General features: G+C 68.6%; 191 protein-coding genes, 1 tRNA gene, 1 pseudogene and 2 riboswitches. Of the genes and pseudogenes, 96 read left to right on the forward strand and 97 right to left on the reverse strand.

The window, feature by feature from the left end; translation table 11 throughout:
• Positions 1-68: 68 nt before the first annotated feature.
• The 3 genes from purH to dusB are packed head-to-tail and all read right to left on the reverse strand — an operon-like array spanning position 69 to position 3,013.
• Positions 69-1,676: a bifunctional phosphoribosylaminoimidazolecarboxamide formyltransferase/IMP cyclohydrolase gene (gene purH, locus EJP67_RS20920; protein ID WP_126023630.1), complete on the reverse strand. Its 1,608-nt coding sequence runs from the start codon at positions 1,674-1,676 to the stop codon at positions 69-71.
• 16 nt (positions 1,677-1,692) lie between these two features.
• Positions 1,693-1,929, reverse strand: coding sequence for a Fis family transcriptional regulator (locus EJP67_RS20925; RefSeq protein ID WP_007838304.1), 237 nt, complete (start codon positions 1,927-1,929; stop codon positions 1,693-1,695).
• 19 nt (positions 1,930-1,948) lie between these two features.
• Positions 1,949-3,013, reverse strand: coding sequence for a tRNA dihydrouridine synthase DusB (gene dusB / locus EJP67_RS20930; protein ID WP_126023631.1), 1,065 nt, complete (start codon positions 3,011-3,013; stop codon positions 1,949-1,951).
• 174 nt (positions 3,014-3,187) lie between these two features.
• On the opposite strand from dusB, the gene EJP67_RS20935 reads away from it, so the two are divergent.
• Positions 3,188-3,658: a YqaA family protein gene (locus EJP67_RS20935; RefSeq protein WP_126023632.1), complete on the forward strand. Its 471-nt coding sequence runs from the start codon at positions 3,188-3,190 to the stop codon at positions 3,656-3,658.
• A gap of 15 nt (positions 3,659-3,673) precedes the next feature.
• On the opposite strand, the gene EJP67_RS20940 is transcribed toward EJP67_RS20935, so the two are convergent.
• The 4 genes and pseudogenes from EJP67_RS20940 to ychF form a co-directional block, all read right to left on the reverse strand.
• Entirely contained in the window at positions 3,674-4,348 is a 675-nt protein-coding gene (locus tag EJP67_RS20940) for a glutathione S-transferase (protein WP_126023633.1), read from the reverse strand.
• Between the two features lie 62 nt (positions 4,349-4,410).
• A complete protein-coding gene (locus EJP67_RS20945) occupies positions 4,411-4,596 on the reverse strand; it encodes a hypothetical protein (protein ID WP_126023634.1) in 186 nt (61 codons plus the stop codon).
• Positions 4,593-5,121 (reverse strand): annotated as a pseudogene (locus EJP67_RS20950) (ATPase). Before EJP67_RS20950 ends, EJP67_RS20945 begins: the two are co-directional and overlap by 4 nt.
• 27 nt (positions 5,122-5,148) lie before the next feature.
• Positions 5,149-6,240, reverse strand: coding sequence for a redox-regulated ATPase YchF (ychF, locus tag EJP67_RS20955; protein ID WP_126023635.1), 1,092 nt, complete (start codon positions 6,238-6,240; stop codon positions 5,149-5,151).
• 209 nt (positions 6,241-6,449) lie between these two features.
• On the opposite strand from ychF, the gene EJP67_RS20960 reads away from it, so the two are divergent.
• The 6 genes from EJP67_RS20960 (at position 6,450) to rbsD (ending at position 12,612) form a co-directional block, all read left to right on the forward strand.
• The gene (locus EJP67_RS20960; protein WP_126023636.1) at positions 6,450-7,403 is read left to right on the forward strand and encodes a sugar ABC transporter substrate-binding protein; all 954 of its coding nucleotides are present in this window, start codon (positions 6,450-6,452) and stop codon (positions 7,401-7,403) included.
• Between the two features lie 123 nt (positions 7,404-7,526).
• Entirely contained in the window at positions 7,527-9,128 is a 1,602-nt protein-coding gene (locus EJP67_RS20965; protein WP_126023637.1) for a sugar ABC transporter ATP-binding protein, read from the forward strand.
• On the forward strand, positions 9,125-10,117 hold the full coding sequence (locus tag EJP67_RS20970) for an ABC transporter permease (protein WP_126023638.1): 993 nt from the start codon (positions 9,125-9,127) through the stop codon (positions 10,115-10,117). Before EJP67_RS20965 ends, EJP67_RS20970 begins: the two co-directional genes overlap by 4 nt.
• Positions 10,118-10,151: 34 nt before the next feature.
• The gene (locus tag EJP67_RS20975) at positions 10,152-11,249 is read left to right on the forward strand and encodes a LacI family DNA-binding transcriptional regulator (protein ID WP_126023639.1); all 1,098 of its coding nucleotides are present in this window, start codon (positions 10,152-10,154) and stop codon (positions 11,247-11,249) included.
• A complete protein-coding gene (gene rbsK, locus EJP67_RS20980; protein ID WP_126023640.1) occupies positions 11,246-12,223 on the forward strand; it encodes a ribokinase in 978 nt (325 codons plus the stop codon). The genes EJP67_RS20975 and rbsK overlap by 4 nt, the downstream gene beginning before the upstream one ends.
• Complete coding sequence (gene rbsD / locus EJP67_RS20985) at positions 12,220-12,612, forward strand: D-ribose pyranase (RefSeq protein ID WP_126023641.1); 393 nt, start codon at positions 12,220-12,222, stop codon at positions 12,610-12,612. The genes rbsK and rbsD overlap by 4 nt, the downstream gene beginning before the upstream one ends.
• Before the next feature lie 22 nt (positions 12,613-12,634).
• Here the strand turns inward: rbsD and EJP67_RS20990 are convergent, their stop codons facing one another.
• Positions 12,635-13,522, reverse strand: coding sequence for an MOSC domain-containing protein (locus EJP67_RS20990; protein WP_126023642.1), 888 nt, complete (start codon positions 13,520-13,522; stop codon positions 12,635-12,637).
• A gap of 118 nt (positions 13,523-13,640) precedes the next feature.
• On the opposite strand from EJP67_RS20990, the gene EJP67_RS20995 reads away from it, so the two are divergent.
• From EJP67_RS20995 to EJP67_RS21005, 3 genes are read left to right on the forward strand one after another with little or no spacing between them, the layout of a single operon-like run.
• A complete protein-coding gene (locus EJP67_RS20995) occupies positions 13,641-14,768 on the forward strand; it encodes an FAD-dependent monooxygenase (protein WP_126023643.1) in 1,128 nt (375 codons plus the stop codon).
• Positions 14,769-14,813: 45 nt separating this feature from the next.
• A complete protein-coding gene (locus EJP67_RS21000) occupies positions 14,814-15,536 on the forward strand; it encodes a DsbC family protein (protein ID WP_126023644.1) in 723 nt (240 codons plus the stop codon).
• The gene (locus EJP67_RS21005; protein WP_126023645.1) at positions 15,536-17,365 is read left to right on the forward strand and encodes a M61 family metallopeptidase; all 1,830 of its coding nucleotides are present in this window, start codon (positions 15,536-15,538) and stop codon (positions 17,363-17,365) included. Before EJP67_RS21000 ends, EJP67_RS21005 begins: the two co-directional genes overlap by 1 nt.
• Here the strand turns inward: EJP67_RS21005 and EJP67_RS21010 are convergent.
• Complete coding sequence (locus EJP67_RS21010; RefSeq protein ID WP_240650733.1) at positions 17,362-17,952, reverse strand: DUF2325 domain-containing protein; 591 nt, start codon at positions 17,950-17,952, stop codon at positions 17,362-17,364. The two genes, EJP67_RS21005 and EJP67_RS21010, sit on opposite strands and share 4 nt — an antisense overlap.
• A 133-nt stretch (positions 17,953-18,085) precedes the next feature.
• Here EJP67_RS21010 and EJP67_RS21015 point away from each other — a divergent pair, with 133 nt between their 5' ends.
• Complete coding sequence (locus EJP67_RS21015; protein WP_126023647.1) at positions 18,086-18,865, forward strand: enoyl-CoA hydratase; 780 nt, start codon at positions 18,086-18,088, stop codon at positions 18,863-18,865.
• 16 nt (positions 18,866-18,881) lie between these two features.
• Here the strand turns inward: EJP67_RS21015 and EJP67_RS21020 are convergent, their stop codons facing one another.
• The gene (locus EJP67_RS21020; RefSeq protein WP_126023648.1) at positions 18,882-20,270 is read right to left on the reverse strand and encodes a hypothetical protein; all 1,389 of its coding nucleotides are present in this window, start codon (positions 20,268-20,270) and stop codon (positions 18,882-18,884) included.
• On the reverse strand, positions 20,267-20,935 hold the full coding sequence (locus tag EJP67_RS21025; protein ID WP_126023649.1) for a sigma-70 family RNA polymerase sigma factor: 669 nt from the start codon (positions 20,933-20,935) through the stop codon (positions 20,267-20,269). The genes EJP67_RS21020 and EJP67_RS21025 overlap by 4 nt, the downstream gene beginning before the upstream one ends.
• Before the next feature lie 135 nt (positions 20,936-21,070).
• Between EJP67_RS21025 and EJP67_RS21030 the strand changes: the two genes are divergently transcribed.
• The 6 genes from EJP67_RS21030 to EJP67_RS21055 all read left to right on the forward strand — a co-directional run bounded on the left by EJP67_RS21030 (position 21,071) and on the right by EJP67_RS21055 (position 25,271).
• Positions 21,071-22,603, forward strand: coding sequence for a VWA domain-containing protein (locus tag EJP67_RS21030; RefSeq protein ID WP_126023650.1), 1,533 nt, complete (start codon positions 21,071-21,073; stop codon positions 22,601-22,603).
• A 54-nt stretch (positions 22,604-22,657) separates the two neighbouring features.
• A tRNA-Met gene (locus tag EJP67_RS21035) sits at positions 22,658-22,734 on the forward strand.
• 81 nt (positions 22,735-22,815) lie between these two features.
• The gene (locus tag EJP67_RS21040; RefSeq protein ID WP_165909670.1) at positions 22,816-23,217 is read left to right on the forward strand and encodes a DUF2946 family protein; all 402 of its coding nucleotides are present in this window, start codon (positions 22,816-22,818) and stop codon (positions 23,215-23,217) included.
• Positions 23,218-23,348: 131 nt separating this feature from the next.
• The gene (locus tag EJP67_RS21045) at positions 23,349-23,966 is read left to right on the forward strand and encodes an SCO family protein (RefSeq protein WP_126023651.1); all 618 of its coding nucleotides are present in this window, start codon (positions 23,349-23,351) and stop codon (positions 23,964-23,966) included.
• Positions 23,967-24,012: 46 nt separating this feature from the next.
• Positions 24,013-24,492 carry a copper chaperone PCu(A)C gene (locus EJP67_RS21050; RefSeq protein ID WP_206169537.1) on the forward strand — a complete coding sequence of 160 codons (480 nt, stop codon included), beginning with the start codon at positions 24,013-24,015 and terminating at the stop codon, positions 24,490-24,492.
• A gap of 269 nt (positions 24,493-24,761) precedes the next feature.
• A complete protein-coding gene (locus EJP67_RS21055) occupies positions 24,762-25,271 on the forward strand; it encodes a hypothetical protein (protein WP_240650734.1) in 510 nt (169 codons plus the stop codon).
• A 231-nt stretch (positions 25,272-25,502) separates the two neighbouring features.
• Here the strand turns inward: EJP67_RS21055 and EJP67_RS21060 are convergent, their stop codons facing one another.
• Positions 25,503-27,143 (reverse strand): long-chain-fatty-acid--CoA ligase, encoded by a 1,641-nt coding sequence (locus tag EJP67_RS21060; protein ID WP_126023652.1) that lies wholly within the window; start codon positions 27,141-27,143, stop codon positions 25,503-25,505.
• A 122-nt stretch (positions 27,144-27,265) separates the two neighbouring features.
• Between EJP67_RS21060 and EJP67_RS21065 the strand changes: the two genes are divergently transcribed.
• The 4 genes from EJP67_RS21065 (at position 27,266) to EJP67_RS21080 (ending at position 29,724) form a co-directional block, all read left to right on the forward strand.
• Positions 27,266-27,937, forward strand: coding sequence for a nitroreductase (locus EJP67_RS21065; RefSeq protein WP_126023653.1), 672 nt, complete (start codon positions 27,266-27,268; stop codon positions 27,935-27,937).
• A 67-nt stretch (positions 27,938-28,004) separates the two neighbouring features.
• Positions 28,005-28,799 (forward strand): phosphodiesterase, encoded by a 795-nt coding sequence (locus EJP67_RS21070; RefSeq protein ID WP_126023654.1) that lies wholly within the window; start codon positions 28,005-28,007, stop codon positions 28,797-28,799.
• Between the two features lie 127 nt (positions 28,800-28,926).
• Positions 28,927-29,190, forward strand: a complete 264-nt coding sequence (locus EJP67_RS21075; protein WP_126023655.1) for a hypothetical protein — start codon at positions 28,927-28,929, stop codon at positions 29,188-29,190.
• Positions 29,191-29,358: 168 nt separating this feature from the next.
• Positions 29,359-29,724, forward strand: coding sequence for a hypothetical protein (locus EJP67_RS21080; protein WP_126023656.1), 366 nt, complete (start codon positions 29,359-29,361; stop codon positions 29,722-29,724).
• 44 nt (positions 29,725-29,768) lie between these two features.
• Here the strand turns inward: EJP67_RS21080 and EJP67_RS21085 are convergent, their stop codons facing one another.
• The 4 genes from EJP67_RS21085 to EJP67_RS21100 all read right to left on the reverse strand — a co-directional run bounded on the left by EJP67_RS21085 (position 29,769) and on the right by EJP67_RS21100 (position 33,851).
• Positions 29,769-30,938, reverse strand: a complete 1,170-nt coding sequence (locus tag EJP67_RS21085) for a GGDEF domain-containing protein (RefSeq protein ID WP_126023657.1) — start codon at positions 30,936-30,938, stop codon at positions 29,769-29,771.
• A 73-nt stretch (positions 30,939-31,011) separates the two neighbouring features.
• Positions 31,012-31,830 (reverse strand): enoyl-CoA hydratase-related protein, encoded by an 819-nt coding sequence (locus EJP67_RS21090; protein WP_126023658.1) that lies wholly within the window; start codon positions 31,828-31,830, stop codon positions 31,012-31,014.
• Positions 31,831-31,847: 17 nt separating this feature from the next.
• On the reverse strand, positions 31,848-33,026 hold the full coding sequence (locus EJP67_RS21095) for an acetyl-CoA C-acetyltransferase (RefSeq protein ID WP_126023659.1): 1,179 nt from the start codon (positions 33,024-33,026) through the stop codon (positions 31,848-31,850).
• A 42-nt stretch (positions 33,027-33,068) separates the two neighbouring features.
• Entirely contained in the window at positions 33,069-33,851 is a 783-nt protein-coding gene (locus EJP67_RS21100; RefSeq protein ID WP_126023660.1) for an SDR family NAD(P)-dependent oxidoreductase, read from the reverse strand.
• A 102-nt stretch (positions 33,852-33,953) separates the two neighbouring features.
• On the opposite strand from EJP67_RS21100, the gene EJP67_RS21105 reads away from it, so the two are divergent.
• The 4 genes from EJP67_RS21105 (at position 33,954) to EJP67_RS21120 (ending at position 39,205) form a co-directional block, all read left to right on the forward strand.
• Positions 33,954-36,641 carry a winged helix-turn-helix domain-containing protein gene (locus EJP67_RS21105; protein ID WP_126023661.1) on the forward strand — a complete coding sequence of 896 codons (2,688 nt, stop codon included), beginning with the start codon at positions 33,954-33,956 and terminating at the stop codon, positions 36,639-36,641.
• 221 nt (positions 36,642-36,862) lie between these two features.
• Positions 36,863-37,714 (forward strand): AP2 domain-containing protein, encoded by an 852-nt coding sequence (locus EJP67_RS21110; RefSeq protein ID WP_240650735.1) that lies wholly within the window; start codon positions 36,863-36,865, stop codon positions 37,712-37,714.
• Between the two features lie 233 nt (positions 37,715-37,947).
• On the forward strand, positions 37,948-38,751 hold the full coding sequence (locus EJP67_RS21115) for an AP2 domain-containing protein (protein WP_311737042.1): 804 nt from the start codon (positions 37,948-37,950) through the stop codon (positions 38,749-38,751).
• 76 nt (positions 38,752-38,827) lie between these two features.
• Positions 38,828-39,205 (forward strand): hypothetical protein, encoded by a 378-nt coding sequence (locus tag EJP67_RS21120; RefSeq protein WP_126023662.1) that lies wholly within the window; start codon positions 38,828-38,830, stop codon positions 39,203-39,205.
• 12 nt (positions 39,206-39,217) lie between these two features.
• On the opposite strand, the gene EJP67_RS21125 is transcribed toward EJP67_RS21120, so the two are convergent.
• The 5 genes from EJP67_RS21125 to EJP67_RS21145 all read right to left on the reverse strand — a co-directional run bounded on the left by EJP67_RS21125 (position 39,218) and on the right by EJP67_RS21145 (position 45,544).
• Complete coding sequence (locus EJP67_RS21125; protein ID WP_126023663.1) at positions 39,218-40,366, reverse strand: acyl-CoA dehydrogenase family protein; 1,149 nt, start codon at positions 40,364-40,366, stop codon at positions 39,218-39,220.
• Positions 40,367-40,411: 45 nt separating this feature from the next.
• A complete protein-coding gene (locus EJP67_RS21130; RefSeq protein ID WP_126023664.1) occupies positions 40,412-41,971 on the reverse strand; it encodes a long-chain-fatty-acid--CoA ligase in 1,560 nt (519 codons plus the stop codon).
• Between the two features lie 30 nt (positions 41,972-42,001).
• Positions 42,002-43,114 carry a CaiB/BaiF CoA transferase family protein gene (locus EJP67_RS21135; RefSeq protein WP_126023665.1) on the reverse strand — a complete coding sequence of 371 codons (1,113 nt, stop codon included), beginning with the start codon at positions 43,112-43,114 and terminating at the stop codon, positions 42,002-42,004.
• A gap of 78 nt (positions 43,115-43,192) precedes the next feature.
• Complete coding sequence (locus EJP67_RS21140) at positions 43,193-44,335, reverse strand: acyl-CoA dehydrogenase family protein (RefSeq protein WP_126023666.1); 1,143 nt, start codon at positions 44,333-44,335, stop codon at positions 43,193-43,195.
• A gap of 15 nt (positions 44,336-44,350) precedes the next feature.
• A complete protein-coding gene (locus tag EJP67_RS21145) occupies positions 44,351-45,544 on the reverse strand; it encodes an acyl-CoA dehydrogenase family protein (protein WP_126023667.1) in 1,194 nt (397 codons plus the stop codon).
• A gap of 217 nt (positions 45,545-45,761) precedes the next feature.
• Here EJP67_RS21145 and EJP67_RS21150 point away from each other — a divergent pair, with 217 nt between their 5' ends.
• Entirely contained in the window at positions 45,762-46,010 is a 249-nt protein-coding gene (locus EJP67_RS21150) for a hypothetical protein (RefSeq protein WP_126023668.1), read from the forward strand.
• Positions 46,011-46,028: 18 nt separating this feature from the next.
• On the opposite strand, the gene EJP67_RS21155 is transcribed toward EJP67_RS21150, so the two are convergent.
• Positions 46,029-46,898 (reverse strand): UDP-2,3-diacylglucosamine diphosphatase, encoded by an 870-nt coding sequence (locus tag EJP67_RS21155; protein ID WP_126023669.1) that lies wholly within the window; start codon positions 46,896-46,898, stop codon positions 46,029-46,031.
• Positions 46,899-46,991: 93 nt separating this feature from the next.
• Between EJP67_RS21155 and EJP67_RS21160 the strand changes: the two genes are divergently transcribed.
• A complete protein-coding gene (locus EJP67_RS21160) occupies positions 46,992-48,734 on the forward strand; it encodes a lysoplasmalogenase family protein (RefSeq protein ID WP_126023670.1) in 1,743 nt (580 codons plus the stop codon).
• Between the two features lie 28 nt (positions 48,735-48,762).
• On the opposite strand, the gene dmeF is transcribed toward EJP67_RS21160, so the two are convergent.
• Together dmeF and ruvB are read right to left on the reverse strand one after the other, a co-directional pair.
• The gene (gene dmeF / locus EJP67_RS21165) at positions 48,763-49,725 is read right to left on the reverse strand and encodes a CDF family Co(II)/Ni(II) efflux transporter DmeF (RefSeq protein WP_126023671.1); all 963 of its coding nucleotides are present in this window, start codon (positions 49,723-49,725) and stop codon (positions 48,763-48,765) included.
• 5 nt (positions 49,726-49,730) lie between these two features.
• Entirely contained in the window at positions 49,731-50,795 is a 1,065-nt protein-coding gene (ruvB, locus tag EJP67_RS21170; RefSeq protein WP_126023672.1) for a Holliday junction branch migration DNA helicase RuvB, read from the reverse strand.
• Between the two features lie 88 nt (positions 50,796-50,883).
• On the opposite strand from ruvB, the gene EJP67_RS21175 reads away from it, so the two are divergent.
• The 7 genes from EJP67_RS21175 (at position 50,884) to EJP67_RS21205 (ending at position 57,460) form a co-directional block, all read left to right on the forward strand.
• Entirely contained in the window at positions 50,884-51,510 is a 627-nt protein-coding gene (locus EJP67_RS21175) for a CDP-alcohol phosphatidyltransferase family protein (protein ID WP_126023673.1), read from the forward strand.
• Positions 51,507-53,273 (forward strand): bifunctional alpha/beta hydrolase/class I SAM-dependent methyltransferase, encoded by a 1,767-nt coding sequence (locus EJP67_RS21180; RefSeq protein ID WP_126023674.1) that lies wholly within the window; start codon positions 51,507-51,509, stop codon positions 53,271-53,273. The genes EJP67_RS21175 and EJP67_RS21180 overlap by 4 nt, the downstream gene beginning before the upstream one ends.
• Entirely contained in the window at positions 53,270-54,622 is a 1,353-nt protein-coding gene (locus tag EJP67_RS21185) for a phosphatase PAP2/dual specificity phosphatase family protein (protein ID WP_126023675.1), read from the forward strand. Before EJP67_RS21180 ends, EJP67_RS21185 begins: the two co-directional genes overlap by 4 nt.
• Positions 54,612-55,058, forward strand: a complete 447-nt coding sequence (locus tag EJP67_RS21190) for a hypothetical protein (RefSeq protein ID WP_126023676.1) — start codon at positions 54,612-54,614, stop codon at positions 55,056-55,058. Before EJP67_RS21185 ends, EJP67_RS21190 begins: the two co-directional genes overlap by 11 nt.
• Before the next feature lie 124 nt (positions 55,059-55,182).
• The gene (locus tag EJP67_RS21195; protein WP_221297648.1) at positions 55,183-55,908 is read left to right on the forward strand and encodes a lysophospholipid acyltransferase family protein; all 726 of its coding nucleotides are present in this window, start codon (positions 55,183-55,185) and stop codon (positions 55,906-55,908) included.
• Entirely contained in the window at positions 55,905-56,861 is a 957-nt protein-coding gene (locus EJP67_RS21200; protein WP_126023677.1) for a phosphatidate cytidylyltransferase, read from the forward strand. Before EJP67_RS21195 ends, EJP67_RS21200 begins: the two co-directional genes overlap by 4 nt.
• Complete coding sequence (locus EJP67_RS21205) at positions 56,858-57,460, forward strand: YdeI/OmpD-associated family protein (RefSeq protein ID WP_126023678.1); 603 nt, start codon at positions 56,858-56,860, stop codon at positions 57,458-57,460. Before EJP67_RS21200 ends, EJP67_RS21205 begins: the two co-directional genes overlap by 4 nt.
• 18 nt (positions 57,461-57,478) lie before the next feature.
• Here EJP67_RS21205 and EJP67_RS21210 read toward each other — a convergent pair whose 3' ends face one another.
• Positions 57,479-58,105, reverse strand: coding sequence for a Crp/Fnr family transcriptional regulator (locus EJP67_RS21210; RefSeq protein WP_240650736.1), 627 nt, complete (start codon positions 58,103-58,105; stop codon positions 57,479-57,481).
• Between the two features lie 274 nt (positions 58,106-58,379).
• On the opposite strand from EJP67_RS21210, the gene EJP67_RS21215 reads away from it, so the two are divergent.
• The 7 genes from EJP67_RS21215 to EJP67_RS21245 are packed head-to-tail and all read left to right on the forward strand — an operon-like array spanning position 58,380 to position 67,661.
• Complete coding sequence (locus tag EJP67_RS21215; protein ID WP_126023679.1) at positions 58,380-59,444, forward strand: porin; 1,065 nt, start codon at positions 58,380-58,382, stop codon at positions 59,442-59,444.
• 23 nt (positions 59,445-59,467) lie between these two features.
• Positions 59,468-61,579, forward strand: coding sequence for an acetate--CoA ligase family protein (locus EJP67_RS21220; RefSeq protein ID WP_126023680.1), 2,112 nt, complete (start codon positions 59,468-59,470; stop codon positions 61,577-61,579).
• Between the two features lie 49 nt (positions 61,580-61,628).
• Complete coding sequence (locus tag EJP67_RS21225; RefSeq protein WP_126023816.1) at positions 61,629-62,582, forward strand: Bug family tripartite tricarboxylate transporter substrate binding protein; 954 nt, start codon at positions 61,629-61,631, stop codon at positions 62,580-62,582.
• 34 nt (positions 62,583-62,616) lie between these two features.
• Complete coding sequence (locus EJP67_RS21230; protein WP_126023681.1) at positions 62,617-63,999, forward strand: DUF1254 domain-containing protein; 1,383 nt, start codon at positions 62,617-62,619, stop codon at positions 63,997-63,999.
• Between the two features lie 3 nt (positions 64,000-64,002).
• On the forward strand, positions 64,003-65,346 hold the full coding sequence (locus tag EJP67_RS21235) for a DUF1254 domain-containing protein (RefSeq protein ID WP_126023682.1): 1,344 nt from the start codon (positions 64,003-64,005) through the stop codon (positions 65,344-65,346).
• Positions 65,343-66,614, forward strand: a complete 1,272-nt coding sequence (locus EJP67_RS21240; protein ID WP_126023683.1) for an alkyl sulfatase dimerization domain-containing protein — start codon at positions 65,343-65,345, stop codon at positions 66,612-66,614. The genes EJP67_RS21235 and EJP67_RS21240 overlap by 4 nt, the downstream gene beginning before the upstream one ends.
• 45 nt (positions 66,615-66,659) lie before the next feature.
• Positions 66,660-67,661: a Bug family tripartite tricarboxylate transporter substrate binding protein gene (locus EJP67_RS21245; RefSeq protein ID WP_240650737.1), complete on the forward strand. Its 1,002-nt coding sequence runs from the start codon at positions 66,660-66,662 to the stop codon at positions 67,659-67,661.
• A 19-nt stretch (positions 67,662-67,680) separates the two neighbouring features.
• On the opposite strand, the gene ruvA is transcribed toward EJP67_RS21245, so the two are convergent.
• On the reverse strand, positions 67,681-68,253 hold the full coding sequence (gene ruvA / locus EJP67_RS21250; protein ID WP_126023684.1) for a Holliday junction branch migration protein RuvA: 573 nt from the start codon (positions 68,251-68,253) through the stop codon (positions 67,681-67,683).
• 169 nt (positions 68,254-68,422) lie between these two features.
• Here ruvA and EJP67_RS21255 point away from each other — a divergent pair, with 169 nt between their 5' ends.
• Together EJP67_RS21255 and ybeY are read left to right on the forward strand one after the other, a co-directional pair.
• The gene (locus EJP67_RS21255) at positions 68,423-69,370 is read left to right on the forward strand and encodes a PhoH family protein (protein WP_126023685.1); all 948 of its coding nucleotides are present in this window, start codon (positions 68,423-68,425) and stop codon (positions 69,368-69,370) included.
• 1 nt (position 69,371) lies between these two features.
• Complete coding sequence (ybeY, locus tag EJP67_RS21260; protein WP_126023686.1) at positions 69,372-69,839, forward strand: rRNA maturation RNase YbeY; 468 nt, start codon at positions 69,372-69,374, stop codon at positions 69,837-69,839.
• A gap of 16 nt (positions 69,840-69,855) precedes the next feature.
• Here the strand turns inward: ybeY and dtd are convergent, their stop codons facing one another.
• Both dtd and EJP67_RS21270 read right to left on the reverse strand, forming a co-directional pair.
• A complete protein-coding gene (gene dtd / locus EJP67_RS21265) occupies positions 69,856-70,299 on the reverse strand; it encodes a D-aminoacyl-tRNA deacylase (protein WP_126023687.1) in 444 nt (147 codons plus the stop codon).
• Entirely contained in the window at positions 70,296-71,213 is a 918-nt protein-coding gene (locus tag EJP67_RS21270) for a cation diffusion facilitator family transporter (RefSeq protein WP_126023688.1), read from the reverse strand. The genes dtd and EJP67_RS21270 overlap by 4 nt, the downstream gene beginning before the upstream one ends.
• A gap of 153 nt (positions 71,214-71,366) precedes the next feature.
• On the opposite strand from EJP67_RS21270, the gene EJP67_RS21275 reads away from it, so the two are divergent.
• Positions 71,367-71,975: a FecR family protein gene (locus EJP67_RS21275; RefSeq protein ID WP_126023689.1), complete on the forward strand. Its 609-nt coding sequence runs from the start codon at positions 71,367-71,369 to the stop codon at positions 71,973-71,975.
• Positions 71,976-71,986: 11 nt separating this feature from the next.
• Entirely contained in the window at positions 71,987-72,607 is a 621-nt protein-coding gene (locus tag EJP67_RS21280; RefSeq protein ID WP_126023690.1) for an OmpA family protein, read from the forward strand.
• 40 nt (positions 72,608-72,647) lie between these two features.
• On the opposite strand, the gene tyrS is transcribed toward EJP67_RS21280, so the two are convergent.
• Complete coding sequence (gene tyrS / locus EJP67_RS21285) at positions 72,648-73,856, reverse strand: tyrosine--tRNA ligase (protein WP_126023691.1); 1,209 nt, start codon at positions 73,854-73,856, stop codon at positions 72,648-72,650.
• A gap of 184 nt (positions 73,857-74,040) precedes the next feature.
• On the opposite strand from tyrS, the gene EJP67_RS21290 reads away from it, so the two are divergent.
• Positions 74,041-75,387 carry a M23 family metallopeptidase gene (locus EJP67_RS21290; RefSeq protein WP_126023692.1) on the forward strand — a complete coding sequence of 449 codons (1,347 nt, stop codon included), beginning with the start codon at positions 74,041-74,043 and terminating at the stop codon, positions 75,385-75,387.
• A 10-nt stretch (positions 75,388-75,397) separates the two neighbouring features.
• Positions 75,398-76,528, forward strand: a complete 1,131-nt coding sequence (locus EJP67_RS21295; protein ID WP_126023693.1) for an anhydro-N-acetylmuramic acid kinase — start codon at positions 75,398-75,400, stop codon at positions 76,526-76,528.
• A gap of 5 nt (positions 76,529-76,533) precedes the next feature.
• Here the strand turns inward: EJP67_RS21295 and mdtD are convergent, their stop codons facing one another.
• From mdtD to rplM, 4 genes are all read right to left on the reverse strand, one after another.
• Entirely contained in the window at positions 76,534-77,961 is a 1,428-nt protein-coding gene (gene mdtD, locus EJP67_RS21300; protein WP_126023694.1) for a multidrug transporter subunit MdtD, read from the reverse strand.
• 78 nt (positions 77,962-78,039) lie between these two features.
• On the reverse strand, positions 78,040-78,405 hold the full coding sequence (gene erpA, locus EJP67_RS21305) for an iron-sulfur cluster insertion protein ErpA (protein ID WP_019656358.1): 366 nt from the start codon (positions 78,403-78,405) through the stop codon (positions 78,040-78,042).
• A 189-nt stretch (positions 78,406-78,594) separates the two neighbouring features.
• A complete protein-coding gene (gene rpsI / locus EJP67_RS21310; RefSeq protein ID WP_126023695.1) occupies positions 78,595-78,987 on the reverse strand; it encodes a 30S ribosomal protein S9 in 393 nt (130 codons plus the stop codon).
• Positions 78,988-78,999: 12 nt separating this feature from the next.
• Complete coding sequence (rplM, locus tag EJP67_RS21315; RefSeq protein WP_019656360.1) at positions 79,000-79,431, reverse strand: 50S ribosomal protein L13; 432 nt, start codon at positions 79,429-79,431, stop codon at positions 79,000-79,002.
• A 198-nt stretch (positions 79,432-79,629) separates the two neighbouring features.
• On the opposite strand from rplM, the gene EJP67_RS21320 reads away from it, so the two are divergent.
• Positions 79,630-80,583 carry a 23S rRNA (adenine(2030)-N(6))-methyltransferase RlmJ gene (locus EJP67_RS21320; protein WP_126023696.1) on the forward strand — a complete coding sequence of 318 codons (954 nt, stop codon included), beginning with the start codon at positions 79,630-79,632 and terminating at the stop codon, positions 80,581-80,583.
• Positions 80,584-80,606: 23 nt separating this feature from the next.
• Here EJP67_RS21320 and EJP67_RS21325 read toward each other — a convergent pair whose 3' ends face one another.
• The 4 genes from EJP67_RS21325 to ahcY form a co-directional block, all read right to left on the reverse strand.
• A complete protein-coding gene (locus tag EJP67_RS21325) occupies positions 80,607-81,221 on the reverse strand; it encodes a septal ring lytic transglycosylase RlpA family protein (RefSeq protein WP_126023697.1) in 615 nt (204 codons plus the stop codon).
• Between the two features lie 62 nt (positions 81,222-81,283).
• Positions 81,284-82,108, reverse strand: a complete 825-nt coding sequence (gene metF / locus EJP67_RS21330) for a methylenetetrahydrofolate reductase [NAD(P)H] (RefSeq protein ID WP_126023698.1) — start codon at positions 82,106-82,108, stop codon at positions 81,284-81,286.
• Positions 82,109-82,118: 10 nt separating this feature from the next.
• Entirely contained in the window at positions 82,119-82,895 is a 777-nt protein-coding gene (locus tag EJP67_RS21335) for a TlyA family RNA methyltransferase (RefSeq protein ID WP_126023699.1), read from the reverse strand.
• A 17-nt stretch (positions 82,896-82,912) separates the two neighbouring features.
• Positions 82,913-84,352 carry an adenosylhomocysteinase gene (gene ahcY / locus EJP67_RS21340; protein ID WP_126023700.1) on the reverse strand — a complete coding sequence of 480 codons (1,440 nt, stop codon included), beginning with the start codon at positions 84,350-84,352 and terminating at the stop codon, positions 82,913-82,915.
• A 67-nt stretch (positions 84,353-84,419) separates the two neighbouring features.
• Positions 84,420-84,490, reverse strand: a riboswitch (S-adenosyl-L-homocysteine riboswitch).
• A gap of 171 nt (positions 84,491-84,661) precedes the next feature.
• On the opposite strand from ahcY, the gene EJP67_RS21345 reads away from it, so the two are divergent.
• From EJP67_RS21345 to EJP67_RS21385, 9 genes are all read left to right on the forward strand, one after another.
• The gene (locus EJP67_RS21345; protein ID WP_126023701.1) at positions 84,662-86,731 is read left to right on the forward strand and encodes a hypothetical protein; all 2,070 of its coding nucleotides are present in this window, start codon (positions 84,662-84,664) and stop codon (positions 86,729-86,731) included.
• A 160-nt stretch (positions 86,732-86,891) separates the two neighbouring features.
• A complete protein-coding gene (locus EJP67_RS21350) occupies positions 86,892-87,542 on the forward strand; it encodes a hypothetical protein (RefSeq protein WP_126023702.1) in 651 nt (216 codons plus the stop codon).
• 170 nt (positions 87,543-87,712) lie between these two features.
• A complete protein-coding gene (phaP, locus tag EJP67_RS21355; protein ID WP_126023703.1) occupies positions 87,713-88,213 on the forward strand; it encodes a TIGR01841 family phasin in 501 nt (166 codons plus the stop codon).
• A gap of 19 nt (positions 88,214-88,232) precedes the next feature.
• A complete protein-coding gene (locus tag EJP67_RS21360; protein WP_126023704.1) occupies positions 88,233-89,153 on the forward strand; it encodes an alpha/beta fold hydrolase in 921 nt (306 codons plus the stop codon).
• A gap of 45 nt (positions 89,154-89,198) precedes the next feature.
• Positions 89,199-89,636: a poly(R)-hydroxyalkanoic acid synthase subunit PhaE gene (locus tag EJP67_RS21365; RefSeq protein WP_126023705.1), complete on the forward strand. Its 438-nt coding sequence runs from the start codon at positions 89,199-89,201 to the stop codon at positions 89,634-89,636.
• Positions 89,633-90,721, forward strand: a complete 1,089-nt coding sequence (locus EJP67_RS21370) for an alpha/beta fold hydrolase (RefSeq protein ID WP_126023706.1) — start codon at positions 89,633-89,635, stop codon at positions 90,719-90,721. The genes EJP67_RS21365 and EJP67_RS21370 overlap by 4 nt, the downstream gene beginning before the upstream one ends.
• Complete coding sequence (locus EJP67_RS21375) at positions 90,718-91,329, forward strand: GNAT family N-acetyltransferase (RefSeq protein ID WP_126023707.1); 612 nt, start codon at positions 90,718-90,720, stop codon at positions 91,327-91,329. Before EJP67_RS21370 ends, EJP67_RS21375 begins: the two co-directional genes overlap by 4 nt.
• A 29-nt stretch (positions 91,330-91,358) precedes the next feature.
• Positions 91,359-91,829: a hypothetical protein gene (locus EJP67_RS21380; protein WP_126023708.1), complete on the forward strand. Its 471-nt coding sequence runs from the start codon at positions 91,359-91,361 to the stop codon at positions 91,827-91,829.
• Positions 91,830-91,888: 59 nt separating this feature from the next.
• Positions 91,889-93,517, forward strand: coding sequence for a peptide chain release factor 3 (locus tag EJP67_RS21385; protein WP_126023709.1), 1,629 nt, complete (start codon positions 91,889-91,891; stop codon positions 93,515-93,517).
• Between the two features lie 132 nt (positions 93,518-93,649).
• Here the strand turns inward: EJP67_RS21385 and EJP67_RS21390 are convergent, their stop codons facing one another.
• Genes EJP67_RS21390 through EJP67_RS21400 form a run of 3 tightly spaced genes read right to left on the reverse strand, consistent with a single transcriptional unit; the run spans position 93,650 to position 96,315 of the window.
• Complete coding sequence (locus EJP67_RS21390) at positions 93,650-94,453, reverse strand: ABC transporter permease (protein WP_126023710.1); 804 nt, start codon at positions 94,451-94,453, stop codon at positions 93,650-93,652.
• A 15-nt stretch (positions 94,454-94,468) separates the two neighbouring features.
• Entirely contained in the window at positions 94,469-95,323 is an 855-nt protein-coding gene (locus tag EJP67_RS21395) for an ABC transporter permease (protein ID WP_126023711.1), read from the reverse strand.
• The gene (locus EJP67_RS21400; RefSeq protein WP_126023712.1) at positions 95,320-96,315 is read right to left on the reverse strand and encodes an ABC transporter ATP-binding protein; all 996 of its coding nucleotides are present in this window, start codon (positions 96,313-96,315) and stop codon (positions 95,320-95,322) included. Before EJP67_RS21400 ends, EJP67_RS21395 begins: the two co-directional genes overlap by 4 nt.
• A 94-nt stretch (positions 96,316-96,409) precedes the next feature.
• Between EJP67_RS21400 and EJP67_RS21405 the strand changes: the two genes are divergently transcribed.
• A complete protein-coding gene (locus EJP67_RS21405; protein ID WP_126023713.1) occupies positions 96,410-97,228 on the forward strand; it encodes an HAD-IIB family hydrolase in 819 nt (272 codons plus the stop codon).
• A gap of 129 nt (positions 97,229-97,357) precedes the next feature.
• Here EJP67_RS21405 and EJP67_RS21410 read toward each other — a convergent pair whose 3' ends face one another.
• The gene (locus EJP67_RS21410; RefSeq protein WP_126023714.1) at positions 97,358-98,575 is read right to left on the reverse strand and encodes a porin; all 1,218 of its coding nucleotides are present in this window, start codon (positions 98,573-98,575) and stop codon (positions 97,358-97,360) included.
• Positions 98,576-98,784: 209 nt separating this feature from the next.
• Positions 98,785-100,050: an MFS transporter gene (locus tag EJP67_RS21415; RefSeq protein WP_126023715.1), complete on the reverse strand. Its 1,266-nt coding sequence runs from the start codon at positions 100,048-100,050 to the stop codon at positions 98,785-98,787.
• An 89-nt stretch (positions 100,051-100,139) separates the two neighbouring features.
• Here EJP67_RS21415 and EJP67_RS21420 point away from each other — a divergent pair, with 89 nt between their 5' ends.
• A complete protein-coding gene (locus EJP67_RS21420; RefSeq protein ID WP_126023716.1) occupies positions 100,140-100,709 on the forward strand; it encodes a TetR/AcrR family transcriptional regulator in 570 nt (189 codons plus the stop codon).
• Here the strand turns inward: EJP67_RS21420 and EJP67_RS21425 are convergent.
• The 4 genes from EJP67_RS21425 to EJP67_RS21440 form a co-directional block, all read right to left on the reverse strand.
• Complete coding sequence (locus EJP67_RS21425) at positions 100,696-101,682, reverse strand: tripartite tricarboxylate transporter substrate binding protein (RefSeq protein WP_126023717.1); 987 nt, start codon at positions 101,680-101,682, stop codon at positions 100,696-100,698. The genes EJP67_RS21420 and EJP67_RS21425 overlap by 14 nt on opposite strands.
• A 131-nt stretch (positions 101,683-101,813) precedes the next feature.
• Positions 101,814-102,854 (reverse strand): histone deacetylase family protein, encoded by a 1,041-nt coding sequence (locus tag EJP67_RS21430; protein ID WP_126023718.1) that lies wholly within the window; start codon positions 102,852-102,854, stop codon positions 101,814-101,816.
• A gap of 39 nt (positions 102,855-102,893) precedes the next feature.
• Positions 102,894-103,943, reverse strand: coding sequence for an ornithine cyclodeaminase (locus EJP67_RS21435; RefSeq protein WP_126023719.1), 1,050 nt, complete (start codon positions 103,941-103,943; stop codon positions 102,894-102,896).
• A gap of 149 nt (positions 103,944-104,092) precedes the next feature.
• Entirely contained in the window at positions 104,093-105,502 is a 1,410-nt protein-coding gene (locus tag EJP67_RS21440; protein ID WP_126023720.1) for an aminotransferase-like domain-containing protein, read from the reverse strand.
• A gap of 173 nt (positions 105,503-105,675) precedes the next feature.
• On the opposite strand from EJP67_RS21440, the gene gabT reads away from it, so the two are divergent.
• The 7 genes from gabT (at position 105,676) to EJP67_RS21475 (ending at position 113,857) form a co-directional block, all read left to right on the forward strand.
• Positions 105,676-106,968 (forward strand): 4-aminobutyrate--2-oxoglutarate transaminase, encoded by a 1,293-nt coding sequence (gene gabT, locus EJP67_RS21445; RefSeq protein ID WP_126023721.1) that lies wholly within the window; start codon positions 105,676-105,678, stop codon positions 106,966-106,968.
• 27 nt (positions 106,969-106,995) lie between these two features.
• Positions 106,996-108,102, forward strand: coding sequence for an ABC transporter ATP-binding protein (locus EJP67_RS21450; RefSeq protein WP_126023722.1), 1,107 nt, complete (start codon positions 106,996-106,998; stop codon positions 108,100-108,102).
• 67 nt (positions 108,103-108,169) lie between these two features.
• Positions 108,170-109,198 (forward strand): ABC transporter substrate-binding protein, encoded by a 1,029-nt coding sequence (locus tag EJP67_RS21455; RefSeq protein WP_126023723.1) that lies wholly within the window; start codon positions 108,170-108,172, stop codon positions 109,196-109,198.
• A gap of 34 nt (positions 109,199-109,232) precedes the next feature.
• Positions 109,233-110,489 (forward strand): ABC transporter permease, encoded by a 1,257-nt coding sequence (locus tag EJP67_RS21460; RefSeq protein WP_126023724.1) that lies wholly within the window; start codon positions 109,233-109,235, stop codon positions 110,487-110,489.
• A gap of 34 nt (positions 110,490-110,523) precedes the next feature.
• Positions 110,524-111,342, forward strand: coding sequence for an ABC transporter permease (locus EJP67_RS21465; protein WP_126023725.1), 819 nt, complete (start codon positions 110,524-110,526; stop codon positions 111,340-111,342).
• Between the two features lie 16 nt (positions 111,343-111,358).
• Positions 111,359-112,315: an agmatinase gene (gene speB, locus EJP67_RS21470; RefSeq protein ID WP_126023726.1), complete on the forward strand. Its 957-nt coding sequence runs from the start codon at positions 111,359-111,361 to the stop codon at positions 112,313-112,315.
• Positions 112,316-112,378: 63 nt separating this feature from the next.
• A complete protein-coding gene (locus EJP67_RS21475) occupies positions 112,379-113,857 on the forward strand; it encodes an NAD-dependent succinate-semialdehyde dehydrogenase (RefSeq protein WP_126023727.1) in 1,479 nt (492 codons plus the stop codon).
• A 49-nt stretch (positions 113,858-113,906) separates the two neighbouring features.
• Here EJP67_RS21475 and EJP67_RS21480 read toward each other — a convergent pair whose 3' ends face one another.
• Both EJP67_RS21480 and EJP67_RS21485 read right to left on the reverse strand, forming a co-directional pair.
• Positions 113,907-115,115, reverse strand: a complete 1,209-nt coding sequence (locus EJP67_RS21480; protein ID WP_126023728.1) for an amidohydrolase — start codon at positions 115,113-115,115, stop codon at positions 113,907-113,909.
• Positions 115,116-115,126: 11 nt separating this feature from the next.
• Positions 115,127-116,110 carry a Bug family tripartite tricarboxylate transporter substrate binding protein gene (locus tag EJP67_RS21485; protein ID WP_126023729.1) on the reverse strand — a complete coding sequence of 328 codons (984 nt, stop codon included), beginning with the start codon at positions 116,108-116,110 and terminating at the stop codon, positions 115,127-115,129.
• Between the two features lie 113 nt (positions 116,111-116,223).
• Here EJP67_RS21485 and EJP67_RS21490 point away from each other — a divergent pair, with 113 nt between their 5' ends.
• Positions 116,224-117,183 (forward strand): LysR family transcriptional regulator, encoded by a 960-nt coding sequence (locus tag EJP67_RS21490; protein ID WP_126023730.1) that lies wholly within the window; start codon positions 116,224-116,226, stop codon positions 117,181-117,183.
• Positions 117,184-117,193: 10 nt separating this feature from the next.
• Here the strand turns inward: EJP67_RS21490 and uvrA are convergent, their stop codons facing one another.
• On the reverse strand, positions 117,194-123,022 hold the full coding sequence (gene uvrA, locus EJP67_RS21495) for an excinuclease ABC subunit UvrA (RefSeq protein ID WP_126023818.1): 5,829 nt from the start codon (positions 123,020-123,022) through the stop codon (positions 117,194-117,196).
• A gap of 186 nt (positions 123,023-123,208) precedes the next feature.
• Between uvrA and EJP67_RS21500 the strand changes: the two genes are divergently transcribed.
• Complete coding sequence (locus tag EJP67_RS21500) at positions 123,209-124,321, forward strand: ABC transporter substrate-binding protein (protein ID WP_126023731.1); 1,113 nt, start codon at positions 123,209-123,211, stop codon at positions 124,319-124,321.
• Between the two features lie 181 nt (positions 124,322-124,502).
• On the forward strand, positions 124,503-125,615 hold the full coding sequence (locus EJP67_RS21505; RefSeq protein ID WP_126023732.1) for an ABC transporter substrate-binding protein: 1,113 nt from the start codon (positions 124,503-124,505) through the stop codon (positions 125,613-125,615).
• 12 nt (positions 125,616-125,627) lie between these two features.
• Here EJP67_RS21505 and EJP67_RS33675 read toward each other — a convergent pair whose 3' ends face one another.
• The 14 genes from EJP67_RS33675 to EJP67_RS21570 form a co-directional block, all read right to left on the reverse strand.
• A complete protein-coding gene (locus EJP67_RS33675) occupies positions 125,628-125,777 on the reverse strand; it encodes a hypothetical protein (RefSeq protein WP_019656389.1) in 150 nt (49 codons plus the stop codon).
• A 105-nt stretch (positions 125,778-125,882) separates the two neighbouring features.
• Entirely contained in the window at positions 125,883-127,577 is a 1,695-nt protein-coding gene (locus EJP67_RS21510; protein WP_126023733.1) for an MFS transporter, read from the reverse strand.
• A gap of 188 nt (positions 127,578-127,765) precedes the next feature.
• On the reverse strand, positions 127,766-128,413 hold the full coding sequence (locus EJP67_RS21515; RefSeq protein WP_126023734.1) for a 2-hydroxychromene-2-carboxylate isomerase: 648 nt from the start codon (positions 128,411-128,413) through the stop codon (positions 127,766-127,768).
• A complete protein-coding gene (locus tag EJP67_RS21520) occupies positions 128,410-128,679 on the reverse strand; it encodes a DUF1289 domain-containing protein (RefSeq protein WP_126023735.1) in 270 nt (89 codons plus the stop codon). Before EJP67_RS21520 ends, EJP67_RS21515 begins: the two co-directional genes overlap by 4 nt.
• Positions 128,676-129,164 (reverse strand): YbaK/EbsC family protein, encoded by a 489-nt coding sequence (locus EJP67_RS21525; protein WP_126023736.1) that lies wholly within the window; start codon positions 129,162-129,164, stop codon positions 128,676-128,678. The genes EJP67_RS21520 and EJP67_RS21525 overlap by 4 nt, the downstream gene beginning before the upstream one ends.
• A 47-nt stretch (positions 129,165-129,211) precedes the next feature.
• Positions 129,212-129,847, reverse strand: coding sequence for a LysE family transporter (locus tag EJP67_RS21530; RefSeq protein WP_126023737.1), 636 nt, complete (start codon positions 129,845-129,847; stop codon positions 129,212-129,214).
• A 38-nt stretch (positions 129,848-129,885) separates the two neighbouring features.
• On the reverse strand, positions 129,886-130,806 hold the full coding sequence (locus EJP67_RS21535) for a hydroxymethylglutaryl-CoA lyase (RefSeq protein WP_126023738.1): 921 nt from the start codon (positions 130,804-130,806) through the stop codon (positions 129,886-129,888).
• Between the two features lie 138 nt (positions 130,807-130,944).
• Positions 130,945-131,241 (reverse strand): acylphosphatase, encoded by a 297-nt coding sequence (locus EJP67_RS21540; RefSeq protein WP_126023739.1) that lies wholly within the window; start codon positions 131,239-131,241, stop codon positions 130,945-130,947.
• Positions 131,242-131,254: 13 nt separating this feature from the next.
• Positions 131,255-132,424: an acyl-CoA dehydrogenase family protein gene (locus EJP67_RS21545; RefSeq protein ID WP_126023740.1), complete on the reverse strand. Its 1,170-nt coding sequence runs from the start codon at positions 132,422-132,424 to the stop codon at positions 131,255-131,257.
• Complete coding sequence (locus tag EJP67_RS21550) at positions 132,421-133,647, reverse strand: CaiB/BaiF CoA transferase family protein (RefSeq protein ID WP_126023741.1); 1,227 nt, start codon at positions 133,645-133,647, stop codon at positions 132,421-132,423. The genes EJP67_RS21545 and EJP67_RS21550 overlap by 4 nt, the downstream gene beginning before the upstream one ends.
• Positions 133,648-133,768: 121 nt before the next feature.
• Positions 133,769-134,785, reverse strand: a complete 1,017-nt coding sequence (locus EJP67_RS21555; RefSeq protein ID WP_126023742.1) for a Bug family tripartite tricarboxylate transporter substrate binding protein — start codon at positions 134,783-134,785, stop codon at positions 133,769-133,771.
• A 26-nt stretch (positions 134,786-134,811) separates the two neighbouring features.
• A complete protein-coding gene (locus tag EJP67_RS21560; protein WP_126023743.1) occupies positions 134,812-135,210 on the reverse strand; it encodes a cupin domain-containing protein in 399 nt (132 codons plus the stop codon).
• Entirely contained in the window at positions 135,207-135,956 is a 750-nt protein-coding gene (locus EJP67_RS21565; RefSeq protein WP_126023744.1) for an IclR family transcriptional regulator, read from the reverse strand. The genes EJP67_RS21560 and EJP67_RS21565 overlap by 4 nt, the downstream gene beginning before the upstream one ends.
• A gap of 94 nt (positions 135,957-136,050) precedes the next feature.
• On the reverse strand, positions 136,051-136,971 hold the full coding sequence (locus EJP67_RS21570) for a 2-hydroxyacid dehydrogenase (protein WP_126023745.1): 921 nt from the start codon (positions 136,969-136,971) through the stop codon (positions 136,051-136,053).
• 95 nt (positions 136,972-137,066) lie between these two features.
• Here EJP67_RS21570 and EJP67_RS21575 point away from each other — a divergent pair, with 95 nt between their 5' ends.
• On the forward strand, positions 137,067-137,381 hold the full coding sequence (locus EJP67_RS21575; protein ID WP_126023746.1) for an EthD family reductase: 315 nt from the start codon (positions 137,067-137,069) through the stop codon (positions 137,379-137,381).
• Between the two features lie 22 nt (positions 137,382-137,403).
• On the opposite strand, the gene yfcF is transcribed toward EJP67_RS21575, so the two are convergent.
• From yfcF to EJP67_RS21615, 8 genes are all read right to left on the reverse strand, one after another.
• The gene (gene yfcF, locus EJP67_RS21580) at positions 137,404-138,033 is read right to left on the reverse strand and encodes a glutathione transferase (protein WP_126023747.1); all 630 of its coding nucleotides are present in this window, start codon (positions 138,031-138,033) and stop codon (positions 137,404-137,406) included.
• 97 nt (positions 138,034-138,130) lie between these two features.
• The gene (locus EJP67_RS21585; protein ID WP_126023748.1) at positions 138,131-139,069 is read right to left on the reverse strand and encodes a DUF4349 domain-containing protein; all 939 of its coding nucleotides are present in this window, start codon (positions 139,067-139,069) and stop codon (positions 138,131-138,133) included.
• A 72-nt stretch (positions 139,070-139,141) separates the two neighbouring features.
• Positions 139,142-141,154: an acetyl-CoA carboxylase biotin carboxylase subunit gene (locus tag EJP67_RS21590; RefSeq protein ID WP_126023749.1), complete on the reverse strand. Its 2,013-nt coding sequence runs from the start codon at positions 141,152-141,154 to the stop codon at positions 139,142-139,144.
• The gene (locus EJP67_RS21595; protein ID WP_126023750.1) at positions 141,147-141,821 is read right to left on the reverse strand and encodes a DUF4126 domain-containing protein; all 675 of its coding nucleotides are present in this window, start codon (positions 141,819-141,821) and stop codon (positions 141,147-141,149) included. The genes EJP67_RS21590 and EJP67_RS21595 overlap by 8 nt, the downstream gene beginning before the upstream one ends.
• A 25-nt stretch (positions 141,822-141,846) precedes the next feature.
• Complete coding sequence (locus EJP67_RS21600; RefSeq protein WP_126023751.1) at positions 141,847-142,647, reverse strand: enoyl-CoA hydratase/isomerase family protein; 801 nt, start codon at positions 142,645-142,647, stop codon at positions 141,847-141,849.
• Between the two features lie 10 nt (positions 142,648-142,657).
• Positions 142,658-144,280, reverse strand: a complete 1,623-nt coding sequence (locus EJP67_RS21605; protein WP_126023752.1) for a carboxyl transferase domain-containing protein — start codon at positions 144,278-144,280, stop codon at positions 142,658-142,660.
• Between the two features lie 152 nt (positions 144,281-144,432).
• Positions 144,433-146,115 (reverse strand): AMP-binding protein, encoded by a 1,683-nt coding sequence (locus EJP67_RS21610; protein WP_126023753.1) that lies wholly within the window; start codon positions 146,113-146,115, stop codon positions 144,433-144,435.
• 57 nt (positions 146,116-146,172) lie between these two features.
• The gene (locus EJP67_RS21615) at positions 146,173-147,345 is read right to left on the reverse strand and encodes an isovaleryl-CoA dehydrogenase (protein WP_126023754.1); all 1,173 of its coding nucleotides are present in this window, start codon (positions 147,343-147,345) and stop codon (positions 146,173-146,175) included.
• 141 nt (positions 147,346-147,486) lie between these two features.
• Here EJP67_RS21615 and EJP67_RS21620 point away from each other — a divergent pair, with 141 nt between their 5' ends.
• Positions 147,487-148,515: an AraC family transcriptional regulator gene (locus EJP67_RS21620; RefSeq protein WP_126023755.1), complete on the forward strand. Its 1,029-nt coding sequence runs from the start codon at positions 147,487-147,489 to the stop codon at positions 148,513-148,515.
• A 21-nt stretch (positions 148,516-148,536) separates the two neighbouring features.
• Here EJP67_RS21620 and EJP67_RS21625 read toward each other — a convergent pair whose 3' ends face one another.
• The 7 genes from EJP67_RS21625 to EJP67_RS21665 all read right to left on the reverse strand — a co-directional run bounded on the left by EJP67_RS21625 (position 148,537) and on the right by EJP67_RS21665 (position 155,032).
• Entirely contained in the window at positions 148,537-149,010 is a 474-nt protein-coding gene (locus tag EJP67_RS21625) for a hypothetical protein (RefSeq protein ID WP_126023756.1), read from the reverse strand.
• Between the two features lie 46 nt (positions 149,011-149,056).
• Complete coding sequence (locus tag EJP67_RS21630; RefSeq protein ID WP_126023757.1) at positions 149,057-149,383, reverse strand: thioredoxin family protein; 327 nt, start codon at positions 149,381-149,383, stop codon at positions 149,057-149,059.
• 86 nt (positions 149,384-149,469) lie between these two features.
• Complete coding sequence (locus EJP67_RS21635) at positions 149,470-150,162, reverse strand: HAD family hydrolase (RefSeq protein ID WP_126023758.1); 693 nt, start codon at positions 150,160-150,162, stop codon at positions 149,470-149,472.
• Positions 150,163-150,890: 728 nt separating this feature from the next.
• Positions 150,891-151,661 carry an SDR family oxidoreductase gene (locus EJP67_RS21650; RefSeq protein WP_126023760.1) on the reverse strand — a complete coding sequence of 257 codons (771 nt, stop codon included), beginning with the start codon at positions 151,659-151,661 and terminating at the stop codon, positions 150,891-150,893.
• Positions 151,662-151,733: 72 nt separating this feature from the next.
• Positions 151,734-152,654: a pseudouridine synthase gene (locus tag EJP67_RS21655; protein ID WP_126023761.1), complete on the reverse strand. Its 921-nt coding sequence runs from the start codon at positions 152,652-152,654 to the stop codon at positions 151,734-151,736.
• Complete coding sequence (locus EJP67_RS21660) at positions 152,651-153,961, reverse strand: leucine-rich repeat-containing protein kinase family protein (RefSeq protein ID WP_126023762.1); 1,311 nt, start codon at positions 153,959-153,961, stop codon at positions 152,651-152,653. Before EJP67_RS21660 ends, EJP67_RS21655 begins: the two co-directional genes overlap by 4 nt.
• Positions 153,962-153,970: 9 nt before the next feature.
• The gene (locus tag EJP67_RS21665) at positions 153,971-155,032 is read right to left on the reverse strand and encodes an MBL fold metallo-hydrolase (protein WP_126023763.1); all 1,062 of its coding nucleotides are present in this window, start codon (positions 155,030-155,032) and stop codon (positions 153,971-153,973) included.
• Between the two features lie 120 nt (positions 155,033-155,152).
• Between EJP67_RS21665 and EJP67_RS21670 the strand changes: the two genes are divergently transcribed.
• From EJP67_RS21670 to iaaH, 8 genes are all read left to right on the forward strand, one after another.
• Complete coding sequence (locus EJP67_RS21670) at positions 155,153-155,587, forward strand: MerR family transcriptional regulator (protein ID WP_126023764.1); 435 nt, start codon at positions 155,153-155,155, stop codon at positions 155,585-155,587.
• A gap of 27 nt (positions 155,588-155,614) precedes the next feature.
• Positions 155,615-156,346 carry a carbonate dehydratase gene (gene can / locus EJP67_RS21675; RefSeq protein WP_126023765.1) on the forward strand — a complete coding sequence of 244 codons (732 nt, stop codon included), beginning with the start codon at positions 155,615-155,617 and terminating at the stop codon, positions 156,344-156,346.
• Positions 156,347-156,389: 43 nt separating this feature from the next.
• Positions 156,390-158,210, forward strand: a complete 1,821-nt coding sequence (gene aceK / locus EJP67_RS21680; protein ID WP_126023766.1) for a bifunctional isocitrate dehydrogenase kinase/phosphatase — start codon at positions 156,390-156,392, stop codon at positions 158,208-158,210.
• Positions 158,211-158,260: 50 nt separating this feature from the next.
• Positions 158,261-159,445 (forward strand): acetyl-CoA C-acyltransferase, encoded by a 1,185-nt coding sequence (locus EJP67_RS21685; RefSeq protein ID WP_126023767.1) that lies wholly within the window; start codon positions 158,261-158,263, stop codon positions 159,443-159,445.
• 89 nt (positions 159,446-159,534) lie between these two features.
• Entirely contained in the window at positions 159,535-160,785 is a 1,251-nt protein-coding gene (locus EJP67_RS21690; protein ID WP_126023768.1) for a glutamate carboxypeptidase, read from the forward strand.
• Positions 160,786-160,816: 31 nt separating this feature from the next.
• Entirely contained in the window at positions 160,817-161,947 is a 1,131-nt protein-coding gene (locus EJP67_RS21695) for an acyl-CoA dehydrogenase family protein (protein ID WP_126023769.1), read from the forward strand.
• A 1-nt stretch (position 161,948) separates the two neighbouring features.
• Positions 161,949-162,788: a metallophosphoesterase gene (locus EJP67_RS21700; protein WP_126023770.1), complete on the forward strand. Its 840-nt coding sequence runs from the start codon at positions 161,949-161,951 to the stop codon at positions 162,786-162,788.
• Between the two features lie 98 nt (positions 162,789-162,886).
• The gene (gene iaaH, locus EJP67_RS21705; RefSeq protein ID WP_126023771.1) at positions 162,887-164,407 is read left to right on the forward strand and encodes an indoleacetamide hydrolase; all 1,521 of its coding nucleotides are present in this window, start codon (positions 162,887-162,889) and stop codon (positions 164,405-164,407) included.
• A gap of 13 nt (positions 164,408-164,420) precedes the next feature.
• On the opposite strand, the gene EJP67_RS21710 is transcribed toward iaaH, so the two are convergent.
• A complete protein-coding gene (locus tag EJP67_RS21710) occupies positions 164,421-165,161 on the reverse strand; it encodes a helix-turn-helix transcriptional regulator (protein WP_126023772.1) in 741 nt (246 codons plus the stop codon).
• A 188-nt stretch (positions 165,162-165,349) separates the two neighbouring features.
• Here EJP67_RS21710 and EJP67_RS21715 point away from each other — a divergent pair, with 188 nt between their 5' ends.
• Both EJP67_RS21715 and thiC read left to right on the forward strand, forming a co-directional pair.
• Positions 165,350-165,769, forward strand: a complete 420-nt coding sequence (locus tag EJP67_RS21715) for a YchJ family protein (RefSeq protein ID WP_126023773.1) — start codon at positions 165,350-165,352, stop codon at positions 165,767-165,769.
• 41 nt (positions 165,770-165,810) lie between these two features.
• Positions 165,811-165,916, forward strand: a riboswitch (TPP riboswitch).
• Between the two features lie 89 nt (positions 165,917-166,005).
• Positions 166,006-167,889, forward strand: a complete 1,884-nt coding sequence (gene thiC / locus EJP67_RS21720) for a phosphomethylpyrimidine synthase ThiC (protein WP_126023774.1) — start codon at positions 166,006-166,008, stop codon at positions 167,887-167,889.
• Positions 167,890-167,921: 32 nt separating this feature from the next.
• Here thiC and EJP67_RS21725 read toward each other — a convergent pair whose 3' ends face one another.
• From EJP67_RS21725 to glyQ, 7 genes are read right to left on the reverse strand one after another with little or no spacing between them, the layout of a single operon-like run.
• Positions 167,922-168,896, reverse strand: coding sequence for a M48 family metallopeptidase (locus tag EJP67_RS21725; RefSeq protein WP_240650739.1), 975 nt, complete (start codon positions 168,894-168,896; stop codon positions 167,922-167,924).
• 45 nt (positions 168,897-168,941) lie between these two features.
• The gene (locus EJP67_RS21730; protein ID WP_126023775.1) at positions 168,942-169,715 is read right to left on the reverse strand and encodes a lysophospholipid acyltransferase family protein; all 774 of its coding nucleotides are present in this window, start codon (positions 169,713-169,715) and stop codon (positions 168,942-168,944) included.
• Entirely contained in the window at positions 169,715-170,293 is a 579-nt protein-coding gene (gmhB, locus tag EJP67_RS21735; RefSeq protein WP_126023776.1) for a D-glycero-beta-D-manno-heptose 1,7-bisphosphate 7-phosphatase, read from the reverse strand. The genes EJP67_RS21730 and gmhB overlap by 1 nt, the downstream gene beginning before the upstream one ends.
• Positions 170,290-170,823 carry a DUF6036 family nucleotidyltransferase gene (locus tag EJP67_RS21740; RefSeq protein ID WP_126023777.1) on the reverse strand — a complete coding sequence of 178 codons (534 nt, stop codon included), beginning with the start codon at positions 170,821-170,823 and terminating at the stop codon, positions 170,290-170,292. Before EJP67_RS21740 ends, gmhB begins: the two co-directional genes overlap by 4 nt.
• The gene (locus tag EJP67_RS21745; RefSeq protein WP_126023778.1) at positions 170,813-171,142 is read right to left on the reverse strand and encodes a hypothetical protein; all 330 of its coding nucleotides are present in this window, start codon (positions 171,140-171,142) and stop codon (positions 170,813-170,815) included. Before EJP67_RS21745 ends, EJP67_RS21740 begins: the two co-directional genes overlap by 11 nt.
• Positions 171,143-171,166: 24 nt before the next feature.
• Positions 171,167-173,332, reverse strand: coding sequence for a glycine--tRNA ligase subunit beta (gene glyS, locus EJP67_RS21750; RefSeq protein ID WP_420824277.1), 2,166 nt, complete (start codon positions 173,330-173,332; stop codon positions 171,167-171,169).
• Between the two features lie 3 nt (positions 173,333-173,335).
• Entirely contained in the window at positions 173,336-174,244 is a 909-nt protein-coding gene (glyQ, locus tag EJP67_RS21755) for a glycine--tRNA ligase subunit alpha (RefSeq protein WP_126023780.1), read from the reverse strand.
• 150 nt (positions 174,245-174,394) lie between these two features.
• On the opposite strand from glyQ, the gene EJP67_RS21760 reads away from it, so the two are divergent.
• On the forward strand, positions 174,395-175,213 hold the full coding sequence (locus EJP67_RS21760; protein WP_165909671.1) for a phosphatase PAP2 family protein: 819 nt from the start codon (positions 174,395-174,397) through the stop codon (positions 175,211-175,213).
• 75 nt (positions 175,214-175,288) lie between these two features.
• Here the strand turns inward: EJP67_RS21760 and EJP67_RS21765 are convergent, their stop codons facing one another.
• Positions 175,289-176,359: an asparaginase gene (locus EJP67_RS21765; protein ID WP_126023782.1), complete on the reverse strand. Its 1,071-nt coding sequence runs from the start codon at positions 176,357-176,359 to the stop codon at positions 175,289-175,291.
• Between the two features lie 163 nt (positions 176,360-176,522).
• Between EJP67_RS21765 and EJP67_RS21770 the strand changes: the two genes are divergently transcribed.
• Together EJP67_RS21770 and EJP67_RS21775 are read left to right on the forward strand one after the other, a co-directional pair.
• Positions 176,523-177,200 (forward strand): TetR/AcrR family transcriptional regulator, encoded by a 678-nt coding sequence (locus tag EJP67_RS21770; protein WP_184640930.1) that lies wholly within the window; start codon positions 176,523-176,525, stop codon positions 177,198-177,200.
• A 181-nt stretch (positions 177,201-177,381) separates the two neighbouring features.
• Positions 177,382-178,989, forward strand: a complete 1,608-nt coding sequence (locus EJP67_RS21775; RefSeq protein WP_126023783.1) for a carboxypeptidase regulatory-like domain-containing protein — start codon at positions 177,382-177,384, stop codon at positions 178,987-178,989.
• 42 nt (positions 178,990-179,031) lie between these two features.
• Here the strand turns inward: EJP67_RS21775 and EJP67_RS21780 are convergent, their stop codons facing one another.
• The 6 genes from EJP67_RS21780 to EJP67_RS21805 all read right to left on the reverse strand — a co-directional run bounded on the left by EJP67_RS21780 (position 179,032) and on the right by EJP67_RS21805 (position 184,799).
• A complete protein-coding gene (locus EJP67_RS21780; protein WP_126023784.1) occupies positions 179,032-179,346 on the reverse strand; it encodes a hypothetical protein in 315 nt (104 codons plus the stop codon).
• Between the two features lie 163 nt (positions 179,347-179,509).
• Positions 179,510-179,905, reverse strand: a complete 396-nt coding sequence (locus tag EJP67_RS21785) for a hypothetical protein (protein ID WP_240650740.1) — start codon at positions 179,903-179,905, stop codon at positions 179,510-179,512.
• 245 nt (positions 179,906-180,150) lie between these two features.
• A complete protein-coding gene (locus EJP67_RS21790; protein WP_126023786.1) occupies positions 180,151-181,173 on the reverse strand; it encodes a Csu type fimbrial protein in 1,023 nt (340 codons plus the stop codon).
• Positions 181,170-183,491 (reverse strand): fimbria/pilus outer membrane usher protein, encoded by a 2,322-nt coding sequence (locus tag EJP67_RS21795; protein ID WP_126023787.1) that lies wholly within the window; start codon positions 183,489-183,491, stop codon positions 181,170-181,172. The genes EJP67_RS21790 and EJP67_RS21795 overlap by 4 nt, the downstream gene beginning before the upstream one ends.
• Before the next feature lie 40 nt (positions 183,492-183,531).
• The gene (locus tag EJP67_RS21800) at positions 183,532-184,263 is read right to left on the reverse strand and encodes a fimbrial biogenesis chaperone (protein ID WP_126023788.1); all 732 of its coding nucleotides are present in this window, start codon (positions 184,261-184,263) and stop codon (positions 183,532-183,534) included.
• Positions 184,264-184,283: 20 nt separating this feature from the next.
• Entirely contained in the window at positions 184,284-184,799 is a 516-nt protein-coding gene (locus tag EJP67_RS21805; protein ID WP_126023789.1) for a Csu type fimbrial protein, read from the reverse strand.
• Positions 184,800-185,113: 314 nt separating this feature from the next.
• On the opposite strand from EJP67_RS21805, the gene EJP67_RS21810 reads away from it, so the two are divergent.
• From EJP67_RS21810 to EJP67_RS21840, 7 genes are all read left to right on the forward strand, one after another.
• Positions 185,114-185,701, forward strand: a complete 588-nt coding sequence (locus EJP67_RS21810) for an NAD(P)H-dependent oxidoreductase (protein ID WP_126023790.1) — start codon at positions 185,114-185,116, stop codon at positions 185,699-185,701.
• Complete coding sequence (locus tag EJP67_RS21815; RefSeq protein ID WP_126023791.1) at positions 185,698-186,963, forward strand: amidohydrolase family protein; 1,266 nt, start codon at positions 185,698-185,700, stop codon at positions 186,961-186,963. The genes EJP67_RS21810 and EJP67_RS21815 overlap by 4 nt, the downstream gene beginning before the upstream one ends.
• Positions 186,964-186,986: 23 nt before the next feature.
• On the forward strand, positions 186,987-187,853 hold the full coding sequence (locus tag EJP67_RS21820) for a creatininase family protein (protein ID WP_126023792.1): 867 nt from the start codon (positions 186,987-186,989) through the stop codon (positions 187,851-187,853).
• A 79-nt stretch (positions 187,854-187,932) separates the two neighbouring features.
• A complete protein-coding gene (locus EJP67_RS21825; protein ID WP_126023793.1) occupies positions 187,933-188,916 on the forward strand; it encodes an ABC transporter substrate-binding protein in 984 nt (327 codons plus the stop codon).
• A 20-nt stretch (positions 188,917-188,936) separates the two neighbouring features.
• The gene (locus EJP67_RS21830) at positions 188,937-189,773 is read left to right on the forward strand and encodes an ABC transporter ATP-binding protein (protein ID WP_126023794.1); all 837 of its coding nucleotides are present in this window, start codon (positions 188,937-188,939) and stop codon (positions 189,771-189,773) included.
• Positions 189,770-190,579 carry an ABC transporter permease gene (locus tag EJP67_RS21835; protein WP_126023795.1) on the forward strand — a complete coding sequence of 270 codons (810 nt, stop codon included), beginning with the start codon at positions 189,770-189,772 and terminating at the stop codon, positions 190,577-190,579. The genes EJP67_RS21830 and EJP67_RS21835 overlap by 4 nt, the downstream gene beginning before the upstream one ends.
• Before the next feature lie 8 nt (positions 190,580-190,587).
• A complete protein-coding gene (locus EJP67_RS21840) occupies positions 190,588-191,967 on the forward strand; it encodes an FAD-binding oxidoreductase (RefSeq protein WP_126023796.1) in 1,380 nt (459 codons plus the stop codon).
• A gap of 6 nt (positions 191,968-191,973) precedes the next feature.
• Here EJP67_RS21840 and lnt read toward each other — a convergent pair whose 3' ends face one another.
• The 4 genes from lnt to EJP67_RS21860 all read right to left on the reverse strand — a co-directional run bounded on the left by lnt (position 191,974) and on the right by EJP67_RS21860 (position 195,837).
• Entirely contained in the window at positions 191,974-193,539 is a 1,566-nt protein-coding gene (gene lnt, locus EJP67_RS21845; protein WP_126023797.1) for an apolipoprotein N-acyltransferase, read from the reverse strand.
• Positions 193,539-194,417 (reverse strand): HlyC/CorC family transporter, encoded by an 879-nt coding sequence (locus tag EJP67_RS21850; RefSeq protein WP_126023798.1) that lies wholly within the window; start codon positions 194,415-194,417, stop codon positions 193,539-193,541. The genes lnt and EJP67_RS21850 overlap by 1 nt, the downstream gene beginning before the upstream one ends.
• A 108-nt stretch (positions 194,418-194,525) precedes the next feature.
• Positions 194,526-195,254 carry a GNAT family N-acetyltransferase gene (locus tag EJP67_RS21855; protein ID WP_126023799.1) on the reverse strand — a complete coding sequence of 243 codons (729 nt, stop codon included), beginning with the start codon at positions 195,252-195,254 and terminating at the stop codon, positions 194,526-194,528.
• 109 nt (positions 195,255-195,363) lie between these two features.
• Positions 195,364-195,837 carry an Lrp/AsnC family transcriptional regulator gene (locus tag EJP67_RS21860; RefSeq protein ID WP_019658474.1) on the reverse strand — a complete coding sequence of 158 codons (474 nt, stop codon included), beginning with the start codon at positions 195,835-195,837 and terminating at the stop codon, positions 195,364-195,366.
• Between the two features lie 155 nt (positions 195,838-195,992).
• Between EJP67_RS21860 and hppD the strand changes: the two genes are divergently transcribed.
• The 5 genes from hppD (at position 195,993) to EJP67_RS21885 (ending at position 201,632) form a co-directional block, all read left to right on the forward strand.
• Positions 195,993-197,120: a 4-hydroxyphenylpyruvate dioxygenase gene (hppD, locus tag EJP67_RS21865; protein WP_126023800.1), complete on the forward strand. Its 1,128-nt coding sequence runs from the start codon at positions 195,993-195,995 to the stop codon at positions 197,118-197,120.
• Positions 197,121-197,155: 35 nt separating this feature from the next.
• On the forward strand, positions 197,156-197,965 hold the full coding sequence (locus EJP67_RS21870) for a transporter substrate-binding domain-containing protein (RefSeq protein WP_126023801.1): 810 nt from the start codon (positions 197,156-197,158) through the stop codon (positions 197,963-197,965).
• Between the two features lie 27 nt (positions 197,966-197,992).
• Entirely contained in the window at positions 197,993-198,868 is an 876-nt protein-coding gene (gene phhA, locus EJP67_RS21875) for a phenylalanine 4-monooxygenase (RefSeq protein ID WP_126023802.1), read from the forward strand.
• 124 nt (positions 198,869-198,992) lie between these two features.
• Positions 198,993-200,690, forward strand: coding sequence for an AMP-binding protein (locus EJP67_RS21880; protein WP_126023803.1), 1,698 nt, complete (start codon positions 198,993-198,995; stop codon positions 200,688-200,690).
• A 9-nt stretch (positions 200,691-200,699) separates the two neighbouring features.
• A complete protein-coding gene (locus EJP67_RS21885; protein WP_126023804.1) occupies positions 200,700-201,632 on the forward strand; it encodes an MBL fold metallo-hydrolase in 933 nt (310 codons plus the stop codon).
• Positions 201,633-201,753 lie beyond the last annotated feature (121 nt).

Genomic DNA, 201,753 nt, shown 5'->3' on the forward strand with positions numbered 1-201,753 from the left:
AACCGCCGCCGCCCAATGAAAAAGCCGGCACGCTGCCGGCTTTTTTCGTGGAGGCCGCGCCTTCCCCGTCAGTGACGGAAGTGGCGCACGCCCGACAGCACCATCACCACGCCGCGCTCGTCGGCGGCGTCGATGACTTCCTGGTCGCGCATCGAGCCGCCCGGCTGGATCACGCAGCTCGCACCCGCATCGACCACCACGTCGAGGCCGTCACGGAACGGGAAGAAGGCGTCGCTGGCCACGGCCGTGTCCTTCAGCGAGAGGCCGGCATGCTCGGCCTTGATGCTGGCGATGCGCGCCGAATCGAGGCGGCTCATCTGGCCCGCGCCCACGCCCATGGTCATGCCGTTGGCGCAGAACACGATCGCGTTGCTCTTCACGTACTTGGCGACCTTCCATGCGAAGAGCAGGTCCTGCAGCTGCTGCGGCGTCGGCTGCTTCTTGCTGACCACCTTGAGGTCGCTGGCGGCGAGCTCGTGGTTGTCGGCCGTCTGGATTAGCAGGCCCGAGCCGACGCGCTTGACGTCCATGGCGTTGCGGCCGTTGTCCCAGTCGGTCGTGCCACCCTTGGGCAGTGCGATTTCCAGCACACGCACGTTGAGCTTGGCCTTGGTGGCCTGGAACACCTCGAGCGCCTCGGGCGTGTAGCCGGGCGCCATCAGCACTTCGACGAACTGCTTGGCGATCTCCTGCGCGGTCGCGCCGTCCACCGGGCGGTTGAAGGCGATGATGCCGCCGAAGGCCGAGGTCGGGTCGGTCTTGAAGGCCTTGGAATAGGCCTCGGCTGCGTCCTTGCCGATGGCGACGCCGCAGGGGTTGGCGTGCTTCACGATCACGCAGGCGGGCACGTCGAAGCTCTTCACGCATTCCCATGCCGCGTCGGCATCGGCGATGTTGTTGTAGCTCAGCTCCTTGCCCTGCAGCTGCTTCGCCGACACCAGCGAGCCGGGCGCCGGATGCAGGTCGCGATAGAACGCGGCCTGCTGGTGCGGGTTCTCGCCGTAGCGCAGGTCCTGCACCTTCACGAAGCGGCCGTTGCTCTGCGCCGGGAAGAGCGAGCGCTTCGGCGCGGGCTGGCCGATGCTGGCGTCGAAGTCGATGGCCGAGAGGTAATCGCTGATCGCGCCGTCGTAGTCGGCGATGCGGTTGAACGCGGCCACCGAGAACGCGAACTTGGTCTTGTCGCTGAGCTTGCCGTTCGCCTTCAGCTCGGCCAGCGCCACGGCGTACTGCGAGGAGTCGGTGAGCACGCCCACGTCCTTCCAGTTCTTGGCCGCGCTGCGCACCATGGCCGGGCCGCCGATGTCGATGTTCTCGATCGCGTCTTCCAGCGTGCAGCCGGGCTTGGCCACGGTGGCCTCGAACGGATACAGGTTGACCACCAGCAGGTCGATGGTGTCGATGCCGTGTTCCTCGATGGCGGCGACGTGCGCGGGCAGGTCGCGGCGCGCCAGCAGGCCGCCATGGATCTTCGGGTGCAGCGTCTTCACGCGGCCGTCGAGCATTTCGGGAAAGCCGGTGTGGTCGGCCACCTCGGTGACGGGCAGGCCCGCATCGGCGAGCAGCTTGGCGGTGCCGCCGGTGGACAGCAGCTTGATGCCCAGCGCATGCAGCGCCTGTGCGAATTCGAGAATGCCGGTCTTGTCGGAAACGGAGATGAGTGCTGTCTGGGCCATTGGATATGCCGTGGGGTTATTTCAAGAGTTTGTGTTCGACCAGCTTCTTGCGAAGCGTGTTGCGGTTCAGGCCCAGCCATTGCGCGGCCTTCGACTGATTGCCCTCGGCGCGCGTCATCACGACATCGAGCAGGGGTTTTTCGACCACGCGCACGAGCATCTCGTACATGCCGTCGGGTTCGGTGCCGCGCAGATCGCGAAAGTAGCTGTCCAGACTGGTGCGCACGCAGTCCTCGATGTGTTTCTTGCTCATTGCTTCTTCTTTTCCTCTCTCAATGGACGGCGCAGGCCGCCTCCTCTTCTTCGCCCGGCGCGTCTGCGTCCGCCGGGCGTTGCACGGGCATGCGGTCCATGTGGTCCGCCAGCCCGTCGAAATAGTCGCCGACCGCGCGCAGCTGCTCGGCACAGTCCTCGATGGTGTTCATGCGCGCGCGAAACGCCTCGCCGTCGGGCAGCGTGCGCACGTACCAGCCGATGTGCTTGCGCGCCGTGCGCACACCGCTGTAGTCGCCGTAGAGCGCATAGTGCTCCACCAGATGGTCGAGCAGCAAGCGGCGCACTTCCACCACCAGCGGCGGCGCGCGGTGCGTGCCGGTTTCGAGGAAGTGCGCGATCTCGCGGAAGATCCACGGCCGGCCCTGCGCGGCCCGGCCGACCATCACCGCGTCGGCGCCGGTGGCCGCGAGCACGTCGCGCGCCTTCTCGGGTGAATTGATATCGCCGTTGGCCACCACCGGCACGCGCACCGCGGCCTTCACGGCGGCGATGGTGTCGTACTCGGCGAAGCCCTTGTAGCCCTGCTCGCGCGTGCGCCCGTGCACGGTGAGCATCTGCACGCCGGCGGATTCGAAGTCTCGCGCCAGCTTCACCGCGTTGCGGTGCTCCAGGCTCCAGCCGGTGCGCATCTTGAGCGTGACAGGCACGCCGAAGGGCTGCGCGGCGTCGACCACGGCCTGCACGATCTCCAGCGCCAGCGGCTCGTCGCGCATCAGCGCAGAGCCCGCCCACTTGTTGCAGACCTTCTTGGCCGGGCAGCCCATGTTGATGTCGATGATCTGCGCGCCGCGCTCGATGTTGTAGACCGTGGCCTCCGCCATCATGGCCGCGTCGGTGCCGGCGATCTGCACCGCGATGGGGCCCGGCTCGCCGTCGTGGTTGGCGCGCCGAGAGGTCTTGAGCGAACCCCAGAGTTCCTTGCGCGAGGTGACCATCTCGCTGACCGCGTAGCCCGCGCCGAGCTCGCGGCACAGCATGCGGAAGGGCCGGTCCGTCACGCCGGCCATGGGCGCGACGAACAGGCGGTTTTCCAGCGTGTGGTTGCCGATCTGCAAGGTCATTTGGAAGGGGAGCGTGCGCGTTCGGCTGCTGAAAAATGAGGCACGATTGTAGCCACGCCGCATTTCAGCGACTGAAACGATTTGCGCCTCGGTACCCCGTACAAATACCGGTGCGCGCCGGGGCTTTCTCCCACGCGGTTGCGGCGCGGGCGCTGCCTATACTGCGCCGACCCTATGCAAGCCTGGCTCGACTCCCTCCTTGCCCTGCTGGCGCTGCCGCAGGTCGGCCTCTCCACGCTGTTCGTTGCGGCCTTCGTCTCGGCGACGCTTCTGCCGGTGGGCTCCGAGCCATTTCTCTTCGGCCTGCTCAAGCTCAACCCCGACATGTTCTGGCCCGCCATCGCGGTCGCGACAGTGGGCAACACGCTGGGTGGCGCGGTCGACTGGTGGATGGGCTACGGCGCGCACAAGGTGGCCGACAAATACTCGCACTCGAAACATCATGTGCGCGTTCTGGGCTGGCTCGAGAAGCTCGGCCCGAAGGCCTGCCTGCTGAGCTGGCTGCCGCTGGTGGGCGACCCGCTGTGCGCGGTGGCGGGCTGGCTCAAGCTGCCGTTCTGGCCATGCGTGGCCTATATGGCGATCGGGAAATTCCTGCGCTACGTCACGATGACGGTCGCGCTGCTGTACGTCTTTCCATCCTGAAGCCGCCGCCTCGGCTCAGTTCAGCAGCTCGTAGGGCCCGCCGCGCTCCAGCGCGCGCTTGTACGCAGGACGCGAGTGGATGCGCTCAAGGTACGCCATCAGCTTCGGCCGCTTCGCATCGAGCCCCCCACGCGCCTGCGCGGCCTCGACCACGAAGCTCATCTGGATGTCCGCGCCCGTGAACGCATCGCCGGCGAACCACTCGCTCTTGCCGAGCTCGGCTTCCATGTAGTTCAGATGGTTGGCGATGTTCGGATGGATGAACGCCGACTTCGTCTTCGCCGCGATCGCCTTGGCCACCGGCCGCGCGAAGAAAGGCATCCTGCTCGTCTCGATGCGGTCGAAGATCAGCTTCATCAGCAGCGGCGACATCGCCGTGCCCTCCGCGAAATGCAGCCAGTAGCGATAGCGCACCGCCTCCGCCGAACCCGCGGCGGGCGCAAGGCGACCGTTGCCGTAGCGCTCGATCACCGTCTCGATGATCGCGCCCGACTCCGCGAGCGTCAGTCCGTCATCCGTCGTGACAACCGGTGACTTCCCCAGCGGATGAACGGCCCGCAGCGAAGCGGGCGCCAACATGGTCCGCGGATCGCGCTGGTAATGCACGATCTCGTAGGGCAGCTCCAGCTCTTCGAGCAGCCAGAGCACGCGCTGCGAGCGGGAGTTGTTGAGGTGGTGGACGGTGAGCATGGGGCGGGGCCTGGAAGAAGACAGGGCGCGCGGAGTCTATCCAACAACCCCGCGCCGTCGATTCACTTCACGCCGGCTTTGCGCAACTCGTCGGCCGTGACACGGACCGGCTTCTGGTCTCGCTGCACCACGATGGCGGTGTTGGTGCGCACTGCGGCTTCCCGCGCCGCCCGCGCAGCGCGCCGGATCGCAATCAGCGAAGCCGCAAGATCCTTGTCCTTAGCTTGTGCCAGTTGCTCATTGGTCATGGTGCTTCTCCCCATTCGATGAGTGCCGGCTCTTCGCCGGCGTTGTCGTACAGAGCCCAGGCATCGACCGCTCCGCGGTAGCTGTCGTCGAAATTCCTGCGCCCCGACACGAAGCGACGGCGAATCACGTCTTCAGGAATGTGATGGCCACCCTGGCGCACACGCTCCGCCACGCGCGCGATCGCAAATTCTGCCGTCGACAGCGCCAGGAAGAAAAGACTCACGTGATAGCCCAGGGCTCTCCAGGCGCCGATGTGACGCAGATAGCCCAGCCCCGACAAGGTGGTCTCGAAGGCGAAACTTTCCCGGCGACGGACGCATTCCGCAATTTCTTCGAGCATCAGCCGACCGGCCTTGATCGCTTCTGCTTCCGGCGCGAAAGGAGACAGCCCGGCTGCGATCAAGTCCGCATTGAGCATTGATGAAGCGCGAAACCTGCGCCTCCTGCGGAAGGAAGGCGCGGGCGAAAGTGGTCTTGCCCGCGCCATTGGGGCCCGCAATGATGACGATCTTGGGACGGCTCATCAGAGGGGGCCATTCACCCGGCGGGAATCAGGAGCTGAACAGGAAGTTCATCACGTCGCCATCCTTCACGACGTATTCCTTGCCTTCCGAGCGCATCTTCCCCGCGTCCTTCGCGCCCTGCTCGCCCTTGTAGGCGATGTAGTCCTCGAAGGCGATGGTCTGGGCGCGGATGTAGCCCTTCTCGAAGTCGCCGTGGATCACGCCTGCCGCCTGCGGGCCGGTGTCGCCGATGTGGATGGTCCAGGCGCGCACTTCCTTCACGCCGGCGGTGAAGTAAGTCTGCAGGCCCAGCAGCTTGAAGGCCGCGCGGATCAGGCGGTTCAGGCCCGGCTCTTCCTGGCCGATCTCGGCGAGGAACATCTTCTTGTCCTCGTCGTCCATCTCGGCCAGGTCGGCTTCGATCTTGGCGCAGATGGCGACCACGGGCGCGCCCTGCTTGGCGGCGTATTCGCGCAGGCGGTCGAGGTACGGGTTGTTCTCGAAGCCGTCTTCCGACACGTTGCCCACGAACATCGCGGGCTTGGCGGTGATCAGCGTGAAGCTCTTGACCAGCGGGCGCTCTTCCTTGGTGAACTCGAGCGCGCGCACCGGCGTGTTCTCGTTCAGCGCGGCCTGGCAGCGCTCGAGCAGGCCGACCAGCTTCTGCGCGTCCTTGTCGCCCGAGCGGGCCACCTTGGTGTGGCGGGCCAGCGCCTTCTCGACGGTGGCGAGGTCGGCCAGGCACAGCTCGGTCTGGATGACTTCGATGTCGGAGATCGGGTCGACCTTGCCGGCCACGTGGACGACGTTGTCGTCATCGAAGCAGCGCACCACATTGACGGTGGCATCGGTCTCGCGGATGTGGGCCAGGAACTTGTTGCCCAGGCCTTCGCCGGTGCTGGCGCCGGCCACCAGGCCGGCGATGTCGACGAATTCGACGATGGCGGGAACCACGCGCTCGGGCTTGACGATCTCGGCGAGCTGGTCGAGGCGCGGATCGGGCACTTCCACCACGCCCACGTTGGGTTCGATGGTGCAGAAGGGATAGTTCTCCGCCGCGATGCCGGCCTTGGTCAGCGCATTGAAAAGAGTGGATTTACCGACGTTGGGCAGGCCGACGATGCCGCATTGCAAACTCATGGGAGGTCCTCTTGGATAACCGCGAATTTTAGGCGAGCATGGTTTGGCGCCCGTCGGACAGGTCTTCGAACAGCATTCGAGCCCGCGGATGCATCAGGGTAAGACCCAATCGGCAAACGTTTGCGCAAACGTTTCCCTCAGTTAACATCGGCGCCCCGGCAAAGACCGGCGCACCCGTTCCGATCAACCTATCCCAGGAGACATCCACCATGAAGTTCACCCGCCGTACCCTGCAAAGCGCTGCCGCACTGACGCTGCTGGGCGCCATGGCCGGAACGCCCGCCTTCGCGCAGGACAAGCCCAAGGTCGCGCTGGTCATGAAGTCGCTCGCCAATGAGTTCTTCCGCACCATGGAAGACGGCGCCAAGGCGCACCAGAAGGCCAACGCCTCGAAGTACACGCTGGTGGCCAATGGCATCAAGGACGAAACCGACACCGCCGCGCAGATCAAGATGGTCGAGCAGATGGTGGCGCAGAAGATCAACGCGCTGGTCATCGCGCCGGCCGATTCGAAGGCGCTGGTGCCCGCGGTGAAGGCCGCCATCGACAAGGGCATCCTGGTGGTCAACATCGACAACCAGTTCGACGCCGCCGCGCTCAAGGAAAAGGGCATCCAGGTTCCCTTCGTCGGCCCCGACAACCGCGCCGGCGCCAAGCTTGTGGGCGACGCGCTCGCCAAGGAGCTGAAGGCGGGCGACAAGGTCGGCATCATCGAAGGCGTGTCGACCACCTTCAATGCGCAGCAGCGCACGCTGGGCTACCAGGACGCGATGAAGGCCGCCGGCGTGACGGTGGTGGGCGTGCAGTCGGGCCAGTGGGAAATCGACAAGGGCAACACCGTGGCCGCCGGCATGTTGCGCGAGCACCCCGACCTGAAGGCGCTGCTCGCGGGCAACGACAGCATGGCGCTGGGCGCCGTGGCTGCCGTCAAGGCCGCCGGCAAGACTGGCAAGGTGCTGGTGGTCGGCTACGACAACATCGGCGCCATCAAGCCGATGCTCAAGGACGGCCGCGTGCTCGCCACCGCCGACCAGTTCGCCGCCAAGCAGGCCGTGTTCGGCATCGAGACCGCGCTGAAGGCGCTGGCCGAGGGCAAGAAGCAGGCCGACATGCCCGCCGAGGTGAAGACCGACGTGGTCCTGGTCACCAAAGACTCCAAGTAAATGTTGCTCGCCCCCAGGCTTCGCGCACTTCGTGTCGCTTCGCCTACCCCCTACCGGGGGCAACACCTGAGGCCCGGCCAAGCCGGTTCCTCGGTGTTTCTTGAATGAATAAGGTTGCCATCGATGGCTGATAACGATCCCGGCGCGCCCGTGCTCTCCCTGAGCGCCATGGGCAAGGACTATGCGGCGCCGGTGCTGGACGACGTCTCGCTCGTGCTCAACCCCGGCGAAGTGCTGGCCCTCACGGGCGAGAACGGCGCGGGCAAGAGCACGCTGTCGAAGATCGTCTGCGGCCTGGTGCAGCCCACGCGCGGCCGGATGCTGCTCGACGGCAAGCCCTTCGCGCCCACCTCGCGTCGCGACGCGGAGCGCCTGGGCGTGCGCATGGTCATGCAGGAGCTCGGCCTCGTCACCACGCTGTCGGTGGCCGAGAACCTGCTGCTCGACCGCCTGCCCAACAAGACCGGCTGGATACGCAAGGCCAGGCTGCACGAGCTGGCCGCGCGCCAGCTCGCCAAGATCGGCATGCAGAACATCGACCCGGCCACGCCCGTGGCGCGGCTGGGCATCGGCCAGCAGCAGATGGTGGAGATCGCGCGCAACCTGCAGGACGACACGCGCGTGCTGGTGCTCGACGAGCCCACCGCCATGCTCACGCCGCGCGAGACCTCGCATCTCTTTGAGCAGATCGACCTGCTGAAGGCGCGCGGCGTGGCCATCGTCTACGTGTCGCACCGCCTCGAGGAGCTTCAGCGCATCGCCGACCGCGTGGCAGTGCTGCGCGACGGCCGGCTGGTGGATGTGCGCGCCATGGCCGGCGTGCGCGAATCCGAACTGGTGCAGCGCATGGTGGGCCGTGCGGTGCACGAGCACGAGGGTCGCGACCGCCGCGTGGCGGGCCCGGTGCTGCTGAGCGCGCGCGGCATCGGCCGGGCGCAGGTCGTTCGCGACGTCGACATCGACCTGCGCGCGGGCGAAGTCATGGGCCTGGCCGGCCTGGTCGGCTCGGGCCGGACCGAGCTGGTGCGCCTGCTGTTCGGAGCAGACCGCGCCGACCGCGGCGAGATCACGCTGCATGCCGACGGGCAAGCCACGCACCACGTCCGCAAGGGCTGGCGCTCGCCGATGCAGGCGATCCGCGCGGGCATCGGCCTGGTCACCGAAGACCGCAAGTCGCAGGGCCTGCTGCTGCCGCAGTCGATCCGCGTCAACGCCACGCTGAGCGACCTGGGCGCGATCTCGCACGCCGGGTGGCTGCGCGGCGCCAAGGAACGCGGCATCGCGCGCAAGCTGGTGGAACTGCTTCGCATCCGCTCGCGCAGCATCGAGCAGCCGGTTTCCACGCTCAGCGGCGGCAACCAGCAGAAGGTGGTTTTCGCGCGCTGGCTGCACCGCGAATGCAAGGTGCTGCTGCTGGACGAACCCACGCGCGGCGTGGACGTGGGCGCGCGCGCCGACCTCTACGCCGAACTCGACCGCATGACCGACGCCGGCAAGGCGCTGCTGATGGTGTCCAGCGACCTGCGCGAACTCATGGCCATGTGCGACCGCATCGGCGTGATGAGCGCCGGGCGCCTGGTCGCGGTGTTCGAGCGCGGAGAATGGACCGAACAATCGCTGCTGGCCGCGGCATTCAGCGACGCGACAGGACACGCAGCAGCAGCCAATCCGCCGACGGTATCCCCCGTTTCCGATCCGATCCCGGTCACCGCCGACACACCATGAACGCCGCCTCTACGACATCCAACACGCCGCCCGCGCCCTCCGCGCTGAAGGGCCAGCTCGGCACCTACCTGGGCCTCACGGTCGTGCTCGTGGGCATGATCGCCCTCTTCGGTTCGCTCAGCGAATACTTCCTGACGCGCGAGACCTTCGTCTCCATCGCCAACGAGATTCCCGCGCTGGCCGTGATGGCGGTCGGCATGACCTTCGTGCTGATCATCGCGGGCATCGACCTGTCGGTGGGCTCGGTGCTGGCACTCAGCGCGGCCGTCACGGCCGCCGCCATCCTCGAATGGAAGCTCTCGGTGCCGCTGGCCGCTGCGCTCGGCCTGGCCACGGGCCTGGTCTGCGGCACGGTCACCGGCGCGGTGTCGGTGGCCTGGCGGCTGCCGAGCTTCATCGTCTCGCTGGGCATGCTGGAGGCGGTGCGCGGCGGCGCCTACCTCGTGACCGATTCGCGCACGCAGTACGTGGGCGACGCCATCTCGGGCCTGGCCGCTCCGTGGATCGGGGGCATCTCCGCCGCCTTCGTGCTGGCGGTGGTGCTGGTGGTCATCGGGCAGCTGGTGCTCACGCGCACCGTGTTCGGCCGCCACGTGGTGGGCATCGGCACCAACGAAGAGGCGATGCGGCTGGCGGGCGTCGATCCGCGGCCCATCCGCATCATCGTGTTCGCCGTCACCGGGCTGCTGGCCGGCCTCGCGGGCCTGATGCAGTCGGCCCGCCTCGAAGCAGCCGACCCGAACGCGGGCGTGGGCATCGAGCTGCAGGTGATCGCGGCCGTGGTCATCGGCGGCACCAGCCTGATGGGCGGGCGCGGCTCGGTCGTCAACACCTTCTTCGGCGTGCTGATCATCGCGGTGCTGGAAGCCGGCCTCGCGCAGGTGGGTGCCAGCGAGCCGAGCAAGCGGATCATCACCGGCGCGGTGATCGTGGTGGCGGTGATCATCGACACGCTGCGCCAGCGCCGCGCGGAACGCCGGCTGGCCTGATCGCCGCCGCCCATCCAGCAAGAGGAATAGAACCATGGCCACCATCAAGGACGTCGCGCTGAAGGCGGAGGTGTCGGTCACCACCGTCTCGCATGTGGTCAACGACACGCGCCACGTGAGCGCCAAGGTGCGCGAGCGGGTGGAGCTCGCCATCCGCGAGCTGGGCTACGTGCCCAACGCGATGGCGCGCAGCCTCAAGAGCAACACCACCTCGACGCTGGGCATGCTCATTCCCAACAGCTCCAACCCCTACTTCGCCGAGATCGTGCGCATCGTGGAAGACCGCTGCTTCGGCGCCGGCTACACGCTGGTGCTGTGCAACACCGACGACGAGCCCCGCCGCCAGAGCGTGTACCTGCAGGTGCTGGCCGAGCGCCGCATCGACGGGCTGATCGTGGTGTCGACCGGCGAGAGCGGCGACAACGACCTGGCGAAGCAGCTCAATGGCCTGCGCGTGCCGACCGTGCTGGTCGACCGCGAGATCGCCAACCCCGTGTGCGACCTGGTCGAGACCGCCCACATGCAGGGCGGCCTGCTCGCCGTGCGGCACCTGCTGTCGCTGGGCCACAAGCGCATCGCCTGCATCGGCGGGCCGGTGGGCGTGATGCCCAGCGAGCAGCGCATCGAAGGCTGGCGCATGGCGCTGGCCGAAGCCGGCGCCGCGCCCGGCATCGCCAGCACCGACTCGCTGCTGTGGCGCGGCGGCTTCACCAGCCAGGGCGGCTACGAGGCGATGCACGCCATCCTGCGCACCGAGCAGAAGCCCTCGGCCGTGTTCGTCTGCAACGACCTGATGGCCATCGGCGCATTGCGCGCGGCGCACGAGAGCGGCGTGCGCGTGCCCGACGAGCTCTCGATCGTCGGCTTCGACGACATCGAACTCTCTGCCTACACCAGCCCCGCGCTCACCACCGTGGCGCAACCCAAGGAGCGCATCGGCGCGCTGGCGGTCGACATGCTGCTGGAGCGCGTGGGCGGCAAGCGCCGCGACGCGCGCAAGGTGGTGCTGCAGCCCGAGCTGTGCGTGCGCGCCTCCACTGCGCGCCACGCGAGCTTCCGCGAAGCCCCCGCTCCCGCGCCGGCTGCCGCCGAAACGCCCTCCCAGCAACCCCGAAAGTCCCGCACCTCGTGAGCCTGAAGCCTTCTTCTAGCAGCAGCACCGATGGCCGTGCCGCGGCACCGCGCATCGTGGTGTTCGGCAGCCTCAACATGGACCTGGTCGTGCGCGTACCGCACGCGCCGGCCGCGGGCGAGACCCTGCTGGGCCATTCGATCGCCGACATTCCCGGCGGCAAGGGCGCCAATCAGGCGGTGAGCTGCGCGCGCCAGGGCGGCAGCGTGCGCATGATCGGCTGCGTCGGCGACGACGCGCATGGCAAGGCGCTGCGCGATTCGCTGGAGCGCGACGGCATCGACACCGCTTCCCTGCGCACCGTTGCGGGCGAGCCCACCGGCACCGCGCTGATCCTGGTGGAAGACAGCGGGCAGAACCGCATTGTGATGATCCCCGGCGCCAACGCCCGGCTGGAGGCCGACGAGGCCGCGCTGAAGCAGCAGGTGCAGGGCGCCGCCTTCCTGGTGGCGCAGTTCGAGACGCCGCTCGATCAGGTCGCCCGCGCCATCGCGGTGGCGCACGAGGCCGGCTGCAAGGTACTGCTGAACCCCTCGCCCGTGCAGGCCATCGCCGAGCCTCTGTGGCCGAAGATCGACACGCTGGTGGTCAACGAGATCGAGGCACAGACGCTGTGCGGCCAATCCGCCGACAGCCCCGAGGAGGCCGCGCATGCGGGCCAGGCACTGCGTGCCAAGGGCATCGCGCGCGTGGTCGTCACGCTGGGCTCGCGCGGCGCGGTGGCCGTCGATGCCGACGGCGCGCGCCACCATCCCGCGCCGCAGGTGCAGGCGGTCGACACGACGGCGGCCGGCGACACCTTCCTGGGCGCGCTCGCCGTCGCGCTGGGCGAAGGCCAGGGCTTCGACGAGGCCGTACGTCTCGGAATCCGCGCCGCGGCGCTGTGCATCCAGCAGCCGGGCGCCCAGCCTTCCATTCCGCAGCGCGAGGCCGTGCTGCGCAGCCCCATGCCCCCCGACTGGATCAAGCTTTGAAACGCACCGCCCTGCTGCACGCCGAACTCTCCCACGTGATCGCCTCGCTGGGCCACGGCGACATGCTCGTGCTCGGCGACGCCGGCCTGCCCATTCCCGACGGCCCGCGCCGCATCGACCTTGCGGTGGCGCGCGGCGTGCCGCAGCTCGACGAGGTGCTGCAGGCGGTGCTGTCGGAGATGCAGGTGGAAGCCATCGTGATTGCCGACGAGGCGCTCGGCGATGCGAAGAAGCTGCCCGGCTGGTATCCGCAGTCGCTGGGCATCGAGCCCCAGGCGGTGTCGCACGAAGAATTCAAGCGCCGCACCGCCAAGGCACGCGCGATGGTGCGCACGGGCGAATGCACGCCCTACGCCAACATCATCCTGATCGCAGGGGTGAAGTTCTGAGGCGCCAACCGGGCGCCGACTTTCATTCGAACTTGTAGTTCGCGCCCACCACCTGCCCCACCTTGAGCGTGTGCTCCACGCCCTGGATCACGATGCAGTTCATGCCGAAGGTGATGCCGCCATCCACGCGCGCGTCGGCGCGGTAGGTGCGCAGCGTGTTGCCGACCTCGGGGCTGCTCAGCGCAGTGGCCGGGTCGATGTCGGGAATCGGGCAGCGCGTGCAGGGCTTGACGGGCCGCAGCTCGGCCTCGCCCTCGCCGGTCGTGATGTGCAGCGCGTCGACGCGGTCCTCGTCGTGCGACTCGATGCCGGCGAGCACGATGTTCGGGCGGAAGCGCTCGATGCCCACGGCGCCATGGCCCTGCGCCGCGAGACGGTCGTTGAGCTCGGCGAGCGAGCCTTCGCTCGCCACCAGCAGCGCGTAGCCGTCGGCGAACTGCGTCTGCGCCTCCACGCCGTCGGTCCACTTCATGCTCGACAGGCGCCTGTGCTCGGGGTCGAAGCGCACCAGGCGCAAGGTCTGCGGCTTGCCGGGCTCCGAGAGGAAATCGCTGAACCATTGCGCGGCGATGTCGCCCATGTCGTAGGCGGCGACTTCGTCCTTCCACACGCGCACCCGCACCGGCTTCTCTACCCGGTCGAAGGCCAGGTGCAGCGCCAGCATGCCGGGCGCGCGCAGCACCACTTCGGTGTGCTTCATCTGCGGCTTGATCAGCGCCATGCGCGGCAGCTGCCGCTGGGTGACGAACTCGCCCTGCGCGTCGACCACCATCCAGGCGCGGTCGAACTCCAGCCCCGTCTCGGTCAGCAGCATTTCGGGAAGCTCGACGCCGGCGCAGGATTTCACTGGGTAGACGAACAGGCGCGAGATGGTGGCCTGGAGATCGAAGGCGGGCTGGGAAGCGGACACGGTGGGGTTTCCTTGGAATTCGGCCGCGATTGTCCCGTATCGCAGCGGCGGCAAGACCGTGGGCCACCGGGAAAAGACCCCGGGTCCGCGCCGGACGGGCAACTCCTACAATCCTTCGATGGCTCTCCCCCCAGAAGTTTGCATTCGCGGCGCCGGCATCGTCGGCCGTACGCTGGCCCTGCTGCTCGCACGCGAGCGCGTGCGCGTCGCGCTGGTGGTGCCGCCGGCCGCGCAGGGCAAGGAAGACATCCGCGCCTACGCGCTCAATACCGCCTCCCGCGCGCTGCTCGAATCGCTGCGCGCCTGGCCCGATGCGGCCCACGCTACGGCCGTGCGCGAAATGCTGGTGCATGGCGACGAAGGCGGCCGGGTGCAGTTCAGCGCCGCGCGCCAGAAGGTCGATGCACTGGCCTGGATCGTCGACGTGCCCGCGCTCGAAAAGCAGCTGGCCGACGCTGTGCGCTTCCAGCCCCAGATCGAAGTCGTGGCCGAGCCCGTGGCCGCGCCGCTGACCGTGGTGTGCGAGGGCAAGGCCAGCACCACGCGCGAGGCCCTCGGCGTGAGCTACGAGGTCACTCGCTATCCGCAGCACGCCATCGCGGCCCGGCTGGAAGCAGCGCAGTCGCACGACGGCATCGCGCGCCAGTGGTTCAACGACAAGGGCGAGGTGCTCGCGCTGCTGCCGCTGGACGGCACGCACGGCAGGACGGTCGCGCTGGTGTGGTCGACCGACCAGCTGCGCGCGCCGGGCCTGCTCGCGCAGGGCGACGAAGAGTTCGCCGTCGCGGTCACCGAGGCCAGCCACAACGCGCTCGGCGCGCTCCGGCTCACCAGCGAGCGCGCCGCCTGGCCGCTGGCCCGCGCCATCGCCGACCGCTGGACCGGTGCCATGCCCGGCCAGCCGAACCGCTCGTGGGCGCTGGCGGGCGACGCCGCGCACACGGTGCACCCGCTCGCCGGCCAGGGCCTGAACCTGGGACTGGCCGACGCCGCCGAGCTGGCCGGCGTGATCAAGAACCGCGACTACTGGCGCAGCGTGGGCGATGCTCGGCTGCTGCGCCGCTACGAGCGCGCCCGCCGCACCGACGTGCTGCAGATGAGCCTGGCGACCGACGGGCTGCAGCAGCTCTTCGCGCACGACCTGGGCCCGCTGCAGGCCTTGCGCAACTGGGGCATGCGCGGTTTCGACCGCACGCGCCTCGTCAAGCACTGGATCACCGCGCAGGCCATGGGCCTGAAGGCCTGAGGCCCTACCCTTCGACTGAATCCCGACCGAACAAACGGACTTCCGATGACACTCGTACGCAACCTTCTTCTCGCCGCCTGCACGCTCGGCGCGGTCGTGGCCGCCACCGCAGGCGAGGCCGAGATCCGCAAGAACCTGCCTTCGCGCATTCCGCAGTTCCCGGCCATCGACGAGGTGTCGAAGTCGCCGATCCCGGGTGTGTACGAAGTGCGCGTGAACGGCTCGCAGATCTTCTACACCGACGAGCAGGGCAACTACCTCTTCCAGGGCAACCTGATCGACGTGAAGGCGCGCAAGAACCTCACCGAGGAGCGCGTCGAGAAGCTCAGCGCCGTCGCCTTCGACCAGCTGCCGCTGAAGGACTCGATCAAGATCGTGCGCGGCAACGGCAAGCGCAAGCTCGCGGTGTTCGAAGACCCCAACTGCGGCTACTGCAAGCGCTTCGAGAAGGACATGAAGACTGTCGACAACGTCACCGTGTACCTGTTCCTGTACCCCGTGCTCGGCCCCGACTCGAACGTCAAGTCGCGCGACATCTGGTGCAGCAAGGACAAGGGCAAGGCCTGGAGCGACTGGATGGAGTCGAGCACCCGCCCGGCCACCGCGCCCTCGAGCTGCGACGTGACCGCGCTGCAGCGCAACGTCGACTTCGGCCGCAAGTACAACATCACCGGCACGCCCACGCTGATCTTCAGCGACGGCACGCGCACGCCGGGTGCCATTCCCGCGGAGCAGGTCGAGAAGCAACTCACCGCGTCGTCCAGCTGATGGCGACGAAAGCCCCAGCGCAGCACGCGGCAGGCGTGCACTACCGCGTCGAATGCGCCGACCCGCACGCGCATCTGTTCGGGGTCACACTCACCATCGACACGCCCGCCGCGCAGCAGCGCGTGTCGCTGCCGGTATGGATTCCTGGCAGCTACCTGGTGCGCGAATTCGCGAAGAACCTGCAGGGCCTGCGCGCCACGCAGGGCCGCCGCAAGCCGGTGCTGACGCAACTCGACAAATGCAGCTGGCTGGTCGAATGCACACCCGGGCAGCCGCTGGTGCTGAACTACCAGGTCTGCGCGTACGACAACTCGGTGCGCACCGCCTGGCTCGACGCCGAGCGCGGCTTCTTCAACGGCACCAGCGTGTGCCTGCGCGTCGAGGGACAGACCGAATCGCCGCACGCGATGGAGATCGTCGCGCCCGCGCATGTCGATGGCGACAGCCCGCGCTGGTCGTGCGCCACCGCGCTCGTGCCGCTGAAGGCCGACAAGCACGGCTTCGGCAGCTACATCGCCTCGGGCTATGACGAACTGGCCGACAGCCCGGTGGAAATGGGCGCCTTCTGGAGCGCCGACTTCGAAGCCTGCGGCGTGCCGCACCGCTTCGTGGTGGCCGGCGCGGCCGCCTCGTTCGACGGCGACAGGCTCATCGCCGACACCAAGGCCATCTGCGAAGCCGAGATGCGCTTCTGGCACGGCGACAAGGTCGGCAAGCGCGGCGGTGCGAAGCCGCCGATCGACCGCTACGTGTTCATGCTCAACGTGGTCGACGAGGGCTATGGCGGGCTCGAGCATCGCCATTCCACCGCGCTGATCTGCAACCGGCGCGACCTGCCGCAACTGGGCGAGAAGAAGAAGCAGCCCGATGGCTACACCACGCTGCTGGGGCTCGTCAGCCACGAGTACTTCCACACCTGGAACGTCAAGCGCATGCGGCCGGCGGAGTTCGCGCGCTACGACTACAGCCAGGAGAACTACACACAGCTGCTGTGGTTCTTCGAAGGCTTCACCAGCTACTACGACGACCTGCTGCTGCGCCGCGCCGGGCGCATCGACGACGCGGGCTACCTGCGGCTGCTTAACAAGACGATCAACCAGGTCATGCAGACGCCGGGCCGGCTGGTGCAGCCGGTGGCCGACGCGAGCTTCGACGCCTGGGTCAAGTACTACCGCCAGGACGAGCAGACGCCCAACAGCACGGTGAGCTACTACACCAAGGGCGCGCTGGTGGCGCTGTGCCTCGATCTCACGCTGCGCCACGAAGGCAAGGGCACGCTCGACGACGTGATGCGCCACCTGTGGAAGCACAGCGAGGGCGGGCCGATCAGCGAGGAAGACATCGCAGCCGCGCTCGAAGCGGTGGGCGGCCGCTCGTACAGGCCGGAACTGGCGCGCTGGGTGCATTCGACGGAAGAGCTCCCGCTCTCGCTGCTGCTGCGCTCGCACGGCGTGGCCACGCTCGAAGACCCGTCTCAGCCGGCGCAGGCGCTGGGCCTGCGCGTGGCCGAAGCCAACGGCGGTGTGCAGCTGAAGGTGGTGCTGCGCGGCGGCGCCGCCGAGAAGGCCGGCTTCTCTGCCAACGACGAGTGGATCGGCATCGAGCTGCCCGCATCCGGCAGAAAGGGCCAGCAGCGACCGGCGCAGGCCTGGCGCATCGCCAAGCTCGACGACCTGGCGCTCTACCTGGGCGATGCCACGAAGTGCACCGCCATCGTGGCGCGCGACCGCAAGCTGATCAGGCTACCGCTGGCGCTGCCGACCGGGGTGACCACCTGGCGGCTGTTCTCGCACGATGCCGGCAAAGTGACGGGCTGGCTGGGCGGCTAACCGTTTTCTCCTGCCGCCACGGGGTGGCGCACGAACATCATCGGCTGGGGTTCGCCCACCAGCACGCAGGGCTTGCCGGTGCGCCGGCAGTGGTCCTGCACGCGCCAGTAGGCGCCGTGGCTCACGCACCCGGTCTGGCAGATCACGAGATCGGCCGCGCGCAGGCTGGCTTCGAGCGCGGCGTCGTCCGCCTCGTCGCCGCCGTCGTGATGCAGGTAGCGGCCACCGGCGATCTCCACCAGTTGGCGCGCGAGCGAGGCCGGCGCCTCGTCGCCCTGCCCCACGCACAGCACCGCCTTCTCGCGCAGATCGGCCGGCGCAGGTGCCCCCGACGGCTTCAGGTGGCGCTTGCTGCCCGGCATAAGCAGCGCATGCAGCCGCTTCGGCAGCGCACCGCCCGCGGAGGCTCGCGCCGCGAGCTCCTCGCGCACGATGGCGATGGCCGAATCCCGCGCCACCAGCGCGCCGCGCAGCCGCACGATCTGCGCTTCGAGCTTTTCGACCAGGGCTGCCTGCTCGACCAGCAGGCGCGAGCAGCGCTCCTGAACGCGGGCATAGGCCCGCAGCAACACGGCATGTTCTTGCATCGGGAACTCCATGGCGGGCATTCTAGATGAGAGCAATTCTCAATTGAAGCAATCCGCAGCGGATCACCCGCCGGCCATGCTGGGTATAGTGAAGCGCGTTTTTCTTCCCCTTTCCCGTTCCCCCGGAGACACCATGAGCTACGAAAACATCGAAGTGCGGACCGAAGCAGGCAAGGTCGGCATCATCACCCTCAACCGCCCCAAGGCCCTGAACGCGCTGAACGACGCGCTCATGACCGAGCTGGGCCAGGCGCTCAAGGCCTTCGACGCCGACGACGCCATCGGCTGCATCATCCTCACGGGCAGCGAGCGCGCCTTCGCCGCCGGCGCCGACATCGCGGCGATGGCCAAGTACAGCTTCATCGACACCTACAAGGGCGACTACATCACCCGCAACTGGGAAACCATCCGCTCCATCCGCAAGCCGGTGATCGGCGCGGTGGCCGGCTTCGCGCTGGGCGGCGGCTGCGAGTTGGCGATGATGTGCGACTTCATCATCGCGGCCGACAACGCCAAGTTCGGCCAGCCCGAGATCAAGATCGGCGTGATCCCCGGCGCCGGCGGCACGCAGCGCCTGCCGCGCGCGGTGGGCAAGAGCAAGGCCATGGACATGGTGCTCACCGCCCGCATGATGGATGCGGCCGAAGCCGAGCGCGCCGGCCTCGTCAGCCGCGTGGTGCCCTTCGAGAAGCTCGCCGACGAGGCGCTGGGCGCGGCGCTGGTGATCTGCGGCTTCTCGCAGATCTCGGTGATGGCGGCCAAGGAATCGGTCAACCGCGCCTTCGAGAGCGGCCTGAGCGACGGCGTGATGTTCGAGCGCCGCCTGTTCCACGCGCTGTTCGCCACGCAGGACCAGAAGGAAGGCATGGACGCCTTCCTGACCAAGCGCCAGCCCGACTTCAAGAACGCCTGACGGCGGAATTGCTCAGTCAGCGCTGCAGCAGCGAACGCAGCGCGTCGAGCGCCTGGGCCGGCGGCGTGCCGACCAGCGCCGCGCCGCCGGGCTGCGGCGTCCAGCGCACCTGGTCGCCGGCGATCTCCAGCACCGCGACCAGCGACTTGCCCCGATAGAGCTCGAGCCGCGCCTCGACCGGCGCGGCCAGCGGCTCGTCGGGCGCCGTGGCCGATCGCGCCACGGTGCCCACCAGCGCCGCCAAGCCTTCGATGTCGCCGCGCTCGCGGCGCACGCTCTCGCCGTTGCGCGTGAAGCCCAGGGAAGTCCAACGATCCAGGGCCGAGAAAGACGCCGCGCCTCGCGGCGCGATGGCCTTGGCCGCCGAAGGAGCCGGTGCGGATGGACGCACCGCGCCGGAGGCACCCGCGCGGGCGTTGTCCTGCTGGGCGAGCGCAGGCGCAGAGTCCTGGAGCGGTTCGCGATACGTCGGCGCGGCGCCGGGTGCGGGCGCAGGAACGACGGCTGACGGCGGCACTGCCGGGGCGGCCGCCGCGTAGGCACGGCGCCGCTGTTCGCCTTCCACCTGCGCTTCCCGACGCTCGTCGCGCGCGATGGGCGTGGGCAGCGGTGCCGGCGCAGCCTGCTCGGCCACGGCCGGAGGCGGCGGAGCGGGTGCGATCGACGCAGATGGCGCGGGCGGCGCGACGGGAGCCGGAGCAACAGGCGCGGCAGGCGCCGCCTGCAACAGCGGAGGCGCCGGCTCTGCTTTCCGCACGGCATCCGCGCTAGCCGTGTTGGCGGCCTCCTTGGGTGCCCGTTTGGCGGACGAGTCTGCCGACTCGCGCGCAATCCTGGCACGCGGTCCCGATTCGGGCGCTGCTGCTGCGGGCGCTCTTGCGGGTGCCGGCGCTGCTGCTGCGGGCGCTCTTGCGGGTGCCGGCGCTGCTGCTGCGGGTACCGCCTGCGTCTCTGCCTGCGCGGCGGCAGCCTCTGCGGGAGGCTCGGCTGGCTTCGGTGCAGCAGGTGCAGGCGGCGCGACAGGCGCTTGTGCCGGAGCCGGTGCAGTCGCTTCCCCCACCCGCGCCTCGCCATCGAGTCGCGCATCCGGCACGGGCTCCTTGTGCCAGAGCACCGTCACGAAGGCGGCAACCAGCACGGTGGCGAAGGCGGCATTCCACGGCATGCGCGCATGCGGCCCGCCGCCACCGAAGAGACGGCGCCACCAGGGCGCTGCGCTCGCGTTGTTGGCTGCGGGGCCTGCGTTGGCAGGCGCGGCGGCGAGGTTGTGCGCCATCTTCAGGATCGCCTCGCGCGTGCGCGGATGGGGCGTGGCCTCGCTGTCTGGCGCATGGTCGAGCGCGCGGCGCAACGCCGGGTCGCGCAGGTCGTCGAACCCGGAGTTGTCGTTGTTGCCGCCGCTCATGCCCGCTTCTCCAGCACCGACAGGTAGCGCTCCATGCAGCCGCGCAGTTTCTGCAGTCCGTAGCGCAGCCTGCTGCGTACGGTCTCGAAGCCGATCTCCAGGCTCGCGGCCAGCGCCTCGACGGTCAGGCCGTCTTCATGGTGCAGCAGGAACGCGGCGCGCTGCTCGGCCGGGAGTTCGTCCAGGCACGCGAGCAGGCGTCGGCCGGCGGCGCGCCAGAACGCGAGCTCCTCGGCCGAGGGATGCGATGCCGCATCGGCTGCCGCGCCGCGCACGCCGTGTTCGAGCGTGGGCACGGGGCTGTCGTCATCGTCCGCATGCGCTTGGAGCGTCACTTCGCGCCCGCTCACGCGCAGGCGGTCCATGGCCAGGTTGTGCGCGATGGTGAAGGCCCAGGTGCGCCACGTCGCGCCCTGCGGCGAGAAGCTCTCGCGCGCCGAGATGATCCGCACCCAGGTGTCCTGGAACACTTCGTCGGCCTGCGCCGCGAGCCGCGCACCCAGCAGACGCTTGACGAAGCGGAACAGCCCGCCCTCGTGGCGCGCATAGAGCACGTCGAACGCGGCAGCGTCGCCCTGCGCGTAGGCCAGCATCAACTGATCGTCGGGCATGGCCTGGCGCTCGGGGGCGTTCTTGGCTGAAGGGGCGCGGGGAAGCGCGGACATCGGAGGATTTTCACCCGAGCTTGTACGGGCGAAGAGGCGCACCGGGGTTCGAGGCGGCAAAAAATTCGCCGCCGGCTAACCCCGACGGCGCAAGCAGGCCGTATCAGCCAGCACCCAACCACCCGGAGTGCTTCCATGACCCAGCCTTTCGTTTACCGGTTCAGCCGCCCGCTCGTCGTGCTGCTGTGCGCCCAGCTGCTGCTGGGCGCCAGCGGCGCCACCGAAATGCCCGCCATCGGAAGCTCCGTGCGCTGGCCGACGCCCGCGCCCGACAGCCGCACGCTGCCGACGCAGACGGTGCCGAACTTCGATGCCCCTTCCGCCACGCACTGCGCACGGCCGGTGCGGACCTACGAGACGCCGGGCATGCCGCGCGTGTCGGGCGCGCGGGAAGAGCGCAGGTACGCCGAGCTGTCGAAGGAATACAGGGCGAGCCCTGCGGTCGTGCCTTCGCCCACGACGCCAAAGCCGATGGCGACGCCAGCGGCCAAGTCGGCACCGGCTGGAGCGGCTCTCGCGGATGCCATCGCGGAGGCGCCGCCGGCCCCGGTAGCACCCGTCGCGCCCGCCCCCGCGGCTCGCGCGGCCGGCGAGCTTCAAGCGCCTGTGCAAGCCCAGCGCCCGGCCAACGAACCCGTCACCGCCGGCATGGTCGACGACAACGCCGACTTCAGCGAATACCTGGCCTTCCACGGCCGCACGCAGGTTCCCCATCGCGAGCGCGACATCAGCGTGCGCTACCTGCTGCAGGTGCGCGATGCGCGCGGCGCGGTGGTGCCCGATGCCGAAGTGGCCGTGCAGGCCGCCAACGGCGCCGCCATGTGGGCCCGCACCGATTCGGGCGGGCGCGCGTGGCTGCATCCGAACGCCTTCGACAAGGCGCAGAGCGCGGTCTATGAAGTCACCGTGCGCAAGAACGGCCGCCAGAGCACCGTTTTTCTGCAGCGCGGCCAGAAGAACGCGGTCGACGTGGTGCTGGGCGGCAAGCCGGGCGCCGTGCCCGCGCGCGCGAGGCTCGACCTGGTCTTCCTGATCGACGCCACCGGCTCGATGGATGACGAGATCGCCAAGCTCAAGGCCACCCTGCGCACCATCGCCGACCAGGTCGCCAGGCTGCCCAGCCGCCCCGACACCTGCTTCGGCCTCGTGGCGTATCGCGACCGCGGCGACGAGTTCCTCGTGCGCCGCCACGACTTCACCAACGACCTCGACGGCTTCCAGGGCGTGCTGGACGCGCTGCGCGCCGCGGGCGGCGGCGACTACCCGGAGGCGATGAACGAGGCGCTCAACGAAACCGTCCACAAGCTGAGCTGGCGCGGCAACGACACCACGCGCCTCGTGGTGCTTCTGGCCGACGCGCCGCCGCACCTCGACTACGGCGGCCCGCAATACGACGACGACATGGTCGCCGCGCTGGGCAAGGGCATCAAGGTGTTCAGCGTGGGCGCATCGGGCCTGGACAAGCAGGGCGAATACATCCAGCGCCAGATTGCGCAGTACACCGGCGGGCGCTTCGTGTTCCTCACCTACAAGGACGCGGCCAACCCGGCGAGCGGCCCGGGAACGCAGACCGTGCACGACGTCGGCAACTATTCTGTGCAGACGCTGGACAAGCTGATCGTGCGGCTGGTTTCCGAAGAATTGGGCAGGTTGCCGTCGGGTGGTTGAGCGGCCGCAAAAGTCTGGGCTATAATCGCGGGCTCGGTGAGCAACACACCGAACGGCTCTTTAGCTCAGTCGGTTAGAGCGATGGAATCATAATCCACAGGTCCGCGGTTCGAGTCCGTGAAGAGCCACCAAAACAACCGAAAAAGCCTTGCAGGTCAACGACTTGCAAGGCTTTTTTCTTTGCCGCGCGAGGCTGGCCGATAATCCGGACGATGCCTGCGCCACCCCTTCGACCCACGCCTGACCGCCTCGGCAAGGGATTGCGGCGCCCGGCCGCCGGGCTGATCCGGTGGGTGCTGCTGTGGTTCGCGCTGTCGCTCGGCGCGGCCGTCGCCTCCCCGCTCGTGCATCCGCAGGCGGTAGAACTGGTCTGCTCGAACGCCGGATCGCTCAAGGCCATCGTGCACACCGACGACGGCGCGCAGGAGCTGGGCGCGGGCCACATGGACTGCCCGCTGTGCGTGCTCACCGGCGCCCCGCCGGCGACCACGCCCATCGTCGAGCTGCCGGTGCTCCCGCCAGCGGCCCGCGTGCCACGGCCGACTCCGTCCGCGCACATCGCAGCAGCCACCGCGGCGCCGCTGCCGGCACGCGGGCCTCCCTCGCTCCTCTGAGGCTTCTTCCCCAGTTCCCGCACGCGTGATGCCGCGGCGGGCCTCCATACGAGGCCTGTCGCTCATCCATCGCATGCGCTTGTGCAACGAATCCATCGGCGCCCGGACAGGCGCCGGAGCGAGTCCATTCAATGACCATAAAAGAATCCAGCCAGCCGACGCGTCGCCGCCTGCTGCTCTCAGGCGGCAGCCTCGCCGCGCTCACGACCCTCGCGGCCTGCGACAAGGTGCTGCCCACCCGCTTCAACGGCGTCGACATCACCGGCGCCAGCTACGCGACAGACTTCCGCCTGACCGACGCCGACGGCCGCGAGCGCACGCTGGCCGACTTCAAGGGCAAGGCCGTGATGATGTTCTTCGGCTTCACCCAATGCCCCGACGTCTGCCCCACCGCTCTCGTGCGCGCGGCCGAGATCAGAAAGCTGCTCGGCAGCGACGGCGAGCGCCTGCAGGTGATCTTCGTCACAGTCGATCCCGAGCGCGACTCGCCCGTCGTGCTCAAGGCCTACACGCAGGCCTTCGACCCGAGCTTCATCGGCCTGTACGGCGACATGCAGCGAACCAGCGAGACCGCGAAGGACTTCAAGGTGTTCTACCGGAAGGTGCCCACCGGCTCCTCGTACACCATGGACCATTCGGCCTTCAGCTATGTGTTCGACCCCAAGGGCAAGATCCGCATCGTGCTGCGCCACGAGCAGAGCGCGCAGGAGTGCGCCGAAGACCTGCGCAAGATCCTGCGGTCCGCCTGAGGGCCTGCGCCATCGCACACAGATTCAAACCAAGGAGATCAAGATCATGAAGAACCGTATCGCACACATCCTCGCCATCACCAGCGCCGCGCTGCTCACCGCGCATGCGGCGAACGCGCAGGTCACCGTCAAGGACGCATGGGTGCGCGCCACCGTGCCGCAGCAGAAGGCCACCGGCGCGTTCATGCAGCTCAGCGCCGCGAAAGACACGAAGCTGGTCTCGGCCAGCTCGCCCGTCACGCCGGTCGTCGAAGTGCACGAGATGGCCATGCAGGACAACGTGATGCGCATGCGCCAGATCCCCGAGCTCGAGCTGCCGGCCGGCAAGACCGTCGAGCTCAAGCCCGGCGGCTATCACGTGATGCTGCTCGACCTCAAGCAGCAGGTGAAGGAAGGCGACACCGTACCGCTCACGCTCACTTTCGAGGGCAAGGACGGCGAGCGCGAGACGCTGGAGGTGAAGGCGCCGGTGCGGGCGCTGAATGCCTCGGCGCAGCCGGCGGGGCATGGCGGGCACAAGCACTGAATCCGCCCCGCGCGGCCAGCCACCCTTGCGCCGGGACAGGCCAGAGGGAATACCCTTTTTCGGTGATGGCGCTCACCCCCGGAGATCAGAAGAATTGTTGACAAATATTCACAATCCATCCCCTCGCCGGCCGGCTCCTTCGTGGGCCGGGGTTCCCCGGGGCGCATGAGTTGTCCAGGGTGCCGGGAGGCGATCTCGCCGTCCCGGCTCCGGCTGGTCGGCACGGCGCGGCATCGAAGGCCGAGGGAGGTGATCACAGGGGTCCTTCAGTGCCGCTCAGATACCTTCTCCATCTGGAGCATGCCAACCTGCCGATGCACGTGACCGACGCGCAGGACGTGCGGCGCGTGTCCGTCCTGAAGGCCACCGGCCTCATCGAAGCGGCCATCGATCCGGCCTTCGACACCGACCACGGCAGCTACAGGCTGGCGCAGGCGGCGCTGGTGGTCTGCATCACGGAGGAAGGGCATGCCGAGATCGAAAAGCTGCGCGGCCACCGCGGCGGCACCGACCCGGCATCGAGAAGAAAGAAGGCGAAGACGCGCCTGGAGCCACTGGACTACCTGCGCGCCATAGAACGTTCGGCCTTCCCCCTGCGGGTGGAGGATCCGCAGGAGATCAGCTGCGTCGACGTACTGAAGCAGGCCGGGTTCGTCGATGCGGCCATCAGCCCCGGGCTCGCCTGGAAGGACGCTGACGGATCGCCGCAGGAGCTCGCCGTGATCCGGCGCATCACACCGTTCGGACGGGCGCAACTCGCGCGTGGCGCCGCCAAGTAGTTTCGCGGCATCCGGAAGATCGCGAACGGGCCGGCATGCGCCGAGCCCTCCGGTTTGCATACATTCGCGCGAGCCCTGGGCCTTTGGTCTACACGCGGCGAGCACACCGATCCGGGTGCCTATTCAAGAGGCAACGTGGTGGGAAGCCACGCCAGTTCTCGCTCCGCCTCCCAGCCTCCACCCACAACTCACAGAGTTGTCCACAGAAAAATCTAACAAGTCACTGAACTGTCAAACGGATGTCGTCGCAACGTAACCTTTGAACTGTTCGCGCAGCTTTGTCTTCAGCAATTTGCCGGTGGCCGTATGCGGCAGGCTGTCGACGAAGACCACGTCTTCCGGTAGCCACCATTTCACGACGCGCTCGGCGAGGAATGTGAGCAGTTCCTCGCGAGTGGCTTCCATGCCCGCACGCTTCACCACGATGAGCAGCGGACGCTCCTGCCACTTCGGATGCGCGATGCCGATCACCGCCGCCTCGGCCACCGCGGGGTGCAGGCTCGCCGCGTTCTCGAGGTCGATGGACGAGATCCACTCGCCGCCCGACTTGATGACGTCCTTCGCGCGATCGACCAGCTGCACGTAGCCGTCCTCGTCGATGTTGGCCACGTCGCCCGTCGGAAAGAATCCTTCGGCATCGAGCACCGATCCGCCCTCGCCCTTGAAGTAACCGCTCGCGATCCACGGACCGCGCACGTGCAGATGGCCGAAGGCCTTGCCGTCGTGCGGCAGGCGCTGGCCGTCTTCTCCCACGATCTTCAGCTCCACGCCCCACACGCCGCGGCCCTGGCGCATCTTCACGCGCGTCTGCTCTTCTTTGGGCATCGAGAGGTGCTTGGGCAGCAGGTTGCCGATCACGCCGATGGGGCTGGTCTCGGTCATGCCCCAGCCCTGCACGAAGTCGGCGCCGAAGTCGCGCTCGAAGCGCTCGATCATGCTGCGTGGCGTGGCGGCGCCGCCCACGCCGATGCGCTTGAGGCCGATGGCGCGCGTGTCGATCTCGGGGTGCGCGTCGAAGTACTGGAACAGCATCAGCCAGATGGTGGGTACGGCCTGCGAGAAGCCGACCTTCTCGTCGCGCATGAGCTCATACAGGCTCTGGCCGTCCATGTGCGGGCCGGGCATGACCAGCTTCATGCCGGTCATCGCCGCCGCATACGGCATGCCCCATGCGTTGGCGTGGAACATCGGCACCGCGAGCAGCAGCGTCATCTGCGAGTTGACGCCGAAGGTGTCGGGCGCGCACTCCATCAGCGAGTGCAGCACGGTGGAGCGATGCGAATACAGCACACCCTTCGGATTGCCCGTGGTGCCCGAGGTGTAGCAAAGCGACGATGCGGTGCGCTCGTCGAACTCGGGCCACTCGTACTGCTCGCTCTGCGAGCCGACGAGTTCGTCGAAGCACAGCAGGTTGGGCACGTCGATGGCCGGCATGTGCGCGCGGTCGGTCATTGCGATGAAGGCGCGCACCGACTTCAGCGCGGGCGCGAGCTTCTCCACCAGCGGCGCGAAGGTGGTGTCGAAGAACAGCACCTTGTCCTCGGCGTGGTTGACGATGTAGTCGATCTGCTCCGGAAAGAGCCGCGGGTTCACCGTGTGGAGCACAGCGCCTGAGCCCGACACGCCGAAGTACAGCGCCAGATGCCGCCAGGTGTTCCACGCGAGCGTGCCCACGCGGTCGCCGCTCTCGATGCCCAACGTCTTCAGCGCATTGGCCACCTGCTTGGCGCTGCGCTGAATCTGCGCGTAGTCGGTGCGGTGCACCGGTCCCTCGACGGTGCGGCCCACGATCTCCGCATGCGGATGAAAGGTGGCCGCGTAGTCGATGAGCGACGAGATCAGCAGCGGGCGGTCTTGCATCAATCCGAACATGTCTTGTCTCCTGTACGCTGGCCGGATGCTAGGCAGCGGCCATGCCGTGCGGCATCGTCGGAAGAGACGATTGAGGCCATCCGAGGGTTGCCCCTAGCATCGACCCCCAAGAGGACTTTGGAATGAACGTTCAGGACGCCATCGCCACCCGCCGCTCGGTGCGCGAGTTTCTCGACACGCCCGTCTCCGGCGAAGTCATCCGCCGCGTGATCGAACAGGCGCTGCGCGCGCCTTCGGGCGGCAACCTGCAGCCCTGGCACCTGCACGTGGTGGGTGGCGAGAAGCTCGCAGAGCTCAAGGCCATCATGCGCACGCGCGTGAAGGAAGCGCCCGCCGGCGAAGGCAGCGAGTACGACATCTACCCGCGCGAGCTGGTCGCGCCCTACCGCGACCGCCGCTTCGCAGTGGGCGAGGCGATGTACGCGCGCCTGGGCATTCCGCGCGAGGACAAGGCCGCGCGCCGCGAATGGTTCGCGCGCAACTACCAGTTCTTCGGCGCGCCGCTCGCGCTCTTCTGCAGCGTCGACCGCCGCATGGGCCCGCCGCAGTGGTCCGACCTGGGCATGCTGCTGCAGAACGTGATGCTGCTTCTGCGCGCCGAAGGCCTGGACAGCTGCCCGCAGGAATGCTGGGCGATCTACCCGCAGACCATCGGCAGCTTCATCGGCCTGCCGCCCGAGCGCATGCTCTTCACCGGCATGGCCATCGGCTACGCGGACCGCAGCCGGCCGCTCGATGCGCTGGTCACCGAGCGCGCAACGCTGTCGGAGGTGGCGGAGTTCATCGGCATCTGAGCGCGATGCTCGCAGCGGAACGGATCGTGCTAGCCCTCGTGGCACAACGAACAGCACGAGACGCCGCATGCTCATCGCACAGATCTCCGACCCGCACATCCGCCCCGCAGGCCAGCTCTACCAGGGCGTGGCCGACTCGAACCGCATGTTCGGGGAAGCCATCGACCACCTGCACGCGCTGGACCGCCGGCCCGATCTCGTGCTGCTGACGGGCGACCTCGTCGACGAGGGCCGCCCCGAGGAATACGAGCAGGCGCGGCGCCTGCTCGCGAAGCTGGAGATCCCGTACCTCGTGATCCCGGGCAACCACGACCGCCGCGAGAACTTCCGCACCGCCTTCGCCGACCACGCCTACCTGCCGGCCGAGGGCGCGCTGCACTACTGCATCGACGAGCACCCCGTGCGCATCGTGGCACTGGACTCGTGCGTTCCCGGCCTGCACCACGGCGGCGTCGACGCGCAGGGCCTCGCATGGCTTCAGCGCACGCTGGAGGCCCACCGCGCCAAACCCACGCTGCTGATGCTGCACCACCCGCCCTTCGTCAGCGGCATCCCCTACATGGACACGTACCGCTACACGGACACCCCGCCGCTCGAAGCCATCGTGCGCGGCGCCCCCAACATCGAGCTGGTGCTGTGCGGCCACGTGCATCGCACGATGCTGCGGCGCTGGGCGGGCACCGCCGTGTGCGCCTGCCCGAGCAGCACGACCGAGATCGCGCTGCAACTGGCCGAAGGCGCGGCGCCGGCCTCGTACATGGGACGGCCGGGCTGCATGCTGCACCTGTGGAGCGACAACCACGGCATGGTGAGCCATGTCAGCCACATCGGTGCGATGGACGGACCATTCCCATTCGCCTGAGCGAGCCGGCGTTCGCGCGCTCAGGATCTCTTCAGGCAAGGCGGACAGAATCCGCCCGGGTTCCGCAAGGAACGACGCAGCCACCCAAACAACGCAGGGGCAGCCCCGGTCGACCAGGAGAGATTCGATGCAGAAACAACAACAGCCCTACTGGTTTCCCGCCAAGCGCCACGGCTGGGGCTGGGGGCTTCCCAATCGCTGGCAAGGCTGGGTGGTGGTCGCCGTCTACGCCGCGCTGGTGCTGACGGCGGTGTATTCGCTTCATCCCGAACAGGAGCCGCTGCGCTTCTTCCCCGGCCTCGCGATTCCGACCCTCGCGCTGGTGGCGGTCTGCTGGCTCAAGGGCGAGCCGCCGCGCTGGCGCTGGGGCGACGAAGACAGCGGGAAATAGGCCGCCGGTGCCCCTCGGCGCGCAGAATGTTGCCGGGGATCGTGCTGGCGAGCGGGGCGGTGAGGTGGGGAGCGACGCAAGCGGCACGCGCTTCGACATGGCAGCCTCGGGTGACGCGGGCAGAATGCGGCGAATCATCGCGACCGAAACCCGCACGGCATTCATCCCATGCCCCGAACCCTCTACTGCTGGCGTTGCCAGACCGACATGCCGATGCTCACGGAGGAAGAGTGGCAGGTCGCCCATCCGATGGGCTACATCGCGCAGATGACGCAGTACCGTGAAGAAACCGGCTGCAGCCTTGCCGAAGCCCGTGAGCGCGGGCTCGGCTACCTGACGGTGGCGGCTTACGAACGCATCACCGGCTACAGGGAGACCAACCCGAATGCGATCCTGCATCACCGCCTGAGCCTTTATGGCCCGCCATGCCATGAGTGCGGCAAACCGCTTCGCACACCTGCAGCCCGCTACTGCGCAAGCTGCAATGCCCCGCGCGTCGACGCAGCAACGCTCGACGCGAGTACGCCGGAATGAACCGAGAGGGCGCCGGCTGACAAGCTCCCGGCCGTCGTTGCGGATCAGGCCGCTGCGATGACGCGATCCCGCCCCATCGCCTTCGCGCGATACAGCGCCGCATCGGCCAGCGCCAGCACGTCGTCGATGCCGGCGCCGCCGGAGCTGCTCTCGCCGGCCGCCACGCCGATGCTCACCGCCATCGAGCCGACGACGGCCATGGACGAATCCGCCGGGAAGGGCTCGCCCACGGCCTGCCTGAGGCGCGCCGCAATTTCCATCGCCTCGGCCTTGCCGGACTCTGGCAGCAGCACGACGAATTCCTCGCCGCCGTAGCGGCCGAGCACGCCCTTGTCGCCGATGGCGCGCTGCATGCGGTGCACCGCCTCGCGCAGCACGGCGTCGCCCATCTGGTGGCCGAAGCGGTCGTTGATGTCCTTGAAGTGGTCCAGGTCCACCATCAGCAGCGCGCCGCGGCGCTCGCCCGAGGTGAAGGCGCCCTCGCAGGCGTCGAGCACCGCGCGGCGGTTGAGCGCGCCGGTCAGCGGGTCGCGTGTGGCCAGGTATTCGAACTCGGTGTGCACGCGGTCGGTGGCCATCAGGATGGCGGCGATGGTCAGCAGCAGCACGGTGAACGAGTACATGCTGATGTAGAGCGACTGGATCCAGGAGCCCTCCATGAGACCGCTGCCCGCCATGCCCGCCACCACCGACACGAAGCGCAGGGCCGCCACCAGCGCCTGCGCCAGCAGCAGCCCCGTCATCAGCCGCTTGCCGAACACGCGGCCGGTGTGCCGCATGTACAGCAGCGCATGCCGGAAGAACAGCGCCGACACCGCCAGGGTGACGAACAGCAGCCGCATCTCGAAGTCGGGCTTCACGATGCCGAACCAGAAAAGCGCCACCGCCAGGACGCAGTTCAGCACCGTCCAGCCTCGGGTGTCGCTGCGGCCGAACAGGAACTTCTGGCTGCCGGCGTAGTAGAGGATGCAGGCCTGGTACAGGACGAAGTTGGCGACGACGATGGTGAGGAAGTCGGGGAAGTAGCCGCGCGCCGCGAACAGCATGGTGCTCACGAACGCCACCAGCGGCGCCCGCGCCCATTCGGCCAGGCCCTGGATGCTGCGCGGGTAGCTGCGCTGCATGAAGAAGACCACGAGCGCCATCACGACGCCCATGACGCCGGCCAGCAGGATGACGGATCGAGGATCGAGGATGGATGGCGATGCGCCCATGGAGCCCGATTATGTTGGCATCGGCCAACCCCTATCCCGCGGCCCGGTTCCGCAGGCCCGGGCGGGGCGCTGCTCAGGCCTTTCGGAACACCGGCTCGCGCTTCTCCAGGAAGGCTCTCACGCCCTCGGCGAACTCGGGCCGGTCGAGCAGTTCGCGCTGGCGCTGCGCCTCGTGGCGCATTTGCGCCACCAGCGGCTGGCCGGCGGCAGACTCGTACACCGCGCGGATCTCGCGCGCCGCATGCGCAGGCAGCCGCGCGAGCCGCTGCGCCACCGACACGGCCTGCGCGCGCAGTTCGGCATCGTCCACGCAGGCCCACACCAGGCCCCATTGCGCGGCCTGCTCGCCCGAAAGCCGCTCGCCGAGCAGCGACATGCCCACGGCCCGCGCGCGGCCCACCAGCCGTTCGAGGAACCAGGTGGTGCCCAGGTCGGGCACGATGCCCAGTCTCGGCATGAAGGGCAGGTAGAAATAGGACGAGCGCGCCGCGATCACCACGTCTGCCGCCAGCGCCACGCCGACACCCGCGCCCGCCGCCGGACCGTTGATGGCGCTCACCACCGGAAAGGGTATGCCGCGCAGGTCCTCGATGAGCCGGTTCGACAGCGCCTCCATCGCATCGGCCGTGCGCTGGCCGATGCTGCCGTCCCCGCCGCCGGGGCCCATGCTCGACAGGTCTGCGCCCACGCAGAAGGACTTGCCCGCGCCGGTCAGCACCAGCGCGCGCACCGTGCCCGCCTCGCCTTCCTTGCGCAGCTGCGCGAGCCTGTCGCGCAGCGCCTGCTGCAGCCCGGCCGTCAGCGGATTGAGCCGCTTCGGGATGTTGAGGCTGACGATCTCCACATCGCCTTCGCGCTCGCACAGGATGGGGTCTTCATCCACGGGACCCATGCCTTGCTCCAAGGCCGTCACAGCCGCTCGACGATGGTCACGTTGGCCATGCCGCCGCCCTCGCACATGGTCTGCAGGCCGTAGCGCTTGCCACGCTGGCCGAGCGCGTGCACGAGCGTGGTCATGAGCTTGGTGCCCGACGCGCCCAGCGGATGCCCCAGTGCGATCGCGCCGCCGTTCACGTTCAGCCGCGCAGGGTCGGCATCCAGCGTCTGCAGCCAGGCCAGCGGCACCGGCGCGAAGGCCTCGTTGACTTCGTACAGGTCGATGTCGGAGATCTTCATGCCCGCCTTCTTCAGCGCGCGCTGCGTGGCGGGCAGCGGGGCCTCCAGCATGATCACCGGGTCGTGCCCCATCACGCTCATGTGGTGGATGCGCGCGAGCGGCTCCACGCCCAGCGTCTTCAGGCCGCGCTCGTTGACCACCATCAGGCCGCTGGCGCCGTCGCAGATCTGGCTGGCGGTGGCCGCGGTGCAGCGCCCGCCCTCGGCGATGAGCTTCACGGCCGCGATGCTCTCCAGCGTGGCGTCGAAGCGGATGCCTTCGTCGACGGTGTGCTGCTCGCCGGGCTCGGCGCCGTCGGCCATGCGCACCGCCACGGGCACGATCTCGCGCTCGAAGTGGCCGGCCCTGGTGGCGGCGATGGCGCGCCTGTGGCTCTCGAGCGCATAGCGGTCGAGCTCGTCCTTCTCGATGCCGTAGTTCCTCGCGATCATCTCGGCGCCGGTGAACTGGCTGAACTGCACGTCGGGGTAGCGCCTGGCCATGAGCGGGCTCACGTAGAAGCCCAGCCCGTTCTTCAGCGGCAGCGTGACGGGCATGCCCATGGGCACGCGCGTCATGCTTTCCACGCCGGCGGCGATCACGATGTCCATGGTGCCCGACATCACGGCCTGCGCCGCGAAGTGCAGCGCCTGCTGCGACGAGCCGCACTGCCGGTCGACCGAGGTGGCCGGCACCGATTCGGGCAGCTTCGAAGCGAGCACCGCGTTGCGCGCGATGTTGGAAGACTGCTCGCCGGCCTGGTCGACGCAGCCCATGATGACGTCCTCGACCAGCGCCGGGTCGGCGCCGGTGCGCTCCACCAGCGCGTCGAGCACCTGCGCTGCGAGGTCGGCCGGGTGCCAGCCGGCGAGGCGGCCGTTGCGGCGGCCGCCGGCGGTGCGCGCGGCGGCGACGATGAATGCTTCGGGCATGCGAGTTCTCCTGTCTGTATCTGTGTGGATGTAGGGATCGGATCAGCGCGGCGCCATGCGGATGGCCCCGTCGAGCCGAACGCTCTCGCCGTTGAAGTAGCCGTTGGTGATCATCAGCTCCGCCAGCGTCGCGTATTCCGCCGGATTGCCCAGGCGCTTCGGAAACGGCACCGACGCCGCCAGCGCCGCCTTCACGTTGTCGGGCGCGCCCTGCAGCAGCGGCGTGTCGAAGATGCCCGGCAGGATGGTGTTGACGCGGATGCCCTCGCTCATCAGGTCGCGCGCGATGGGCAGCGTCATGCCGACGATGCCGGCCTTCGATGCGGTGTAGGCCGCCTGCCCCATCTGGCCGTCCTGCGCGGCCACCGAGGCGGTGTTGACGATGGCGCCGCGTTCGCCGTCCTGCAGCATGCCGAGCGTGAGCATGCCGGCGGCCGACTTGGCGATGCAGCGGAAGGTGCCGACCAGGTTGATCTGGATGATGCGGTCGAAATTCGCGAGCGGAAAGTGCTTGATCTCGCCGGTGGCCTTGTCGCGGCTGGCGGTCTTCACCGCGTTGCCGGTGCCGGCGCAATTGACCAGCACGCGCTCCTGGCCGTGCGCGGCGCGCGCCCTGGCGAAGGCGGCGTCCACCTGTTCCTCCGACGTGACGTCGACCTTGCAGAAGATGCCGCCGAGTTCCTTCGCCAGCGCCTCGCCCTGCTCGGCGTTGAGGTCGAAGAGCGCGACTTTCACGCCGTGGCCCGCGAGGCGGCGCGCGGTGGCGGCGCCCAGGCCCGAGGCGCCGCCTGTGACGACGGCCGCAATGCTGGAATCGAGTTGCATCTGCTGGTGTCCTTGAGGTGTCTTGAATGGTTTGTCCACATCCAGTTTAGGAAGCAGAATCGGCCGCACACATCGTCGGAAACGACGGGATTTCAGCGCCGCATGCAGCCGCCCACACCCCGCATCCTCGAAACCAAGCTCAATCCCCCGGCCTTCGTCGCCACGCAGGTGCCGCGCACCGCGATCGGGGAGGAGGTCGCCTCGGCGGCCGTGAAGCTGGTGCTCGTGCGCGCGCCGGCCGGCTTCGGCAAGACCACCGCCATGGCGCAGATCCGCGAGCGCATGGAGGCCCGGGGCATCGCCACCGCGTGGCTCACGCTGGACCGGGCCGACAACGACGTCTCGCGCTTTCTCGACTGCCTGGCCGAGGCCGTGCAGCGCCTGGGCGTGGAGGAGGCGCGCGGCAACAACAGCAACCCCTTCGACGCGGTGGCCGCGCTGGCGGCGCACGAGTCGCCCTTCACGCTCTTCCTCGACGACTTCGAGCGGGTGCAGGAGCCGGCCGTGCTGGGGCTGGTGCGCGAGATCGTCGAGCACCTGCCGCGCCGGGGGCAGATCGTGATCGGCTCGCGCAGCCTGCCCGACCTGGGCCTGGGCCGGCTGCGCGCGCGCGGGCAGCTCACCGAGATCGACACCGACCGGCTGCGCTTCAGCCTGGAGGAGACCGGCGCCTTCTTCGGCCCGCGCCAGGCGCTGCCACCCGAAATGCTTTCGCTGCTGCACCGCAAGACCGAGGGCTGGGTGGCGGCGATCTGGCTCGCTTCGATGGCGCTGGAACGCCACGGCACTGGCACTGGCACCGGCACCGAGACCGCCACCGCCACTGCTTTTGTCGAGCGCTTCTCGGGCTCCGACCGCGCGGTGGCCGAGTACCTGGCCGAGGACGTGCTCGCGCACCAGCCGAAGGAGATCCGCGACTTCCTGCTGCGCACCAGCATCCTGCGGCAGCTCGACGCATCGGTGTGCCAGGCGCTGTGCCCGCGCGTGGACTGCGCGGCCATCCTCGAGCGGCTGGCCGCGTCGAACCTTTTCCTCACGACGGTGATGAGCGGCGACGGCGACGCGTGGCGCTATCACAGCCTCTTCGCCGACTTCCTTCGCGCCCAGCTCGCGCGCGAGATGCCCGGCGAGCCGGCGCGCCTGCATCTCGCGGCCTCGGGCTGGTACGAGTCGCACGGCCGCCCGGTGCCCGCCATCGACCACGCCATCGAGGGCGGCGACCATCCGCATGCGCTGAATCTGCTCGATCACCATGCCGCGCAGTTCCTCGAAGAGGGCCGCATGCGCTTGCTGGCGCGCTGGTTCTCGGCCATTCCCGAGCACCAGCTGCGCGAGCACCCCTTCCTGCAGCCGATCTCGCTGTGGGCCACCTGCTTCACCCACGGCCCATGGGACGCGATGCGGCAGCTCGACGCATCGGGCTGCCTCGACAGCCCCATCGCCGAGGTGCGCGCGAGCGCCCACACGCTGGTGCCGCTGCTGCTGGCCATGCAGGACCGCCACGACGAAGCCTACGAGGCCGGCCGCCTGAGCCTGGCGCGCCTGCCCACCGGCCTGGCCTTCGCCGACAGCGTGCTGCTCAACGCCATGGCCCACATCCTCGCGGTGCGCGGTGACCAGCACGAGGCGCGGCGGCTGCTCGACGCCGCGCGGCGCGAGCAGGGCAACAGCGCCTTCAACCGCATGTACACCGAGTCGCTTGCGGGCCTGTTCGACCTGCACGAAGGCCGGCTGCGGCAGGCCACCGCGCGGCTGCGCATGGCAGTCGATTCGACGCATGCCGTGTCGTACAACCACAGCCACGGCAATGCATGGGCCGGCGTGCTGTATGCGGGCGCCGTCTACGAGACCAACCAGCTCGTGCAGGCCGAGCGGCTGCTCAACGTCTACCTGCCGCTGGCGCGCGACGTGGGGCTGCCCGACCACATGATCCTGAGCCACGCGATGCGCTCGAGGCTGGCCTTCCACGTGGGCGACATCGACGCGGCCTTCCAGGCGCTCACCGAGCTCGAGTACCTGGGCCACGCGCGCCAGCTGCCGCGCGTGGTGGCGGGCGCCAAGCTGGAGCGCTCGCGCATGCTGCTGCTGCAGGGCAACGGCCCGGCCTCGCACGACGAGCTGCTGCGCGCCGACGACCCCACCCTGTGGGAACGCGAGCGCCGCCAGCGCCTGCCCGCGCACGACCTCGACTATCTGGCGCTCGCCAAGGCGCGCTGGGAGATCGCCTTCGGCGACGCGCGCATGGCGCTCTCGGTGCTCGACGCCGAACTGCACGCCGCGCTCGCCGTGGCCCGCAACCGCCGCGCGCTCAAGCTCAGGGTGCTGCGCGCCCTCGCCCTGCAACGCGCCGGCGACCCGGCCGCCGCCACCGAGGAGTTCGCAGAGGTGCTGCAGGCCGCGAGCCAGGAAGGCTTCATGCGGCTGATCCTCGACGAGGGCCCGGCCGTCGGCACGCTGGTGCACCGCTGCGCCGCCGCGATGCAGGAAGGCGGCGGCGACCCGATCCTCGCCGACCACCTGCAGCGCCTGCTGCAGGCCGTGGGGCCGATGGCGGCACCGGCCGAGTCGGAAGCGCCGGCCGGCGACGCCATCGAGGAGCCGCTCACGCGCAAGGAAATCCGCGTGCTGCAGTTGCTGGCCGAGGGCTACTCGAACAGCGCGATGGCCGAGAAGCTCTTCGTGTCCGACAGCACCGTGCGCACGCACCTGCGCAACATCAACATGAAGCTGGACGCGAAGAGCCGGACGCAGGCGGTGGCGATCGCGCGCAGGCTCGGTGTCATCCGATAGCCTTACATCCGGCCTTTTTCAGGCACCGCGCACCCCCTGAACTACGGATTCCGGTGATACCCCGCCGGTGCCTGCGTCCCTAGCATTTCCCTCTGTGTTCCAACTGCCGCGATAGCGCAAGGCGCATCGCGGCGCATGGGAATCCCGGCCCGGCGCCGCACCCCGAGGCGCCCGGCAGGAAGCCATGCAAGAACCAGAGAGCGGACTCAAGCCGAAGCACCATGCCCAAAGGAATCCCCAACCCCGCAGCCATGTACGGCATCTACCCTCGCAGCTGGGGCTACGAGGTGTCGATCGTGCGAAACGGAAAGCGCTACTTCCAGCAGTTCGGCCGCGCCAGCTACGGCGGCGACGCGCAGGCGCTGCGCCAGGCGCAGGAGTGGCGCGACGGCGTGGTACGCAGCGTGCCGCCGGTGCCGCGGCGCACGCGGGCCGAGAAGCTGCGCATCAACAACACCACGGGCGTGTCGGGCGTGTTCTGCCAGGTCGCGCCCGGCGGCAGGGTGCGGGCCTGGGTCGCCAAGACCTACATCGGGCAGGACGAGATCCTGCGCACCGACTTTCCCGTGAACACGGTGGGCGAGGCGGCGCAGGCGCTGGCCATCGAGGAGCGCGCGCGCCAGCTCGAGCGCATGGACGGGCTCGCCAAGCTGCATCCGGCCGAGGAGAGCATCCGCACGAGCCCGCCGTCCGCTCCCGCCGGGCTGCTGGCCCCCAAGCGCTCGAAGTCGGAGATCAGGCGCAGCACCAATTCGAGCGGGGTGAGCGGCGTGCACTTCAAGGCGCCGAACCCGGGCCATCCGGGCTACTGGCTCGCCATCACGTACACGGCCGGCCGCGGCAGCGTGAGCAAGGCCTTCTCCATCAAGGAGCACGGGCCCGAGAAGGCGAAGCAGCTGGCCATCGAGGAGCGCCAGCGCCAGCTCGAGGAGAAGCTCGCGTTCCTGCAGCAGGACAGCAACGTCGCCGCCAGGACGCCGCCGCTTTCCATTCCCTTCCTGCTCGACCAGCCTTCGCAGGCATCCTCGCTGCAGCACGGCATGGCTGCCGGCGGGACAAGGCCGCCGCAGTGAACCCACCCGCTTCCGGGACCGGCTCCGTTGGCGCGGCTGCCGGCGGATATGCGCGCCCGGCGCGCTCCCGCGAAGATATTTTTCCGATCTGTTGCTTGCGAGCGAATTCGTGGCGGCGCTTCGGCCAGAATAGCTGCGAAAAATGCGCGCCGAAGCGAGACGCGCAAGCCGGGGAGCCCATCGGAATCAGCATCGGCGATGCTGAGTACGGAAGTAGCAGCATCACGTCGAGAATGCCCAAAGGTGTCCCGAACCCGGCAGCCATGTATGGCATCTACTCCAGGTCCTGGGGTTTCGAAGTTTCCATCGTCCGCAACGGCGTGCGCCATCACAGGCTGTTCGGCAAGGCCAGCTATGGCGGCGCGGAACAGGCGCTGCTCCATGCGCAGGACTGGCGCGACCACATCGTGCGCAGCGTGCCGCCACAGCCGCGCAGCGCGCGCGCCGAGAAGCCCCGCGCCAACAACAGCACCGGCGTGACCGGCGTGTTCCACCATCTCGCGCCGGGCGGCCGCGTGCGGGCCTGGATGGCCAAGACCTACATCGCGCCCGACGAGATCCTGCGCACCGATTTTTCCGTCGCCGAGCTCGGCGACGCCGCGCAGGCGCTGGCGATCCAGGAACGCGCGCTGCAGCTCAAGCGCATGACGGGACTGGCGCACATCCACCCGGCGGAGGAAGCGATCCGCATGGGCCTGTCGGCCCACCCCGCCGGGCCGCGCGAACCCAAGCGCTCCAAATCCGAGATCACCCGGCGCAACAACACCAGCGGCGTGAGCGGCGTGCATTTCAAGACGCCGAACCCCAGCCACCCCGGCTACTGGCTGGCCATCACCTACACGGCGGGCAAGGGCAGCGTGAGCAAGGCCTTTTCGGTGAAGACATACGGCGCGGAGGTGGCGAAGAACATGGCCATCGCCGAGCGTGCGAACCAGCTCGCCGACAAGCGGCGGGCGACCGGCAACCAAGAAGAACGGCAGAGAGGAAAAGCCGAGCAGGGAGCCCGAGCGGCATCCGGCGCGCGGCGGAACAACTGATGAGGTCATTGCAAGAAAGAGGCTTCGCGAAGACTGCGAAGCCAGGGAGCGGCTGTGCGCGCGGAGCGGCTCGCCGATGAGGCACAAGCAACTGCACCAGCTGCTGCGCGTGGCGTCGCACCTGATGGACCAGGCCGCGGCCGAAGTACACGCCACCGACCTCGGCCCGGTGGACGAGAACATCCAGCGCATCGGCCGCGCCCTGATCGAGGTGATCGAGGTGCAGCGCCAGATCTACGCCGCGCAGCCGGAACTGCAGCCCAAGACGCTGGCCGCCACATCGCGCGAAAGCGACGCCAACCGGCTCTTCACCCAGTTCACGATGGAGGCGCTGGAACTGGAGGACGCGGGCAACCCCGAGGCGGCGCGCGAGAAGTACACGCAGTTCATCGGCCTGTCGCCCTCGTATCCCCACCGCGAGATCGCGCGGGCGGAAATCAGGCGGCTGTCGTGACCCGGCCGGGGCTCAGAGCGCCCTGGCGATCACCTCCTTCATGATCTCGTTGGTGCCGCCGTAGATGCGCTGCACCCGCGCGTCGGCGTACATGCGCGCCACCATGTATTCGTTCATGAAGCCATAGCCGCCGAAGAGCTGCAGGCATTCGTCGACCACGCGGCCCTGTGCTTCCGAGCCCCAGAGCTTGGCCATGGAGGCGGTGGCGGTATCGAGCCTGCCGGCCACGAGGTCCTCGATGCAGCGGTCGATGAAGGCGCGGCCCACCTTGATCTGCGTGGCGATCTCGGCGAGCTTGAACTTCGTGTTCTGGAACTCGGCCACCGGCTTGCCGAAGGCCTTGCGGTCGCGCACGTAGTCGAGCGTGGCCTGGTAGGCGCCTTCCATGGTGGCCAGCGCGCTCAGGCCGATGATGGTGCGCTCGTAGGGCAGGTCGCTCATGAGCTGGAAGAAGCCCTGGCCCTCCACGCCGCCGAGCAGCGCGTCGGAGCTCACGCGCACGTCGTCGAAGAAGAGCTCGGAGGTGTCCTGCGCCTTCATGCCGATCTTGTCGAGCACGCGGCCCACGCGGAAGCCCTCGCAGCCTTCGGTCTCCACGATGAGGATCGACGTGCCCTTGGCGCCCTGCGTCGGGTCGGTCTTGCACACCACCAGCACCACGCCGGCCAGGAAGCCGTTGGTGATGAAGGTCTTGGAGCCGTTGACGACATAGCCGCCGTCCTTCTTCTCGGCGCGGGTGCGCACGCCCTGCAGGTCGGAGCCTGCGCCGGGTTCGGTCATGGCGATGGCGCCCACCATCTCGCCGCGCGCCATGCGCGGCAGGTAGTGGCGCTTCTGCGCCTCGGTGCCGTGGTTGAGGAAGTAGTGCGCCACGATGCTGTGCACCGAGGTCGCCATGCCGGTGAGCGCGCGGCGCGACATCTCTTCGTAGAACACGGCCTCGTGGCGGAAGTCGCCGCCGGCGCCGCCGTACTCCTCGGGAATGTCGGCGCACAGCAGGCCGAGCGCGCCGGCCTTGCGCCACACCTCGTGGCCCACGTGGCCGCGCCTGCGGGCTTCCTCGTCGTGCGGGAGCACTTCGGTCTCGATGAAGCGCACCACGTTGTCGCGGTACAGCTCCAGGTCTTCGTCGCTCCACGAGCGGCGGAAATCGATGGCCATGTTGTCTTCCTTTGCTTTCTTTCTCTGATTCTTGCGTCCCGGGCCTCAGCCGACGCGCCGTTCCCGCCCGGCCCAGAAGGGTTCGCGCAGCTGGAACTTCTGCAGCTTGCCGGCCGCCGACAGCGGCAGCGCGTCGCGGAACTCCACGCTGCGCGGGCACTTGTAGTTCGCGATGTGCTCGCGGCAGTGGGCGATGACGGCCTCGGCTTCCAGCGCCATGCCCTCGCGCCGCACAATCACCGCGTGCACGCGCTCGCCCCACTTGTCGTCGGGCACGCCGATCACGGCAGACATCAGCACCTGCGGCATCTGCGCGATGGCGTTCTCGACCTCGGCCGAATAGACGTTCTCGCCACCGCTGACGATCATGTCCTTCATGCGGTCGACCACGTAGACGAAGCCCTGCTCGTCCATGTAGCCGCCGTCGCCGGTGTGCATCCAGCCGCCGCGCAGCGCGGCCTCGGTCTGCTGCGGCTTGTTCCAGTAGCCCTTCATCACCATCGGGCCGCGCGCGACGATCTCGCCGACCTGCCCGGGAGGCAGCTCGTTGTCTTCGCCGTCGACGATGCGCACCTCGGCGATGGGCACCGGCGTGCCCGCCGAACGCAGCAGGCGATCCCGGTCAGGGCCAGGCAGGTGGCAGTGCGGCGACAGCGCGGTGACCACGGGCGACAGCTCCGTCATGCCGTAGACCTGCGCGAAGGCGGCGCCGGGAATGGCGCGCATCGCCTGGTCGAGCAGCGCAGCGTCTATGGGCGCGGCACCATAGAACAGCAGCTGCAGGCTCGACAGGTCGAACTCCGCGAAGCGCGGATGCTCGACCACGCGCTTGATCATCGTCGGCACCATGAACATCTCGGTGATGCGCGCGGTCTGCACGGCCTGCAGCACCGCCAGCTCGTCGAACATCGGCAGCACGTGCGTGGGCGTGAGCCGCAGCATGTTCTGGATGGTGGCGCCGCAGCCGGCCACGTGGAACATGGGCGCGGCGACGAGGGCCACCGCGTTCTGCGCATCGCGCGGCAGGGCCGCCACCGTGCTCAGCGCGTTGATGCAGAGGTTGCCGTGGGTGAGCATCACGCCCTTGGGCTGCCCGGTGGTGCCGCCGGTGTACATGATGGCGGCGAGCTCGTCGGAGTGGTGCGGTGCGTCCTCGACAGGCTCGGCCTGCGCCAGCAGCGCCTCGTAGCCCACCATGCCCTCGGGCACCCCGCCGTCGCCGCAATAGACCACGGTGCGCAGCGAGGCCGAGAGCTGGCGCAGTGCCGGCACCATCTGCACGAACAGGTCGTCCACCAGCAGGATGCGGGTGTCGCAGTCGTCCAGCGAGTAGGCGACCTCCTTCGGGTTCCAGCGGATGTTGACCGGGTTGATCACGCCGCCGCCCCACCAGGTGCCGAAGAAGTATTCGACGAAGCGGTGTGAGTTGAGGCTCATCATGCCGACGCGGTCGCCGCTGCCCATGCCGAGCTGTTTCAACACAGCGCCCAGGCGCGCGACGCGATCGGCGAGCGTGGCGAAGTCCAGCCGCGTGGCGCCGCAGACGATGGCTGCGGCCTTCGACTTCTCGCGCCGGCCCTTGTGCAGGGGTTGGGTGAGGAACATGGTTGCTGTCTCCGTTCTCGTTTTCCTTCTTCAAGCTCCGCACAGGGGCGCGATGGCTTCCGCCGCCACGCCCCAGCGACGCAGCACCGTCGGGCCGTCGTCGCGCGCCGCGGGCTGCGGCACCACGGGCGCGGTGCGGCTGAAGCGCGGCGCCGGCGCGGGCTGCACCACGCCGCCCACGTTGGCGAAGGTGCCGCGCGCCACGTTGTGCGGGTGCTCCGGGGCCTCGTCCCAGTCGAGCACGGGCGCGAAGCAGGCGTCGCTGCCTTCGAGCAGCACGCACCACTCGTCGCGCGTGCGGGTGCGGAACACGTCGGCCATGCGCAGCTTGAGCAGCGGCCAGCGGTCGGCGTCCATCTGCGCGTCGAAGGCGGCGTCGTCGGCGATGCCGCAGCGCTCGCGCAGCAGCGCATAGAACTGCGGCTCGATGGCGCCCACGGCCACGTACCTGCCGTCGGCGCAGGCGTAGGTGTCGTAGAAGTGCGCGCCGCCGTCGAGCATGTTCTCGCCGCGCTGGTTGCTCCACTGGCCGGCCGATCTGAAGCCGTACATCATGGCCGAGAGCAGCGCCGCGCCGTCGGTCATGGCGGCATCGACCACCTGGCCCTGGCCCGAGCCCTTGGCCTCGTGCAGCGCGGCGAGGATGCCGAAGGCCAGCAGCATCGCGCCGCCGCCGAAGTCGCCCACGTAGTTCAGCGGCGGCACCGGCGGCTCGCCCGCGCGGCCGATGGCGTGCAGCGCGCCGCTGATGGCGATGTAGTTGATGTCGTGGCCCGCCGCATGCGCGAGCGGCCCTTGCTGGCCCCAGCCGGTCATGCGGCCGTACACCAGCCGCGGGTTGCGCGCGTGGCACTCGGCGGGACCGAGCCCCAGCCGCTCCATCACGCCAGGACGGAAGCCTTCGATGAGCACGTCGGCCCTGGCGATGGCGTCGAGCACCGATTGCGCGGCGCCTTCCGCGCGCAGATCGACCTGCAGCGTGCTGCGCCCGCGCGCGAGGATGTCGTGCGGCGCGGTGCGGGTGCCGGGCCGCTCGATGCGGATCACCTCCGCCCCCATGTCGGCGAAGAGCATCGCGCAGAACGGCCCCGGGCCGATGCCCGCCATCTCGATCACCCGAAGGCCTTGCAGTGGACCAGCCATGGTGCGTCTCCTGTGTGTGGAGGCATCTTGGCGCCGGGCCCACGGCGCCGCATCGTCGAAAGCGACGAATGCGCGGCGCTATGCCATCGCGGCGGCGGCACGCAGCTTCGCCACGCGCCGCAGATGCCACGAAGGCGGGCCGAACTGGCCTTCGATGAGCGTGGCGCGGCGCACGTAGTGGCCCACCGCCAGCTCTTGCGTCATGCCCATGCCGCCGTGCAGCTGCACCGCGCCCTGCCCCACGGCCTTGCAGGCCTTCGCGGCGGCCACCTTGGCGGACGAAACGGCGCGTGCGCGTTCCGGCGCGGATGCCGTGTCGATGGCTTCACCCACGCTGGCGGTGAGCGCGGCCGCCTGCTCCAGTGCCATGTGCATGTCGGCAAGCCGGTGCTGCAGCACCTGGAAGCTCGCGATCGGCACGCCGAACTGCCTGCGCTGGCGCACGTAGTCGAGCGTGTCGCGCATCAGGCGGCGCATGACGCCGACGGACTCGGCGCAGACGGCGAGCGTGGCTTCGTCGAGCGCCTGTTCGATCTGCGGCAGCGCGGCGCCTTCCGTGCCCAGCAAGGCATCGGCGGGCAGGCGCAGGTCGTCGAGGGCAACGTCGGCTGCGCGGCCGCCATCGCGCGTCGGATAGGCGCGAAGGCGCAGGCCGGGCGCGTTCTTCGGAACGACGAAGAGCGAGAGGCCGGCACCGCTTCGCGCGCTCAAGAGCAGGTGGCTGGCCCAAGGAGCGACATGCACCACGGCCTTGCGGCCATCGAGGCGGAAGGAGCCATCGGCATCGCGCACGGCTTGGGCCTGTACGTCGGCGCGGTCGTGCCGGCTCTGCGGCTCGGCATGCGCGAAGGCGAGTACGGCTTCGCCGGCGACCACGCGAGCGAGCAGCGCATCGGCCTGCGCGCCGGGGTTGCGCTGCAAAAGGCCGGCGCCGATCACCATCGTCGACAGATAAGGCTCGGCGGCGAGCGCGCCGCCCAGCGTTTCCATCATCGCAAGATGCGCGGCCATGCCGCCGCCGAGGCCGCCCTGCGGCTCGGGCAGTGGCGCGCGCAGCAGGTCGAGCTCGGTGGCGAGGCCGTGCCAGAACGGCGGCGGTGCGTCGTCGGCCTTGCGCAGCACGTACAGGCGCTGCTCGAAGCCGTGGTTGTCGTCGAGGTAGCGCGCGAGGCTGTCGCGCAGCATCGCCAGGGTGTCGTCGCGTTCGGTGGTGGCGTTCATGGAGCGGCCTCTCTCTCAGTTCGCCAGCAGGTGGGCAGCGACGATGTTGCGCTGCACTTCGTTCGAGCCCGCATAGATCGAAGCCGCGCGATCGTTGAGGTAGGCCGACATCGAGAACACGGCGTCCTCGGGAACGGGCAGCGCGCCACCCTGCAGGCCGTCGTCCAGCGGCAGGTCGGCGGCGGCGTAGTGGGCGGCGATTTCGACGCCGAGCTCGGTCAGCCGCTGGCGCAGCTCGGAGCCCAGCACCTTGCCCATCGACGGGCGGATGCCGTGCGGCTCGCCGCGGGCCTGGGCGCGCAGAGATTGCAGCTCGGTGGCCTCGAGCGCGTCGATCGCGCATTCGGCTTCGGCCAGGCGCAGCGCCATGTCGTCGGCCTCGTGCGGGTCTCCCGCCAAGAAGGCCGCATCGGCCGCCGCCTGCAGCCGGCGCAGGCGCGCGCGCAGCATCGGCGCCCACGCGCCACCGCGCTCGTGCTGCAGCAGGTACTTGGCGATGGTCCAGCCCTGGTTCTCCTCGCCTATGAGCCCCTCGGCCGGCACGCGCACGTCGTCGAAGAACACCTGGTTGAGCTCGTGGTCGCCCGAGATACTGATGATCGGCCGGATGGTGATGCCCGGCGCCGGGATATCGAAGCACAGGAAGCTGATGCCTTGCTGCGGCTTGCCGCCAGCGGCGGTGCGCACCAGGCAGAACATGCGGTTGGCGTACTGGGCGTGGGTGGTCCAGATCTTGGTGCCGTTGATGACGTAGCCGTCTCCGTCACGCACCGCCTTGCACTGCAGCGAAGCCAGGTCGGAGCCCGACTGCGGCTCCGAGTAGCCCTGGCACCAGTAGTCCTCCCCCGAGCGGATGCCGGGCAGCCAGGCGCGCTTCTGCGCCTCGGTGCCGAAGGCGATGATCACCGGCGCGACCATGCCCGGGCCCATGGGCGCGCGCGCCGGCGCGTCGGCGGCCGCCAGCTCGGCCGAGAAGATGTAGTGCTGCATCGGCGTCCAGCCGGTGCCGCCGTGCTCCACCGGCCAGTGCGGCACGCTCCAGCCGCGCCTGGCGAGGATGCGGTGCCAGCGGTTGCCGTATTCGTAGTCGCTGAAGATGCCCGAGCTGCGCCGGCCGGCGGCGCGCAGCTCGGGCGTCAGCTCGCGCGCGAGGAAGTCTCGAACCTCGTCGCGGAATGCGGTTTCCGCGGCCGTGAGTGCCCAGGCCATGTGTTTGTCGTCTCCATTCGGGATGCTGCGGCGAGTGTGATGCCGGCGGGGGCTGGTGGCATCGTCGGATTGGACGAACGTCGGTGGCCTACGGATTTCGGTGGACTTTTGTTTTCATCCGGGATAGTCCGATACGTCGCCGCTCCGCTTTTTGCTTCAATCTGCCGGGGAGTCGTTCCGGGCGCAAAAAAATGCGCCGCGCTGAAGGAGCACCGCAGTGAGCACTGTCATTCCCGGCTTCCCGCACGCCAGCGTCGAGCGGCTGTGCGACTACGAACTGCCGGAACCGCCTGCCGCCGCCTCCACCCTTTTCCAGAACCTGCCGGAAGCCGACGGCCCCGAGAAGCTCGCGCTGGCCTGGTGGCTGTGGATGGACGAGCTGGGCAAGAGCATGTTCAGGCACTACGACGCCTGGCGCGAGCAGCTCGGCCACGCGACGGCGAACGGCCCCGATCGCAAGGGCTGACGGCCGGCCGCACCGCGCTCAGGCGGCGAGGGCTTCGCGCTGCGGCGCCGCCTTCGCGGGCACGGGCATGTGCCTGGCCCAGTCGATGATTTCCAGCGTGCCGTCGGCATGCTCGGCCAGCGCCGTCAGGCTCTCGACCCAGTCGCCGTCGTTGCAGTAGAGGATGCCGTCGATGTCGCGCATCTCGGCATGGTGGATGTGGCCGCAGACCACGCCCTGCGCGCCGCGCTTGCTGGCCTCGCGCGCCACGGCCACTTCGAAGTCGCCCACGTAGCTCACGGCCCGCTTGACCTTGCCCTTGAGGTACTTGGACAGCGACCAGTACGGCAGCCCCATGCGCGCGCGCAGCGAGTTGAGGTGGCGGTTGAGCTTGAGCGTGAACTCGTAGAGCGAGTCGCCCACGTAGGCCAGCCACTTGGCGCACTGGATCACGCCGTCGAACAGGTCGCCGTGGATGATCCAGAGCTTGCGCCCGTCGGCCGTCTCGTGGATCCATTCTTCGGCCACGTCGATGCCGCCGAAGTTGTGGTGCAGGTACTTGCGGGCGAACTCGTCGTGGTTGCCCGGGATGAAGATCACGCGCGTGCCCTTGCGCGCCTTGCGCAGCAGCTTCTGGATCACGTCGTTGTGCGCCTGCGGCCAGTACCAGTGCCGCTTGAGCTGCCAGCCGTCGATGATGTCGCCGACCAGGAACAGGGTCTCGCACTCGGTGTGCTTGAGGAAATCGAGCAGCGCCCTGGCCTGGCAGCCGGGGGTGCCCAGATGCAGGTCGGAGATCCAGAGGGTGCGGAATTGCAGTGGCGGACGCCCGCGATCATCGTCCTCGGGGTCGAGGGCCCGGGTCGCGGTGTCGCGCCATGCGCGAAGGAAAGCGTCGTCGCGTTGCATGGCCGGGTAGGCTCCCACCGCCGGGTGACCATACGATGGCGTCCCCGTGACATCCCGATGACTTGTCGCAGCGCAGCAACGCACAATCGCCCGATGCGACCTGGCCAGATCATCGTTCTAGCGACCCCTGTCTTCTTCCTGCTGATGGGGATCGAATTCGCGGTCGGCCGCGCGCGTGCCCGCCGCGGCACGGGACAGGACACCTACCGCCTCGCCGACGCCGTCAACAGCGTCGGGCTGGGCATGCTGAGCCAGATCAGCGCGGTGCTCACCGGCCTTCTGCGCATCGGCATCTACACAGCCGTGTACTCGTCGATCGCGCTCTTTCCGCAGGAAGCAGCGAAGGAGTTCTGGACCGCCTGGTACGGCTGGCTGCTGGCGCTCGTGTTCTACGACTTCTGCTACTACTGGCTGCACCGCATGGGCCACGAGTCGGCCGTGCTGTGGGCCGCGCACGTGGTGCACCACCAGAGCCAGCACTACAACCTCTCGACCGCGCTGCGCCAGACCTCCAGCGGCGCGCTGCTGGGCTGGATCTTCTACCTGCCGATGGCGGTGGCGGGCGTGCCGCCGCTGGTGTTCGTCGTGGTGTCGCTCGTCGACCTGCTCTACCAGTTCTGGGTGCACACCGAGCAGGTGGGCAGGCTGGGCTGGTTCGACCGCTGGTTCTGCTCGCCCTCCAACCATCGCGTGCACCATGCGGTGAACGACCGCTACCTCGACCGCAACTACGGCGGCGTGCTGATCGTGTGGGACCGCATGTTCGGCACCTTCCGCGAGGAGGACGAGCGCTGCGTCTACGGCACGCGCGGCGGGCTGCGCAGCTGGGACCCGCTGTGGGCCAACGCCGAGGTCTACTGGGCGCTCGCGAAGGATTCATGGCACGCGCGCAGCTGGGCCGACAAGCTGCGCGTATGGATCAGGCCGCCAGGCTGGCGGCCGGCCGACGTGGCGGCGCGCTTTCCGAAGCCGCCCTTCGACATCGCGAAGGTGACGCGCTACGAACCGGTGGTGAGCGCGGGCGTGCAGTGGTTCGCGGGCATCCAGTTCCTGCTGCTGGTCGGGTTCGCGGTGGTGTTCCTGTGGTTCTCCGACCTCCTGCCGCTGCCGCATTCGGCCGTGTGGCTGGCCGCGCTGACGGCCATGCTGTGGGCGATCGGCGGCGTGCTGCAGGGGCGGCTGACCGTCACGGAGGTGCTGCTGATCGAGGCAGCCGCCCTGGCCACGGCCAGCGCGGCACTGGGCATCGGCTGGCTGCACTACCTGTTCAAGCCGCTGGCGCTGTCGATCGCGATCTTCCTCGCGGCCCGGCGGGCGCTTTCGGCCGGCCCGATCACCGGCTTCGATGGCCTGCTGCTGGCGGGCCTGGTCGCCTCGCTGGCAGGCGACGTGCTGCTGATGGGGCCGGGCGGGATGTTCGTGCCGGGCCTCGTGTGCTTCCTGCTGGCCCACCTCGCCTACATCGCGCTGTTTCGCATCGGCGTGGGCCTGTTCCCGCGGCCGGGGGCGCTGGCGGCCACGCTGCTGGTCGGCGCGGGGATGTACGCCTTTCTCTGGCACGGCGGGCTGCCTGCGGCGCTGCGGATCCCGGTCGGCGCCTACGTGGTGGTGATCGCCTGCATGGCGGCGCAGGCCATAGGGCGCGCCGCGGTGCTGCGCCGGGCCGACCCATCGGCGGCATGGGTGGCGGTGGGCGCGTGCTTCTTCATGCTGAGCGACTCGCTGCTGGCGATCAACAAGTTTGTGGCGCCGTTGCCGCTGGCGCAGCTGTGGGTGCTGGCGACCTACTACGCGGCGCAGGTGTTGATCGTGCGGCACGCCAGGCCCAAGGCCTGACTTCGGCTTGCTCGCCCCCCCGCTGGACCTAATCGGCGCAGCGCTGGATTTCCACCGTCGAGTGGCGGATCTCCTCGTGCATCGAGAAGCAGGCCCGCACCTCGTCGGCCGTGAGCGTCGGCGAATGGGTCACCACCGTGAGCGCGCAGGCATACGCGTCGCGGCCCACGCGCCAAACGTGCAGGTCGGCCACGCGGGTTTCGGAGTCGGCCAGCAGGGTCTCGACGCCTTCCCTGATCTCCTGCGTGACGGGGTGGTCCATCTCGCGGTCGAGCAGCACCTTGCCGGTTTCCTTCAGCAGCCCCTTGGCCCAGACCGCCACCAGCACCGCGCCGACGATGCCCATGGCCGGGTCGAGCCAGGCCCAGCCGTAGAACCAGCCGCCCAGCAGCGCCGCGATGGCGAGCACCGAGGTGGCGGCGTCGGCCACGACGTGCAGGTAGGCCGAGCGCAGGTTCAGGTCGTGGCCATGGTGGTCGTGATGGCCGTGCCCGTGGTGATCGTGCGCATGGCCGTGGTCGTGCCCGTGATGGTGATGCGCCCCGCCCAGCAGCCGCGCGCAGACCAGGTTGACCACCAGCCCCAGCACCGCCACCGCGATGGCCTCGGGGTAATGGATGGCCGCCGGCGACCACAGCCGCTCCAGCGAGCCCACCACCATCAGCGCCGCCACACCCAGCAGCGCCAGCGCGCTCGCGAAGCCGCCGAGCACCTCGATCTTCCAGGTGCCGAAGGCGAAGCGCGGGTCGCGCGCGTAGCGGCGCGCGGCGGCGTAGGCGAAGGCGCTCAGGCCGATGGCCAGCGCGTGCGAGCTCATGTGCCAGCCGTCGGCCAGGAGCGCCATCGAGTTGAACCACCAGCCGGCACCGATCTCGACGACCATCATCGCGAAGGTGATCCACATCACCAGGCGCGTGCTGCGCTCGGCGGAGGAGTTGTCGGCGCCGAAATGGTGGTCGTGCTGCCAGGCGCTCAGGTCATGGGTGTGCATGGAGTTCAGGCTCCAAAGAGATCGGGACCGTCGGCGCGGCCCGAAGGCGGCGCCACGCCCAGGTGGCGGTAGGCAGCCAGCGTGGCGATGCGCCCGCGCGGGGTGCGCTGCAGGTAGCCCTGCTGGATGAGGTAGGGCTCGATCACGTCCTCGATGGTGTCGCGCTCCTCGCCGATGCTGGCGGCCACGTTGTCCAGGCCGACCGGGCCGCCGTCGAAGCGGTGGATGACGGCTTCCAGCAGCTTGCGGTCCATCAGGTCGAAGCCCTGCGGATCGACGTCGAGCATGGCCAGCGCGCGGTGGGCGATGTCTTCGGTGATGCGGCCGGTGCCCTTGACCTCGGCGTAGTCGCGCACGCGGCGCAGCAGGCGGTTGGCGATGCGGGGCGTGCCGCGCGAGCGGCGGGCGATCTCGAAGCCGCCGGCCGGGTCGGCCTCCACCTTGAGCAGGCCGGCGCTGCGGTGCACGATCAGCGTCAGCTCCTCGGGCGTGTAGAACTCCAGCCGCGCGACGATGCCGAAACGGTCGCGCAGCGGGTTGGTCAGCATGCCGGCGCGGGTGGTCGCGCCCACCAGCGTGAAGGGCTGCAGGTCGAGCTTGATGCTGCGCGCCGCGGGGCCCTCGCCGATCATGATGTCGATCTGGTAGTCCTCCAGCGCGGGGTACAGGATTTCCTCGACGACCGGGCTCAGCCGGTGGATCTCGTCGATGAAGAGCACGTCGTTCGGCTCCAGGTTGGTCAGCAGCGCCGCCAGGTCCTTGGGCTTCTCGAGCACGGGGCCGGAGGTCTGGCGCAGGTTCACGCCCAGTTCGGCGGCGATGATGTGCGACAGCGTGGTCTTGCCCAGGCCCGGCGGGCCGAAAAGCAGCACGTGGTCGAGGGCTTCCTGCCGCTTGCGCGCGGCGCCGATGAAGATCTCGAGCTGCTCGCGGACCTTGGCCTGGCCGACGTATTCGTCGAGCAGCTTGGGGCGCAGGGCCCGTTCGATCGCCTCCTCGTTGGGCGAGGCCGGGGCGGCGGACACCACGCGTTGGGGAGCGGGCGCGAAATCGTCTGTCTGGATGGTCATTTGCTGGGGGTGTGCGCCGATGAGTTTAGTGCCTGCCACAGGCTGGCAGAATGCTTCGGCCATATAACGAACGAGGGGAAGCCAGCACGTGTCGATCTACGAACTGAAGCCGCGTTTCCAGGCCCTGCTGCGGCCTCTGGTGATCCGGCTGCATGCGATGGGCGTCACCGCCAACCAGGTCACGCTGGCGGCATGCGCGGTATCGGTGGCGCTCGGACTCTGGCTCTTCTTCGCGGCGCCCTCGCTGGCGGCCTTCGGGCTCATCCCGCTGTGGATGTTCCTGCGCATGGCCTTCAACGCCATCGACGGCATGCTGGCGCGCGAGCACAACCAGCAGAGCAAGCTGGGCGCCTTCCTCAACGAACTGACCGACGTGGTCTCCGACGCGGCGCTGTACCTGCCTTTCGCGCTGGTCCAGCCCTTCGGCGGCTTCTGGGTCGGCACCGTCATCGTGCTGGCCGGGCTGAGCGAATTCGCCGGCGCGCTGGGCCCCACCGTGGGCGCCTCGCGCCGCTACGACGGCCCGCTGGGCAAGAGCGACCGGGCCTTCGTGTTCGGCGCGCTCGGCCTGTACGTGGCGCTGGGCGGGCCGCTGCCGGGCTGGACGGCCTGGCTGATGCCGCTCGTGGCCGCGCTCGTGGCCTGGACCATCACCAACCGCATCCGCCGGGCGCTGGCGGAGGCAGACGACAAGAATCAGACAGGGACTCAATGACGAACACCACTCCACGCATCGCCGAGGAACTCCACTTCCAGACGCACGACGGCGAATCGCTCTTCTATCGCCGCTGGCCCGCCACGGGGGCCGCGCGGCGCGGCGCCGTGCTGCTTTTCCACCGCGGCCACGAGCACGGCGCGCGCATGGCGCACCTGGTCGACGAGCTCGACCTGCCCGACTTCGACTTCTACGCCTGGGACGCCCGCGGCCACGGCCGCTCGCCGGGCCAGCGCGGCTACAGCCCCAGCTTCGGCACTTCGGTGCGCGACGTGCAGACCTTCGTGCAGCACATCGGCGCGGTGCACGGCGTGCCCGAGCAGGACATCCACGTGGTCGCGCAGAGCGTGGGCGCGGTGCTGATCGCCACCTGGGCGCACGACTACGCGCCCAAGGTGCGCGGCCTCACGCTCGCCTCGCCGGCTTTCAAGGTCAAGCTCTACGTGCCCTTCGCGCGGCCCGGCCTGGCGCTGATGCACAAGCTGCGCGGCCTGTTCTTCGTCAACAGCTACGTGAAGGCGAAGTTCCTCACGCACGACCCGGAGCGCATCGCCAGCTACGAAGGCGACCCGCTCATCAGCCGGCCGATCGCCGTCAACATCCTGCTGGGCCTGTACGAGGCGGCCGAACGCGTGGTGGCCGACGCCAACGCGATCACGCTGCCGGTGCAGCTGCTCATCTCGGGCGCCGACTGGGTGGTGCACCACAAGCCGCAGCACCAGTTCTTCGAGCGGCTGGGCAGCGCGGTCAAGACCAAGGTCGAGCTGCCGGGCTTCTTCCACGACACGCTGGGCGAGAAGGACCGCGCGCCGGCCGTGGCGCAGATCCGCGAATTCATCCTGCAGCGCTTCGACGAGCCGGCCGTGCCGGTGGACCGCCGCGAGGCGCACCTCAGCGGCGAGACGGCCGACGAGTCGCGCGCGCTGGCCGAGCCGCTGTCGCCCCTGTCGCCGCGCGGCGCCTACTGGGCCATGACGCGCGCCGGGTTGAAGCTGGGCGGCACGATGTCCGAGGGCATCAGGCTGGGCCACGAAACCGGCTTCGACTCGGGCAGCACGCTCGACTACGTCTACCGCAACCATCCGCAGGGCAGCTCGTTCATCGGGCGCTCCATCGACAAGGCCTACCTCGAATCGATCGGCTGGCGCGGCATCCGCCAGCGCAAGATCCACGTCGAGGAGCTGCTGCGCATCGCGATGGAGCGGCTGGCCGAGATGCACCGCGAGGTGCGCCTGATGGACATCGCCGCCGGCCACGGCCGCTACGTGCTCGACGCGGTGCAGGCCAGCCCGGTGAAGGCCAGTTCGATCCTGCTGCGCGACTACAGCGACATCAACGTGCGCGACGGCCGCGCGCTCATCGCCGAGAAGGGCCTGGAGGACATCGCCCAGTTCGTGCAGGCCGACGCCTTCGACCGCATGAGCCTCGCCAGCGTGACGCCGAGGCCCACGCTGGCGGTGGTGTCGGGCCTGTACGAGCTCTTCCCCGACAACGAGATGGTGCGCCGCTCGCTCGCGGGCGTGGGCGACGCGGTGGAAGACCGCGGCTACCTGGTCTACACCGGCCAGCCCTGGCATCCACAGCTCGAGATGATCGCGCGCGCCCTCACCAGCCACCGCCAGGGCGAGGCCTGGGTGATGCGCCGCCGCACCCAGTACGAGATGGACCAGCTGGTGGAAGAAGCCGGCTTCCGCAAGATCGACCAGCGGGTGGACGAGTGGGGCATCTTCACGGTGTCGCTGGCGGTGCGCGTCACGCAATGACGACCGCCCCGCCGGCACGACGGCCCTGGAAGCGCGCAGCCGCCTGGCTGGTGCTGCTGGGGCCGCTGTTCTACGCGACCTACGGCTTCGCCAACTGGTGGGCCACCACGCGCGCCAACGTGCCGTCGATGGCCTTCGAATGGGAGCGGCACGTGCCGTTCTGGCCGTGGACCATCTTCCCGTACTGGACGATCAACGCCTTCTACGCGCTGTCGCTCTTCCTGGCGCGCAGCAGGCACGCGCTCGACCGGCATGCGCTGCGGCTGCTGACGGCAACGCTCGTCGCCTGCACCTGCTTCGTGCTGTGGCCGCTGCACTTCAGCTTCGGGCAGCCGCCGGTCGACGGGGCGCCGGCCTTCCTGTTCAACGCGCTGCGGGGCTTCGACCAGCCCTTCAACCAGGCGCCCTCGCTGCACATCGCGCTGGCGGTGATCCTGTGGGACTGGTACCGGCAGTTCATCCGGCCGCTGTGGGCGCGGCTGGTGCTGCATGTGTGGGCCTTCGCCATCTGCGCGTCGGTGCTCACGACCTGGCAGCACCATTTCATCGACATTCCGACCGGCGCGCTGCTCGGCATCTTCTGCGTGTGGCTCTGGCCGCTGGAGCGCGTGGTGGCCATGCCGCGCGCCTGGCGCACCACCCGCGATCCGCAGCGCTGGAAGCTGGCCGGTTTCTACGCGGTGGGCGCGGCGCTGTTCCTGGCGGCGGCGTTCTACGGCGGCGGCATCGCGCTGTGGCTCGCCTGGCCGGCCGCCTCGCTGGCGCTGGTGGCGCTGAACTACGCGGGCTTCGGCGCGCGCGGCTTCCAGATGGACGGCCATGGCCGCATGGCCTGGGCGGCGCGGTGGATGCTGGCGCCCTACCGGCTCGGCGCCGCCATCAACGCCTGGCTCTGGACGCGCAGCCTGCCGGCCTCGGTCGAGATCGTGCCGGGCCTGCGGCTGGGCCGCCGGCCGACGCACGCCGAATGGCTGGCGGCCGGTCGGCCCCGGCTGGTGAGCCTGTGCGCCGAGCTGCAGCTGCCCGCCGGCGTGCCGCACGCGCGCTGCGTACCCATCCTCGACCTGACGGTGCCACCCACCGTGCGCCTGCAGCGCGCGGCGGCGGTCATCGAAGGCCAGCGCAGGAACGCGGACGGTGCCACAGTGTGGGTCTGCTGCGCGCTCGGCTTCTCGCGCAGCGCGGCGGCGGTGATCGCCTGGCTGGGCCGCTACGGCGCGGCCGGTGGCGTCGCCCAGGCCGAGGACACGGTGCGCCGGGCACGGCCGCAGATCGTGCTGCGGGATGCGTGGCGGGTCTCCCTGGAGCCGTTCGAGCCCTTGCAGGAGGTGCCGCACCATGACCGATGACAACGACAGAACCACCTGCGCCGCGCTCGCGGCGCTGCTGCGCGCGATGGCGCTGCTGGCCCTCTGGGGCTTCGCGCTCACCTGCATCTCGGCGCTGGTGCTAGCGCTGACGCTGCGCTCGCTCTCGACCACCGCCACCATGGGCTTCGGCGCGGTCGTCATCCTCGGCGCGCTGGAGCGCTACTTCGCGTTCCGCCTGCGCTTCGACGAGGCGCTGTTCGACGGCCTCGCGCGCAACACCGTCGCCTCGCTCGAGGCGCTCGATCGCGCGCTCTCCTCGCTCGGCCTGCGCGAGCCGCCGCCTTCGCAGCATGCGCCCCGCCCGCTCGACGACCGCGTGCAGGGCACCCGCCAGCTCATGCAGCGCCACGCCATCGTGGTGGCCTGCCAGAGCGCCTTGTTCCTCCTTGCCTTGATGACACAGGACTTGTCATGACTCTCCCCCAGGCTTGCCCACTGCGTGTGGCCTCCTCCCCCCTCGCCGGGGGCCGCACCGGCGGCCCGGCAAAGCCGGTTCCGCGGTGCGCACCGAAACAGGCATTCACGCCGGAGGCGACGCTTTGAGCGATAGCACAGACAAGCCCGAAAGCACCGTGCTGCGGCGCGGGCTCGCCATCGTGGCGGGCAAGCTCATCATCGGCGCGGCCGGGCTGCTGACCGGCGTGCGCGCCATCTGGTCGGGCACCACGCCCAAAGCCGAGCAGACGCTGTACTTCGCCAACCACACCAGCCACGGCGACTTCGTGCTGCTGTGGGCCACCCTGCCGCCCGACCTGCGCGCGCTAACGCGGCCCGTGGCGGGGCAGGACTACTGGATGGCCTCGAAGCTGCGGCAGTTCATCGGCATCGACGTGTTCAACGCGCTGATGATCCGCCGCGACGGCTCGGGCCAGGGCGAGAACCCGGTGGAGCAGATGAAGCAGGCGCTGGACGCCGGCGACTCGCTCATCATGTTCCCCGAGGGCACGCGCAACACCGGCGACGAGATCCTGCTGCCCCTGAAGAGCGGCCTCTTCCACCTGGCGCGCGCCTGCCCCAACGTGCGGCTGGTGCCGGTGTGGATCGAGAACCTCAAGCGCGTGCTGCCCAAGGGGACGCTGGTGCCGATTCCGCTGGCGTGCACGGTGCGCTACGGCGCGCCGATCTCGCTGGCAGAGGGCGAGGACAAGACCAGCTTCATTGCCCGCGCTCGCGCCGCCATGCTCGACCTGCGGCCCGAGTACGACCGCATCGAGGAGAACGGTACGGCCGGCAGCCAGAACGGCAACGGAGGAGCCGCAGCATGATCGAGCTCTCTCCCTTCGCGTGGACCACGCTCAAGCTCTTCGGCGGCGTGGCCGGCGTGCTGGTGCTGGCCTCGGCCATCGGCGCGCTGCTCAAGTGGAAGGTGGCGCACGGCCAGCCGCACTCCGTGATCGACAACCTCAACTCGCGCGTCAACGCGTGGTGGGTGATGGTGGCGGTGATCGGCATCGCCTTCGCCTTCGGCAAGGGCGGCGTGATCATCCTGTTCTACCTGATCTCGTTCTATGCACTGCGCGAGTTCATCAGCCTGGCCTACACGCGCCGCGGCGACCATGCGCCGATCGCGCTGGCCTTCTACCTCGCGCTGCCGGGGCAGTACTTCCTGATCTGGATCGACTGGTACGGGCTCTACGCCATCTACATCCCGGTCTACGCCTTCCTGCTGTTGCCGATCCTGGCGGCGGTCGGCGGCGACACGCGGCGCTTCCTGGAGCGCACCTCGAAGATCCAGTGGGGGCTGATGGTGTGCGTGTTCTGCATCAGCCACGTGCCCGCGCTGCTCACGCTGCAGATTCCGGGCTTCGAGGGCCGCAACCTGCTGCTGATCGCCTTCCTCGTGATCGTGGTGCAGGGCAGCGACGTGCTGCAGTACGTGTGGGGCAAGCTCTTCGGCAAGCGCAAGGTGGCGCCCGAGCTCTCGCCCTCCAAGACATGGGAAGGCCTGGTCGGCGGCGTGGCCAGCGCCACCGCGCTGGGCGCGGCGCTGTACTGGGCCACGCCCTTCAACCCGTGGCAGGCGGCGCTGATGGCGCTCACCATCTGCCTCATGGGCTTCTTCGGCGGCCTCGTGATGTCGGCCATCAAGCGCGACCGCGGCGTGAAGGACTGGGGCTCGATGATCGAGGGCCATGGCGGCATGCTCGACCGGCTCGACTCGGTGATCTTCGCGGCGCCCATCTACTTCCACGCGCTGCGCTACTGGTGGGTGCTATGAGCAAGGCGCGAGAGCAAGAAGAGCGCGTCGTGCACGAGGCGCCCCTGGAGTGCGCCAACGCAGCCGCGTGGGCGCGCTGGCTCAGGCGCCACCACGCCAGCGCCGCCGGAATATGGCTGCGCATCGCGAAGAAGGACAGCGGCATCGCCTCCGTCGACTACGCCGCCGCGCTCGAAGAAGCGCTGTGCTGGGGCTGGATCGACGGCCAGCGCAGGAGCGACGACGCGCAGTACTTCCAGCAACGCTTCACGCCACGCACCAAGCGCAGCATCTGGTCGCAGATCAACCGCGCCAAGGTGCTCAAGCTCATCGAGGAAGGCCGCATGCAGCCGGCCGGCCATGGCGAGATCGAACGCGCCAAGGCCGACGGCCGCTGGGAGGCGGCTTACGAGGGCGTCAGCGCCGCGACGGTGCCGCCCGACCTGCAGGCCGCGCTCGACGCCAACAAGAAGGCCGCGAAGTTCTTCGCCACGCTCGATTCGCGCAACCGCTTCGCGGTGCTGTTCCGCACCCAGGGCGCGAAGAAGCCCGAGACCCGCGCGCGCCGCATCGCGCAGTTCGTGGAGATGCTCGCCAAGGGCGAGAAGATCCACCCCTGAGCCTCATCCGGCTCCTCCTCAGGTGCCGGCGGCGATGCGCGCCAGCCGGTCCGCATCGACGATGCGGATGCGCTTGTAGCGCATGTCGATGGCGCCCTCTTCAACCAGGCGCCCCAGTTCCTTGTTGATGGTCTGGCGCGACAGGCCCAGCATGGCCGCCAGGTCGTTCTGCGACAGCCGCACCAGCGGGCCCCCGGCGTCCTCCGCGGTTCCAGGACCCTGCCCGCCGTAGAAGTGGACCAGGCTCATCAGCGTGGCCGCCACACGCCCGTGGATCGAGTTGAGCATCTGGTTCTGCAGCAGCACGATGCTCAGCCGCTGGCGCTGCAGGCCCAGCTTGGCCACGTCGCGCCACAGCACCGGCTCGGCGTCGAGCACCGCGATCACCGCGTCGCTGGGCAGGTGGACGATCACCGAATCCTCGTGCGCGTGGTAGTCGTAGGCCAGCGGAACGTCTTCCAGCAGCCGCACCAGCGGCGCCACCTGCCCCGGGCCCAGCAGTGCGTTGACGTACTTGCGGCCGTTGGCGCTCATGCTGCTGATCTCGAGGCAGCCCGACACCACCACCAGCAGCTCGCGCCGGTGGCGGTCGTGCGCGAGCACCTGCGTGCGCCGGCTGTAGCGCTCCATGCGCGCGGACTTCATGAGTTCGGTGCGGCGCGCGTCGGGCCAGCGCGAGAACAGCTCGTTCCAGCGCAGTGCGCGCTCGATGAGCGCGGCGCTCTCTTCGGCGTTCCTGGGGGTGGAGCGGGGCGATCGGGTCAGCGGGTTCTCCCTGCCGTGGTGTTCATGAATCTGTCAAAGCGTTGACAGATTCGGGAGGGCGTCATTTCTATCGTAAGCACCGGACATCCACAAGCACACAAGCGGCACCGCCATGCATCCGCATGCGGCAAGCCCTACCGGAGACAAGCAGCACATGAAGAAGACAGCCGCCGCCGGCCTCGCGCTGGCGGCCTACTCCTCGCTCACCCTGGCCCAGAGCAGCGTGACCATCTACGGCACGGTCGACCTCTACATGGCCTTCGCCAAGTCGGGCATCACCTCGTCGAAGCGGCTCGAAGATGGCGGCCAGACCGCCTCGCGCCTGGGCTTTCGCGGCACCGAGGACCTCGGCGGCGGGCTCAGCGCGCATTTCACGCTCGAAAGCGGCTTCGCGCCCGACACCGGCAACGGCACGCTGCCCGGGCCGGCCATGTCGTTCAGCCGGCAGTCCTTCGTGGGCCTGTCGGGGCCGTGGGGCCAGATCGATGCGGGCCGCATGTACACGCCGATGTTCTACACGCTGTTCAAGGCCGACCCGTACGGCGTGAACTCGGTGTTCTCGCCGATCAACCTGGTGGCCGCCACCGACGCGCAGCCGGGGCTCACGCCCTTCGCCGCGCGTGCCAGCAACATGGTGCGCTACCGCACGCCGGCCAGCAGCGACTTCTTCGCGGACATCGCCTACGCGCCGGGCGAATCGAGCGCGCCCAGCCACCAGAGCGGCAACTTCTACGGCGGCAGCCTGGGCTGGTCGCGCAAGCCCTACTACATCGCCTACGCCTTCCAGCGCGCGCGCTCCGGCTCGGCCGCCGCGCCCGTGGCCGAACCGGCCACCACCACCTACCAGGCACTGAGCGGCGCCTACGAGCTGCCGGACGCCGGGCTGCAGTTCTACGCCAACTACGTGCGCAACAGCTCGAACCTGCCGCGCGTGCCCACGGCGAAGCTCGCGAGCCTGGGCGTCACCTACAACGTGACGCCCGCCTCGAACCTGATGTTCGAGGCCATGCAGCGCAAGGTGGACGACACCGGCCGCTCGCAGCTCGCGTGGACGCTGGGCTACGACTACTACCTGAGCAAGCGCACCGTGCTCTATGCGCGCTGGCTGCGCCTGCTCAACCGGCACGGTGCCTCGGCCTCGCTCGCGACCATCGCCGTCGCGCCCGACAGCGGCGCCGGCGTGCGCGTGCTCGCCGCCGGCATCCGCCACAACTTCTGAAACCGCTCCTCTTTCCTCTATCCATGGATTTCTTCTCGTCCCAGGCCGAATCGCTCTCGGCCCTGTTCGCGCCAAGCTCCATCGCGGTGGTCGGCGCCTCGTCCAGCCCGCAGAAGATCGGCGGCATCCCCATCGACTACCAGCGCCGCTTCGGCTTCCACGGCGCGCTCTATCCGGTCAACCCCAAAGCCGATCGCATCCAGGAGCTGCAGGCCTGGCCCGACCTGCGGTCCATCGGCAAGCCGGTGGACCTGGCCATCCTCGCCGTGCCCGCAGCGCTGGTCGACGGCGCGCTCGACGACGCCATCGCCGCGAAGGTGAAGGGCGTGGTGCTGTTCTCGTCGGGCTTCGCCGAGACCGGCGCCGAGGGCGCGGCCGCGCAGGCGCGGCTGGGCGACAAGGCGCGCGCGGCCGGGGTGCGGCTCATCGGGCCCAACTGCCTGGGCTTCATGAACATCGCGCGCAATGTCTACGCGACCTTCTCGCCGGCGCCCGGCGTGGGCCGCGTGGCGGCAGGGCGCATCGGGCTGGTGAGCCAGTCGGGCGCGTTCGGCGCGTACGCGTACTCGATGGCGCGCGCGCGCGGCGTGGGCCTGTCGCTGTGGGCCACCACCGGCAACGAGGCCGACGTGCAGTTCGCCGACTGCCTCGCCTGGCTGGCGCAGGACCCGGCCACCGACGTGATCATGGGCTACATGGAAGGCTGCCGCGACGGCCCTCGCCTGCGCGCCGCGCTGGCCCTCGCGCAGGCGAACGGCAAGCCGGTGGTGATGGTCAAGGTCGGCAGCACGGCGCTTGGCGCGCAGGCCGCGGCCTCGCACACCGCCGCGCTGGCAGGCGACGACGCGGTGTATGACGCTGTGTTCCGCCAGTACGGCGTGCTGCGCGCGCGCAATCTCACCGAGTTCTTCGACCTGGCCCACAGCGCGGCCGTGGCCGGCCGGCCGCGCGACCGCTCGATCGGCCTCTTCACGCTCTCGGGCGGCGTGGGCGCGCTGATGGCCGACGAGGCTTCGGCACAGGGCCTGGACGTGCAGCCGCTGAGCGATGCGGCGCAGGACACGCTGCGCAGCTGGGTGCCCTTCGCGGCGCCGCGCAACCCGGTCGACATCACCGGGCAGGTCACCAACGACATGAGCCTGCTGGAGCGCAGCGCCCGTGTGATGCTCGACGACCGGGGCTTCGCATCGTGGATGGGCTTCCTCGCGGCCGCGGGCGCGTCGGACGCCTTCTGGCCGGTGCTGCGCGAACTGGTGGGCTCGCTGCGCGCGGCCTATCCCGACACGCTGCTGGCCATCAGCACGCTGCTGGCGCCCGAGCGCCGCGCGGAGCTGGAAGCGATGCGCTGCCTGGTGTTCGCCGATCCCTCGGACGGCATCCGCACGATCGCCGCGCTGGCCGGATTGAAGACCGGCGTGCGGCCTTCGACGGTCCCGGCTCTCGCCTCGAATCCGCTGAAGCTGTCCCCCGGCGCCATGTCCGAGCCCGACGCGCTGGCGCTGCTTGCCGAGGCCGGCGTGCCGGTGGTCGAGCACCGGGTGGTGCACAGCGCCGACGAGGCGGCCACAGCCGCCGAAGCCATCGGCGACGCAGTGGTGGTGAAGATCGTGAGCGCGGACATCCCGCACAAGTCGGACGTCGGCGGCGTGGCGCTCGGGCTGCGCGGCGCGGCGCAGGCAAAGGCTGCTTTCGAGCGCACGCGCGACCGGGCACTCACCGCGCGGCCCGACGCACGGCTCGACGGCGCACTGGTGGCGCGCATGCTGACAGGCGGCGTCGAGTGCATCGCGGGCGTGCACCGCGACCCGGTGTTCGGGCCGGTGCTGATGTTCGGCCTGGGCGGCATCCACGTCGAGACGCTGCGCGACGTGTCGCTGCGCGCGCTGCCGATCACGCGCGACGACGCGCTGGCCATGGTGCGCGAGCTGCGCGCCTTCGCGATCCTCGACGGCGCGCGCGGGCGTGCGCCGGTCGATCTCGAATCGATCGCCGATGCCCTGTGCGCGCTGGCGGACTTCGCGCTGCGCGCAGGCGATTCGCTCGACAGCGCCGAGATCAACCCGCTGATCGCGCGGCCGCGGGCCGACGGCGGCTGCGTGGCGGTCGATGCGCTGGTCGTCGGACGCGCCGCATGAACAACCACGGGAGACAGACCGCATGACGACATCGAAGAGACAACTTGCCATGTTCGGCATCCTCGGCATTGGCACCGCCATCGCGCACGCCGAAGCGCCCTTTCCGTCGAAGCCGCTGCGCATCGTCGTGCAGTACCAGGCGGGCGGCTCCACCGACATCCTCGCGCGCATCGTGGCGGAGGGGCTGTCGAAGCGGCTGGGCCAGCCGGTGGTGGTCGAGAACCGCAGCGGCGCGGGCGGGATCATCGGCACCGACTACGTCGCCAAGAGCGCACCCGACGGCTACACGCTGCTGCTGACGGTGCCGGGCCCGGTCACCGCGAACATGGTGCTCTACAGCACGCTGCCCTACGACCCGCGCACCGACCTGCGCATGGTCTCGGACATCGCCACCACGCGCACCGTGCTGGCCGTGCACCCCTCGGTGCCGGCGAAGGACTTCAGGAGCCTGATCGCCACGGTGAAGGCAGCGCCCGGCAAGTACACGATGGGCTCGTGGGGCCCGGGCACGCAGCCGCACCAGATCCAGGTCTACATGGACAAGACCTACGGCCTGCAGACGCTGCACGTGCCCTACAAGGGCGAGAGCCCGATGGCGGTGGACCTGATCAGCGGCGTCATCAACATGACGGTCGGCTCGGTCACCACGCTGCAGCCGTACATCGCGGCCGGCAAGCTGCGTGCGCTCGCGGTGGCCGGCCCGCGCCGCGCCAAGGCGCTGCCCGACGTGCCGACCTTCGCCGAGCAGGGCTACGCCGACGAGGTCTATGCGCTCACCGGCCCGACCTCGCTGATGGCGCCCGCGAAGACGCCCGACGCGGTGGTCGAGCGGCTGGGGCGCGAAGTCAGCGCGGTGATCCGCCAGCCCGAGGTCAGCCGCCGCATCGAGGAACTCGGCGCCGAGCCGGTGGGCAACCTGCCGGCCGAAGCCACCGCTGCCTACAAGGCGTTCCTTCCCGTGACGCTGCGGCTCACGCAGGCCACGGGCGTGAAGCTCGATTGAACCGATCCATGAACTCCAGCAAAGAGACATCCCGATGACCGCTCCCGATTCCACCGTCACTGCCGCGCGCAAGGCGCTGGCCCGCTCCATCGGCCTGGCCGCCTTCGTCTACGGCTATCCGCTCACCGAGACCTACCGCACCTGCGCGATGCAGACCGCGCCCCGGGGCGAGCGCCGCACCGGCGCCTCGCACGGTTCGGACGTGCGCGCGCCGGTGAACACGCTGCATCACGCGCCGCGCCCGTCCACAGATGAGGACCGCGACGTGGTGACGCCGGCCAACGACCTGCTCTACACCATCGCCTGGGTGCACCTGGCGCAGGGGCCGATGCTGCTGACCGTGCCCGCGTCGTCGCGCCACCCGGGCCGCTACTTCGTGCTGCCGCTGTACGACGCCTACACCGAGAACTTCGAGAACCTGGGCCCGCGCAACTGCAACCCGGAGGGCGAAACCGTGGTACTCGTCGGCCCGGGCGGCACGGTACCGCCGCAGCTCGCGGGCCATCGCGTGGTGCGCTGCCCGACCGATCTCGTCTGGCTGATCGGCCGCATCCTGGTCGGCGACGAGAGCGACTGGCCCGCCGCGCGCGCGCTGCAATCGGAGATCAAACTGGAGCCCGCCCCCGGCACGGTGCCGCAGGGCCGCCCCTCCGCCATCGAGCACTGGGCCGGCCCGCCGGTGGATGCCATGGCCGCCGCCTTCGAGAACGGCGAGCCGGCCGCGCAGGTGGCGCCGCGCTTCTTCACCAACATGTGCCTGGAGCTCGCGGAGGCGCCGGGCCGCGTGGAAGACCGGGCGCTGGTGGCCTGGTTCGGTCAGGCAGGGCTGCGGCCGGACGCCGCCTTCTCTTGGGACACGCTGGACGAGCCCGCGCGCGAAGGGCTGATCGAAGGTTTTGCCGAAGGCGTGCAGCTGGTAGGTGCCGCGGGCCGCAACCGCCGCCCCAAGCCCTGGTCGATGACGCCTTCCACCGGCCGCTACGGCAACGAGTTCCTCGGCCGCGCCCGCACCGCCTACCTGGGCCTGGGCGCGCTGGCCACCAGCGAGGCGGTGTACGCCGCCGCGCACTACGACGAGAAGCAGGAACCGCTGGACGGCCAGCGCAGCTACACGATGCGCTTCGAGGCCGATGACCTGCCGCCCGCGGACGCCTTCTGGTCGGTGACGCTCTACGACGCCGACCGTTTCCTCTACCCCAACGAGATCAAACGACATGCGATCGGCGACCGCACGCCCGGACTGAAGCGCGCGGCCGACGGCAGCCTGGAGCTCAGCCTGAGCCACGCACGCCCTGCCGACACATCCAACTGGCTGCCCGCGCCGGCCGGCCGCTTCTACCTGATCCTGCGCATGTACTACCCGCGCGAAGGCGTGCAGAGCTGGCGCATTCCCGCCCTGCAGGCGCGGGAGGCCTGAGCGATGCAGACGACAACCATCGACGACGAACTGCGCACGCTGGCCGAGGAGGCCGTCGTCTACGCCTTTCCGCTCTACGAGATGAGCCGCATGCGCGCCGCCACCTCGCCGCAACGCACCGACAGCGCCGGCGAAGCGCCCAAGCCCCATCGCTGGTGCAACGTGTTCACCCACGCGCGCCAGCTGCTGGGCGCGGGCAAGAGCCGCGTGGTGACGCCGAACAACGACACGCTCTACACCAACGCATGGCTGGACCTGGGCGACGGCCCGCTGGTGATCGACGTGCCCGACACGGCCGGGCGCTACTACGTGCTGGGCCTGCTGGACTTCTACACGAACCCCTTCGCGCACATCGGCCAGCGGCTCACGGGCACGGCCGCGCGCTCCTTCCTCGTCACGCCTCCGGGCTGGCGCGGAGAAGTGCCGGCCGCGTTCGCGCAACCCGGCTCGCACATTGAGGCGCCGACGCGCTGGCTGTGGGTCATCGGCCGCATCCTGGTCGACGGACCGGGCGATGTGCCCGCAGTCAATGCGCTGCAGGATGGCTTCGTCGTGCGCACGCTCGGCGACTGGCGGGCCGGCAAGGCGGCATCGATGCCGAAGCACTTCGACCCGGCCTGCGACCCGAAGGCGCCGCTGGGCGCCGAGCACTTCGCCACCCAGGTGAACCGCGCGCTGCGCGAGAACCTGCCGCCCGCGCGCGATGCCGCGCTGCTCGCCCGCTTCACGCGGCTCGGGCTGGGCCCCGATGCCGGCAATCCCGACGAAACGCAGCTCGGCCTGCTGCAGGACGCGCTCGATGCCGTGCTGCCGCGCCTGCGCAATGCGCAGTCGGGCACCACGGCGCCTTCGGGCTGGGTGCAGATGCCGCTGGTCGAAGGCAGCTTCGGCGACGACCACCTGGCGCGCGCGCTGGTCGCGCTCAAGTACATCGGCATGCTCGAGAGCCGCGAGGCGACCTATCCGCTGGCCTGGCACGACGCCACGGGGCGCAAGCTCGACGGCAGCGGCCGCTACACACTGCGCTTCGCGCCGGGCGCGCTGCCGCCGGTCGAAGCCTTCTGGTCGCTCACGATGTACGACAGCCGCGACTACATGCTGGTGGACAACCCCATCGACCGCTACGCCATCGGCGACCGCACGCCGGCGCTGCGCCGCGATGCGGACGGCGGGCTCACGCTGCACATCCAGCATGCGAGCCCCGAGGGCGAGACCGCGCAGGCGAACTGGCTGCCGGCGCCCGCCGGCGATTTCTATCTGTGCCTGCGCGCCTATGTGCCGCGCGAGGAAATGCTGGACGGCCGCTATGCGCTGCCGGCGCTGGTGCGTATCGGGGAGGCCGCATGAGCACCAACAACGGTACGGGCAACACTGAACAGGAAAAGCCCTTCCTCATCGTCGGCACGGGCACCGAGACGGTTGCGCCGGGGCTGCACATCCTGCGCGGGCAGGGGCAGTCCTTCGTGGCCGAGACCGATGCCGGCCTCGTGGTGATCGACGCCGGGCCAGGCGGCGCGGTGACGCAGGGCATGATCGACGCGGTGCGCCAGCTCAGCAACGCGCCGCTGCATGCGCTGTGCTTCAGCCACGGGCACGTGGGCTACAACTCCGGCGTGCCGATGTGGCTCGCGCATGCCGCGCAGCGCGGGGATGCGCCGCCGCGCGTCATCGCGCACCGCAACGTGCCGAAGCGCCATGCGCGCTACCGCGAGACCGAGGCGCTGCAGCACCGCATGGCGGAGATCCAGTTCAACCGGCCCGCCGGCTTCTTCGACCACCGGCTCGCCATGCATCCGCCCACGGAGACCTTCGACGACCGGCTGCAGATCGGCCAGGGCGACAGCCGCATCGAGCTGCGCTGGGCACCTTCGGAGACCGACGACGCGATCGCGCTGTGGAGCCCGTCACAGCGCGTGCTGTACGGCGGCGCGGCGCTGATCGACTCGATTCCCAACATCGGCACGCCGTTTCGCACGATGCGCGACACGGTGCGCTGGGCCGACACGCTCGAAGCGCTCGCCGCGCTCGGTGCGCGCAAGGCGGTGCGCGAGTTCGGCGCCACGCTCGAAGGCGAGGAGCAGGTGCGGCACGTGCTCACGCACACCGCGCGCGCGCTGCGCTGGCTGCGCGCCGAGGTCGTGCGGCTGATGAACGAGGGGCACAACGAGCGCGGCGTGCTGGCGCGCATGCGCTTTCCCGACGAGCTGTTCGGCGTCGAGTGGATGAAGCCCACCTATGGCGACCCCGGCTACATCGTGCGCGACATCTACCGCTCGGAGAACGGCTGGTGGGACCGCAACCCGACCTCGCTGCATCCCGAGGCGCCCGAGACCATCGGCCGGGCCGTGGCGGAGGCCATCACCGACAAGCGCGGCGTGATCGTGCGGGCGTGCGGCTTCGCGAAGGAAGGCCGCTGGCAGCTCGCGCTGCACGTGATCGACCTGCTGGCCACGGCCGAGGGCGACGCGCCCGAGATCGTGGAGGCGCGCTCGCTGAAGGCCGAATGGCTGCGCGAGCGCGCGCGGCAGGTGCCGAGTTACGTCTCGCGCAACCTGTATCGCGTGGGCGCGGACATGATCGAGCAGGGAACGCAGGCGCGCTTCGGCATCCACTGACAAACAGGTAGATAGATAGAGAGTAGAGAGACCAGGAGACAAGACATGAGAAGCACAACACTCCTCCGACGCCATCTGCGCACCCTGGCCGTGGGGGCGCTCGCGGCATGGGCCGCAGCCTCCGGCCATGCGCAGGGCAGTGCCGACGCGTATCCCGACAAGCCGGTGACGCTGATCGTGCCGACGGCGGCAGCGGGCGGCACCGACACCATCTCGCGGCTGATCGCGGATGCGCTCTCCAAGTCGCTGAAGCAGCCCTTCATCATCGACAACCGCCCGGGCGCCAACGGCATCCTCGGCACCGAACTCGCGGCGCGCGCCACGCCCGACGGCTACAAGCTGCTGTTCACCTACGCGGCGGCGATGGTGGTGAACCCCAGCCTCTACAGGAAGCTGCCCTACGACCCGCTGAAGGACTTCGCGCCCGTGGCGCAGATCGGGCGCGGCGGCAACCTGCTGCTTGTGCGGCCGGACCTGCCGGTGAAGACGCTCAAGGAATTCGTCGCCTATGCCAAGGCCCGCCCCGGCAAGCTCAACTATTGCTCGTGGGGCAGCGGCTCCGGCGGCCACCTCGCGATGGAGAGCCTCAAGAAGCAGGCCGGCCTGTCGATGACGCACGTGCCCTACAAGGGCAGCGGCCCCTGCGTGCAGGACCTGATGGGCGGGCAGGTGGATGCGGCCTTCGCCGACATGTCGTCCACGGTGGAACTGGTGCGCGCCGGGCGCCTGAAGGCGCTGGCCAACAGCGGCCCCTCGCGCGTCCCGATGCTGCCCGACGTGCCGACGATGACCGAGGCCGGCTACCCCTTCGGCAATTACTCGTGGTACGGCGTGCTGGCGCCCGCGAAGACGCCGCCGGCCATCGTGAAGAAGCTCAACGCGGCGGTGAACCAGGTGCTGAAGGACCCGGCCGTGGTGCAGCGGCTGCGCGAACTGAACTTCACCGACCTGCCGCAGAACACGCCCGAGCAGTTCGCCGCGACGATGCAGAAGGACCTGCACGACTGGAGCGTGCTGGTGAAGGACATCGGGCTCACGCTGGAGTGAAGCCCCGGCCGCGCCGGCCTTACTTGGCCAGCGACTTCAGCGCCAGCTTGATGCCCTCGCTCACCGCCACATCCTTGGGCAGTGCCTTCAGCGCGAGCGCGGCTTCCTTGTCGCTGTAGCCCAGCGCGACCAGCGCCTGCAGGATGTCGGCCTGCGCGTCGGAGGCGGCGTGCGCCGGCAGGCCGATGTCGGCGCCGAGCTTGCCCTTGAGCTCCAGCAGGAGCCGCTCGGCCGTCTTCTTGCCGATGCCCGGGATCTTCACCAGCCGGCCCAGCTCCTGCGTGGTGATCGCCTGCGAGAGCTCGCCCACGCTCATGCCCGAGAGCAGGCCCAGCGCGGTGCGCGGGCCCACGCCGGTGATCTTGATGAGCTGGCGGAAGGCGGCGCGCTCTTCCGCCGTGCCGAAGCCGTAGAGAATCTGCGCGTCCTCGCGCACGACGAAGTGCGTGAGCAGCGACACCTTGGTGCCGACGTTCGGCAGGTTGTAGAACGTGCTCATCGGCACGTCGACCTCGTAGCCGACGCCGTTGCAGTCCACCACCACCTGCGGCGGATTGCGCTCCGCCAGAATGCCGGTCAGTTTGCCTATCATTGGCTCCCCCCCGTTGCTTGCTCACTTCGTGTAGCCGCTTCCCCCCTCAAGGGGGCAACACCGGCGGCCCGGCAAAGCCGGTTCCGCGGTGTTCCCCGCCTTGGACTGCGTTTTTTCGAGCGTGGCTGGTCTTGCATAGGGCTGCCGATTAGATGGAAATGGATACCGCGTGATTCTGCGACACACCTTTACCCCACTGAACAATTCGCGCCTCAGCCACCTGTGCGGCCCTCTGGACGCGCACCTGCGCCGCATCGAGGACGCGCTGGGCGTGAAGATCGCGCACCGCCACGAGCAGTTCAAGGTCGACGGCCCCAAGGCCCCCGCGCAGCGGGCCATGGACGTGCTGCAGGCGCTGTACGAGATCGCCCAGCGGCCTATAGACGCTGCGGTGGTGCAGCTCACGCTTGCCGGCGACGGCGGCATGCTCGAAGGCGACGAGGACGTGGCGATGCTCGTCACCCGCCGCGGCGACCTGCGCCCGCGCACACCCACGCAGGCCATCTACCTCGACAACATCGCCAAGCACGACATCACCTTCGGCATCGGCCCGGCCGGCACCGGCAAGACCTACCTGGCGGTGGCCTGCGCGGTCGACGCGCTGGAGCGCGCTGCGGTGCAGCGCATCGTGTTGACCCGCCCGGCGGTGGAAGCGGGCGAGCGGCTGGGCTTCCTGCCCGGCGACCTGACGCAGAAGGTCGACCCCTACCTGCGGCCGCTGTACGACGCGCTCTACGACCTGATGGGTTTCGAGAAGGTGCAGAAGGCCTTCGAGCGCAACGCGCTGGAGATCGCGCCGCTGGCCTTCATGCGCGGGCGTACGCTGAACAACGCCTTCGTGATCCTCGACGAGGCGCAGAACACCACGCCGGAGCAGATGAAGATGTTCCTCACGCGCATCGGCTTCGGCGCGCGCGCGGTGGTGACGGGCGACGTGAGCCAGATCGACCTGCAGAAGAATCAGCTGAGCGGCCTGATCGACGCCGAGCGCGTGCTCAAGCGGGTGAACGGCATCGCGATGACGCACTTCACCAGCGCGGACGTGGTGCGCCACCCGCTGGTGGCGAAGATCGTCGATGCCTACGACGGCCAGCGCAAGCGCGCGGGAGGCCACTGAGATGGCGGCATCGAAGCTCCCGGCGCTTTCGCTCTCGCTGCAGTTCGGCCGCTTCAAGGGCGTGGAGCGCCATCGCGCCGCGCTGCCGCGCCACAGCGTGACGCGCTGGATACGCCATGCACTCGACATCGACGGCGAGATCACGGTGCGCATCGTCGATGCCGACGAAGGCCAGCGCCTGAACCGCGAATTCCGCGGCAAGGACTACGCGACCAACGTGCTCACCTTCGACTATGCGCAGGGCCCCGTCGTGATGGCCGACCTGGTGCTGTGCGCGCCGGTGGTCGCGCGCGAGGCGAAGGAAAACCGCAAGACGCTGGCCGACCACTACGCCCACCTGCTGGTGCACGGCGCGCTGCATGCGCAGGGCTGGGACCACGAGACCAGCGAGGCCGACGCCGACGAGATGGAGGCGTACGAGATCGAGATCCTCGCGGGGCTGGGCATCCGCAGCCCCTACGGCAAGTAGATAGCAGGCTGCGGCGCTACGCCGTCATCTGCAGCGGGATGGTGACCGGCCCGTCGTTGAGCAGGTGCACCTGCATGTCGGCGCCGAATTCGCCGGTGGCCACCACCGGGTGCGCGGCGCGGGCCTGCGCCACGAAGTATTCGTAGAGGCGCCGGCCTTCGTCGGGCGGCGCGGCCTGGATGAAGCTGGGGCGGTTGCCGGCGCTCGCATCGGCCGCCAGCGTGAACTGGCTCACCACCAGCAAACCGCCGCCGATGTCCTGCACGCTGCGGTTCATCTTGCCGGCCTCGTCCGCAAAGATGCGCAGCTTGAGGATCTTGGCGAGCATGCGGTCGGCGAGCGCGTCGACGTCGCCGCGCTCGGCGCACAGCAGCACCAGCAGGCCCGCATCGATGGCGCCGACGGTGCGGCCGGAAATGTCTACGCGGGCATTCGCCACGCGCTGGAGAACGGCTTTCATAGGGGGTGATGTTCGCCGGCCTGGGTGGCGCGGGCTTCCATGGTCAGGGGCAACAGCTGGATGGTGACGCGCAGGCCGGGCACGGCGTCCATGAGCGCCTGCTCGAGTTCGTCGCGCATGCTGGCGGCGTGCTGCAGCGTCCAGTCGCCGGGTACGTGCATGTGCAGGTCGGCAAAGCGGCGCTGGCCGGCGCTGCGCGTGACCATGTCGTCGAAGCGCAGCCGCCTGCCTTCGGGCACGCGGGTAGCGAAGGCGTCGATGGTGGCGCGCACGGTGGCGAGGGTCTCGGGGTCGAGGGCCTTGTCCATCAGGCCCTGCGAGGAGCGCCACACCAGCTTGACGCCCTCGCGGGCGATGTTCAGCGCGACGCCGATGGCCAGCACAGGGTCGAGCCAGAGCCAGCCGGTGAGCATCACGCCGACGATGCCGACCAGCACGGCGGCGGAGGTCCAGACGTCGGCCATCAGGTGGCGGCCGTCGGCCTCCAGGGCGATCGAGCGGTGGGCGCGCGCCGCGCGGAACAGCAGGAAGGCCAGCCCCGCGTTGAAGCCCGAGCTGAGCACCGACAGCGCCAGGCCCCAGCCCAGCTGCTCCAGCGGCTGGGGCGACAGCAGGCGCTGCACCGAAACCCAGAGGATGGCGACGGCGGCCCCGACGATCAGGATGCCTTCGAAGCCCGAGGAGAAATATTCGGCCTTGTGGTGGCCATAGGGGTGGCCGTCGTCGGCCGGCCGCTCGGCGATGGTCACCATGGCCAGCGCGAAGACGGCGCTCGCGAGGTTCACGAAGGACTCCATGGCGTCCGAGATCAGGCCCATGGAATTCGTCATGTAGCCGGCCAATCCCTTGAGCGCGATCGTGATCAAAGCCACGGCAACCGAGGCGCGCAGCAGCGTCTTAGGGGTAAACATCATGCAAATGCCATCAGGAATGGAGCAGGAAGCAACGCGAAAAGCGGTAAAAGACCGCAGAAACAGCCTGAATTATCGGCCTCGTGTCCATATGTAACGCCTTCGCATTAATAATGTTTGGCAAACGTTGCGCAACTGTTATTCGCAGAGAGCCAGATGATGAAAAACCTCGTGACCGCCCTCGGCGGCCTCGCCATCGCGGGAGCCGCCATGCTGGCGCAGGCCCAGACGCCGCCGGCCGCACCCGCGGCCTCCCCCGCGACTGTTCCCGCTCCGGCACCTGCTCCCGCTCCAGCAGCACCTGCTCCCGCTCCAGCAGCGCCTGCTCCCGCAGCAGCCGTGCCGGCTCCAGTGCCTGCCGCTGCCGCTGCCAAGGCCGATCTCCAGGCCGGCTTCGTGAAGTCGGTGCGCGGCAACGTCCAGCTGCTCAACGGCGCGGGCGCCGCCCGCACCGCCAGCCCCGGTGACGCGCTGGGCGCCGTGGACCGCATCGTGACCGGCCCCGACTCCTCCGCCGCCGTGGTGCTGCGCGACGACACGACGCTGGTGGTCGGCCCCTCGTCGCGGCTCGATCTCAAGGAATTCCATTTCGACGGCACCACGCGCGAGGGCGGCATCCTGCTGTCGCTGCTGCGCGGCTCGATGCGCATGATCACCGGCCTCATCGGCAAGACCAACCCCGACGCGGTTCGGGTCGAGACGCAGACCGCCACCATCGGCATACGCGGCACCGACTTCATCGTGCAAGCCGACGGCCAGCCATGATGAAGACGCAGATGCCGAAACCCCAATCCTCCCGTTTCCCCTCCCTTCTCGCGGCGACGCTGGCCGCAGCGCTTCTGGCCGCCTGCTCCACGCCCGGCACGCGTGTGGTGCTGCTGCCGCAGGCCGACGGCAGGCCCTCGGCGGTGGTGGTTCGCGCCAAGGACGGCGAGGAAGTGCTCTCCACGCCCTACCAGCGCGCCACGGCCGCGGTCGGCGCCAAGGGCGCACCGGTGGTCGACAACGTCGATCCGGCCAAGGTGCAGGCGGAGAACAAGCCGCTGTTCGACATGCGCCCGCCCCCGCCGCAGCGCTACACGGTGTACTTCGAACTCGGCGGCACCACGCTGACGGCGGCGTCGCAGCAGATCATGAGCGAGGCGCTGGCGGCGGCGCTGGCGCGCAGCGGCGGCGACATCGTGGTCACCGGCCACACCGACACCAAGGGCAACGGCGACCAGAACGACGAGCTGTCGCGCCGCCGGGCGCAGGAAGTGGCCCAGCTCTTCGTGGAGCGCCAGTTCCCGGCCAACCGCATCGAGGCCGTGGGCCGCGGCGAACGAGACCTCGCCATCCAGACCGCCGACGACGTGGACGAGCCGCGCAACCGGCGCGTCACCATCGAGGTCCGCTAATTAGATATAGAGGGATCGAGCAGGTCGCCCCGGAGGGCGATCAGCTCAGGGTCACGCGGGCGAACTTGCGCCTGCCGACCTGTACCACGTAGGTGCCCGTGGGCAGCTTCAGCGCCTTGTCGCTGACCACTACGGAGTCGACTCGCACGCCGCCGCCGTCGATCAGACGGTTGCCTTCCGAAGTCGAGGGCGCGAGATTCGCCTGCTTGAGCACCTGGGCAATGCCCAGCGGTGCGCCCGACAGCGACACCTCCGGAATCTCGTCCGGCACGCCGCCCTTGCTGCGGTTGATGAAGTCCTGCTCGGCCGCATCGGCCGCCGCCGCGCTGTGGAAGCGGGTGGTGATTTCCTTGGCCAGCGCGACCTTGGCGTCCTTCGGGTTGCGCCCGCCCTCCACCTCGGCCTTCAGCGCCGCGATCTGCTCCAGCGACTGGAAGCTCAGCAGGGTGTACCAGCGCCACATCAGGTCGTCGGAGATCGACAGCACCTTGGCGAACATGGTGTTGGCGTCTTCGCTGATGCCGATGTAGTTGTTCTTGCTCTTGGACATCTTCTCGACGCCGTCGAGCCCTTCCAGCAGCGGCATAGTGAGGATGCACTGCGGTTCCTGGCCGTATTCCTGCTGGAGATGGCGGCCGACGAGCAGGTTGAACTTCTGGTCGGTGCCGCCCAGCTCCAGGTCGCTCTTGAGCGCGACCGAGTCGTAGCCCTGCATCAGCGGGTACAGGAATTCGTGCACCGAGATCGACTGGCCGGCCTTGAAGCGCTTGTTGAAATCGTCGCGCTCCATCATCCGGGCCACCGTGTACTTGGCGGCCAGCTGGATCATGCCGCGGGCACCCAGGGGGTCGCTCCATTCGGAGTTGTAGCGGATCTCGGTCTTCTCGGGGTCCAGCACAAGGCTGGCCTGCTTGTAGTAGGTCTGGGCGTTGGCCTCGATCTGCTCGCGGGTGAGCGGCGGGCGGGTGCTGTTGCGGCCGGAGGGGTCGCCGATGGTGGTGGTGAAGTCGCCGATCAGGAAGATCACCCGGTGGCCCAGGTCCTGCAGCTGGCGCATCTTGTTGAGCACCACGGTGTGGCCGACGTGGATGTCCGGCGCGGTGGGGTCCAGGCCCAGCTTGATGCGCAGCGGGGTTCCGGTGGCTTCGGAGCGCTGGAGCTTGCGCACCCATTCGTCCTGCGGCAGCAGCTCGTCGGCGCCCCGGAGGGAGATTTCGAGCGCGCGTCCTACACTATTCGAGAGGCTCATGGATGTAACAGAATCGGCCTTTACGGGCTTTTTTAGCTGATTTTTGGGGTGCCGAAGCTATACTCAGCCCGACTTTTCTAGCGCCGAATTCTAAGCGGCGCTCTTTCCGCACCGTCTCCTGCCGCCCTGAACGTTACTGGGCCTTGCAGCACGGACCTGCAGAACCTGAGCTGGAATTCATAGTTTGATCAACGGCATCCTTGCCGCCGAGGAGCTTCTCGCTTCCCGCGTGGCTTACACATTCCGGACGTACCCCAGGCAGATCACCGCGATCATCGCGGGCGCGCTGCTGAGCGCCGGCACCCTCGCGGTGGCCTCCCTGGGCCCCGACGCATCCGACCTCCCCGTCCACCAGATCCTCGAAGCCACGGCGCCCGTCTCGTTCGCCGACCAGAGCGAATCGCTCGAGAACTTCAGCTTCACCCTCTTCCGCACCGACGTCACCCGCTCCAGCGACACGGCCGATGCGCTCATGAAGCGCCTGGGCATCTCCGACCCGGCCGCCACCGCCTTCGTGCGCGGCAGCGTCGAGGCCCGTAACGCGCTCTTCTCGCGCGCCGGCCGTACCGTGACGGCCGAGGCCACGCAGGAAAACCAGCTCAAGAAGCTCAGCGCCCGCTGGATTCCCGACGGCGACGGCGGCTTCAAGCGCTTCGTCATCGAGCGCACGCCCACCGGCTTCTCGGGCGTCACCGAGCGCGATTCGCTCACCCCCGGCACGCGCCTGGCGAGCGGCACCATCCGCACCTCGCTCTTCGCCGCCACCGACGACTCGCGCATCCCCGACGCAGTGGCCAGCCAGCTCGCGGACATCTTCGCGGGCGACGTCGACGTGCGCAACCTGCGCAAGGGCGACCGCTTCGCCGTGGTGTACGAGACCTTCGAAGCCGACGGGCAGGCACTGCGCAGCGGCCGCGTGCTGTCGGCCGAGTTCGAGAACAACGGCAAGATCCACCAGGCCGTCTGGTTCCAGCCCCCCGGCGCGGGCCAGAAGGGCAGCTACTACCGCCCGAACGGCGACAGCCTGCGCAAGGCCTACCTGGCGACGCCGGTCGAGTTCTCGCGCGTGTCCAGCGGCTTCGCGATGCGCATGCATCCGATCCTGAACAGCTGGCGCCAGCACAACGGCATCGACTACGCAGCGCCCACCGGCACCTCGGTGCGCTCGGTCGGCGACGGCACGGTCGACTTCGCCGGCACGCAGAACGGCTACGGCAACATCGTCATCATCAACCACCGCAACAACCAGCAGACGGCATACGCTCACCTGAGCCGCATCGACGTCAAGGCCGGCCAAGCGGTGAGCCAGGGCCAGACGGTCGGCGCGGTGGGCTCCACCGGCTGGGCCACTGGCCCGCACCTGCACTTCGAATTCCGCGTGGGCGGCGTCTACCAGGACCCAGCCTCCATCGCACAGGAAGGCGGTGCTCCGATCACCGCTGCCATGCGTCCTGCCTTCGAGCGCGTTGCCGTGGGCGCGCGCACCGAGCTGGCCGCGGCCTTCTCCGTCATTCAGGCCAGCGCCGACTGACCTCCCGGCGATGGCGGCCGAGGAGCTTTTCATCGGCCTCATGTCGGGCACCTCGCTCGACGGCGTCGATGGCGTGCTCGCCGACTTTTCGGGCGGCCGCATCGCGGTCAAGTCCTACGCCACAGCCCAGTTTCCGGTGGCATTGCGCGCCGAGCTGCTGGCGCTGAACACGCCGGGCGACAACGAACTCCACCGCGCGGCACTGGCCGGCAACGGCCTGGCCCGCGCCTACGCCGGCGTCGTCGCCCAGCTGCTGGCCGACAGCGGCACCGATGCCGGCGCGATCACCGCCATCGGCGCGCACGGCCAGACCGTGCGGCACCGGCCGCTCGAGTTCGACGAAGTCGGCTACACGCTGCAGATCAACAACCCCTCGCTGCTGGCCGAGCTGAGCGGCATCGACGTGGTGGCCGACTTCCGCAGCCGCGACCTCGCGGCCGGCGGCCAAGGTGCACCGCTGGTGCCGGCATTCCACCGCGCGCTGTTCGGCAGGCCAGACGAGACGGTTGCGGTGCTGAACATCGGAGGCATTTCCAACCTGAGCCTGCTGCCGGCCACCAACCGGCCGGCAGGCGCGCCCACGGTGCTCGGCTTCGACTGCGGCCCCGGCAACGCGCTGATGGACCACTGGTGCCAGGCCCATCAGGGCCAGCCCTTCGACCGCGGCGGCCAGTGGGCGGCCAGTGGAAAGGTGCTGCCCGGCCTGCTCGCGCAGCTCCTGGCCGACCCGTATTTCGCCCGGACCCCGCCCAAGAGCACCGGCCGCGACCTGTTCAACCCCGCCTGGCTGGCCGCGCAGCTCGGCACCGCGGCCATGGCGCCCGAAGACGTACAGGCCACGCTGGCCGAACTGACCGCGCATGCCTGCGCGGCGGACCTCAAGAGCTACGGAAAAGATAGCAAGCTGCTGATCGTCTGCGGCGGCGGCGCGCTGAACGACCACCTGCTCGCCCGGATGCGCGCCCTGCTGCCAGGCGTGACGGTCGCGGCTTCCACCGATCACGGGCTGCCGCCCCTGCAGGTCGAGGCCGCCGCCTTCGCCTGGCTTGCCGGCGCAACGGTGCGCCGCGAGCCGGGCAACCTCGCCAGCGTGACCGGCGCGCGCGGCGCTCGGGTGCTGGGCGCGATCTACCCCGCCTGACCCGATCAGCCCTGGCCGGAAACCTCCGGCTGCGCCGGGTGCGGCGCACGCACCTCCGAGGGCAGATGCCAGAAGATGAGCGCGGAAGCGATCGTGATGAGCCCCATGGTCGCAAAAGTCGCCTGGAAGGCATCCAGCGTATGGGCCGGCGTGTCGGTGCCGAAGACACCGTTGTAGCCCGCCAGCACCGCGCCCGCGGCGGCCACGCCCATGCTCATCGCGAGCATCTGCACCATCGACAGCAGGCTGTTGCCGCTGCTGGCCGTGCTGCCGTCCATGTCCTTCAGCGTGATGGTGTTCATGGCCGTGAACTGCAGCGAATTGACCGCGCCGAAGGCCAGCAGCTGCAGCACGTGCAGCGCCATCGGCTGGCCCGGCGCCGTGAGCCCGAAACTGGCCATGGTGCAGCCGACGAGGATGGTGTTGACCACCAGCACCTTGCGGTACCCATGGCGGGTGATCAACGGCGTGGCGAAGCGCTTCATGGCCATGCCGGCCAGCGCGATCGGCAGCATCATCAGCCCGGCGTGCACCGGCGAGTAGCCCATCGACACCTGCAGCAGCAGCGGCACCAGGAAGGGCATGCAACTGCTGCCCAGCCGCGAGAACAGGTTGCCGATCAGGCCGATGCTGAGCGTGGGCACATGGAAGAGCGAGGGCGCGAACAGCGGCTCGGGCGTGCGCGCGGCGCGCAGCCAGTAGCCGGCGATGCTCGCGAAGCCGAAGATCAGCACCACCATCACCCCGCCCTGGCGCAGGCCCACGCCGTCGAGCGCGAGCGAAATCGCCACCATGCCGAAGGCCAGCATCGCGTAGCCCACGCTGTCGAAGCGCTTGAGCGCCGCGCCCCGCAGGTCGGGCATGTACTTCAGCGTAGCGATGCAACCGGCCAGCCCCACGGGCACGTTGATCAGGAAGATCCAGTGCCAGGAGGCGTACTGCACCAGCCACCCGCCCAGCGTGGGGCCCAGCAGGGGCCCGATCAGCCCCGGGATGGCCACGAAACTCATCGCCTGGAGAAACTCCCCGCGCGGCACCGTGCGCAGCAGCGACAGCCGCCCGACAGGCAGCAGCAGCGCTCCGCCGAGCCCCTGCACCACCCGCGCCGCCACCAGCTGGCCCAGGCTGTGCGACAGCGCGCACAGCACCGAGCCCAGCGCGAACAGCACGATGGCCGAAAAGAAGATGCGCCGGGTGCCGAAGCGGTCGGCGATCCAGCCCGAGGCGGGGATCAGCATCGCCATGGTGAGCGCGTAGGCCACCACCACCGACTGCATGCGCAGCGGGCTTTCGCCCAGGCTCGCGGCCATCGCGGGCAGCGCCGTGTTGATGATGGTGGCGTCGAGCGTCTGCATGAAGAAGCCGACGGCCACGAGCCACAGCAGGCTCCTGCGAACGGGTTGATCGGCGGGCTCAGCCTCGGGAGTCGTCATGGCGCGAAAGGAAACGGGAACGAAAAAGCCGCCCGAAGGCGGCTTTCTGGGGGGAGGCTGATCAGCGGCATCCAGGCATCAGGCCGAGAAACTCGACCCACAGCCGCAGGTGCTGGTGGCGTTCGGGTTCTTGATCACGAACTGGGCGCCTTGCAGGTCTTCCTTGTAGTCGATCTCTGCGCCGACCAGGTACTGGTAGCTCATGGCATCGATGAGGAGCGACACACCGTTCTTGGTCATGGTGGTGTCGTCTTCGTTGGTGATCTCGTCGAAGGTGAACCCGTACTGGAAGCCGGAGCAGCCGCCACCCTGCACGAACACGCGCAGCTTGAGGTCGGGGTTGCCTTCTTCGGCGATCAGGTCGGCCACCTTGGCTGCCGCGCTGTCGGTGAAGATGATCGGCTCGGGCATCTGGGTCTGGATGTTTTCGGCTACGGCGCTCATGGACTGGTAACTCCTTGGGAGGGGGCCGGATGTGCGGCCAATGGGACGAATCCTACTGCAATGACGCGATCCCGGCAGGCCATGGCCGGCTCGCACCCCATTGCAAGTGGGGTCGGAGCAACCCGGTACCAGGGGCCTCCAACGAAAAAGCCGCCCGAAGGCGGCTCTTGTTCGCTCGCAGGAAGCGGATCAGCGCTTGCTGAACTGCTTGCGGCGACGGGCGGAGTGCAGACCGACCTTCTTACGCTCGACTTCACGTGCGTCGCGCGTGACGTAGCCAGCCTGGCTCAGCACCGACTTCAGCGCTGCGTCGTAGTCGATCAGCGCGCGGGTGATGCCGTGGCGGGTAGCGCCGGCCTGGCCCGATTCGCCGCCGCCGTGCACGTTGACCATCACGTCGAAGGTTTCGAGGTTGTTGGTCAGCGCGAGGGGTTGCTTCGCGATCATGATCGAGGTTTCACGGCCGAAGAAATCCTGGATGTCCTTGCCGTTGACCGTGATCTTGCCCGAGCCCTTTTTCAGAAACACGCGGGCGACGCTCGATTTGCGACGGCCGGTGCCATTGTTCCATTCACCAATCATTCTCAAGGCTCCTTAGATTTCCAGCGTCTTGGGCTGCTGGGCGGCGTGCGGGTGCTCAGCACCACCGTACACCTTGAGTTTCTTGATCATTGCGTAACCGAGCGGGCCCTTGGGCAGCATGCCCTTGACAGCCTTTTCCAGGGCGCGGCCCGGGTGCTTCGATTGCATGTCGCGGAAGTTCGTCGCCGTGATACCGCCCGGGTAGCCCGAGTGACGGTAGTACACCTTGTCGATGGACTTGGCGCCGGTGACGCGCAGTTGCGATGCGTTGATGATGACGATGAAGTCACCGGTATCGACGTGAGGCGTGTAAATGGCCTTGTGTTTGCCGCGCAGACGGAGAGCAACTTCGCTGGCTACTCGTCCGAGGACCTTGTCGGTCGCGTCAATCACAAACCACTCGTGCGTCACGTCAGCGGGCTTTGCGCTGAACGTTTTGGTCATGAGTTTTCTCTTGAAAAGAGGGTTTGGCGGGCCCTTTTCCACGGTCGGCGTTCCTCTGACGGGAATCTCTTAGGTGGGTTTCGAAGTCTTCGCCGCGGGGCCACAAAAACGCTGCGAAGCCCGCGATTATACGAAGAATGCCCTGGCACAGGCAAATTCGCGCTTCTGCGGCCCCAACACCGTTACCATCCTCCCCCTATGTTCAGTTACCGCCACGCCTTCCATGCCGGCAACCACGCCGACGTGCTCAAGCACACGGTGCTGATTGCCACGCTCGACCACCTGCTCGAAAAAGAGGCAGCGCTGACGGTCGTCGACACCCACGCCGGCGCCGGCCTCTACCGCCTGGACGGCGACTACGCCGGCACCAGCGGCGAGGCGGCAGACGGCGTCCTGCGCCTTCTTTCGGACAAGAAAGAGCCCGCCACGCCCGCTCCTGCGGCAAAGCCTGCTATCAAAAAAGCAGCACCCGAAGCCGAAGCCCCGCTGGCCGACGCCATTGCCCGCTACCTGAGCGTGATCAGCGACTTCAACCCCAAGGGCGGCGCCCGCGTCTACCCCGGCTCACCCTTCATCGTGCAGCACCTGCTGCGCGACCACGACAAGCTCAAGCTGTTCGAGCTGCACCCCACCGACGCGCGCACCCTGGACGCCAACATCGCCCAGCTGGAGGCCGGCCGCCAGATCGCCGTGCTGCGCGAGGACGGCTTCGGCAGCGCCACCAAGTTCCTGCCGCCGCCGTCGCGCCGCGCGCTGGTGCTGATGGACCCCAGCTACGAGATGAAGACCGACTACGGCCGCGTGCTCGACTTCATGGCCGAGGCGCTCAAGCGCTTCGCCACCGGCACCTACGCGGTCTGGTATCCGATCATTCCGCGCCCCGAGGCGCACGACCTGCCGCGGCGGCTCAAGACGATGGCGACCAAGGCCGGCAAGTCGTGGCTGCACGCCACGCTGACGGTCAAGTCCAGCAAGATCACGAAAGATGCCGCCTCGGGTGAAACGCACCGGCCGGGCCTGCCGGCCAGCGGCATGTTCCTGATCAACCCGCCCTACACGCTGAAGCCGATGCTGGCGGCCGCACTGCCGCAGCTGGTGGAGCGCCTGGGCCAGGACCGCAACGCCGCCTTCTCGCTCGATTCGGGCGGCTGAGCCGGCCGAATCTCCCAACCTTTTTACTTGCGACGCCGGGGCGGCACCGCCGCCTTGCGCCGAACCGGAACCGGCGCCCGCGCCCGTTGCTGCGAGGGCTCGCTCGACGCCGCCGGCGCCGCCGCATCGCCGGCTTCGACCGGCAGGCCGCCGCAGCGCATGCCGTCGCGGTCGATCACCGTCAGAGCCACCTGCTTGATGCCCAGCCCCGTCAGGCCGATCCGGTCGGCCGCCGCGCGGCTCAGGTCGATCACCCGGCCTGCCGCGTAGGGCCCGCGGTCGTTGATGCGCACCAGCACCTCGCTGCCGTTGACGAGGCTGCGAACGCACACGCGCGTGTTAAAGGGAAGGGTCTTGTGCGCCGCCGTCATGGCGGTCATGTCGAAGCGCTCGCCGCTGGCGGTCTTGCGCTGGTGGAACTGGATGCCGTACCACGAGGCGCCGCCGCGCTCGAAGATCTCGCGCGGCCCGTCGTCGGGCACGCCGTCGTCCGGCGCCTGCTCGCCCGTGCCGGAGACGGCGAGGTCATAGCGCACCGCCGGAACGCTGGAGCGCGCGGCCGCGCCCGGAGGCACCGCGATGGCGCGAGGCAGGGGCAGCAATTTCGCGTTGCCCTCGGCGTCGGTCGCAGGCGGCATGGCGCATCCCGCGAGAACGCAGGTCGCCGCGGCAAGCGCCGCCCGAAGCCCCGCGCGCCCTCTCAATCGAGGCGCTCCAGCACAGCCAGCGTGGCCGCCGACTGGTTCATCGTGTAGAAGTGCAGCGCCGGTGCGCCGCCTTCCTGCAGGCGCGCGCACAGGTCGGTGACCACGTCGAGGCCGAAGGCCTTGATCGACGCCGTGTCGTCGCCGAAGCTCTGCAGCCGCAGGCGGATCCAGCGCGGGATCTCGGCGCCGCAGGCGTCGGAGAAGCGCATGAGCTGCGTCGAGCTCGTGATCGGCATGATGCCCGGCACGATCGGGGTGTCGAGCCCGAGCTTGCGAACGTCGTCGACGAAGCGGAAGTACGCCTCGGGGCTGAAGAAGTACTGCGTGATCGCCGAATCGGCGCCCGCCTTCACCTTGGCGGCGAAGGCCTGCAGGTCGGCTTCGGGCGAGCGGGCCTGCGGGTGGATCTCGGGGTAGCAGGCCACCTCGATGTGGAAGTCGCGGCCGGTCTCCTCGCGGATGAAGCCGACGAGGTCGCTCGCGTACTGGAACTCGCCGCCGATGCCATAGCCGCTGGGCAGGTCACCGCGCAGGGCCACCAGGCGTTTGACGCCCATGGCCTTCAGTTCGGCGAGCTGCTCGCGCACGGTGGCGCGCGTGGCGCCGATGCACGAGAAGTGGCTCGCGGCGTCCACGCCCTCGGCCAGGATCTCCTGCACCGCGCCGAAGGTGCCCTGGTGCGTGGACCCGCCCGCGCCGTAGGTGACCGAGCAGAACTGCGGCTTGCGCGCATAGAGCTGCTGGCGCACCGCGCGCAGTTTGACCGCGCCTTCGGGCGTCTTGGTCGGAAAGAATTCGAAACTCAACGGAAGGCGCACCTGCGTCTCCTTAGGAACCGTTCGCGCGCACGGCGCGCTCGGCATGAATGAAAAACTCGCGGTTGCCGTCGCCACCGGCGATCGGGCTGTCGAACCACTGCAGCACCCGCAGGCCGAGCGCCTCGCAGGCATCGCGCAGGCGCTTCTCGACCACCGCGTACATCGACTCGTCTCGTACGATGCCGCCCTTGCCGACCTGGCCGGGCTGCAGCTCGAACTGCGGCTTGACCAGCATCAGCAAGCGGCCCTCGTCGGCCAGAAACTCGACCACCGCCGGCAACACCAGCGTGAGCGAGATGAACGACAGATCGCCCACGATCAGGTCGAAACGCGACTCGCCCTCCTCGCCCAGATCGTCGGCCGAGAGAGCGCGCGCATTGACGCCCTCGATGACCACCACGCGCTCGTCCTCGCGCAGCCGCGCATGCAGCTGCCCATGGCCGACGTCAACGCCCACCACCCTGGCGGCGCCGCGCTGCAGCAGGCAATCGGTGAAGCCGCCGGTCGACTGGCCCACGTCGAGGCACAGCTTGCCGGCGGCGTCGATACCGCTCGCCGCCAGAGCGCCTTCGAGCTTGAGCCCGCCGCGCGACACGTAGCGCGCTTCCGCCGCGTCGAGCAACTCGAGCTCGGCCGATTCGGGCACGTCGTCCTTGTTCTTGACGACGTCGCGCCACGCGTCGCCCGAGCCAGCATCACGCCAGCGCAAGCCGCCGGCAATGAGCCGCACGGCCTGCGAACGCGATGCGGCAAGGCCGCGCTCCACCAGCAACTGATCGGCGCGCATGCGTTGGCTGTCGCCGCTCAGTAGCGGTAGGTGTCCGGCTTGTAGGGGCCGTTCTTGTCGACGCCGATGTAGGCGGCCTGCGTGTCGGTCAGCTCGGTGAGCATGGCGCCGACCTTCTTCAGGTGCAGGCGCGCGACCTTCTCGTCGAGGTGCTTCGGCAGCACGTAGACCTTGCCGGCCTGGTAGGCGTCGGGCTTGGTGAACAGCTCGATCTGCGCGATGGTCTGGTTCGCGAACGACGACGACATCACGAAGCTCGGGTGGCCCGTGCCGCAGCCCAGGTTCACGAGACGGCCCTTGGCCAGCAGGATGATCTTCTTGCCGTCGGGGAACTTGATGTGGTCGACCTGCGGCTTGATCTCTTCCCACTCGTACTTCTCGATCGACGCGACGTCGATCTCGTTGTCGAAGTGGCCGATGTTGCAGACGATGGCCTGATCCTTCATGGCGGCCATGTGCTCGTGGCGGATCACGTCGCGGTTGCCGGTGGTGGTCACGAAGATGTCGGCCTTGTCGGCGGCGTATTCCATCGTCACGACCTTGTAGCCTTCCATGGCGGCCTGCAGGGCGTTGATCGGGTCGATCTCGGTCACCCACACCTGCGCCGACAGCGCGCGCAGCGCCTGGGCCGAGCCCTTGCCCACGTCGCCGTAGCCGGCCACGCAGGCGATCTTGCCGGCGATCATCACGTCGGTGGCGCGCTTGATGCCGTCCACCAGCGACTCGCGGCAGCCGTACAGGTTGTCGAACTTGCTCTTGGTGACCGAGTCGTTCACGTTGATGGCGCGGAACAGCAGCGTGCCCTTGGCCGACATTTCGTTCAGGCGGTGCACGCCGGTGGTGGTTTCTTCGGTCACGCCGATGATCTCGGCCGACTTGCGGGTGTACCAGGTGCCGTCGACGGCCAGCTTGGCCTTGATGGCGGCGTAGAGGATGCGCTCTTCCTCGCTGGTCGGGTTGGCGAGCACGCTCTGGTCCTTCTCGGCGCGCTGGCCCAGGTGCATCAGCAGCGTGGCGTCGCCGCCGTCGTCCAGGATCATGTTCGGGCCTTCGCCCTTCGAGCCCTTGGGGCCGAAGTCGAAGATGGCGTGGGTGTAGTCCCAGTAGTCCTTCAGCGACTCGCCCTTGATCGCGAACACCGGCGTGCCCTTCTCGGCGATGGCGGCGGCGGCGTGGTCCTGCGTCGAGAAGATGTTGCACGAGGCCCAGCGCACCTGCGCGCCCAGCGCCTGCAGCGTCTCGATCAGCACGGCCGTCTGGATGGTCATGTGCAGCGAGCCGGTGATGCGCGCGCCCTTCAGCGGCTGCGACTTCGAGAACTCCTCGCGGATGGCCATCAGGCCGGGCATCTCGGTTTCCGCGATGCGGATTTCCTTGCGGCCCCAGGCGGCGAGGGACAGGTCGGCGATCGCCTGGTCGGCGGTCGAAACGGGGGTGGGTTTGAGAACAGCGCTCATGGGAACTCCAACAAAACTGGTTTGAAAGATGCCGCCGGATACGGGGAAAAAGGCTCACCGCAAGAACAGCGGGTGAGCGTCGTTGCGATATGTGGTCCGAGCCTCACGCCTGACGGCGCTGCAACGCTCCTCGGAGCGGCGGATTGTAGACGGGGCACGAGCGGGCGCCAATGCTCGGGGTTTGGCCGGCATTTGTCATCCCCGGCATGTCATTGACCTCTGGTTACGATTTCAACAGGTTCGGTTCAGGAGCCGCCGGCTTGCTGCCGAGCCCACTTGAAAACAAAAGGACACGACATGAGGAAGAGGATGACGAGGTATCTCGCGAGCTGGGGCATGGTCGCCTTGCTGGCGGCCTGCGGAGGGGGCGGAGGAGGAGGAGGATCCGGCCTCTCGCTGTCGTCGGGCGGCAGCGGGAAACCCGAGGTCGCGGCAGCCAAGACCCTGGGCACGCCCGACGCGCGCAACGGCAGCTACCGCGTCTACGCGGCCAACGGCACGCAGCAGCAGCTCTCGGTCGATTTCGACGCCGGCAGCTACACGATGACGGACAACCTCGGCGCGGCCGAGTCCGGCACTTTCGCCGAAGACTTCACCGAGCCCGGCACCTATGTGTTCGCGAGTGGCCGCATCACGACCGCGGCCAACACCTCGCGCTTTCGCGTGACCACCGACACCATCGTCGGCGCGTTCCCGTTCCAGACCGCGTATTCGAGCCCCGCCGCGTACGCCGCGCAGCCCTTCGTGGCGGCGCGCGACTTCGTCACCACCGCCGCGCTGATCGACGGCACCTACAACCGCTTCAGCATCACGCGCAGCCCCGGCGGCGTGCAGGACTCGACGATCCTCTCGATGCGCCTGTCGGGCAGCGGCACGGTGCTGGAGTTCTGCAACGACTCGATCATCTACAGGATCGACCTCTGCCCCGCCGCCTCGAAGCGCACCTACGCCGTCACGGCGGGCGTCGACGACGCCTGGGTCGCGACCAACGTGGCCAACAGCAGCGACGTCGCCAACTTCCGCGTGGCGCGCATCGGCGGGCAGAACGTGTACCTCGGCGGTGGCGTCAGCGTCTCGCCGGCCCAGCAGTTCATGCGCATCGGCCTGCCCGAATCTTCGAGCTGGCCGACCACGCGCGGCATCGGTTCGTCGACCACGGGCAGCTGGGGCACGAACCTGATCAGCACCACCAGCTCGGTGCGCACCTCCACCGGCACGGACGACACCTTCGGCACCCTCACGATGCCGGTGGACAGCACGGCCTACACGAACCAGCCCCTGGGCATCCGCGGCGTCAACTTCACCGGCGCGAGCAAGTACTTCGCGATGCAGGCCGGCGAGCTGTCGGTGCTGGTCGGCGCACGCAACAACACCGCCACGCAGGGCTACATCCAGTTCAACCTGATCGACACCGGCGCCACGCCCGACGCGCGCAACGGCCGCTACAAGGTCTACGCCACCAACGGCTCGCGGCAGACGCTGGCGCTGAACCTCGACAGCAAGCGCTACGAGATGACCGATGCCGCCGGCACCGTCGCCTCGGGCAGCTTCGCCGAGGACACGACGGAAGCGGGCAGCTTCATCTTCGACAGCAGCCGCATCACGAGTCCCGCGAACACGGCGCGCTTCCGCTTCACGACGGACACGGTGGTCGGCGCGTTCCCGTTCGCGGTCGCGCAGGTCACGCCCGAGAGCTACGCCGTGCGGCCCTTCGTGGCATCGCGTGCGCTTGTGAAGACGCAGAGCGCCCTCGACGGCACCTACAACCGGCTGGGCATCAACATGACGGCCACCGGCGGCGATTCGTCGATCACCCAGATCCAGATCGCCAACGGCGGCACCGTGCTCTATCTGTGCAACGACAACGTGATCTACCGGATCGACAACTGTCCTTCCGCATCCGTGCTGACGTACACCGTGTCGGCCGGCACCACCGTGGACACCTGGCGCATCGTGAACGTGGCCAATCCGTCGGACAACGGCACCTTCGCGGTCGCGCGCGTCGGAGGCGAGAACATCTACCTCTCGGCCGGCAACGTGGCGTCGACGCCCCCGAGGTCGGTGTTCCGCATCGGCCTGCCCGAACGCGCCACATGGCCCACCGTCATCGCGCGCGGCGGCGCCACCAGCGGCGGATGGGGCAACACGGGGCTCGACGCGTCGTACTACACGCGCACGCAGACGCTGCCCGACGGCACCAGCGCCACGCTCGCCGCGACGCTGGGTTCGATGGGCACGAACGGCCCGCTCAACATGCGCGCGGCGACCTTCACCGGCCCGAACTACCACTTCGCCAGCCAAAGCAGCAAGCTCTTCGCGATGGTCGGCTCGCGCAACCCGGCCACGGCCGGCGCGATGGAGATCGACCTGATCGACTGACGCCGCGGGCGCTTCGCCCTGAAGGCCAGGAAGGCCGCATGCCGCGCTCGTGGCATGCGGCCTTTTTTCATTGCTCATTCAGGCCTAAGACGGCCGCCAGCACGTTTCGCCGACGCGACGTACATTGGCCGGCCCACAGCCCCTCCCCTGAAAAGCCAACATGAAGATCCACTCCTCCAGCACGCCCAGGACCTTGCTCTCGGCCCTTGCTGCCGCCGCCGGCCTGGCCGTCGCCCTGCTTTCGGCCATCGCGTCCGCCCAGAGCGCCGACACCGTCCGCATCCGCGGCACTCTCGTGCGCGTCGATGCGAACACCCTGGTCGTGCAGGACCGCACCGGCGAGGTCGTCTCGCTCGCGCGCCCGGCCGACCTGTCGGTATCCGAGGTCTATCCGATCAAGCTCTCGGACATCAGGCGCGGCAGCTTCATCGGCACCGCCGCCATGCCGCAGGCCGACGGCACGCAGAAGGCGCTCGAAGTGGTCGTGTTCCCCGAGGCCGCGCGCGGCACCGGCGAAGGCCATCGCCCATGGGACCTGCTGCCCGAAAGCACCATGACCAACGCCACCGTCGCCGACCTGGGCGCGGCGCCGAAGTCGGTGCGCGGCGGCCAGCAGCTGCACCTGACCTACAAGGGTGGAGAGAAAACCGTCGTGGTGCCGCCCGACGTGCCGGTGGTCACCTTCCGCCCCGGCACCGATGCGCTGCTGGTACCCGGCGCCCGGGTGCTGGTCAATGCGCAGGAGAAGAACGGTACGCCCACGGCCTTGCGCGTGACGGCCGGGCGCAACGGCTTCGCGCCGCCGATGTAGGCCCCGAAGCCGGCAACGGACGCGGGCACGCACCCAAGGGAAATCCCGCAGGCATTTTTGTCGCTGCGGCGACCTCCGGCGCACCGGCGCGGCGTATCGTGGCGAGGGATTTTTGCCGTCAGGCTGGTCCTCGCCATCCAAACGTCCACCGTCACAGGAGATTCCGCACCATGGCCACTGCCAAGAAAGCCGCCGCCAAGAAGACCACCGCCAGCAGCAGCACCAGCACCGCCGGCGCGAAGAAGGCGGCGCCCGATGCCGCGGACATGCTCAATCCGCTGAAGGGCATGGCCGACCGGCTGCAGAGCCTCAACCTGACCGGTGGCGCCGGCAAGCTGCTGGAAAGCGGCCGCAAGGACCTGGCGGCGCTGATGGAGGCCAACGAGAAGTCGTACAAGGGCCTGCAGACCGTCGTGCAGCGGCAGACGGAAATGATCAAGAGCGCCATCTCCGAGTGGCAGACCGCCGCCAAGGAAATGCCCGGCAAGGACCCGAAGGAAAACCTCGCCAAGCTCGACGAGCTCGGCCGCCAGTCGTTCCAGCGCGCCATCGACGACATCAAGGAGCTGGCAAACCTCGCCGCCAAGTCGCAGGCCGATGCCTTCGACGTGGTGCGCCAGCGCATCCAGGCGAACGTGGACGAAGTGACGAAGATGCTGCAGCGCAAGTAATACGCTTGCGCGCCCGGCCATGACCGCAGCCCCGCCCCGCGTCGAGCAACGCACGCGCGCCAACGGCATCGAGCTGGCCTGGGACAGCTTCGGCGATCCGGCCGCCGAGCCGCTGCTGCTGGTGATGGGCCTCGGCGCGCAGATGGTGGCGTGGGACGACGCCTTCTGCGCCCGGCTCGCCGAGGCCGGCGGGCACCGCGTGATCCGATTCGACAACCGCGACATCGGCCATTCGACGCACCTCACCCTGCTGGGCGTGCCCGACATCCAGGCGCTGATGGCGCAGGCGATGGCCGGGCTGCCGCTGCGAGCGCCCTACGACCTGCGCGACATGGCGGCCGACTGCGTCGGGCTGCTCGACGCGCTGGGCATCGCCCGGGCGCACATCGTGGGCGCCTCCATGGGCGGCGCCATCGGGCAGGAGCTGTGCATCCACCATCCGCAGCGCATGCTGTCGTTCACCAGCATCATGTCGAGCACCGGCGCGCCGGGACTGCCGCCGCCCACGCCCGAGGCGATGGCAGTGCTGTTCTCGCCCGCGCCGACCACCTTCGCGGCCTACCAGGCGCACTACGCGAAGGTGTGGCGCGTGCTGCGCGGACCCGGCAGCTTTCCGCTCGACGAAGCGCGCGACGCCGAGAAGGCGCAACTCGTCTTCCTGCGCGGGCTCAACCCGGCCGGCGTGGCGCGGCAGCTCGCGGCCATCCTGGCCTCGGGCAACCGCAAGCCCGCGCTGCGCAACGTGCGCGTGCCCACGCTGGTGATCCACGGCGACGACGACCCGCTGGTGCCGGTGGCCTGCGGCGTCGACGTGGCCGATGCGATAGCGGGCTCGCAGCTGCTGCGCATCCCCGGCATGGGGCATGCGTTGCCGATCCCGATGTGGCCGCAGATCGTCGACGCCATCGCGGCGCACACGGCGCGGCACGCCGGCACCTGAGACGGCGACGACAAGAAAGAACAAGGCGACAAGGGAGCATCCGCCATGACGAACAAGTTCTCCCCTCTCGACCCGATGGCCATGTGGCGCGAACTCACGGCCCAGTGGGAAAAAGCCACCAACGAGTTCGCCAACGAGACCATGGCCTCGGACCCGTTCCGCCAGGGCATGCACGGCGGCATGAACGCCTCGCTCACCGCGCAGAAGGCGCTGGGCGAGCTGATGGCGCGCTACCTGACGATGCTGAACCTGCCGACGCGCGCCGACCTGCAAGTGCTGGGGGAGCAGCTGCAGCGCATCGACGATCACCTGGCGCGCATTGCCCGCGCCGTGGAGGGCGGGCCCGCTTCCCCCGCTGCGGCAGCGCCAGGACCGCGCCGCACCCGGCAGCCTCCGAAGGCAGCACCTGCAGCACCTGCAGCACCTGCGGCGGCGCCCGCCACCCCGCCCCGCACGCGCACGGCAGGAAAGCGCCCGGCATGAGCACCACCGCCGACACGCCCTTCGCCCTGCCCGACATCGCGGTCGACATGGCCGCCGAGATCGAGCGCGCGATCCAGCGCAACCTCAAGGGCCTGGACTTCCTCACCACCGCCGCGCCCGCCGTCGGCCAGACGCCCAAGGACGAGATCCACCGGCGCGGCACGCTGAGCCTGTACCACTACCGGCCCATGGCCGACGAGATCTACCGCGTGCCGCTGCTGATCGTGATGGCGACCACCAACCGCGGCTACATCCTCGACCTCGCGCCCGGCCAGAGCATGGTCGAGCACCTGCTGCTGCAGGGCTACGACGTCTACATGATGGACTGGAACGCGCCGCGCCCGCAGGAGAAGCACCTGCGCATCGAGGACTACGTGCTCGACTTCATCCCCGATTCCATCCGCCGCGTGCAGGAGCGCTCGGGCGAGGAAGACGTCACGCTCGTGGGCTACTGCATGGGCGGCGTGCTCTCCACGCTGTACGCCGCGCTGCACCCCGGCGGGCCGATGAAGAACCTCGCGCTCTTCACCACGCCCATCGACTTCAGCCGCATGAAGCTCTTCCACGCGTGGTCGGACCGCCGGTATTTCGACGTCGACCGGCTCATCGACACCGTGGGCAACGTGCCGCCCGAGATGCTCTTCACCTCCTTCGACATGCTGCGCCCCGCCGGCCGGAGCGCCGGCATGGTGCAGCTGTGGGACAACATGGACAACGACGAATTCGTCAGGTCGTACCGCATGTTCGACCGCTGGGGCAACGAGATGCTGCCGCTGGCCGGCGAGTACTTCCGCCAGACCGTCAAGGAGCTCATGTGGGGCAACAAGCTGTACAAGGGCGAGCTGGTGATCGGCGGGCAGAAGGTGCAGCTGAAGAACATCAAGGTGCCGGTGCTGCACGCGCTCGCGCAGCACGACCACATCGTTCCCTACGAGGCCGGGCAGCCGCTCGTGGCCGGCGTCGGCTCCACCGACAAGGAGGAGGTGGTGCTCAAGGGCGGCCACGTCAGCCTCGCCGCCGGGCCCAACGCGGTGCGCCGGCTGTGGCCCAAACTCGACGAATGGCTTGGAGTGCGATCGACATGAGCATCACCACCGTGACCGACTCCTTCTCGCGGACCTACCCGCGTACCGTGACCAGCAGCGAGGGCAGCATCGTCCTGCGCCTGATGGCCGCCGAAGACGCGGATGCCGTGCTCGCCTTCGCGCAGGCCCTCCCGGCACACGACCTGCTCTTTTTGCCGCGCGACATCACCCAGCCCAAGGTGATGAACGCCTGGGTGCGCGCCATCGAGCGCGGCGACATCGACAGCGTGCTCGCGGTGCGCGAGAAGGCCGTGCTCGGCTGCGCGGCGGTCATCCGCGATCCGCACTCCTGGTCCAGCCATGTGGCCGAACTGCGAGTGCTCGCCGCGCCCGAGCTGCGCGGCAGCGGCCTGGGGCACAAGCTCGCCCGCGAGGCCTGCGCGCTGGCCATCGAGCGCGGCGCCGAAAAGCTGGTCGCGCGCATGACCGTCGACCAGCGCGGCGCCATCTCCGTCTTCCAGGCCCTGGGCTTCAGGCCCGAGGCGCTTCTGAGCAAGCACGTGAAGGACCGCCAGGGTGTGCCTCACGACCTGGTGGTGCTGAGCCACGACGTGGCGCGCTTCGAGGCGCAGATGCGGGCGTATGGGATGAACGACGCGCTCGCTTGATGAGGCGCCGCTCCCTGCACAATGCGCCCATGCAGAAGGAGCCTCTCTACCGCAAGGTCAACACCAAGGCGCGCAATGTCCATCACGCCTTCGGAGGCGACTATCGTCACGAACGGAACACCAAGAATTCCGAGCGCTCCGAAGCCACTCGAGGCTCCATGCACGGGAAACACCAACGCGGGCTCGACTACACCCCGCTGTTCCGCTTTCTCCTTTCAAAGATCGGTGCCGACTGGGACTCGGTGCATAGCGAAGCCGTGTCACGACTTGACCGGCCCGAACCGATCTTCTGGCTGGTGGCCCTGCGCACCGAGCAACGCCAAGACGTCGTGAGAATCGGCGATTCGAGCTACTACAGCGGCCTTTTTGTCGATGACGAAGGCAAGCTCCAGGTGGTCAATCCGACGCTGGGGCCCGAGCGGATGACGCCCAGCTGCCCGTGTTGCACCCATACCTTCAACGGCGTCCGATTCGGCGGATACGGCAGGGAAGAAGGCTGAAAGCGGGAACTGCCGGAGCGGTCTTTTAAAATCGCGGATTCCCCCGCAGATTGCCCACCTTGTCTTTCGTAGCCGAAACCCGCCGCCGCCGCACCTTCGCGATCATTTCCCACCCTGACGCCGGCAAGACCACGCTGACCGAAAAGCTGCTGCTTTTCTCCGGCGCGATCCAGATCGCCGGCTCGGTGAAGGCGCGCAAGGCCTCGCGCCATGCCACCTCCGACTGGATGGAGATCGAGAAGCAGCGCGGCATCTCGGTGGCCTCGTCGGTGATGCAGATGGTCTACCGCGACCACGTCATCAACCTGCTCGACACGCCCGGCCACAAGGACTTCTCGGAAGACACCTACCGCGTGCTCACCGCCGTCGACTCGGCGCTGATGGTGATCGACGCGGCCAACGGCGTGGAAGCGCAGACGCGGCGGCTGATCGAGGTCTGCCGCCAGCGCGACACGCCCATCATCACCTTCGTCAACAAGATGGACCGCGAAGTGCGCGAGCCGCTGGACATCCTCGACGAGGTGGAGCGCGAGCTGGGCATGCCCTGCGTGCCCATGACCTGGCCGGTGGGCCAGGGCAAGAGCTTCCGCGGGATCATGAACCTGCGCACGCAGGCGATGACGGTGTTCGAGTCGGGCAGCGAGCGCCTGCCGCAGGACTTCGAGACCATTCCGCTGAGCGAGCGCGATACGCTGGTCAAGCGCTTCGGCGCCGACTTCGAGACCGCCATGGAAAGCATGGAGCTCGCCACTGGCGCATCGCCCGCCTGGGACCGCGAGGCCTTCCTGGCCGGCAAGCAGACGCCCGTGTTCTTCGGCTCCGGCGTGAACAACTTCGGCGTGATGGAAGTGCTGGACGCGCTGGTCGACCTGGCGCCCTCGCCACGTTCGCGCACCAGCACCACGCTGGTCAACCGCCAGCCGGTGACCAAGGAGATCCAGCCCGAGGACAAGGACTTCGCGGGCGTCGTCTTCAAGGTGCAGGCCAACATGGACGCCAACCACCGCGACCGCATCGCCTTCGTGCGCATGGCCTCGGGCAAGTACACGCCGGGCATGAAGCTGAAGGTGCAGCGCACCGCCAAGGAACTGCGCCCCACGAGCGTCGTGACCTTCATGAGCCAGCGCCGCGAGGCAGTGGAAGAGGCCTACGCGGGCGACATCGTGGGTTTCACCACCCACGGCGGCGTGCAGCTGGGCGACACCATCACCGATGGCGCCAGCCTGCAGTTCACCGGCCTGCCCTTCTTCGCGCCCGAGCTCTTCATGACCGTGATCCTGAAGAACCCGCTGCGCACCAAGCAGCTGCAGCAGGGCCTGGCTCAGCTCGGCGAGGAAGGCGCGATCCAGGTCTTCCGCCCGGAGATCGGCGGCCCGATGCTGCTGGGCGCGGTCGGCCAGCTGCAGTTCGAAGTGGTGCAGCACCGCCTGAAGGCCGAGTACGACGCCGACGTGCGCCTCGAAGGCTGCCAGTACACCGGCGCACGCTGGATCACGGCCGACACGCCCGCCGAGCTGCGCGAGTTCGTCAACGCGTACCCGCAGCGCATGGCGAAGGACGCGGCGGACACGCTGGCCTTCCTGTGCACCTCGCCGTATGACGTGCGGCTGGCGCAGGAGCGGTTTCCGAAGATCCACTTCCATCCGCTGCGCGAGCATGCGGGGCTGGCGCTGCAGAGCGCGGGGTAAACAGACGGGATCGGGTAGCCGAACGCAGAAGGAAGACAAAAACTACGCAGAGGTCGCAGAAGAGAACCTGGTCATTTCTGGATTTGTCCTCTGCGACTTCTGCGTTCGGCTTTCCTGCCGGTTCGCAGTCCCTCAACTGCCCGTCGACGCATAGCGGCGCAACCCGAAGCGCCACACCCCGAAAGCCGCCGCCAGGAACACGAACCCGGCGAGCGGCGACACCAGGCCCACCCACGCCGGCGCCCCCAGCGGGTCGGCCTTCCCCAGGATCGCCAGCACCGGGTAATAGGCCACGCAGGCCAGCGGCACGATGAAGGTCAGCACGCGCCGGAACCAGCGCGCATAGAGCGCCAGCGGGTACTGCGCGGCCTGCACGCCGCCGTAGGTCAGCACGTTCGCGATCTCGAGGCTCTCGACGGTCCAGAAGGCCAGCGTGCCCTGGAGCACCAGGATGCCGAGGAACAGCGCCACGCCGCCCGCGATGGCGATCAGCGCGATGGCGACCGCGCCCGGCGTCCACGCGATGCCCATCTGCTGCGTGGCGAACGCCACCATCGCCAGCCCCTGCAGCAGCCGGCCCAGGCGGCTGATGCGAAAGTCGTTGCCCATCAGCTGCAGCGCGAGCGGACGCGGCCGCAGCAGCAGGCGGTCGAAGGCGCCGGTGCGCAAAAACTCCGTGCCGAGCACGTCGAAGCCGCGGCCCAGCGCATCGGCCAGCGCGAACATGCAGTTCACCAGGCCGTAGAAGAGGGCCACCTCGCCGATGCGCCAGCCCTGCACGTCGCCGAAGCGGTGGAACAGCGCCCATACGGCGATCACCTCGATGCCGGTGCCGAGGAACTGGCCGACGGTCAACATCAGCGCCGAAGCCGGGTAGCGCGCCTGTCCGCCGAGGGACGCGCCCACCAGCCGGAAGAAGAGCGGAATCGATCCCATCGCCCTCACCTGCCCTTACCCGCCCTGCACCTGCAGGCCGCGCATGGTGCGGCCCATGGCGAAATGGCCGAAGGCCACGAGCACCGCGATCCAGAAGGCCTGCAGCCCCAGCCCGCCGACGGCCTGCCAGCCCCGCAGCTGCCCGAAGTACAGGCGCGCCGGAATGTCCATCAGCCCGGCCAGCGGCTGGACCAGCAGCGCGGTCTGCCAGCCGTCGGGCAGCATCGCGAGCGGCAGCAGGTTGCCAGAGAGAACGATGACCACCGGCGTGGCCACCGCGCTGATGCCGCGTTCGTTGAGCGCGGCGGTGGCGGCCACGTTCAGCAGCATCACCATCGACGTCGACAGCAGCAGCGCGAGCACGGCCGAGAGCACGAAGGCGAGCCCCGCCGCCACGCCCGCCGGCAGCTGCCAGGCCCACTCGCCCAGCCCGAACAGCGGCAGCGCGACCATCGCGAAGGCCGCCATCAGCGCCACGCGTGGCAGCACGCGCGCGGCGATCCAGCCGGCGCTGCGCGCGAACCACAGCGCGTAGGCATCCACCGGCCGCAGCCGGTCGTAGGCGACGGCGCCGGTGCGCACCGCCTGCGCCACTTCCGGGTCGCCCAGCCACGGCAGCAGCACGAGCAGCCCCTGCGCGAGCCAGCTGTAGGTGATGGCCTGCGCGAGCGACATCGAGCTGCTCGCGCCGGTGCCAGCCGCATGCCCGTAGAAGGCCGCGAACACCATCACCTTGATGCCGCCCCACCAGCACTGCGTGGCGAAGCCGGCGAGCGCGGCGGTGCGGTACTGCAGCATCTGCAGGAAGCGCGATGCGAAGGCCGCGAGATAGGGTCTCGCCAGGTCGCGCGGGCTGGTCGCCGCCGTCATGCCTCGGCCGCTCCGTGCATGGCGTAGAAGCGGGCGATGACGGCCTCGATCGCCAGCCCTTCGAGGCGGATGTCTTCCACCGCATGCGCGGCCGCGATGCGCGCGATCAGCGCGGGCGCTGCGGTCTGCGCCGGGTCGAAGTCGAGCACCAGCGTCTGGCCGTCGCGCGAGTGCACCCGCGCGCCTTCCACCTGCGCGGGCAGCTCGGCGCCCTGCGCGAAGTCGACCACCAGGCGGCGCTCGGCCATCACCTGCGCGCGCAGCGCCTCGACCGGGCTGTCGGCCAGCACGCGGCCGTGGCCGATGATGATCACGCGGCGAGCCAGCGCCTCGATGTCGTGCATGTCGTGCGTGGTCAGCAGCACGGTGGTGCCGCGCTCGCGGTTGGCGCGACGCACGAAGTCGCGCACCGCGAGCTTGGAGGGCGCGTCGAGGCCGATGGTGGGCTCATCGAGAAAAAGGATGTCGGGCTCGTGCAGCAGCGCGGCAGCGATCTCCGCGCGCATGCGCTGGCCCAGCGAGAGCTGCCGCACCGGCTGCGCGAGCACGCGCTCCAGGTTCAGCAGCGCCACCAGTTCGTCGCGCGTGCGGCGGTAGCGTGCCGGGTCCACGCGGTAGATGTCGCGCAGCAGGTCGAAGCCGTCGCCCACGGGCAGGTCCCACCACAGCTGCGTGCGCTGGCCGAAGACCACGCCGATGCGCGCCACGTGGCGCTCGCGTTCGGCGAAGGGATCGCGACCGTCGATCTCCACGCGCCCGCCATCGGGCCGCAGGATGCCAGAGAGGATCTTGATGGTGGTCGACTTGCCCGCGCCGTTCGGCCCGATGAAGCCCAGCAGCTCGCCGCGCTCCAGCGCGAACGACACGCCCGACAGCGCCTCCACCGTGCGATGGCGGCGCTGCACGAGGCCGCGCAGCGCGCCGATCACGCCGGGGTCGCGTTCGGAGATGCGGTAGGTCTTGCGAAGGTCGTCGACGAGGATGTGGGGCATGGAGGGCGCCGCGCCGGCCTCGATGGCACGGCGGGGGCGGGATGCTACACGAAAGCGCCGGTACGATCGGCGCTCCCCCTGCATTGCTCTCTCCATGCCCACCTTGCCTTCTTCGCCCCACCATCTGCTGCCGCTGGCCCAATGGCCGCAGGCCGCGCGCGGTGCGCTCATCGGCGTCTTCACCGACATCGACGACACGCTCACGCACGACGGCGCCATCACGCCCGATGCGCTGCAGGCGCTGGGCGATCTGAAGGCGGCGGGGCTTTCGGTGGTGGCGATCACCGGCCGGCCGGTGGGCTGGAGCCTGCCCTTCGTCAACGCCTGGCCGGTCGACGCCATCGTGGCCGAGAACGGCGCGGTCGCGCTGCTGCCCTCGGCCGATGGCAAGGTCGAGAAGCGCTACCAGCAGGACGAGCCCACGCGCGCCGCCAACTTCGCGCGCATGCAGGCGGTGCTGGAGCGCATCGAACGCGAGCTGCCGGGCGTGGGTCGCGCCACCGACTCGCCGGGGCGCGAGACCGACATCGCCATCGACCACAGCGAGTTCGTGCAGCTGAGCGACGCCACCATCGCGCAGGTGGTGGCGCTGATGCGCGGCGAGGGCATGCACGCCACCGTGAGCAGCATCCACGTCAACGGCTGGTACGGCGACAACGACAAGCTCGAAGGCGCGCGCTGGATCGTGCGCGAGCTGTGGGGTCGCACGCTAGACGGCGAGATGGACCGCTGGGCCTACGTGGGCGACTCCACCAACGACCAGCTGATGTTCCGCAGCTTCGCGCACAGCATCGGCGTGGCGAACGTCGCGCGCTTCGTGCCGCAGTTGGAGCACCTGCCGCGCTACGTGACGCGGGGCGAACGCGGCACCGGCTTCGCCGAGGCGGCGAGCGCGATTCTCTCGGCGCGCTGAACACCGCCGGACGCTGCGGACAAACAACACTCCGCGCGAAAAATGCGGACGAAAAAAAGCCCGCACGAGGCGGGCGAAGGGACCGTTCGACGGGGTCCTTGGAGAAAACAGTCTCGGGGTTCGCTGCGATCAGAAGCTGTGGCGGATGCCGAACTCGTAGCCCATCGACGACTTGGGCTGCAGCGCCACGCGGTTGTACGTTGCCACGTACGACGGGCCGGCGCCGACCGTGTTGCCGGCACCGTTCTTGTTGGTCACGCGCGCGATCGTGCCGTAGAGCGCGGTGCGCTTCGACAGGTTGTGCACGTAGCCCAGCGCGAACTTGTTCGACTTCGGGTCGGGGGTGTTCACGGCGAAGAGGGCCGGCGCGCGGTTGTAGTCGTACTTGACCTGCGAGTAGGAGGCGCGGATCTGGCCCGGGCCGATCGGCACGGTCACGCCGATCAGGTAGCCGGTGAGGTCGGTGCTCGGCACCGGTGTGAAGATGTTCAGCGGATCGCGCTGGTCCTTCGAGCGCGAGTACTCGCCGAACAGCTTGGCCACGCCGAAGTCGTAGGTCGCGCCGAGGTTGAAGGTCTTGATCTTGCCCAGACGTGCCACGGCGGAGGAACCTGAACCGGAGGTGAAGCTGGTGTCGTTCTGCGCGTAGCTGACGGCGACGTCGACCGGGCCCGAGGCGTACCCGACGCGGCCGCCGATATGGCGGCCGGTGTTGGTGCGGTCGGCGCCGGTGATGGTGTCGGGCGACAGGCGAGTGATCTCGTGGAAGCTGTAGCCCAGGTTGCCGTAGAAGCCGCCCAGGTTGCGCGGCAGGAAGTACTGGACCATGTTGCCGGCGCGCTTGTAGGTGCTGTTGCTGCCGTAGCCGGTGCCCGAGAGGCTGCCTTCGTTGGCGTCGATGATCAGCGAGCCGCCGATGCCGGTGTCGCCGAACGGATCGAACTGCTCGTCGTTCAGCACGGTGGCGGTCTTGTCGCGGCCGATGCGGAACTCGCCGAAGCTGCCGGCCAGGCTCACGGTGGAGCGGCGGCTGAAGTTGGAGACGCCGGTGGCGCCGTCGTCGTTGGTGATCGGGGCTTCGAGCCAGAAGCTGGCCGACAGGCCGCCGCCGAGGTCTTCGACGCCGCGGAAGCCCAGGCGGCTGGAACTCAGGCCCGAGTTGGCCAGCTCGGTACGGCTGGCCTTCACGCTGTAGTAGGGGGTGAAAAGGGTGGCCGGGACCGACTCGCTCTTGTTCGAGACGTTGCGGTAGGCCGCATCGACGACGCCGAACAGCGTCACGGTCGATTGCGCCGACGCGGCACCGCAGGCTGCCATCGCAGCCAGAACAAGCAGGGATTTTTTCATTCGTATCACTCCAGGATGGGGAAGTTGCCGCTCCGATGCCGGATGCAGCTGCTGAGAGCCCGGGCTTTTGCGCCACAAGACTGCATCGGAGTGTTTCCATCGCGGAAGACAAACGAATTACATAGGGTAAGTACCCAACCCCCGAAGGGCCAAGCCTCTTGACATAAGTGTCCTGACTGTTTCCTGACCCGGAACGCCGTTCCGGCCACTCACTCGCTCATGGGCAATTCGCGCTGCCGGCGTCGCAGCACCATCCACTGGCTCCACGTGCCGAAGGCGGCGATCAGCAGCAACACCGCCGCATAGCCCTCGGCCGTGTTCAGCAGCCCCAGCGGCGCCACCAGGAAGCCCGCGAGCATGGCCGGCAGGCTGAACGCGAGATAGCTCACCACGAAGATCGCCGCGAAGAGCTCGCCGCGCTCGTGCGATTGCGCCATCGGCGCCAGCGTCTGCACCAGCGCCGAGAACGCGCCGCCGAAGCCGATGCCCGCTACCGCCGTGCCGACGAAGAAGAGCGCGAGCGAACGGGTGGCAAGCGAGGCCAGCAGCAGCACCAGGCCGAGCGCGATGCTGGCCATGCCGACGATGGCCGGGCGCGGAGCCGCAAGGCGGCCGAGCAGCGTCGGCGCGATGGCTCCCATGCCGGAAAGCACCGCCACCGTGAGGCCGTTGACCACGCCGTTGTCAATGCCGAACACATGCAGCATGAGCGAAGGCGCCAGCGACAGGTACAGCCCGCCGAGCGCCCACACCACGATGAACACCGGCAGCCCGCGCGCGAACTCGGCGCGTGCCTTCGCCGGAATCGACACGCGCGGCACCAGCGAGGCCAGCGCCCCGGCGCGCGGCGTGACGGTCTCGGGCATCCACAGCACCACCGCCGCGCCCAGCGCGAACACCGCGGCGAGCACGCCGAACACCAGCATCACCGGTTGCAGCGAGAACTTCACCGCCATGCCCGTGAGCAGCGCACCCGCGGCAAGGCCTGCAAGCGGCGACACGCTCGTGATCAGCGCCCCCAGCCGCTTGCGCGAAGCCGGCGCCGCCTCGACCACCGCCGCGCTCAGCGCGCCGCTCGCCACGCCGGTGGCGATGCCCTGCACCACGCGCGCGACGATCAGCCCGCCGATGCCATCCGCGAGCAGGAAAAGCCCCATCGCCACCGCCTGCAGCACCAGCGCCGCCAGCACCACCGGGCGCCGCCCGATGTGGTCCGACAGCGACCCGGCTACCAGCAGAGAAACCAGCAGCGCGATCGCGTAGACCGCGAAGGCCACCGTGAGCAGCGACGAAGAGAAATGCCAGGCGTGCTGGAACACCACGAACAGCGGCGAAGGCGCGGCGGCTGCGAAGAAAAAGGCGAACAGCACCGCCGCGAGCAGCGGAAAGGCCGCGCGCTGCGGCAGGCGCCAGGGCCTGGAGCGCGCCGCGAGGTCGGCAGTGGCGGAAGCGAGTTCGGGGCAGGAGGACGGCATGGCGAATCCTTAATGCAACTTTTTTTGCTTTTGCGATTCTAGACCTGCGAATTCTCTAAAGCAAATATTTTTGCGTTAAAGTCCAGACCATGACCGACATCGCCCTCCCCAACAAACGCCCCGGCGGCCGCAGCGCCCAGGTGCAGGCATTGGTGCGCACTGCCCTCGAAGAACTCGTGGCGGAACAAGGAAGGGAGCGCGTCACGGTGCCGGCGGTGGCCGAGCGCGCGGGTGTCAGCGCCTCCAGCATCTACCGGCGCTGGGGCGACCTGCAGGGGCTGCTGGCCGAAACCGCAACCCATCGGCTGGACCCGAACCGCCCACTGCCGAATACGGGAACGCTGCGCGCCGACCTGGAAGCCTGGGCGCGCGAACTCATCGAGCACCTGGCCAGGCCGTGCAATACCTCGTTGCTGAAAGCCGCGGCCGCGCTGGCCAACGATGGCGCGGACACCGACTGCCTGCGCAACCGCCGCAGGGAGGCGCTCACGCTTGTCGAGCAGGCCCGCGCCCGCGGCGAGCGCGCACCCGAGCCGCAGCAGGTGATCGATCACCTGATCGCGCCGATCGTGTTCCGGTTGGTGTTCGGTGGTGACGGGGTGCAGCCGGGACTGGCGGGCCGGCTGGTGGACGAGCTCTTCGTCCTCAGTTCGTCTTGACTTCCTTCGCCAACCCCAGCTTCTCGATGATCGCCTTCTCCTTCACCACCGTGTCCTGCGCGAACTTGGTATAGGTGGCCGAGCTCATGTAGTTCGGCAGCATGTCGTAGCGGCCCAGCGCGGCGACGTAGCTCGGCTCCTCCATCGCCTGCTTGAAGGCGTCGTGCAGCTTCTTCACCACCTCGGGCGGCGTGCCCTTGGGCGCTCCGATGCCGAAGGGCGAGTTCTGCACCACGTCGTAGCCGAGTTCCTTCAGCGTGGGCGCGTCGGGGAACTTGGCCAGGCGCTTCTCGCCCCAGGTGTTGAGCACGCGCAGCTTGCCGGCCTCCACCTGCGGCGCGAAGCCGGTGCTGTCGGCCGCGGCCATCAGCTGGCCGCTGACCACCGCGAGCATCAGGTCGGCGCTGCCCTTGTAGGGCACGTGCTGCAGCTGGATGCCGGCCTTCTGCGCGACGATCTCGGTCGTCAGGTGCGGGCTGGTGAGCGTGCCCGTGGAGCCGTAGGTGAGCTTGCCGGGGTTGGCCTTGGCGTAGGCAACGAAGTCGGCCCAGGTCTTGAAAGGGCTGTCGGCCGGCACGACGATGCCGAAGGCGTAGCCGGTGACGTTGATGACGTAGGTGATGTCCTTGAGCGGATCCCAGTTGATCTTGGTGGTGTAGCCCAGGCGGAACACGCCCAGCGGAATCTGCGCGACGGTGTAGCCGTCGGGCTGCGCGGTCTGCAGCGCCTGCGCGGGCAGCGTGCCGCCGGCGCCGGGCTTGTTGTCGATGATCACCGGCTGGCCGAGGATCTTGCTCGCGTTCTCCGCGAGCTGGCGCATGGTGATGTCGGTCGGGCCGCCTGCCGGGAAGGCGATCACCAGCTTGATGGGCTTGGCGGGAAAGGCCTGCGCGAGCGCCGCCATCGGAAAAGCGAGGCCGCCGGTTGCGGCGAGTGCGGCAGCGGTACGGAGGAAGGTGGAGCGGCGGAGCATGGCTGACTGGGTCCTGACTTGGGAAAGCGCCGATTGGGCCCCGCCGCACCGGCGAAGGCAATCGGGGCTGCCCTGATTTCCGTGGGAAACAGGGGCGAATTCCGGCGTCCGAGTCGCCTGCGCGTCAGCTGCTACGCGTGCGAGAAGCCCTCGATCACGTTCACCGCGTTCACGCCCACCTCCGCCACCGCATAACCGCCCTCGAAGACGAACACCGTCGGCAGCCCGGCGCGAGCGAGGTCCTCGCCCATGCGCAGGTAGTCGTCGCTCTTCAGCCTGAAGCCGGAGATCGGGTCGCCCTCGAAGGTGTCGACGCCGAGCGAGACCACCAGCGCGCCGGCCTTCACTTGGGCGATGCGGTCCAGCGCGGTCTTCAGCGCGGCGCGCCACGCCGCGAAATCGGTGCCGCGCGGCAACGGCAGGTTGTGGTTGAAGCCCTCGCCCCGCCCGGCGCCGCGCTCGTCGGCATGTCCCAGGTAGTAGGGATAGTCGGTCAGCGGATCGCCATGCAGGCTCGCGAAGTGCACATCGTCGCGCTCGTAGAAGATGGCCTGGGTGCCATTGCCGTGGTGGTAGTCGACGTCGAGCACGGCCACGCGTTCGACGCCCGCGTCGCGCAACGCCTGCGCGGCGACGGCAGCGTTGTTGAGGAAGCAGTAGCCGCCGAAGAAATCCGCGCCCGCATGGTGGCCCGGCGGCCGCGTGAGCGCGAAGGCGGCACGCTCGCCGCCGATGACGCGCTGCGCCGCGGTCCACGCGCATGCCGCGCCGTGGCGCGCCGCCGTCCAGCTGCCCGCCATCAGCGGCGTGCCCGCGTCGAAGGAGAAAAGCCCCAGGCGCGCCGGAAAGCTCTTCGGCAGCACATCGCTGCGCATGCCGCGCGTGGGCCAGTACGAAGGCAGCGCGTCGCGCGTCGCGTTGGACGGATCGAGCGCCACCCACTCGTCCCACGCATGCGCGATGAAGTCCAGGTAGCGCGGCGCATGCACCTTGGCCAGCACCGCCTCGTCGAAGGCATCGGGCGCCTGCAGCGGGCCGATGTTCCTGCGCTCCAGCTCATGCCTCACATGATCGACGCGCGCGGGCACCTCGAAGCACGGCACGAGCTCGCCGCGGAACATCTCGACTTTGCCCTGATGGAGAACGTGCTGGTCGTTGTAGATGGTGAGCATGAAGATGGAAGGCCGGTGCGGCTGTGGCGAAGCCGCCCATCATGCCGCACGCCGCAGCACCGCCCGGCGCCTTCCGGAGGCCGTGAGCCCGAACAGGTCCTTCGGGTCGTCGAGCTCCGGCACCAGCGCGATCTGCCGGCCGATGCCGCGCTCGGTCGCGATGCGCTGGATGTAGCGCAGCGCCGTGTAGTCCTCCAGCGCGAAGCCCACCGAGTCGAACAGCGTGACCTGCGCCGCGCTCTCGCGCCCCGGCACCTCGCCGAGCAGCACGCGCCAGAGCTCGTGCACCGGGAAGTCGGCGGCCACCTGCTGGATCTCGCCCTCGACGCGGGTCTGGGGCTCGTACTCGACGAACACGCGCGCCTTGCCGAGCACGCCGGGATGCAGTTCGGTCTTGCCGGGCGAATCGCCGCCCACCGCGTTGATATGCATGCCCGGCTCGATCATGTCGGGCGTGAGCACCGTCGCGCGCCCCTGGTAGGCGGTGACGGTGGTGACGATGTCCGCGCCGCGCACCGCCTCGGCCACCGAGCGGGCGCGCACGATCTCCAGCGGCGTGCAGGCCGCGAGGTGGCGCACCAGCTTGTCGGTGGCATGGGGGTCGATGTCGTACACCCGCACTTCCTCGATGCCCAGCAGCGCATGGAAGGCCAGCGCCTGGAACTCGCTCTGCGAGCCGTTGCCGATCAGCGCGAGGCTGCGCGAATCGGGCCGCGCCAGCGCCTTCGCGGCCATCGCCGAAGTGGCGGCCGTGCGCAGCGCGGTGGTGAGCGTGAGTTCGGAAAGCAGCACGGGGTAGCCCGTGTCGACCTCGGCGAGCACGCCGAAGGCCATGACGGTCGGGAGCCCGACCTGCGTGTTGTGCGGATGCCCGTTGACGTACTTGAAGGCGTAGGCGCCATCGTCGGCCACCGGCATCAGCTCGATCACGCCGAGGTGCGAATGGCTGGCCACGCGCGCCTTCTTGTCGAACTCGCGCCACCGCATGAAGTCATCGCGCAGCGCGTCGGCCAGCGCGGTGAGGAACTGCGGAACGCCGGTCTCGTCCACCAGGCGGACCAGGCTGTGAACATCGATGAAGCGGGTCATGACATGGCTCCTTGCGTAGCCCCGTCGCGGCGCTTCATCCCATCGCATGTTTACTCCACCATGGCTGATTCAGGATGCGCCTGCGCCAAGGGTTGAGAGCCATTGTGCGCCTGCTCGCGAACCTTTGCGAGCCCTCTGCGGCTGCGCCTTCAGTCGCTGCGGCGCTCCTCGATGCTGCGCTCCAGGAAGCGCCAGAGGCGCTCGTCCTCGCTGAAGGCGACGTTGAAGCGCAGCCAGCCGGTGGGGCGCGGGTTGACCAGGAACAGCTGGCCCGGGCCCAGCATGATTCCCTCGGCCGCGGCGCGCCGCGAGAGCTCGGCGCTGTCGGTGATGTCCGGATGCCGGGCCCAAAGGTACATGCCGGCCGCGGGCTCATGAAACAGCTCGAAGCCCAGTCCCCCCAGCCGCCGCGCGACACTGCCGTGCGCCTGCGCGAGGCGCTCGCGCAGGGCCTTGAGATGCTTGCGCCAGCGGCCGTCGGTCACGGTGCCGAAGGCCAGGCGCTCGGTGATGTCGGACGAGGTGAGGCCCGAGATCATCTTGAGCTGCGCCAGCTCGTCGAGCAGCTCGGGCTGCGCGATGACATAGCCGACGCGGATGTTCGGCGAGATGGTCTTCGAGTAGCTGCCCACGTACACCACGCGGCGCAGTTGCCCGAGGCTGGCGAGCGAGGGGCGCATCGACGCGTCCATTTCGGCGTAGATGTCGTTCTCCACCAGCGTGAAGTCGTGCGCCTGCGCGAGTTGCAGCAGCTGCACCAGCTGGGGCAGCGAGGCCATGGAGCAGGTCGGGCTCTGCAGCCGCGGCTGCGTGAAGAAGGCCTTGGGGCGGTGCACCGCCAGCAGCGCTTCGAGCGCAGGCATGTCGTAGCCCGAGGGAGTGCGCGGCACGCCGACGATCTCCACGCCCAGGAAGCGCAGCATGAACATCAGGTTCGGGTAGCCGGGATCGTCCACGAGCACGCGGTCGCCCGGCTTGAGCAGGCGGCGCGCGACGAGATCCAGCGCCTGGCTCGAGCCCTGGGTCAGCAGCACCTGGGCGGCCTCGACCACGATCTGCTGCTCCGACAGCGCCTCGGCCGTCGCCATGCGCAGCGCCATGTGGCCGAACGGCAGGCCATAGCCGCCGATGTCGCTGCCTTCGGAGGCCAGGTGGCGCAGGCTGCGGCGCATGCCGTCCTCGAAGAGCCAGTCGTGCGGCAGCCAGCCGCAACCGGGCTTGAGTGGCAGGTTGCGGTTCTCGAAGATCTGCTGGAGATACCACCGCGCGTCGAAGCGGGGGTCCGCGCGGGGCGCGCTGGCCGTGCCGGCGGCGCTCTCCTCGCTGCGCCGCTTGACGAAGAAACCGGCGTTGGCCCGCGAGACCAGCAGGCCCTGCGCCACCAGCCGGTCGTAGGCTTCGACCACCGTGAAGACGCTGACGCCATGGGCGGCGGCGAAGGCGCGGATCGACGGCAGCTTGGTGTCGGCCTTGAGCTTCTGGGCGCCGATCAGGCCGCGCAGCCCTTCCACGATCTGGCTCACCAGTGGCGTCGGCTGTTCGGGGCGAAGAATGAGCATCGGGGGTGTCTCCGGCGGTCCGGCCTGCACCATATTGAGGAAAGTATGTACAGGATACAAGACCAGTACAGTCCTCCGGACGACCGCTTCCGGTGTACATGGCCGGTCCGGATCGGGCGACCTAGAGTGCCGGCATTCCTTTCCTTCCAGCACTCAAGCACAGGTCGTCCCCCATGCAACGCGAACCCCACCTCAGCAACGCCGCCCTCATGACCCGCCGCAGCGCGGCCGTCGCGCGCGGCGTCGGCCAGGCCCATGAAATCTTCGTCAGCCGGGCCGCCAACGCCGAGCTCTGGGACGTCGAGGGCCGCCGCTACATCGACTTCGCGGGCGGCATCGCGGTGCTCAACACCGGCCACTGCCACCCGGAGATCACGGCTGCAGTCAAGGCGCAGGCCGGGCTCTATTCGCACACCTGCTTCCAGGTACTGGCCTACGAGCCCTACGTGGAACTGGCCGAGCGCCTGAATGCACTGGCCCCGGGCGCGTTCGCGAAGAAGTCGGTCTTCCTGAGCACCGGCGCCGAGGCGGTGGAGAACGCGGTCAAGATCGCCCGTGCCCACACCCGGCGCCCCGGCGTCATCGCCTTCACCGGCGGCTACCACGGCCGCACGATGATGACGCTGGGCCTCACCGGCAAGGTCGCGCCCTACAAGGTCGGCTTCGGCCCCTTCCCGGGCGAGGTGTTCCATGCGCTGTACCCGAACGCGCTGCACGGCGTGAGCGTGGACGAGGCCCTGCATTCGGTCGAGCTGCTGTTCAAGAACGACATCGAGCCCGAGCGCGTGGCGGCCTTCATCCTGGAGCCGGTGCAGGGCGAAGGCGGCTTCTACGTGGCGCCCAACGATTTCGTCGAGGGCCTGCGCGCGCTGGCGGACCGCCACGGCATCCTGCTCATCGCCGACGAGGTGCAGACCGGTGCCGGCCGCACCGGCACCTGGTTCGCCAGCGAGCAGTGGCCGGTGGCGCCCGACCTGATCACCACCGCCAAGTCGATGGCGGGCGGCTTCCCGATCTCCGGCGTGGTGGGCCGCGCCGAGGTGATGGACGCCCCCGCCCCCGGCGGCCTGGGCGGCACCTATGCCGGCAGCCCCATCGGCTGCGCCGCGGCGCTCGCGGTGCTCAAGGTGTTCGACGACGAGCAGCTGCTGGCGCGCAGCCGTGCGCTGGGCGAGCGGCTCATGGCCGGCCTGCGCCGCATCGCGGCGGGCGAGCCGTCCATCGGCGACGTGCGCGGGCTCGGCGCCATGGTGGCCATCGAACTGTTCGAGGAGGGCGACACCGCGCGGCCCGACGCCGCGCTGACCCGCAAAGTGGTCGCGGAGGCGGCACGGCGCGGGTTAATCCTGCTGTCATGCGGCACCTACGGCAATGTAATTCGCGTGCTGGTGCCGCTCACGGCATCCGACTTGCTTGTGGACGAAGGCCTGGCGCTTCTCGCGGACAGCTTCGCCGCGCTGCGCTGATCGACCGATCCTTTTCCTGAATCCTCCATGACCGCAGAACCCTTGGTGCGCTTCCAGCGCGTCCAGAAGACCTACGACGGCGAGCACCTGGTGGTGCGCCAGCTCGACCTGGACATCCACCGCGGCGAGTTCCTGAGCCTGCTCGGCCCTTCGGGATCGGGCAAGACCACCACGCTGATGATGCTGGCGGGCTTCGAGTCGCCGACCTCGGGAGAGATCCTGCTCGACGGCAAGCCGATCACCCGCACGCCGCCGCACAGGCGCAACTTCGGCATGGTCTTCCAGAACTACGCGCTGTTCCCGCACATGAGCGTGGGGCAGAACGTGGCCTATCCGCTCACCGTGCGCAAGGTGCCGAAGGACGAGCAGCAGCGCCGCGTGCAGCGCGCGCTCGACATGGTGCAGCTGCGCGGCATGGCCGACCGCCTGCCCGGCCAGCTCTCGGGCGGCCAGCAGCAGCGCGTGGCGCTGGCGCGGGCGCTGGTGTTCGAGCCCCAGCTGGTGCTGATGGACGAGCCGCTCGGCGCGCTCGACAAGCAGCTGCGCGAGCACATGCAGATCGAACTCAAGGACCTGCACCGCCAGCTGGGAGTTACCTTCGTCTACGTGACGCACGACCAGGGCGAGGCGCTCACCATGAGCGACCGCGTGGCGGTGTTCAACGAAGGCGTGATCCAGCAGCTGGACACGGTCGACCGTCTCTACGAAACGCCTTCCAACCGCTTCGTGGCCGGCTTCGTCGGCGACAACACCGTGCTCAGGGGCCAGCTGGGCCAACGCCAGGGTCATGGCGGCGAGCATGCCGAGATGATGCTGCCCGACGGCCGCGTGCTGCACGGGCTCAACGTGAGCGGCGCGGCTTCTGGCGCGGCCGTCGAGGCCTGCATCCGCCCCGAGCGCGTGGTGCTGCACCGCCGCACGGACGTGCAGCGCGCCAACATGCTCGAGGCCGAGGTGGCGCGCGTCATCTACTTCGGCGACCACCTGCGGCTGCTGTGCAGCGTCGGCGGCGGCCAGGCCGACGCCACCGTGAAGCTGCCGCTGGACGGCCTCGACGGCGCCGCCGCGCCGCGGGCCGGCGAGGCGGTGGTGCTCGAGTTCCCGACCGCGCATGCGCGCATCTACGCCCCCTGAAGCCGGCCTTCCCTTCCCCGATCGCTTTCCCCCTCGTTCCCGTTCATCACCCAGGAAGATTTCCACCATGAAAAAGACACTTCTCGCCTGCACCGTCGCCGCCAGCTTCGCCCTGCCGGCCCTCGCCCAGCAGCAGCTCACCGTGGTCAACTTCGGCGGCGCCAACGCCAACGCCCAGAAGAAGGCCTACTACGAGCCCTACGAGAAGACCGGCACCAGGATCGTCGCGGTCGAATACAACGGCGAGCAGGCCAAGATCAAGGCCATGGTGGAGACCAAAAAGGTCACCTGGGACGTGGTCGAGGTCGAATCGCCCGACGCGGCGCGCGGCTGCGACGAGGGCCTGTTCGAGAAGCTCGACTATTCCAAGATCGGCACCAAGTCCGACTTCCTGCCGGCCGCCGTCACCGACTGCGGCGTGGGCCTGTTCGTGTGGTCGACCGTGATGGCCTACAACGGCGAGAAGCTCAAGACCGCGCCCACGAGCTGGGCCGATTTCTGGGACGTGAAGAAGATTCCCGGCAAGCGCGGCATGCGCAAGGGCGCGCGCTACAACCTCGAATTCGCGCTGATGGCCGACGGCGTGAAGCCGGGCGACGTCTACAAGGTGCTCGGCACCAAGGAAGGCGCCGACCGCGCATTCAAGAAGCTCACCGAGCTCAAGCCCAACATCCAGTGGTGGGAGGCCGGCGCGCAGCCGCCGCAGTTCCTGGTGGCCGGCGACGTGGTGCTGACCACCGTCTACAACGGCCGCATCGACGCGGCCAACCGCGAAGGCCGCGACCTCAAGATCTACTGGCCGGGCGGCATCTACGACCTCGACTACCTGGTGATCCCCAAGGGCGCGCCGAACAAGGAAGCCTCGTTGAAGTACATCCAGTTCGCGATGCAGCCCGCCAACCAGGCGGTGTATGCCCAGAACATCGCCTACGGCCCCACCAACACCAAGGCGCTGGCCTCGCTCAGCCCCAAGGTGCTGGCCGACCTGCCGACCTCCTCGACCAACGCCAAGGACGCGCTGCAGTTCAACGTCGGCTTCTGGGCCGACCAGGGCGAGGCGCTGGAGAAGCGCTTCGCGGCCTGGGCCACGCAGTAAACCGGCAGACGAACCAGCGAACGCGAAAGAGGCCATGCACGCGGCAACGTCTGTTCCCCCGGTTCCAGCGGAAGCGCCCCCCGGCGAACTGCGGCGCGCACTGGCGCGCGCCGAGGCCCGCCGCAAGTGGCGCGCCTTCGCGCTCACGGCGCCGCTGCTCGTGTTTCTTCTGCTGACGCTGCTGGTGCCCATCGTGGCGCTGCTGCAGCGCGCGGTGGAGAACCCCGAAGTGGCCAACGCGCTGCCGCGCACCGTGCGCGCGCTCGACGGCTGGAACCGCAAGGAGGCGCCCGCGCCGGCGGCCTATGCGGCCATCGCGGCCGACCTCGGCCAGTTGCCCGACAGCTCCGACGCGGGCGCCCTCGCGCGCCGCCTCAACACCGAGATCGCGGGCGCCCGTTCGCTGGTGATGGGTGCCTTCAGGGCGCTGCCCATCGCCGGCACGCCGGAGGAGATCAAGGCACGCATGCTGGAGCTCGATCCGCGCTGGGGCGAAGCGCCGTACTGGCAGGCGATCGCCAAGAACGGCTCTCGCTGGACGCCCGACTACCTGCTCGCCTCGGTCGACCTGCGGCGCGACGTGGCCGGCGAGGTGGAGCGCATGCCCGCCGACCAGCGCGCCTTTGCCGGCATCCTGCTGCGCACCTTCCAGATCAGCGCCGTGGTCACCTTCTTCTGCCTGCTGCTGGCCTATCCGCTGGCGTGGTGGCTGTCGACGCTGCCGGCGCGCAAGGCCAACGTGCTGATGATCCTGGTGCTGGTGCCGTTCTGGACGTCCATCCTGGTGCGCGTGGCCGCATGGATCGTGCTGCTGCAGTCCGAGGGCCTGGTCAACCGCGGCCTGATGGGCATCGGCCTCATCGACCATCCGCTCGCGCTGCTGTTCAACCGCACCGGCGTGATCATCGCGATGGTGCACATCCTGCTGCCCTTCATGATCCTGCCGCTGTACAGCGTCATGAAGAGCGTGCCGCCCACCTACCTGCGCGCGGCCGTCTCGCTGGGCAGCTCGCCGCTGGCGGCCTTCTTCCGCGTGTACGTGCCGCAGACCTACCCCGGCATCGGCGCCGGCGCGCTGCTGGTCTTCATCCTGGCGATCGGCTACTACGTGACGCCGGCGCTGCTCGGCGGCGCGGACGACCAGATGCTGAGCTACTACATCGCGCGCTACACCAACGTGGAAATCAACTGGGGCATGGCCTGCGCGCTGGGCGCCGTGCTGCTGGTCGCCACGCTGCTGCTGTACGCCGTGTACCGCCGCATCGGCAAGGCCGAGCTGAGCCTCGGTTGATCAGCACGAAAAGCCGCACGAAAGACGAACAAGCATGTTGAAGCTTCCCCAATTCCCGGCCTACGCCACCTTCGCCGACAAGCTCGGCTGGTGGCTGGTGCGCGGCGGCTGCGTCGCGGTGCTGGCCTTCCTGCTGGCGCCGATCCTGGTGGTGATCCCGCTGTCGTTCTCCGACAGCTCGTTCCTGGCTTATCCGATCCCGGGCTGGTCGCTGCGCTGGTACCGCAATCTCTTCGACTCGCCCGAATGGGCGCGCGCGGCGCGCAACAGCTTCATCGTCGCGCCCGCCGCCACGGTGCTGGCCACCGTGCTGGGCACGCTCGCGGCGGTGGGGCTGTCGCGTACGAACTTCGCGTTCAAGGGCCTGCTCATGAGCGTGCTGATCTCGCCGATGGTCGTGCCGATCGTGGTGGTCGGCGTAGCCACCTACCTCTACTTCGCGCCGCTCGGTCTGGCCGACACCTACCTCGGCCTGATCGTGGTGCACGCGGCGCTGGGCGCGCCCTTCGTTCTGACCACCGTGCTCGCCACGCTGGCCGGCTTCAACCAGAACCTGGTGCGCGCATCGCTGAGCCTGGGCGAGACGCCGTTCCGGACCTTCATGCGCGTCACACTGCCGGTGATCGCGCCGGGCGTGATCTCGGGCGCGCTGTTCGCCTTCGCGACCTCGTTCGACGAGGTGGTGGTCACGCTGTTCCTCGCGGGGCCGGACCAGGTCACGCTGCCGCGCCAGATGTTCACGGGCATCCGCGAGAACATCTCGCCCACCATCGCCGCCGTGGCGACGCTGCTGATCATCTTCACCACCACGCTGCTGCTCGCGCTCGAATGGCTGCGCGGACGGCGGCGCTGAACACTCCATTCGCGCGATGCCCTCCACGACCCCGAACCAGCCGCTGGGCGGCAACACCATGCCGCGCTTCGCCGGCCCCGGCACGATGATGCGGCTGCCCCCGGCAACGTCGCCGGAAGGACTGGACGCCGCGTTCATCGGCGTGCCGCTGGACATAGGCACCTCCAACCGCCCCGGCGCGCGCTTCGGGCCGCGCCAGATCCGCGCCGAGTCGGCGCTGCTGCGCCCCTACAACATGGCCACCGGCGCCGCGCCCTTCGACCGGCTGAACGTGGCCGACCTGGGCGACGTGCCGATCAACACCTATTCGCTGGACAAGTCGCTGGCCATCATTTCGGCCTTCTACGACACGGTGCTGGCAGCAGGATGCGCCCCGCTGACGCTGGGCGGCGACCACACCATCGCGCTGCCGATCCTGCGCGCGGTGGCGCGAAAGCACGGCCCGGTCGCGCTGGTGCACGTGGATGCGCATGCGGACGTGAACGACGACATGTTCGGCGAGCGCATCGCCCACGGCACGCCGTTCAGGCGCGCCGTCGAAGAGGGCCTGCTGGCCTGCGACAAGGTCTGGCAGATCGGCCTGCGCGGCACCGGCTATGCGGCCGACGATTTCGACTGGCCGCGCGCGCAGGGTTTCACCGTGGTGCAGGCGCACGAGGTCTGGTACCAGTCGCTCGCGCCGCTGATGGCGCAGGTGCGCGAGCGCATCGGGCCCGCGCATCCGGTCTACATCAGCTTCGACATCGACGGCATCGACCCCTCGTTCGCGGGCGGCACCGGCACGCCCGAGATCGGCGGGCTCACCGTGCCGCAGGCGCTGGAGATCGTGCGCGGCTGCCGCGGCCTGAACGTGGTGGGCGCCGACCTGGTGGAGGTCAGCCCGCCCTACGACACGAGCGGCAACACCGCGCTGCTGGGCGCCAACCTGCTCTACGAAATGCTCTGCGTGCTCCCCGGCGTGCCCTTCCGCTGACGCGGCCGCTGCCCGAGCAGGCCATTACCGGTTACCCATTTACTTCCGAGACAACACGACACCATGGACACGAAGACTTCTCCCCTCGCGCTGCTGAACGACCCGACCCTGCTCAAGACCGATGCGCTGATCGCCGGCGAATGGACGAAAGGCGCCAGCCGCTTCGACGTGAACGACCCGGCCACCGGCCGCAAGCTGGTCGACGTGGCCAACCTCACGCGCGCGGATGCCGCGCATGCCATCGCCGCCGCCAACAAGGCGCTCGCCGCCTGGCGCGGCAAGACCGGCAAGGAGCGCAGCATCGTGCTGCGCAAGTGGTTCGACCTGCTGATCGCCAACACCGAGGACATCGGCCGCCTGATGACCGCCGAGCAGGGCAAGCCCTTCGCCGAGGCCAAGGGCGAGGTCGCCTACGGCGCGAGCTTCATCGAATGGTTTGCCGAAGAAGCCAAGCGCGTGAACGGCGAGGTGCTGCCGCAGTTCGACAACAACCGCCGCCTGCTGGTGATGAAGCAGCCCATCGGCGTGTGCGCGGCGATCACGCCGTGGAATTTTCCGCTCGCGATGATCACCCGCAAGGTGGCTCCGGCTCTCGCTGCCGGCTGCACGGTGGTCATCAAGCCGGCCGAGCTCACGCCGCTCACTGCGCTGGCCGCGGCGGAGTTGGCCGTGCGGGCCGGCATTCCGGCAGGCGTGCTCAACGTGCTCACGGCCGACAGCGCCAACAGCATCGCGATCGGCAAGGAGCTGTGCGAGAGCGACGTCGTGCGCCACCTGAGCTTCACCGGTTCCACCGAGGTGGGCCGCATCCTCATGAGCCAGTGCGCGCCGACGGTCAAGAAGCTGTCGCTGGAGCTGGGCGGCAACGCGCCCTTCCTGGTGTTCGACGACGCGGATGTGGATTCGGCCGTCGAAGGCGCGATTGCCAGCAAGTACCGCAACGCCGGCCAGACCTGCGTTTGCGCGAACCGGCTGTACGTGCAGGAGGGCATCTACGACGCCTTCGTCGAGAAGTTCGCGGCCAGGGTCAAGGCGCTCAAGGTCGGCAACGGCTTCGACGACGGCGTGGTGCAGGGCCCGCTGATCGAGGACGCGGCCATCGACAAGGTGCAGCGCCACGTCGACGACGCCGTCGCCAGGGGCGGCAAGGTGCTGGCCGGCGGCCACAGGATGCAGGGCCAGTTCTTCGAGCCGACCGTCATCGCCGACGCCACGGCCGACATGCTGTGCGCGCGGGAGGAAACATTCGGCCCCTTCGCGCCGGTGTTCCGCTTCAAGACCGAACAGGAAGGCATCGACGCGGCAAACAATACCGAGTTCGGCTTGGCGAGCTATTTCTACACGCGCGACGTGGGCCGCATCTTCCGCGTGGCGGAGGCGCTGGAGTACGGCATGGTCGGCATCAATGCCGGCGTGATCGCCACCGAGCACGTGCCCTTCGGCGGCGTGAAGCAGTCGGGCCTGGGACGCGAGGGCTCGCACCACGGCATGGACGACTACGTCGAGATCAAGTACCTCTGCCTGGGCGACATCCAGAAATAGGACGGGAAGGAGGACGGGCGCGCCTCTTCAGAAGCGCCTCTTCAAAGGCCTATGCGTTCAGGTGGAAAGGCGCGTTCGCGAACAGCTGCACGCCGTGCAGCAGCGCGTCCTCGTCGAAGTCGAAATTCGGGTGGTGATGCGGGTGCACGATGCCCTTGGCCGCACTGCGCGCACCGATGAAGACGTAGGCGCCCGGCGCATGCTTCAGGAAGGCGCTGAAATCCTCGCTGTTCGGCAGCGGCTTGATGGTCTGGAGCACCGCGGTAGCAATGCCCTGCTTCACTACCGCGCGCATCCGGGCGGCCACCGACGCATCGTTGACCACCGGGCTGTAGCCGCGGATGTACTCCAGCTCGCAACTCGCGCCGTGCGCACCCGCCACGCCGTTGGCGATGCGCTCCACGAGCGCCGGTACCAGTTCACGCACATGCTCGCTGAAGCAGCGCACCGAGCCCCAGAGTTCCACCGTGTCCGGAATCACGTTGAAGGCCGTGCCGCCGTCGAAGCGGGTGACCGACAGGATCACCGCCTCGTGCGGATCGACGTTGCGCGAGACCACGGCCTGCAGGTTGCAGACGATCTGCGCGCCGATCATGATGGGGTCTATGCAGCGGTCGGGATTGGCCGCATGGCCTCCACGGCCGTGCAGGCGCAGCACGAAGCGGTCGGAGCTGGCCAGCGCCGGCCCGTCGAGCACCGCGATGCTGCCGGTGTCCAGCGTGGACATGACGTGCGCCGAGATCACCTGGTTCACGCCCTTCATGACGCCCGCATCCACCATCTGCTGGGCGCCGCCCGGATGCTGCTCCTCGGCGTGCTGGAAGAAGAAGCGCACCTCGCCCGGCACCTGCGCGCGCAGGCCGGCGAGGATGCGCGCCGCGCCCAGCAGCATCGCGGCGTGGCCATCGTGGCCGCAGGCGTGCATGACGTTGGGCTTTCCCGAAGCGTAGTCGCAGCGCTTGCGATCCTGCAGGGGCAGTGCGTCGATGTCCGCGCGCATCGCCAGCGTGCGTCCTTTCCTGCCGCCGGCCAGCCGCGCGAGCAGGCTGGTCGGCGTGGGACGGCTCACTTCCAGCCCCTTGATGGCGGCAAGCTCGCGCTCGAGGAAGTTGGCGGTATCCACCTCCTTGAACGACAGCTCCGGGTGGCGGTGCATGTGGCGTCGCCATGCGACGACCTCGGCATGCTGGCGCTGCGACTGTGCGTCGATGGTTTCGGCGATGTCGCCGAGCGAGAAACGCGTGCTGAATACGTTCATGGTGCCGTCGCTCACTCGGGGCTGATGCCCGCGGCCTGGACGATGCGGCGGTTGCGCGCCAGCCCGCTTTCGATATGCGAGCGGAAGGCATCGGCGGAACCACCGACCGCGTCCGCACCCACCTCCTTCAGGCGCGCGACCAGCGCCGGGTCGCGCAGCGCGGCCACGGCCGCGTCGTGCAGCTTCTTCTGGATGGCGGACGGCGTCTTCGCCGGAGCCACCAGGCCGAACCAGGTCATCGCAAGCTCGTTGAGATCCGGCTGGCCGAACTCCTTGAGCGTGGGCACGGAAGGCAGCGCCTCCAGCCGCTTCGGGGCGCCCACCGCGAAGGGCAGCAGCTTGCCGCTCTTGATGTGCGCGGCCGACGAGGGGTACTGGTCGATCGACACCAGGGTCTCGCCCGCCAGCGCCGCCGTCAGGGCGGGCCCCATGCCGCGGTACGGAATGTGCCGCAGCTTGATCCTGAGATCGGTGTTCATCGCCTCGATCAGCAAGTGGCTGATGGAGCCCGGGCCCGAGGAGCCCATGTTGTAGAAATCGGGCTTGGCGCGCACCTCGGCGATCACCTGCTCGAACGTGCGCCCCGGGAACGACGGATGCACCATGAACACCGAGGGCACGGTCGCCAGCATGGTGATCGGCGCGAGTTCCTTCAGCGGATCGACGCGGTTCGCCTTCAGCAGGATCGGGTTCACCGTCAGCGTGCTCACGGTGCCGATGCCGATCGTGTAGCCGTCCGCATCCGCGCGGGCCAGGGCTTCGGAGCCGATCATGCCGCCGCCGCCCGCACGGTTGTCGACCACCACCGGCTGGCCCAGCTCGACCTGCATCCTGTCGGCCACCAGCCGGGCCACGATGTCGGTCGAGCCGCCCGGCGCGAAGGGCACGATCAGCTTGACCGGTCGCTGCGGATAGCCGTCCTGCGCGGACGCCTGGAGCGCGAACGAGCCCAGCAGGACCAGGAGGGCGGCGAGCCGGCGACGTGAGGATTGCATGAGGTCGGTGGTCCGTGTAAGACGAAAGTGGGCGGATTATGTTGACGCCTTCGACCGGCTTCCAATAGATTCGCGGCCACTGCGATAAGCAAACCCGATACCCCAGGTCCGCCATGTCCAACGCGACGCCAGCCTCCTCCGTCCTCTACGCCCGGCTGGTCGCCAAGGCGCGCCTGCGGCACCTGCAGCTGCTGGTGGCCGTTGCCGATTCGGGCAGCGTGCGGCGCGCGGCCGAGCAGATCGGCATGAGCCAGCCCGCCGCCACGCAGGCGCTGGCGGACATCGAAGGCCTGCTCGCCGCGCCGTTGTTCGAGCGCCACGTGCGAGGCATGCGGCTCACGGCCGCGGGCCGCGCGGTGGTCCCGATGGCGCGCAACACGCTGAGCGCCTTGCGCGCATCGACCGACACGGTGCACGCGCTGCAGGCCGGCGCGGGCGGCGTGCTGCGTGTGGGCGCGATCACGGCCGGCGTCTCCGGGCTGCTGTGCCGGGTGCTGCCGTCGTTCGCAGCGCGCTACCCGGCCCTGCGCATCGAGGTGCTGGAGGCGCCCGGCGATCAGCTGCTGGCCGACGTGATGTCCGGCCGCGTGGACATGGCGCTGTGCCGCCGGCCGCGCGAACTGCCCGCGCCCTGCACCTTCGAGCGGCTCGCGCCGGACGTGCCCTGGATCGCGGCGGGCCGCCGGCATCCGCTCGTGCGCAAGGCCCAGCCGACGCTGGCCGATCTGCGCGCCGCGCGCTGGATGGAGCCTGTCCGGGGCATCGGCGTGCGCCGCGTCTTCGATGCGCTCTTCGACCCGCCCGACGCGCCGAAACCCGAGTTGCATCCGATCTCGACCACCTCGCTGCCGCTGGTGCTCGAGCTGCTGCGCAGCCACCGCGTGCTGACGCTGGTGCCGCGCAGCATCATCGCGCCCTTCGTCGAGTGGGGCCTGGTCGCACGCGTGCCCTACGAGTTCGGCGGCGAATTCGAGGGCCTTGGCGTGCTGCAGAGCCCGGAGAACGACAGCCCGGCCGTCGCCGCCTGCCTGGCGGCACTGCGCGAGGCCGCCCGCTCGGAAGGCCCCGCCTGAGCGGCGGCGCTCAGCGCGCCAGCACGGGCTTCAGCGCGACGCCCGTGTGCGTGCCGAGCCGCACCACCTCTTCGGGCGGCGCCGACGCGACGACGCGCCCGCCGGCGCTGCCGCCTTCGGGGCCGAGGTCGAGGATCCAGTCGGCCTCGGCGATCAGGTCGAGGTCGTGCTCGATCACCACCACGCTGTGGCCGCCGTTCACCAGACGGTGCAGCACGTGGATCAGCTTCTCGACGTCGGCCATGTGCAGGCCCACGGTCGGCTCGTCGAGCACGTACAGCGTGTGCGGCGCCTTCTGGCCGCGGCGGGTGATGTCGTCGCGCACCTTGCTGAGCTCGGTCACCAGCTTGATGCGCTGCGCCTCGCCGCCCGAGAGCGTGGGCGAGGGCTGCCCCAGCGTGAGGTAGCCCAGCCCCACGTCCTTCAGCAGCTGCAGCGGGTGGCTGATGTTGGGCATGCTCGCGAAGAACTCGACGGCCTCGTCGACTTCCATCTTCAGCACGTCGCCGATGCTCTTGCCGCGCCAGCTCACGGCCAGCGTCTCGGGGTTGAAGCGCGCGCCGTGGCACACCTCGCAGGGCACCTTCACGTCGGGCAGGAAGCTCATCTCGATGGTGCGCACGCCCGCGCCCTCGCAGCCCGGGCAGCGGCCTTCGCCGGTGTTGAAGCTGAAGCGCGCCGGGCCGTAGCCGCGGGCCTTGGCTTCGAGCGTGTCGGCGAAGAGCTTGCGGATGGTGTCCCAGAAGCCGATGTAGGTGGCCGGGCAGCTGCGCGGCGTCTTGCCGATGGGCGTCTGGTCGACCTCGAGCACGCGGTCGACGGTCTCGTAGCCCTCGACCTTGCGGCAGCCCGCCCACGCGGGACGCTTGCCGGCGGCGTCGGCGTCGCGGCCGGCCTTGGTCGAGCGCTGCGCCACGATGGCCTGCACGTTGGCCAGCAGCACGTCGCGCGCGAGCGTGGATTTGCCCGAACCGCTCACGCCGGTGACCACCACGAGGCGGCGCAGCGGCAGCGTGGCCGTCACGTCCTGCAGGTTGTGCAGGTTGGCGCCGTGCACCGTGAGCCATTCGCCGCTCTCTTCTGCCTTGGGGTCGGGCGACGGGATCAGCCGGCGCGCCTGCAGCGGATGCCGGATGGCGTCGCGCAGGTAGCGGCCGGTCTGCGAGTCGTCGGCCTTCTGGATGTCGGCGACCGTGCCCTCGGCGACCAGGCGGCCGCCGCGCTTGCCGGCGCTCGGGCCGATGTCGATGATGTGGTCGGCGCGGCGGATGGTGTCCTCGTCGTGCTCCACCACCACCAGCGTGTTGCCCTTGTCGCCGAGCTTGTGCAGCGCGTCGAGCAGGATCTGGTTGTCGCGCGCGTGCAGGCCGATGGTCGGCTCGTCGAGCACGTAGCACACGCCCTGCAGGTTGCTGCCGAGCTGCGCCGCCAGGCGGATGCGCTGCGCCTCGCCGCCCGAGAGCGTGGGCGCGCCGCGGTCCAGCGTGAGGTAGCCCAGGCCCACCTCTTCCAGGAACTCGAGCCGGCTGCGGATCTCGGGCACGAGGTCGCGCGCGATCTCGGCTTCTCGGCCGCTGAGCGCGAGCCCCTCGAACCACTGGCGCACCTCGGTCACGCTCATGCGCGCGAGTTCGGTGATGCCGATGCCGCCCGAGCCGTCGGCCGCGGTGCCGAAGCCCACGGCGCGCGCCGTGGCGTTCAGGCGCGTGCCTTCGCAGGTCGGGCAGGCCACGTCGGCCAGGTCTTCCACCTCCGGTTCGGCGAAGGTCTGCTCGCGGCCCTTGTCGTCGCCGGCCAGCACGGAGTCGTCGAACACCTTGCGCTGGTCCTTGCTGAGCTTGACGCCGGTGCCCACGCAGTCGGGGCACCAGCCGTGCTTGCTGTTGTAGCTGAACAGGCGCGGATCGAGCTCGGCATAGCTGGTGCTGCACACCGGGCAGGCGCGCAGCGTGGAGAACACGTGGACGCGGCCGATGCCGGCGGCGGACACGCCCGCCATCATCGCGGCGCGCAGCCCGTCGAGTTCGCTCAGCACGTGCACCACGCCCTTGCCGTGCTCGAGCGCCTTGGCCAGCGCCGCGCGCAGCTCGTTCTCGTTCGAGGGCAGCACGTCGAGGCTGGCCACCGGCAGCTCGATGCTGTGCTCCTTGAAGCGGTCGATGCGCGGGAAGCCGGTGGTCGGCAGGAAGTCGCCGTCCACGCGCAGGTGCGTGAAGCCGCGCGGGCGCGCCCAGTCGGCCAGCTCGGTGTACACGCCCTTGCGGTTGGTCACCAGCGGCGCGAGCAGGCCGATGTGCTGGCCCTTGAAGTTGCGCATGAGCTGCGCGGCGATGCTGTCGGGGGTCTGCGGCTGCACGGCCGCGCCGTCGTGGATGCAATGCTGGATGCCCAGCTTCACGTACAGCAGGCGCAGGAAGTGCCACACCTCGGTGGTGGTGCCCACCGTGCTCTTGCGGCCGCCGCGCGACAGGCGCTGCTCGATGGCCACCGTCGGCGGAATGCCGTACACCGCGTCCACCTCGGGCCGGCCCGCCGGCTGCACGATGCTGCGCGCGTAGGCGTTGAGCGATTCGAGGTACCGGCGCTGCCCTTCGTTGAAGAGGATGTCGAAGGCCAGCGTCGACTTGCCCGATCCGCTCACGCCCGTCACCACGCTGAACTTGCCGCGCGGAATGTCCACGCTCAGGTTCTTCAGGTTGTGCTCGCGCGCGTTGACGATCTGCACCGCATCTGCACCCGGCGCCGCCTTGGCGTTGGCGATGTAGCGGCGCGCGGCGCGCTCGGCCACCTTGTAGGCCTCGGGGCCGATGGCGAGTTCGTAGTCGGCCAGCGCGGCGCCGGTGAGCGAGGCGCGGTTCTCGCGCAGCTGCTCGGGCGTGCCCTCGGCCACCACCTGCCCGCCGCCCTCGCCGCCTTCGGGGCCGAGGTCGATGAGCCAGTCGCTCGCGCGGATCACGTCGAGGTTGTGCTCGATCACGATCAGCGAATGGCCGGCATCGAGCAGCTTGCGCAGCGCGCGCATGAGCCGCGCGATGTCGTCGAAGTGCAGGCCCGTGGTGGGCTCGTCGAACAGGAAGAGCGTGCCCTTGCGCGCCACCGACTGCTTGCTCGCGGTGGCGTTCTTCGCAGCCTCGGCCAGGAAGCCCGCGAGCTTCAGGCGCTGCGCCTCGCCGCCTGAGAGCGTGGGCACGGGCTGGCCGAGCTTGACGTAGTCCAGGCCCACGTCGGAAATGGGCTGCAGCACGCGCAGCACGTCGCGGTCGGCCTCGAACACCGCGGCCGCCTCGGCCACGGTGAGTTCGAGCACGTCGGCCACGTTGTAGCTGCGGCCCTTGCGTTCCACGCGCACTTCGAGGATCTCGGGGCGGTAGCGCTTGCCGTCGCAGTCGGGGCAGCGCAGGTACACGTCCGACAGGAACTGCATCTCGACGTGCTCGAAGCCCGAGCCGCCGCAGGTCGGGCAGCGCCCGTCGCCGGAGTTGAAGCTGAACTTGCTCGCGGTGTAGCCGCGCTGGCGCGAGAGCGTGGCCGTGGCGAAGATCTCGCGGATGGCGTCCCACGCGCCCACGTAGCTCGCGGGGTTGGAACGCGCGGTCTTGCCGATGGGCGACTGGTCGACGAACACCACGTCGCCCAGGTGGTCGGCGCCGAGCAGGCGGTCGTGCGCGCCGGGCGTCTCGGTGGCCTTGCCGAAGTGGCGCATCAGCGCGGGCGCCAGCACGTCCTGGATGAGCGTGGACTTGCCCGAGCCGCTCACGCCGGTCACGCACACCAGGCGCGCCAGCGGGAACTCGACCGTCACGTTCTTCAGGTTGTGCTCGCGCACGCCTTCGAGGATGAGCCGGTGCGTGTTCTCGCTCACCAGCCGCTTGAAGCCCATGCCGATCTTCTTGCGACCGCCCAGGTACAGGCCGGTGAGCGTGTCGGCGTCGCGCAGCTGGTCGGTGGTGCCGTCGAACACCACCTGCCCGCCGCGCGCGCCGGGGCCCGGGCCCATGTCGATCACGCGGTCGGCGGCCAGCATCACGGCCGGGTCGTGCTCGACCACCACCAGCGTGTTGCCCGCGTCGCGCAGGCGCAGCATGGCCTCGGTGATGCGGTTCATGTCGCGCGGGTGCAGGCCGATGCTGGGCTCGTCGAGCACGAAGAGCGTGTTGACCAGCGAGGTGCCCAGCGCCGTGGTCAGGTTGATGCGCTGCACCTCGCCGCCGCTGAGCGTGCGGCTCTGTCGGTCGAGCGTGAGGTAGCCGATGCCCACGTCGTGCAGGTAGCGCAGGCGGGTGGTGATTTCTTCGTGGAGCAGCTTGAGCGCCTGGGTTTCACCCTCACCCCTGCCCTCTCCCGCAAGCGGGAGAGGGAGCGATGCGGAATCCTCGGCCGGCTGTTCGGTCTTGCCCCCTCTCCCGCTTGCGGGAGAGGGTTGGGGTGAGGGCTGCTGCCGATCGAAAAACTGCCGCAGCCGCTCGATCGGCAGCAGCATCAGGTCATGCAGGCACAGCCCCGGCAGCGCTTCCAGCTGCGCGCGCGTCCACTTCGCGCCGGTCGGCATGAAGCGCTTCTCGGGCGGCAGGACGGCGTCGGCGTCTTCCTTGCTGCCGATGCGCCACAGCAGGCTCTCGAGCTTGAGGCGCGCGCCGCTGCAGGTGGGGCACGGCGTGTAGCTGCGGTACTTGGACAGCAGCACGCGGATGTGCATCTTGTACGCCTTGCTCTCCAGGTAGCCGAAGAAGCGGCGCACGCCGTACCACTGCTTGTTCCAGTTGCCTTCCTTGTAGTTGGGCGTGCCCTCGATCACCCAGTGCTTCTGCTCGTCGGTGAGCTTGTTCCAGGGCGTGTCGCGCGGGATGCCGGCCGCCTCCGCGTGGCGCATGAGGTCGTCCTGCGCCTCCTTCCAGGCGGGCGTCTGGATGGTCTTGATGGCGCCGGCGCGCAGCGTGAGCTTGTCGTTCGGAATGACCAGGCCCAGGTCGACGCCGATGACGCGGCCGAAGCCGCGGCAGGTGTCGCAGGCGCCCACGGCCGAGTTGAACGAGAACATCGACGGGATCGGGTCGGCGTAGCGGATGTCGCTCTCGGGGCAGTGCAGGCCGGTGGAGAACTTCCACACGTCGGTCACTGCGTTCTCTTCCGAGCCGGAGGCGTGCACCGTGACGCGCCCGCTGCCGCGCTTGAGCGCCACTTCGATGGCTTCCACCACGCGCGAGCGCTCGGCGCCGGACGCACGGAAGCGGTCGGCCACCACGTCGAGCACCTTGCGCGGACCGGTGGGCGTGGCCACCTCGCGCTCGGACTGCACGCGCGTGAAGCCGCTGGCGGAGAGCCACTGCGTGACTTCCTCGGCCGTGGTGCTCGCGGGCAGCTCGACCGGGAAGGTGACGACCAGGCGCGGATCGCCCGCAGCGGCCGCGCGCTCGACGATCTGCGCGTAGATGCTGTCGGGCGAATCGTGGCGCACCGGCAGCGCGGTCTCGCGGTCGAACAGGTTGGCCGCGCGCGCGAAGAGCAGCTTCAGGTGGTCGTTCAGCTCGGTCATCGTGCCGACCGTGGAGCGCGAGGAGCGCACGGGGTTGGTCTGGTCGATGGCGATGGCGGGCGGCACGCCTTCCACCTTGTCGACGGCCGGCTTGTCCATGCGGTCGAGGAACTGGCGCGCGTAGGCGGAGAAGGTCTCCACGTAGCGCCGCTGGCCTTCGGCATAAAGGGTGTCGAAGACGAGGCTCGACTTGCCCGAGCCGCTGGGCCCGGTGACCACCGTCATTTCGCCTGTGCGGATGTCGAGATCGAGGTTCTGGAGGTTGTGCTGGCGCGCGCCGCGAATCCGGATGGAGCCCTGTGTCATGAGTGCCTTGGGGGGTGGGGCAAACATTCTAGGGAGTGCCTCGTGACGGGTTTGCGCACTACGTCACAAGGTCGGTGGCTGCGCAGGGGTTTGTCCGGATGGAGTTAAAAACACTTTCAGAAACAAATAGCACATTTGTTTTCACGTTCGCCCGGCCGGGCGCCAGCATTGCTTCGAAAGGACTCCATGACGAAAACGCGCACGCTCTGCGCCGCCGCCCTGCTGGCCTTCAGCGCCCTGGGGGCGTCTGCCCAGATCCTGATCGGCCAGACCGCCGGCATGACCGGCTCGGTGGCCGCGAGCGTGAACGAGACCATCGGCGGCGCGAACCTGGTGATCGACGCGGTCAACGCGCAGGGCGGCATCCATGGCGAGAAGATCGAAGTGCTGCGCATGGACGACGGCTTCGACGTGAAGCGCGCCAGCGAGAACGCACGCGTGCTGATCGAGGAGAAGAAGGTGCTGGCGCTCTTCATGAGCCGCGGCACGCCGCACTCGCAGGCGATCATTCCCTGGCTCGACAAGAACGACGTGGCGCTCATCGGCCCTTCCACCGGCGCGATGGTGCTGCACAAGCCGCTGCAGAAGCACGTGTTCAACGTGCGCGCCACCTACCAGCGCGAAGCCGAGAAGGCCGTGCAGCACCTGCTGACCATCGGCCTCACGCGCATCGCGGTGGTGCACGTGACCGACTCCTTCGGCACCGACGCGCTCGAAGGCGCGATGACCGGCTTCAGCAAGGGCAACGCCAAGCCGACCGTGATCATCCCGGCCGACCGCGACAAGCCCGACTACAAGACCATCGTGCCCGCCATCAAGGGCGCCGACGCGCAGGCCGTGGTGTGGATCGGCTCCGGCGTGGCCGTGGTCGACGGCATCAAGGCGCTGCGCGCCGCGGGCTCGGCCGCGCAGGTGGTCACGCTGTCGAACAACGCCTCCTCGGGCTTCATCAAGCAGCTCGGCGACGCGAGCCGCGGCGTGATCGTGACGCAGGTGTTTCCCAACGAGCGCTCGCTGGGCCATCCGATGGTGAAGGAAGCCCTGGCTCTCGCGCAGGCCAAGGGCCAATCGGAACTGTCGCCGGCCGCGCTCGAAGGCTTCGCCTCGGCCAAGGTGCTGGTGGAGGCGCTGCGCCGCGCCGGCCCCAAGCCCACGCGCGCCAGGATGGTGGCCGCCCTCGACAGCCTGCGCGGCTACGACCTGGGCGGCGGGCTGGAGGTGAGCTATTCGCCCACCGACCACAGCGGCATCGATTTCGCGGACCTCTCGATCATCAGCGACGGTCGCTTCAAGCGTTGAGTCCCCGCCCCGAGAGGGGCGAGTTTGAACGGCCCGCCGGCACAACCGGCGGGCCGCTTTTTTTCCGGGCGCTGGAAACCTTGGTTTGACAGGGTTTGCGCGAGCTAGCGAGACGTGACGTTCAGCAACACATTACACAGTTTCTGACAGAGGCGACCGCTTCCTGGAAAGGCTTTGCTCGATGAAGAAGACGTTCACGTCCTGCGCCGCTGCGCTGTTCCTGGCCATGATGGCGCCGGGGGCGGCGGCCCAGATCCTGATCGGCCAGTCGGCCGACCTCTCGGGCCCCGTGGCGGCCAGCGTCAAGGAAACCATCATGGGCTCGCAGCTGGTCATCGACCAGGTCAACGCCCAGGGCGGCATCAACGGCGAGCAGATCGAGGTCATCCGCATGGACGACGGTCTCGACGCCAAGCGCTCGCTGGAGAACACGCGCGTGCTCATCGAGGACAAGAAGGTCGTCGCGCTGCTGCTGAACCGCGGCACGCCCAACACGCTCGCGGTGATCCCGCTGCTCGACAAGTACGGGGTGGCGCTGGTCGGCCCCTCCACCGGCGCGATGGCGCTGCACAAGCCGCTGCAGAAGAACATCTTCAACGTGCGCTCCACCTACCAGCGCGAGGCAGAGAAGGCGGTGCAGCACCTGCAGACCACCGGCATCCAGCGCATCGCCGTCGTTCAGGCCGACGACTCCTTCGGCAAGGACGCGATGGAAGGCGCGAACAAGGGCTTCGAGAAGGCCAACCTGAAGCCGGCCGTGGTGGCGCTGGCCGACCGCAACAAGCCCGACTACGCGGCCATCGTCCCGCAACTCACCAAGGCCAACGCGCAGGCGGTGCTGTGGATCGGCTCGGGCACGGCCGTGACCGACGGCGTGAAGGCGCTGCGTGCTGCCGGCTCGGCGGCGCAGATCATCACGCTGTCGAACAACGCGGCCTCGGGCTTCATCAAGGAACTGGGCTCGGCCAGCGCGGGCGTGATCATCACGCAGGTGCTGCCCTACGAGCGCTCCTTCGGCCATCCGCTCATCAAGGAAGCGTTGGCGCTGGCCAAGGCCAAGGGCCAGAACGAGCTCTCGCCCGCGCTGCTCGAAGGCTTCGTCGCCACGAAGGTGATGGTGGAGGCTCTGCGCCGCACGGGGCCGAAGCCCACGCGCGCGAAGCTGATCGCCACGCTGAATGCCTTCCAGTACGACGTGGGCGGCGGGCTCGACATCAGCTACTCGCCGACCGACCACACCGGCATCGACTACGTAGACCTGTCGATCGTCAGCGACGGCAAGTTCAAGAGATAGGCTCGCCCGGCCTCACTTCGGCGCGGCGGCGGGCGCGGGTTCGTGCGTGGTGGTGTCGCCACCATGCTTCTCGCCCGACATGTCGACCTTGTCACCGGCCTTCGAGATCACGTACAGGGCAATGGCGGCGAAGATGACGAAGCCGACGACGAGTTTCCACATGGGTTTTGTCTCCTGGATGGTTCAAGAAAAAGGCCTCATGCGGTCGGCATGAAGCCTCTTTGTTGAACGGAGGGCGGCGCCCTCCTGCCTGTTCTTCGGCGACGGTCAGTCGTTAGCGTAGATGTCCACGTCCTTCGTCTCGCGGATGAACAGCGTGCCCACCACCAGCGTGATGCCGGCGATGATGATCGGATACCACAGGCCGTTGAACATGTTGCCGGTCGAGGCCACGATGGCGAAGGCGGTGGTCGGCAGCAGGCCGCCGAACCAGCCGTTGCCGATGTGGTAGGGCAGGCTCATCGAGGTGTAGCGGATGCGCGTGGGGAAGAGCTCCACCAGCATCGCGGCGATCGGGCCGTAGACCATGGTCACCAGCAGCACCAGCCAGAACAGCAGCACCACCGTCAGCACCTTGTTCATCTTCGCGGGGTCGGCCTTGGCCGGGTAGCCGGCGATCTTCAGGTCTTCGGCCACGCCCTTCTTGAAGGCGGCGATTTCCTTGACGGAGTTCTCGTCGAACTTCGAATTCACGACGTTGCCGACGGGTGCCTCGACCGACTTGTCGCCGATCTTCACGATGGCCTTCGAACCCGGCGCGCCGGCCACGTTCTCATAGCTCACCGAGTTCTGAACCAGGTAGCGCTTGGCGATGTCGCACGAGCTCTTGAAGTCGATCTCGCGAGCCACCGGGTTGCCCTGGAAGGAGCAGGTCGCCGGGTCCGCCGTCACCGTCACGCCGGCGGTGGCCTGTGCGCGGGCCAGGTCGGGGTTGGCGGCTTCGGTCAGCATCTTGAAGACCGGGAAGTAGGTGACCACGGCCAGCAGGCAGCCGGCCATGATGATCGGCTTGCGGCCGATCTTGTCCGACAGCGTGCCGAACACCACGAAGAAGGGCGTGCCCAGCAGCAGCGCGGCGGCGATCATCAGGTTGGCCGTGGTGGCGTCGACCTTCAGCTGCGCCGTCAGGAAGAAGAGCGCGTAGAACTGGCCCGAGTACCAGACCACCGCCTGGCCGGCCGTCAGGCCCACCAGCGCCAGGATCACGATCTTCAGGTTCTTCCACTGGCCGAAGGATTCGGCCAGAGGCGCCTTGGAGGTCTTGCCCTCGGCCTTCATCTTCTGGAAGGCGGGCGACTCGGACAGCGTCAGGCGGATCCACACCGAGATGCCCAGCAGCAGGATCGACACCAGGAACGGAACGCGCCAGCCCCAGTCGTTGAAGGCCGCCTCGCCCATGAACTCGCGCACGCCCAGGATCACCAGCAGGCTCAGGAACAGGCCGAGCGTGGCGGTGGTCTGGATCCACGAGGTGTAGGCGCCGCGCTTGCCGTGCGGCGCGTGCTCGGCCACGTAGGTGGCGGCACCGCCGTACTCGCCGCCGAGCGCGAGGCCCTGCAGCATGCGCAGCGCGATCAGGATCACCGGCGCCGCGACGCCGATGGTCGCGTAGCTGGGCAGCAGGCCGACGATGAAGGTCGACAGGCCCATGATCAGGATCGTCACCAGGAAGGTGTACTTGCGACCGATCATGTCGCCCAGCCGGCCGAACACGATGGCGCCGAACGGACGCACCAGGAAGCCGGCGGCGAAGGCCAGCAGCGCGAAGATGAAGGCGGCGCCCGCATCCAGGCCGCTGAAGAACTGCTTCGCGATGATCGCGGCCAGCGAACCGTAGAGGTAGAAGTCGTACCACTCGAACACGGTGCCCAGCGAGGAGGCGAAGATGACTTTCTTCTCCTCCGAGGACATGGGCCGGGGGGCCGGGTGCGGCACTCCCCTCGAATCTAGTGTGGCTGCCATTGGTCGTCTCCTGTGTGTATGCGTTCATTCGTTCCCGGAATCCGGGACCGTGCGGCATTCTTGGAGGCGCGACTGACCCGAGCCTTTCGCGAAACTGAACCGGCGCTTACGGTTTAGGGTGAAACCCGCGCAGCACGTTTCAGCCTGTAAGAAATCGGGGCGCTTTTCCGGCGCCCGCGGGTTTGTACTCAGCCCTGTTTGCTGCTGCGCAGCAAGGCCGGGCGCTGGTCCGCCGAAGCCCACTCGGGGCCGTCGAACCACGCATCGCCCGACAGGTAGGCGCGCAGCATCTGCAGGCCGTCGAAGCCCCAGAACAGGCGGCCGTCGACCACGTAGGTCGGCGTGCCGAACACGCCCTGGCGCAGGGCCTCTTCGGTGTTGCGCTTGAGCAGGGCCTTGCTCTCCTCGCTGTTCGCGTCGCGCTTCGGCCCGAGCTGCGCGGTGAGCGCGGCGAGCCGCGCGGGGTCGCCCGCTTCCTCGCCGCCGCGCCACACGTGGCGGAAGATGGTCTCGGCCACGAGGCGGCTGATGGTGCCGTCGTCGCCCGTGGATACCGCCAGCCGCAGGTGCGCCAGCGGGTTGTAAGGATGCGAGGCCGGCATCCGGATCTCTATGCCGTGCGTGTGGCCCAGCCAGAGCACGTGGCGGTAGGTCCAGCTGCGCTTCGACGGAATCTCCGCCGGGCCGAGCTGGCCGTGCTGCTTGAGCAGCGCGCCAAGCAGCACCGGCCTGTAGGCCACGCTGTAGCTCAGGCCCTCGAGCGCTTCGGGCAGGTGCTCGAAGGCGAGGTGCGCGTAGGGCGAGATGAAGTCGAGATGGAAGTCGATGTGCTTCATGGGCTGCTGTCTCCTGGGTTCGCCGCGGGCACGCGCCAGATGCCGGCCTTCGCCCGCAACTCTATCGCCCGCCACACGTGGCGCCGGGTCTCGTCTTCCATCCTGCTCCAGCCCGCGATCTCGGGGATGGTGCGCAGGCAGCCTTCGCAGAAGCCGCTCAGGCGATCCATGCGGCACACCGAGCAGCACGGCGAAGGCACATCGCCCGCCGCGGCCTGCACCGCCACGGCGCGTTCGGCCAGCGTCTCGGCTTCCGCGAAATTCACACCACGTCGGCCACCGGCGCGCCGGTGAGCTTCTCGAGGTCGTGCGGGCGCAGCTGGAACACCGCGTGCGGGTGGCCGGCTGCCGCCCAGATCTCCTCGAAGCGGAAGAGCTCGCGGTCGATCAGCACCACGGGCGGCGTCAGGTGGCCCACGGGCGACACGCCGCCGATGGTGAAGCCGGTGCGCGACTTCACGAAGTCGGCGTCGGCGCGGCCGGTCTTGCCGACCAGCGCGTCGACCTTCTTCTCGTCCACGCGCTTGTCGCCCGAGGTGATGACCAGCACCGCCGACTCGTCGCTCTTGCGCCGGAAGATGATGCTCTTGGCGATCTGCCCGACCGCGATGCCGAGCGCGTCGGCCGCCTGCTGCGCGGTGCGGCAGGCGTCGTCGAGCATGCGTGGGGAGTGGGGGTGGCCGGCATCCTGCAGGGCGCGGGAAACGCGCTGGACGCCTTCGGGGAGGTTATGGAGTTCGGATCCGCACATGATGGCTTCGAATCTATCAGGCTGCCGGGCCGTGGGCGCGGGCTCCGTCAGGCGCTGCGCTTGAACAGGAACAGCATCGCGCCCATCGCCATCAGCACGCCGCCGAAGACGCGGTTCTGCGCGCGCCGTGCGCGCACGCTGCGCAGCATGCCCTGCAGCCGCGCGGCCAGCCAGGCATAGCCGTGCATCACGGTCACGTCGACCATCACCGTGGTGGCCAGCAGCACCAGCAGCTGCAGCCACAGGGGCCGCGTCGGCTGGATGAACTGCGGCAGCACCGCAGCCATGAAGACAATGCCCTTGGGGTTGGTCACGTTGGTGAGGAAGCCGCGCAGCACGCGCTGCGGTGCCGTGAGGTCGGGTTCAGCCGCCTGCGTCGCGCCGCCCTCGATCTTCGCGACGGGCGCACGCCACTGGCGCCAGCCCAGCCACAGCAGATAGCACGCGCCCACCACCTTGACGACCAGGAACGCGCTGGCCGAGGCGGTGAGCACCGCACCCACGCCAAGGCCGGCCACCAGCAGGATCACCGCGAGCCCCAGCTGCAGCCCCACGATGGTCGCCGTGGTGCGCCGCACGCCGTAGCTGAGCCCGTGGCTCATGCTGAGCACCGCGCCCGAACCGGGCGACACCGCGATGACGCAACTGGCCACCAGGAATGCAAGCCACACATGCAGATCCACTGACTACTCCCGCTTATCTATCTGTTCGATTCAGCGCTTCAGCCGGCCCGCTTGGTGCGGATGGCCTTCGAGGCGCGCGAGTTCGGCTCGCGGCCCAGCGCCTCGCTGATGTAGACGCCCGCGTCGATCAGCCTGTCGAGATCGATGCCGGTCTCGATGCCCATGCCGTGCAGCATGTAGACCACGTCCTCGGTCGCCACGTTGCCGGTCGCGCCCTTGGCATAGGGGCAGCCGCCCAGGCCGGCCGAGGACGACTGGAAGTTCCACACGCCCAGTTCGAGCGCCGCGAGCGTGTTGGCGAGCGCCTGCCCGTAGGTGTCGTGGAAGTGGCCGGAAATGGCGTCGACGCCGAAGTGCGCCAGCGTGGCTTCCATCGCGGCCTGCACCTTGCGCGGCGTGCCCACGCCGATGGTGTCGGCCACGTCCACGCGCTGCACGCCGATGCCCTTCATCAGCTGCGCGAGGTAGCCGACCTTGGCCGGCGCGATCTCGCCTTCATAGGGGCAGCCGACCGTGCACGACATCGCGCCGCGCACACGGATGCCCTTCTCGAGCGCCGCCGCCACCACCGGTGCGAAGCGCTCGATGCTCTCGGCGATGGAGCAGTTGATGTTCTTCTGGCTGAAGGCCTCGCTGGCGGCGCCGAACACCACGATCTCGTCGGGCCACTCCTCGCGCGGCGCGGCGATGGCCGCCTCGAAGCCCTTCATGTTGGGCGTGAGCACCGAATAGAGCACGCCGGGCTTGCGGCCGATGCCGTGCATCACCTCGGCGTTGTCGGCCATCTGCGGCACCCACTTGGGGCTCACGAAGCTGGTGACCTCGATCTCCTTCAGGCCCGCGTCCTGCAGGCGGTGCACGAGGCCGATCTTCACTTCGGCGGACACGGGCTGCTTTTCGTTCTGCAGGCCGTCGCGCGGGCCGACGTCGACGAGCCTGACTTGGGTGGGGAGTTTCATGGGATGTCTCTTGTATCGCTGGAGGATGGAAGACCGCCTTCGATTGTCGGCCACATGGAAATCCCCTGCCTGGTACAGAAGCCGGGGAAGGTAGCAATGCGCGCCTGCGAGGTTGCAAATGGCGCCAGGCGATCGGTGCTAGGCTGTTTCCCTCTGCTCGAAGCCGTCGGGCGGGGCCTGGGCCGCGATGGCACCGGCCGGATCGCCAACGTCGACCGCATCGACGCGCGCGCCTTCCGGCCCCTGGCGCGCCCAGCGGATCAGCTCTTCCACCGCAGAAGCCTCACCGGCCACGAGCGCCTCGACGCTGCCGTCGCGCCGGTTGCGCACCCAGCCGCGCACACGCAGGCGCTTCGCCGCCTGCACCATCGACCAGCGATAGCCCACGCCCTGCACGAGGCCGCGGATGGCGAGATGGCGGGCGACGGTGTTCATGGCTCCAGAGAGATCAGTACGACTTGGGCAGCCCCAGCGCCTTCTCGGCGATGAAGTTCAGGATCATCTGTGGGCTGACGGGCGCGATGCGCGGGATGTAGCTCTCGCGCAGCAGCCGCTCCACATGGTATTCCTTCGCGTAGCCCATGCCGCCGAGCGTGAGCACCGCGTTCTGGCAGGCATCGTGCGCCGCCTCGGCCGCGAGGTACTTGGCGGCGTTGGCCTCGATGCCGCAGGGCTCGCCCGCGTCGTAGAGCGTGGCGGCCTTCAGCATCATCAGGTCGGCCGCCTCCAGGTTGGCCCAGGCGCGCGCCAGCGGATGCGCCACGCCCTGGTTCTGGCCGATGGGCCGGCCGAACACGACGCGCTCCTGTGCGTACTGCGAAGCGATGCGCAGCGCCGCGCGGCCGATGCCGATGGCTTCCGCCGCGATCAATATGCGCTCGGGGTTGAGGCCATGCAGGATGTATTCGAAGCCCCTGCCCTCCTCGCCGATGCGGTCTTCCTCGGGCACCTCGAGCCCGTCGATGAAGAGCATGTTGGAGTCCACCGCCGCGCGGCCCAGCTTGTGGATCTCGCGCACCTCGACGCGGGCGCGGTCCAGCGGCGTGTAGAACAGCGTGAGGCCCTGCGTGGGCTTCTTCACCTGGTCGAGCGGCGTGGTGCGCGTGAGGATCAGCATGCGGTCGGCCACCTGCGCGGTCGAGATCCAGATCTTGCGCCCGTGCAGCACGTAGCCGCCTTCGGGCTGGCGCACGGCCTGGGTCTTGAGGCTGGTGGTGTCGAGCCCCGCGTCGGGCTCGGTGACTGCGAAGCAGGCCTTCTCGGTGCCCGCGATCAGCGGCGGCAGGAAGCGCTGGCGTTGCTCCTCGCTGCCGAACACCACCACCGGGTTGAGCCCGAAGATGTTCATGTGCACCGACGACGCACCCGACATGCCCGCGCCCGATGCGCTGATGGCGCGCATCATCAGCGCCGCCTCGGTGATGCCCAGCCCCGCGCCGCCCTGCGCCTCGGGCATGGCGATGCCGAGCCAGCCGCTCTCGGCCACGGCGCGGTGGAACTCGTGCGGGAACACGGCGCGGTCGTCGTGGTCGCGCCAGTAGTCGATGGGAAAGTCCTCGCAGAGGCGTTCGATGGCGGCGACCAGCGAGCGCTGGTCTTCGTTCAAGGAGAAATTCATTCTTCGCTGTCTTTCGTGGGTTCAGGTTGCAGCGTGACGCCGCCTTCGAGCATGCGGGCGATGGCCTCTTCGCCGTAGCCCGCTTCTCGCAGCAGCTCCACGCTCTGCTCGCCGATGCGCGGCGCGGGGCGGCGGATGGCGGCTGGCGTGGCGCTGTAGCGGCCGACCGGGGCGAGCGTGCGGATGCGGCCCTCGCTCGGGTGGTCGAGTTCGGGATAGAAGCCGACGGCGCGCAGGTGCGGGTCGTCGAGCAGGCTTTCGGTGCTGTGCAGGCGCGCGACCGGGATGTCGGCGGCGGACAGCGCGGCAAACCATTCGTCGCTGGTGCGCGTGGCCATCACCTCGGCCACGAAGGCATACACCGCGCCGATGTTCGCGGCGCGCGCGGTGTGCGTGCCGAACATCGGCGAGCCGCGCAGTTCGGGCCGGCCGATCACGTCGAAGAAGGCCTGCCAGTGCTTGTCGTTGTAGATCAGCACGCTGAGGTAGCCGTCGGCCGTGGCGTAGGGCTTGCGGTGCGGCGCGAGCAGGCGCGCGTAGCCGGTGGGCCCCAGCGGCGGCTCGAAGCTGTGGCCGCCGAGGTGGTCGCCCATCACGAACTGCGACAGCGCCTCGAACATCGGCACCTCCACGGCCTGGCCCTTGCCGGTGCGCTGGGCATGCAGCACGGCCGCGAGCAGCGCGATGGCGGCCTGCAGCCCCACCGCGCGGTCGGCCAGCGTGACGGGCGCGTAGCGCGGCGCGCTGCCGCTCTGCTGCGCGAAGAGGGAGGCCACGCCGGCCGCGCCCTGGATCAGGTCGTCGTAGGCAGGCTTGCCCGCATACGGCCCCTGCTCGCCATAGCCGAATGCGCCGAGGTAGACGATCTTCGGGTTCACCGCCGACACCGCCTCGTAGCCCAGCCCGAGCCGCGCCATCGCCTGCGGCCGCGTGTTGTAGATCAGCGCGTCGCAGCCCGCTGCGAGCCGCAGGCAGGCCTCGCGGCCCTCGGGCTGCTTGAGGTCGAGCACGATGGAGCGCTTGTTGCGGTTGAGGTGCATCGCCATCGCGCCCATGCCCGGGTTGCGCATCGGGCCGACGGCGCGCAGGTTGTCGCCGCCGGGCGGCTCGACCTTGATGACGTCGGCGCCCAGGTCGCCCAGCGTCTGGGTGGCATAGGGGCCCATCACCACGGCCGTGAGGTCGAGGATGCGGATGCCCTGGAGAGGTCCGGAGGAGTTCATGTCTTCGCTCCTTCCCCCTCTGGGGGAAGGCTGGGATGGGGGCAGGCAGAGCGCCAGGTGGGGACGCCGCGTGCCCCCACCCCTGCCCTCCCCCAGCGGGGGAGGGGGAAACTCAGATCGCTCATTCGGGCTGTATCCCCGCGGCCTGGATCAGCTTCTTCCACTTCGCCAGCTCCGAGACGGTGAACGCGCCCAGCTCTTCCGGCGTGCTGCCGAAGGCGTCGAAGCCCAGCTTCGCCACGCGCTCGCGGAACACCGGGCCGTTCGCCATGTCGGCCAGCACCTTGTTGAGCTTCAGCACGATGTCCCGCGGCGTGCCCGCCGGCGCGAACACGCCGTTCCACGAGGTGATGTCGAAGCCCTTGAGTTCGGGCGTGTCGGCCAGCGGCGGCAGTTCGGGAAAGAGCTTGGTGCGCTCCTGCGTAGTGACGGCGATTGCCCGCATCTTGCCGGCCTTCACCGTGGCCAGGCCCGCCGCGAGGTCGACCACCATCATCGACACCTGCCCGCCGATCAGGTCGGCGATGGCCGGCGGCGTGCTCTTGTAGGGCACGTGCAGCATCGGCACGCCGCTCATGCGCGAGAGCGTGGCGCCGCTCACGATGCCGGTGCTGTTGCCGCTCGCGTAGGTCAGCTTGCCGGGATGCGCGCGGCCCCAGGCCAGCAGCTCGGCCACGCTCTTCACGGGCAGGTCGTTGTTCACCACCAGCATGAAGGGCAGGTTGCCCATGCGGCTGACGGGCGCGAAGTCTTTCACCGGGTCGTAGGGCAGCGACTTCATCAGGCTCGGGTTGGCCGAGTGCGTGGTGTTGGTGGTCATGAACAGCGTGTAGCCGTCGGGCGCCGCCTTGGCGACGTACTCGGCCGCAATCACGCCGTTGGCGCCCGCCCTGTTGTCGATGATGACCGAGGCCTTGAGCGCATCGCCGAGCATCTGTCCCGCGATGCGCGCCACCGCGTCGGTGCCGCTGCCTGCGGCGAAGGGCACGACGATGCGTATGGGCTGCTTCGGATAGCCGTCCTGCGCGAAGGCCCAGGGCATGGCGCCCGCGAGGCCCGCGGCGGCGCCGATGGAAATGAAACGGCGACGGTTCGCCATCGCGGCCGGTTGCCCGGTCGCGTTCTTGGTTGTCTGCATTTGCTTTGTCTCCGGTTGTTGTTACGTCAGGGCCGGATCACGCGCTCCGGCGATTCCTCGTAGGGCGGGCTGTAGATCACCAGCACGCGCACCGGCTCGTCGCTCACCACGGTGAAGGTGTGCATCGCTTCGGCGGGAAAGAAGCAGCTGTCGCCCGGGTGCAGCTCCTGCCGCTGGCCACCCACTTCGGCGACCGCGCGGCCTTCGAGCATGTAGCAGACCTGCTCGATGCCAGGGTGCGCGTGCGGCAGCGCGCCCTTGCCCTTCTGGATGTGGCCCACCAGCACTTCGAGCTGCTTCGCGCCCACGGTCTCGGGGCCGATCAGCCGCTTGTTCAGCGTGCCGGTGTGGTTGGCGGGGTGGTAGCCGGCGATCTCGGCCTCGCGGACGAAATAGCGGGGGGCTGCTGCTGTCGTTGCTGTCATCGGGGGCTTTCGTTCTTGGGTTCGATGGCGAGGCAGGCCGAGCGCAGCATCGCGGCGATCTCCTCGATGCGCGCCTCCATGCGGTAGCGCGGCCCTGCGACGGAGATGGCGTAGGCCTCGCCGCCGATGCGCAGCGGCCAGGCGAGGCCGATCAGGTCGGGAATGCTCTCGCCGAGGTTGCCGTACCAGCCGCGCGTGGCGGAGCGCTGCAGCTCGGCCTCGATGGCGTCGGCGGTAGTGAGCGTGGCGTCGGTCAGCGGCGCGAGCGTCGCGCCTTCGAGCAGCCGGCGGCGCTCGTCCGGGTCCAGCGTTGAAAGCAGCGCGCGGCCGATGGAGTTGGCGTAGGCCGGGCGCGTTTCGCCCGACTCGGCCGTGTAGCGGATGCTCTGCGGCGCGCTCAGCACTTCCAGGTACACCACCTGCCCCGCGTCGCGGAACTTGCCGAACACCACCGTCTCGCGCGCCGCGTCGCGCAGCTCCTCCAGCGTGGCCTTCACCCGGTCGAGCACCGGGTCGTGGGCGGCGATGACCTGCGCCATCGCCAGCAGCCGGCCGGTGGGGTAGTAGCCCTGGCGGCGGCCGGTCTCGTACATGTAGCCCTGCTCCTCGAGCGTGCGGATCAGGCCCAGGCAGCTCGACACCGGCATGTCGAGCAGGCGCGCCATCTCCGAAAGGGCCAGCGGCTGCTTCTCGCGGGCGAAGAGTTCGACGATCTCGATCACCCGAAACGCGGTTTTCACAGTCATGAAAATATTTTCATACTTGTGAAAAATCAGTGTTTCAGGGTTTCCCCTGCCCGCGATGCACTCCGGCGGGCCCGGAGAGGGGACGCCCCCGCCGTCAGTAGCCGCGCACCGGATCGACCACGCCGGCGATCGGCAGCCCCTGCTCCATCGCGCGGATCTTCCCGGCGATCTGCGCGATGGACTCTTCGCGCAACGTGCGTGCCGAGCCGTGCGGCGTCACGGTGATCTTCGGATGGCGCCAGAAGGCGTGGTCGGCGGGCAGCGGCTCGACCTGGAATACGTCCAGCGTCGCGCCCGCGAGCCGGCCGGCGTCGAGCATCGGAATCAGGTCGTCTTCCACCAGGTGGCCGCCGCGCGCGATGCTGATGAGGTAGCCCTCGGGCTTCAGCTTGCCCAGCGTGTCGCGGTTGAGGATGCCGCGCGTCGCATCGGTCAGCGGCAGCAGGTTGACCAGCACGCGCGTGGACGAGAGGAACTCGTCGAACTGCGCCTCGCCGCTGAACACGCGCACGCCCTCGATCTCCTTCGGCGAGCGGCTCCACCCCAGCACCGGGAACTCGAACTGCGCCACGGCCTTCGCCACGCGCTCGCCGAGCACGCCCAGGCCCATGATGCCCACCGGAAAGTCGCGCCGCATCCTCGGCTTGCGGTAGCTCCACTTGCCCTCGCGCGCGTCGGCCTCGTAGGCGTCGAATTCGCGGAAATGGCGAATGAGCGTGTGGCACACGTACTCCGCCATCTGCACCGACATGCCTGCATCGTCGAGCCGCACGATGCGCGTGTGCGCCGGCACCTTCAGCTTGAGCAGCGCATCGACGCCCGCGCCGATGTTGAAGATGCCGCGCAGCTTCGGCTGCTCGTCGAGGAACTCCTGCGGCGGCGCCCACACCACGGCATGGTCGGCCTGCGGCGCGCCGGGCTTCCAGGCTTCGATGACGGCATCGGGGAGTTCGGCCTTCAGGCCTTCGATCCAGGGGTCTGGGCGGTTGTCGGTGAGGTAGACGGTGATTCGCATGGGCACGCATCTTAGGTCGCGCCCGCGTCGCCATCGGCTTGTGCGGGCACTGGCCATCTCCTATCCTCGAACGCCCACCTCAGGAGACTCTTGGAATGATCAAGTTCAGCGTGATGTACCCCCACACCCCCGGCGCACGGTTCGATCACGACTACTACCGCGACAAGCACATGCCCATGATCAAGGCCCGCATGGGCGACGCATGCCTCTCGTACACCATCGACAAGGGCCTGTCCGGCGGCGCGCCGGGCTCCGCGCCCACCTACGTCGCCATGTGCCACGTGTTCGCCGAATCGGTCGAATCCTTCCTGAAGGCCTTCGGCCCGCACCAGAAGGAGGTCAGGGACGACGTGAAGAACTACACCGACATCGTGCCGCTGACGCAGATCAGCGAAGTGGTGGTGGGCTGACCGAAAGAGCCCTGACGCGGCCTCAGCGCGGCGGCCGCTCCAGCGCCACCCAGCGCTGCACCGACGGCCGCTGCCACTGCCTGTCGGCATAGGACGCCAGCCGCTGCGGCACGGCGTCGCCGTTCATCACCAGGCGATTGAGCATCAGCGCCAGGTCGACGTCGGCGATCGACCAGTCGCCGAACAAGTTTTCCGCGCCTTCCGGCAGCAGCGCCTGCGCGACCTGGAAGAGCGTCTGCGCCGCGCGGTGCGCGGCCGCCGACAGTGGCGCGCCCGCCGGAGCGTAGAAGATCACCTCCGTGGAGCGTTCCTGCCGCACCGGCATGAGGTCGCTGCGAAGCCAGGCCTGCAGCTGGCGCGCACGGGCGCGGGCACGGGGTTCGGAGGGATACAGCGCCGTCCCGGCGAAGGTCTCGTCGATGTACTCGGTGATGGCGGACGATTCGGAAAGCGCGAAATCTCCATGCACCAGCGTCGGCACGCGCTGGGTCAAGGACAAACGGGAGAAGCCGGCCGCCCGGTGCTCCAGCGCACCCAGGTCGACCGGGGAGATGTGGAAGTCCAGCTGCTTTTCGTTCAGCGCCACGTACACGGACATGGCGTAGGGGCTGGCGAACTGGGCGTCCACATGGAGGCGTAGCGGGTCCGGCATCGGGAAGAAGGCTCCTGCGCGAATGGGGGCCTTTAAAACAAAAGGCCTTGAAGCGGTAGGTGCGCGATCTTACTGACTGATTCTTAGCTGGCGCGTCTTAGCTGGCGCGGCGGCGGCGCCACAGCACCCGCGCCAGCCAGCCCAGCGGCAGCACCACCAGCAGCAGCCACGGCAGCACGGCCGCGATGAAGGTGATGAGCGAGCCCACGCTTTCCGACAGCACCGAGCCTGCGTTGCGCAGCGCATTGCGCATCGGGCTGTAGCCGTCGCCGCCGCTCACCAGCGCGCGCCTGGCCGTGAACTGGATCTGGATGTGCTGCTTGCTGGTCTGCTGCGCCAGCACCTTGCGCTGCGTGGCGATGGCGTCGAGCTCGGCCTGCGTGTCCGACAGCGTGCGCTGGATGGCCAGCAGGTCGGTCATGGTGCGCTTGGTGACGGTGTCGCGCAGCATCGCGCGCAGGCTGTCGCGGAATTCGGTACGGTTCCTGATACGGGCCTCGACGTCGATCACTTCGGCGGTCTTGTCCTCGCTGGTGGTGGTGTGCGAGACCACGCTGGCCACGCCCGCCAGGCCGCCGAGCAGCCTGTCGACGTCGGCGGGCTCCACGCGCATCTCCAGCATGGCGTTGCCGGGCTGCTGCGGCGTCTCGCGCAGCAGCGACGACGACAGCAACTCGCACTTCAGCGTGCCGCAGAGGTCGCGCACCTTGCCCCAGGCATCGGCGAGCTGGTCGGCCGGCACCTCGACGTTCAGCTCCTGGCGCACGGCCAGGAAACGCTGCAGGGGTGTGTCCTGGCTGTTCCGGGACTCGTCGGTGGCCGCCTCGGCCGACCGCATCCGCATGTCCGCGCCACCTGCGTGCCCGCTCGCGGCCTGCATGGGCGCGGGCGGCGGGGCCGGCTCGGAGAGCACGGCTGCCGCCCCCTTCTCCTCGCCGTTGCGGCCGCAGCCGGCCAGTGAAAGAGCCGCGGCCAAAGCCAGCAGGGCGATGCCCGCGTGGCGGCGGACGGAGAAACTGGGCATGCGATAGGTCATGGAAGGAGCTCCCTTGAATGTTGACTACCGCAGCTCATACGGGCGGGCGCCCGCAACGGGGTTAACTTTTTTTCAGGCTGCCGCAGCGGCTGCGGCGCTCATGCGCAGCAGCTCGTCGCCTTCGGCCACCTGCTCGCCCGGCGCGAACATCAGCTCTTCCACCGTGCCGTCGGCCGGCGCGGCGATGGTGTGCTCCATCTTCATCGCCTCCATCACCGCCAGCGGCTGGCCGCGGCTGACCTTGTCGCCGGCCTTGACCGCGAAGGACACCACCTTGCCGGGCATCGGCGCGGTGAGCCGGCCGCCCTCGGCCTGCGTGTCGCCCGCATGGGCCAGCCGGTCGATGGCGGTGATCTTCGTCGCGCCCTTCGAGGCGAAGACGTGGGCCACGGCGCCGTCGAGGTGCACGTCGAGCGTCTGGCGGCTGCCCGCGAACTCCACCTCGAACTCGCCGGTCGGGAACCGGCCGATGACCAGCGGGCCCGCAACGCCACCGGCTTCGAGCCACAGGCCGCCGTCGCGCTTGTAGGTCAGCAGCGCGGTCTGCTCCGCTCCGCGGAACTCGAAGTCGAAGTGGCGCCGGTACTCGCCCAGCGAGCGCCAGCCGTCGCGCCGCGCAAAGGGATCGGGCATCTTCCCGGGCCATTCGCCGATCAGCGTGCGCGTGATCGCGGCGGCCGCGGCCAGCGACAGCCCCAGCGGCTCGCGGTCGAACAGCACCGCGCGCTCGCGCTCGATCAGCGCGGTGTCGAGGTTGGCCTTCGAGAACGATTCGGTCGCCAGGATGCCGCGCAGGAACTGCACGTTGGTCGCCACGCCCACGATCTGCACCTGCGCCAGCGCGGCGTCGAGCCGCGCCAGCGCCTCTTCGCGCGTGCTGCCGTGCACGATGAGCTTGGCGATCATCGAGTCGTAGAAGGGCGAGATCTCGCCACCCTCGCGCACGCCGTCGTCGATGCGCACGCGGCTGCGCTGGAAGGCGGTGGCAGCAGGCTTACGGTACACGCGCAGCGTGCCGGTGGCGGGCAGGAAGTTGTTGTCGGGGTTCTCGGCGCAGATGCGCGCCTCGATGGCGTGGCCGTGGATCTGCAGCTCCGACTGCTTCGCGGGCAGCGCCTCGCCCGAAGCCACGCGCAGCTGCCATTCGACGAGATCCTGACCCGTGATGGCCTCGGTCACCGGATGCTCCACTTGCAGCCGCGTGTTCATCTCCATGAAGAAGAAGTTCATCTCGCCGCCCTCTCGCTGCTCGACGATGAACTCCACAGTGCCTGCGCCCACGTAGTTCACGGCACGCGCAGCCGCCACTGCGGCCTCGCCCATCTGCTTGCGCATCGCCTCCGTCATGCCAGGCGCGGGCGCTTCTTCGAGCACCTTCTGGTGGCGCCGCTGCACCGAGCAGTCGCGCTCGAACAGGTAGACGTAGTTGCCGTGCGTGTCGCCGAACACCTGGATCTCGATGTGCCTCGGACGCTGCACGTACTTCTCGATCAGCACCGCGTCGTCGCCGAAGCTGTTGATGGCCTCCCGCTGGCATGAGGCGAGCGCGGCGGCGAAGTCTTCCGCCTTGTCGACCGCACGCATGCCCTTGCCGCCACCACCCGCGCTGGCCTTGATGAGCACCGGATAGCCGATGCGGTCGGCCTCGCGCTGCAGCAGCTGCGGGTTCTGGTCGTGGCCGTGGTAGCCGGGCACCAGCGGCACGCCGGCCTTCTCCATCAGCTGCTTCGACTCGGCCTTCAGGCCCATCGCCTTGATGGCCGACGGCGGCGGGCCGATGAAGACCAGGCCGGCATCGGCGCAGGCCTGCGCGAACTCCTCGTTCTCGCTGAGGAAGCCGTAGCCGGGGTGGACCGCCTCGGCGCCCGTGGCCTTGGCGGCCTCGAGGATCTTTTCCCAGCGCAGGTAGCTGTCTTTGGGCGCGCTGCCGCCAAGATGGACCGACTCGTCGCAGGCACGCACGTGGTTGGCGTGCGCGTCGGCGTCGGAATAAACGGCGACGGTGCGGATGGCCATGCGGCGGGCAGTTGCCGCGACGCGGCAGGCGATCTCGCCACGGTTCGCAATGAGGATCTTCTTAAACATTCGGAGTGTCTCCCGGAGGATTCTTTTTCAGTTGAAACGCGGGCACCACGCCCGGATCGGGCCGGCCGCTGAAGATGCGGGCCACGCGGGCGAACAGCGCCTTGAGGAAACGCCAGCTCTTGCGGATGAGCCACACGCTCGCCACCAGCACCAGCACGAACAGCACGAGAAAGACGAAGGGATGCGCCACCGCGAGCCACAGCCCCGCGGGCACCATGGTGTCTTCCGCCAGCGAGGCGCCGACGTTCGAGAACGGCTCGGGCGAGGTGTTGATGGCCGCGCGCGTCGTGGCCTTGGCCGCATGCGCCGTGGCCGCGAAGCTGCCGCCCAGCAGCGCCGCCACGATGGCCATCACGCCGTGGTCCACGCCGAACACGCTGGCCGCGAGCGCCGCGCCCGCCGGGATGCGGATGGCCGTGTGCACGACGTCCCACAGCGAATCGAGGCCCGGGATCTTGTCGGCGAAGAATTCGATGAACACCATGAAGCCGCTGGCCGCGATCACCACCGGATGGGCCAGCATCTGCAGCCCGCCGGGCAACGGCACCCAGCCGAAGTAGCCGGCCAGGCCCGTCAGCAGCACGACCAGGTAGAGCCGCACGCCGCTGGCCCAGCCGATGGCGGCGGCCAGCGCGAGCAGCTGCGGCATGTCGAGGCTGGTGTTCATGGCGCGACCTCCGGAGGATGGGTCTTCAGGACTTGCTCGCTTCGAGCCACGAGGGCTTGCGCTTCTGAAGGAAGGCCTGCACGCCCTCGCGGCCTTCATCGCTGGCGCGGATGTCCGCGATGCCTTCGACCGTCTGCGCGATCAGCGCGTCGTCGATCTCACGGCCCGCCACGTCGGCGATCAGCTTCTTGCAGGCGCGCACTGCCGCCGGGCTCGCACCGGTCAGCGCCTTCAGCAGTTCGTCGACCTTCGCGTCGAGCGAGTCGGCGGCCACCACCTCGTGCACGAAGCCGATGCGATGCGCCTCCGCCGCGGTGAAGCGCTCTGCCGTGAGGAAGTAGCGCTGCGAGGCGCGCGTGCCCATCGCGCGCAGCACGTAGGGGCTGATGGTCGCGGGCACGAGGCCGATCTTCACTTCGCTCAGGCAGTACCAGGCGGTGTCCACGCTCACGGCCATGTCGCAGGCCGCCACCAGCCCCATGCCGCCCGCGTACACGTCGCCCTGCACGCGCGCGATGGTGGGCTTCGGGCACTCGGCGATGGTGCGCAACATTTCGGCGAGCTTGCCCGCGTCGGCGATGTTCTCGTCGCGCGTGTAGTCGGCCATGCGGCGCATCCAGTTGAGGTTCGCGCCCGCGCAGAAGGCCGGCCCGTTCGCGCCCAGCACGATGGCCTTGACCTGCGGCGCGGCGCCGGCTTCGGCGAAGGCTCGCGTGAGTTCGGCGATGACGACGTCGTCGAAGGCGTTGCGCGCATCGGGCTGGTCGAGCCAGACGCGGGCGATGGCGCCGTCGAGGCTCAGCTGGAGCTTGGTGTATTCGCTCATGCCAGGCTCCTCACATCCGGAAGATGCCGAACTTCGGCTCCGGCACCGGCGCGTTGCGCGCGGCCGCCAGGCCCAGTGCCAGCACGCGGCGCGTGTCGGCCGGATCGATGATGCCGTCGTCCCACAGCCGCGCGGTGGCGTAGTAGGGGTGGCCCTGGTCTTCGTACTGCTGGCGGATCGGCGCCTTGAAGGCTTCTTCCTCTTCCTTGCTCCAGCTGCCGCCCTTGCCTTCGATGCCGTCGCGCTTCACGGTGGCGAGCACGCTCGCGGCCTGCTCGCCGCCCATCACGCTGATGCGCGCGTTGGGCCACATCCAGAGGAAGCGCGGGCTGTACGCGCGGCCGCACATGCCGTAGTTGCCGGCACCGAAGCTGCCGCCGATGATGATGGTGAACTTGGGCACGTTGGCGGTGGCCACGGCCGTCACCATCTTGGCGCCGTGGCGCGCGATGCCCTCGTTCTCGTACTTGCGGCCCACCATGAAGCCGGTGATGTTCTGCAGGAACACCAGCGGAGTCTTGCGCTGGCAGCACAGCTCGATGAAGTGCGCGCCCTTCTGCGCCGATTCGGAGAACAGGATGCCGTTGTTGGCGACGATGCCCACGGGCATGCCCTCGATCTCGGCGAAGCCGCACACCAGCGTGGCGCCAAAGCGCGCCTTGAACTCGTGGAACTCGCTGCCGTCGACGATGCGCGCGATGATCTCGCGCACGTCGAAGGGCTTGCGCGTGTCGGTGGGGATCACGCCGTAGAGCTCCTCGCTCGGGTACGCCGGCTCGCGCACCTCGCCGCCCGCCGGGGCCTCGGCAGCCTTGGCGTTGAGGTTCGCCACCGCCGAGCGCGCGAGCGCCAGCGCATGCAGGTCGTTCTGCGCAAGATGGTCGGCCACGCCGGAAAGGCGCGTGTGCACGTCGCCGCCGCCCAGGTCTTCCGCCGTCACCACCTCGCCCGTGGCCGCTTTCACCAGCGGCGGACCGCCCAGGAAGATGGTGCCCTGGTTCTTCACGATGATCGATTCGTCGCTCATCGCCGGCACGTAGGCGCCACCGGCCGTGCACGAGCCCATCACCACCGCGATCTGCGGGATGCCCTGGGCGCTCATGTTGGCCTGGTTGTAGAAGATGCGGCCGAAGTGCTCGCGGTCGGGAAACACCTCGTCCTGGTTCGGCAGGTTGGCGCCGCCCGAGTCGACCAGGTAGATGCACGGCAGGCGGTTCTGCTCGGCGATCTCCTGCGCGCGCAGGTGCTTCTTGACCGTCATCGGGTAGTAGGTGCCGCCCTTCACCGTGGCGTCGTTGCATACGATCATGCAGTCCACGCCGTTGACGCGGCCGATGCCCGCGATGATGCCGGCGCCCGGCGCCGATTCCACGCCCTTGCCGTCGAGGTACATCGCATGCGCGGCCAGCGGCGCGATCTCGAGGAAGGGCGTGCCCGGGTCGAGCAGTTCGGCCACGCGGTCGCGCGGCAGCAGCTTGCCGCGCGCCGTGTGCTTGGCGCGCGCGGCCTCGCCGCCGCCCTGCTCCACTTTCGCGAACTGCGCGCGCAGGTCGTCGACCAGTGCGCGCATGGCTGCGGCGTTGGCCTGGAAGTCGGCCGAGCGGGCATTGAGTTTGGTTTCGAGTTGGGTCATGGGTATTCGGAATTCGGAAGCGGGAACCGAACGCAGAGGGCGCAAAGGTTTCGCAAAGGTCGCAAAAGAAAACCTTCAAACAGGATGATGTCCCTCTGCGACTTCTGCGTACCTTTGTCCTTCTTCTGCGTTCGGCTGTTCATGGACGGCCTCTACGCTGTACGAGCTTCGTCCAGCCCCAGCTGCGCCTTCATCTCGTCGCGGATCTTGAATTTCTGGATCTTGCCGGTCACGGTCATCGGGAACTCGGCGACGAAGCGGATGTACTTGGGCACCTTGTAGTGCGCGATCTGGCCCTTGCAGAACTCGCGGATGTCTTCCTCGCTGGCGCTCTGGCCGGGCTTGACGATGATCCACGCGCACAGCTCCTCGCCGTACTTGCGATCGGGCAGGCCGACGACCTGCACGTCCTGCACCTTCGGATGGCGGTAGAGGAACTCCTCGATCTCCCGCGGGTAGATGTTCTCGCCGCCGCGGATCACCATGTCCTTGATCCGCCCGACGATGTTGACGTAGCCCTCGGCGTCCATGGTGGCGAGGTCGCCGGTGTGCATCCAGTGCTCGGCATCGATGGCCTCGCGGGTCTTGGCCTCGTCGTCCCAGTAGCCGTGCATCACCGAGTAGCCGCGCGTGCACAGCTCGCCCGACTTGCCCGGCGGCACGACGGCGCCGGTCTCGGGGTCGACGATCTTCACCTCCAGGTGCGGCTGCACCGTGCCCACGGTCGACACGCGGCGGTCCAGCGGCGTGTCGGTGCTGCTCTGGCAGCTGACGGGGCTGGTCTCGGTCATGCCGTAGGCGATGGTGATCTCGCTCAGGTGCATCTCGCTGACCACGCGCTTCATCACCTCGATGGGGCACGGCGAGCCGGCCATGATGCCGGTGCGCAGCGTCGAGAGATCGAACTCCTTGAAGCGCGGATGGTCGAGTTCGGCGATGAACATCGTGGGCACGCCGTGCAGCCCGGTGCATTTCTCGGCCTGCACCGTCTCCAGCACGGTGAGCGGATCGAAGCCGTCGTTCGGATACACGATGGCCGAGCCGTGCGTGAGGCAGGCCAGGTTGCCCAGCACCATGCCGAAGCAGTGGTACAGCGGCACCGGGATGCACAGCCTGTCGGCCGGCGAGAGCTTCATGCACTCGCCGATGAAGAAGCCGTTGTTCAGGATGTTGCGGTGCGTGAGCGTCGCGCCCTTGGGAAAGCCCGTGGTGCCGCTGGTGAACTGGATGTTGATGGGGTCGGTGGCCTTCAGCGTCTTCTGCACCTGCGCGACGCGCGGGTCGTTGGCGTCGCCGCTGGCGAGCAGCTGCGAGAAGCGCTTCATGCCGGGCTGCTCCTCGCCCTCGCCCGGCTTCGCGTCGATCCAGAAGGTGTGGGCCAGCTGAGGCAGCTTCGCCGGGCCCAGCTCGCGCAGCATGCCGAGGTAGTCGCTGGTCTTGAACTGCGCCATCGTCACCAGCGCCTTGCAACCGACCTTGTTGAGCGCGTATTCGAGCTCGGAGGTGCGGTAGGCCGGGTTGATGTTGACGAGGATCAGGCCGGCCTTGGCGGTGGCGATCTGCATCAGCACCCACGGCACGTTGTTGTGCGACCAGATGCCGACGCGGTCGCCGGGCACGAGGCCCAGGCCCAGCAGCGCGCTGGCAAGGCGGTTCGATTCGGCCTGCAACTCGCGGTAGGTGTAGCGCTTGCCTTCGTGGCGGCTGACGAGCGCCTCGCGGTCGGGCTGCTTCGCGACCATGTCGTCGAAGAAGTCGCCGATGGGTTGTTCGATCAGCGGGACATCGGTGGCGCCCTTGTTGTAGCTCTCGGTCAATGCGGCGGTCATGCTCATTTCCTTCCTTGTCTCCTTCGTCCGGCACCTTCCCCGCTGGGGAAGGCGCAAAACATCCTAGGCCGTTTCGGAGAAGAGCTCGCGCCCGATCAGCATGCGCCGAATCTCGCTCGTGCCGGCGCCGATCTCGTACAGCTTCGCGTCGCGCCACAGCCGCTCGACCGGGAATTCCTTGGTGTAGCCCACGCCGCCCAGCGTCTGGATCGCCTCGCCGGCCATCCAGGTCGCCTTCTCGGCCGAGTACAGGATCGCGCCCGCCGCGTCCTTGCGGAAGGTGCGCGCATGGTCGTTGCGGTCGCAGGCCTTGCCAACCGCGTACACGTAGGCGCGCGTGGCCTGCCAGGTCGAGTACATGTCGGCGATCTTGCCCTGCATCAGCTGGAACTCGCCGATGCTCTGGCCGAACTGCTTGCGCTCGTGGATGTAGGGAATCACCGCGTCCATGCAGGCGGCCATGATGCCCAGCGGGCCGCCGGAGAGCACGGCGCGCTCGTAGTCGAGGCCGCTCATCAGCACCTTGGCGCCCATGCCTTCGCCGCCGAGCACGTTCTCTTGCGGCACTTCGCAGTTGTCGAAGAACAGCGGATAGGTGTTGGAGCCGCGCATACCCAGCTTGTCGAGCTTGGTGCCGGCCGAGAAGCCCTTGAAGCTCTTCTCGACGATGAAGGCCGTCATGCCGCGCGCGCCCATCTCGGGCTCGGTCTTGGCGTAGATCACCAGCGTGTCGGCGTCGCCGCCGTTGGTGATCCACATCTTGCCGCCGTTGAGCACGTAGTAGCCGTCCTTCTTCTCGGCCTTGAGCTTCATGCTCACCACGTCGGAGCCGGCGTTGGGCTCGCTCATGGCCAGCGCGCCCACGTGTTCGCCGCTCACCAGCTTGGGCAGGTACTTCTTCTTCTGCGCGTCGTTGCCGTTGCGGTGGATCTGGTTCACGCACAGGTTGGAGTGCGCGCCGTACGACAGGCCCACCGAGGCCGATGCGCGCGAGACCTCTTCCATGGCCACGATGTGGGCCAGGTAGCCCAGCTCGGTGCCGCCGTATTCCTCCTTCACCGTCATGCCGTGCAGGCCGAGGTCGCCGAGCTTCTTCCAGAGGTCGTGCGGGAACAGGTTGTCGCGGTCGATGTCGGCGGCGCGGGGGGCGATCTCGTTGGCGGCGAAGTCCTGGATCGCGCTGCGCAGCGAGTCGATGGTCTCGCCCAGGTCGAAGTTCAGGCCGGGATCGTGCATGGGTTTTGTCTCCTCTGAGGTCGGCGCGCAGAGCTACCCGCGCGGAATGGCGCTTGCTTGAAAGTCCGCAGCTTACGCTTCGCTGCGCCTCAATTGGCGCCACAATGGTTGCAAATTGCGCCACGACCCGCCGCCCAAGCCATGTCCCCCCCGTCGTTCCTCCGCCCCACCCGCGCCGTCACGCCGATGGCCTTCGTGAGAGCCATCGTGCAGGCCTACGAGCGCTACGGCAAGGACCCAGCGGAGGCACTGAGGGTGGCACAGATCACGCCGCGCGAACTGGCCCGGCCGGGCGCGCGGGTGACGGCGGCGCAGTTCGAGGCGCTGTCGAGCCACGCCATGCAGGAACTCGACGACGAAACGCTCGGCTGGTTCTCCCGGCGCCTGCCCTGGGGCAGCTACGGCATGCTGTGCCGTGCCTCGCTGAGTTCGCCCAACCTGGGCGTGGCCCTCAAGCGCTGGTGCCGCCACCACCGGCTGCTGACCGACGACATCGGCCTGTCGCTCGACGTGGCCGGCGGCGTGGCCACATTGCGCATCGCCGAGAACCGCCCGCTCGAGGACGCCTTCCGCGAGTTCTGCCTGGTGACCATCCTGCGCTTCGTGCATGGCTACATGTGCTGGGCCATCGACTCGCGCATCTCGCTGCGCCATGCGGCCTTTCCGTTCGCCGCGCCCCCGCACAGCGACGCTTATCCGCTGATGTTCGCACCCGACGTGCGCTTCGGCGCGCCGCAGGCCGGCATCGCCTTCGACGAGCGCTACCTTGCCCTGCCGCTGCAGCGCGACGAACGCGCGCTGCGTGCCATGCTCAAGCGCGCGCTGCCGCTCACCATCCTGCAATACCGCCGCGATCGCCTGCTGGGCCAGCGCGTGCGCGAACTGCTGCGCTCGCGCACCAACGAGGCCACCACCGCCGAGGCGCTCGCCGCGCTGCTCAACGTGTCGGGCCGCACGCTGCATCGGCAGTTGCACGAGGAAGGCACCTCGCTGCAGGCGCTGAAGAACGAGGTGCGCCACGAGATGGCCGTGGATCAATTGCGCCGGACCAACCGCCCCATCAAGCAGGTCGCGCTGGCCGTGGGCTTTCGCAACGAGAAGAGCTTTTCGCGCGCCTTCCAGCAATGGACTGGGCAGGCGCCGCGCGACTTCAGGCAGCGGGACAAATAGGCGCTGCGTTCGGATGCGGGGTCAGCCGGCCCGCGCCCGCAGTGGATGCTCTTCGCGCAGCAGTGCCTCGAGCGCCGAGACCTGCCAGGCGAACTCCTCGGCGAAAGCCTCGGGATCGGTGATCGCATAGGCGCCGTATGCATAGACGGTTGCGTAGGCCGCGTACTCCGCGGCCTGCAGTGCGCGGCCGGCAACCGCCTGGAACACCGCATAGGTCGCCGAGACTGCCGCATGGGCCGTTCCGTCGATGGAGCGGGAACCCGGATGGCTTCCTGCCACCACAGCCATCCGCTGTTCGGCCAATGCCAGAGCGGCGGAGTTGATCTTGCCTTCGAGGAATGCGCCCAGCGTGTCCAGCCCTTCCAGGGCCTCCGGCGACTCCAGCAGGTGCCGCACACGCTGCACGCACGTGAAGCCGAAACGCAGCCGCGGCAGCCGCCGCGCTTCCGAGCCGAGATCGGCCGTCTTCGCGAGCTGATGCAGTTCGGAGTTCATGGGTTCGCGGCGCTGCACCGATGGGCAGGCACCATGCCGGGAGCGGTCAGGCCGGCCGATCGATCAGCGCCAGCGCGTCGGCGATGGACTTGCTGTCCTCCGGCCGCACCAGCTTCGCGACTTCCTTGCCGTCGCGCATGAACACCAGCGTGGGCCACAGCCGCACGTTGAACGAGCGGCCCAGCGGGCGGCCGCTGCCGTCTTCCACCTTGATGCGGCGCACGTTCGGGAACTGGGCGAATGCTTCGGTGATGTTCGGCTGCGCGGCCTTGCAGATGCCGCACCAGTTGGTGCCGAACTCGACCACGGCGGGACCGGTGAGCGCGTCGATCTCGCTGCGCTCGGGCTGCTCGGTTTTGTATTCGGAGGTCATGGATGTGCTTGTTTCCTTCCTGCCTGCCTTCGGCTCGGGGTTGGCTCGGGGGGTGCCCGGGCTTCCTCCTGCATTCCAACAGAAACTCAGGCCGCCTGCAGCCCGTAGCCCGAAAGCAGCGCGGGCAATTCGGCCATGTCGCTGAACACCCTCACCGCGCCCACGCTCAACAATGGGCCCGGGCCGCTATGGCCCGACTCGCCCGTGCTGTAGCCGAACACCGTCGCGCCCGCCGCCACGCCGGCCATCGCGCCGGTGACGGTGTCTTCCACGATGGCGCAGCGCCTGGGGTCCACGCCCAGCGCCTTGGCCGCCGCGAGGTACACATCGGGATGCGGCTTGGAGCGCGGCATCTCGTGGCCGCTGAAGATGCGGCCCTGGAAAAAGTCGAGCAGGCCGACCTTGGCGAGCTGCAGTTCGACCTTGTGGCGGTCGGCGCCGGAGGCGCAGGCGATGCGGCCGGCGAGCATGGCGTGGATTTCGCGGATGGCTTCAGGAGCACGCGGAATGGCGACAAGATCGCGTTCCAGTGCCTCGTTGCGGCGAGCGCGGAAGTTCGCCAACCATTCGTCGGTGATCCGGAAGCCGGTCTTCGATTCGATCAGCGCGGCTTCGTCCTTCACCGCCTTGCCAGTGAAGGTGTTCATCGCTTCCTCTGTGCTGAGCTGCCAGCCCAGTTCGCCGAGCATGCCGGCGAGGACGCGGTTGGTGATGGGTTCGGAGTCGACCAGGACGCCGTCGCAATCGAATAGGACTGCTGAGAAGGGGAAAGGGGGCATTGTGTTTTTTGGGCCTTTGGGTTGCCGTTGATGGTAGCAATCGGCTTTGGGGGTTTGCTTTCCGGGGCCGGGTCTCGGCCCGGCGGCCGACTGACTTTCTTTTGCTTCGCCAAAAGAAAGTAAGCAAAGAAAAGGCGACCCTACTGTCTGCGTCCCTTCGCTTCGCTACGGGCAACCTGCGGTGCTCGACGTAGGAGGGGGTCCGCAGAACTCGCTTCGCTCAAACAGCTGCGGCCCTGATCCCTCCTACGTCTGCGCTCCTCGGCGCAGCCAGAAGGGATCTCCACGCGCCATCGCTGCGCTCGGCTTCTGAACAGCCTTGGACTGGCCTTCGCTTCGCTCGGCCAGGGATACAGGTTCAGAACTAGTCTTGACGGCGCCAGCAGCGCACGCAGCAACCTCACCGCCTCATTCCAAGCACGGCAGGCGCTAAGCGCCTGCCGTGCCTTGGGGGCCGAGCAACGCGATGGCCCGGGCATCTCCCCTCCCCTCTGGCTGCGCCGAGGAGCGCAGCGTTTCGCGGATCAGGGCTCGCAGCTGTCTGAGCGAAGCGAGTTCTGCGAGACCCCGCGAAACGCGAGCACCGCAGGTTGCCCGCAGCGAAGCGGAGGGTCGCAGACAGTGGGGTCGCCTTTCTTTTGCCTACTTTTCTTTGGCGAAGCAAAGAAAAGTAGGTCGGCCGCCGGGCCGAGACCCGGCCCCGGGAAGCAAACACCCAGCCCAAAAACTCAACGAGCGTGCGTAACCCCCCCATCAACCACCAACGTAGACCCCATCACATAGTCCCCAGCCCTGGAAGCAAGGTAGATGGCAGCCCCCGCCATGTCCTCGGGCACCCCGATCCGCCCCGCAGGAATCCGCCCCTTGATCTCATCCCCATGATCCCGAGCCACCTTGTTCATATCCGAAGCAAAGGCCCCAGGCGCAATCGCACTGACCACGATGCGATCCTGCGCCAGCCGCAGCGCCATGCGCCGGGTAAGCTGAATCAGCCCCGCCTTGCTCGCCGCATAGGAGTACGTCTCCTGCGGATTGACCGAGATCCCGTCGATCGACGCAATGTTGATCACCTTCGCCAGATGGTCGGTGGCGGCTTTCTTGAGCATCGGCGTCAACGCCTTGGTCAGGAAGAACGGCGTCTTCAGGTTCAGGTCCACCACCTTGTCCCATCCGCTTTCCGGAAACTCCTCGTACGGCGCACCCCAGGCGGCACCGGCGTTGTTCACGAGGATGTCCAGCGAGCCTTCATGCTTCGCATAGGCATCGACCAGCGCCTGCGCCCCCTCGACCGTCGACACGTCGGCCGGCAAGGAAACGCAATGCCCGAAAGCCGACAGCTCCTTCGCCGTCTGGTCGCAGGCCGCGGCCTTGCGCGCCGAGATGTAGACGCGCGCGCCCTGCGCGAGGAAGCCCTCGGCGATCATGCGGCCGATGCCGCGCGAGCCGCCGGTGATGAGCGCGGTGCGGCCCTTCAGCGAGAAGAGTTGGGTGGTGTCCATGGTGCGGATGTCTCCTGAAAGAGTGATCGGATTCAGGAAACCGAGCTTATTGCGCGCCGCTCCGCGCGCGCGTCACCTCGGTGTCAGCAGCAGGCTGCGGCGGCTGCCGAAGCTGCGTTGCGCCCCCGTCACCGGGTCGACGAAGGAGAGCGAACGCGCGAGCAACTGCATGGGCCGGGCGAAGTCGTCGGCGCCCTCGGGCAGCAGCACGGGATAGATCGGATCGTTCACGATCGGCATGCCCAGCGCCAGGCAGTGCACGCGCAACTGGTGCTTGCGGCCGGTAATGGGCGACAGCCGCAGCAGCGCAAGGCCGTCCTGCACGTTCAGCACTTCGATGCGGGTCTCGGAGTTGGGCTCGCCGGGCTCCTCGCGTACGCGCATGAAATGGTCGTCGTCCACAAGGCGGCTGCGGTAGACCTCCGGCACCGACGACACGCCCTCCCGCCACGGCACCACGGCCTCGTAGTGCTTGACGATGCGGCGCTCCGGAAACAGGGACTGGTAGACGCCTCGCGTCGCGGGCTTCACCGAGAACAGCACCAGCCCCGAGGTGCTTCGGTCGATGCGGTGCAGCGGCACGAGGTCGTCGAGCCCCAGCTTGCGCTTGAGGCGCACCAGCAGGCTTTCCTTCAGGTACTTGCCCTTGGGCGTCACGGGCACGAAGGGAGGCTTGTCGACGACCAGCAGCTGGTCGTCCTGGAAGACGACCTCCTCCTCGAAAGGAATGCTCACCTCGCCATCGAGCGTGCGGTAGTAGTACACGCGCAGCGGCGACTGGTAGCGGCGCGCGGCGGTCACGGGCACGCCGTGCTCGTCGACGACGTCTCCCGCCTCGATGCGCTCCATCCAGGCCTGGGGCGTGATGACGGGAAAGCGCTCGATCAGGAACTCCGCGATGGTCGGCCAGGCGCCGTAAGGCAGGCCGATGCAGCTCGGGCCCACGCCGTCGCGCGTGGGCAGCGGCATCTGCGCAGGGCGGCGACGGGTCATGGCTGGAGGGCGTGCCGCTGCAGTATCGACAGGGCTTCGGCGAAGGTCGGGCGCGCTGCTGCGTCGGGGTGCAGGCAGCGGCCCTTCAGCGTTGCGGCCTCCGGCGCAGGCACGTCGATGCAGCGGTCCAGAAGCTCTTCCAGCAGGCAGCCGAAGGCGCGCATCTCCAGCGCCTGGAACGCCTGCGTCTGCCTCGCATCGAGCGCGCCGGTGAGCCATGCGGCGCCGAAGTCGCCCAGGCGGCCGCCGCCTTGCGCATGCCACAGGATGTTGTGGGCGTAGAGGTCGCCGTGAAGAATCCCGCGCGCATGCAGATGCTGCATGGCCGAGGCGATGTCGCGCGCGATGCGCATCGCCTCGCCGGCGGTCCACTTCGCCTCTTCGGCGTAGACGTCGCGTGTGCACGACGCAAGGCTCGGCGGCCCGGCGAGCGCAGCGAACGCGGGATCGACCAGCGCCATCACGAGCCCCTCCGTGCCTTCGGGGTGTCCGTCGATGCGGCTCTGCGCGGCGATCAGCGTGGGGTGTGCGCCGGCCGCGATGCTGGCGGCCATCTCGCTGTGCGGCCAACCGTCGCTGGTGACCGCGCCCTTGAAGAGCTTGACTGCCACCGGCCGTGAGTCAGAACCCAGGGTTGCCCGATGGATCACGCCCGATGCGCCCTCGCCAAGCTTCTCGCCCAGCGTGAGTTCGCTCCAGTCGACATGCGGCACCGACTGCGCCACGATGGCCGCATCCTCGGCCTGGGTGTCGAACGGATTGCCGGCGCAGGCGAGCCACGACAGGCGCGGCAGCGATGGCAGCCACCCGGGCAGCGTCTCGAAGCGGTTGGCGGAGATGCGCAGCAGTTCGAGCTGCTCGAACCTCGCCATCGAATCAGGCAGCGTGCGCAGGCGGTTGCCTGCGAGCATCAGCTTCTGCATCCGCGTGCATGCGCCAAGCGAATCGGGAAGCTCTTCGATTTCGTTGTCAGTGAGGATCAGCCATCGCAGCGAAGGCGGCAGCGCATTGGCCGGTACGGTGCGGATGCGGTTGGCCTTGAAGCCGACGATGTCGAGGCCGTTACAGCGGCCGATGGATTCAGGCAGCGTGGTGAAGCGGTTGTCGGAGCAGAACAGCACGCGCAGCCCGCGAAGGCGGTGCAGGTCGTCGGGCAGCGTCTCGAGCGCGTTGCCCGACAGGTTCAGCACCTCCAGCGAATCGGCAAGGTCGAAGACCTCGCGCGGAAACTCGGTGAGTCCGCACGAGAGATCGATTCGTGTTGCGCCTGCCAGCCGGCCCGCGCGCAGCTGAGCCAGCGTGTCCATCGGGCGAGTCTAAGCCTTGGGGCCGAAGCGGTAGATACCGTCCTGGCCCAGTTCGCGCTTCACCTGGCCGGAGAACCACAGCAGGTGCAGGTGCGCCACGGTCTCGCCCATCGCGAAGGTCATCTGGTGCAGGTCGAGCTCGCGCCTGAACAGGATCGGCAGGCCCTCGGCAGCCGTGAGCGCGCGCGCCGTGCAGGCTTCGAGCAGCTCGGCCAGGCGGTCGCGATGGTGCTCCTGCAGCTGCTCGACGCGGCGATGGATGCCCCGGAACGGCTTGCCGTGCGAAGGCAGCCCCAGCGTGTCGGCAGGCAGCGACTTGAATTTCTCGATGCTGTCGAGAAAGAGTCGCAGCGAGTTCGCCTCGGGCTCGCCCGCGTGCACGCTCACGTTGGTGGAGATGCGCGGCAGCATCATGTCGCCGCCCAGCAGCAGCTTGAGCTCGTCGCAGTACAGCGAGATGTGCTCGGGCGCGTGGCCATAGCCGCTGATGCAGCGCCAGGCGTGGCCGCCGATGTCGACGATGTCGCCGTCGAGCATGCGCACGAAGCTGTCGGGCACCGAGGGCACCATGTTCGCGTAGTAGTTGGTACGCGCGCGTATCTTGGCGACCGACTCGGGATCGGTCAGCCCGTGCGAGGAGAAGAAGCGCGCCGCCTGTTCGCCGCCCGCCAGGGTGTCGCCGGCGGTGCTGAGCACGCGGGCCACGTGGTAGTCGGTGGAACTGATCCACAGCGGCGCGTTCCAGCGCTTGCACAGCCAGTCGGCCAGGCCGATATGGTCGGGGTGCATGTGGGTGACGATGACGCGCAGGATCGGCATGCCCTGCAGCTGCGTCTCGAACACCTGCTCCCATTGCGCGCGCGCCTCGTCGCGGGCGATGCAGCAGTCGACCACCGTCCAGCCCTCGACGCCGTCGATGCTGTCGCGAAGCAGCCAGAGGTTGATGTGGTCGAGCGCGAAGGGCAGCCGCATGCGGATCCAGCGCACGCCGGGCGCCACTTCCAGGGTCTGGCCGGGCTCGGGGAGCGTGTCGCCGAGGGGGTAGTGGAGTTCGCGTTCGAGGAGGTTCATGTAAGATTGACGTTTACGTAAACGTCATGAGTCAAGGGCACCATTGTAGGGATCGCGGCGAAAACCTGCTGTCGCGCCCGTAACGTCCCCCGAACAAGGCCCTTTTCCGCCACCGTCGCCATGCCCGCGCAGACCTTCACCATCAGCCAGCTCGCGAAGGAGTTCGACCTCACCACGCGGGCCATCCGCTTCTACGAGGACATGGGCCTGCTCTCGCCCGAGCGCGCCGGCCTGCAGCGCATCTACAGCTCGCGCGACCGGGCCCGGCTCACGCTCACCCTGCGCGCCAAGCGCCTGGGCCTGAGCCTCACGGAGGCCAAGGACATCCTCGACATGTACGACAGCCCGCGCGACACCGTCCCGCAGCTGGAAAGATTCCTCGGCGTGCTGGGTGCCCACCGGGCCCAGCTCGAAGCGCAGCTGGCCGAACTGCAGGCCAATCTCGCCGAAGTGAAGGAGCACGAGAAGAAGGGGCGGGCAACACTCGCCAAGGCGCAGAAAACCAAGGCACAGAAGGCCGGCAAGGCCCAGAAACCGGCCGAAGCCAAGGCCTGATACACCTCTCACCGACAATAGCCGACTATGTCCGAAAAATCCGACAACCTCGACGACCTCTTCGCCCACAACCGCGCCTGGTCCGCGCAGATGGAACGCGACCGGCCCGGCTTCTTCACCGGCCTGGTGAAGCAGCAGACGCCGCGCTACATGTGGATCGGCTGTTCCGACAGCCGCGTGCCCGCCAACCAGATCACCGGCCTGGAACCGGGTGAAGTGTTCGTGCACCGCAACGTGGCCAACATCGTGGTGCACTCGGACCTCAACGCGCTCTCGGCGATCCAGTTCGCGGTGGAGCACCTGAAGGTCGAGCACATCATGGTGGTCGGCCACTACGGCTGCGCTGGCGTGAAGGCCGCCTTGAGCGGCGCGCGCATCGGCCTGGCCGACAACTGGATCCGCCACATCCAGGACGTGCGCGACCGCCACCACGTGATGCTGGAGAGCCTGCCCGACGAGGAAGCCCGCGTCGATGCGCTGTGCGAACTCAACGTGGCCGAGCAGGTGGTCAACGTGGCCGTCAGCACCGTGATGGTCGATGCCTGGGCCCGCGGCCAGAAGGTCAAGATCCACGGCTGGACCTTCGGCGTGCACGACGGCCTGCTGCAGGACCTGGGCCTGAGCGTGGACGGCACCCAGCCGCTGGACGCCGCCTACAAGGCCACCGTGCAGCGCATCCGCCACAAGTGGAGCAAGCCGGGCGAGGTGGTGCGTTCGATCGGGGCCCAGGCCGCAGGCAGCGGCTCCGAGCCGGCCTGATACCGGGCAGCTCGCAGCCTTTCATCCGCAGTCTCGCGCCGCCATGTTCCCGCAGCGCCTCGACTCGCCGCTGGCCTACGACATCGCGAAGGCGATGATGGACGGCTTCAACCGGCACTACCGGTTGTTCAGGGCCGAGTCGGCGCGCGCCAAGCATCGCTTCGAGACCGCCGACTGGCATGGCCAGCAGCGCGCGCAGCGCGAGCGCATCGAGTTCTACGACCTGCGCGTGAGCGAGGCCGTGGCCCGGCTCGAGAAAGAGTTCAAGGCAGGCGACCAGCCGATGGACGTGTGGCACCAGATCAAGCTGCACTACATCGGCCTGCTGGTGGACCACCACCAGCCCGAGCTGGCCGAGACCTTCTTCAACTCGGTGACCACGAAGATCCTGCACCGGGCGTACTTCCAGAACAACTTCATCTTCGTGCGCCCGGCCATCAGCACCGAGTACATCGAGCCGCGGGGCGCGCCCACCTACCGCCCCTACTACCCCAAGCCCGAGACGCTGGCCGACACCGTCGAGCAGATGCTCGACGACTTCGCGCTGATCGGCAGCTTCGCCAGCAAGCGGCGTGACGCGGAGCGCGTGGCGCACGTCATCCTGGGCCGCTTCAACCAGGTCAAGCTGCGCGCCAACTTCCAGCTGCAGGTGCTCTCGGGGCTGTTCTTCCGCAACAAGGGTGCGTACGTGGTCGGCAAGATCATGAACGGTTTCACCGAGCTGCCCTTCTCGCTGCCCATACTGCACGACAGCCACGGCCGGTTCTACATCGACGCGGCGCTCTTCGGCGAGGACGACCTGCAGATGCTCTTCAGCTTCGCGCGCGCCTACTTCATGGTCGACATGGAGGTGCCCTCCGCCTGGGTGCAGTTCCTGCGCTCGCTCATGCCGCGCAAGCCGCGCGCCGAGATCTACAACGCACTGGGCCTGGCCAAGCAGGGCAAGACGCTCTTCTACCGCGACTTTCTTTCGCACCTGAACTACTCGAGCGACCGCTTCCGCATCGCGCCCGGCATCAAGGGCATGGTGATGCTGGTGTTCGACCTGCCTTCTTTCCCGTTCGTGTTCAAGGTCATCAAGGACTTCTATCCGCCGCAGAAGGACACCACGCGCGAGCAGATCAAGGGCAAGTACATGCTCGTGAAGCAGCACGACCGCGTGGGCCGCATGGCCGACACGCTGGAGTACAGCGACGTGGGCTTTCCGCTCGACCGCTTCGAGCCCGAGCTGATCGAGGAAATCCGCAGGTTCGCGCCCAGCCAGCTGGAAATCGGCGACCGCGACGGCAACGGGGAGATGGAAGTCGTGGTGAAACACGTCTACATCGAGCGGCGCATGATCCCGCTGAACATCTACCTGCAGGAAGCCTTCGACACCCTGGCCGCCCCCGAGAGCCCGGCGCATGCGAAGCGCGCGAAGGACCAGCTCGAACATGCGGTCGTCGAATACGGCAACGCCATCAAGGACATGGTGGCCGCCAACATCTTCCCCGGCGACATGCTGTGGAAGAACTTCGGCGTCACGCGCGGCGGCAAGGTCGTGTTCTACGACTACGACGAGATCGAGTACGTCACCGACTGCCAGTTCCGCAAGGTACCCACGCCGCGCAACGAGGAAGACGAGATGAGCGGCGAGGTCTGGTATTCGGTGGGCCCGAAGGACGTGTTCCCCGAAACCTTCGAACCCTTCCTGCTGGGCAACAAGGACGTGCGCGCGGCCTTCATGGCGCACCACGCCGACCTGCTCGACGCCGCCTTCTGGCAGCACCACAAGGAACGCATCCAGGCCGGGCAGATGCTGGACGTGTTCCCCTACGAAGAGTCGCAGCGCTTCAGGCACGAGGGGCACGCGACGCACTTCTGACCCCTCGTTTCTTTTCCGATTCCGCTTTCACATTTCCGAAGGAGACTTCCATGTCCGAATCCATCGTCATCGTCGGCGCCGCCCGCACCCCCATGGGCGGCTTCCAGGGCGATTTCGCCTCCCTTTCCGCGCACGACCTCGGCGGCGTCGCCATCAAGGCCGCCGTCGAGCGCGCGGGCATCGCGCCCGACAGCGTGGGCGAGGTGCTGTTCGGCAACTGCCTGATGGCCGGCCAGGGCCAGGCCCCGGCGCGCCAGGCGGCCTACAAGGGCGGCCTGCCCGACAGCGCGGGCGCTGTCACGCTCAGCAAGATGTGCGGCTCCGCCATGAAGGCAGCGATGCTCGCGCACGACCTGCTGCTGGCCGGCACGCACGAGGTGATGGTGGCGGGCGGCATGGAAAGCATGACCAACGCGCCCTACCTCATGCTCAAGGGCCGCGGCGGCTACCGCATGGGCCACGACCGCATCTTCGACCACATGATGCTCGACGGGCTCGAAGACGCCTACCAGCCCGGCCGCAGCATGGGCACCTTCGGCGAGGACTGCGCCGCCAAGTACAAGTTCACGCGCGAGCAGCAGGACGCCTTCGCCATCGCCAGCGTCGAGCGCGCCAAGAAGGCCACCGACACCGGCCTCTTCAAGGACGAGATCGCGCCCGTCACCGTGAAGGGCCGCGGCGGCGAGACCGTGATCTCGGTCGACGAAGGCCCGGGCAAGGTCAAGCTCGACAAGATCCCCACGCTCAAGCCCGCGTTCAAGAAGGACGGCGGCACCATCACCGCCGCATCGAGCTCCTCGATCAACGACGGTGCGGCCGCGCTGGTGATGATGACCGAGTCGCACGCGAAGAAGATCGGCGCGAAGCCCATCGCCCGCGTCGTCGGCCATGCCACGCACGCGCAGCAGCCCGAGTGGTTCTCCACCGCGCCGGTCGGCGCCGTGCAGAAGCTCTTCGCCAAGACCGGCTGGAAGGCGCGCGATGTCGACCTCTGGGAAGTGAACGAAGCCTTCGCCGTGGTGCCGATGGCGCTGATGCACGAACTCGACGTTTCGCACGACATCGTCAACGTGCACGGCGGCGCCTGCGCGCTGGGCCATCCGATCGGCGCCAGCGGCGCGCGCATCATGGTCACGCTGATCCACGCGCTGAAGGCCCGCGGCAAGACGCGCGGCGTGGCAACGCTGTGCATCGGCGGCGGCGAAGGCACGGCCGTGGCACTCGAATTGCTATAAGTGCAGGGCCGGCAGCGTCCCGATCGGGGCGCTCCCGGCTTTTTTCATACAGACAGACATACATACAAATGCGTAGAGCAGGAGATTTCATGCGCCCTTCCATCCACCGTACCGCCCTCGCCGCCTTGCTGGCCGCCGCCTTCGTCGCGCCCGCCGCCACCTGGGCCCAGAAGCGCGACAACGTTCTGTTCCAGGCCGCCACCGACGAGCAGCCCGCGGTGATCAAGACGCTGGAGAAGCTCGTCAACATCGAGACCGGCACCGGTGACGCCGAAGGCATCGCCGCCGCGGGCAACTACCTCGAAGCCGAGCTCAAGAACCTGGGCTTCACCGTCACGCGCAGCAAGTCGGCCGGCCTCGTGGTGGGCGACAACATCGTCGGCAAGATCAAGGGCCGCGGCGGCAAGAACCTGCTGCTGATGTCGCACATGGACACCGTCTACCTGAAGGGCATCCTCGCGAAGGCGCCCTTCCGCGTCGAGGGCGACAAGGCCTACGGCCCCGGCATCGCCGACGACAAGGGCGGCAACGCGGTCATCCTGCACACGCTCAAGCTGCTGAAGGAATACGGCGTGCGCGACTACGGCACCATCACCGTGCTGTTCAACACCGACGAGGAAAAAGGCTCCTTCGGCTCGCGCGACCTGATCCAGGAAGAAGCCAAGCTGGCCGACTACGTGCTCTCCTTCGAGCCCACAAGCGCCGGCGACGAAAAGCTCTCGCTGGGCACCTCGGGCATCGCCTACGTGCAGGTCAACATCACCGGCAAGGCCTCGCACGCGGGTGCCGCGCCGGAGCTGGGCGTGAACGCGCTGGTCGAGGCTTCCGACCTGGTGCTGCGCACGATGAACATCGACGACAAGTCGAAGAACCTGCGCTTCAACTGGACCATTGCCAAGGCCGGCAACGTCTCGAACATCATCCCCGCCAGCGCCACGCTGAACGCCGACGTGCGCTACGCGCGCAACGAGGACTTCGACGCCGCGATGAAGACGCTGGAGGAGCGCGCGCAGCAGAAGAAGCTGCCCGAGGCCGACGTCAAGGTGATCGTCACGCGCGGCCGTCCGGCCTTCAACGCGGGCGAAGGCGGCAAGAAGCTGGTCGACAAGGCGGTGGCCTACTACAAGGAAGCCGGTGGCACGCTGGGCGTTGAAGAGCGCACCGGCGGCGGCACCGACGCCGCCTATGCGGCGCTCTCGGGCAAGCCCGTGATCGAAAGCCTGGGCCTGCCGGGCTTCGGCTACCACAGCGACAAGGCCGAGTACGTGGACATCAGCGCCATCCCGCGCCGGCTGTACATGGCCGCCCGCCTCATCATGGACCTGGGGGCAGGCAAGTAAGGCACGAAAAGAAAAGACAGGAGACAACGCCATGCTGCTCAGCGCCGACCAAGAAGCCATCCGCGACGCGGTGCGCGATTTCTCGCAAGCCGAACTCTGGCCCAACGCCGCGAAGTGGGACCGCGAACACAGCTTTCCGAAGGAGGCTCACCAGGGCCTTGCCGCGCTGGGCGCCTACGGCATCTGCGTGCCCGAGGAGCATGGTGGCGCGGGTCTCGACTACCTCACGCTCGCGCTGGTGCTGGAGGAGATCGCCGCCGGCGACGGCGGCACCAGCACTGCCATCAGCGTGACCAACTGCCCCGTCAACGCCATCCTCATGCGCTACGGCAACGCGCAGCAGAAGAAGCAGTGGCTCGAGCCGCTGGCGCAGGGCCGGATGCTCGGCGCCTTCTGCCTCACCGAGCCGCAGGCCGGCAGCGATGCGTCGAGCCTGCGCACCACCGCGCGCAAGGACGGCGACGGCTACGTGATCGATGGCGTGAAGCAGTTCATCACCAGCGGCAAGAACGGGCAGGTCGCCATCGTCATCGCGGTGACCGACAAGGGCGCGGGCAAGCGCGGCATGAGCGCGTTCATCGTGCCCACCGACACGCCCGGCTACAACGTCGCGCGGCTGGAAGACAAGCTCGGCCAGCACAGCAGCGACACCGCGCAGATCAACTTCGACGGCTGCCGCATTCCGCGCGAGAACCTGATCGGCGCGGAGGGCGAGGGCTACAAGATCGCTCTCGGCGCGCTGGAAGGCGGGCGCATCGGCATCGCCGCGCAGAGCGTGGGCATGGCGCGCAGCGCCTTCGACGCCGCGCTGGCCTACGCCAAGGAGCGCCAGGCCTTCGGCGGCTCCATCTTCGACCAGCAGGCCGTGGGCTTCCGCCTCGCTGAATGCGCGACGCAGATCGAGGCCGCGCGCCAGCTGATCTGGCACGCGGCCAGCCTGCGCGACGCCGGCCTGCCCTGCCTGAAAGAGGCCGCCATGGCCAAGCTGTTCGCAAGCGAGATGGCCGAGCGCGTGTGCAGCGCCGCCATCCAGACGCTGGGTGGCTACGGCTACGTGAACGACTTTCCGCTGGAGCGCATCTACCGCGACGTGCGCGTGTGCCAGATCTACGAAGGCACTTCGGACATCCAGAAGCTGCTGATCCAGCGCGCGCTGGCGTGACGTGAGCGAGCGCCGAGGGCGACGCCCGGGCTGGTGGTACGCCGCGGCATTCGTGCTCGCGGCGCTGGCGGTCTGGAGCTTCGCCGTCGAGCCGCGCTGGGTGGCCGCACGCGTCGAGCCCCTGAGCTCGGACCAGTGGCAGGCGCCCGCCGGCCTGAAGGTCGCGGTGGCTGGCGACTGGCACCTCACATCCCGCTCGGCATGGCGCATCACCAGCGTGGAGCGCGCCGCGCGCATCATCGACGAGATCAACGCCGCGCAGCCCGACGTGGTGCTGCTGCCCGGTGACTTCCTCGCGGGCACCGGCGAGGACGACGAGCCCCTGCCCATCGAAGACATGGCCGCCGTGCTCGGCAAGCTGAAGGCGCCGCAGGGTGTGTACGCGGTGCTGGGCAACCACGACTGGTGGCACGGCGGCGAGCGCACGGCAAAGGCACTCGCCGCACAGGGCATCCGCGTACTGGAGAACACCTCGGCGCGCCTGCCCGGCCACGACATCTGGGTGGCCGGCATCGGAGACCATTCGACCGGCCATTCGGATCCGATGCGCGCGCTGGCCGGCATCCCCGCCGATGCGGCGACGCTGGTCATGATGCACGACCCCTTCAGCTTCGCGACCATGCCTCGCACGCGAGGCCTCGTGGTCGCCTCGCACACGCATGGAGGGCAGGTGAGCATTCCCGGCTACGGCGCGCTGATCGTGCCGGGCGCCGCCCCGCGCGAGTGGGCCTATGGCTGGATCGCGCACAAGGGCCGGCGCATGTACGTCACCAGCGGACTGGGCGTCAGCATCCTGCCGGTGCGCTTCAACATGCGGCCCGAGTGGGTGATGTTCCGGTAGCGCGAACGCCCGCCACTGCTGCCTGTCATCGGTTTGGATGACAGACAGGCGCCGCGTGCCGGCGCACCATGGCCGCCTCTTTCCCGGAGGCCCTTGCCATGACCGTTCAGAAATCCATTTCCCTTGCCGCGCGGCTGGCCCTTGTGCCGTCCGCCGTCGCTCTCGCCCTCTCCGCCCAGGCCCAGCCGGCGACGCCCGACATCGCGACGCTGACCGCAACAGAAGCCGTGCGGCAGCTGTGCGCAGGCACCGTCACCAGCGAGCAGCTGACAGCCGCCTACATCGCGCAGGCCAAGGCGAAATCGAACCTCAACGCGTTCATCACCCTCGACGAAGCCGGTGCGCTGAAGCAGGCGCGTGCCGCCGATGCGCAGCGCAAGCGCGGCGGCGCATGCAAGCCGCTGGCGGGGCTTCCGGTGGCCATCAAGGACAACATCCAGGTGCAGGGCCTGCCCGCCACAGCCGGCACACCGGCGCTCAAGGGCTTCGTGCCTGCCGCCGATGCGCCGGTGGTGGCCAGGCTGCGCGCGGCCGGCGCCGTCGTGCTCGGCAAGACGAACATGCACGAGCTGGCCTTCGGCGTCACCGGCTACAACCCCGCCTTCCAGACCGGCCCCGAGGTGGGCGTGCGCAATGCCTACGACGCCAGCCGCATCGCGGGCGGATCGTCGTCGGGCAACGGCTCGGCACTCGGCGCACGCATGGTGCCCGCCGCGCTGGGCACCGACACGGGCGGCTCGGTGCGCATTCCCTGCGCATTCAACGGCTGCGCCTCGCTGCGCCCGTCGGTGGGCCGCTATCCGCAGCAGGGCATCGCGCCGATCTCGCATACGCGCGACACCGCCGGGCCGATGGCGCAGTCGATGGCCGACGTGGCATTGCTCGACAGCGTCATCGCCGGGGGTGCGCCACCGAAGCCCGCCAACCTGAAGCGCGTGCGGCTCGGCGTGGTGCCGGCCTTCCAGGCGAATCTCGATGCCGACACGCGCGCGGCCACCGATGCCGCGCTGGAAAAGCTGCGCGCTGCCGGCGTCACGCTGGTGAACGTCGAGATGCCGAAGCTCATGGAGCTCAACGGCGCCGTGGGCTTTCCGCTCGCGCTCTACGAGGCGAACGACGACATGGCGGCCTACCTCGCGAAGTACCGCACCGGCATCGACATCGCGCAGCTCACGGCCGGCATCGCGAGCCCCGACGTCAAGGGCACCTTCGAAGCCTTCGTCATCCCGCGCAAGCTGCCGGCGCCCAGCGGCGTGGTGGATGCGAAGCCGGTCTACGACAACGCGATGCGCGTCGCGCGCCCCGCATTGCAGAAGCTGTATCGCGACACCTTCACGAAGAACAGGCTCGACGCGCTGGTGTTTCCGACGGTGCCGCGCGTGGCCCTGGCGGCCGCGCCCGAGGCCAGCAGCCCCGAGAACTTCGGCGCGCTGATCCAGAACACCGACCCGGGCAGCAACGCCGGCATCCCCGGCATCCAGTTGCCCTCGGGCATCGGCGCGACGACGGGCCTGCCCGTGGGCCTGGAGCTCGACGGCCCCGCCGGCAGCGACCGCAGGCTGCTGGCCGTGGGCCTCGCGGTGGAGAAGGTGCTGGGACGGCTGCCCGCGCCGAAGTGACTGGCTGCGGCTGTCAGCGCAAGGCCGCCAGCGCCGAGCGGCGCTCGATGCCCAGCTTGTCGAAGATGCGGCGCAGGTAGGTGCGCACGGTGGGCACGCTCACCGCCATGCGCCGCGCGATCTCCTTGTCGGTGAGCCCTTCGCGTACGCAGCGGGCCACCTCCTGCTCGCGCGCACTCAGCAGCGCATCGGAGGAGGCAGGTGCATGCGATGAAGGCATGGCGGCAGCGGCGGCACGCTGCGCCCGCTGCAACGCGCCGATGAACGCCGGCTCGATCAGGTCCAGCAGCGCCTTCTCGTGATCGCCGAAATCGCCGCGCCCCTTGCGGCGCCAGATGCGCAGGTCGCCCAGTGCCCGGTCGCCCTCGAAGGCATGCAGGTTCATGCCCCAGTGCAGGCCGTCGCGCGCGAGGAAGTCGTTGAAGAAAGGCGTGCGCATCAGCTCGCGCTGCGGCATCACCTCGGTCACGCGCGTGGCACGGCGGCGCGACTGCAGCACGAAGGTGATCGGGTCGTGGTGCTGGTGCCACTGCGCGTAGGTGTCGAGGTTCGCCGGGTCCATGTGGATCGCCACGCGCGAGCCGAAGCTGTTGCCCGCCGCGTTCCACACGAAGGAGGCGAACTGGTCGGCGTGCAGCAGGTCGAGCAGCGCCTGGCCGAGGCGCTCGCGGATCTCCCGCTCGTCACGGTCGTCCTCGGCCAGCAGCGCGAAGACGCCGCGCAGGGCCTGCTGTTCGGGGGCTGTGAGGTACATCGCGGGCTTTCTCGACGGGCTAGGGCAACGCTATCGTTTAGCAAGCGCCGCGCCAAGGGTGGATGCCCGGGGACCGGGCCGGCCGGTGCGCAGGCGCTGCAGGAGCCCATCCGCCGCAAGCGGCCTTCACCGGCTCCGGGCTTGCCCTGTCGGAGGCTGGGCCGCGGGGTGTTCCAATAGCAGTCTTCATGAGTTCCACCGATCCCACCCCCGGGCCTTGCCCCTGCGGCCGAACCGACCGCCGCGACAAGCCCGTCGCCCATGCCCTGTGCTGCGGCCGATATCTCGACGATTTCGACGGCACGCCCGCGCCCGATGCCGAATCGCTGATGCGCTCGCGCTATTCGGCCTTCGTGCTGGAGCGCGGCGAGTACCTGCTCGCCACCTGGCATCCCTCGAAGCGCCCGGCCTCCATCGAGTTCGAGCCGGGCGTCAAATGGCTCGGGCTGGACGTCCGCGCCCGGTCGGTGCTCGATGCGGACCACGCCGAGGTCGAGTTCGTCGCGCGCCAGCGCGGCCCCTCCGGCGCCGCCACGCGCCTGCACGAGCGCAGCCGCTTCGTGCGCGAGGACGGGCGCTGGTACTACCTCGACGGCGACCTGCGGTAACAACCCGCGGGTTGACGCGCCGGGCCGGGGCTCGCACAATCGGCCCCGCTCCGGGGTGCACGCATGTGGCGTGCTGAGATGGCAAAGCTGCCGACCCGCGAACTTGATCCGGGTCATACCGGCGTAAGAAGAGCTGCACTCCCTGACTTCGGTCCGTCCACCTTCCCGTGACGGGCTTCTGCCGAAGACCACCGAGCGATTGCGGAGCACCCTTTCCTCAACAAGGAGTGCCTCCGATGAATGCCCCCGACAAGTTCACCTCGCTGCTCACGCTCACGCGCGAGCCCTTTCCCGCGTCGCACAAGTGCGTGATTCCGGGCAGCCGGCCCGACCTGTTCGTGCCCGTGCGCGACGTGCAGCTGACCAACGGCGAGACCGTGTCGCTCTACGACACCTCCGGCCCGTACACCGACCCGAAGGTCGAGATCGACGTGCGCCGGGGCCTGCCCGACGTGCGCGGCGCGTGGATCGCCGAACGCGGCGACACCGAGAGCTACGAAGGCCGCGTGCACCATGCGCTGGACGACGGCGCCAAGAACGAAGACCGCGACGCCCAGCGCCTGGCCGAACTGCGCGCCGGTGCCTCGGCGCTGCAGCGCACGCCCCGCCGCGCGAAGTCGGGCGGCAATGTCACGCAGATGCACTACGCACGCCGCGGCATCGTCACGCCCGAGATGGAATACGTCGCCCTGCGCGAGAACGGCAAGCGCGAGTGGATGGCCGAGTACCTCGCCAACGAGGAGCGCGCGAAGCGCGTGGCGGGCAACCCGATGGGCGCGAGCATCCCGCGCATCATCACGCCCGAGTTCGTGCGCGACGAGGTGGCGCGCGGCCGCGCGATCATTCCCGCGAACATCAACCACCCCGAAGTCGAGCCGATGGCCATCGGCCGCAACTTCAAGGTGAAGATCAACGCCAACATCGGCAACTCGGCCGTCACCTCGAGCATCGAGGAAGAGGTGGAGAAGCTGGTGTGGGCCATCCGCTGGGGCGCGGACAACGTGATGGATCTTTCCACCGGCAAGAACATCCACACCACGCGCGACTGGATCGTGCGCAACAGCCCCGTGCCGATCGGCACCGTGCCCATCTACCAGGCGCTCGAGAAGGTGGGCGGCGTGGCCGAGGACCTGACCTGGGAGATCTACCGCGACACGCTCATCGAGCAGGCGGAACAGGGCGTCGATTACTTCACCATCCACGCCGGCCTGCGCCTGCCCTTCATCCATCTCACGGCCAACCGCATGACGGGCATCGTGTCGCGCGGCGGCTCGATCATGGCCAAGTGGTGCATCGCGCACCACAAGGAGAGCTTCCTCTACACGCATTTCGAGGACATCTGCGACATCATGAAGGCCTACGACGTGAGCTTCTCGCTCGGCGACGGCCTGCGCCCCGGCTCGGGCGCCGACGCCAACGACGAGGCCCAGTTCGCCGAACTGCGCACGCTGGGCGAGCTCACGCAGATCGCCTGGAAGCACGACGTGCAGACCATGATCGAAGGCCCGGGCCATGTGCCGATGCACATGATCCAGTCGAACATGGACGAGCAGCTCAGGCACTGCCACGAGGCGCCCTTCTACACGCTGGGCCCGCTGACCATCGACATCGCGCCGGGCTACGACCATATCGCCAGCGCGATCGGCGCGGCCATGATCGGCTGGGCCGGCACCGCGATGCTGTGCTACGTGACGCCGAAGGAGCACCTGGGCCTGCCCGACCGCGACGACGTGAAGCAGGGGATCATTGCCTACAAGATCGCCGCGCACGCCGCGGACGTGGCCAAGGGGCACCCGGGCGCGCGCTCGCGCGACGACGCGCTGAGCAAGGCGCGCTTCGAGTTCCGGTGGCAGGACCAGTTCAACCTCGGCCTCGACCCCGACACCGCGCGCGAATTCCACGACGAGACGCTGCCCAAGGATTCGAGCAAGGTGGCGCACTTCTGCTCGATGTGCGGCCCCAAGTTCTGCTCGATGAAGATCACGCAGGAAGTGCGCGAGTACGCCGCGAAGAAGGGCGTGGCCGAGGATCAGGCCATGAGCGAGGGCATGGAGGAGAAGTCGAAGGAGTTCATGGCGGGCGGGGGCGAGATGTACATCCCCATCAAGGCCGTGTCCTGAAGCGTTGACCCCGGGGCCGGGGCGCCCCGGCCTCAGTTCCAGCGTGGAACCGCTTCGTCCTTGAGCTGCTGCCGCAGCGCGTCGTAGTCGGGCACCACGCTCTCCACGGTCTCCCAGAAGCGGTGCGAGTGGTCCATCACCCGCAGGTGGGCCAGTTCGTGCGCCACGACGTAGTCGATCACCGGCAGCCGGAAGTGGATCAGCCGCCAGTTGAGCCGGATCGACCCGTCGGCGCTGGCGCTGCCCCAGCGCGTTGCCGCGTTGGACAGCGACAGCTTCTGCCACTGCACGCCGAGCAGCGGCGCGAAGTGGTCCAGCCGCTCGATGAACAGCTTGCGCGCCTGCCGCATGAGCCAGGCCTGCGCGGCGTCGCGGATCTGCGAGGGCTCGGCGTTCTGCGAGACGGCCAGCCGCAGGATGCGCGGCGCGCCTTCCTCGGTGGCCGCGTCCAGCGTGCCACCGACGCTCGCGAAGCCGTGCTTGGGATCGAGCCGCATCACGACCGGCTCGCCCAGGAACGGGAAGGCTGCGCCGTCCTTCCATTCGATGCGCGTGGCTTCCACGCGCGCGAGGCGCTGTCGCGTCTCCGTGAGCTTGCGCAGGATCCAGTCCGACTTCTCGTGGATGGCCGCATCCACATCGCGCAGCGCCACCCAGCGCGGCGCGCGCACCGACAGCCCTTCGGCCCCCACCAGGAAGCCGATGGTCTTGCGCTTGCCGCGCTTGAATTCGTAGGCCACGCGCGCGGAGCCCAGCACCACTTCGCGCGTGGCCTGGGGGTGCGCGAAGTTCGCGAGCGTCAGCGTGTCGGCCAGCGGCACCGCGGGCGGCGCATCCGGATCGACGGGCGCGGGAGGAAGGATGGCCGCGTCCGGCAGCACGGAAGGCGGTACCGCCGGCTTCGGCTTCCTCGGACGGCGCGGACGTGCCGGCGCGGGCGCCGGGGGCGCGAACTCGCTCCCCAGCCCCTCGAACAGGTCCATCGTGAACCGGAGCAATCCCCCCATGGCGGGCCTTCTGGTTTCTGTCGTTCTACCGGCGGCCCGCGCCCGTCAGCTCACCGCTTCCTGCCGGGCGGGCCGGGAGGGGCTGTTCGCGTAGGCCTCGGGGTCGAGGCGGCGCATCTCGGCCTCGATCCACTCCTCGACCTCGCGCATCAGCTCGTCGGGCTTGCGGCCCACGCTGGGAATGGCCGGGCCGATGGACACGTCGACCACGCCGGGGCGCTTGATGAAGGCCTTGCGCGGCCAGACCTTGGCCGAGGTCACGGCGATCGGGATCACCGGCACGCCGGTCTCGCAGGCCAGCCGCGTGCCGCCGCTCTTGTAGGTGCCCTTCTGCCCGCGCGGGATGCGCGTGCCCTCGGGGAACATGATGATCCAGATGCCCTGCGCGAGCAGCTTGCGCCCCTGGTTCACCACCTTGTTGAAGGCCTGCGCGCGCTGGCTGCGGTCGATGTGGATCATGTCCAGCCGCGCCATCGCCCAGCCGAAGAAGGGGATGTAGAGCAGCTCCTTCTTGAACACGTAGGCCAGCGGGTGCGGCATGAGCGTGGGCATGAGGAAGGTCTCGAGCGTGGACTGGTGCTTCACCAGCAGGATCGCGCCGGCGAGCTTGTCGGTCGGCAGGTTCTCCATGCCGCTCACGCGCGTCCTGATGCCCAGCAGCACCCGCGCGCCGCCGATGGCCCAGCCCAGCCACCGCACGGCCATCCAGTAGAGCGGCACGCCGCGCTTCCAGAGCGAGCTGACGCACATGATGATGCCCCAGGGCACCACGGTGACGAGCATCCAGAGTGCGTGGAGAACGGAACGGAACAACGCCATCAGACAGCCACCTGCAGTGCATCCCGCGCTTCTCGCGCGAGCAGAAAATCGACAAAGGCGGCGAGGTCGTCGTGGACCATCGTGTTCGCCGGGTATTCGGAAGGAAGCGGATCCACGCCGCGGCAGGCCGCGCCCATGCCCGTGAGCAGCAGGTGCGGCTCGCAGCCGGCCGCCGCGCCGGCCTGCAGGTCGCGCAGGCTGTCGCCGCAGGTCGGGATGCCCTTGAGATCGATGCCGTAGCGGTCGCCGATCTGCAGGAACAGGCCCGGCTTCGGCTTGCGGCAGTCGCAGTTCTCGTCGGGGCTGTGCGGGCAGTAGAACACCGCGTCGACCTTGCCGCCCACGGCCGCGAGCATCTTGTGCATCTTGGCGTGCATCGCGTTGAGCGAGGCCATGTCGAACAGGCCGCGCCCCAGGCCCGACTGGTTCGACGCGATCACCACGTGCCACCCCGCATGGTTGAGCCGCGCCACCGCTTCCAGCGCACCGGGCAGCGGCGTCCACTCGATGTCGCTCTTCACGAAGTCTTCGCGGTGCACGTTGAGCGTGCCGTTGCGGTCGAGGATGACGAGTTTCATGAGCTTTTCCCCGCTTCGATGCTGCGCCGCCCGATCCAGTCGTCGATCTGCGCCACAGGATATTTCGCCCCGTCCAGCAAGGCAGCACGTTCGTGCAGGACGGCGGTGTTCACCAAGTCGAGCCTGAGCAACTCGCGCACGAAGTCGGCATCCTTCTCGCGAGCCGCCACGCACTTCGACAGCGCCAGGTCGTGCAGATCGGGACAGACCACCGTCAGGTCACCCAAGTAGTGAAGACTGGCACGCTGCATCCAGTCGCCGGGCATCACTGCCGTCTCGGGGCCGACGCCATCGGCGTGGTATCCGAAGGTGTCGTCGAAGCTGGACAGTGCGCCGATGGCACCGTCGATCAGATCGGACTTCTCGGGGTGCAGGGCGGGATAGAGATCGAGCTCCCGCGACACCAGCAGGCTCGGCGGTGCATCCTCCAGCAGGAAGAGCAACGCCTGGCTGCCGATCACGACGAACGACTGCTCCTGCGCAATGGCTGCGGCCGCGCGCAGCACATGCTCGGCTTCGCTACGCTGCATGTGTGCCCTGCCGCGCCGCGCGCAGGAGTTCGCCGCGCTCGCGCTGCGTCATGAGGACGCCAACAGGAGAAACATTGCGCAGCGCCACCGCGTGATCGTCGGTACCGCAAGTGGCCTCTTCGATCGCATCGACGCCGGCAGCGAGCATGGCGCGCCACTCGTTCCAGTAAGGATCGGACCGCGTGGCACCGGCCTGCGCCTGCCACCGCTCGAGCGTCGCGGAAACATCCGCGATGCGCGCAGGCTCCGCCCGCAGCCGGGACACTGCAAGGCGATGCGCCTGAAGCAGGAAGTCGTCGATCTGTTGCTGGCGGTTCATGGCCGAATTATCGAGCGCCGAAAATCAGACCGCCAGCCGCTCGAGCTGCGCCACCCGGTTCATCGCGGCGTGCAGCGACATCAGCAGGCCCAGCCGGTTCAGCCGCAGGTCGGCCTGCTCGGCGTTGACCATCACGCCGTCGAAGAAGGCATCGACCGGCTCGCGCAGCGCGGCCAGCGTCTGCAGCGAGGCGGTGTAGTCGCCGGCATCGAACTGCGCGTTGGCGGCGGGCACGACCTGCGCCATGGCCGCGTGCAGCGCCTTCTCGGCGGGCTCCTGCAGCAGCAGTTCGCTGACGTGCGCGTCGGCCTCGGGAGCCTTCTTGAGGATGTTGCCGATACGCTTGTTCGCTGCCGCGAGCGCTGCGGCGGCCGGCAGGGCAGCGAAGGCGCGCACGGCGGCCAGCAGCTTGGGCACCTCGCCCAGGCGCTGCGGGCGCGGTGCCAGCACGGCCTCGACCTCCTGCGCGCTGGCGCCCTGCTCGCGCAGGGAACCCGCAAGGCGGTCGTAGATGAAGTCGACGACCTGGCCAACGTCCTCCGCCGCCTTGTGCAGCGGGAACTCGCCGGTCTTGCCGATGGCGTCGTCCAGCGCCGTGCGCGCGTCGCTCACCAGCCTGGTCAGCTCGAGCGGCAGGTCTTTCTCGACCAGCATGCGGATCACGCCCAGCGCGTGGCGGCGCAGCGCGAACGGGTCGCGGTCGCCCGTGGGCAGGTTGCCGATGCCGAACATGCCGACCAGCGTCTCGAGCTTGTCGGCCAGCGCCACCACGAGGCCCACGGTGTTGCGCGGCAGCTCGTCGCCGGCGAAGCGCGGCTTGTAGTGGTCCTCGATGGCGTCGGCCACCGATGCGTCGAGGCCGTCGTGCAGCGCGTAGTAGCGGCCCATGATGCCCTGCAGCTCGGGGAACTCGCCGACCATGTCGGTCACGAGGTCGGCCTTGGCGAGCTGGGCGGCTTGCGTGGCACGCGCGGCGAGGGCCGCGTCGCCGAGCTTCTCGGCAATGCCGCGCGCGATGCGCATCACGCGCTCCACGCGCTCGCCCTGCGTGCCCAGCTTGTTGTGATAGACCACCTTGCCCAGCGATTCGACGCGCGAGGCCAGCGACTTCTTGCGGTCCTGGTCGAAGAAGAACTTGGCGTCGGCCAGGCGCGGGCGCACCACGCGCTCGTTGCCGCCGATGACCGCGCTCGCGTCGTCGGGGCTGATGTTGCTGACGACGAGGAACTTGTTGGTGAGCTTGCCCGAGGCGTCGAGCAGCGGAAAGTACTTCTGGTTGGCCTTCATCGTGAGGATGAGGCACTCCTGCGGCACTTCGAGGAACTCGCGCTCGAAGCTGCAGACCAGAACGTTCGGGCGCTCGACCAGCGCGGTCACTTCGTCGAGCAGGGCGTCGTCCTCGATGGGCACCGAGCCGCCGCCGGCCTTCACCGCGGCCGCCGCGAGCTGGCGCGCGATCTCGGCGCGGCGCGTCTCGAAGCTCGCGATGACGGCGCCTTCCTCCTGCAGCTGCAGCGCATAGCTGTTGGCATCGCGCAGCACCACCGGATCGACCGCCGCCTCGAAGCGGTGGCCGTGCGTTTCGCGGCCTGCCTTCAGGCCCAGCGCCTCCACCGGCACCACGGCATCGCCGTACAGCGCCACGAGGCCGTGCGCGGGTCGCACGAAGCTCACGCTGCTCCAGCCCGGCAGCTCGCAGCCGCTTTCGAGCTGGTAGCTCATGACCTTGGGAATCGGCAGCTTGGCGATGGCTTCGGCCAGCGCCTTCTGCAGGCCCTCGGCCAGCGTTGCACCCTTGGCGATGCTTTCGTAGAACAGGGCCTCGGCCTTGCCGTCCATCGCGCGCTTGAGGCCGGGCACGGCGGAGGCGTCGGCGCCCAACGCGCCCAGGCGCTTCAGCAGAGCGGGCGTAGGCTGGCCCGAAGCGTCGAGGCCCACGGCCACGGGCATGAGCTTCTGCGACACGGCCTTGTCGGCGGCGCGTTCGGCCACGTGCGTGATGTGCGCGGCCAGGCGGCGCGGCGAGGCGTACGGCGTCAGCACCGCACCGGCGTCGGCAAGGCCCTGCGCCACGAGCTGGTCGCGCAGCACGCCGGCAAAGGCGTCACCGAGCTTCTTCAGTGCCTTCGGCGGCAGCTCTTCGACAAACAGTTCGACCAGGAGGGAGTTCTTGTTCATGGGGGTCGTCATCGCTCAGGCAACCTTCTTCGGCGGGATCTGCGCGACCCACTCGCGCGGCGCCATCGGGAAGCCCAGGCGCTCGCGGCTGTCGTAGTAGCTCTGCGCCACGCTGCGCGCGAGGTTGCGGATGCGGCCGATGTAGGCGGCGCGCTCGGTCACGCTGATCGCGCCGCGCGCGTCCAGCAGGTTGAAGCTGTGCGCGGCCTTCAGCACCTGCTCGTAGGCGGGCAGCGCGAGCTGGGCGTCCATGAGGTGCCTGGCCTGCTTCTCGTGCGCGTTGAAGGCGGTGAACAGGAACTCGGCGTCGCTGTGCTCGAAGTTGTAGGTCGACTGCTCGACCTCGTTCTGCTTGTAGACGTCGCCGTAGCTCAGGCCCTCGGTCCAGGTGAGGTTGTAGACGTTGTCCACGCCCTGCAGGTACATGGCCAGGCGCTCCAGGCCATAGGTGATCTCGCCCGTGATGGGCTTGCAGTCGATGCCGCCGACCTGCTGGAAGTAGGTGAACTGGGTCACTTCCATGCCGTTGAGCCACACCTCCCAGCCCAGGCCCCAGGCGCCGAGCGTGGGGTTCTCCCAGTCGTCCTCGACGAAGCGGATGTCGTTCTTCTTGAGGTCGAAGCCCAGGGCCTCGAGGCTGCCGAGGTAGAGCTCGAGGATGTTCGAGGGCGCCGGCTTCAGCACCACCTGGTATTGGTAGTAGTGCTGCAGGCGGTTGGGGTTCTCGCCGTAGCGGCCGTCCTTGGGGCGGCGGCTGGGCTGCACGTAGGCGGCTTTCCAGGGCTCGGGGCCCAGCGCGCGCAGGAAGGTGGCTGTGTGCGAGGTGCCCGCGCCCACTTCCATGTCGTACGGTTGCAGCAGCGCGCAGCCCTTGTCGGCCCAGTACGACTGCAGTTTGAGAATGATTTGTTGGAAGGTCAGCATGGATCTGCGTGAAGGCGGCCGCCCGGCGGGAGAAGACCCCGCGGCGCAACGAACCGGCTATTTTACGAGGCAGCGGGCAGTCAGGAACGGGCCGCTATGCTCCTGCCCTTCCCTTCGAACCCCCAGCCCTGTCGCCCGAACGCCCCACTCATGCCCGTTGACCATGCCGCACTGATCGCCCTGGGAGAGCGCCTCGGCGCCCAGGCCTGGCCCGGATTCCTGGTTCTTCTCGCCCTGCTGACCCTGGTCGCCGGCATCGCCGCATGGGGCTTCGAGCACCTGCGCCGCCGCCGCGCGGCGCAGCCCGAGCCGGGCGCCGGGCTGCTGTTCGGCGGGCTGGCCATCGGTGCGGCGGCGGTGCTGGCGCTGGCCTGGGTATTCGCCGAAGTGGCCGAGGGCCTTGGCAACGGCCGGCCAATGGGCCTGCTGGACGAGACGATCAGCCATTCCGTGGGCATGAATACGCCACCGGGCGTGCGCGAGGTGTTCTCGTGGCTCACCCACCTTGCCGACCCGATCACCGTGGTGCTGCTGTGCACCGGCGTGGCGATCGCGCTGTGGCTACGCGGGCACCGCGGCTTCGCTGCCGGCTGGGTCGCGGCCACGGTCGGCAATGCACTGCTGAACCACATGCTCAAGCACATCTTCGAGCGCGCCCGGCCGGTGCATGACTTCGGCTTCGCGCAGGTCTCGGGCTACTCCTTTCCGAGCGGCCACAGCTCGGGCTCGATGGTGCTCTACGGCATGCTGGGCTACCTGGGGCTGCGCATGATGCCCGCGCGCTGGCGCGTGCCATCGGTGATGGCGGCGACGGCCGTGATCGTCACCGTGGCCTGCAGCCGCATCTTCGTGCGGGCGCACTTCCCGAGCGACGTGCTCGCGGGGCTGTGCTCGGGCGCCGCATGGCTGGCGATCTGCATCGCGAGCATCGAGTACGCGCGGCACCATCGCGGAACGGACCGCCGATAGAAAGAAAAAAAGGCCGCGGCGGCTTTCACCGCTGCGGCCTTGTTCTGCAGAGGGGCGCCATGCGCCCCGGGGGGATCAGTACTCCCAGAAGATGCGCTGCAGCTCCTTGGTGTTGTTGGTCTTGGTCAGGGCGACCATCGCCAGGATGCGCGCCTTCTGCGGACGCAGGTCGTGCGCCACCACCCAGTCGTACTTGTCGTCGGGCTGCTCGGCGTTGCGGATCACGAAGCCGTCGGGCACGCGGGCGCTGCGGATCACGATCACGCCGTCGGCGCGGGCCTTCTGCAGGTTCGGAACGATGCGGTCGGCCACCGAGCCGTTGCCGGTACCGCCGTGGATCAGCGCCTTGGCGCCGCTCCTGGCGATGGCGTCGATGGCCACCGAGCTCACGCCCTCGTAGCCCATGGCAATTTCAACCGGCGGCAGCGCGGTGATGCTGTCGATGTCGAACTCCGAGTTCATGGTGTGACGCTTCACCGGCGCGCGGAACCAGTAGTTGCGGCCTTCGACGATCATGCCCAGCGGGCCCCACTGGCTGGAGAAGGCATTGGTCTTGATGTTGACGTTCTTGCTCACGTCGCGGCCGGTGTCGATGTTGTCGTTCATCGTCACGAGCACGCCCTTGCCCATCGCGTCCTTGCTGCCCGCCACGTTCACGGCGTTGTACAGGTTGAGCGCGCCGTCGGCCGACAGCGCGGTGCCCGGGCGCATCGAGCCGACCACCACGATCGGCTTGTTGGTGTGCACGGTCAGCGTGAGGAAGTAGGCGGTTTCTTCCAGCGTGTCGGTGCCGTGGGTGATGACGATGCCGTCCACGTCCGATTGCTTCGACAGCGCAGACACGCGCTTGGCCAGCGTCATCAGGTTGTCGTTGGTGAGGCTTTCCGACGCGACCTGGAACACCTGTTCGCCGCGCACGTTGGCGACCTTGGAGAGCTCCGGCAAGCCGGCGATCAGCTTCTCGACGCCGACCTTGGCGGCCGCGTAGGTGGCGCTGTTGACGGCCGAGGCGCCGGCCCCGGCGATGGTGCCGCCGGTGGCGAGGATCACCACATTGGGTAGCGCCTGCTGCGCCTGCGCGAGCGCGCTGGCGGCCAGCAGCGCGGCGCCGGCCGCGAAGGCACGGAAACGGGGAGAGAGGTACATAAACAACTCCTGTGTTGAGTGGAATTTTTTGAGGCGGCGAGGAAGATACAGGAACCATGCCCGCATGCCCTGCCCGCTCATGCCGGCATGGCATGCGGTCATGCCAGAGGTACCGGTGGTATTACCATCGACCGCGCGCACCGCCGCTCGCCCACCCGCCACCATGAACGCCGATCCCGCCGCCCTTCCCGTCTCGACCGCCCAGGAAATGCCCGCGCCCGACGGCCCCCTGTCGCGCGCAAGGCCCGGGCGCGAACGCATCATGGCGGCGATCCGCACCGCGGCGGTCACCGAGTTCAGCCTGCATGGCCTCAAGGGCACCTCGACCCAGGCCATCGCGGCGCGCGCCGGCCTCACCAAGCCCCAGCTGCACTACTACATCGCCGGCAAGGAAGAGCTCTACGAGGAGCTGCTGATGCAGGTGCTGCACGCCTGGAAGGTGGTGTTCTCCTTCGAGGACGCGAGCGACCCGGCCACGGTGCTGGGCGACTACATCCGCAAGAAGCTCGACCACGCCATCGACAGCCCCGAGATGTCGCGCATCTTCACGCGCGAAATTCTCGACGGCGGGCGCAACCTCGACCGCTACTGGCCCAACGCACGGGCCTGGACGCAGAAGAAGATCGACGTCATCAACGGCTGGATCGCGCGCGGCCAGATGCGCCCGCTCGACGCACGCATCCTGCTGATGCACATCTGGGCCATGACGCAGAGCTATGCCGACTACGCGATCCAGACGCGCGTGATGCTCGGCCTGCCGCCCGACGCGCCCTTCGACCGCGAGCCGATCGCGCGCGAGCTGGTGGCCTTCGTGCTGCACGGCTGCGGCATCGAGGCCTGAGCGCCGGCCCTGGCCGGGGCCAATCCTTTCTTCTTAACCCGCTCTCCGTTTTCCTGCGGCCTCCTGCCACGCAGTGACTTTGTGCACTGTGTTCGGCGCCCCCGCGCGCCTACCTTCGCACGCTTCGCTGTCCAGGCTGTCTCATGACGGCGAATCACGAATACACAGGAGAAGAGGGACCATGAAAATCAGATTTTTTCTTGCCGCGATCGCAACAGTTGCGGCTTTGGCAGCTTGCGGCGGAGGCGACGGAGGCCCAGGCTTCGTCGCCCTGCCCCCGCCCCAGCAGAACGAGCCGCCACCACCTCCCCCGCCGCCACCGCCGCAGCAGAGCAACGCGAAGGTCAGCGGCCGCGTGACGAATGCGCTCGACGGCCGGGGGGTCGCGCAGGTCACGGTCACGGCCGCGGGCGTCTCCGCCGTGACGGACGCCGATGGCAGCTACTCGCTCACAGAGATCCCGCCGAATGCGTCCGTGCTGCTGAGCTTCTCGAAGAGCGGCATGGTGCCGCAGAGCCGGGCCACGGCCGCGCTCGCCGGATCGGGTGCATCGACGGTGATCAACGTGCCGATGCTCCCTGTTGCGGTGACAGAGAGCTTCGACGGGCAATCGGCGCACGACGTCGTCGTTCCGGGCTCGACCGCGATGGTTCGCCTGAGCGCCAATTCCCTTCGCCGCCCCGATGGCAGCGCGCCCGGCGGACTGGTGACCGCGCAGGTGACACCCATCGCGCCGGCCAACGACGTCAATGTGATGCCCGGCAACTATCTGGCCGCGGCAGAAGGCGGCAGCGCGCCGATGGAGAGCTTCGGCGCGCTCGACGCCAGCTTCACGGACGCCGACGGCACGCCGCTGAACCTGGCTGCAGGCACCAACGCGACGGTGCGCATCGCCCCGTCCTCGCGCAGCGGCACGCTGCCGCCGTCGGTGCCGCTGTTCTTCTACAACACCACCACGGGCCTGTGGGTGCAGGAGGGCTCCGCCACGCTGCAGGGCACGGCGCCCAACCAGTACTACGAAGGCACGGTGACGCACTTCACCACCTGGAACGCCGACCAAATCTACAACACCGTGCGCATCAACGGCTGCGTGCAGGATGCGGCGGGCGCACGGGTCGCGGGTGCGCTGGTGGCGTCGGAAGGCAAGTCGTACACCGGCCTGGCATCGACGCTGACGAATGCAAACGGTGAGTTCTCGGTCGCCGTGAAGCGTTCCAGCTCGGCCTTCGTGGTCGCCACCACCGCGAGCGAGATCTCCAACTCCCCGACGGTAGAAGCCGGGGATCAGGACATCTCGCTGGGCGGCTGTCTCCAACTCACGCGCTCCGCGCTGTCGATCAAGCTGACCTGGGGCGAGCGTCCGCGCGACCTCGACTCGCACACGCTGGGCGCCAACGCCGACGAACATGTCTACTACAGCGACAAGGGCAGCCTCGCTACAGCGCCGTTCATCGCGCTCGACGTGGACGATGTGGACAGCTTCGGTCCCGAAGTCACGACCTTTGCCAAGCTGGCCAAGAACCGCACCTACCGCTTCTATGTCCGCAACTTCTCGGGCACCTTCGATCCGGGGCAGACCGGTTCGCCCGCGCGGGTCGAGGTGAGCAATCGCGGCGCACAGACGGTCTTCTCGCCGCCCGCAGGCGAAAGCGGCAGCACGGACTTCTGGCATGTCTTCGACATCCGCACTGACGAAGCCTGCAACGCGTCCGTGGTTCCAGTCCAGCAGTTCCTGGCCGATCCTCCGGCGCCGCTCGACACCAGCGGCAACGCGCAATACTGCAACTGACCAGTGCGACGCGGCGGCGCGGGCAAGCGATGCGCGCGCCGCCTACAGGCCGTGCACGACCCAGGCGCCCGCGGGCGCCGCCGGGACGTGCACGGTGTGCTCGCCGAGCCGGTCGAAGCTGTACTCGCGCCCGCCGATGGTGATCGACTTCATGTTGGTCCAGACCAGATAGTCGTATCCCTCGGGGGTTCGCGTGGCCTGCAGCACCTGGAACACAGGCGTCACGCTCACCACGAGCCGTACCCGCGCCGTCGCTGTGGCCGGGCCGGCGCTGCTCTCCGCCGCGCACACCAGCGGCGCGAATGCGACCAGCGCAGCCAGGGCGGCGCGCGCCGGTTGAAACCGATTTCCCGTCATGAAGCCCGATCCGTTGTCGTGCGTCGCAAGGACGCGAGGCGCGGGCGCGGCAGGGGCGCCCGGCATCCGGATATCGGCAGGAATGGAAAGAAATGCAGGGCCCGCCGGAGAAACCGGCGACTGGCCGGCAACTGGCCGGCGACTGGCCGGCGGGCCCGGCCGGTCAGTAGGTCACCGTCACCCGCGTGGCATTGCTGCCGTCGCCGGCTGCAGCACTCGCGGACTGCGCCGAAGCGCCGCCCGCGGTCGCGGCCATCGCGCTGACGGTGCCGTGCAGGGCGGTGCCCAGGCTTGCACGGCCGTCGGCATCGGTGCCAGGCACCATGAAGGTCGCTTCCCCGACCTTGTCGAACCGGTACTCCCGCCCCTTGATGACCACCGACGCCATGTTGGTCCGCACGCGGTACTCGTGCCCGCCGCTCACGGGCCTGATCTCCAGCACCTCGAAGGTCGGGAGCACGTTGATCGTCAGGTTGAAGCGGCCGGCCGCCCTGTTCGCTTCGCGCGCCGGCTCGGCGGAACTCAATTGCAGCGGCAGGGGCAACACGAGCAGCAGCATGCCTGCGGCCGCCAGCGGTGGAGCCGTTCGCGGCGACCGCAGCGCAGTCGCCCTCGCAGTTCGCCTGTTTCCGGGCATGGGAACTCCTATCGTTGCAACCTGGGAGGCATCGGATCGATGCCCAGTCAGGCTTATCGGCAGAGTCGCGGAAAAATGAAGGCCGTGAGGCCCCATTCTTCACACATTCCCGCAATTTGCCAGCGGGCTTCCCGTTTCGCTCGCCCGGGCTTGGCCCGGACCCGGATTCAGTAGGTCACGGTGACCGTCACGACGTCGAGGTAGCTGTCCGGCCGCACGTTGGTGCTTGCGCCGAGAACGCGGCCATACAGGGGCAGCGTCTGGACCTGGCCGCTGCCCGTACCCCCCATGGTGTTGGTTCCCGAGATGTTGCCCCAGGCATTCGTGCGCCCGGGGTTGCGGTAGAGCTGGTACGGCACCGTGTCCGTGTTGCCGGGTACGCCCCCGGTCGGCATCATCGCCCCTGCACCATTGGCCACGTTGTTGGACGGCGTCAGCGCGACCGTGTAGGGGGTGGGTGTCGTGCAGGTGACGTAGATGGTGCTGAGCTGGTCGATGTTGGCCCCGCCCGGCAGGCCGGCGACGGAGCCGAAGTTCAGGGGGTCGGCCGTGACGATGCAGCTCTTGGAGACGGTCGCGCTGACGATGAAGGCGAACTGGTCCGCCAGCGTCGTGCCGCAGGTGGTCGGCGCGCCGGCCGTGCTCGACGTGAGCGTGATCGACGTGTGGATCCCCGCGAAGTTGTCCTGGTACGTGCCGGGGGGCGCCGTGCCCTGATTTGCGAGCAGCTCCCCGCGCATGGTGGCGCTTCCCGAGATGGTGTTGTTGCTGGACCGGGCGGGAATGCTGATGTTGATGGCGAACGGGTTCGGCACCGCGGCGTTGCCGTTCGAGCCCCAGATCGTGCTGCTCGTCCCCTGGTAGAGCTGGAACTTCAGGCTGTCGCCCGCGGTGTTCTTCATGACGCGCGGATTGAAGTTCGTGAGGCCCTCGTTGCCGTCGCCGATGTTGAAGCAGACCCTGGCGTACTCGGTGGTGTTGTTGTTGCCGCTTTTGGTGCAGGTGTAGCTCAGCGTGGCGTTGGCGGGCGTGGCCGTGCCGGCAACCAGGTCGACCGGGCCGAAAGCCACGGCCGTCATCGATGCCGTGCAATTGATCGACGCCTGGGCGCTGCCCGCCGACAGCAGCCACAGCAGCGCGCAGAACATGGGCAGGCGCAGGGCCCGCAGCGTGCGGATCAGAAGACTCATGGCGCCTTGGCCTCCCTGGTGCAGCGCAGCGGCCCGATCTGCGGGATTGCCGCGCCTTCCTTGCGATAGTCGAAGCTGGTCCGGCAGACGCCGTTGGGCGTCTGCACGTCGAGCGTGTTGCGGGCCTGCAGCGACTCGAGATACACGGCGCCGTCGAAGCCCACCAGCGCCGGCTCGCCGCCCTGTGCGTTGGCTCGCACGCGGCTGCCCAGCGGCAGCGGCTTGCCCGCCTCGTCCACCAGCAGCAGCGCGGCCGCGCTGACCGGCGTGATGCCGAAGCGCACCAGCGTGCCGGCCCGGTCGCTCGGCGTGGCGACCGTCTTCACGCGCTCGATCCTCACGTCGGCGGGCAGCTGCATCGGGTCGATGGACAGCTGGTTGTTCTGGTAGGACCGAAGCGGCGCCACCAGCAGCATGCCCTTGTCGTCCGTGGTGCCGATGTCGCGGTTTTCCAGCCTCACGGGCACGCCCGCGATGCCGTCGGTGGAAACCACCGCGAAGGCGTCGTCGATGCGCCGCGCCGCGAAGGGCTGGCCGCCCATGAACGCGATCGAGCCGGTGGCGCCCGCGTAGGCGAAGCGGTTGTCGCCGAGCACGCTGATGCCGGCCATGGCGCGGCCGTAGCGGCCGAGGTAGTCGATCTCGGCCTGACCGCCGTTCTGGCCGCCGCCCTGGCGCAGGCCCGCTCTCCAGCCGATGCCGCCGTCGCCCGGCATGGAGCTCTGCGCATCGGCGGTGTAGACCGTCTTGCCGTTGTCGCGCTGGACGCCGGCGCTGGCCGTGATGTTGCCGTCCAGCGCCCAGGTGAAGCCGACGAAGAGGCTGCGCTCGCGGCGGTTGTCGAGGTTCTGGTTGAGGCTCACGTTCATCGAGGCGCTCTTTCCGATGGCCCGGAACCAGTAGACGCTGGCCATGCGCGTCGCCTCCTGCGCCGGGTAGCGCAGGTAGAGGTAGCTCAGGCCGAAGCTGCCGAGATCCTTTGTCGTGTAGCCGATGGATGCACGGCCCGAGCCACGGGCCGGTGCGCTGCCGTAGAGCGAGGCGACGTCGCGGTACTCGCCGCGTGTGCGCGTGCCCTCGACCGCGAAATTGAACTGGTTGTCGCGCCAGCTGTAGCCTAGGTTGAGCAGCGAGCCCTGCTCGCCGCGATAGCTGCTGTGCGCCACGGCGCCCGTGAACACGCCGCTCTGCCCGATCAGCCATGCGCCGCCGACACCGCCCTTCACCAGCCCCTTGGTGGTCTCGCCGTGCGCCTCCAGCGTGAAGCTGTTGCTCACGCCGTAGCGCCAGGTGCCGGTGGCGGCGGGGTCGCTGCCGTAGTCGTTCGAGCGAAGGCCGTAGTTCCTGCGCACCATGCCGAGATCGACGGACCAGTCGGACAGGCCCTCCTGCAGCAGGCGCTGCGTGTCGTACAGCGAGAAGTCGAGGGTCGTCGCACGCCCGAAGGCGTCGGTGAGAACCACCTGGGCATTGCCCGCGCCGTTGATGCTGGGCACCGTGTTCAGCTGGAAGGGCCCGGCAGGGACCTGGCCGGTGTACTGGCGCAGGCCGTTGATGTAGAGCTCCACCTGCGAGGGCAGCGTGGCCGAGCCCAGGAAGGCCGGCAGAGGGGTCGTCGTGCGATAGGGCTGCAGCGAGAAGTTGCGCGAGAGCTGGATGCCGCCGATGCGGGTGGAGCGCGACCACGGCAGCGACGCGGTGGTGGTGTCGCCCACGCGCAGCGTCAGCATGTCGTCGGGGAAGGACTGGCTCCAGGTGGTGTCCAGCCGCACGGAGTCGTGCTTCCAGTCTTCGTTGTCGGAGCGGTAGGCGCGCGACATCATGGTGCTGGTGAACACGCTGCTTCCGCTGAAGGCGCGAACTTCGGCGAGCGCGTTGAGGCTGGTGCTGTTGCCGCGGCCCTGCGTGCCGTAGAGGTCGTAGTTCAGCAGCAGGCCGGGCGAGGCGCTGGCCCTGGGGGAGGCGACCGTCGAGGTGTTCACCACGGTCGTGGGCAGGCGCAGCACGTCGGCGGGCGCGTTGATGGCGACGCTCTGCCTTGCGGCGTCGTAGGCGACCTTCACGCCGGGAAGGCTGTTGAGCCTCACCGGGTCGGACGCGCCCGGCGGCAGTACGAAGCCCAGTTGCCGCAGGGTGGAGGCGCTGGCCCAGAGCTCGCGATCGCGCAGCCCGAAATGCACCAGCCCCTGGGGGTTGCCATTGAGGCTCAGTTCCAGGTAGAGGTCGCTCCCGGTCGGGCCGGTGAGGTCGCTTTCCGCAGCGGATGCAACCAGCCACGGGCCCGGTCCGGCTGCAGTCTTCTCGGCCTGGGCGTCCAACGACGCCAGACCCGACAGAAGCAGCAGTGGGAGCAGACGCTCAGCGGACGCGTGGAAGTGGCGGAATCTTTTCCTGCGTCGCGTTGCCATTGATCTTCGTTTCCAGAACGCCGCCAGTGGCGAAGGCCTCCGCGGGGGCCTTCAAGGGCCAACGCATGTTCGCGCCCGGCAGGACGTAGCCCATCAGGCCGGCGTGCACCGGAGTGCGCTTGCCGGCGGTATCGACGAAATCCAGATCGGCGAGCTGGGCGTGCATGCCGCCGCCGTTGGCGACCTCGAGCACCGCCTGGCTGCCTTCGCGGCGCAGCGACCAGCTGAGCTGGGGTGCGGCCGGCTGCGCGCCGGCGGCTGCGATGAAGATGGGCACCGAGTAGCGCAGCACCAGCTGCAGGCCCTTCTTTTCCTTCATCTCGACGGGCAGTTCGTCGATGACTACCCGGTACGAATTCTCGACCGCGCCGGCAGGAACCCCGGTGCGGATGACGCGGATCAGCTGCCGCTCGGACGGTGCAAGCTGCACCATCGGCGGGCTCACGAGGAGCTCGCGCGAGGGCGTGAGCTTCTCGTTGCCGGCTTCCTGCGACCACTGGTAGACCCGCACCTGGGCGTGCACCACGTCGTCGCCGGTGTTGCTGAGCCATAGGCCATCGGCGTTCTGCGTGGCCTGCAGCGTCAGCGTGACCGGAGAGACCTGCAGCCCGCTAGCCGAGGCGGCCGCGTGCGCCAGCAGGGCGAACGCGAGGGCAAGGGTGTGGCGCAGCAGGCGGTGCACGGTCGGCCTCAGGCAATGGATCAGTAGTTGACCTGGACGGTCACGGTGTCGGCGTAGGCACCAGGCGTCACGTTGGCGCTTGCGACCGTTGCGAACACGGGGATGGACTGGGCCGTGCCGGTGCCGGTGCCGGCCACGCCGTTTCCAACCGAGGTGGGCGTGGCGGTGTTGCCCCAGATGGGACCCGTCGCGCTCACCGAGCGAAGCTGGTAGGCAATGGTGTCCGGGCCAGCCACGATGGGACTCATGAAGCCGGCGCCGGTGGTGTCGGTGGCAGCGGTGCTCGAAGGCTGCAGGCCGATGTTGTAGGGCGTCGACTTGGAGCAGGTCACGCTGATGTTGCTGCTGGCCGACAGGGCGGTGGCGGTCGAGGTGACCGAGCCGAAGTCGATGTTCGAGGCCGCACCCGCCGTGACCGAGCAGGCCTTGGTCACGGTGATGAGGACCTTGAACGTGGAGCTGGCCGTGTCGGCGATCGCCGCGCTGGCGGCCAGAGCGGCCAGGACGGCTGCAACGATGAGGGAAGGTTTTTTCATGAGGACGGACTCTCGGGTATCGAACGGTTGATGAAGAGAGAATGAGGCCCAAAGTTCACAAATTTGGGACTGTGAATTTTAGTTAACAATTGGAAGAAAGAGTGAGCTGTTGTTACGGCGACAGCAAAATTCGCTCGTGCAAGCACTCGTTTCCCGGCCTTGCGTGACTTTTGTTACGAAATTCGGCCACTCATCCAGCAGCCCTCCGACAGTTCCGTAGCGCGGCCGCCACGCCGCCCCAAGCCGGTGCACCCGCACTGGCACGTCGCTTGCATAACCTGACCACTTGCTCTGATTAAGCGGTCAAACACACCATGCGAGTGCTCGTCGTCTACTGCCATCCGGTCGAAACCAGCTTCCACGCCGCCCTGCACCAGGAGGTCTTGAAGAACCTTCGCGCGGCCGGGCACGAGGTGGACGACTGCGACCTCTACGCCGAAGGCTTCAACCCCGTGCTCTCGCGCGAGGAGCGCCTGGGCTACCACGACGTGCCCTCCAACCAGCTGCCGCTCGCGCCCTACGTGGAGCGGCTGCTGTGGGCCGAGGGCATCGTGTTCTGCTTTCCGACCTGGTGCTTCGGGCTGCCGGCGATGCTCAAGGGCTACTTCGACCGGCTCTTCATGCCGGGCGTGGCCTTCGACATCAGCGACCCGGCCAACGTGAAGCCGATGCTCACGCACATCAAGCGCATCAGCGCCGTCGTCACGTACGGGCGGCCGCGCTGGATGGCCATGTACATGGGCGATCCGCCGCGCAAGATCGTCACGCGGTACATGCTGCGGCTGACCGGCCGGCGCGCGAAGGTGGACTACCACGCCCACTACCACATGAATGTCGCCACCGAGCCCCAGCTCAAGCGCTTCATGGCGCGCGTGGGGCAAGCCATGGCGCGCTTCGCATGAGCGCGCCATCGCTCCTCGACAACGTGCGCCTGCCGCGCTGGCTGCTGCCGGCCGACTGGCCGCAGCGCGATGGCGTGCCCGAACTCGCGCGCGTTGCGATCGAGGCCGGCCGCGTGCGGTCTGTCGACCCCGCTGTCGCCGCCACGCCCTCCGCCTGGAACCTCGGCGGCGCGCTCGCGCTGCCGTGCTTCGTCGACGCCCACACGCATCTGGACAAGGCCTTCACGCTGCCGCGCATGAGGCAGGTGCAGCCCGGCCTGCTCGGCGCCATCGACGCGATGCTCGCCGATCGCGTGCACTGGACGCCGGCCGACGTGCGCGAGCGTGCCTCGCGCGGCCTGCAATGGGCCTGGGAATGCGGCACCTCGCACCTGCGCACGCACGTCGACTGGTGGGAGCCCGATGCCGTGCCGATGGCATGGCCGGTGATGGCCGAGCTGGCGCAGGAATGGGCCGGCAGGGTCCGGCTGGAGCAGGTGAGTCTGATCAAGCTGCCGCTCTTCGAAGACGCGGCTCAGGCCATGCGCCTCGCCAGGCAGGTCAAGGCCACCGGCCCGCACGCGCTGCTCGGCGGCTTCGTGCACTCCACCAACTGGAGCGAGAAAGCGCTGCGCAACCTGCTGGTGTCGGCGCAGGCCTGCGACCTGGACATCGACCTGCACGTGGACGAGGAACTCAACGCTGCGGCAGTGGGCCTGCTGACCACCGCCCGCATCCTGCGCGAGATCGGCTACGAGGGCCGCGTGGTCTGCGGCCACATCTGCGCGCTCGCGGCGCAGCCCGAGGCGCAGGCCCTCGCCACGCTCGACGCGGTGGCGCGTGCGCCGATCACGGTGGTGTCGCTGCCCGCCACCAACCTGCTGCTGCAGGATGCCGTCACCGGCCGCACGCCGCGCCTGCGCGGCATCACGCTGGTGAAGGAAGCGCGCGAGCGCGGCATTCCGCTGCTCTTCGCGAGCGACAACGTGCAAGACCCTTTCTGCCGCGTCGGCAGCTTCGACCCGGTCGAGGCGCTGGGCACGGCCGCGCTGGTGGCGCAGCTCGACGAACCCTTCGACGAATGGTCGCAGGCGCTGTGCCGCAGCGACTGGCTGCGGCACCAAGCCGCTCCTGCGAGGCCCACGCTGGTGGGCCAGGGCGCCGACCTGGTGCTGTTCACGCAGGCCGACCGCCACGGCTGGCCCTCGCGCACCGCCGGCCGCGTGGTGTTGCGCGACGGCCGCGTCACGCACGGCGACGCGACGCCCTTCCTCCCCCGGTAACGAACACACAAGGACACCTTCCCATGCTCCACGGCTACATCCCGCCCCACCGCTTCCTGCCCTACCTGAGCTGGACCGAGATCGCCGCGCTGCCCGACCGCGAGAACACCGTCATCGTGCTGCCCTGCGGCGCCATCGAGCAGCACGGCCCGCACCTGCCCTGCTCGGTCGACAGCGTGATCTGCTCGGGCGTGATGGGCAAGGCGCTCGAAAAGCTCCCCGCCGAGGTGCGCGCCTTCGCGCTGCCGACCATCACGTACGGCAAGTCGGAAGAGCACCTGCACTTCCCCGGCACGATGACGCTGACAGGCACCACGCTGCTGTCGACGGTGATCGAGATCGGCGAGTCGGTGTACCGCTCGGGCTTTCGCAAGCTGCTGTTCGCCAACGGCCACGGCGGCCAGCCGCAGGTGCTCGAAATGGCGGCGCGCGAGTTGCGCCTGCGCCACGGCGATTTCGTGGTGGTGCCGCACGGCGTGTCGCGCCTGCCGAGCGCGGCCAGCAAGCAGGTCAGCGAGCAGGAGAAGAAACTCGCGATGCACGCCGGCCATTCCGAGACCGCGCTGATGCTCGCGCTCGCGCCCGAGACGGTGCACATGGAACATGCGGTCGCCAACTTTCCGCCGCCCTTCCCGATCAAGCTGCTGTCGGCCGACGGCCGCCCGGCCTGTGCATGGACCTCGCGCGACTTCGGCCCGAGCGGCGTGATCGGCGACCCGACCACCGCCACGCGCGAGCAGGGCGAAGCCATCCTCGACACGCTCTCCGACAGCTGGGTGCAGGCGCTGACCGAGCTGCACGCACTGCGCTGGGTGGTGCGCGAGGAAGCCACCTGGGAGCGCGGACACCAGCAGGGCTTCATCCAGCAGCGCTTCGAGCCGGCGGCCTGAGCCCGCTTCTTGCAACGGCCGCTTGTTCCTTTTCCTTCGTTTTCTTCTTCAACTCCCCTGCCCACGAGAGGTCCTCATCATGCGTTCCTTCGCACTGTCCATCGCCGGCGCCGCCGCCATCGCCTTCCTCGCCGCCGCCCCCGCGCAGGCCGAGGACAAGTTCACCTACATGACCAACTGGTACGCGCAGGCCGAGCACGGCGGCTTCTACCAGGCCGTGGCACAGGGCATCTACAAGAAGTACGGCCTGGACGTGACCATCAAGATGGGCGGCCCGCAGGTCAACATCACGCAGATGATGGCCGCCGGCCAGGCCGACTGCATCATGGGTTCGAGCGACATCCAGATGATGCAGGTGCGCGAAGGCGGCGTGCCGGTGGTCAACGTGGCGGCCTTCTTCCAGAAGGACCCGCAGGTGCTGATCGCGCACGACGACGTGAAGAAGTTCGAGGACCTCAAGGGCAAGACGCTGCTGATCGGCGCGCAGGCCCAGCGCGGCTACTGGCCGTGGCTGAAGGCCAAGTTCGGCCTCACCGACGAGCAGACCCGCCCCTACACCTTCAACATCCAGCCCTTCGTGGCCGACAAGAACGCCGCGCAGCAGGGCTACCTTACCTCGGAGCCCTACGCCATCCAGAAGGCCGGCGTGAAGAGCACCGTGCTGATGTTCAGCGACCACGGCTTCCCTGCCTACGCGACCACCGTGTCGTGCATGGAGAAGACGGTGAAGGACCGCAGCAAGCAGGTCGCCGCCTTCGTGAAGGCCTCGGCGGAGGGCTGGAAGAGCTACCTCGCCGACCCCGCGCCCGCCAATGCCCTCATCAAGAAGGACAACCCCAACATGACCGACGACCAGCTGGCCTACAGCGTGGCCAAGCTCAAGGAGATGGGCATGGTCACCGGCGGCGACGCGGCCAGGCTTGGCATCGGCGTGATGACGGATGCGCGCGCCAAGGCGAGCTACGACTTCCTGGTGAGCGCGAAGCTGCTCGATCCGTCGAAGGTGGAGCTGGCGAAGACTTACACGACCGAGTTCGTGAAGGACGCCAAGGTCATCCCCTGAACCTTAACGACGCGCTGCGCATGAACCGAATCGACCCCCACACGTTGGCACCGCCCCCGGAGCACTCACCCACCGTACCCGCGGTGGAAGTGCTCTCGGCCGAGAAGACCTATCCCAACGGCACGCAGGCGCTGCTGCCGGTGGACCTGTCCATCGCCGAAGGCGAGTTCGTCACCCTGCTCGGCCCCTCGGGCTGCGGCAAGAGCACGCTGCTGAAGATGGTGGCGGGCATGCTGGAGCCCAGCGACGGGCGCCTGCTGGTGTGGCGCCGGCCGGCGGCGCAGCTGCACGACTGCCCGCGCAAGATGTCCTTCGTGTTCCAGTCGCCCACGCTGATGCCGTGGGCCAGCGTGCAGACCAACGTCCGCCTGCCGCTGGACCTGGCCGGCGTGCCGCGCAAGGAGGCCGACGCGCGGGTGATGGAATCGCTCGCGCTCGTGGGTCTGGAGAAGTTCGCCGACGCGCTGCCGCGTGCGCTCTCGGGCGGCATGCAGATGCGCGTATCGATCGCACGCGGCCTCGTCACGCAGCCCGACCTGCTGCTGATGGACGAGCCCTTCGGCGCGCTCGACGAGATCACGCGCCACAAGCTCGATGCCGACCTGCTGGAGCTGTGGCGCAAGAAGAAGCTCACGGTGATCTTCGTGACGCACTCGATCCACGAGGCGGTGTTCCTGTCGAGCCGCGTGGTGATGATGGCCGCTCGGCCCGGCCGCGTGGTGGAAGAGTTCCGCATCGACGAGCCCTATCCGCGCAGCGCCGACTTCATGGTCACGCCCGAATTCGCGCGCTACGCCAAGCAGTTGCAGGACAGCCTGCTGCGCGCCAGCAGCACCGACGAGGAGGCCGCGCGATGACTGCCAAGACCCTTCCCCTGCTGGCTCAGCCGCGCGTGCAGCGCGTGCTCTACCCGGTGCTGATCGGCGTGGCGCTGGTCGCCCTGTGGCAATGGCTGGTGGTGGCGATGGAACTGCCGCCCTACCTGGTGCCATCGCCCTACCTGATGATGCAGACGCTGGTGACTGACTGGGCGCCGCTGGGCAACGCGCTGCTGGTCACGCTGAAGATCACGGTGCTGTCGTTCCTGCTGGCCACGGTGGCGGGCGTGCTGATCTCGTTCCTGTTCGTGCAGAGCAAGCGCATCGAGACCGCGCTCTTCCCGTACGCGGTGCTGCTGCAGGTCACGCCCATCGTGGCGGTGGCTCCGCTCATCATCATCTGGGTGAAGAACCCGGTGGCGGCTATGACGGTGTGCGCGGCACTGGTGGCGCTGTTCCCGATCATCAGCAACACCACGCTGGGGCTTCGCAGCATCGACCCCGATCTGCAGAGTTATTTCAAGCTCAATCGCGCGACGCGCTGGCAGCAGCTGGTGCGGCTGCGCATTCCGAGCGCGCTGCCCTACTTCTTCGGCGGGCTGCGCATTTCCAGCGGCCTCGCGCTGATCGGCGCAGTGGTGGCCGAGTTCGTCGCGGGCACCGGCGGCTCGGGGGCGGGGCTGGCCTACCAGATCCTGCAGGCAGGCTTCCAGCTGAACATTCCGCGCATGTTCGCGGCGCTGCTGCTCATTTCCCTCACCGGTGTCGCGCTCTTCGTGCTGATGGCCTGGCTCACCAAGCTGGCGCTGGGCTCGTGGCATGCGAGCGAACTTTCCCAGGACTGACCTTGACCATGAACGCCCCTGTTTCCGCCATCGAGCAACTGCTGCTCGAACTCCCCGACCTCGACTGGATCACCGACGAGAGCCGCGTCACGCGGCTGTCCTCCGATTTCTCGTGGTTCAGCCCCGTGCTGGTGCGCCAGCTCAAGGACAAGCGCGCCGACGTGGTCGTGCGCCCGCGCACCGAGGAGGAGATCCGCGCGGTGGTCGGTGCCTGTGCGCGCCGCTGCGTGCCCATCACCATCCGCGGCAGCGGTACCGGCAACTACGGCCAGACCACGCCGCTGGCCGGCGGCGTGGTGCTCGACATGACGGGCTACAACAGCTGCCTGTGGGTGCGCCCCGGCGTGGCGCGCGCGCAGGCCGGCATCCGCCTGGGTGAACTCGAGAAGCAGACCAAGCCCACGGGGCAGGAGCTGCGCTGTGTTCCGTCCACCTACCGCAGCGCGACGCTGGGCGGCCTCTTCGGCGGCGGCTTCGGCGGCGTGGGCTCCATCAACTACGGGCCGCTGGGCGCGCCTGGCAACGTGATCGGCATCCGCGCGATGACCATCGAGGCCGAGCCGCAGGTCGTCGAGCTGCGCGGCGCCGACGCGATGCGCATGCACCACCTGTGGGGCACCAATGGACTGGTGCTGGAGCTGGAGATCGCGCTGGCACCCGCGCATCCGTGGCTGGAAACACTGGTGACCTTCACCGACTTCGAAAGCGCGCTGAACTTCGCCGACAAGCTCGCGCATGCGCCGGGCATCGTGAAGCGCGGTGTCACTTTCTTCGCGGCGCCGATCTCCGACCATTTGTCGCAACTCGCCGCGCACCTGCCCAAGGGCTGCCACACGGTGCTGTCGCTGGTGGCCGAGTCGTGCGAGCCCGCGATGCTGCAACTGGCGGAGGCCCACGGCGGCACCGTCGGCTACCGCAAGACGGCGGCCGAGGTGCAGAAGAGCAATCGCACGCTGATGGAATTCACCTGGAACCACACGACGCTGCATGCGCTGAAGATCGATCCGAGCCTCACCTACCTGCAGAGCGGCTTCGTTCCGGGCCGGCACGTCGAGCAGGTCATCGAGATGGAGAAGCTGCTGGGCGGCGAAACCGGCGAGGTGATGATGCACATCGAGTTCCTGCGCAACGTGGCCGGCCTCATGACCTGCAGCGGGCTGCAGCTGGTGCGCTTCAGCACCGAGGAGCGCCTGCAGGAGATCATGCGCATCCACCGCGAGCACGGCGTGCACATCAACAACCCGCACGTGAACATCGTCGAGGACGGCAAGGCCGGCGGGCCGCTGCCGCCGGAGGTCATCGAGGTGAAGAAGCGCTTCGACCCGCTGGGACTGCTGAACCCGGGCAAGCTGCGCGACTGGCCGGTGAAGGCGGCTCCGGCAGCCTGACCGGTTTCAGTTCCTGCGGCGGCCTTGCACCCAGGCCACCGCCACGATGGCCATGGCGAGCAACCAGAGCGGCCAGAGGCCGAACGGTGCCACCCAGCGCGCGAAGGGCGTGAGGCCGCGACGGCCTTCCACGTTCGCCTCGAGCACGCCGCGCGTGAGGCGCGGCAGCTCGTGCGTGACGCGGCCCTGGGCGTCGATCACCACGGTGGCGCCGGTGTTGGTGGAGCGCACCATCGGCCGTGCGAACTCGAGCGCGCGCATGCGCGAGATCGACAGGTGCTCGTCGATGGCCACGGTGTCGCCGAACCAGGCGATGTTGCTCACATTGAGCAGGATGGTGGGCGCCGTGGTCTCGTCGCGGAAGTTCGCGCCGATCTCGTCGCCGAACAAGTCCTCGTAGCAGATGTTCGGCGCGATGCGCTGGCCCTGCCAGACGAAGGGCGCCTGGGCGAGCCCGCCGCGCGCGAAGTCGCCCAGCGGGATGTTCATCATCTGGATGAACCAGCGGAAGCCCCAGGGAATGAATTCGCCGAAAGGCACGAGGTGGTGCTTGCTGTAGGCGTAGGGCTGCGCGTCGCCGGGGCGGAAGCCGAGCACCGCGTTGCTGTAGGTGCCCTGTCCTCCCAGCGGCAGGCCGACGATGGCGGCCTGGTTGCCCTCGCTGTAGCGGGCCTTGATCGCTTCGAGATAGCCGGCTGGCAGCTGCTGAGGCAGCAGCGGCAAGGCGGTTTCGGGCGTGACGACGAGCGAAGCCTTGGCATCGCGCAGTTGCTCGCCGTACCAGCGCAGCGCGGTCTCGATGCCGCCGCCGGGAATGAACTTCTCGTCCTGCGGGATGTTGCCCTGCAGGAGCGCGACGCTCAGGTTGCCGGCCGCGCCTTTCGCGCCTCGCACATCGTCGCGCAGCGCGGGCACGAGGTTCGGCACGGCAAACACGAATGCGATCAGCACCACGCCCTGCACGGCTTCCGCGATGCGCAGCGGGCGATGCAGCGCGACCAGCGCAACGGCCAGTGCTGCTGCGGCGCCGATGCCGTACACGCCCACCCACGGCGCGAGCGCGGCGAGCGGGCCTTCCACATGCGCATAGCCGCCCGCGCCCCACGGGAAGCCGGTGAACCAGCTGCCGCGCACCATCTCGGCCAGCGTCCAGAGAGCGGCGAAGACCAGCGCACCCGTCACCCGGCCGCTCGGCCCCCGCACGACGAACCACGCCGCGGCGACTGCGTAATAGAGGCCCAGTGCAGCAGCCAGCGCGAGCACGGCGATGGCCGCCAGCGGCGCCGGCAGGCCGCCATAGGTGTGCATCGAGATGAAGAGCCACCAGAAGCTGCCGGTGAGCCAGGCGGTGGAGAACAGCCAGCCGTGCAGCCCGGCACGTCGCCAGCCTGCGCCCTGCGAACGCAGTCCGTCCAACAGCCAGACGAACGCGCCAAGCGACAGCAGCTGCAGCCACCACAGCGGCTTTCCGCCGGCCGGCGAAGCCATCGAGAGCGCCTGCGCAAGCCCGGCGGCGACGAAGCCGAGCGGACGGAGGAAGGAGGCGAAGGAGGAAGCCGGCGCGCGAGCCATCAGTCGGCCGCGTCGCCGCCGCGCGCCGGAGACACCTTGAACCAGCGCACCGCGCCGCCCTTGGTGTGCAGCACTACGAAGTCGAAGCCGCCGATCGCATGGTGCTCGCCGCGCTTGGGCACGTGGCCCATCTCGTGCGCGATCAGGCCGCCGATGGTGTCGAAGTCTTCGCTGAGCTGTTCTTCGTCGAACACGATGCCGAAGGCCTCGGCGACGCGCTCGATGGGCGTGTCGCCCGAGACGCGGTAGGTGTGGTCGGCGAGGCCGAAGATGTCGCCCTCGTCCTCGGCGATGTCGAACTCGTCCTCGATCTCGCCGACGATCTGCTCGAGCACGTCCTCGATGGTGATGAGGCCGGCCACGCGGCCGAACTCGTCGATGACGATGGCCAGGTGGTTGCGGTTGCCGCGGAACTCGCGCAGCAGGTCATTCAGGCCCTTGCTCTCGGGAACGAAGGTGGCCGGGCGCAGCAGCGCGCGGATGTTCAGGCCAGGCGCGCGCTGCAGCTTGAGCAGGTCCTTCGCGAGCAGGATGCCGATGATGTTTTCCTTCTCGCCCTCGTACACCGGAAAGCGCGAGTGCGCGGTGTCGATGACGAGATGCAGCAGCGCGTCGAACGGGGCGTCGATGTTCACCAGGTCCATGCGCGGCGCGGCGACCATCACGTCGCCGGCGGTCATGTCGGCCATGCGCAGCACGCCTTCAAGCATCACGCGCGACTCCGCGCCGATCACCTCGTTGTCCTCGGCGTCTGCCAGGGTTTCGATCAGCTCGTCGCGCGAATCGGGGCCGGGGTGGATGAATTCGGCGAGTTTCTGGAGAAAGCTGCGCTTGTCTTCCCGTTCGACGGGAGCGCGTTCAGGGTGAGGTTCGGCCACTGCGGGAGGGCGGAGTTGAGGAGGGACAAGGATACCGGATTGCGTGTGACACGCTCTACCGGCACTCCCCGAGGGTAAGTACGGAAGCAGCCGCCAGGGCCGCGGAGCTCAGGGCGCCGACTTCTTCCGGGCGTCGCGCATGCCGCTGCGCACTTCCTGCAGGCTGGCCAGGAAGGCCCAGAACTGCTTGGCGCGGCTTTTGAGCGCGAAGTCGACGGCGGCGTAGTGCTCCAGGGCGATCTCGCTCATTCGGCTGTCGAAGGTGGCGCTAGGCAGTTCGAGATGAGCCTCGGCTTCCGAGCCGCTGCGCACCACGGTGGCACCGGCGTTGCGGGCGATCTTCAGCATGGCGGCGTTCTCGCTCAGCGCATGGATGAAGAGCATGCCCACGCCTTCGTTGCGCGCCACGACCACCGCACGCTCGAAGAGGCGGGCGCCGTAGCCGCGTCCGCGGGCATGGGCCGACACGGAAACGCCGAACTCGGCGCAGTCGCTGTGCTGGTCGCCGGGGGCGAAGGCCAGGTGGGCCATCGCGATCAGGTCGAGGCGGCGGTTGTAGATGCCGAAGAGCTCGTCGCGCTCAAAATCGAGGCTGTCGACGTAGCGCTGGATTTGCTCGTCGGCCGCCGCGTAGCCGAAGCGCAGGTAGCGGTCGTGCGGCGTGAGGTCGAGCAGGTGGCGGGCGATGCGCTCGCGTTCGCGGGGGCCGATCGAGCGGATCGGCACCATCACCGGTTGAGGCGCGCTGACTGCGCGCGGTTGCGCCTCAACCATTGGCGCCTTCAGGAAAGAGCCAATGCCGAGAGACGCTTTGAGAAGGGTCTTGGCGGTAAGCATGGCTCCAATGTAAGGGTTTCCACCTAAACAACAAGTTCACAAGGTTAATCCGGGGACACATTCGTGACCCCTTACCAGAACGTGTGGCGCCATCGCAACCAAATTGTGGCTAAACAGGCACAGCTGTTGTGGCCTTGACACGGTCGAGCACGAAGCTGGTCTTGCAGTCTTCCACGCTCGGGTGCTTGAGCAGGGTGTCCATGATGAAGCGGCTGTAGTGAGCCATGTCGGCCACCACCACCCGCAGCAGGTAGTCCATGTCGCCGGTGAGGGCGGCGCATTCGACGACCTCGGGCCAGGTCTGCACGCTGGCGCGGAACAGGTCCATGGGGTTGCGCTTGTGGGTCTCGGTGTGCTTTTCCAGCCGCACGTTGAGGTAGGCGGTCAGCCCAAGGCCGACGGCTTCGGGCTGGACCAGGGCCACATAGCGGTCGATCACCCGATGCTCTTCCAGCCGCTTGACCCGGCGCAGCACGGCGCTGGGCGACAGGCTCACCTGCTCGGCGATCTGGTCGTAGGTGGCGCGGCCGTCTGCTTGCAGCGTGCGCAGAATGAGCCTATCAATCTTGTCCAGTGCTTCCATTTCTACATTTTTGCAGTTTTACTGCGCAAGAGCCACCATGGGCGCGTGGAAACGCAGAAAACCTGAGAGGCATCCACCCTACATTGCATGACCGGCCGATTTCGCGCCCTGTTATTCGTTCGATTCATTCAATCCCCACCCACCGGAGACCGCACATGAGCCAAGCCGACGCACCCGCCTTCACGCCCTGGGAGAACCCCATGGGCACCGACGGCTTTGAATTCATCGAGTACGCGGCACCCGATCCTGTCGCCATGGGCAAGGTGTTCGAGCGCATGGGCTTCAAGGCCGTGGCCAAGCACCGCCACAAGAATGTGCTGCTGTACCGCCAGGGCACGATCAACTTCATCATCAACGCCGAGCCCGATTCGTTCGCGCAGCGCTTCGCGCGCCTGCATGGCCCCAGCGTCTGCGCCATCGCCTTCCGCGTGCAGGACGCCAAGTTCGCCTACGAGCGCGCCATTTCGCTGGGCGCCTGGGGCTTCGCCGACAAGGCCGGCCCGGGCGAGCTGAACATTCCCGCCATCAAGGGCATCGGCGACAGCCTGATCTACCTGGTCGACCGCTGGCGCGGCAAGAACGGCGCGAAGCCGGGCGACATCGGCAACATCGGCTTCTTCGACGTCGACTTCGAGGCGCTGCCGGGCCTGACGGCCGAAGAGGCGCTGGCCCCGGTGGGCAACGGCCTGACCTACATCGACCACCTGACACACAACGTGCACCGCGGCCGCATGAACGAGTGGGCCGAGTTCTACGAGCGCCTGTTCAACTTCCGCGAAGTGAAGTACTTCGACATCGAAGGCCAGGTCACCGGCGTGAAGAGCAAGGCCATGACCAGCCCCTGCGGCAAGATCCGCATCCCGATCAACGAGGAAGGCAAGGAGCAGGCAGGCCAGATCCAGGAGTACCTGGACATGTACCGCGGCGAAGGCATCCAGCACATTGCAATGGGCTCGGACGACCTCTACAAGACGGTCGACGCCCTGCGCGCCAACGGCGTGAAGCTGCTGGACACCATCGACACCTACTACGAGCTGGTCGACAAGCGCATTCCCGGCCACGGCGAAAGCGTGGAGGAGCTGCACAAGCGCAAGATCCTGATCGACGGCAAGAAGGACGCGCTGCTGCTGCAGATCTTCAGCGAGAACCAGCTCGGCCCGATCTTCTTCGAGTTCATCCAGCGCAAGGGCGACGACGGCTTCGGCAACGGCAACTTCAAGGCGCTGTTCGAGAGCATCGAACTCGACCAGATGCGCCGCGGGGTGCTGAGCGCCGCAAAATAAGGGCCCCATCCCTTATTCACGCTTCTGGAGCACGCATGCGCAGCTGTACGCCTTCGATCGGTCTGACCTTCATTGCGGCGGCAGCCGCCCTTCTTTCGGGCTGCGCCATGGCCCCGGCCGCCACCATGCCGGTGGCCGGGGCCTCGCACCTGGACACGGTGCAGAAGGCCGCGGTACTGCGCATCTGCACCCCGGGCGACTACAAGCCCTTCAGCTTCCAGAAGCCCGACGGCGCCTTCGAGGGCATCGACGTCGACCTGATGACCGGCTTCAGCGCCAGCCTCGGCGCGAAGCCCGAGTGGGTCAAGACCACCTGGGCCAACCTGCTGCCCGACCTGGCCGCCGGCAAGTGCGACATCGCCGTAGGCGGCGTGTCGGTCACCACCGACCGGCAGAAGCGCGCCTTCTTCAGCGCACCCTACATGGTCAACGGCAAGACGCCCATCGCGCGCTGCGCCGACGTGGCCAAGTACCAGAGCGTGGCCGCCATCGACAAGCCGTCGGTGCGCGTCATCTTCAACCCGGGCGGCAGCAACGAGCGCTTCGCCCGGGCCAATTTCAAGCAGGCCAAGCTCACGCTGCACGGCGAGAACGTGACGATCTTCGACGAGATCCTCGCCAACCGCGCCGACGTGTTCGTCACCGAGGCGGCCGAGGCCATCACGCAGCAGAAGCTCAAGCCGGGCCTGTGCGCAATCAACCCCGACAAGCCGCTGCAGTACGGCGAAATGGCCTGGATGCTGCCCCGCGACGACGTGGCCTTCAAGTCGTACGTCGACCAGTGGCTGCACCTGCAGCAAGCCAGCGGCGACTTCCAGCGGACGATGGACCGCTGGCTCAAGTAAACCTTCCTCCTCCGAGATCGCTTTTTCATGGACTCCCCCGCCGCCGCAGTTGTCACCCCCGCCGTCTATGGCGCCTCCGACCGCCCGCCGCGCGGCGACTACTCGCGCGGCGGCGCGGTGCTGGCCGACTACACCTGCCCGCAGGACTGGGCCAGCTACACGCCGGCCGACCACGACACCTACCGCCGCCTCTACGAGCGGCAGGTGGCGCAGCTGCCGGGCCTGGCCTGCGACGCCTTCATCAATGCGCTGCCCTCGCTGGGCGTGAAGGACCGCATCCCGCGCTTCGACGAGCTCAACGAACGGCTGCACCGCGCGACGGGCTGGGAGATCGTGGCGGTGCCAGGGCTGATTCCTGAACTGCCTTTCTTCACGCTGCTGGCGAACCGCAAGTTTCCGGTGACGGACTGGATCCGCAAGCCAGAGGAGTTCGACTACATCGTCGAGCCCGACGTGTTCCACGACCTGTTCGGCCACGTGCCGATGCTGTTCGACCCGACCTTCGCCGACTACGTGCAGCGCTACGGCCAGGGCGGCATCAAGGCGCACGAACTCGGCGCGGGCGAGAAGCTCGCGCGGCTCTACTGGTACACGGTGGAGTTCGGACTGATCCGCCAGCCGGACGGCCTGCGCGCGTACGGCGCAGGCATCCTCAGCTCGGTGGGCGAGCTCAGGCACGCGGTGCTCAGCGACGAGCCGCGCCGGCTGCCGCTGGACCTGCTGCGCACCATGCGCACGCGCTACAAGATCGACACCTACCAGGCCAACTATTTCGTGATCGACAGCTTCAGGCAGCTGTTCGACCTCACGGAGCCCGATTTCACGCCGCTGTACGAGTCGCTGAAGGTCGCGACCGACATCGAGGCCGGGGTGTTGCTGCCGGGCGAGTCCGGCAAGGCCTGAAACCTCGAAGGGTTGTTCGCACGCGCAGCTATCGCGCGCGCGACAGCGCACACCCCTTCCCTAGGACAAGCCCGCTGGTCGCGGAGGCAGGGTGCCTTCCACAATCCGCGCCAAAGGAGCTTGCATGCAGACCAACACATCCGCGCGACAGAACTATCCGGCCGGCGTGCCGCACGAGATTCATCCGGAGCAGTACCGCTCGTTGCCCCAGATGTTCGACGAGGCCTTTGCCCGTTATGCCGACAGGCCCTTCTCGGTCTGCATGGAGCGCTGGATGTCTTACGGCGAGCTCGATGTGCTGTCGGAGGCGCTGGGCGCCTGGCTGCAGTCGCGCGGGCTGGAGCCTGGTGCGCGGGTGGCGATCATGCTGCCGAACATCCCGCAGTTCGCGGTCACCATGTGCGGCGTGCTGCGCGCGGGGTACACGTGCGTCAACGTCAACCCGCTCTACACGGCGCGGGAGCTGGAGCACCAGTTGAAGGACTCCGGCGCGACGGCCATCGTCATTCTTGAAAACTTCGCGTCCACGCTCGAGAAGGTGATCGAGCGCACGCCGGTGAAGCAGGTGGTCATGACCTCGATGGGTGACCTGCTGGGCGGCCTGTACGGCGCGTGGATCACGATGGCCGTGCGCCATCTCGCGAAGCTCGTGCCGGCCTACAAGCTGCCGCTGAGCGACGGGCGCAGCGTGACGCCGTTCAGCCAGGCGATTGCCGAGGGACGCGGCCGTACGCTGGGGCCTGACCAGAGCACGCTCGATTCGATCGCTTTCCTGCAATACACGGGTGGCACGACCGGCTTGTCGAAGGGCGCGGTGCTGACCCACCGCAACATCGTCGCGGCCACGCTGCAGGCCGAGGCCTGGTTCACGCCGGCACTTTCGCGCGCGGGTGACCTGGCGAAGGTCAACAGTATCGCGGCGCTGCCGCTTTATCACATCTTCGCGCTGACGCTGTGCCTGCTGGTGATCCGCCAGGGCTCGCACATGACGCTGATCCCGAATCCACGGGACTTCAACAAGTTCATCGCGGTGCTGAAGAAGCGGCCCTTCCACATGCTGCCCGCGGTGAACACCTTGTTCAATGCGCTGCTGATGCATCCGGAGTTCAAGTCGATCGACTTCTCGACGCTGTTCGTCTCGCAGGCGGGCGGCATGGCCGCCTCGGAAGGCACGGCGCGCAAGTGGTTCGAGGCAACTGGCTGCCCGATGATCGAAGGCTGGGGCATGAGCGAGACCTGCGCGATCGGGACCAACAACCCGGTATCGAATACCGAGTTCACCGGGACGATCGGGCTGCCGCTGCCCAGCATCGAGATCGCCATCAAGGATGACGATGGAAACTCGCTGCCCGTCGGCCAAGCCGGGGAGCTCTGCATCAAGGGGCCGAACGTGATGACGGGCTACTACAACCAGCCGGCAGAGACTGCCGCGGCTTTCACTGCCGATGGCTTCATGCGCACTGGCGACATCGCGGTGATGCAGGAAGACGGGTACAGCCGCATCGTCGACCGCAAGAAGGACATGATCCTGGTGAGCGGCTTCAACGTGTTCCCCAACGAACTGGAGAACGTGATCTCGCTGTGCCCGGGCGTGGTGGAGTGCGCGGCGGTGGGCGTGCCCGATGAGAAGCAGGGCGAAGCCATCAAGGTCTTCGTGGTCCGCAGGGATCCGGCGCTGACCGAGGATGCGGTGCTGCAGTACTGCCATTCGCAGCTCACCGGCTACAAGCGGCCGAAGCACATCGAGTTCCGGGAATCGCTGCCGAAGACCAATGTCGGGAAGATCCTGCGGCGTGAGCTTCGCGTCAATGCAAACGCCTGAGCGGCACAGATGAGCCATTCGCCGGCTGGCGCCGGGCTGCCGGCGGGTGTCGTTGTGTTCGAGCGGGGGTGGCTGTCTTCGAACAACGTGCTGTTCGTGGCCGGCGAAGAGACTGCGCTGGTCGACACGGGGTACGCCGCGCACGCCGAGCAGACCTTGGCGCTGGTCGAGTCGGTACTGGGAGAGCGACCGCTCGACCGAATTCTGAATACGCATCTGCACAGTGACCACTGCGGGGGGAATGCTGCGCTGCAACTGCGATATCCAACGGTTCGTACCGAGATTCCGCCGGGGGAAGCTGCATTTGTGGAGAGCTGGGACCAGCAGGGGCTGAGTTTTCTGGCTACCGGGCAGACTTGTCCCAGGTTCCGATTCACAACGCTGCTGCTGCCGGGGAGCGATTGCGTGCTTGGCGGCAGGCCGTGGCAGGTGCACGCGGCACCGGGGCACGATCCTCACTCGGTCATCTTGTTCGATGAGCAGTCGCGCACGTTGATATCGGCGGATGCGCTGTGGGAGAACGGGTTCGGTATCGCGTTTCCAGAACTGGCGGGGGAGCCGTCGTTCGGAGAAATAGGAGCGACCTTGGATCTGATCGAGAAGCTGGCGCCGGAACGAGTGATTCCGGGGCACGGAGCGGTGTTCGACGATGTTGGGAAAGCGCTGGCTGTTGCGCGTCAGCGCCTGGAGAAATTGATGCGCGATCCGGCCAAGCATGCGCGGCATGCCATCAAGGTCTTGATGAAGTTCAAGTTGCTGGAAGTGCAGACCATCTCGACAGCCGGATGGAATGCCTGGTTGCACGGCACGCCCTATCTCGAGGCGATCCAATCACGCTTTTTCAGTGATGTCGAGTTGGGTCGGCTGACTGGCGATATCTTGGCGGAGCTGGTCAGCGTTGGCGCGGCCGAAGTGGGCCGCACAGATATCCGCAATCGGTAATTGGTGTACCCCGCGCCAAGCGTTTTGCTTCACTTTTGGCGCTCTCGGAGCATCTGATCCGTCTCCTGGCGTTTTTTCTTGTTTGTGCTGAGCAAAGCAAAAACCCCCGATCGATATCGAT

This window comes from Variovorax guangxiensis (genome assembly GCF_003952165.1).
In the GTDB taxonomy this organism is placed as follows: domain Bacteria; phylum Pseudomonadota; class Gammaproteobacteria; order Burkholderiales; family Burkholderiaceae_C; genus Variovorax; species Variovorax guangxiensis.

Coding starts and splice junctions, on each gene's coding strand:
- purH (WP_126023630.1), bottom strand. CDS start 1,676: ATGGCCCAGACAGCACTCATCTCCGTTTCCGACAAGACCGGCATTCTC.
- EJP67_RS20925 (WP_007838304.1), bottom strand. CDS start 1,929: ATGAGCAAGAAACACATCGAGGACTGCGTGCGCACCAGTCTGGACAGC.
- dusB (WP_126023631.1), bottom strand. CDS start 3,013: ATGACCTTGCAGATCGGCAACCACACGCTGGAAAACCGCCTGTTCGTC.
- EJP67_RS20935 (WP_126023632.1), top strand. CDS start 3,188: ATGCAAGCCTGGCTCGACTCCCTCCTTGCCCTGCTGGCGCTGCCGCAG.
- EJP67_RS20940 (WP_126023633.1), bottom strand. CDS start 4,348: ATGCTCACCGTCCACCACCTCAACAACTCCCGCTCGCAGCGCGTGCTC.
- EJP67_RS20945 (WP_126023634.1), bottom strand. CDS start 4,596: ATGACCAATGAGCAACTGGCACAAGCTAAGGACAAGGATCTTGCGGCT.
- ychF (WP_126023635.1), bottom strand. CDS start 6,240: ATGAGTTTGCAATGCGGCATCGTCGGCCTGCCCAACGTCGGTAAATCC.
- EJP67_RS20960 (WP_126023636.1), top strand. CDS start 6,450: ATGAAGTTCACCCGCCGTACCCTGCAAAGCGCTGCCGCACTGACGCTG.
- EJP67_RS20965 (WP_126023637.1), top strand. CDS start 7,527: ATGGCTGATAACGATCCCGGCGCGCCCGTGCTCTCCCTGAGCGCCATG.
- EJP67_RS20970 (WP_126023638.1), top strand. CDS start 9,125: ATGAACGCCGCCTCTACGACATCCAACACGCCGCCCGCGCCCTCCGCG.
- EJP67_RS20975 (WP_126023639.1), top strand. CDS start 10,152: ATGGCCACCATCAAGGACGTCGCGCTGAAGGCGGAGGTGTCGGTCACC.
- EJP67_RS20995 (WP_126023643.1), top strand. CDS start 13,641: ATGGCTCTCCCCCCAGAAGTTTGCATTCGCGGCGCCGGCATCGTCGGC.
- EJP67_RS21000 (WP_126023644.1), top strand. CDS start 14,814: ATGACACTCGTACGCAACCTTCTTCTCGCCGCCTGCACGCTCGGCGCG.
- EJP67_RS21005 (WP_126023645.1), top strand. CDS start 15,536: ATGGCGACGAAAGCCCCAGCGCAGCACGCGGCAGGCGTGCACTACCGC.
- EJP67_RS21010 (WP_240650733.1), bottom strand. CDS start 17,952: ATGCAAGAACATGCCGTGTTGCTGCGGGCCTATGCCCGCGTTCAGGAG.
- EJP67_RS21015 (WP_126023647.1), top strand. CDS start 18,086: ATGAGCTACGAAAACATCGAAGTGCGGACCGAAGCAGGCAAGGTCGGC.
- EJP67_RS21020 (WP_126023648.1), bottom strand. CDS start 20,270: ATGAGCGGCGGCAACAACGACAACTCCGGGTTCGACGACCTGCGCGAC.
- EJP67_RS21025 (WP_126023649.1), bottom strand. CDS start 20,935: ATGTCCGCGCTTCCCCGCGCCCCTTCAGCCAAGAACGCCCCCGAGCGC.
- EJP67_RS21030 (WP_126023650.1), top strand. CDS start 21,071: ATGACCCAGCCTTTCGTTTACCGGTTCAGCCGCCCGCTCGTCGTGCTG.
- EJP67_RS21040 (WP_165909670.1), top strand. CDS start 22,816: ATGCCTGCGCCACCCCTTCGACCCACGCCTGACCGCCTCGGCAAGGGA.
- EJP67_RS21045 (WP_126023651.1), top strand. CDS start 23,349: ATGACCATAAAAGAATCCAGCCAGCCGACGCGTCGCCGCCTGCTGCTC.
- EJP67_RS21050 (WP_206169537.1), top strand. CDS start 24,013: ATGAAGAACCGTATCGCACACATCCTCGCCATCACCAGCGCCGCGCTG.
- EJP67_RS21060 (WP_126023652.1), bottom strand. CDS start 27,143: ATGTTCGGATTGATGCAAGACCGCCCGCTGCTGATCTCGTCGCTCATC.
- EJP67_RS21065 (WP_126023653.1), top strand. CDS start 27,266: ATGAACGTTCAGGACGCCATCGCCACCCGCCGCTCGGTGCGCGAGTTT.
- EJP67_RS21070 (WP_126023654.1), top strand. CDS start 28,005: ATGCTCATCGCACAGATCTCCGACCCGCACATCCGCCCCGCAGGCCAG.
- EJP67_RS21075 (WP_126023655.1), top strand. CDS start 28,927: ATGCAGAAACAACAACAGCCCTACTGGTTTCCCGCCAAGCGCCACGGC.
- EJP67_RS21080 (WP_126023656.1), top strand. CDS start 29,359: ATGCCCCGAACCCTCTACTGCTGGCGTTGCCAGACCGACATGCCGATG.
- EJP67_RS21085 (WP_126023657.1), bottom strand. CDS start 30,938: ATGGGCGCATCGCCATCCATCCTCGATCCTCGATCCGTCATCCTGCTG.
- EJP67_RS21090 (WP_126023658.1), bottom strand. CDS start 31,830: ATGGGTCCCGTGGATGAAGACCCCATCCTGTGCGAGCGCGAAGGCGAT.
- EJP67_RS21095 (WP_126023659.1), bottom strand. CDS start 33,026: ATGCCCGAAGCATTCATCGTCGCCGCCGCGCGCACCGCCGGCGGCCGC.
- EJP67_RS21100 (WP_126023660.1), bottom strand. CDS start 33,851: ATGCAACTCGATTCCAGCATTGCGGCCGTCGTCACAGGCGGCGCCTCG.
- EJP67_RS21105 (WP_126023661.1), top strand. CDS start 33,954: ATGCAGCCGCCCACACCCCGCATCCTCGAAACCAAGCTCAATCCCCCG.
- EJP67_RS21110 (WP_240650735.1), top strand. CDS start 36,863: ATGCCCAAAGGAATCCCCAACCCCGCAGCCATGTACGGCATCTACCCT.
- EJP67_RS21115 (WP_311737042.1), top strand. CDS start 37,948: ATGCCCAAAGGTGTCCCGAACCCGGCAGCCATGTATGGCATCTACTCC.
- EJP67_RS21120 (WP_126023662.1), top strand. CDS start 38,828: ATGAGGCACAAGCAACTGCACCAGCTGCTGCGCGTGGCGTCGCACCTG.
- EJP67_RS21125 (WP_126023663.1), bottom strand. CDS start 40,366: ATGGCCATCGATTTCCGCCGCTCGTGGAGCGACGAAGACCTGGAGCTG.
- EJP67_RS21130 (WP_126023664.1), bottom strand. CDS start 41,971: ATGTTCCTCACCCAACCCCTGCACAAGGGCCGGCGCGAGAAGTCGAAG.
- EJP67_RS21135 (WP_126023665.1), bottom strand. CDS start 43,114: ATGGCTGGTCCACTGCAAGGCCTTCGGGTGATCGAGATGGCGGGCATC.
- EJP67_RS21140 (WP_126023666.1), bottom strand. CDS start 44,335: ATGAACGCCACCACCGAACGCGACGACACCCTGGCGATGCTGCGCGAC.
- EJP67_RS21145 (WP_126023667.1), bottom strand. CDS start 45,544: ATGGCCTGGGCACTCACGGCCGCGGAAACCGCATTCCGCGACGAGGTT.
- EJP67_RS21155 (WP_126023669.1), bottom strand. CDS start 46,898: ATGCAACGCGACGACGCTTTCCTTCGCGCATGGCGCGACACCGCGACC.
- EJP67_RS21160 (WP_126023670.1), top strand. CDS start 46,992: ATGCGACCTGGCCAGATCATCGTTCTAGCGACCCCTGTCTTCTTCCTG.
- dmeF (WP_126023671.1), bottom strand. CDS start 49,725: ATGCACACCCATGACCTGAGCGCCTGGCAGCACGACCACCATTTCGGC.
- ruvB (WP_126023672.1), bottom strand. CDS start 50,795: ATGACCATCCAGACAGACGATTTCGCGCCCGCTCCCCAACGCGTGGTG.
- EJP67_RS21180 (WP_126023674.1), top strand. CDS start 51,507: ATGACGAACACCACTCCACGCATCGCCGAGGAACTCCACTTCCAGACG.
- EJP67_RS21185 (WP_126023675.1), top strand. CDS start 53,270: ATGACGACCGCCCCGCCGGCACGACGGCCCTGGAAGCGCGCAGCCGCC.
- EJP67_RS21190 (WP_126023676.1), top strand. CDS start 54,612: ATGACCGATGACAACGACAGAACCACCTGCGCCGCGCTCGCGGCGCTG.
- EJP67_RS21200 (WP_126023677.1), top strand. CDS start 55,905: ATGATCGAGCTCTCTCCCTTCGCGTGGACCACGCTCAAGCTCTTCGGC.
- EJP67_RS21205 (WP_126023678.1), top strand. CDS start 56,858: ATGAGCAAGGCGCGAGAGCAAGAAGAGCGCGTCGTGCACGAGGCGCCC.
- EJP67_RS21210 (WP_240650736.1), bottom strand. CDS start 58,105: ATGAAGTCCGCGCGCATGGAGCGCTACAGCCGGCGCACGCAGGTGCTC.
- EJP67_RS21215 (WP_126023679.1), top strand. CDS start 58,380: ATGAAGAAGACAGCCGCCGCCGGCCTCGCGCTGGCGGCCTACTCCTCG.
- EJP67_RS21220 (WP_126023680.1), top strand. CDS start 59,468: ATGGATTTCTTCTCGTCCCAGGCCGAATCGCTCTCGGCCCTGTTCGCG.
- EJP67_RS21225 (WP_126023816.1), top strand. CDS start 61,629: ATGTTCGGCATCCTCGGCATTGGCACCGCCATCGCGCACGCCGAAGCG.
- EJP67_RS21230 (WP_126023681.1), top strand. CDS start 62,617: ATGACCGCTCCCGATTCCACCGTCACTGCCGCGCGCAAGGCGCTGGCC.
- EJP67_RS21235 (WP_126023682.1), top strand. CDS start 64,003: ATGCAGACGACAACCATCGACGACGAACTGCGCACGCTGGCCGAGGAG.
- EJP67_RS21240 (WP_126023683.1), top strand. CDS start 65,343: ATGAGCACCAACAACGGTACGGGCAACACTGAACAGGAAAAGCCCTTC.
- EJP67_RS21245 (WP_240650737.1), top strand. CDS start 66,660: ATGAGAAGCACAACACTCCTCCGACGCCATCTGCGCACCCTGGCCGTG.
- ruvA (WP_126023684.1), bottom strand. CDS start 68,253: ATGATAGGCAAACTGACCGGCATTCTGGCGGAGCGCAATCCGCCGCAG.
- ybeY (WP_126023686.1), top strand. CDS start 69,372: ATGGCGGCATCGAAGCTCCCGGCGCTTTCGCTCTCGCTGCAGTTCGGC.
- dtd (WP_126023687.1), bottom strand. CDS start 70,299: ATGAAAGCCGTTCTCCAGCGCGTGGCGAATGCCCGCGTAGACATTTCC.
- EJP67_RS21270 (WP_126023688.1), bottom strand. CDS start 71,213: ATGATGTTTACCCCTAAGACGCTGCTGCGCGCCTCGGTTGCCGTGGCT.
- EJP67_RS21275 (WP_126023689.1), top strand. CDS start 71,367: ATGATGAAAAACCTCGTGACCGCCCTCGGCGGCCTCGCCATCGCGGGA.
- EJP67_RS21280 (WP_126023690.1), top strand. CDS start 71,987: ATGCCGAAACCCCAATCCTCCCGTTTCCCCTCCCTTCTCGCGGCGACG.
- tyrS (WP_126023691.1), bottom strand. CDS start 73,856: ATGAGCCTCTCGAATAGTGTAGGACGCGCGCTCGAAATCTCCCTCCGG.
- EJP67_RS21295 (WP_126023693.1), top strand. CDS start 75,398: ATGGCGGCCGAGGAGCTTTTCATCGGCCTCATGTCGGGCACCTCGCTC.
- mdtD (WP_126023694.1), bottom strand. CDS start 77,961: ATGACGACTCCCGAGGCTGAGCCCGCCGATCAACCCGTTCGCAGGAGC.
- erpA (WP_019656358.1), bottom strand. CDS start 78,405: ATGAGCGCCGTAGCCGAAAACATCCAGACCCAGATGCCCGAGCCGATC.
- rpsI (WP_126023695.1), bottom strand. CDS start 78,987: ATGATTGGTGAATGGAACAATGGCACCGGCCGTCGCAAATCGAGCGTC.
- rplM (WP_019656360.1), bottom strand. CDS start 79,431: ATGACCAAAACGTTCAGCGCAAAGCCCGCTGACGTGACGCACGAGTGG.
- EJP67_RS21320 (WP_126023696.1), top strand. CDS start 79,630: ATGTTCAGTTACCGCCACGCCTTCCATGCCGGCAACCACGCCGACGTG.
- EJP67_RS21325 (WP_126023697.1), bottom strand. CDS start 81,221: ATGCCGCCTGCGACCGACGCCGAGGGCAACGCGAAATTGCTGCCCCTG.
- EJP67_RS21335 (WP_126023699.1), bottom strand. CDS start 82,895: ATGCGCGCCGATCAGTTGCTGGTGGAGCGCGGCCTTGCCGCATCGCGT.
- ahcY (WP_126023700.1), bottom strand. CDS start 84,352: ATGAGCGCTGTTCTCAAACCCACCCCCGTTTCGACCGCCGACCAGGCG.
- EJP67_RS21345 (WP_126023701.1), top strand. CDS start 84,662: ATGACGAGGTATCTCGCGAGCTGGGGCATGGTCGCCTTGCTGGCGGCC.
- EJP67_RS21350 (WP_126023702.1), top strand. CDS start 86,892: ATGAAGATCCACTCCTCCAGCACGCCCAGGACCTTGCTCTCGGCCCTT.
- phaP (WP_126023703.1), top strand. CDS start 87,713: ATGGCCACTGCCAAGAAAGCCGCCGCCAAGAAGACCACCGCCAGCAGC.
- EJP67_RS21360 (WP_126023704.1), top strand. CDS start 88,233: ATGACCGCAGCCCCGCCCCGCGTCGAGCAACGCACGCGCGCCAACGGC.
- EJP67_RS21365 (WP_126023705.1), top strand. CDS start 89,199: ATGACGAACAAGTTCTCCCCTCTCGACCCGATGGCCATGTGGCGCGAA.
- EJP67_RS21370 (WP_126023706.1), top strand. CDS start 89,633: ATGAGCACCACCGCCGACACGCCCTTCGCCCTGCCCGACATCGCGGTC.
- EJP67_RS21375 (WP_126023707.1), top strand. CDS start 90,718: ATGAGCATCACCACCGTGACCGACTCCTTCTCGCGGACCTACCCGCGT.
- EJP67_RS21380 (WP_126023708.1), top strand. CDS start 91,359: ATGCAGAAGGAGCCTCTCTACCGCAAGGTCAACACCAAGGCGCGCAAT.
- EJP67_RS21390 (WP_126023710.1), bottom strand. CDS start 94,453: ATGGGATCGATTCCGCTCTTCTTCCGGCTGGTGGGCGCGTCCCTCGGC.
- EJP67_RS21395 (WP_126023711.1), bottom strand. CDS start 95,323: ATGACGGCGGCGACCAGCCCGCGCGACCTGGCGAGACCCTATCTCGCG.
- EJP67_RS21400 (WP_126023712.1), bottom strand. CDS start 96,315: ATGCCCCACATCCTCGTCGACGACCTTCGCAAGACCTACCGCATCTCC.
- EJP67_RS21405 (WP_126023713.1), top strand. CDS start 96,410: ATGCCCACCTTGCCTTCTTCGCCCCACCATCTGCTGCCGCTGGCCCAA.
- EJP67_RS21410 (WP_126023714.1), bottom strand. CDS start 98,575: ATGAAAAAATCCCTGCTTGTTCTGGCTGCGATGGCAGCCTGCGGTGCC.
- EJP67_RS21415 (WP_126023715.1), bottom strand. CDS start 100,050: ATGCCGTCCTCCTGCCCCGAACTCGCTTCCGCCACTGCCGACCTCGCG.
- EJP67_RS21420 (WP_126023716.1), top strand. CDS start 100,140: ATGACCGACATCGCCCTCCCCAACAAACGCCCCGGCGGCCGCAGCGCC.
- EJP67_RS21425 (WP_126023717.1), bottom strand. CDS start 101,682: ATGCTCCGCCGCTCCACCTTCCTCCGTACCGCTGCCGCACTCGCCGCA.
- EJP67_RS21430 (WP_126023718.1), bottom strand. CDS start 102,854: ATGCTCACCATCTACAACGACCAGCACGTTCTCCATCAGGGCAAAGTC.
- EJP67_RS21435 (WP_126023719.1), bottom strand. CDS start 103,943: ATGACCCGCTTCATCGATGTTCACAGCCTGGTCCGCCTGGTGGACGAG.
- EJP67_RS21440 (WP_126023720.1), bottom strand. CDS start 105,502: ATGCTCATTCTTCGCCCCGAACAGCCGACGCCACTGGTGAGCCAGATC.
- gabT (WP_126023721.1), top strand. CDS start 105,676: ATGCAACGCGAACCCCACCTCAGCAACGCCGCCCTCATGACCCGCCGC.
- EJP67_RS21450 (WP_126023722.1), top strand. CDS start 106,996: ATGACCGCAGAACCCTTGGTGCGCTTCCAGCGCGTCCAGAAGACCTAC.
- EJP67_RS21455 (WP_126023723.1), top strand. CDS start 108,170: ATGAAAAAGACACTTCTCGCCTGCACCGTCGCCGCCAGCTTCGCCCTG.
- EJP67_RS21460 (WP_126023724.1), top strand. CDS start 109,233: ATGCACGCGGCAACGTCTGTTCCCCCGGTTCCAGCGGAAGCGCCCCCC.
- EJP67_RS21465 (WP_126023725.1), top strand. CDS start 110,524: ATGTTGAAGCTTCCCCAATTCCCGGCCTACGCCACCTTCGCCGACAAG.
- speB (WP_126023726.1), top strand. CDS start 111,359: ATGCCCTCCACGACCCCGAACCAGCCGCTGGGCGGCAACACCATGCCG.
- EJP67_RS21475 (WP_126023727.1), top strand. CDS start 112,379: ATGGACACGAAGACTTCTCCCCTCGCGCTGCTGAACGACCCGACCCTG.
- EJP67_RS21480 (WP_126023728.1), bottom strand. CDS start 115,115: ATGAACGTATTCAGCACGCGTTTCTCGCTCGGCGACATCGCCGAAACC.
- EJP67_RS21485 (WP_126023729.1), bottom strand. CDS start 116,110: ATGCAATCCTCACGTCGCCGGCTCGCCGCCCTCCTGGTCCTGCTGGGC.
- EJP67_RS21490 (WP_126023730.1), top strand. CDS start 116,224: ATGTCCAACGCGACGCCAGCCTCCTCCGTCCTCTACGCCCGGCTGGTC.
- uvrA (WP_126023818.1), bottom strand. CDS start 123,022: ATGACACAGGGCTCCATCCGGATTCGCGGCGCGCGCCAGCACAACCTC.
- EJP67_RS21500 (WP_126023731.1), top strand. CDS start 123,209: ATGACGAAAACGCGCACGCTCTGCGCCGCCGCCCTGCTGGCCTTCAGC.
- EJP67_RS21505 (WP_126023732.1), top strand. CDS start 124,503: ATGAAGAAGACGTTCACGTCCTGCGCCGCTGCGCTGTTCCTGGCCATG.
- EJP67_RS33675 (WP_019656389.1), bottom strand. CDS start 125,777: ATGTGGAAACTCGTCGTCGGCTTCGTCATCTTCGCCGCCATTGCCCTG.
- EJP67_RS21510 (WP_126023733.1), bottom strand. CDS start 127,577: ATGGCAGCCACACTAGATTCGAGGGGAGTGCCGCACCCGGCCCCCCGG.
- EJP67_RS21515 (WP_126023734.1), bottom strand. CDS start 128,413: ATGAAGCACATCGACTTCCATCTCGACTTCATCTCGCCCTACGCGCAC.
- EJP67_RS21525 (WP_126023736.1), bottom strand. CDS start 129,164: ATGTGCGGATCCGAACTCCATAACCTCCCCGAAGGCGTCCAGCGCGTT.
- EJP67_RS21535 (WP_126023738.1), bottom strand. CDS start 130,806: ATGAAACTCCCCACCCAAGTCAGGCTCGTCGACGTCGGCCCGCGCGAC.
- EJP67_RS21540 (WP_126023739.1), bottom strand. CDS start 131,241: ATGAACACCGTCGCCCGCCATCTCGCCATCCGCGGCCTCGTGCAGGGC.
- EJP67_RS21545 (WP_126023740.1), bottom strand. CDS start 132,424: ATGAATTTCTCCTTGAACGAAGACCAGCGCTCGCTGGTCGCCGCCATC.
- EJP67_RS21550 (WP_126023741.1), bottom strand. CDS start 133,647: ATGAACTCCTCCGGACCTCTCCAGGGCATCCGCATCCTCGACCTCACG.
- EJP67_RS21555 (WP_126023742.1), bottom strand. CDS start 134,785: ATGCAGACAACCAAGAACGCGACCGGGCAACCGGCCGCGATGGCGAAC.
- EJP67_RS21560 (WP_126023743.1), bottom strand. CDS start 135,210: ATGACAGCAACGACAGCAGCAGCCCCCCGCTATTTCGTCCGCGAGGCC.
- EJP67_RS21565 (WP_126023744.1), bottom strand. CDS start 135,956: ATGACTGTGAAAACCGCGTTTCGGGTGATCGAGATCGTCGAACTCTTC.
- EJP67_RS21570 (WP_126023745.1), bottom strand. CDS start 136,971: ATGCGAATCACCGTCTACCTCACCGACAACCGCCCAGACCCCTGGATC.
- EJP67_RS21575 (WP_126023746.1), top strand. CDS start 137,067: ATGATCAAGTTCAGCGTGATGTACCCCCACACCCCCGGCGCACGGTTC.
- yfcF (WP_126023747.1), bottom strand. CDS start 138,033: ATGCCGGACCCGCTACGCCTCCATGTGGACGCCCAGTTCGCCAGCCCC.
- EJP67_RS21585 (WP_126023748.1), bottom strand. CDS start 139,069: ATGACCTATCGCATGCCCAGTTTCTCCGTCCGCCGCCACGCGGGCATC.
- EJP67_RS21590 (WP_126023749.1), bottom strand. CDS start 141,154: ATGTTTAAGAAGATCCTCATTGCGAACCGTGGCGAGATCGCCTGCCGC.
- EJP67_RS21595 (WP_126023750.1), bottom strand. CDS start 141,821: ATGAACACCAGCCTCGACATGCCGCAGCTGCTCGCGCTGGCCGCCGCC.
- EJP67_RS21600 (WP_126023751.1), bottom strand. CDS start 142,647: ATGAGCGAATACACCAAGCTCCAGCTGAGCCTCGACGGCGCCATCGCC.
- EJP67_RS21605 (WP_126023752.1), bottom strand. CDS start 144,280: ATGACCCAACTCGAAACCAAACTCAATGCCCGCTCGGCCGACTTCCAG.
- EJP67_RS21610 (WP_126023753.1), bottom strand. CDS start 146,115: ATGAGCATGACCGCCGCATTGACCGAGAGCTACAACAAGGGCGCCACC.
- EJP67_RS21615 (WP_126023754.1), bottom strand. CDS start 147,345: ATGCACGATCCCGGCCTGAACTTCGACCTGGGCGAGACCATCGACTCG.
- EJP67_RS21620 (WP_126023755.1), top strand. CDS start 147,487: ATGTCCCCCCCGTCGTTCCTCCGCCCCACCCGCGCCGTCACGCCGATG.
- EJP67_RS21625 (WP_126023756.1), bottom strand. CDS start 149,010: ATGAACTCCGAACTGCATCAGCTCGCGAAGACGGCCGATCTCGGCTCG.
- EJP67_RS21630 (WP_126023757.1), bottom strand. CDS start 149,383: ATGACCTCCGAATACAAAACCGAGCAGCCCGAGCGCAGCGAGATCGAC.
- EJP67_RS21635 (WP_126023758.1), bottom strand. CDS start 150,162: ATGCCCCCTTTCCCCTTCTCAGCAGTCCTATTCGATTGCGACGGCGTC.
- EJP67_RS21650 (WP_126023760.1), bottom strand. CDS start 151,661: ATGGACACCACCCAACTCTTCTCGCTGAAGGGCCGCACCGCGCTCATC.
- EJP67_RS21655 (WP_126023761.1), bottom strand. CDS start 152,654: ATGACCCGTCGCCGCCCTGCGCAGATGCCGCTGCCCACGCGCGACGGC.
- EJP67_RS21660 (WP_126023762.1), bottom strand. CDS start 153,961: ATGGACACGCTGGCTCAGCTGCGCGCGGGCCGGCTGGCAGGCGCAACA.
- EJP67_RS21665 (WP_126023763.1), bottom strand. CDS start 155,032: ATGAACCTCCTCGAACGCGAACTCCACTACCCCCTCGGCGACACGCTC.
- EJP67_RS21670 (WP_126023764.1), top strand. CDS start 155,153: ATGCCCGCGCAGACCTTCACCATCAGCCAGCTCGCGAAGGAGTTCGAC.
- can (WP_126023765.1), top strand. CDS start 155,615: ATGTCCGAAAAATCCGACAACCTCGACGACCTCTTCGCCCACAACCGC.
- aceK (WP_126023766.1), top strand. CDS start 156,390: ATGTTCCCGCAGCGCCTCGACTCGCCGCTGGCCTACGACATCGCGAAG.
- EJP67_RS21685 (WP_126023767.1), top strand. CDS start 158,261: ATGTCCGAATCCATCGTCATCGTCGGCGCCGCCCGCACCCCCATGGGC.
- EJP67_RS21690 (WP_126023768.1), top strand. CDS start 159,535: ATGCGCCCTTCCATCCACCGTACCGCCCTCGCCGCCTTGCTGGCCGCC.
- EJP67_RS21695 (WP_126023769.1), top strand. CDS start 160,817: ATGCTGCTCAGCGCCGACCAAGAAGCCATCCGCGACGCGGTGCGCGAT.
- iaaH (WP_126023771.1), top strand. CDS start 162,887: ATGACCGTTCAGAAATCCATTTCCCTTGCCGCGCGGCTGGCCCTTGTG.
- EJP67_RS21710 (WP_126023772.1), bottom strand. CDS start 165,161: ATGTACCTCACAGCCCCCGAACAGCAGGCCCTGCGCGGCGTCTTCGCG.
- EJP67_RS21715 (WP_126023773.1), top strand. CDS start 165,350: ATGAGTTCCACCGATCCCACCCCCGGGCCTTGCCCCTGCGGCCGAACC.
- thiC (WP_126023774.1), top strand. CDS start 166,006: ATGAATGCCCCCGACAAGTTCACCTCGCTGCTCACGCTCACGCGCGAG.
- EJP67_RS21725 (WP_240650739.1), bottom strand. CDS start 168,896: ATGGGGGGATTGCTCCGGTTCACGATGGACCTGTTCGAGGGGCTGGGG.
- EJP67_RS21730 (WP_126023775.1), bottom strand. CDS start 169,715: ATGGCGTTGTTCCGTTCCGTTCTCCACGCACTCTGGATGCTCGTCACC.
- gmhB (WP_126023776.1), bottom strand. CDS start 170,293: ATGAAACTCGTCATCCTCGACCGCAACGGCACGCTCAACGTGCACCGC.
- EJP67_RS21740 (WP_126023777.1), bottom strand. CDS start 170,823: ATGCAGCGTAGCGAAGCCGAGCATGTGCTGCGCGCGGCCGCAGCCATT.
- EJP67_RS21745 (WP_126023778.1), bottom strand. CDS start 171,142: ATGAACCGCCAGCAACAGATCGACGACTTCCTGCTTCAGGCGCATCGC.
- glyS (WP_420824277.1), bottom strand. CDS start 173,332: ATGACGACCCCCATGAACAAGAACTCCCTCCTGGTCGAACTGTTTGTC.
- glyQ (WP_126023780.1), bottom strand. CDS start 174,244: ATGCTGACCTTCCAACAAATCATTCTCAAACTGCAGTCGTACTGGGCC.
- EJP67_RS21760 (WP_165909671.1), top strand. CDS start 174,395: ATGCCCGTTGACCATGCCGCACTGATCGCCCTGGGAGAGCGCCTCGGC.
- EJP67_RS21765 (WP_126023782.1), bottom strand. CDS start 176,359: ATGTACCTCTCTCCCCGTTTCCGTGCCTTCGCGGCCGGCGCCGCGCTG.
- EJP67_RS21770 (WP_184640930.1), top strand. CDS start 176,523: ATGAACGCCGATCCCGCCGCCCTTCCCGTCTCGACCGCCCAGGAAATG.
- EJP67_RS21775 (WP_126023783.1), top strand. CDS start 177,382: ATGAAAATCAGATTTTTTCTTGCCGCGATCGCAACAGTTGCGGCTTTG.
- EJP67_RS21780 (WP_126023784.1), bottom strand. CDS start 179,346: ATGACGGGAAATCGGTTTCAACCGGCGCGCGCCGCCCTGGCTGCGCTG.
- EJP67_RS21785 (WP_240650740.1), bottom strand. CDS start 179,905: ATGCTGCTGCTCGTGTTGCCCCTGCCGCTGCAATTGAGTTCCGCCGAG.
- EJP67_RS21790 (WP_126023786.1), bottom strand. CDS start 181,173: ATGAGTCTTCTGATCCGCACGCTGCGGGCCCTGCGCCTGCCCATGTTC.
- EJP67_RS21805 (WP_126023789.1), bottom strand. CDS start 184,799: ATGAAAAAACCTTCCCTCATCGTTGCAGCCGTCCTGGCCGCTCTGGCC.
- EJP67_RS21810 (WP_126023790.1), top strand. CDS start 185,114: ATGCGAGTGCTCGTCGTCTACTGCCATCCGGTCGAAACCAGCTTCCAC.
- EJP67_RS21815 (WP_126023791.1), top strand. CDS start 185,698: ATGAGCGCGCCATCGCTCCTCGACAACGTGCGCCTGCCGCGCTGGCTG.
- EJP67_RS21820 (WP_126023792.1), top strand. CDS start 186,987: ATGCTCCACGGCTACATCCCGCCCCACCGCTTCCTGCCCTACCTGAGC.
- EJP67_RS21825 (WP_126023793.1), top strand. CDS start 187,933: ATGCGTTCCTTCGCACTGTCCATCGCCGGCGCCGCCGCCATCGCCTTC.
- EJP67_RS21830 (WP_126023794.1), top strand. CDS start 188,937: ATGAACCGAATCGACCCCCACACGTTGGCACCGCCCCCGGAGCACTCA.
- EJP67_RS21835 (WP_126023795.1), top strand. CDS start 189,770: ATGACTGCCAAGACCCTTCCCCTGCTGGCTCAGCCGCGCGTGCAGCGC.
- EJP67_RS21840 (WP_126023796.1), top strand. CDS start 190,588: ATGAACGCCCCTGTTTCCGCCATCGAGCAACTGCTGCTCGAACTCCCC.
- lnt (WP_126023797.1), bottom strand. CDS start 193,539: ATGGCTCGCGCGCCGGCTTCCTCCTTCGCCTCCTTCCTCCGTCCGCTC.
- EJP67_RS21855 (WP_126023799.1), bottom strand. CDS start 195,254: ATGCTTACCGCCAAGACCCTTCTCAAAGCGTCTCTCGGCATTGGCTCT.
- EJP67_RS21860 (WP_019658474.1), bottom strand. CDS start 195,837: ATGGAAGCACTGGACAAGATTGATAGGCTCATTCTGCGCACGCTGCAA.
- hppD (WP_126023800.1), top strand. CDS start 195,993: ATGAGCCAAGCCGACGCACCCGCCTTCACGCCCTGGGAGAACCCCATG.
- EJP67_RS21870 (WP_126023801.1), top strand. CDS start 197,156: ATGCGCAGCTGTACGCCTTCGATCGGTCTGACCTTCATTGCGGCGGCA.
- phhA (WP_126023802.1), top strand. CDS start 197,993: ATGGACTCCCCCGCCGCCGCAGTTGTCACCCCCGCCGTCTATGGCGCC.
- EJP67_RS21880 (WP_126023803.1), top strand. CDS start 198,993: ATGCAGACCAACACATCCGCGCGACAGAACTATCCGGCCGGCGTGCCG.
- EJP67_RS21885 (WP_126023804.1), top strand. CDS start 200,700: ATGAGCCATTCGCCGGCTGGCGCCGGGCTGCCGGCGGGTGTCGTTGTG.